Below are 227589 nucleotides of genomic sequence, written 5' to 3' on the forward strand. Positions count from 1 at the left end.
CGCAATATCAGCAGACTGTTCATCAATGGATGTGAGCACTGCACATGTTTCCGCATCAAAACCATACTTCGCACGTGTGTAGCCAATTTCCTTAATCGTGTCACGCACCGTCTTTGGAATATCGACATAAGTAGACGTTGTAATTTCTCCGCTTACTAATACGAGACCCGTTGTAACAGAAGTTTCACAGGCAACACGTGCATTTGGATCTTTCTTTAAAATTTCATCCAAAATGCTGTCTGAAATTTGATCACAGATTTTATCCGGATGTCCTTCCGTCACTGATTCTGAAGTAAATAAACGACGATTTTGACTCATAATGGCTATTTCCTCCTGTACAAGACCACATCATCCCAAGATGAGGTCTCCAATATGATACGGAACTCGTTCCCTCTTATATTTGAAAACGTTTCTATTAGAGATGTTATTGGCAATTTGTTCATATGATATCCCAAAAATAAAAAAACCATTTCCTTCATTGCGAGGAAAGGGTCTGAGATCGCATGCCTTTCACTCTTATCGCTCAAGGTGTTCTTGTACCTTGCATCAGGTTAGCACCTTGGTTTCTCAGCATATTCATGCCTTTTCATAAGAAACCGGTTGCTGGGCTTCATCGGGCCTGTCCCTCCACCAACTCGGGATAAGAGTATCCGTTCAATAAGATATCTTATCTTAAACACTTGCGTCATGTCAATGCTTCATCAGAATTATCTTCCCTTTTTTTCACCTCAATATTAGCATCACCAAAAAGCATATTTTCATAGCAGAAATGAAAAAACACACACAAAAATATTTAAATAGTATAGACTATTCTTATGAATGTGTTATACTAATCGAAACAAAACAAATTCAACGGTAAAGGAAGGGTTTTTTTATGAACTCAGTGGATTTAAAAGAAGATTTGCAGTCATTGCTCTCATTAGAAAATACGCACCAAAATTTATCTGTTCCGAAACTTGTTGAAAAGATTTTGGCACGTGATGAAGGCGTTTTAACATCAACAGGAGCTGTCCGTGCTACAACGGGTGCCTACACAGGACGTTCGCCTAAAGATAAATTTATCGTGAAAGAAGAAAGCTCTGAACATAAAATTGATTGGGGTCAAGTCAACCAGCCGATTTCTAAAGAAGCATTTGACCGTTTATATACAAAGGTTGTGTCATACTTAAAAGAACGTGATGAACTATTCGTCTTTGAAGGATTTGCCGGCGCAGATGAAAGATACCGTATGCCAATTACAGTGGTAAACGAATTTGCATGGCACAATCTCTTTGCAAAGCAGCTATTCATCAGACCTGACGGATCAACACCTTCTTCAAACGAAAAACCTTTCACCATCTTATCTGCACCGCATTTTAAAGCAGATCCTGAAACAGATGGCACAAACTCTGAAACGTTTATTATCGTTTCTTTTGAAAAACGCACCATTCTGATCGGTGGAACAGAATATGCTGGAGAGATGAAAAAGTCCATTTTCTCTGTCATGAACTACCTGCTTCCTGAGCAAGATATTTTATCTATGCACTGCTCAGCAAACGTTGGTCAAGAAGGCGATGTCGCACTATTCTTCGGCCTTTCAGGTACTGGGAAAACGACGCTTTCTGCAAGCGCAAGCCGCAAGCTGATCGGTGATGATGAACATGGCTGGTCTGGCTCAGGAGTCTTCAATATTGAGGGTGGATGCTATGCGAAATGTGTGAATTTAAGCGAAGAAAAAGAACCGCAAATCTACAAAGCCATCAGCTTCGGATCAGTTCTTGAAAATGTTGTGCTTGATGAAGAAACACGTGAAGCGGATTATGATGACACATTCTTTACTGAAAACACACGAGCTGCTTACCCAATCGAAATGATTGATAACATTGTGAAACCAAGTATCGCAGGACACCCATCTGCCATTGTCTTCTTAACAGCTGATGCATTTGGCGTTTTACCTCCAATCAGCCGTTTAACAAAAGAACAGGCGATGTACCATTTCTTGAGCGGTTACACAAGTAAATTAGCTGGAACTGAGCGCGGTGTCACATCACCAGAAACGACATTCTCTACTTGCTTCGGTTCACCATTCTTGCCCCTTCCAGCTCATGTCTATGCTGAAATGCTTGGCAAGAAAATTGATGAGCACGGCGCAAAAGTATTCCTTGTGAATACAGGCTGGACTGGCGGAGGCTATGGTACAGGCAAACGTATGAACCTAGCGCATACAAGAGCAATGGTGCAAGCAGCGATCGAAGGTGACCTCGACAACGCCGAAATGATCACTGATGACATCTTTGGATTACACATCCCGCTTCATATTCCTGGCGTACCAGATGAAGTGCTTCAACCTTCTAAAACATGGGATGACCAAGAGGCTTATCAAGAAAAAGCACACTTCCTTGCCAATGAATTTAAAAAGAACTTCCAAAAATTCAGCCACGCAGCAAGTGACATTGAAGCCAAAGGCGGACCACTCGTATAATCAAATGACAAAAGCTGAGGGGAATCATTCCCTCAGCTTTTTTGGTTAGTTTGTTGAATGCAATGAAACGAGTCGGTAAGTGACCTTTGTCACATTGTCTGTAAGCTCCAGCTTTTCAACATGTGCTGTCCCTGTTTTTTCTCCGTCTTTCGTTTTACGCACCTCAAGCGGAATATTTAATGGATAAATGCGGTATCCTTCCTTCATGAGTTCAAATACATTCTCTTCAATTCTTGTCTCTTTTCCCTTCGTGACAATCATTGTATTAAATTCAACAGGCATTCCCATATTGAAAATCCCCCTACTTTCTAAATTTCGTTATACTGCTTATTTTACCACATTTCCGCTTTTCCGGCTGTGCATCCACGTCGTCAGCCTTCTGACAATTTCCCGATTATTCTGCGGGGGAAAATAATGGTTGTATCCATGAAAATACCAAGTCTCCACTGACTTTCCGTGCTGGCGTAGCGCATCTTCTAATAAATACGCATGCTCAATGGATACATTCTGATCCTCTTCTCCGTGGATGATGAGAACAGGCGCTTCAATTTTGTCCACATCATTTAAAGGCGTTCTGTCCTCATAAGCCTCTGGCACCTTGTGCGGGGGACCGCCAATCACACGTTTCATCATCCTTCTCATATCCACACGCTCTTCATAGGTGAGCTTCATATCACTGACACCTCCCCATGTCACAAATGAAGCCGCCTCTTGCTTCATTTCGACAGCGGTCCAAATGCCCATAATGCCTCCGCGCGAAAAACCAAAGATATGAATACGATCCTGCTTCACCTTTTTGTGATGCTTTAACAATTGAAAGGCAGCAAAAGCATCTTTCCGGTCCTCTCCAGCAAAGTCTTCGTTCCCTTCGCCTCCTTGATTTCCTCTGTAAAAGGGCGCAAATACAACAAATCCCTGTGCGGCAAATTGCACAATCCGGCCTGGTCTCACCATTCCCACATTTTTTATGCCGCCTCTTAAATACAAAAAGCCGTCATAACGACCTTCTTCGGCCGGTTCAGCGAGCAGCCCTTTGATCCGAAGTCCATCTGCCTCATAGGTCACTGTAAATAAGTGAATATGCGGATGGGGGGACGGAAACCTTCTTTTTTCCACAATCACTTGATTTCTCTCCTTTTCATCTGTTCTTACGTCAATTGCTTGATGATTGCTTCTGCGACAAGCTGACCCGATTTAGTCACCATTGGCGTGCCTCCGCCTGGATGACTTGTTCCTCCAACAAACCAAAGTCCTTCAATGTCCTTTGACTGATTATTGATACGGAAGAACGCCTGCTTGAACGAGTTGGAAGACATACCATAAATGGCTCCATGATATGCGCCTGTTTTCTGCTGCAGATCAAGCGGAGTTTGAACCGCTTCATATTCGGCCACCTTATCCAAATCAAAGAGAGCCTTTTCCTTTAATTTTGTTTTCACATGCTGCGAGTATGTCTCTCTTAGCATGTCCCAATCTTGCTCTTTTGTCACATAAGGCGCATTCGCCAGTACAAACAAGTTGCTTCTTCCCGGTCCTCCGCTTAAAGCTGGTTCTGAATGACCTGAATAACATATGTAAAGTGTCGGATCCTGAGGCAGTTGTTTTTTCTGAAAAATATCCTTGAATTCTTGCTCATAATTCTCTGGGAAAAACACATTGTGATGGGACAGCTGTTCATAGACCTTAGGTACACCTAATAAGAGAACAAAGCCAGATAATGACGGTTCAATGGCAGCAAGCTTTTTATTTAAAAAGCTTGGGCGGTCTTTTTCATCAATCAGATGGCGGTAGACAGTAAGCGCATCCGCTCCTGCAATGACATGATCAGCTTCATACATCTGGTGAGCCGTTTCTACTCCTTTGATTCGCCGGTCCTTCACATGAATCTTGTTGACTTGTTTATTCAGGTGAATCTGTACACCTAATTCCTTTGCCAAAGTCTCAAATGCTTCAACTAAACGATATGTACCGCCCTTTATGCCATAAATCCCCTTCTCCCCTTCTAAATACGCCATCATATTAAAAATAGCCGGTGCCTCATAGGGAGAAGAGCCGATGTATGTCGCATACCGTCCAAACATCGCCAATGTATGCGGATGACGGAAATATTGTCGCAGCAAGCGTTGAACGGTTGTAAACGGTTTGACAGAGAGAAGTGCTTTCACGAGCTTTACATCCGCCTTATCCTTCCACGTTAATAACAAACGATTTAAAAACTGATCCTCAGCCTGTTCAAAAAGCATCTTTGATTCCTGTAAAAATGCACGGTATTGCTTTGCATCTTCAGGACTGAATGCTGCAATTTGTGATTCCATCTGCTCAATATTCGGTGTAAATTCAACCGTATGTCCATCTGAAAAAACATTTTTGGTCAGGGGAGAGATCGGATAAAATGTGACGTAATCCTCCATCCGTCTATGACAGGAAGCAAATACTTCCTCAAAGTATGACTTCATTGTAATGGTACTCGGTCCTAGATCAAAAGAATAACCAGCCTCCTGATGGCGCTGCAATTTCCCGCCTAAAGCCGCTTCTTTTTCTAATATGGTGACCTGAACCCCGCGTGACTGTAAGCGGATCGCTGCTGATAATCCGCCAAGCCCGCCGCCGATGATGATCACTTTTTTCATTCGTACCTTCTCCCTTTCCATTCATACCCTTCTTTTTTCAGACCGATTTTCATAGAAGAAAAGCCAATGGCGATCAGACTCAAAATGCTGACCGGTAATAAAAAGGCCATTGCAGATGTTCTTCCGTTCTCAATATCAATTGCCGCTTTGATCGACACACCTAGTCCATAACAAAGAATCGCTAAGCATATACTCAGCACATCCAGCTTTAGCAAAGCCACCATCAAGCAAATGACAGGAGCCAAATAAAGCAGGGTGTATAAACAAAAGACACTGCTTAACAAAGCAATGCTTCGATTGACACCTGGGAATAAATTTTTCCGATAGCCTTCCCAAACCTCTTGTCCACTCTCATACATTCTCATATACACAAATGGATGAATGCTTGCTAGTGTGAACGGAAAGCCTTGTTCCTTCACCCGTTTAGCCAATGCCATATCATCCACTAGCGAATCCTTAATCGCTTCATGCCCGCCGATGTCGTGATAGCAATTCTTTTCAATGGCAATAAAGCCTCCATGTGCGGCGGCAAAAGCAGGATTCTTTGATTTTCTGACCCACTTCACAGGCAGATGACAGCCAATGGTAAACATCATCATGGGAACGACAAGATGCTCAAAAAATGTACCTGTTTTTTGTTCGGGGAAGCCTGACAGCATGCCCGTTTTTTGCGTGCATAACTGCTCGTACACAGCTTCAATTGCTCCCCGTTTCAACCGGACATCCGCATCTAAAAATAACAGCCAATCAGAAGCCGTTGCCTCAGCAAGCTGAGAACAAGCGTATGATTTCCCTAGCCAGCCTTGCTTTAATACCCGGCCTGACTGCACACGAATCCATGGATATGTTTGTGAGAAGCGCTCCACAATCGCTCTTGTCTGATCTGTCGAATGATCATCAAGTACAACAACCTCTTTCGGATAAAGACGTTGATCAACGATCGACTGAAGACAGGCTTCTATCCGTTTCTCCTCATTTCTAGCCGGAATCAGTATCGATAACGAAATACGTTCATCTGGCGAAAAGGAAGCGGGCTTTAACACGGGAAACTGCTTCATATTCCATATCGTAAATAGAAACTGACAAAGCAGCAGCACACTGATCACAGTTAAGAAGAACGCCATGTTCTCACCCACTTTTTAAAAGAATCAAACGCATCACTTGTTGACTGACTTGTCCTTGTGATCTGTTTAAATTCTTCGTTTATTGAAAAATCAGGATCTGCAATGATCTGTGATTGATGTCTGTTTAACTGCGTTTCAAGCAGATCGCCAAGCATACGCGTCATATCCTTGCTTCGCAGGGAGCTTCCAGATACGATGGCATCATCACCGAACACAACAGAAACTATCGGCTTTTGATATTGATTAAATGTATACTGCAAGGTTACAGGCTTCACCACGACTTGTTCAAATTGTCTCACTAAAAAAGAAGCCCCGCCTTCCAGTTCAAGCGGTCTCACGTCCTGATGCATAATTTTCCCCTGTGGAAAAAGCCATACCGCTCCGCCGTTCTGCATGTTCTCTTTTGCTGTCATTAAAGCTTGCTTCACGCTTCTCAAATTCTCTTTATGAACCGGAAACGCCCCAAGCTTACGGAAAAAAGTATATTGCTTCAGCTGCTTCTCTTCCATCATCATGTAGTGATTAAGCTCAGACGCTTTTTCTGTTAAAAGAAAAATGATTAGTCCATCCCACCATGAGCTATGATTGGCGAGATAAAGAACAGGCAGGTTTCCCTTCGGGTCCACCGAGCCTTTCATCATGACACAGCGGAAATGCTTATGGAGTAAATATCGCTCAAGATAAAGTGAAAATAGACGTCTAAACGATCGGCTTTTGTCGCTTTCTTTCAAATCGAACCCTTCCTTCACACAAAATGACAATGATCAGTGCTAAATAAAAAATGACATCGAGTCCGCCCTTTAATGCCAAAAGACCAAAAAAGAACACCATCGCCTGATAAATACGGCTCGTCCAGCTGAGTGCCTTTTGATCAATTGAGACAAGCGGGAAAAGAAATGAAAGACCTGCTCCAATCATACCCCAGCTTACAAAATTCTCAAAAGGAATACCATAAAACCCACCGCCGTCATACCATACCCAAAACCTCCGCTCAGCTGCTACTGGATCTAATATGAGGTCAAGCAACACAATCCATATCCCCGTTTCGACGGCTCGTCTCCACTTTGACTGCTGACTGGATAAAAAAAGGCTGTTTAAAAACACGCCAACCCAAGCAAACGCAATAGTTAACGGCACCCCCGCCACTAGAAAGCCTAGCGTCGGATAATAGTCATAGGCCCCAAACGGAAATCCCGTTGTAATCCCTATCCACTCCACCGTAAATGTAAGCACTCCGACAATGGCTGCCCTTTTAATGACAAACCCCCATGAGCCATAAATCTGTCGTCCAATCTCGATGACGCAGCAAGCATACAGTACAAGAAAGATTCCGTTTGCAAACTGAAGCCATGCTGGCACTTCAAAAAAGACCATTAAGATCAGACCTACTACATACCATCCAACAAATACCCAACTCAATCTATACACGAAACCGCTCCTTTATTTCTGCCAAATTCAAGAAAGCCTTCATGCCTCTAGTATAGAAAAAAAGACGCGTTCTATAAATAAACAATGCGCTTCTTATTTTCGTCTAGGCACTCACCAAAAATCCCTTTTTACATACTTTAATAGTGATCTAGAACAAAGGAGGCGAATTACTCTTGAATCGTTCCATTAAAGTCAGACTGGCATTCATCGTCGTCGTCCTGCTCTTTATTCCATTTGTCGCCTGTAAAAAAGAACAAGAGCAGACCGTACAAGTAGCCGAGGTGACCCATTCGGTCTTTTATGCTCCGTTATATGTCGCCTTATCAAAGGATTTCTTCAAAGAAGAAGGCCTAGAGGTTGAACTAAAAACCACTTGGGGCGGCGATAAAACGATGACAGCTCTCTTATCAGGCGGTGCTGATATCGCCTTGACCGGGTCTGAATCCTCTATCTATGTAGAGGCTCAAGACACAAAGGATTCTGTCATGAACTTTGCACAGCTGACACAAACAGACGGCACATTTCTTGTTTCAAGGGAGAAAGTAAACCAGTTCTCTTGGGATCAATTGAAAGGAAAAGACTTCTTAGGACAGCGGAAAGGCGGCATGCCGCAAATGGTCGGTGAATATGTCTTGAAAAAAGAAGGCATTGATGTAAAAAAGGATCTTCGTATGATTCAAAATATTGATTTTGCCAACATTTCAGGTGCGTTCTCCTCTGGAACTGGCGATTTTGTGCAGTTATTCGAACCGACCGCTTCCTTACTTGAAAAAGAAGGCAAAGGGTACATTACCGCCTCCTTTGGAGAAGCTTCTGGCAAGGTGCCATATACCACCTTCATGGCAAAGAAGAGTTACTTAGAGGAAAACAAAGAGACCGCCGAAGCCTTCACCCGAGCCATTTACAAAGCGCAGAAATGGGTAGAAACCAAGCAGCCTGAGGAGATCGCAAAGGCCATTCAATCTCATTTTCCTGATACAGATCTTGATGTCTTATCAACTGCCATCAAACGCTACAAACAACAAGATTCCTATGCAACAGATCCTTTTCTAAATGAAGAGGAATGGAACAAATTGCAGGAAATCATGAAGGAGAGCGGAGAATTGCCGGAATTTATCCCGTACAAACAACTTGTCGATTCATCCATTGCAAAGAAGGTCACAGATCACAAATAGAATAGGAGGTAGCACATGTCTTTCCTTCAAATTGACCATGTGACCCATACGTACTTCTCTTTAAAAGAAAAAACAACGGCTATACAGCACATCAATATGGAGATAGACCAAGGTGAATTCATCTCATTTATTGGTCCCAGCGGATGCGGGAAAACCACCTTGCTGTCTATCATCGCAGGAATTACACCGCCCTCTGAAGGTCGAATTTTAATCGAAGGAAAAGAACCAAATCAACAGGAGCATCAAATCGGCTACATGCTCCAGCAAGATTATTTATTTCCTTGGAAGACCATCAAGGAAAATGTGATTCTCGGGTTAAAAATTGCGAAACAAGATTCACATGAGTCCGTCTCAGCTGCCCTTGATTTACTGCCAAAGCTTGGACTGCATGAAGTCGAGGAAAAATATCCGAAGGAGCTGTCTGGCGGAATGAGGCAGCGTGCGGCTCTCGCCCGAACACTTGCAGTTGATCCCGGTCTGCTTTTACTAGATGAGCCATTTTCAGCCCTAGACTACCAAACCAAACTCACATTAGAAGATCTCGTCTTTCACACATTAAAAGACTATCAAAAAACAGCAGTCCTTGTGACACATGACATCGGTGAAGCCATTGCAATGAGTGACCGCATTTTCTTATTCTCAAAGCATCCAGGCTCTATCCAGCGAATCTTTACCGTTCCAGACGACATAAGGGCTCTCTCTCCTTTTGAAGCGAGACAGACCACGCATTTCCAAGAGCTCTTTCAAACGATTTGGAAGGAGCTGAAAACAGTTGAAACACAGTGACCTTTTACATGAAGCCTATCGCAAAAAATACCGAATGGAAAAACGGATCACACGTATCTATCAGCTCATCATATTCGCCAGCTTCTTTTCGCTTTGGGAGCTTGCCAGTCATTTCAGATTCATTGATCCGCTCATTTTCAGTTCACCATCTGCGGTCTGCCATTTGTTTGTGCAAAAAATTCAAGATGGTTCTTTAATGAATCATATGAGTATTACATTATTTGAAACGGTGCTCGGTTTTCTACTTGGTACCTTTTGCGGCATTTTGCTCGCTGCCGCCTTATGGTGGTCTACTCGATTAGCAAACGTTCTTGACCCTTATTTAGTCATTTTAAATGCCATGCCGAAAGTTGCCCTCGCCCCCATTTTAATTGTTGCCCTTGGACCTGGTATGATCAGCATCGTCGCCATGGGTGCGATCATTAGTGTGATCATTACGACGATCGTCATTTACACTGCCTTTCAAGAGGTCGATGAGAATTATTTAAAGGTGATGAAAACCTTTGGCGCGAACAAAAGCGTCGTCTTTCGTGAGGTCATTTTGCCAGCTAGTATTCCAACGATGATTTCTGCCATCAAAGTGAATGTCGGTCTTTCTTGGGTTGGAGTCATTGTAGGGGAATTTCTTGTATCCTCAAAAGGGCTCGGCTACATGATTATTTACGGCTTTCAAGTCTTCAACTTTACACTCGTGTTCTTAAGTCTTTTCATTATTGCTGTGTTTGCTACCATCATGTACCAGCTTGTGGAATGGCTCGAACGCCGTTTTCTCCAAAAATAAAAAAAGCACAGGGAGATCTCCCTGCGCTTTTTTTAACGAATCAAACCGTTCTTTTCTAAATAAGCAAGACTTTGTCTTAACACATCATCTTTCATAATAAAACTGAAATTCTTATTTTTTGCGATGGATCTTGGCAAGTCTGCGAAAAGAACAGGTCCTTTTGTTTCAAAATACGTGTCTTGCTTCACTAGCCTTTCAATATCAGCGAAATAAATATTTTTTACGATGACCTTTTCTCTGCCTAGCACCTGATATTGGCCAATATACGTTAATTCACGAACAACAGCACCCGTCTCTTCTTGAATCTCACGTATAGCGGCTTGGTCTGCTTCTTCATTTGGCTCAACTTTCCCTCCTGGAAACTCATAGCCCCGATCCTCATGTTCAGTGAGCAGCCATTTTCCCTGGTAACGGCAAATGGCCCAAACATGCTTTGGATGACTTGAAAAAGGCTTCTCTTCAAAGGAGAGCTTGACCGTATTATGATAATAGTCTTTAAATACATGCATGTGAAATCCCTCATATCCTGTCCTTGCTTCTTGTAAAACATCATACCACAGATCACATTTCTCTGAAGAATTTTTATCAAAAGTGAAACAAACAAGTGGTTTCATTTCGTCTGTATTTAATATAAGGTCTTATTGCTAAAACCTTTTTATCATCCCCAACTTCACCCTATTTTAATCATGAAACCTTTTATCCCTTGACGACGTAAATCAATGAGTGTTTGTCCTATTACGACGAGGAGGAAAACAGCATGAGGATAACAAATGGGTCAAAACAAGAGAAAGACCAAGCGCTTACGCCCAGTAAAATTGAAAAAGAAGACGCACCTCATGAGGTGATCAACAAACACCTCATCAAAGGGCAAAAGCTAGATTTAACAAAAGACAATCCAAATATCGACCAAATTCAAATCGGGCTTGGCTGGGATTTAGCTGGCCAGCCAATTGATTTAGATACGCAAGTGTTTCTCTTAAATGAAGAGGACAAACTGTTGTCTCCGAGCCATCTGATCTATTATCATCAGCAGCAAAGCTTAGACGGAGCTGTTCGCCATCTTGGTGATCATCAAGTTGGCGGCGGGTATCGAGACAATGAAATGATCATTATGCAATTAAGCAGAGTCTCTCCTGATATTCATAAAATCGTTGTAACAGCCACGATACATGATGCACACGAGCGCAAGCATCATTTTGGACAAGTGACGAACGCTTACGTGCATCTGACTGATCAAATTTCACAACAAGAGATTTGTACCTTTCAATTAACAGAAGATTATTCGTATTGTACCTCCATCATTTGCGCTCAACTCATAAGAGATGAGGAAGAATGGAAAATCATCGCAACCGGGCAAGGAACTACGCTAGATTTAAATGATTTATGCCGCATCTACGGATTCACATCTTGACGCAGAAAGGAGCCGGCACCAATGGGATTTCATTTCACCACAATAGAAGAGCTTACTTTACAAGCAGAAGGCAGCGGAATCTTTTTTGCGAAAAAAGGCGCAATGATTGCCGATCAAGGTACGTTTCAATACCGCAAACGACTCCTCGGAACAAACAAAGGAAATATGGTCAGTCAAGTATTTAACCATATCAGCAGGAAATTGACAGGTGAAAACCTTGAAGTGATGGAGGTCAGTGGACAAGGTACTTGTTATTTAGCTGATTCCAGCGAGCACGTGACAGTGATTAATCTTGAGCCGAGCGGTCCTTGGCAGCATGTAAGTGTAGAAAGTGAGGATTTACTTGCCTTTACTGAGGAATGTCATTACGGCGTGACACCAGTAGGCGTAGGGATTTTATCACAGAAAGGACTGTTTACATCAAAGCTCTCCTATCAAGGCCACGGGGCGCAGGTCGCCATTAAAACAAATGGAAACCCGCTCATTTTAAAAGCCCCTTGCCGTGTAGATCCTGACGCCATTGTCGCTTGGACTGGTAAAGCACCGAAGGTCAAATTAGATGTGAACTGGAAGACCCTCATCGGACAAACATCTGGTGAATCCTACTTATTTGAGTTCCAAGAACAAGACCAAATTGTCATTATCCAGCCATCTGAGCGGACATCCGGCTTACGGGTTGGTTTAGATGATAACCGTTACAAGCCTCAGAGCCAGAGCTCCTCTCATGAATTCACGAATTCACAGACATCTCAGCAAGAGAATAGAGGCGGGCTTAGTGACCTGATCGGAGGCATCTTACAACCGCGAAAATAAAAGCATGTAGAAAATCTCTACATGCTTTTTCAATTCATTAATCCATTTGTTTCAATAAAGTTCTTTGTCTCTTCATTTCCGAGCTCGAAAATCATTGAGTATATCTCTTTTCTTTTTCGATCCATTTCATCATTCGGACTGTCATAATGATATTCAAGATACGGAACATGCGCTCGAAAGAAGCCTTTCCAATCTGTCATATACTGTTCATCGAAATAGTCTCTCAGCTGCAAAATTTGATCATCGTCTGCTTCTATTTGAAATTGCCAAGCCGCAGCATCTCTATGCTGCGATATCGATCCATCCTGTACAGATACATAATATGTGTGTCTCGTCATCTGATTCATCCTTTTTCCTTTAGTATGACCAGATATGAAGAAATTACGGCTTCTTGCGCAATTTATTTTTTAACATGTCCAACACATCAATAAACAACTGTGGAATGGGAATTCCGAGGGCATTGGCTGTCGAGACGATTTGGTAAGATTCATAAATAATATAAAAGATGATCGCTAAATCCTTAATCATCCCATTTGTCTTCAGCATGACATCGAAGAAATGCGCCATGGATATTAGAGAGACCGTCACAATCTTTCGAACAAGCCGCGTAGAAAAACGTTTCATTGTGAGCTGTCCTGTCAAAGATTCTCTTAGGCTTGAACAAATTAATTCAATGGCCATGAGTGTTACTAATATCATCAGTAAATATCCTGCTCCACCAAACAGAAAGCCCATCGCTGACAAACTGACTGTAAACAACGAAAAGATGCCTAAATCCTTGCTCACTTGGCATCAACATCCTTTCAAAGTGGAACTCCTTACCTCAATAGTATATGCCAGATCTTCGCAATAGCTTGGACGACAAAAAATAAAGGCGTCGCCTTTTCAATCAGACAGAGTGATGACAAGAAAAAAAGCCGCCTTGTGTGGCGGCTTCCATCTTTAGACTCTCACATCAATAAAGCGAGCGTCTGAATCCTTTGGCTGAACAGCTTGAGGCTGCTGCTGAACTTGATCCAGCATGACCATGGCTTGTGCTGTATTCGTAGCAAGCTGTGAATTCAACAAACTAATATTAAGTGTTTTTTGAATGCTCGCAACTTGCTGACTCATCATTCCTGCAATAGAAGACATCTTCTCCCCTCCCTTCTCTTTTCTCTTCGGCTGAAAGCCCTATGATTTCAATGGGCTGTCTGTCACGATTCCAACAAAAAAGGAATGTCGATCTCTTAACGATCGACATTCCTTCCACATACGTATTATCCTAAAAATGCTTTAAGCATCCAGTTGTGTTTTTCGATAGATTGATGAATCGCAAGTAACATATCACCTGTTGTTTCATCGCCAACTTCTCCAGCCAGCTCCATTCCTTGTTTTAATTCCTCAGCGATATTGGAGAAATCATCATATAGATTTTTCACCATTTGCTCCGCTGATTCATTACCTTCAGCTTCTTGAATGCTAGAAATTTCTAAGCATTCTTTCATTGTTGCAACAGGCTGTCCATTTAAAGCAAGCATACGCTCAGCCAAATCATCAATGTATGTCGCTGTTTCTGTATAAAGTTCCTCAAATTTCTCATGGAGTGTAAAGAAGTCTTTTCCCTTTACGTACCAGTGATAGTTATGTAATTTTACGTAAAGCACAGTCCAATCTGCTACTTGTTTATTGACGACGTGTAATAATTTTTCAGACATGTTTATTCCTCCTTATGTAATTGCGTTTAGTATGAGAATACCCTTTTCCTATTATACTGAAACCTGCGATGAATTTCTTCTATTTTGGCTGCATGAAATATATGTTAATATGGAAATAAGGAGGGAGTTAGATGCTGCTACTTGGGATTATCAGCTTTATCATTATCTCAATCGTTGTCTTTTTATCGCTGTGGACAACATCGAAGGCTTATGAATATAAGCATAAAATCGATACACCACAGGATGCTGAACCAAACCAACGTCCTAACCCGAAATAAAATGCCACTTAATGATGTGAAGTTTCTTCTTCAGTAGATGAACTCTCTTTTTTCACATCACCTACTTGAATGTTCGTCTTTGGCATATTATGCTGCTGTTTAGCTGTCACATGGACTTGTATGATATAAAGGCCATCTTTTTTAAAGGCTGTATGCAATTCATATACACCTTTATTCTCTTTCTTTGGCTGAATCATCTTGCTGTTATCCTTATCGCCATCTTTCCACACTTCAAATTGAACTTCGTCTGCATCATCAACAGGCGTATCACCATATGTGACAGCTGCTTTTACTATAACGCTTTCATTTTTCTCCACTTGTTCAGGTCCTGTAAGCTTCACTTCTAATAGCTCAGGTACCTCCCCTTTTTCACTATTTGCTGCAGAGTTCCCACATGCACTTAGTAACAAGAGCATCAATATCATTCCCAACATTTTTCGCATCCCGAGTTCCCCCTTCTTTTACTGACATGTCCATTTTAACAAATATCCCCTATTTTGACATCTCATGATCGAATACAAAAAAACCGGACATCATCATGTCCGGTTTATGATTGATTAACCAAATACTTTGAGAAGCTCTTCTTGATCTTGAGAAAGCCAGAAACGCATCAAACGTTTTGCCCCTTCAAGGTCATGAAGCTTCGCTTGACCGCATTGCTCTTCGTTTGCCGCAGGAATTTCAGTTACTTCAACTGCATCCTTGAATGTTGCATCAAGAAGCTCAACGATTTCTTTTGGAGTTGGTGCACCACTGACCACTAAATAGTAGCCTGTCTGACAGCCCATTGGAGATATATCAATGATATCAAAATGGTCGTATTTCTCTGAGTGTGTTCTAATGTTAAACGCAAGTAAATGCTCTAATGTATGAATCGTATCAGGTTTCATCGCTTGCTTGTTTGGCTGACAAAAACGAATATCAAATTTATTGACTTCTCCATCTGATCCCACTTTATGAACGCCACAATGACGAACGTATGGCGCTTTTACAGCATTATGATCAAGTTCAAAGCTTTCTACTGAAGGCATAATCACCACTCCTATAATTGCAATTTCCTATATTATAACATATTTCTCCGACCAGTTTAGTTTATAAAACTTTCCTTCCTTGTCCTTTTTTCTTATACTGTGAAAGACAGACAAGGAGGAACCTTTATGAAACAAATTTTTATCGGCATCATACGCTTTTATCAAAAATGTATTTCCCCTCTTACACCGCCTAGCTGCCGGTTTTACCCAACATGCTCAAACTATGGGCTAGAAGCGATCAAAACGCATGGCGCTTTAAAAGGCGGCTGGCTCACCATCAAACGGATATTAAAATGTCATCCGCTCCATCCTGGCGGCATCGATCCTGTCCCGCCGAAAAAGGAAACATAACTTACTTTTTTTCATATCCGTTGACGACTACGTCAAGCTTGCCAGTTCCAGGATCAATGACAAGACCGTGCACAGGCACATTTGATGGGAGAAGCGGGTGATTTTTCACAACGGACACACTGTCCTTCACGCTCTCTTCAACCGAACTAAAGCTTTTGAGCCACTGTTTAAAATCGATTCCTGAGTATTCCAGTACTTCAATCCGTTTTTCTGGGATACCACGCTCAATGGCTTTGTTTAAAAGTGTCTGGCTGTCTATTTTGCTCATACCGCAATCATGATGCCCGATGACATAAACCTCGTCAGCATTTAATTCGTAAACAGCCACTAAAATGCTTCGCATAATACTTCCAAATGGATGAGAAACAAGAGCACCAGCACTTTTAACGATCTTGATATCTCCATTTTTCATGTTCATTGCACGTGGAAGCAGCTCGACAAGTCTTGTATCCATACATGACAGAATGACAGCTTTTTTCTGTGGAAACTTCGTTGTTGTAAATTCTTCGTATTTCTTTTCTTCAATAAATTGTTGATTATATTCGATGATTTCTTCTAAAAGTTTCATACGTTGTCCATTCCTTTATCTTTTTTTAAAAATAAATATAGCACAATGTGAGAAATTTCGTCACGTTTTGCAGCACATTTTTTTAAAAGGAAACATCTGCTGATGAAATTTTTTTATTTTCCTCTTTTCAAATCGTAATTATTACGATACAATAACTCAGGACATTAAATCGTAATCATTTCTATCTAATAGATTGAGAGGAGACATTTTCCACATGAAAAAAATCTTTTATATGTTAACAGCTGCTTTATTTGCGATCGGTCTTGCCGCTTGCTCAAGCAGTGCGGGGACAAATGCTTCAAAAGGAAAAACAGACGGAAAACTGACCGTTTACACCACCATTTTCCCGATTCAAGATTTCACTGAAAAAATTGGCGGTTCTCATGTTCATGCGCAAAGCGTGTACCCTGCCAATGCAGATGCACACAGCTTTGAACCAAGTTCAAAAACGATGGTTGAAATGGCTGAAGGAGACGCCTTCATCTACAGCGGCACAGGCGCTGAAGCATTCGCTGACAAAACCGCTTCTACGTTAAAAGACCAAGGCGTGAAAACAGTCAAAGCAGCCGAAGGCATCAAATTGTTATCTACAAAAGAAGAGCATTCACATGAAGAAGGTGAAGATCATGATCATGAAGAGGAAGATCATGACCATGATGGACACGATCACGGAGATAAAGATCCTCATGCATGGTTAGACCCTGTTTATGCACAGCAAATGGCGAAAAACATTAAAGATACACTCGTTTCATTAGATCCAGATCATAAAGACGAATACACAAAAAACTATGAAAAACTAAAAAAAGATTTGCAATCGCTAGATCAAGAGTTCAACACAACGTTATCTAAAGCAAAACATAAAGAAATCCTTGTTTCGCATGCAGCCTACGGTTATTGGGAAAAGCGCTACGGCATTGAACAAATCAGTGTATTAGGGTTATCCGCTTCTGAAGAGCCTTCACAAAAGCAGCTCGAAAGCATTGTCGAAAAAGCTGAAAAGCATCACATTCAATATGTGATTTTTGAAAACAACGTCAGCAGCAAAGTCTCAGATACGATCCGCAGTGAAATTGGGGCAAAAAGCCTCACACTTAAAAATTTAGAATCTATTACTGAAGATGATGCAAAAAAAGGTGAAAGCTACGTCAGCTTAATGAAACAAAATCTAAAGACCTTAAAAACCGCTTTAAATGATTAATTGTTAGGCCCGGGTGATATCCCGGGTTTTTTGCTGTAAAAAAGCACACCATTGTAGGGTGTGCTTTTCTTATTACATTTGATACTTTTTCTTAAACAACTCGGCTCTTCCACCTTTTTCTCCGAATTTTTGGCGTCCTGTATAAAAAGGATGCGTATCAGAGCTTGTTTCTACTTTAATGACAGGATACGTTTTCCCATCTTCCCATTCTACTGTCTCATTGGATGACTTTGTCGATTTACTCAAAAAGCGGTAACCGCTGTTTACGTCCATAAATACAACTTCATGTGAGGTTGGATGAATATCTCTTTTCAATGTCAAAACTCCTTTCGTTATCAAAACGTAATTATTACGCTTTATACTTATATTCTACTCCCTCTTTTACAACATGTCAAAAATCAAGCTTTCTTAGTCAGGAAGAATAATCTAAAAATGGTGGAGAATAATAACATCATGAAAAAGAGAAGCGATAAGAAAGGCGGAGAAAAAATTGACTGATCTCGTTTTAGCTAGAAGCCTGTTCGGCACAACCATGGGCTTTCATATTATTTATGCCTCGCTTGGCGTCGGCATCCCGCTAATGATTTTGTTAGCTGAACTCATCTTCCAAAAAACGAAGGACCCTCACTATGCTGTCATGGCGAAACGGTGGACGAAAGCGCAGGCTGTCTTGTTAGGTGTCGCCATTCCAACAGGCACGATTGCCGGCACCCAGCTCGCTCTTCTATGGCCAGGTTTTATGGAGGTCATCGGAAAGGTCATGTCACTGCCATTTCAGATTGAGATTTATGCGTTCTTTATTGAAGCATTATTTATGTCTATTTATGTGTACGCAGCGGACCGCCTATCACCTGCTATGCGCATCATTACCGTTATTTTTGTTGTGATTGGCGCAGCCGCTTCAGCGATTCTGATCACAAACGTACATGCATTTGAAGGTACCCCTGCTGGCTTTCAAATGGTCAATGGAGAAATTACGAATATCGAGCCTTGGAAGGCCTTTTTCAATCCAAGCTTTGTCGTAACTGCAACACATGTCGTGCTGTCTGCTTTTACAACAGGTGCTTTTGTGATTGCATCAGTAGCAGCTTTTAAAATGCTTAAAACAAGAAAGAATGAGAAGCTCTATACGTTTCATCGAAAAGCTCTTTTTCTTGGACTTATTGTAGGAGGACTCTTCTCATTTCTTACGGCCATAAATGGTCATGAGTCTGCTCAGCTTCTGTATGAATATCAGCCTGAAAAGTTAGCTGGTGCTGAAGGTTTATTTGAAACACAATCACATGCACCTCTCGCAATAGGTGGTTTTACTGATGCCGATTCAAAAGAAATTAAAGGAGCAATTGAAATCCCTTGGGCTCTTAGCTTTTTGGCAGGAAATAGCTTTGATACAGTGGTCAAAGGTTTAAATGATTTCCCACGTGACGAGTGGCCGCCTTTATTTATTCACACGTTATTTAATGGCATGGTCATTATTGGCTCAGTCCTCATTTTGTTTGCGGTATTAGCACTGCTTTATCGTAAAATTTTAAAACGCGAACATTATCCGAAGTGGCTCCTTTTTCTTTACTTATTCGGCGGGCCCCTTAGTCTTTTGGCTATTGAGTTTGGCTGGATCTTTGCATGTACAGGCCGTCAGCCATGGGTCATTTATCGAATGCTCAAAACCTCAGAGGTTGTCACATCATCAGGCTCAATCGGTACGCTCTTTATCCTTTTTGCCATTGTCTACCTCATTTTAGGCATAGCAACTGTGATTGTGCTGACGTACTACTTTAGAAAACATTCGATTGAAGAAGACCTACGGTTAACAGAATCTTAAAAAGGAGCGATCTAGATGCAAATGGATGTGACAACTGATGCTCTCATTGCAATCACCATCTTATGGGGGTTCGTTTTTATCTATGCAGTGATGGCATCAATGGATTTCGGCGCAGGATTTTGGTCCATGATTTATATGAATAAAGAACAAACAAAGGCCGCTAATATCGCAAATAAGTATCTTTCTCCAACATGGGAAGTAACTAACGTATTTATTGTGGCAATTGTTGTTGCGTTGTTTAGCATGTTTCCAGGAGCGACCTTTGTCCTTGGTACTGTTTTATTAATACCCGGCAGCATCATATTATTACTTCTTGCACTGCGAAGCGGGTTTCTTGTGTTTTCTCATTCTCTACCTAAAAAATACCGAAAAGCAGTGACTTACATTTCAGGGATTAGCGGCTTTATCATTCCATCGATCCTGATCATGGTTCTTCCGATTACTCATGGTGGATTTATCTTTGAGGAGAACAACAATTACTCATTAGATCTTGGACTGGTCTTTACGAGTGCAAATGTCTATTCTTTTGTCGGCTTTGCCATTTTCAGCACCCTTTTTCTTTCGTCATTGCTTTTAGCTGATTTCTCGAATGTGGCTGATGAAGATGAAGCTTACAGTATTTATAGAAGAGGAGCGCTCATTACGGGTCCGCTTTCACTCATGATGGCCTTTTTCATCATGCTGACATTAAGAAGCGAGGCAAATTGGCTGTTCACAAAAATGATGCAGAACATCCCTATTCTTCTTGTATCACTCCTGATGTTTTTGCTAGCAGGGCTGGCTCTATATTTACCAAATAGCCGGTTTAAGCATCGAAAAGGCCGGCCGCGTTTAGCTGTCATTGCGATTACCATTCAATATTTTTTAGCAAGCTACGTGTACGGACGTGCCCATTTGCCTTATATGGCCTATCCAGATATTACAATCATGTCTGGTTTTACTGACCCTGTGACATTTAGAGCATTATTTATCACGTATATTGTAGGTTTTATCATCTTATTTCCTGGGTTCTATTTCTTTTGGAAATTGTTTATGAAGGATAAGCGCTATATTCGCCAGGAAGATTAACGTGAATGGATGAGGTTCATTTCGGTTACATTATAGAAGAAAGACATACTCAAAAGGAGGTCATTTGTATGAGTCAAAAAATCCTTTGTGAAGTTAATAACTGTTCCTATTGGAATGCTGGAAACCGCTGTGGGGCAGATGCAATCTATGTCGTCAGCCACACAGGAAATACGGCTGAAAAAAGTGAAGAAACGGATTGTAAAACGTTTAAACCACAAGATCTTTAAGTCTCATTTAAGGAGGCGCTTCACATTGAAATACGATCGGCTGCTTCAAACGTTTTTTGACGAAATTCATGACGCGGACGAAGCCGCATTTTATCAAGCGGCTCACTCCTTTTTAAACCTTTGGGATTATGAATATGGCCCTGCAGCAGACATGCCAACTGAAATGAATCACTATATTGGACAGCTTGCTTATGACAGCGAACTGGTAGAAGAGTAAGAAAGAGCGGGTCACCGCTCTTTCTTTTTTTGAGACAGGAAGGAAAAACTTTCTCTCACTATATATAGATTTTATCGGATGTGCAAAAGGTGAATACCTCATTTTCACATCACAAAATCGTGTTTTGTAAACACGTCAATTTTATCTGAAAAAGAACGAAGCGCTTGATAATCCACTTCTACGCCCATTCCTGGGGAACGAGGTACCTCAATAAACCCATTTTCAACCTTGATTTCAGGAAAAATGATATCCTGCTCCCAATATTTTGACGAAGCTGAAATATCACCTGGAATTGTAAATTGTGGAAGTGAAGCAAGTGCCACGTTCTGGGCGCGGGAAATGCCTGTTTCAATCATTCCTCCGCACCATAACGGAATTTGATGCTCCTTACTGAATGTATGGATTTTAAGGGCTTCTGTCAGCCCTCCAACTCGTGAAGGCTTCACATTAATAATTTGACAGCTGCCAAGCTCTACAGCTTTTCTAGCATCATCTAAAGAACAAATACTTTCATCCAAACATATCGGTGTTTTTAAATGCTTTTGCAAATGGCGATGGTCGACGATATCATCTGCTGCTAATGGCTGTTCAATCATTAATAAACGAATGTCATCGAGCTGCTTGAGCTTGCTAATATCCTTTAACTCATAAGCAGAGTTTGCATCTGCCATTAATGGAAGGTGAGGGAAAGACTCTCTAATTTTTTTAAGGAGACCAATATCCTGTCCCGGCTTAATTTTCACCTTCACCCGCTGATAGCCTTGGTCCACAAATTGTTGTATTTGCTTCAGCATATCATCAACGGGTCCTAATCCCGCCACAACACCAGAAGGTATTCTATCCTTGGTGCCGCCTAATACATCTCGTAACGATTTATTCTCACGCTTCGCATAAATATCCCAAACAGCCGCTTCAATTCCCGCTTTCGCCATCTTATTCCCTTTAAATTGGTACAGGCTGTCTGGTATTTCTGAAGGGTGTGTAAAGGTGCGTGTCAGCACATTTGGTATAAAGAAAGCTCTCAGCATATGGTAACAAGTTTCAATGGTTTCTTCTGTATACCAAGGAGAAGAAAAAGCTGACACCTCTCCCCAACCAGTCAATCCCGTTTGATCTTTTACCTCGACAATAATAAACTCGCGCTCAGATATGGTCCCAAGACTTGTGGTAAATGGCTGCTTGAGCTTCATCGTGACATGATATAAAATCACTCGTTCAATTTGAATCATCTAAAAACCCCTTTTGACTCTGAGTCTGTGCCTCTGCAATTTATTCGACGCATTTCTTGGCAGCTCGTCCACAAAGTGAAAAGCGGCAGGCCATTTATATTTTGCTAGATGCGACTCACATAAAGCATAGAGCTCATTCTCCGGTATTTTATGGTCTGTGACAAGAAAGGCAGCCGGTACCTCTCCCCATCTATCATCATACATACCCGTCACTCCGGCTTCCTTGACATGCGGATGTGCTAACAGGACCGCTTCAATTTCAGCAGGATAAATATTCTCACCGCCAGAAATAATTAAATCTGAACGGCGGTCAAGCACAAATAAAAATCCCTCCTCATCCACATAGCCAATATCACCCGTTTTCAGCCAGCCTTGATCAAAGGCAGCCGCGGTCGCCTCTTCACGGTAAAGGTACCCTTTCATGACATTTGCCCCTTTCACCATAATTTCGCCATGCTCAAAAGGACGACAAATGCGTGTACCATCTTGAATTTTCAGCTCACACCCAAAAAGGGGTTTTCCCGCTGATCCAAGTTTCTCTACACTAAATTCAGGCGCAAGGGTCACAATTTGTGAACAGGTCTCTGTCATGCCATACGATTGAAACACAGGGAAGCCTTTCTCTTTGCTTTCTTGAAGCATCGCAAAAGGCGCAGGCCCTCCGCCTAATAAAAGACAGCGCAAAGAAGACGGACATTCTTCCAGTCTGCTTAATAAACGGGATAACATTGTTTGAACAACAGATATCATCGTCACACGATGCTGTTCAATAGAACCTTTTACTTCATCGACATCAAATTTCTGATGGAGTACGACAGTCATCCCATAAATCACAGACTTAAATAAAGCGGATAATCCGCTAATATGAAAAAGAGGCAGTGCAATAAGCCAGCGGTCATCCTCTCTGATGCCTATATTGAGTGCAGAGGAAACAGCACTATGAAAATGATTGCCAAACGTTTGCTCGACCCCTTTTGGGCGTCCTGTTGTACCAGATGTATACATGATCGTCGCTGTTTCATTTAAATCAAATTCGCTTTCGATTTTCTTTACATTCTCTTGCCCTTCTTCAGGTAAAGTCTCCATTGTATAAACGGGTAGTTCACCCTTATGATCACTGGCATAAACAGGTTCAGTAAATAAAGCGGCTGCTTTTGCATCTTCAAGTTGATAGCGTCTTTCGGCTTTTGTTAACTTATTGTTCAATAGCACGATTTTGAATCCTAATGAAAAACAAGCATGAACAAGCATCACCATTTGAGGATGGTTGTTCATCAGAAGCCCGACCGTTTCCCCTTTTTTTAATGATGTTTGTGCAAGTCTATTGAAAAGCTCATTGACTTCATCAGCTAAATCGCGAAATGTCCACTTTTTATCCTGATAAATGATCGCGACTCTTTCTGGTGTTAAATAAGCACGGTGCAGCAGCCAATTTGGTTGCTTCATCATGACACCTCCTTTTTGTAAAAGAAAACAGCTTAGTCTGATGCACTAAGCTGTTTTTCACTGATATGATTGAATCAAGGGAAACGCGGGAACTGACCGAAGTCCGGCTTGCGTTTTTCCTTAAAGGAATCGCGTCCTTCTTTGGCTTCATCTGTTGTGTAATAAAGAAGTGTCGCATCTCCTGCAAATTGTTGAATTCCAGCTAATCCATCCGTATCTGCATTAAATGCAGCCTTCAAGAATCGTAAAGCAGTCGGGCTCTTTTCTAGCATCTCCTCACACCACTTCACGGTTTCCTCTTCAAGCTGCTCTAATGGTACAACTGTATTGACAAGTCCCATATCAAGCGCTTCTTGTGCATTGTATTGACGGCATAAGTACCAGATCTCTCTTGCTTTCTTATGACCTACAATACGTGCAAGGTAGCCTGAACCATAACCAGCATCAAAGCTGCCTACTTTTGGACCAGTTTGTCCAAAAATCGCATTATCTGCTGCAATTGTCAGGTCACACACAATATGAAGAACATGCCCGCCGCCGATTGCATAACCAGCAACCATCGCAACAACAGGTTTTGGAATCACACGAATCAAACGCTGTAAGTCCAGTACATTTAGACGCGGAATTTGATCGTCTCCTACATAACCGCCATGACCGCGTACTTTTTGATCTCCACCAGAACAGAATGCTTTGCCTCCAGCACCAGCAAGTACGATCACACCTACATTCGAATTATCACGAGCACGTGAAAATGCATCAATTAATTCACTCACAGTTTTTGGTGTAAACGCATTATGTACATGTGGACGATTAATCGTGATCTTTGCGATCCCATTGTACGTTTCATATAAAATTTCGTCATATTGACGCTCAGTTTGCCATTCAATAGCCATCAATAGTTCCTCCTCTAATCTTGCGTAATAAAGTCACTTACTATTTTACCAAAAAAATGTGGATGTTCCACATGAACTGTATGCCCAGCCTGCTCAGCCAATATGAATTGACTGCCTTCAAGCTCCTGCTGCATACGTGCAGCGATATTGCAGAACTTTTCATCAAGCGCTCCGCAAATCAACAAAACAGGTAATTTTATATGCTTTAATGCCTTCCAAACAGAAGGCTGCGAACCTGTTCCTATGCCTTCTAAGCTGCGAGCCAGTCCAAGTGGATTGGCTTTCAGCCTTCCCTCTCTTAGTTGAACCTGCGTGTCAGCTGATAAAGTTCTTTGCGAAGCAAACAGTGGAATACTCTCCCAAAAATCCACAAACTTCACTAAACCTTCATGTCTCATTTTCTGAGCAAGCTGATGATCATGCTTGAGTCTTGCCATCCGCTCTTTAAACGTGCGAAGCCCTGGAGAGGTACTCTCTAGAATCAATTTGTTGACTCGCTCTGAATAACGAGTGGCAAATGATAAAGCAATACGTCCTCCCATAGAATATCCGAGAATATTCACTTTGTGAAGCTTTAATTGGTTTAAAATCTCTGCAAGATCTGCCAGCTGATGCGACATCGCATATCTTCTTATACTTTCTGGTGAGTCCGTGCGGCCATGTCCAAGCAAACTGACTTGAATCAATCTCGTATTCTCCATATAAGCATTCAAGAACGTCCAAGAAGCCGCGCTTCCAGTGAAGCCATGTAGGCATAACGTGGCATTCTCACCTGATGGATTTTGATCCACCACCTCGTACACCACACCATCACGCATCCGTATTATGAAAGAAGACATTCTTTTTTCACTTCTTTCAATATGTCATCCATCATTTGACGATGCTTGCTTGCACGAGAATGCCGATCTGTTTCAATTTCAATTAAATGAAGTCCAGGCTCTTTTATATGCGCCTTGTAGACATCATGGAATTCTTGTTTCGTTGACGGTTTCGCATAGGTTCCCCCATACAGCTTCGAAGCATACTCAAAATTCAGTCCAGTCGGTGTACCAAAGAGTTTTTCATAATACGGTTCCTCAGACGCCTGCGGAAGGAAAGAAAAGATGCCTCCTCCATCATTGTTTAAAAGCACAACCGTCAGTGGAATGTCCATCAACTTCGCTGCAAGGAGACCATTCATATCATGGTAAAATGATAAATCTCCAATCACTAAGGTGACCGGCTGTTTCAAAGCTGCATACGTGCCAAGTGCTGTAGACACAACGCCATCAATACCATTTGCTCCTCGATTCGCCATCATTCGAAAAGGCTTCAATTGCGCTTCAAAAAATGTATCCACATCACGAATCGGCATACTATTTCCGATAAAAAGGACACTCTCCTTCGGCAATAGATGCTGAAGCTGACGGTACACATTCCCCTCAAATGACAGATCCTCATCAGAATAATGGGCAGCATGCGTTCTGAATGATGAATTAGCATCCTGCCAGCGCTTTAGAAAACTTGTATCCTCACGTTGATCCGCTCTATTGACTACTTCATCTACAAAAGCTGCCACATCACTTTCAATGACGTATGAAGCACTCAGCCCAGGATCTCGAAAACCTCCAGCAGCATCAACAACAATCTGATTGACTTCCACATGTTTTTCCAACCACTTGAATAAAGGCTTAGACACAGGCATCGGTCCAAAACGAATGACCATATCCGGCAATAGGTGCTGCTGCAATGCTTCATCTTTCAATAAAGAATCATACGCATCAATAATAAGATCTGCATGCTCATGACCATTTCGTAAATGAGAAAGCGGGTCCGCTAAAATCGGCATATGCAAGGCTTTTGAAAGACGTAACACTGCCTCTTTTTCTTTCTGAGTATGAAGCTCACCACACACAATCAGTCCCTTTTTGGAACGGTTCATGCCCGTCACAATTTCAGATATCTCATCACAATTTGGGAAAGCCTGTCCTGTAGCTAATACTTTTTTCCGGTCTGTTTCTTCTCTCTCGAAAGGATCAATAGACAAATCAGGAAGCAATGGTTCTCTCAGAGGGACATTGATTTGTACAGGTCCTTTCGGCTCTTGCATCGACATATGACTTGCTCTTGCCGCAGCCGTCTGAACATAGCGCAACATCGTCTGACTTTCTTCTGGCAATGCTAAGTCTGTGAACCATTTAACAAACTTACCGAATAAGAATTGCTGATCAATCGCTTGAGGTGCCCCAACTTCCCTCAATTCGTGCGGCCGATCAGCAGTTAAAACAATAAGTGGGACACGGGAATAATGTGCCTCTATAATGGCTGGGTAAAAGTTAGCTGCTGCTGTACCTGATGTACAAATAAGCAGCACTGATTTTTGACTTGCTTTTGCAAGACCAAGCGCATAAAAAGCAGCAGACCGTTCATCCACTAATACATGGACATTGATGTCTTGGTGGGCTAGAGCCAGCATTGCAAGCGGGGTCGAACGAGAACCTGGACAGACAACGGCCTCTTGTACGCCGCCTTGGACAAATTCATCCATCAATCTGCCAATATATGTTGTCATGATTTGATTATTCAATAGGACGACCTCCAAGGGCAGATAGCATTGGTCTTAATTTCACTTGCGTTTCCTCGTACTCCTGCTTTGCAAGGGAATCCTCTACAATGCCGCAGCCAGCGAACAAACGAACATGGTCTTCCTCAATAAGACCTGACCGAATGGCAACAGCAAATTCTCCATTATCCTGAGAGTCAATCCACCCTACCGGCGCTGCGTACCAGCCACGTTTCAACGGTTCGATTTCACGAATGACCTCAACTGCCTTTTTCTTCGGATATCCACCTAATGCTGGCGTCGGATGGAGCTGTTCAATTAATGAAAAGAGAGAACAGCTGCTTTTAATTTCTCCCACAATCGGTGTAAACAAATGCTGAATGTTTTTTGTTTTATAAAGACTAGGTTGATGTGGTTTATGCACGCGAAGGCAATTGGCCTCAAATGCTTGCTCAATCATATTGACGACAATTTGATGTTCAATCAAATTCTTCTCATCATGCAGTAGCTCCTCGCCTAATGCTCGATCTTCCGCTTCATTTTTTCCACGAACAATCGAACCTGCTAAACAAGATGAAAAGACCTCTCCGCCGCTTTTTTTCACTAAGCGTTCCGGCGTAGCTCCGACAAATGCTTGTCTCCCCTGTTCAACCGCAAATACATAACTCGTTGTTTGATGCTTTAATAATTCTGATAACAGTGGAGCGAGTTCAATTTGATTTTTATAGTGAAGCAAGACTTCTCTTGCTAAAACAACCTTTTCATATTCGTTTGCACGAATGTGGTCTGTCGCTTCTTGGATCGCCTTCATCCATTCCGTCACATCTCGTTCTTCCATATGAACAAGTTCGGCTTGTCCATCATGTCTGAGCGGTAATGTTTCGAAATGAGAGGCTTTTTGTTCTAATTCTTGAATGAGCTGATGAACATTCCCGTCCACCTGCTTCCATTCATTGATCGTAAGAAACGTCCCTTCTTTCGAGACAGTGAGCATTATCGATGGCACAAAAAAATGAGCCTCGCCAAAAGCTTCCCAGTGACGCGCCTTCTCTTCAAACGGATCAAATGAGAATCCTCCAAATAAAAGCGGACCAACAGCCGCTTGCCTTAACTCCTTCTCATCATGAAAATGGAACATGTGCTGCTTCAGCTGTTCCCATTCTTGATGGACTATATCAAATCGTTCCTTGCCTTGTTCAGATGATTTAATAACGGCCGCTCTGCCAAGTCCAGAAAATATCATTTGGCTTTCTGGATCAGACCAAAAAAAACGCTCGCCTAAAAAATCCGCTTCGCCGCTTTGGAAAAAGGCAAGAGGATCCAGATCGTCAACTCTTCTGGAGTAGCTTATCAAAACAGCATGGTTGACGTTATTCGCTTCTTCTAATGTCGCAAGCGCTTCCTGCCGGAAAGTACTTTGCACTGTTGTCACCATGATACATTCCTCCAAAATCCATGAAATAACATAAAAAAATAAAACCATAATGAAAAAATACATGAACATTCGAGTATGTCGAATGACCTGCTTTTCTATTATAAACCTTAACAGATGAACTTAGTAAAGAAAACAGCTTTTAAAACCTCGAATCCTTATTATATCACGCTTTCTAGATTTTTTCGCTCCTGCTTCTTGAAACGAGAGCATCTATAAGAAAAATGGAAAGTCTTGTTCTAAGATCAAGCTTTCTCTCGATATGGCAACGATTAGCAAACATCTTTTTCAGGTTTCATCGCATCAATATATTGACACCCTTTTGAACTTTGCTAAACTGGAATTTGGACGTGTACGTATTTTTTTATTTAAAGGAGTATATTTTATGCAGCATCAATCGATATCAGATCAGCTTTCACCGATTAAGCCTGATAAGAACTGGCGGATTTGGTGGAATTTACTACGACCGCATACATTAACAGCAGCATTTATTCCCGTTACTTTAGGAACTGTTCTCGCACTTCCAAGTGGTCAAATACATGTTGGGCTATTTTTAGCTATGCTGTTTGCATCTATGTTTATCCAAATCGCAACAAACATGTTTAATGAGTACTTTGATTATGTTCGCGGATTGGACAACGAGAAATCTGTCGGCATCGGCGGCGCCATTGTCAGAAATGGCGTGAAGCCTAAAACCGTTCTCGCCCTTGCTTATGCACTATTTGCGCTTTCTTTACTACTAGGGGTATATATTTGCATGATGTCTAGCTGGTGGATTGCACTGATAGGGCTCATTTGTATGGCAGCAGGCTATTTCTATACTGGCGGCCCTGTTCCTATTGCATATACACCGTTTGGAGAACTTGTATCAGGTGCGTTTATGGGATTAGGAATCATCCTGATCAGTTTCTATATTCAAACAGGCACACTGACGTCTAAAGCGGTTCTCGTCTCATTACCAATTTCTATTTTAGTTGGTGCCATCTTACTATCGAACAATATCCGCGATTTAGACGGCGATAAAGAAAATGGACGAAAAACACTTGCTATCCTTGCTGGGCGAAAAGCTGCAGTAAACATTTTACTTTCCATGTTTTTGCTCTCTTATGTACTTATTTTTGTTTATATCTTCACAGATATTGTCGGCCTTTGGAGCCTTCTTGTTTTACTCAGTGTCCCAAAAGCATATACAGCTATCAAAGAATTTAAGCAAAAAGAAAAACCAATTGAATTAATGAATGCCATGAAATCTACAGCACAAACCAATACATTTTTCGGTTTCCTGCTAACAATCGCTTTGATTTTACAGTACTATATTGCTTAACAAAGAACGCCTGCCCCAGCCGCAGGCGTTTTTTCATGAGGAATTGCTTCAAATTGGAACTAGTCTTACAGATAAAATTGCTCATACTAACATTATGTTTGATATGAAAGGATGATCGCTTTGTTGTCTAAAGACGAATTACATCATTTGAAGCAGCGACTTCTCGATGAAAAACACGAACTCGAAGCCAAAAGCCATGACGATGAACAAAAAGTATCATTTCCTTATGATTCTGTCGGAGATCTGTCAGCCTATGATAATCATCCAGGTGATCAAGGAACAGAGCTGTTCGAACGCGGGAAAGATATTGCGTTAAATAGTTTAGAACATGAACATCTGTTAGACATTAATGAAGCACTTCAAGCCATCACAGACGGCTCTTATGGACTTTGCAAGGTTTGTAAAGCCCATATCCCAAAGGAACGTTTAGAAGCCTTGCCTAGTGCCGTCACATGCACAGAGCATTCAAAAGAACAAACCGTTTCACAAAACCGTCCAATTGAAGAGGATTTATTAAGTCCGCCATCAGGGCAATTCGAAAATGAAGAAAGTGCAGCCTACGATGGAGAGGATGCATATCAAGACGTAGAACGCTACGGAAACTCTGATACGCCGTCCGATATGGAATTTCCTCCATTGACATACGATGATGTGTACACTCAATCAGAAGATGAAGATTATATCGAAGACTATGAAGGATTTGCAGCTGCTGATATTGAAGGCAAGGCAAGTAAGGTGTATCCAAATAAAGCCCACGAAGCCTATGAAGAAGCATTAGACGAAGAGGGCGTCATGACCGTATTTGGTGATTTGAAGCCGTACGAAGAGGAACCTTATACAGAAGAAAATCATTAGTCCCCTCATAATGGGGGCTTAATGTTTATATCATGTAATGATTGGGAAATCACTTTAAGAGTGAATTTGATTGGAGGAGATTCTTAATGGCGAGAAAAAGTATCATTTGGGCAGTGGTTGTCTTTTTTATTACATACGCATTATTCTCTATTGCCGGATTCTTGTTTCCGATTGACAGAGAGTGGTATGATGCATTAAATAAACCTGAATGGACACCAAGTGGTGGTGTAATTGGTGCTGTATGGGCTATCTTATTTGCTCTCATCTCGTTGTCCGCAGCGATCATTTATGGAAAGTACGGATTTCAAAAAATCACCTTACCATTTTGGATTCTTTTTCTTTTAAATTATGTATTTAATCAAGCCTTTAGTTTTTTTCAATTTACACAAAAAGATTTATTTGCTGCTACAATCGATTGCCTTCTTGTAGCACTGACAGCACTTGCTCTTGTCATTGTCTCCCGTAAACTAAGCAAAGCCGTTCCGATTTTACTTATTCCTTATGTCTTATGGGGCTTCTTTGCAACTTACTTGTCTTATACGATCTATTCCATGAACATGTAAAAAAGGACCGCTATAATGGCGGTCTTTCTTTTTTTGAAGAAAATAAAAAAAGAGATCTTTGACAAGATCTCTTTTAAATATGACCCGTACGGGATTCGAACCCGTGTTACCGCCGTGAAAGGGCGGTGTCTTAACCGCTTGACCAACGGGCCAGATAAATGGCGGAGAAGGAGGGATTTGAACCCTCGCGCCGCTTGCGCGACCTACACCCTTAGCAGGGGCGCCTCTTCAGCCACTTGAGTACTTCTCCATTTGGCTCCGCAGGTAGGACTCGAACCTACGACCGATCGGTTAACAGCCGATAGCTCTACCACTGAGCTACTGCGGAATATCATGGTGGGCCTGAGTGGACTCGAACCACCGACCTCACGCTTATCAGGCGTGCGCTCTAACCAGCTGAGCTACAGGCCCATGAATGGATATACAAATGGAGCGGGTGATGGGAATCGAACCCACGACATCAGCTTGGAAGGCTGAGGTTTTACCACTAAACTACACCCGCAAAAATATGTATGGGGCGATTGATGGGAATCGAACCCACGAGTGCCAGAGCCACAATCTGGTGCGTTAACCACTTCGCCACAACCGCCATACTATCAATATTTTTTTATAAAAGTGGCTCGGGACGGAATCGAACCGCCGACACACGGATTTTCAGTCCGTTGCTCTACCAACTGAGCTACCGAGCCATGTATTCATTTTAAAAATGGCGGTCCGGACGGGACTCGAACCCGCGACCTCCTGCGTGACAGGCAGGCATTCTAACCAACTGAACTACCGGACCATTTTGGTTGCACTCAGTGAGCACTCCCTATTGGTGTATAAAATAATTTGGTTGCGGGGGCAGGATTTGAACCTGCGACCTTCGGGTTATGAGCCCGACGAGCTACCGAACTGCTCCACCCCGCGATGATATAAGGTTTTAAAAAATATGGCGGAGGAAGAGGGATTCGAACCCCCGCGGGCTTTGACACCCCTGTCGGTTTTCAAGACCGATCCCTTCAGCCGGACTTGGGTATTCCTCCGTATAGATGGTGGACCTTGTAGGACTCGAACCTACGACCGGACGGTTATGAGCCGTCTGCTCTAACCAACTGAGCTAAAGGTCCTTTATAGCGGCGGAGGGGATCGAACCCCCGACCTCACGGGTATGAACCGTACGCTCTAGCCAGCTGAGCTACACCGCCATGATCAAAATAATCTTTTAAAAGTGGAGCCTAGCGGGATCGAACCGCTGACCTCCTGCGTGCAAGGCAGGCGCTCTCCCAGCTGAGCTAAGGCCCCATAAAGATGGTCGGGAAGACAGGATTCGAACCTGCGACCCCTTGGTCCCAAACCAAGTGCTCTACCAAGCTGAGCTACTTCCCGATCTTAATGGCGCGCCCGAGAGGAGTCGAACCCCTAACCTTTTGATCCGTAGTCAAACGCTCTATCCAATTGAGCTACGGGCGCTTATTTTATAATGCCGAGGGCCGGACTTGAACCGGCACGGTAGTCACCTACCGCAGGATTTTAAGTCCTGTGTGTCTGCCAATTCCACCACCCCGGCGTGGATGGTATAAGCGGAAGACGGGATTCGAACCCGCGACCCCCACCTTGGCAAGGTGGTGTTCTACCACTGAACTACTTCCGCATTACAGGATTTCTTTATTTTATTTGGCAATGCGGGTGAAGGGACTTGAACCCCCACGTCATAAAGACACTAGATCCTAAGTCTAGCGCGTCTGCCAATTCCGCCACACCCGCATGAAACATGGTGAGCCATGAAGGACTCGAACCTTCGACCCTCTGATTAAAAGTCAGATGCTCTACCAACTGAGCTAATGGCTCTCTTTAAAAGCGACTTGTCTATCTTACCATATGAAAGTGGTGCCGGCAAGAGGACTTGAACCCCCAACCTACTGATTACAAGTCAGTTGCTCTACCAGTTGAGCTACACCGGCTTTATCTATCCTAACATTATGTAAGAATAAATATGGTGGAGGATGACGGGCTCGAACCGCCGACCCTCTGCTTGTAAGGCAGATGCTCTCCCAGCTGAGCTAATCCTCCACTATGTAGGAATCTCTCGATCCGACAAAGATTATTATATACAGGTTTTCATCATTTGTAAAGGCTATATTAAAAAAACTTTATTTCAATTTTCATTACGTATTTCTTTTAACAAATGACCATTATTTCTTCTATTAAAACAGCGTGATCTAACGTTCATCACTTAAACTTCTCCACTCTATATTCTCTTTAAAAACGGGCAATTCCTTCATAAATATTCGCTTCTCACATTAGATACCATGTGGTCCGAATTAGAATTAATTATCTACTATTATCAATACAGAGCTTTTCTATCATCTATTAATCTAACTCTTTACTGGTTATTTCATAGTTAACTGGAATACCCGATCTCATTTTTAAAGTGTTTCACATGCCTGTAAATGCGCTAGAGTGTTGAAACGTTCATCAAACAAATGCAATCAGCAGCATATTTTCTCAAGAAGCACAAAAAAGACCAGTTCCAAATGGAACTGATCCTTAGACAAGCTTGGCGGCGTCCTACTCTCACAGGGGGAGACCCCCAACTACCATCGGCGCTGAAGAGCTTAACTTCCGTGTTCGGTATGGGAACGGGTGTGACCTCTTCGCTATCGCCACCAAACCTGATGGAGAGAATGTTCTCTCAAAACTAGATAACAATGTTCAAACTTCACAATAGATATAGGTTAAGTCCTCGATCTATTAGTATCTGTCAGCTCCACGTGTCACCACGCTTCCACCTCAGACCTATCAACCTGATCATCTTTCAGGGATCTTACTTCCTTGCGGAATGGGAAATCTCATCTTGAGGGGGGCTTCATGCTTAGATGCTTTCAGCACTTATCCCGTCCGCACATAGCTACCCAGCGATGCCCTTGGCAGAACAACTGGTACACCAGCGGTGCGTCCATCCCGGTCCTCTCGTACTAAGGACAGCTCCTCTCAAATTTCCTGCGCCCGCGACGGATAGGGACCGAACTGTCTCACGACGTTCTGAACCCAGCTCGCGTACCGCTTTAATGGGCGAACAGCCCAACCCTTGGGACCGACTACAGCCCCAGGATGCGATGAGCCGACATCGAGGTGCCAAACCTCCCCGTCGATGTGGACTCTTGGGGGAGATAAGCCTGTTATCCCCGGGGTAGCTTTTATCCGTTGAGCGATGGCCCTTCCATGCGGAACCACCGGATCACTAAGCCCGACTTTCGTCCCTGCTCGACTTGTAGGTCTCGCAGTCAAGCTCCCTTGTGCCTTTACACTCTGCGAATGATTTCCAACCATTCTGAGGGAACCTTTGGGCGCCTCCGTTACATTTTAGGAGGCGACCGCCCCAGTCAAACTGCCCACCTGACACTGTCTCCCTGCCCGATAAGGGCAGCGGGTTAGAAGGTCAATACAGCCAGGGTAGTATCCCACCGATGCCTCCACCGAAGCTAGCGCTCCGGTTTCCAAGGCTCCTACCTATCCTGTACAAGCTGTACCAACATTCAATATCAGGCTGCAGTAAAGCTCCACGGGGTCTTTCCGTCCTGTCGCGGGTAACCTGCATCTTCACAGGTACTATAATTTCACCGAGTCTCTCGTTGAGACAGTGCCCAGATCGTTGCGCCTTTCGTGCGGGTCGGAACTTACCCGACAAGGAATTTCGCTACCTTAGGACCGTTATAGTTACGGCCGCCGTTTACTGGGGCTTCAATTCGCACCTTCGCTTACGCTAAGCGCTCCTCTTAACCTTCCAGCACCGGGCAGGCGTCAGCCCCTATACTTCGCCTTACGGCTTCGCAGAGACCTGTGTTTTTGCTAAACAGTCGCCTGGGCCTATTCACTGCGGCTTCTCGGGGCTTTAACACCCTAAGAAGCACCCCTTCTCCCGAAGTTACGGGGTCATTTTGCCGAGTTCCTTAACGAGAGTTCTCTCGATCACCTTAGGATTCTCTCCTCGCCTACCTGTGTCGGTTTGCGGTACGGGCACCTCTCACCTCGCTAGAGGCTTTTCTTGGCAGTGTGGAATCAGGAACTTCGCTACTAAATTTCGCTCGCCATCACAGCTCAGCCTTCACGGGAAACGGATTTGCCTATTTCCCAGCCTAACTGCTTGGACGCGGATATCCAATACCGCGCTTACCCTATCCTCCTGCGTCCCCCCATTGCTCAAATGGTGAGGAGGTGGTACAGGAATATCAACCTGTTGTCCATCGCCTACGCCTTTCGGCCTCGGCTTAGGTCCCGACTAACCCTGAGCGGACGAGCCTTCCTCAGGAAACCTTAGGCATTCGGTGGACGGGATTCTCACCCGTCTTTCGCTACTCATACCGGCATTCTCACTTCTAAGCGCTCCACCAGTCCTTCCGGTCTGACTTCACAGCACTTAGAACGCTCTCCTACCACTGTTCGTAAGAACAGTCCGCAGCTTCGGTGATACGTTTAGCCCCGGTACATTTTCGGCGCAGAGTCACTCGACCAGTGAGCTATTACGCACTCTTTAAATGGTGGCTGCTTCTAAGCCAACATCCTGGTTGTCTAAGCAACTCCACATCCTTTTCCACTTAACGTATACTTTGGGACCTTAGCTGGCGGTCTGGGCTGTTTCCCTTTCGACTACGGATCTTATCACTCGCAGTCTGACTCCCAAGGATAAGTCATCGGCATTCGGAGTTTGACTGAATTCGGTAACCCGGTAGGGGCCCCTAGTCCAATCAGTGCTCTACCTCCGAGACTCTTACCTTGAGGCTAGCCCTAAAGCTATTTCGGAGAGAACCAGCTATCTCCAGGTTCGATTGGCATTTCACCCCTACCCACACCTCATCCCCGCACTTTTCAACGTGCGTGGGTTCGGGCCTCCATTCAGTGTTACCTGAACTTCACCCTGGACATGGGTAGATCACCTGGTTTCGGGTCTACGACCACGTACTCATGCGCCCTATTCAGACTCGCTTTCGCTGCGGCTCCGCATCTTCTGCTTAACCTTGCACGGGATCGTAACTCGCCGGTTCATTCTACAAAAGGCACGCCATCACCCTTTAACGGGCTCTGACTACTTGTAGGCACACGGTTTCAGGATCTATTTCACTCCCCTTCCGGGGTGCTTTTCACCTTTCCCTCACGGTACTGGTTCACTATCGGTCACTAGGGAGTATTTAGCCTTGGGAGATGGTCCTCCCGGATTCCGACGGAATTTCACGTGTTCCGCCGTACTCAGGATCCACTCTGGAGAGAACAACATTTCAGTTACAGGGCTGTTACCTTCTTTGGCGGGCCTTTCCAGACCTCTTCGCTTATATCGTTCCTTTGTAACTCCGTATAGAGTGTCCTACAACCCCAAGAGGCAAGCCTCTTGGTTTGGGCTGTTCCCGTTTCGCTCGCCGCTACTCAGGGAATCGCATTTGCTTTCTCTTCCTCCGGGTACTTAGATGTTTCAGTTCCCCGGGTATGCCTTCTCATACTCTATGTATTCAAGTATGGATACTACTCCATTACGAGCAGTGGGTTTCCCCATTCGGAAATCTCCGGATCAAAGCTTGCTTACAGCTCCCCGAAGCATATCGGTGTTCGTCCCGTCCTTCATCGGCTCCTAGTGCCAAGGCATCCACCGTGCGCCCTTTCTAACTTAACCATTTCTTACTTTAGAAAGAATCACTATGTGTGATGAACTTTGCATTGCATTCAATGTGAATGTATTACTTATTGTTATCTAGTTTTCAAAGAACAATCCTGTCTCGCTAGAGACATGTCTTGAAGGAATGATCCTTCAAAACTAAACAAGACGAAAACGCACGCTGCTCCATATATCCTTAGAAAGGAGGTGATCCAGCCGCACCTTCCGATACGGCTACCTTGTTACGACTTCACCCCAATCATCTGCCCCACCTTCGGCGGCTGGCTCCATAAAGGTTACCTCACCGACTTCGGGTGTTGCAAACTCTCGTGGTGTGACGGGCGGTGTGTACAAGGCCCGGGAACGTATTCACCGCGGCATGCTGATCCGCGATTACTAGCGATTCCAGCTTCACGCAGTCGAGTTGCAGACTGCGATCCGAACTGAGAACAGATTTATGGGATTGGCTAAACCTTGCGGTCTCGCAGCCCTTTGTTCTGTCCATTGTAGCACGTGTGTAGCCCAGGTCATAAGGGGCATGATGATTTGACGTCATCCCCACCTTCCTCCGGTTTGTCACCGGCAGTCACCTTAGAGTGCCCAACTAAATGCTGGCAACTAAGATCAAGGGTTGCGCTCGTTGCGGGACTTAACCCAACATCTCACGACACGAGCTGACGACAACCATGCACCACCTGTCACTCTGTCCCCGAAGGGAAAGCCCTATCTCTAGGGTTGTCAGAGGATGTCAAGACCTGGTAAGGTTCTTCGCGTTGCTTCGAATTAAACCACATGCTCCACCGCTTGTGCGGGCCCCCGTCAATTCCTTTGAGTTTCAGTCTTGCGACCGTACTCCCCAGGCGGAGTGCTTAATGCGTTAGCTGCAGCACTAAGGGGCGGAAACCCCCTAACACTTAGCACTCATCGTTTACGGCGTGGACTACCAGGGTATCTAATCCTGTTCGCTCCCCACGCTTTCGCTCCTCAGCGTCAGTTACAGACCAGAGAGTCGCCTTCGCCACTGGTGTTCCTCCACATCTCTACGCATTTCACCGCTACACGTGGAATTCCACTCTCCTCTTCTGCACTCAAGTTTCCCAGTTTCCAATGACCCTCCCCGGTTGAGCCGGGGGCTTTCACATCAGACTTAAGAAACCGCCTGCGAGCCCTTTACGCCCAATAATTCCGGACAACGCTTGCCACCTACGTATTACCGCGGCTGCTGGCACGTAGTTAGCCGTGGCTTTCTGGTTAGGTACCGTCAAGGTGCGAGCAGTTACTCTCGCACTTGTTCTTCCCTAACAACAGAGCTTTACGATCCGAAAACCTTCATCACTCACGCGGCGTTGCTCCGTCAGACTTTCGTCCATTGCGGAAGATTCCCTACTGCTGCCTCCCGTAGGAGTCTGGGCCGTGTCTCAGTCCCAGTGTGGCCGATCACCCTCTCAGGTCGGCTACGCATCGTCGCCTTGGTGAGCCATTACCCCACCAACTAGCTAATGCGCCGCGGGTCCATCTGTAAGTGACAGCCGAAACCGTCTTTCATCCTTGAACCATGCGGTTCAAGGAACTATCCGGTATTAGCTCCGGTTTCCCGGAGTTATCCCAGTCTTACAGGCAGGTTACCCACGTGTTACTCACCCGTCCGCCGCTAACATCCGGGAGCAAGCTCCCTTCTGTTCGCTCGACTTGCATGTATTAGGCACGCCGCCAGCGTTCGTCCTGAGCCAGGATCAAACTCTCCGAGGTATGCAGGATGTATATCACACATGCGTTGCTACACGATGTAGCGAACTTAGTATGTGATCATTTCCTGTCTCGTCAGCGTTTGACTGACTACCTATGATATTTCATAGGATTTTTTTATAAAAACTCGAATTAACAGGTACGTTTTGTCTTGTTTAGTTTTCAAAGATCATCTTCGCCGTCTCTCAGAGGCGACTTTATTAATATAACATTCTATCAAGTTGAAGTCAACACTTTTTTCTTTATGTTATTTAATAACCGCGCTGTTTTAGCGGCGAATACAAATATAACACCTTTTGAGAGAGGAAACAAGTATTTTTTCTAAATAATTTATTTTTCATTATCTCTTCCTATATAATCATACAAAAATTGATTGTCACAGGAATTCTCTATTGTTGATCCTGAATGTCTTTAGTATATTTATAATAGAAGAAAACTAAATAACCGCAGGGGGAGCTTTGTGCTGAGAGTGGACACTCGTTGTTCTGACCCTTTGAACCTGTCAGTTAATACTGAAGTAGGAATGTGGATTCTATTGAATACATGTGGTGTATTCAACTCGATATGTTTTTCTATGAATAACATACTCATCCTTACACGGTCTCTCCTTGCTCAATTCATGAAAAGGGAGATTTTTTTATGCAGCAATCAAATCAATTGGTACGACTGATGGAAATCGCAATTATGACTTCACTTGCACTAGTATTAGATTACTTATCAGGTCTCTTTTTAAGAATGCCGAACGGCGGATCTCTTGCGCTGATTATGATACCTGTCATTCTTATGTCTATTAGATGGGGAATATCAACCGGGTTTATCATTGGTGTGCTTATTGCAGGCCTTCAGCTGATGAATGGCCCTATTATCGCTACACCAGTTCAAGGATTTCTCGATTATTTCGTCGCATCTGTTGTCATTTCCCTAAGCGGCCTCTTTGCTGGATTGATTAAAAAAGCCATTCAGGATCAAAAGCGAAAGCAGCAATTCTTCTATATTACCTTATCCGTATTTGTTGCAAGTTTCTTCAGACTGTTGACGTTCTTTATTTCTGGTGTTGTTTTCTTTTCTCAGTATGCACCAAAAGGAACACCGGGTTGGGTTTATTCTTTAATTTATAACAGCACATATATGGTTCCTTCATTTATTATTTGCAGTATTGTTCTTTGCATACTCATACCAAGTGCATCTCGTTTGGTTTTCCCTCACAAAAAATAACTGGCTGATTTCAGCTGGTTATTTTTTTATGCATAATTTGCCGCTCTATGGAATCTATTAATAGTAGAAGATTTCATGTTGGAGGTACGCCAATGAACCCTTACTCCATTATGCTGTGCTGTTATATTCTCAGTCTTGCTTATTTTTTGGCCGGTTTCTATGAAGCTTTAAAAATAGCAGGAATAAAAGGAAAAGTAGAAGCTTCTCCTCTTATCTCTTATATGCTGCTAGCTGTGCTTTTCACTTTTTTCTCTCATTATTATTGGAAGCTAACGATTTAATTCGGTGTACATGGTCATTTAATACCGGCAGCTCCCACCCATACCCTATTTCATTATGCTTCTCGCCAGCCAGCTCGAACTGGCTGGTAACGACAAAATGAGGTTGAAGCTTTTGATAAAAATGCTTTGCCGAATTTTGTTCAAACACCCACAGCATTATATTCTGATACCCTTTCTCTATTAAAAAACGCACTCCTTCTGAAATTAAAGCAATACCTGCTCCTGATTTCTGTTTCTCTTGCAATAGATAGATCGCATAAAGTTCTCCATCATATGTTGGATAGCGCTCATCACGTTGTTTTCCAAAAGAAGCAAAACCAAATACCCCCTCGTCATCTTCTGCGACAAACGTCCCTTCAAGTGACCTTCTTCTCCAGCTCTCTTCCTTATCTTCTATCTGTAAACCATCCAAATAATCCTGATTAATAATGCCTTGATAAGTCGTCTGCCAGCTCTTCACATGTATTTCGGCGATTTTAGGAATATCTTGTTGTACAGCATGTCTCACCTTCATCCGCGCCACTCCTTCTCACTGTTTTCACTCTATCTTTATTATGATAAATTCCTATTTCCTAAAATTCAATCAATAATTGATATCTGTTGACATTTTGTCAACACGCCTTTATATTGGGTACGACTTCTTCTATAGAAGAGTTGATACATCATACAAAGGATGGCGTAAAATGGATACTAAAACAACTGAGCTTGGGCACCTCTTAAAGGAAAGATTGCAACAACGATCTCTATCTTTAAGAGAGCTCAGCACATACACAGAAATTGATAAAGCGACACTGTCTCGAATCATGAATGGAAAAAGAAAACCAACTTTGAATCATCTGCAGCGACTTTCAGATTCTCTGAACCTATCATTAGATCAACTATTAGCTGGTGCAGGGTTTCCAATCAAAAACGAAAAAGTACATAGTGATACGTTCATACAAACGGTCGTAGAGATCGAAACAACACTGAAAGATCAGGAGGTCTACGACGGTACATTTAGTCAGGCCAATTTGAAACAAAAGCTAAACGAATATGAGACCTATAGCCAAACAAACGAGGGAAAAGAAACGATATCGGCAAAGTTTGAGAAAAAGATGGAGGCGCTAAACGGCGTCGGGCCATTCCTTCAGCATTTGAATGACATGTACAGCTTATTTATGACCAGACGAGGTACTTCTCGAGAATTAATGCTGATGGGGGGCGCACTCCTTTATTTCATTATGCCTGTTGACTTAATACCAGATTATATTTTTCCGATCGGCTACATTGATGATGCTGCGGCTGTGAAAATCGTCATAGAGCAGCTGACAAATAGGTAACAGGAAAAGAAGCTATGAAAAAACAGTACAGCATTGACTTCATCCTTTTACTCACTGTGATTTGTTTATTTGTCATCAGCCTGATAGCTGTATATAGCGGATCGGGCCAGTATGAAACGCAGGACTTGTTTTATTTCGTCAAAAGACAAATCTTCTGGTATATCGTCGGCTTTGGTCTCATGGCAATAGCTGCATACTTTGATTATGAATTGCTTGAGCGGTTATCTTTTCGGTTATTTGCAGGTGGTATTTTCCTCATTATTCTTGTGCACTTTTTTGGAACGAGTCAAAACGGATCGCAAAGGTGGATCAGCTTCGGTTCAATCAAAGTTCAGCCATCAGAGTTCATGAAAATTTTTATGATATTGCTTCTAGCGGCTGTGCTGAACCAATACAAGCACCGGCGCTTTTCGTTTAAAGAAAGCATCATTCCCACAAGTAAAGTCGTTTGCTGGACCGTTGTCCCTTTTTTCCTCATCTTAATTCAGCCTGATTTAGGGACAGCGCTCGTGATATTATCTATCGCCTTTACACTGATGCTTGTGTCAGGGATTTCTAGCAAGATGATGGCCGCATTAACGGCTTCTTTTCTGGCACTTCTTTCATTTTTGGTCTACTTACACAACGAGCACTTTGAGCTTTTCACAAAAATCATTAAGCCTCACCAGCTTGATCGCATTTATGGCTGGCTCTCTCCCGATGAATTTGATTCGACATACGGGTATCAGCTGAAACAATCGATGCTCGGCATTGGATCAGGTCAATTATCAGGAAGCGGTTTTACAAAGGGGCATCAAGTACAAGGCGGTAATATCCCCGAAGCGCATACGGATTTTATATTCGCCGTCATTGGTGAGGAGTTTGGTTTTATCGGCGCTTCCCTTTTGATGTGTTTGTACTTAACGATGATTTATCGAATTATTCATGTGGCTATGCACGCGAATACGCTTTATGGCTTGTACATATGTGCAGGAGTCGTTGGGCTGATCGTGTTTCAAGTTTTCCAAAACGTAGGGATGACAGTCGGTTTAATGCCTGTGACGGGACTCGCACTTCCTTTTATCAGCTATGGAGGCAGTGCGCTATTGACTAACATGATCGCCATTGGCCTCGTGTTTAGTGTCAATATCAGGTCATCATCCTATATGTTTGGAGACAATTGGAATTGAAGATGGTGGCATTTCTTCTATCTCATCTCAAAAGAGTCGACCTCGTTCTTGTTGGAACAATTGTATTCCTCAGTTTATTTGGCTTACTGATGGTGTACAGTGCAAGTTATCCTTTAGGAGAAGTGAAGTATGAGAAGGGCAGCTATTTCTTTATCAAACAATGGCAATGGCTCCTGATTGGGGGATTATTTTTCTTCATTGCTGCTCTTTTCCCTTATCAGATTTATCGTAAATGGATGAAATGGCTTGTCATGCTGTCATTGCTATGTCTCATCCTAGTCCTGATTCCTGGAATCGGTGTTGTCAAAAACAATTCACAGCGGTGGATTCAGCTGGGTTCTCTTATGCTCCAACCATCTGAAGCTGTGAAACTAGTGATGGTGATTTATTTTGCCTATGTGTACGCGAAAAAACAGGCGTACATTACATCTTTTAAAAAAGGCGTACTGCCGCCACTGATCCTTTTAAGTCTTGTATTTTTATTAATCTTGAAACAGCCTGATTTAGGCACAGCTGTGTCTATTTTGTTGAGCTGCGGCATTATTTTATTGTGCGCTGGGCTGAAAACGCGCCATCTCATTTTGCTAGGATCGACTGCCGCAGCGGGCATCACTTTTTTTGCAGTGACAGCTCCTTACCGTTTGAAGCGGCTGACTTCTTTTCGTGATCCTTTTCAGTATGAAGATGGAGATGGCTATCAGCTGATTCATTCTTATCTCGCAATGAATTCAGGCGGGCTGACAGGGAATGGCTTAGGCGGGAGCATTCAAAAGCTAGGCTTTCTTCCTGAAGCGCATACGGATTTTATTATGGCCATTATCAGTGAAGAGCTGGGCATTATGGGGATTTTGATTGTGATGGGCGCATATCTACTCATCATGTATCGCGCATTGCGAATTGTGCAGGCTTTACATGACCCTTTTGGAAAACTGTTAACGATTGGGCTTACATTTCAAATCATGCTCCAAGCAGTCTTTAATTTAGGCGCTGTCTTTGGTCTTCTTCCGATCACAGGCATTCCGCTTCCCTTCATTAGTTATGGCGGCTCCTCCCTAGTGTTCATGATGATATCTGCTGGTATTCTCGTAAATCTTTCTTCATATGTAAAAAGGCATCCATATCGAGCGTATGCCAAATAGACACCTTCTGATGGAAGGTGTCTATTGATTTTATTCTTCTATTTGAGTATCAGCGATCTCTTTTTTTCTTGGCTGTTTGATTTCATTCGTTAGTTCCTGAATGCTTTGCTTCACATTACCTTTGCCGGAAAAGTTCTCAATAATTTCTTTGACATCAATTCCAGAGGATGCTTTCAGACTTTCTTGCAGACTGGACATGAGGTTTGTAGCATAGCCAGTGACTTTATTGGCACCGCTGCCTTCTCCGTTACCTCCCGTATCCACAACTGTAATTTTATCAATGTTAGAAAGTGGTGCAGATACTTGCTTCGCATATTCAGGAAGCATTTTCACAATCATATCAAGGATTGCTGCCTGACCATATTGTTCGAATGCTTCAGCGATTTTCTCTTTCGCTTCGGCTTCCGCAAGTCCTTTCAGTCTAATGACTTCGGCTTCCGTTTCCCCTTTTGCACGATCAGCTTCCGCTTTAGCAAGCCCGTCAATTCGGACTTTCTCAGCTTCTGCTTTTGCCATTGCTTCAATGCTGTATTTCTTGGCATCTGCTTCTGCGAGGCGTTTCGCTTTTTCCGCCGCAGCTGACTGCTCAACCGCATAACGATCCGCATCTGCTTTCTTTTTCACTTCAGAATCGTATTGACGCTCACGACGCTGAATCTCTTTTTCTTCTAATTCAATTTGCTTCTGACGTTCAATGATTTTTACTTGCATTTCTTGTTCAGTTACGTGCTGACGATTACGAGCTGTTTCAAGATCGTACGCTTGGTCGGCACTTGCTTTTGCTGTATCTTGTTCACGTCTGAATTCTGCTCTTTTCAGTTCATTGATCTTTTCTGCTTCAGCGATTTCAGTGGCACGCTCAAGCTCAGATTTCTTCGCATCTTTATCTGCTTCTGCACGTTTGATACGTGTTTCTTTATCTGCTTCTGCTGTTGCGATATCTGCATCGCGTTTCACTTGGGCAATTCTAGGTTTACCTAATGATTCTAAATAGCCATTTTTATCACGGACATCTTTGATGGTAAACGATACAATGACAAGACCCATTTTCGCTAGATCTTGAGAAGCGACACGCTGTACTTCTTGAGAAAATTTCTCTCTGTTTTTATAAATCTCTTCAACTGTCATTGACCCTAAAATGGAGCGAAGGTGTCCTTCTAGTACTTCTCTCGCTTCGTTTTCGCGGTCTTCTTTTGTTTTACCTAAAAATTGCTCTGCAGCAGTAGCAATTTCTTCAATCGATCCGCCAATTTTAATGATGGCCGTTCCGTCCGCCATGACTGGTACACCTTGTTCAGTATAGACTTCAGGTGTTGAAACATCTAGCTTGCTAGATAGTAAGCTGAGCGGCTCTGCTTGTTGAAAAACAGGGAGTACAAAGGTACCTCCGCCTCTTACAATCTTAATCTTGTTTCCACCTTCATCCACGTGGACATTTTTACTTCCGAGATAACTTCCTGTGACGATTAATGCTTCATCTGGACCAGCTGTCCGGTATTTCGAAACAAATACACCAATAAGTGCAATTAGAATCACAAGCACAATTCCAATGATAATTAAAATGGTTGTTCCTGGCATAGCATTCCCTCCTAGATTTCTTCATTTGGTATAACTGATAAGACGCCTTTGTTCACTTCGACGACCAGCACCCGGGTTCCATATGGAATCTCCTCTTCGTCGAAACTGACGGCAGGCTTTGAGATTTTCCCGCTATTACTAATTAACAGCACTTCTCCAAACCCATCTTTTGGAACAGATACAATGATCTCCCCAGTTCTTCCTTTTAAGTCGGCCTCCGTATATGAGAGAGATTCTTCAGCAGAGGAAAGCGGGACTAAGACAAATACATTCAAACAGGTCACAAGAACCACTGCGAGGATGGCAGATAAGACTGCACCAAGTCCACTCCCTACAATTGCTGTCTTTTCAGAGATAAACCCTCCAGCCGAGAAAAAGGTAAGAAATGCGAGGATTAATGTTGGTTGAAGGAATGGAACAGGAATCGCTTCAAACATTCCATCAAATACATCGCCGAAAAAGACGAAAACAAGTGTCAGGATTCCTGATATCATCAATATGTATAAATATAGCGTCTGAAGTGGCAGCCCGAACACATCCATCTTCCTCACCCTTTCTTCATGAAATGAACAGCCTTTGTTTCATTTAGACCATGCTCACCTCCAATGTATTCCTTCTAACAGGTAATACGAACCACTTTTGTAAAGGTTTCAAATTTCCTCACAATTCTTCACAGGAATTCAACGATAGCTCAAGAATGATTGTCATGTACCCGTATGTTAAAATTTGATCTTGAGGTGATGAAAATGAGTTTATTACATGATGCAAGACAAGAATTGTGGCAAGAGCTGCAAGGTTTGAACGAAGAACAATTGAATCAAAAATTATCTGATGATACTTGGAGTATTCAAGAGGTGGCAGATCATTTAAAGAAGATGGACCTCGTGGCAGCAAAACATCTAGCTGCTGAGGGAAAAAAAGCACCGATTAAAGAATACGAGCCAAAGCCGGTGGAAATGGCAGAGGATCGTTCGAAAAAAGCCACTGCGCCCAGTATTGTTGACCCTGAGCACAAGCATGTGACACCTACACATTTAAAGGATGAGCTCGATACAGCACGTGAGAAGCTCAATCAAATTTTATCAACATTTACTGAGGATGATTTCAAGCGAGTCATTGCTCATCCTGTGTTTGAAGAATTATCCCTTAAGCAATATCTTGATTTTATCGGCGCACATGAAAAACGCCATATTCATCAAATCAAAGAAATTAAAGAACAGCTATAAGACATAAAAAGACTCCCTTTTGGGAGCCTTTTTTCATTGTTACACTGTTTTAGGCGTTAGATCAAAACAGCGCGCATAAATCCAGTTGTACGCTTTTTCGTTTAGATCTCTTGGGTTTCCAATTGTTTGCGGATCTTTCATTGCTTCTTTAGATAAGCGGTCAATCATATCTTTTGATACACCTTGTTCTTCTAATGAAGGAACTTCTAGGTCTTCCACTAAATCATACATCCAGTTCACTGCTGCTTTGGCGGCTTCCTCTGTTGACATTCGGCTAATATCAATTCCAAATGCTTGCGCAATACGAGCAAATTTTTCGGGATGCCCCTTCCAGTTATACTCCATCACCGGTCCCATCATTGCTGCAACACACTGGCCGTGCGCTACAGGAATAATGCCTCCGAGTGTTTGACTCATCGCATGTGCAGCACCTGCTGATTCGCTTCCATAAGAAAGCCCGGCAAGCATTGCAGCTTGTGCCATTCCATATCTGGCTTCTAAGTCTTCGCCATCAGCAAAGGCACGGCGAATGTAATGAGCTGCATATTCAATGGCCATGAGCGCGACCGCATCTGTAATGGGCTGAGCAAATTTCATTGTATAGCATTCAATGGCGTGTGCAAGTGCATCAATTCCAGTCATTGCTGTCACATGAGGCGGCATGGATACATGAAGCTCTGGATCAATGACGGTGAGGTGAGCTGCAATGAGCGGGCCACCTGTGTTGAATTTGAATTCTCTTTCTTCATCTGTAATTACTGCCCACTGCGTCACTTCTGAACCTGTACCAGCCGTTGTTGGAATAGTAGTTAAAGGCGGGACTCTCTTTTCAAGCGGTTTTTTCCCCTCTGCCGCTTCGTAATCAAGGACTGAGCCTTCATGCGTCGCTTCTACACCGATCGCCTTCGCTGTATCCATTGAGCTTCCGCCACCTACTGCGACTAATCCATTACAGCCTTCTTTTTCATATAACGAAGAGCCTTCATTCACTAAACGGACTGGCGGGTTTGGCTCTACTTTATCAAATAGCACCACATCGATTTGTGCTTCTTTTAATGAAGCAATCACTGGCTCTACCACACCCGCTTGGTAAATACCTGGGTCTGTTACAAGCAATACCTTTGAAACACCGTATGCTTTTACTTCTTCCCCAACATGTTTCACTGCACCGATGCCATGTTTAATGACAGTCGGAATTTCAAACGTATGGAATTTTTGCATGCTTTCAATTTTCATATTTAATGTCATAAAGAATCTCCTCCAAATGTGTGATTTTTATTGAAACCAGCGAATTGCTTCAGGTTTTGTATTACGATATACATGCTTCAGCTCCGTATATTCCTCGAGCCCGGTGCGTCCTAATTCACGTCCTAGACCTGATTGCTTATATCCACCCCAAGGAGCTTGAGCGAAATAAGGATGGAAATCATTGATCCAAACTGTGCCTAATCTTAATTGACGAGCGACTCTTTCGGCCTTGCTGATATCAGTAGACCACACGGCTCCTGCTAAACCATAAATCGTATCGTTTGCCAGTTCAATCACTTCTTCCTCTGTACGGAAGGATTCAACTGTCAATACTGGGCCAAAGACTTCTTCCTGAACAATCCGCATCTCTGACGTGCAGCCTGAGAAAATCGTTGGCAAGTAGAAGAACCCATTTGAAAGCTCCTCAGCGTCAGGTCTTTTTCCGCCTGTTTCTAATTTGGCGCCTTCATCTAACCCAATGCTGACGTATTTTTCTACTTTTTCTCGATGCTCAGCTGAGATGAGCGGTCCGCTCTGGGTTTCTTCATCAAAGCCGTTGCCTAGCTTGATTTTTTTCGTACGCTTCACCAGTTCTTCTAAAAATTCATCATGAATGGATTCTTCCACTAGCAAACGTGAACCTGCTGAACACACTTGTCCTGCATGGAAAAACACAGCATTCATTGCCTGGTCAACCGCTACGTCTAAATCAGCATCTTGAAACACAATATTCGGATTTTTCCCGCCGAGCTCAAGGGCGATTTTCTTCACATTCCCACTGGCTCCCTGCATGATTTTCTTACCTGTTTCAATACCGCCTGTAAATGAAATCAAATCGACATGATCATTCACAGCAAGCTCATCACCAACCGTTGCACCTGGTCCAAGGACTAGGTTCGCAACCCCTGCTGGAATGCCTGCTTCTTCCATGAGTTTGAATACTTTGATCGTAGTAAGTGGTGTGATTTCACTTGGTTTTAATACGATTGTGTTCCCCGCTGCAAGAGCAGGTGCAATTTTCCAGCTTGCTTGAAGCAATGGATAGTTCCATGGAGTAATTTGCCCGCATACACCGACAGGCTCTCTGACCAATTCGCTTTTAGAGTTCGGAATTGGCGATGCAATGATTTCCCCGCCATCTTTGTCGGCAAGCCCTGCATAATATTGGAACACGTTCGCAATATCGTCCATATCAGCTTTGCTTTCCTCTACTGTTTTTCCAGTATCAAGCGATTCTAATTTGGCTAGTTCATCAAGATCACGCCTAATCAATTCAGCAATCTTAAACACCATATTTCCTCTTTCAAGTCCAGGCAAGTTTGCCCAATCACCTTGATCGAAGGCTTTTCTTGCTGCTTTAATGGCTAGCTGCGCGTCATTTCTTGATCCTTCACTAACTGTTTCGATCACTTCTTGATTAAATGGATTAATGATATCCCGCGTGTCGCCACTTTTGGCGCCAACCCATTGTCCATCTATAAATAGTGTTTGACTCATAGAAGGAACCTCCTCTGATTCTCTTTGGTAAGTTTGTTAAATAAAAATTTAACGTTTTGAACATAATTAACGTATCATGTTCAAATTTTTCTGTCAAAGGGAGATATGCTTCATTTTCTTTTGACATTTTGCATTCTTTCGTTAACATATAGTCCATAAAGATTTTTTTGAACGTATTGAATTCTCTTAATAGAAAGCAGGGACAAGATGAAAAAGCAGGAACAGCCGCAAGCAGAAGAGCGTATTTTAGCTGCTAAAGATCTAGTCATTGATTCCATAGCTGAAACGATGGATCTCTATGGAATTACACGAAGTGCTGGTATTCTTTATGGGACCATGTATTTAAATGAAGAAATGACGCTGGATGAAATGCGTGAAGAGCTGCAAATGAGCAAACCAAGTATGAGTACGGGTGTGAAAAAACTGCAAGACATGAATATTGTCAAAAAGACCTTTCACCGAGGACGAAGAAAACATAGCTTTGTTGCTGAAAAGGACTTTTTTAAGTTTTTCATGAACTTCTTTCCGCAAAAATGGGAACGAGAGGTCGAGGTCAATTTAGCGGCGATTGAAGAAGCACAAGTGCGGCTTCAAGAGGTGGCTCGTGATGATCAGCTGGAGGAACATATAAGAGAGGAAGCGCAGGAGCTCATTGAGCAGCTTGAAAGTTCTAAAGCCTACTATGACTGGCTGAGACGCTTAGCAGACTCTGTTCATTCAGGGGAAATCTTTGACTATATCCCGATTAAACTGAAAGATAAATAGACGATGTGTGTGCGTTTTAAAGCTTGAATTTTACAGGAGGATTGATTATAATAAATTATGTCGTAATACATCGGGGCGTTAGTTCAGTGGGAGAATATTTCGCTGGCAGCGAAAGGGTCAGGGGTTCGAATCCCCTACGCTCCATACGAAAAACCATTCTTGAGAGATCAAGGATGGTTTTTTATGTATAAATTTCTTACAGCTCTGTTTGTTCTTTGTTTTTTCTTGAGCCTAATATCTTTATGATGCGGTACGTGATCACAGAGACATAAGCTGTGATGAGAATCATTGTGTAAGACACAGGAAAATCGCTCGTCATTCCGTGATAAATGAAATAGATGAGTAGCACTGACAGCATGATTACTTGGAACAGTTCCTTTTTCACTTTACTCTCCCCTCATGATCGTGATTTGGTCGATTATATCACAAATGATGTCATTTTTTGTTAGCTATCAGCAAGGGGAAAATCTATTCACCTGCTGATAGCCCTTTTTGAATGATCATTTTTTCAGCAACTGTTCCATTTTGCTCTTCGTCTTCGGACCGTAAATCCCGTCTGCCGCTAGACTATACATGAGCTGGAACCGCTTGACCGCATTCGCTGTTTTTGGTCCATAATAGCCATCAACACCGTTGTTTTTTGCCCCTTTGTCTGGGTAAAAATAGAGGGAAGATAAGGCTTTTTGCACAGCTGTGACTTGTGCTCCTTTTGTTAGGGGCTTGGTTATTTTTAAGATGCCAGATGGCAGATTTGACGATTTCTGTTTAGAAACTGGTGCTTTGTGACTCAAGCTCTCTGTTCGAACTGGCTTTCTTGTCCTTTTGCTGACGGTATGGGCTGTGGCTATTCCAGCTTTAAATTGATCCCACCGTCCGAGCAATTTCCTTGGACATTCTTTCCCGCTCCAATGTTTATGAGGCACTACATTTGATAAAGGAATCCGCAAATCGCCCATTAGCTTTCGAATGAGCCATTGGGCGTTTTCGACTGCTTGTTCAAAGTTGCCGTCTGTATTTTCGCAAATTTCAATTCCGATTGATTTCATATTGCCATTGCCTCTTCCATCTCCTGCATGCCATCCATTCTCGGTTAACGGTAAATGCTGATAAATGACCTGATCGTCGACAGTGTAATGCCAGCTGACCCCAGTACTTGAACGCGTAACAAACGCAGCGTGACTCCCCGCATTTGCACCTTTTGCCGTGTTAGAGGTATTATGCACCGTAATATAGAGCGGCTTCATCGTATTTCCTGGTCTGTTGCGGTTGTGTTTTGGAATATAGGCTTGAATGATATTGACCATATTGTTTCTCCTTCAATGATTATTTGGTTAGCCCTCTTTGTTTCAGGGTATCTTTTTGTAATTGACCTTTGTAGGTCACATAATTGTTTTTAAACCAAGCGATAATGGCTGTCACCATCGTAAAAATGGTGGAACCTGCTACATATAGTGCCTCACCAGCGGTTTGTACTTGCTCCTCACTAATCGGCAGCACCGTCTGTCCAAACATGACAAGCGTTTGATTGATGAGTGCAATAAAAAGAAGCACTGTGCGAATCACAGTGCCTTTGTCGAATGTTTTCATGATGTTTCCTCCTATTTTAAATTCCGTTCAATTTTTTCGAGTTTGTCAATGACGACGTCATACTTTTCACTAAACTTTGCTAACACATCATTTTGCGCCTCGATTTGTTCATTGAGTTTGTTTTCTCGTTCTTTTGTTGTGTTGAGAACATAAAACAGAATCCAGCAAAAGAGAACAGCAAATGGGCCCTGTGTCATTAAGTTTTGAACGACATCTACTTCCATTGGAATCACCTTCTTTCCGGCAAAAAAATAAAGCCATTAGGCTTCGTATATTTCTCCAGTTATATTTTGATAGTCGTCTACCGAGATCCAGCCTATGCTTACATAAAATGCAATGTCCTCTGAGTCGTAACACTGCCAGTCCCAGAATTGTTTGATATCCGCTACAGTCGGAAACATCATTCTGAAGCACCTACTTTTTGCATAGTTAATAGCTGCGTTAGTTGTTTTGATAATAAAGCATTTTGTTTCTTTAAAAGCTCAATATCACTTGGCGGGAGAGATGCTGGTTTTAGGCTATCAATATACTCCTGTGTCGCTGATTCATACCATTGTTGTTTATCCACATCAAATGCAGCTTTATAAAAAGAAGGATTATTGGGTGGTGCAATTGTTGTGCATTGATCTGGAATAACATAATTGCCTTCATCATCCCTTTCGAACACTTCGATAGGTCTGACCAATTCATTTTGATGATTGTATTCATAGGCTTGTATCATATTATCACTTCCTTAATTTAATGGGATGACCGTGTCTAAATAGTAGCCAGTTACCGCACTATCATTTGCTGATAGTAAACCAGTTAACTTTAGCTCTCCTGTTTTGTATATAAGTAATTTACTATGACCCGTTGTACCTGATACAGGAACTGATACTACTAGGCCTTTATCTGGAGCCCCCAGCTGGAATCCATCCACAAATGACTTCTCTGTTTGCTTTTAGGTGACCCCTCATCAATAATAAATTTCCCCATTTCACATATTCAACTGGTCTATCCCCTATAGAAGAACTTTTGTCTAAGGTCACACTAAGCCACGTGACATTTTCAAACTCAGCATTGGTCACTAGCTGTTTCCAGCCTCTGAAAATCCCATCTGTATGAGTCGTTCCGTACCAATGGCTGTTATCGTAGCTTCGACTCACATGAAATGTTTTGCGGTTATTTCCCGTTTCTACAATATCTACATTAAACCACGAAGCATCGGTCGTCGTTGGCATATTCACTGCATTCGTTCCAGAGACATAATAAAAACCAGAGGGCAGGGTGAGTATATCTGTACCAGTAGGAATAAGCATTCTATTTCCATTCGCCTTCAATAACGGATGCTCGTTCAACCTCTTCCAGCCGCTCCATTCTTGCTGAGTACCCGAAACATCTGTCGTGGAACGATTGATGTACACATCACCTGTATTATTTGCCCCAATAATCCAGCCATAGGTATTTTCACTAAAGACTGATAAGGCTCTCATTGAACTTCTTGTCGGAAGGTCGGGGTGTGCTTCATGGATATACCAAGAATGCACGCCCGGTAATTTGATGAGTTTATCCAAAATACTAGGATCGTTCGCATTAATTCTTTCGTATGCTTTTCCATCGTCAGCGGTAATTTTAGATAGTTGTCCTGCGTTCCATTTGTTTTTTTCGTTTTGACTAGGCATTTGCAGCCAGTTCATCGCAATGTCATTCACATGATAGGAAAAACAAAATGCATTGCCTGATGTGTCAATTGCGATTCCTACGCCAATATTATTTTGACCAACAAGCTGAAAACCTCTTAAGGCAGCATTACCTATAGCAGGAGAATCAACTACGCCAGAACCGCCGGGGGCATAGAAGGAGCATGCACCTAACGATTTAATCACGTTATAAATACTGCCTCCAGCTGGAATATTGACCAGCTGGGATCCGTTATCATTTGTCATTTTATATAACTGAGATTGGTTCCATTTCTGCTTTTCCGCTTTAGATGCATGAGAATTTGCATCATTTTCGTGTTGATTGATTTGTTCTAATAGTCCTGCATCATTTTCAAGAATAACCTTTACCATGTCATTAAACAGATCTGCATGGGCTTTATCACTTGTTTTGAAAGTAAGTGGTGTCTTTATCTCCATGTGATTCTCCTTTCACATTGTTTATGAAATTATCTTGTACTGAACTTAAATCCAAATGTAATAAACTCAGTAGGATTGGCATTATTTGAAGAAGATTGCACACTTACATTCCCATTCTTATCTATTAAGGTTCGATGGAATTGAGGTACTCCTGGTGTCCCTATACTCGAAGCGATACCCACAAAATGCATCGCCTGCTGTGGCCGATATCCTTCAGGCAAAATAAACACTGGGTTATTTCCTAAAATCCCACCTTTGATAGCACCTATTATCTCAACTTCCCCCAACAGATTCTTCCGATATTTCACTGGCAAATTAATAGGGTCATATTCCCTCCAATCGCCTTTAATCTCTTTAGGTGTTTCCCAAGAACCTTCTAATAGATCTGATAGCGTGATTTGCTTCTCCCATGGTGTCCATGATTGTGCATTGTGTCTAAGAACTCTAAAGTATGTGTTTTTTCCATAAACAGATTCGTATGCTATTTGCACTAATGTAGTGCCATAACTCATGACCAACAAAAACACTCGATTATAAGAAGGAGAGGGGCCGTTTACTCCAGAATTATATATAAGATACATCCCTGTCTCTGTAAGGGTATTGTAGTCTGTTTCGCTAGCAAATCCATGATAAAAGGGCTTTCCATCATCTTGTGTGATTTTTACTAATTGACCGTTATCCCATCTTTTTCTATCGCTTTCTGTAGGCAGCTTTGTCCATTTAATCGACGTATGTCCGGCTTCGTAATAGAAAAAATAAGCATTACCTGAACTATCCATCGCAAAACCAGAACCAATATTTTCTTGACCTACTGTCTGCAGCCCTCTAATTGACATATTCGATGAGGCCGGAGAATCCTCCACACCAGCAGCTGCATAAAAAGTACATGTTCCTTTATCTTTTATCGCATCAAATATTCTGCCGTCAGCAGATACATTAATCAGCTGTCTTCCACTATCTGCTGTGATCTTATAGTTCTGTGAATTATTCCATTTCTTCTTTTCTGTTTCAGATGCGTGTACTTTTGCATCATTTGTATGTTTTAAGAACTGCTCTATTAATCCATGATCATTTTCAAGAAGTACTTTGACCATGTCATTAAACAAATCAGCATGTGCTTTATCATTTAATTCAAAAGGCTTTGGTTCTTTTATTTCCATTCAGTTTTCACTCCCTAGCTTTGATGCTTGGTTCCATTTCTTGCAGCTGCTCTAGAGTAAGCATCCTTTGCTCATATCCTGTTTTTAAATCCTCCATTGAACAATCGCCTAGTTCCACTGCTTGTTTGACCAATTCAGGGGTCACCCATTTAAAATACAATGCCATCACCCAATAATTCATGATTCACGCTCTCCTTTATATAAAAGGATCTCATTTTTTAGCGCTTTTATTTCATTGGTTAAATGCTCACATTGATGTTCAAGCTGTTTTCTCATGAGCTTTTCTTTGGCTACTTCTTGTGCTAGATAATCAAGCGGAAGAGGTGGTTGATACCTTGGATTGATTTGAGATTCGTTCCACCATTCTTTCAGTTCTTCTGCCGTTGGCTTTGGCACACCTAAATGCCACTCGTTGATATACGAACCGTCCCCGTCATTTCTAAGTTCAAAGTCTTTTTGCGGATCAGCATCAGGGTATTTATACTTAATGGCTTCATATAAAATCATAGAATCCTCCTATTCTCTCGGGAAATTTCTGCCGCCTACTTCTGTAATATCAAAATAGTTGTACCAGCCTGAATTATCTGATACATAACGACTTACATCTCCGTCATATCCTACATACATGTAAATTTCTAAATAATCCCCTTTATTAGCCGGTACATTCGCAGCACCATAAAGTCCCATACTAAAGCTCAACGTATCAGACGGGCTTGTCGGACTCTGTCTTTGATGTGCAATATTTTTATACCTTCTTCCATTTAAATAGATCGATAATTCAAAGTTTGCGTATCGTTGAAAGGTTTCAATATAAACACCTGCATTCACTGAATACATTCCGTTTTCAGGGCAGATGAAACGATTATTTTTGATATCAAAATTGTTATGACTGTCTTTTATCTTTCGATTAAAAAGAATTTTTTGATACTCACCTTTGGTTAATAACTGCTTCCCAGTTGTACCAATGTTTGTGTGAAGAAAACCAGAGAGTTTATGCCAGTCGGTCCAACCCGATCCAGTCCACCAATGACGGCACCACGTACCTGTGCTATCAAAATAACTTCCCGCTTCATTTCCAGTCCCATAGTAATATTGAACAAATCGAAAGTTACTATATTTTTCATTTTTCACAAAGCCAAATCTCGTAGGATATCCGGTATCATTCGCTTGTCCAATATCCATGAACGTAATGCCATTAGGATATTCCTCACCACTGACTGATGCATCTTGAATGGCTTGATCGCCTGTTAGTTTAAATAAGCTTTCATTGGTGATTCCTTCTATTTGCAGCCTGAGCGCATTGTCATTCTCTACTAGTGTGTCGACCATCCGGTTAAATAAGCTGGCATGTGCTTTGTCTGAGGTTTCAAACGGTAAAGGTGATTTGATGTCCATTTCATTCCCCTCCATTAATAAATATCATCAATCTCAAAAACAAATTCGATGTCGCCGTCTTTTTGTTTGTCTGTCATGGTGCGGATGGCGGTGAATTTGCCGGCTTCGTCGACAAGTGCTAGTTCGTTGATGACTTCACCTGCAAGTTCTCCTTCGGCGATCGTGCAGGTGTAGCGGATTTTGGCTGGTTCCATGAAGGTAAACGAATCAATCTCTTTTTGGACGAGTTCTTTTTTGAGTTTTTGTTCAGTGCCGTCTAGTGAGATCGGTTTCCCATCCTTCGTTCCGCCATTTCCAAATGCCATTTTGACGACTTTTGTGAGTTTTGTTCCTTCTGCTCTTGCCTTTGCCATTTGTTGACGTGCATATAGTGTTGTTACGGTTAATTGATCAGCCATTGTGATCCTCCTTATAGCTCTATTTTTTGAGAAGTAGCTGCTAGCATTTTTGATCCGTCCAGCGGAACCGATCCATCGAGAATCCAGTAATGATCCTTAATCAGTAAGCTGCCGCCCTGTTCAGTTTGGACATGTACTGGCAATCGGAACGTCATTTTCTTTTTGGTTTGATGTGACAGCTGGCTTTTTGTGCGTAATGTCAGTGCCGCTTTTTGCCTTGTTTCATGTACCGCTCCAGTCATGACATAATTCATTCGGTATGTGTTCTCTGACTTATGCTGAAGGGGCATTCTCAACTTCAACGAATGCCGGAAACGAGCCGGAACCTCTGTTGTCCCTCGTGTTCCGCTCAGATAAAACGTACCATTTAATACAAATTCACCATTGAGTAAAATCGGAATATGATCGAAAAAACCCACTCTGCTTCGCAGTGTGAGCCTCCCGTGATGATCATTTTTTTCATGTACATCGGTATGATGAAATGCAGTGAATGTATAAGCCAAATGAGCTGGCTTTAACGTTTCAAGTATTTCTACAATATATCTAGTGTTTTGCAGATCATCTAGGTTCACACGTAAGGCGAAATGATAGCGATTGGTGGTCAGACGGATGATGGCACTTGGATTTTTGAGAAAGCGATTCACCGATTTCTCTAAAGAAAGATACGTGATCGGTGGAATGTTTGACATCATATTGAGTAAGCGTGCTCTGCGAAGTTCAATGGAATCATCTGATTCTCGCTGCGCCTTCAGCATTCTTTCCCATCTATTCAATCCCCATGTTGCTGTCAAAGGGAAGAACTGATCCGTTAAATCGAAAATGGATTCATCCAATTGCTCAAACTCTGGCGCTTCTGTTTTGAGCAGGTGATCGACTTCATAAATCTCTGTAAAATATGGCGGCAAGTAGTCTTTCATTTCATCCTGTTTGCTCAATAACCTTCACCTGCCTCAGACGCGGTATCTCAATGTCCTGTAACACTAAGTTTTTTGACTCTCCATTCAATAACACGTTTGCATAATCTGATACACTTTCTGAATGGTACAGAATGTCATTTAATGCGGACATTCGAATGGTACTTTTTTCAAATGCGATTGATTTCAACAGCGCTTTGACCTTTTCTTCTATTTCTTTCTGCGCTCCTTCAAGGGTCCAGTCCATTTGAAGTTCGACGGATACTTCTATGTCAATATCCAGCCATTTGGCACTTTCGACAGTCGCTTTTGAACCGATAGGCGCTTGTCCTTCTCCTTCGCCTGGTACTGGGTCGATGTATTCCTGTACTCTTTTAACAAGAAGATCTGATGCAACATCTAGATTGCCGTCTGTGATGACAATTTTGACTGTTCCTTCTCCATTCCAAAGTGGGAATACTTTCGCCCTGCCAACTCCTGTCACTTCCTCAGTCCATTTTTTATAATGCGCCTTGTTGGCACTGACAGCCTCCCGCCTAGCACGTATTAAGTAACGATCGTATAACGAAGCGTCATCTTCTTCCTCTTGTCCGGGTATCACCAAATCTTTCATGATAATTGATTCTAACCCAGGGATTGTATCAAGTGAAAGCAGCGGCTGATCTGTCAATTGACCATTGCCGATCTTGCCAGGTGTCTCGCATTCTAGCGTGCCATCAATCGAATATTGGAAATAGACGTCTTCAATAAAAAAACGTGAGCCAGCTGGAATGTTGATATCGTTAGGCTGAATAGCTACGGACCAAACCGCTTTAGTCGCTGGTTTTCTTTCAATTCCTACTTCAGCGGCCCGCCGATCTAGAAACTCTCCTTGTGCTGTATCTGCAAAGACCAGCTCGAATACTTGATCAAGCCAAATATAGGACTGGGCCAATTCAGCGGCAGCAGGTGCCAAGGCATTCCAAATGACACTGTTTTCTCTTTTATCTATGTCATCCGGCAGTCTGTCTAGCATTCTTTCCATTAATGCTTCGTACGTTTGTTCCTCAAACATCGCTCTCCATCACCTCCTCTATTTCTAATGTACCTTCATCTGTGACAATAGCTAGCTTGACATGAAACGAGTCATTTTCCTTTGTGACCTCTATCTCTTCAATATGATCAATCCGTTCGTCGACAATTAATGCTTCCTCTAGCAGCCTCGGAATCTCCATTTCTTTGTATTCATCCGTGGCTTCTGTATCCGTTAAAAGCTCCTGAATTTCAGTGCCAATGTCGTGGCTGTAGATAGGATGTGCATACCGCTCTGTCCTAAGTGTCATATAAACGAATTGACGAATTGCTTCAATGCCTGAAATGGTTTCACCTGTCAATCTGCCAGTTTCGACATCTATTCGATATGTCGTCGAGGTTTCCACTTCTTCCTCTTCTTCTGTTTCCTCAATTTCTTCCTCTGGTGAAAGTGCCACATTCATCACCTCCCTTACAATTTGTCGATGATGTAGAAGGATTGCCCTCCTGCCATTGCCAGCACCATAATGCTGTCACCCCTTTTCAGTTCATCTTCCTCACCCTTATTTAGGCGCTTTGGCCAAATCAGTAATTCTTCCGGAATGATCAGTTTATGGTTTTCATTTAACCGGATGCTTACAGGAGAAACTGCCGTGACTTCTCCAACCACCAGATCAATTGGAGAGGCAGCGTCTACAGCATTCACTGCTAATCGTTTAATCGCTTCACTTAACCTCACGCTTGATCACCCTTTGGAATGGAGTTTTTCTCAACGACATCAATTGTCATGGTGTGTTTCACGCCACTAAATTCATGTTTGTCTTGATCGATCCAGTACGTTTTTTTCACGTCGATTTCAGGGATTTTCAAATAGATTGGAAGACCGCTTTGCAGTTCAGGAATGCCTAGCGCTTGGATGCTTTTGACCTCTTGTTTCACACCTTTTTTCTCTGCCAGCCGTACTCTGGCTCTTTTTTGCAGCTGCGGCTGGTTAATTTGCCCTGTAACCGTCTCAACATGCTGTAAAATGCCGTATTTACTCTGACCTGCTTTATCCTGTTCGACCACTACAATCTCTGATTTGCTGCCTTTTTTCTTATTTTTCCCCTGTTCATCTGCAGACGTGCGCAGCTTGACACGAGTGGCTGTTTCTTCAATCGAGGTGCTGTACTGATAGCCAATGAGATTGACACCTGATTCAATGACCCATACGTCCTCTGGATCTGGCCAAGCTCTCAGCCCCATCTTTCCTTTAGCAGAATAGATTTGATAGTTTCTGCCCGTTTGCCGCTTTGTTTCTTTTAATGCTTTCAGAATCATGTCATATAGGCTCGTATCATTTTTAAACACTAGTGATTTGATGACATGACCTGTATTGGCGATAGAGGTCATTGGGATTTGAAAGTCAGCCCCAATCCGTCTCAAGATTTGATCTGCTCTTTGTTTTGAAAAAACATAGACATCTTGGTTTTTCACCAAATATTGAAGCATGTCGTATGCGGTAAAGGTCAGTTTCCCTTCAACAGGCGTCCGAGAAAACACAATGCCTCTGAACAACTCTTTTCCTTTCCATTTAAAAAGAACCGTGTCCCCTTCTGAGACACGGTAATATGTTTGACTGCCTTGCTTAGTGATAATATTTGCTTGAATAGAGCGAGGGGCTTGATACCTTTGCCCCTGAAGTGTCACACTCTCTGTGACAAGCTCATACATGGTGCCGCTTCTGATGGCAAAAAGCTCGATCAATGCCAGCCCCCCTATTGTGGTATTTTTAACCTTTGTCCAGGGAAAATCCAATGCCCCGGCTGCTTAATATTGCGTTTGCTCCGTTTAATCATCGCTAATTTGTTGGCATTCCAAATACGCCGCCATTTTGTACTGTCGCCATAAAACCTGCCTGATATGGCCCACAGCGTATCCCCTTTTTTAACGGTGTACATTTTTGGTGGTGTTTTTGAAGGCCGTTTCTTTTTCGTTTGTTTTGCTTTTTTCTTTCGTTTGATTTTCCTAGGCGATGCGGTTTTGTATTCCTTTAACTCGATCGTAAATTCACGATCGCCAATATCATATGACCCTTCTTTATGGGTGAAACTTTCAATGCTGCACGTCATATTGATTTTTGTCCCCGTTACAATCAGCCGCACAGACTTCTTTGAACGCATCATTCGTTCTATTTTCGCTATCGCATTCTCTGGTGATGGAATGCTTTTATATTCAGCAATTGGCGAATATTTCTTAGGAAATAATGAAGTGAATGATACTTGCTTAGCCGATGGGACATCAATAAAGGTTAGTTCTCCAAAAGAGGCAACCTTTACCGTTTCATTTTGTACGTTATTTGTGATTTCAAGTTCGGATGGAAGGACAGGGAATCGCAACTTGTCCTTTCCTTGGGAAATCCACAATTGATACACTGATTTACCCATCAATCACGACCCCCTTCGTTCCTGTATGAAGCTCTACTTCCAGTTCATCTACGAGCATTTGTCTAATTTTTTCGACAAGCGATTGCTGATCTTGTCCATTATGGAAATGCTGGTCTCCATTGAATTGAATCGTGATTTGTTTATTACCTGGCGATGCAGTATGACTAGCAGACTGAGCTGAGGTGACTTGTTGCATCTGTGATTCTGGTAAAGGAGCAGATGCATTTGTTGGATCATATACTTGCATCCCAAGTGCCTTGGCTGCCTGCGTTAATAAATACCTTCCGCGAATGCCTCTTTCTTCAGGTATGATCCATTCGCGTTTGTTTCCTTCACCGACTCTAGCAACCTGCTCCTGAGTAATCAGTCCGCCATTTGCGTAGCCCTTATAAGGCCCGCCTCTTCTCATACTTCGTAATCCCGGTGTATTGAAGACTGTTCCATATCTGCCCTTAATGTAGTTAATGGCTGCTACGGCATTATGAATTGGGTTCCAAATGTCATTCATGCCTTTGCCTTTATTGGAGTTAAACGTTGGTCCAATGGTTTGCATTAAGCCTTTAGAAGGCGTTCCCTTCTTGGCGTTTGAATCCCATAAGTTGATTGCTCTCGGATTTCCACGCGACTCATTCTGTGCGATGGTCATCAAACCTGGGAGCCAGCTCATTGATGTACCAGTTGCCATGATAGCCGCCATGAGCCATTGTTTTATATTAAGCCCTGAAGCACCCATACCGCTGAAAGCGCCAATTAATGAACCAGCCTGATTTTCAGCAAATTTTTTCACATCCACTGAGTCGAGTCCTTTGACGACACCAATCGATGCGAATTTCCCAAGACTCATCATCACGCGTGAAGGGGAATGAATGTCTAATTCCTCTCTAAACGCCTGCTCTACTTTCTTCGCCATTTCTTTGGCAGCTTGTGTGACTTCACTTGCTTTTGAACGCATGCCGTTGTTAAAGGCAGCGATCATTCCTGAGCCCCAGCCCGGTGATTCTTGTTTTGCTTGTAGAAATGGTTGTTTGATGTGCTGATCTACGTATTGGCTAGTACCAACTGATGTGGCATTTTGACCTGTGGAAAAACCACTAACCGTTCCAGAACCCCAAGTTGGTGATGCTGTCATCACTTGTTGGTATGGTGCTTTTACACGACTTTGCAAAAAGCTGTCTGTTCCTGTTGGTGTCACCTGCTGACCATTCGCAAAAGCAGCAACTGTCTGCTGACCATACTTACCTGAGTCTGAGGTCAATTGACCAAAAGGCTGCTGAATATTCTTTTGTTTCCATTGATCAAGTGTAATCACTTTTTGATTTAATCCTTGTTCAAAATCCTTATTAAATTGCTCGCCTATGCTGGAGGCTTGAATGTTTCCAGTCATCGAAACCGATCCGTCTATTGAACCGACAGAAGATGATGAAGCTACTGCTGTAGGAGCTGAAGAGCTTGATACTTGATTTCCAGTTACTCCGCTTGGCATAACAGACATTCCAAGATGAGAAGCAGCCTGAGCAAGCAGCATCTTCCCGCGTCCTCGGTTATTTTGAGTTGGAATGACAAATTCGTTACCTGCTTCACCGACCCATGATAGGGTTGGCTGGGTGATATAGCCGCCTGTGGCATTGTTATCAGGTTTTTTCTTCCCTACAATCCAATTGATGACTACATCTACAATACCGCCTGCTTTGTCAAAAATCTTTTTAACCCAACCAAACGCTGCAGAAAACCCATCACCAATAGCTTCTGCTACTTTTACAATCGGTTTTTGAATGTTGTCCTCAAACCATTTGGATAATCCATCCCATATATCTGTCACCAATTTATACGCTTCTTCAAACTTTTTACCGAAACTGTCTTTAATGGTTCCTACCGTATCTACAAGTGGATTCCACACATTTTCCATAAACCATGTCGATACAGCTCCAAAGATTAATTGTATCTTTTTCCATGCATTTGATAATGCTGTCCAAATCCCTGTAGCGACTGTAACAACTGTACTGCTCAGTGGTGTCCAAACGTTTTCAATAAACCAACCCGCTACTGCACTGAACGTTTCTTGAATCCATGTCCATGCATTGACTAAGCTTGACCAGATGGTCGTTGCTACCGTAACGACTGTGTCGCTGAGCGGTGTCCAAACGTTTTCGATAAACCAGCCTGCTACTGCACTAAATGTTTCTTGAATCCATGTCCATGCATTGACTAGACTTGTCCATATGGTCGTTGCTACCGTAACGACTGTGTCGCTAAGAGGTGTCCATACATTTTCAATAAACCAGCCCGCTACTGCACTGAAGGTTTCTTGGATCCATGTCCATGCATTGACTAAACTTGACCAAATGGATGCCGCTACTGTGACAACCGTACTGCTTAATGGCGTCCATACATTTTCTGTGAACCAAGCCGCGACTGTTGACCAAACTTCGACAATTTGATTTTTGATTTCAATGGCTTTTTGGCCAATCTTTTCAAATCCGCCGCCATCAAACCATTTTCCAATTGTTTCACCGATAGATTCTCCGCCCATACTTCCCGCGATGCCGCCTACTAGACCGCCGATGGCTGTACCTATCCCCGGGACTACGCTTCCAATAGCTGCACCTGCTGCAGCACCTGCCATTCCGCCGGCGATGCCGCCTCCAGTCGTACCAATCTTTTCACCAGCATTATCTTTGTTCATACCGATTAGATTTGTTGCACTAAGTGCACTTCCTAGAATAGGTACTTTCTTTAATAACTTGCCGCTTCCTTTCCCTATACTTTTCATCGCTTTCCCTAATCCACTTAACCCCTTGCTACCTTTCACTAAACCCGTCAGTCCACCAGCTGAAGCTGCGATACCCGCACCTTTCTTTAATCCATTAGGGATTTTTCCAAATAATTTACCTGCATTTGTTTTCAACTTCCCTAATCTACTTTGAGGTCTTCTATTCATTTCGGCCCTTGATGTAGCATTTGGATTACTTGTCTGTCTTGGTGAGCGACCATTTCGATTTTTAGTTTTCGTAGAACCTCCCCTGCTTAAACCTCTTGCACAACAGGGGCAACAACTATTGCGAAACAAGCCTTTTCCACCTCGCGACTGAGGTTTCGTTTTGGGAGCTGGATTTGATGGTGTTGATGTTGGCGCTGTTGTTGGTGCCTGAGTGGTACTTTCACTTGATTGATCACTTGCACCTAAGAACCGATCTAATACATTAGTCACCAATTGATCTAGTTTTTTTTCAGGATTAAATTTAATTTTCTCTTTAATTCTTCCGATCACATCTTGCTTGTACTCTTCTATTTTATTTTCAACCCAAGGAAGTGCCTTTTCATCCCAAAACTTTCTAGGACTCAATTTTTCCTTCATTTTATCTGCAACGTCACCTGCATATTTTTGAATTTCACTTAATCCCTTATTGGCAAGGTTCTGAATCCAGCTCTGTTTAGGATCTTCCGTTTTCACTGACGGACTAACAGCCTCAGGTTCTTTTTTTATGTTTTGTTCTTTCACAACGGACTCTGCTTGATCTCGTTTTTTCAACTTACTCTTTGCATTATCTTGAACAGACACTCTGATTTCGTGTTTAGACATCGTCAAACTTTTGAGTGTCTTTTTGATTCGTTGAATTGCAGCGGTGGCTTGGTCAACCATGTTTAATCTCATATAGTACGTCCTATTCATGAGCTGATAGATAGATTTTTTTACCTCTGACATTTTACCTGACAATTGATCGTTTAGTTTAAACGTCAGCATAATGGGGCTTGTTCCCGCTTGCTTTAAACGATTTATACTGGATTTCATGACATCTAGCCCCTTCGCTTGAATGGATATGACCAAGTGATTTGGGAGCATATTTAACTGATTGTTTAACGCTTTAAGATCACGAAAGATTCCTTGATCCAGCCTCATGGAAATCACTGACATTTTCCGAAGCGATAAACTGAAGTTTTTTAATTTCTTGTCATCTAAATCCAGGTTTATTTTCACCGGTTTTCTAAAAGGTTTGAGCTGCTTCTCAAACGTTTGAAATCGCTTTTGTATTCGCAGCAGCTTCTTCGATACTTTGTCTTCTAATTCAAATCGTGCAGTGAGTTTCGCCAATTATTTCCCTCCTTTCTTTGCTTCTTTTTCTAGCATGTCTAGCTTGTAGCTGATGAGTCCGAATAGGAGTGCTTTGAACGGTCTTGGTGATTCGTATAAATCTAGGAGTTCAGATGGGGAGTAGTGAAGCTCGTGCATGGCGTAATATAAAAACACGGCTTCTTTATCCCCATCTTTTATTAGTTTTTTGCTGCTTCTTCTAAATCTTCAATTTCGTCTTCAAATCCGTTGATTTCAATGGCCTTGTTTAACCAGTTTGCGTATTCACCGCCGACAGATAATACACGTTTTGCGACTTCAACTGGATCTTGTGTGCTGTAGGCTTCTCTTAGTTCCTTCGAGCGGAAATCTGGATAAACAGTCGATTCAATGGCAATACGTGCGTAGAAGCGCTGGCTGTCTAAGTCTTTCACACGGCCTCTTCCTTTGACATTTTTGAAGGTCGTGTTTTCTTTTTCCAGTTCATCAATGCGTTCAGTTGTTATAGCTTTAAAGACAAAAGGAATGACATTCCCTTTTTTATCAACAAAACGCTTAGAGATTGGCACTTTGACCTCTTCCGCTTCTACTGTTTGTCCTGGCATAAAAAATGAAAGATCAAATGTTTGTTTTTCGCTCATGTTTAAAAACTCCCTTTGTTATGTTTTTTTAAATGCAAAAAAGCACATCCATTTTTGAATGTGCTTTCCAATATTTTCATGTATAATTTAAATTGTACAATTGAACGGCTAGCTCAAGGGTGTCTGGCTCATCCCCCGATAGGAAGGGGGTGATGCTCATGTCAACATTTCAAGCACTAATGTTAATGCTTGCTTTCGGGTCATTTATTATAACCCTGTTGACGTATATAGACAAAAAATAGACTCCCCCTTGAGCTTTGGTAGGTAAAAGGGAAGTCTATCCTAAAGTATCCTATTCGATTAGCCAGCCCCTTGAGGGCCAAATTGTACATTGCTGGGATGTTGACGCATCCTGGCTTCTTTTTATTTTATGCAAAGTACTTTGCATGTAAACATATTTCTAAGAAACTTTTTGGGGTTACACAGTAACTCTTTTGTAGCTACCCTGTAACTATGAAAAATTATACCATATCGTTGAATAAAATAAAAACAACATATATTTTCGTCACTTGTCTGCCTTTTGTTCATTAAAAGGAATTCTTCAGCTTTTCAGGAAGATCAAAGTCCTCGAACGTAAACGGCACTTCTTCTTCAAGTGCTTCTGAATCGACATCCAGTCCAGCAATTTTAGCCGAATCGAAGTTGACATCAAATAATGTTACACGCTCAGTACCTCGGCCTGATGATTTATCGTCAATCACCGCTTGAAGAGTGAAATAAGGATCTTCCCCTTTTCTCACATAGTTGAGCATTAATTGAACGAAACGAGATGTAACTTTATAGAATGTGGCCGTTCCTGTTCCATTTGCTCCTGTTGTTTTATGACCAGTCATTCGGCGGCCCATCACGTTGACTTCTGATTTGTTTTTCTCCACGTTTGCTTCAAACGTTTTGATAAAGGCAAGCTCCTCACCTTCTAAGAAAAGACGACCCTCTTTACCTGAAATTGTATTTTGCGCTTTAAAAGCCATCTTACTTCACCTCCACATTGAAATAGAATTTTTCTGCTGCATCTACTGGTTGAACAGCTAGATCGATGATAAAACCATCACGATCTTCATTGAGACCGATGACAATATCTGTTTCTGAGTTAAAGCCTGTAATGCCGCTGCCATCTTGAAGCTGTGTGAGATACTGTGTAATCAGTGTTTTCACAAGCTGTACTCCATCATCAGATGCTGGAATGTCATTGCCATTGGCTTTGCGTAATTTAATCAGATTTTTTAATTCAAACGTTAAATCATTGTTGATGGCATCAAGCACACGAATGATTTTATTTTTCGCCATTTGCTGATTCTTTTCAGCTGTGAAGCTTGTTAAAGAGTTAATATCTTTTTCAACACTCACCGTGCGGTCTCTCGCATCAAATGTGAAGAGGAACTCCCCTTGTGATAATCGGTATTCTACTTGATCATTATCAAAGCGTTCTAATGTATCTACTGCTCCTTCGTATTCAACAAAGGTGAGTGACTGATTGAAGTTTGCACCTGCACTTGCTCCTGCAACCCAAGCTGTTGTTTGAGCAGGTGTTAGTTCTGTTCCATCTTCCAGCACAACACCACTTGTCACATTGATAATGCCTTCTTGGTCAGCTGCATAGTTCGCCACAACGCCTTGCACCTTACGTCCTTGCTTATCACGTAGACGCTCGATAAATGAAGCGAAGGTTGCTTTTAATTGCTCACTATTATCGACTGGGAGCGCAATGACATCAAAGTATTCTGTTTCTGCTGCTTCTAGGAAAGCTGTATAATCTGCGACACTTGCCACACCGTTTTTCCCGCCGCTTAGTGCCATACCAGCTGTGATAACTGCTTCACCTTCACCAGAAAATTGAACATATTTGTTTTTCACAAGATCTTTGACATCCGTCACAATCTGCTTATCCACAATATCTGTGCCAAGATAAGTAATGACGTCACGTTTTGTGCTGTCGAGTACATTTTCTGCCACTTGGATGGTGATCTCATTTCCCTTTAGACCGCCATAATTGGCTGTGGCCACAAAGTTTTCTGAGATTTCAGCTTTGGCTGGCTCCCCTTCGTTTAGACGGTAAAGCAAGACCGTTTGCGCTTTTTTCTTTGCTTCACGGAAAAGAAGAAGCGACTTGTCATCAATATTGAGTCCAACCTTTTTATTTAAGTCTTCCATATTGGAAACGGAAATAAAGTTTTTTGGTTCTCCCCAGCTCATCACAAGAGGAAGTGCCACCGTACCTCGATCACCTAAAGTGATTCGCTGCTCTGCTGTTGTTTTAAAATTAAAGTAAATGCCAGGACGCTTTTTCTCTGTACCTGGTGTAAATGTGCCTCCGTTCATCCTTTAAACCTCCTTGGACAAAAAAGCATCAATGTGCTTTTTCGCTTCTGTTTTTGTAATTGGTTGATGTTTGATATAAAAAAGAGCACCTTCAAGGATTTCTGGTTTAACCCCAAAAAGATCCTTACTGTGCTCCTTTAAGGCTTCAAATGAAAAGCCAAATTCTTTTTCTTCGCCAGCTGTTTGGGCAGGCTCTGCTTTTTTAGTCTTGCTCACGTTTGATCACCCCATCTGAAAAATTGATGTCTTCAAGGCTCGGTTGTTTGTCTCGGTTGTACCAATAACTGCTATCCCACGTCAGGACAATCGCTGCTACGCCTTGATCTAACATTCTGGTTTCCACTCTTTTTATGCGGACATAATCATCAAGCACCTCTCCATCTTCACTCATCATCTGAATCATTTGACGATCAGCAAGCAATGCATCAACAATGATTTCTGCCGCGTCATGCGCTTTTTCTGAATTTATATGAAACACTTTCACTTGCAGCGAATAAGATTTCATAAACGTAGATACCGTATCTGGACCGCTGATCACTGTTACGGGCGGCACATAAACAGATGGTACTTGAAAATGCTCTGGCAAAAGTCGATCATACATTGTTACAGGAAAGTGTGTGTAAATATAATGCATGATTGCCCCGACTTCTTGATTCATTTCATCACCTCCCAAAATGTCGATCGAACCAGCTTTGAAGCTTTCGATCCAGCGACTGCTCAAACATTTGCTCATAGAGCATGACAGCATGATCCCAATAGCCATTTCCATCTATCCATTGAGAAGCAAGCATCATTCCTGTCTTTGCATTCGGAACATATTCAAAACGGCTGCCAGCCCACCTGCCAGGCACCCATCTTCGCTCTCCACTTGAAGAAGTAGCATGTCCATCATTGACATAGGAGGCATACTCAAGCTGGGTTCCCACTTCCAGCGTGAGACCACCTTTTGACATGAGAAAGTGATTCTCCTTGTCTCCTTGCGTAAAGGAGCTTAGAAGCCGGCCTGTATCGACAGCATTCTCCTTGATTAGCTCATCCTGAATGATGTCCAAAAGCTCTAAACCCATGTCCTCTAGCCAAGCTTGATATTCTGCCTTTAAGCCGCCGGAACACGCTGTTTCCAGCTGTGAAAGCAGCCGGTCAAGTCCATCAATTTTCATAGATTTTCCTTCCTGACTGCCATCACTTCAATGTGATGATTTTTCACTATTTTGGGCTGCTGCAATTTAAGTGAGACGCCGTTCCACACCATTTTGTCATGCAGGCGAATATCACTTGCTAAAGGAAAATGGACAAGATAGGACTGATAAATCACTGTATTCGGCTCTTCTTGCACAAGTGACTGATTCTTTTCTATGACATAACAAGCCAGATCTGTCAGGCTAGGCGCATCAGGATAGGAAAGAGTCATTTGTAAGTCATCAGCTGGAATCCCGAATTTTCCTCGGGAAGCCTCCTGATGTTCAAGGTGAAAAAGATCACAGCGGTCTGTTAAGAGTGATTGATAACTCATAATGATCTCACCTTTAATTTGGTACTGCCGCGAGTTAATGATGGTTCAATGTAATCGACAAGCAGGGCATATACGTAAGGTTTGCCTTTTACTTGATCAGCTGCCTTCGCATATGAATAATCACCCATTTTCTCTGACGTAAAGCCTTTCATCATAGATTCATCATCATTCAGCATGGCAAAATATTGGGCCATTTTTAATAAAGCGATTCTTGCTTTTTCAGGGAGGGGCTGATATTTTCCGCTTGAGAAATCATGACCTACGATCTGAAATACCGCAGCTTCTGCTTCGATAATATCTGCTGTCAGTCTTTCTACAGATCGATTTTTCACACGCTCAAATACAGAATAGGCTTGCAGTTCTTCAGGAGAAATAATCATGGCCTGCCGTCACCTACTCTTTCACTTTCATTACTTTTGCTACAGCATCCTCTTCCTCAAATTTGCTGTCTAGCTTCGCTGTCAGAACAATAATAAATTTCCGGCTGCGAATATCTTTTTCTACTTCAATTCGAATATGACGAGAAAAACCTACGATAATATTTTTAGGGTGCGTCAGCAAAATATCTGATACGTCTGTTCCCGCTTCGTCATATGGCTGCATATTGGCAAGGCCTTTGACCGGCACACCGAATGCAGAAGAAAGTCCGCCTTGAATCACCGCATCTCCAAGAGCTGTCTGACGGTTTGCTACTTGATCCTTCCACTCCACCTCTAAACTTGGGGATGTGTAGAAACGGAAATCCTGAGGTACACGTAAATATTTTGACGGCATCGCTTTATAGGCTTGTTTCAACATTTGGCGGCTAATTTCCGCTCCATTTGCATCCACAATATGAGATACTGCTTGTTTTCTCACGCCATCCATTTGGGCTAAAAACGGGTCTGTTGAAGTCGTATCCCCATTGACGATGAGCTCTTCAATATCAACTGCCGCTCGTTCAGCCAGCATTTGCATAATTGTCTGCTGAATTCCGTCTTTTTCAATATTGTTTTCAATGCTGTCGTAGGTCATATGAATTTCTGCAATGACCTCTTTTGCATTGAGCTGGACAGTGCTTGTCGCTGGGACAACACGGTCTTTCGCATCAAGCGCTTGGCCTTCTTCTGCTGGACGCAAAATACGCTGGCCAAAACCGATTTTTTCGATTTTTTGTGAATCACTTTCCATCGGAATGATGCGTGCATCATTTAAAACGGTTGGTGTGTTTTGCATCATTCTAATGAATGTGTTGGATTGGGTTGCGTTCATGAGACCGCCGGTTTTTAAGCTGGCAAGTGTCATTTCAGCCTTGCGAATCAACTCTTGATTTCTCACACTGTTTCCTCCTTATTTCGGCTTATAGTAAGCCATCCCATATGGGTTTTGTCGTGTTGTTTTGTGTATCGTGTATTGTTTGTTTTGATATGCCCCTTGCCTTTTCGAGCATGTGAATCCGCTCTGAAATAGGCAAAAGCTGCTGCTCAAGCACTTCCTGCATCGCTGCTTTTTCTCTGCTAGCTGATTTCTCTAAGGAAGAGAGCTGATGACGGATGGGTGCAACGACTTGTTCGAGCACTTTTTGGACAGGTTCTTCCCCTGTTTGTTCTGTTTCCTGTTGTTCAGCCTGCTGTAAGACGTTTTCAATGGCCTTTTTTGCTTTTTCAAGCTCTCGCACTTGATCCGTCGTCAAAGCGGCCTCTTCTTTTTGTACGTCTTCTGGCCTTTCACCAATCGTTTGAAGTACATGCTCTGTCTTCAGGATGTCCTGCACGATTGGAATGAGCTGTTCTAAGGCCGCTCTTACATCCGCCTCAGCACCATCACCTGACTGTAAGGTTTCCAACAGATGGTCTAAAACGTTCCAAAATGGTTGTGACATGTTTGCACCTTCCTCTTTTAAAAAGAAATTTTTCAGCAAAGAAAAAAGCCCTCTCTCATTTGTGTCTTGAGATAGAAGCTGATCTTGTTCTTCTATGGCGACAATGTCCGCCGTTCCAGCCATTGAATAGCCTGTAATGTGGCCTTTTTGAATTTGATCCCAAATCTCTTGGGAAGCCTTTGTCACAAGCACCCAAGATCCTTTGCGAATCAGCTCCCCACCCACTTCAACATCAGCCGGAGCAATATATGATTCAACCACTTCGCCAACACCATCCTGAAAATCATGCTGCTTGTCAATATGACGGGCATCTTTCATAAAGCCGTGTGCCGCTCTTTCAATTTCTTTGGCTGTCATAAAGTCTTGATGTGCATCAGGCGTATTCGGCTCATACACGACACCGTACACGAGGCGATGAGCATCTTCTGCCTTTGTCAGGACACTGACCTCCTTTTGAAAGTCAGGCCGCTTTTTCTTTGCTTTCATCAAAAAGAATTTCTTCTTGTTCGCTGCTTTGTCCACGTAGGAAACATGCGTAATTTTAGCGTTTTTTAGTTCTCTTGGCATATGTTCACCCCCTTTCAAAAAAGCGCACCCGCTTCTGTTTATTTCGTCAGCTGGTCTGGCTCTGGTTGAGGCTTTTCTTCAGCTGATTTCATGCGGCTTTCTAAAGGTCGGTGATACAGTTCCTCAGGCCATTCCTCTAGCGTCTTTCCAAGAATTCTTCCTGCTAAATCGCGCAAATCGTTAGGTGACACTGCCCCCGCCTGAATAAATGGCGTCAGTACCTTCGCAATCTCTAATGGATCTCTAAAATCAGGACCATTTAATAGAAAACGGACATGCCACATATCAAGATCCGGCAGAAAAAGAGTATTGAGTTTTCCTGTGATGAGGTGCCGTTCTGGCTGAAATACCTGCTCTTCTGTTGTTTTACGCGCTGTATCTGCCGTCGCTTTGTTATAGTCTTGAGACTCACCTGTGTAAATTGGCGGCAGACGAAACGCAGAACGGATTTTGTTTCTTGTTTTTTCATCGTATTCTAAAAAGAGCGCATCTTCTTGCAGGATCTCGGCTAGAGATTTGAAGTTTACTTTGACATTTGAGACATCTTCTTCTCCCGTTAACCCTTTTTCTGTCGGCAGACCTTCAACTTCAAGCAATAGAAATTTATGCGCGTGATCAGATCCTTCAATATCATCCATATAGTCTTGAAGCTGCTGATAAGAGGATTCTGACAGCATGCCATTTTCGACAATGATGGCACCTGGTACATGCCGCCCTTGTTTAAAATAAAGATAGTTCAGTTCCTCTGCCTTGCGTGCCCCGTACATATTGACGATGTTGCCAATCCAGCGGGGAATCCCATACGTACCACTGCCAATTTTGAAATGAATCACATCTGTTGCGCGAAGCGGCTCTGGTGTGGTGTCATCATACTTGCCTGTCTCACAGTTCAAAATGCGCGGATCACCATACTCCTTAAAGAAGACTTTCTTTTCGTTGATCACCTGCACATATTTGCGGAATCTTTTCTTTCGATTCATTGTCTTTAATTCGCCATTTTCTGTGTAGCTGAATTCGACGTCGACTGGCTCACTAAGCTTGCAAATGCGGATATGAAGCGCATCTAAATACTCGATTCCTGCCGGCTTTCCTTGTCCATCTCTCAGCACCTCTAAAAAACCATTGCCCGTTTTCTCTCGGTCTTCCAGGACATAGCCAAGAATCACATCAGCGGACTCATCATAGTTCATGTACTTCGTAAACTCTTCAAGTCTTGTCCATTCCTTTTCTGCGGCTTTCTTTTTTGCCGGTTTTACACCTTCTGCATTAAAGTCAAAGGCGTATTCCACCCCAAATCCAAAGCCTAAAATATTCGTTTTGTACGCATCAATACATTGCTGAAGAATGGTTGAATATTCTGCCATGCTTTTTAATTCATTGATGTTGTATGGCGGGGGAACAATGTCATCTTTTTCATAGGAAAATTCATCTGCATACATTTGTTTTGTATGATCAGACATGTTTGCCTTCATAATCGTTGCTTTCAATTGTTTCATTGTATGGACCTCCTCTCCCTGTTTGGACGGACACGCTCTGAGGCGGTCTGTTTCAAATCCGTCACTTCATAATCATCCAGCGCATACCAGATGGCTGATAATGTGTGCGGATCGATTTGAAATGCATCTTCCTCTAAACGTCCATCCTTATCTGCCTTATAGGTCAGTGATTGAAGTTCATAGATTGTGTACGGACAAGCATCAGAGCAAATGATTTTCTTAAACCGTTTGATCTTTTTCGTATACTGCAAACGCGAGCCTTGGAACTTATGTGCTGCTACCATTTGAAATCCACGCTGCCGAAAATAGTGAATGGTTTTAGGCTCGGCTGCATCGGCTTTGATGAGTTCCTTTGATTCAATGAACTCTTTTAGGTCAACAGCTGTTTCATCATCTGTTTTCCCGCGGTCGTAATATTCCCAGTAAATATATAAGTACTTTTTTTCATGGTCGACGGCTAATCGAATGAGCGCATTGTATGATTCAACAAATCCAAAATCCATGCCTGCTCGTTTTAGCGGCCGGTCCATCTGCTGAATCGCTTTTAATACATCAGCATGATTTCTTACCTCAAATTGAGGAAAAACCTTTGTTCCATTGACCCCAAAATAGCCCTTCCTCGCAATTCGATAGAGGTCTGGGTCGTATTCTTTCAGCTCATCCAGCTGCTTCACATAGCTTTTAGGGAGAAATAGGTTATCTTCCGCTGTGGAGTGATGATAGTACGTATCCTTGATCACAACGGTGCGCTTTTTGTATAAGGTTTCGTCATCTAGGACAAATCGCTTCAGCTGTTCATCTCGAAAAAAATGTCTGTACGTCCAATTATCTTGACCAACAGGATTGGTCGATAACATCATATAAAGCGGTAAAGACGGGTGCCTCAGCCTTCCAAGCAGCTCTTTAAAGCCTTCATAAGAAACCTCTGAACACTCCTCAATCCAAATAATCGAGATGTTGTTAATCGATTTTAATTTCTCAGGCTTGTCCAGCCCTTTGAATAAGATGCTGCTGCCATTTCGAAACGTCAAGGCAAGCGGCGAACTGCGGCACTTCACCACATGATCGATGCCAAGATCGCTGACGATCTCTTGTAATAGAGAAAAGGTTGATTCGCGGTGCGTATCATAGACTTCTCGAATGACAAGTGCTGTCCGTTTTTCTTCCAGCAGCTTTAAAATGAGTTTTAATGCAATGTGATAGCTTTTAGAGGAGCCGTAACCGCCTACTAAAAATTGAAACTTCTGATTCCAATCGAATAGAAAATGTTCAAAGTGAGGATTGACTTCTTTTTCAATCAATGGCGTCATGAGTTATCCTCTTTTCGCTTGATCATGATGTGAAGATCTTCCTCTTTTTCTTCGCGCACTGCTTTTTTTGTTTTTTCGATGGTCAGTTCAATTTGCTTTAGTCTTAATCTTCGTTCATCCTTCGCATGTGCAAGCTCTTCAAACTGTTTAATGAGACGCCTGAGCTCTCCCATTGCACGAGATTGGGCATTTAAAAAGGTAGCATGCCGATCCCATGAAAATTGAAACGAATATTCTTCTGTGCTGATTTCTTGTTCTGACTGAATGCCTTCTACTGTTTCTTCTAATGAAGAAGGCATGTATGCCGCCTTTTTCAGCTCTTTGATCATGTCATCTTGATCTGACACATACATGATTCGCTGCGCCCGAATAATGGCAGCATATTGAATTTGAATTTGATCCCAGATTAAATCAAGGGATGTACGCCCGCCCATTTTCTCCATGATTTCAATTGTTTCATCTGAAAGAAACTGATTGAAGATCGAGTGTGCCTGCTTTGACGAACCTTTTTGCCTTTGCCATCCGTATCGTCTTTTCCATGATTTCACGGTATGGATTGAGACATTGTAATGATCAGCAATTTGCTGGTACGTCATCCCTTTCATATAATCTTGCTTGGCTCCTATCCGTTTATCTTTCATTTACATTCACCTGCCGCCTCCTTTTAATTCGAACGATTTCCTGTGAAGGAATCATTTGTGTAGGGCTAGCAAACATCCGTTTGGTCTTTCTAACTATAGGTGGCAACTGTAAGACAAGTGCTGCTCCATTTATTTTGTAAAAGAAAAAACGCCTATTCAGCTGCTTCGAATAGGCGTTCTTGTACTTTTTTAGACATCTTTGTCCGAGCTCTCTCCATATGTTTTTGGACAGTTCCTTTTTTCACATCCAGCATAATCGCAATCTCGCTAAACGATAATCCTTGCGTTGTGTGCATGAAGAATACGTCCTTTTCTCGGTCCGTTAAAACGGACAAGGCTTCATCAATTCGTTTCTTGTCCCGCTCACTGAATTCTCTTTCATTTTCTTGGATAAGTGTATATTCATGTGATAAAGCCTCTAACACTTCTGGATTTGCCAGGATGGTGCGCTGATAGACTGAACGTCTGTCTAATCCTCTGCGTGCGCCTGGCTGCCTGCCAATTTGAAGCCATTCCACCACGTATTCGAGATCGCTGACCATACTAGCGATAATTTTTTTATCATGCTTCTCTTGATCTGACAGCTGTTTGTCTTCTTTTTCTCTAAATGGTTCATATCTTTTTCTAGCATCCTTTAAAGCTCGTTTGTATTCGATGAGTAAATCTTGCATGCTGGCTCTCTCCCTTTTTTAAGAAAATAAAAAACGGACACCAATCAGTCCCCTTTTCATAGGGTCTTGATCAGTGTCCGCAGGCTTTCCGTCTTGGACGTATGATGTTGTGATCTATCCAGTAATCTAGCTGATTTTAAAACCGATCTCGTGATCTACTCTTGCAAAATGACCTTTTGCTGTTTGTATAATGGTTTTTCCATGTTCAGGTACATCTATCTGATAAGCTGTTCCTACATTCCCATCTAACACGATGACTTGGATTTTTCCTGTTTCCATCTCACCGACAAATGTCTGGTTTTCTTGAATGAATAATTGTTTTGGCTCGTTCATATGCTTGTCTCCTTAATTGGTGAGGACTTCGTGCCATCACCTATCGTATTTAAAATGATTTCAATTCTTGGACGCATACTATAAAACTGGGAAACTCTTAAATCAACGATCTGTAGAGGGGCCCTATCCGCAATAGAATGAAGTGCTTCTTGAATATGGTGTAGCCGTGGCTGAAAGATGCTGACGTTCACTGGGCGTATCAAACCTTTTTCTGCGTATGTACGCTTGATTTGACAGTCAGCTATGTCAAGCGGCATGTCGTCAAATAAACGAATCTCGAGTGATAGTGCGTCTTTTATTTTCTGCGAGCATTGCGCTTTTGCAGCTGCTCGTATTCTTTTTATCAATGTATCTTTTGTGAACAATAACTCTGTCTCAATGATGAAATGGATGACCATGTTATGATCTCCCGTCATCCTTTTCCCACTGACGAATGTCTTGTTCGTTTTTACTCGCTTTTAGCAAGCATTTGAGGATTCCCATGATTTTCTTCCATCGTTTCATGTCGTCTTGATTCCTCCTTTTTTGCTTCAGCGAGCTTTTCCGCCAAGAGGGTCATGTATGTTTGCTTGTCTTCTGATGTGGAAAAAACAAACACCGGTTTCTGGTGATGAAAGGTCATCCAGCCACCGGCTTGGACTAAACAAAGCTGCGCTTCCTTTCTGGCATCAAACGTCATCTGATGTTTCATCTGCTTCAAATCCCTCCACACTCTCCTCAGTCTCTGCTTGATACCCATAACGTGTCATTTCATATGACCAGAAGCTTTTTGGATATCCAAAGTCATTTATCTGCGCTACCATTGGATGTTCAATATTCATTTTGTTCGTCTCCCCTTTTCAAATAAATGCTCTTCCTTTAAAGAATTACTCATTTTGTGTAACTTTTGATCAAAAAAAAGCTCTTGAACACCCCTATTTAGCAAATCCGCAATATGCTTTGCTATTTCTAAGCTGGGCTTCGTTCTGCCCATTTCTATATTTGCATAGCCGCTCGTGTACTTATACCCTAACTTTTTCGCCATATAGGTTTGTGTTTTCCCTTGTAAAATGCGTTCTTCTCGTAAATTTTCAAGTTTCATCTTTCCACCTCTTACTCAATATGTGTAAGTTATATTCATTATGATAATATACACAAAACGAGTAAGTCAATCTTTTTTTATTCTTTTTGTGTAATTATTTATCTTTTCCGTGTAATTCATGATAAAATTTACTCATAACATGAAAAAAGGTGTTTCCAATGGATAATTTGACTGGAAAGATTTTAACTGAATTAAGAGAGAAGCATGGATGGAGCAAGTCAACGGTTGCTAAAAAACTCGGATTAAAGGCGATGTCCACTTATGCAAATTGGGAATATGGCTTGAGAAAGCCCGACGGTGAAATGATTGTGAAAATCGCCGAATTATATGGGGTCTCAACGGATTATCTTCTCACAGGTAAGGACAAAGGCGGAATTGATGCCGACCTTGCAGACGATCCAGATTTGCAAATTGCGTTTAAGGCTGCCTCCGATTTTTCCGAAGAAGCACGAAGACAAACCATCGATTTTATTCACTACATTAAAGAAAAAGAGAAACAAAAGGGCCGTCAGCCAAAACAGCGAGACGACGATTGATCATCTCTTTTCATAAAGCTTTACATTGCTGGGATGCACCCAGCTTTTTTTATGCCTCTTTTTCCCCTAAAAAAAGAGAGACCTCATAGATAATATGTGACAATTTTCACCATAAATACTCTTTTTTTCATATATTTTAATTGACATATAATACTATTATTATTAATATATGTATATACCAAAAAAAGGAGTGTTACCGATGAAAAAATTAATGAAAGCTTGTACATTGTCTTTAGCTGCTCTAGGTGCTCTTACGTTCTTCCAAACTGAAGGTGCTCATGCAGCTGCCCAGCCAAAAGAACCAGTCATAGCAAAAGCTCCTATTATGAATAAAGTGATTACAGTGAACCGCACGCTTACTGTAGGTTCGTCAATCGCCGTCTCTCTTCCAGCCAGCCAAATTTCTGTGTCTGGCGCAACATATGCCATTCAATTAGATCAAACAGCTCCGAACTTCACTTGGATTCGTGCGGTACAACGCGGATCTGTCACAGTTTCTTACTATAATTCACTAGGCGAGCTTGTGATTAACTATATTACTGTTCGATAAGCAATCTAGCTTTACATATGAAAAGGCGATGACTCAAGACATCGCCCCAGACCGTAGACACCCCCACTTTTACTTCAAATAAAAGTGGGGGTGTCACATTTTTTCGATAAAACCTCATGTTGTTTGCACTGAACAAGATTCTTTCAGGTTCATGGCATCATAAGTACGCATCTCTTACTAAGTAAGCCACTTTTCCCCTCTAAAAAAGACGAACAAAAAATCATGTATTTTTTATTCTTCCAATTTACTATTCGAAAATTTATTACAATTTTCACCAAAAAATACTTATTTATCACCATTTTAAATTGAAATATTATTCTATTATTGTTAATATATGTATATATCAAAAAAAGGAGTGTTATCGATGAAAAAATTAATGAAAGCTTGCACATTGCTTTTAGTTGCTTTAGGTGCTCTTACGTTCTCTCAAACTGAAGGTGCTCATGCAGCTGCTCAGGTAAAAGAACCAGTTATAGCAAAAGCCCCTATTATGAATAAAGTAATTACGATCGACCGTAAAGTTAAGGTAGGATGGTCTGGTGCTTTTTCTATTCCAATCAGTAAAATAACTTTATCCGGTGATACAGATGCTGTTGAACTGAAACAAACTGCTCCAAATTTCACTTGGATTTACTATTTAAAACCTGGCTTTGTTAAAGTATCATATCTAAATTCAGATGGTGAACTTGTAATTAACAACTATACAATTACCTACTAAAACTCTTTTAAATTTATTAAACTTAAGGCGATGACATCATATCATCGCCTTTAATAATGTGACCATTCTCTAAAACCAGCTAGACATTCAATTCTTGCTATAGACCAACCAATATGTTAACTTTTATTTATAATGAGTTTACATATTGAGGGGCTGATGATGATAAAACACATATCTTTGTCTTGGGAAGCGATAGCAGAGAAAGCGCTGAAAAATGAACGGATCACGCTGCAAGAAGGTCTAGATATTCTTGAAACTGACGATAGAGAATTATTATCTATCATGCATGCAGCCTACCAAGTACGATTTCATTTTTTTCAAAATAAGGTGAAATTAAATATGATTTTTAATGCAAAAAGTGGTTATTGCCCTGAAAACTGCGGTTATTGTTCACAGTCGATCATTTCAAAAGCACCGGTTGAACGATATACAATGCTTGATCAAAAAACGATTGTGGCTGGCGCGCGTGAGGCGCTCAAGAGAAAAGCGGGGACTTATTGTATTGTCGCGAGCGGGAGAGCACCTTCTCACAGAGAATTAGATGAGGTGACCGCAGCAGTAAAAGAGATCACTGAGACCATGCCTTTGAAGGTGTGTGCATGTCTTGGGTTATTAAATGAAGAAAAAGCAAAGCGGCTGAAGGAAGCAGGGGTTCATCGGTACAATCACAATATCAATACACATCAAGATCATCATGCTCACATTACGACAACTCATACATATCATGACCGTTTGTCGACCCTTGAGGAGGTCAAACAGTCGGGCATGTCTCCTTGCTCAGGGGTTATCATTGGAATGGGTGAAACCAACCAGCAAATTGTTGAAATGGCTTTTGCGCTCAGAGCCATTGATGCGGATTCCATTCCAGTCAACTTTCTTCATGCAATCGAAGGAACACCACTTGAGCATCAAGAACGAACACATCCGATCAAAGCATTGAAAGTGTTGGCACTCATGAGGTTTGTCAATCCAACCAAGGAAATTCGAGTATCTGGAGGCAGAGAGTTCAATTTACGGACGCTTCAGCCGCTTGCCCTTTATGCCGCAAATTCCATTTTCGTAGGCGATTATTTAACAACAAAAGGTCAGCAGGTTCAAACGGATCATCATATCATTGAAGATTTAGGTTTTGACATAGAAGAATGTGCGTTATAAAAAAAGTCTGCCGGTGAATCGGCAGACTTTTGACAATAAGATTAGAATCTTTTATGGAAATCAACAGTGCCGCTTCCTTCCTCACGGTCAAAGCTGCCAACAAATGTCCAGTTAATATAGCCGCCGTCACCATTATTGACGAACGTCCCATCTTCAAATACCCAAATACCAAACGTAATCCCATCATATTCAACACTATCATAGTAAACCACATTGTTCAGTCCGCTAAAGTCATGATCTTGGCTTAAGTTTTGGACAACGACGTTATAGTTTTGACCTGCTTCATAGAAGGCGCTGTACGCCGCATTTTTTACGAATCCATCACGATTTTGAGATGATTTTACTGCTTGTTCAATTTTATCGGCAATGGCTACTGGATCAATCGAGACACTTCCATCAACACCTGTTGTCGTTGCAGCTTCAGCCGTTTGACCAAAAGTCGTAAGAGATAGAGGGGCAGCAACCATTGACGTAGCGATCACAGAACTAACAAAAAATTTGCTTGTTTTTCTCATTATTTCTAACTCCTCCTTTAATTGGTATGTTTATGTACTACCCCTTCTCCTGTCTCTTAAACACTAATTTATGAAAAAACTTCTTTTTCTACCAATTAAGAGGTTGATTTTACTGTTTAAAAGAGTTAAAACAACAAAAAACTACTCTTTAATAAGAGTAGTTTTCAGCATTACATGAATAGGATAAATAAAATCACACCTAGGATTATTCGGTATATTGCAAAAGGCACCAGTTTGATTTTATTGATCAGTTTTAGGAAGAATCGAACAACGAAGAGAGCCACAACAAATGCACTCACAAACCCGACGATAAAGAATGGCAGCATGTCTGTTGTTAAATATTCGGCATTTTTCACAAGTGTTAAAAAGCTTGCGCCCGCCATAATCGGCATCGCCATGATAAATGTAAAGTCAGCTGCCGCACGGTGATTCAAACCAAGAATAACCCCACCTGCGATCGTCGAACCCGAGCGAGAGAAGCCTGGCCATAACGCCAAACATTGAAACAGTCCGATATAAAGCGCCTGTTTGTACGTCATGTTATCGACAGAGCTTGTTTCTGTTTTACGTTTATTGATCCAGTCAGCGACAAGCATCAGCACTGCGCCTAAAATCAAACCGACTGCAACTGTTCTCACGTCAAACAAGTATTTATCAATATAATCTTCAAATAAGAATCCTAAAATGACGGCTGGGACGAGTCCTACTGCGATTTGAGCAATGGTCAGTTTATGCCCGCTGCGCTTTTGTTCTTCAGTGATATTTTTCTTTAAGCCTAACAAGTTCAAAATCCGATCCTTGAACACAATCATGACAGCTAAAATAGAGCCTAACTGAATCACGACTTTAAATGTGTTTGCCGCCTCTGGCGTAATGATTTCCTTTGATTTTAACCATAGATCATCGACAATGATCATGTGACCTGTAGACGAGACAGGTGCATACTCTGTTAATCCTTCGACAATTCCTAAAACCAGTGCCACGAATAAATCCCATAGATTCATGATTTTCTTTCCTTTCAATTCTGATCTTTTGAACAGGCAACCATCTATGTCCACATAAAGACAAGCTTCCTTCATCGAAAGCTCGTCTTTATGATACTATATTTTTTTCAAAAAAAGATTATGACATTAAACCTTTTCTTCTTTATACAAATTGGATCGCATTTTGAACCAATCAAACAAGTGGGTCGTGATGACCTTCAGGACGGCATATGTCGGAATCGCAACAATGATACCGACTACGCTGAACAATTTACCTGCTGTTAAGAGAACAAAGATAATCGTGATCGGATGAATATGAAGGTTTTTCCCCATGACTTGAGGTGAAATAAATTTCCCTTCAATGAGCTGAACCACTGTCCAGACAATGATCAGTTTTAAAAGCATCACTGGTGATGTCACAAGTGCAATCACAATCGCTGGTGTAATCGCAATCGTTGGACCAAGGTATGGCACCACACTTGTACATGCCGCAATGATTGCTAGCAGCAACGCATAGTCAAGTCCAATAATCAGATAGCCAATTAGAAGAAGAACACCAATACAGAAGCTGACAATGATCTGTCCGAGAATATAAGAGCTCAGGCGATGGTTCATTTCGTGAAGCACGATATGAGTATGTTCTCTAAACTTATTCGGAATAAATTTCAAGAAATAGTCAGGTAATTTTTTGCCGTCTTTTAATAAATAAAACAGAATGAACGGAACGGTCACGATCGAGATGATGATTTCAGTGAGCGCCCCTAAGAACGTCCCCACTCCGGTAAAGGTACTTTCCAAAATTTTCGTCGCTTGACTTGACGCTTTGCTCACCAATTCAGAGACGTTAAAATTCATGTTTTTTTGCGCTTGATTAATGAAGTTGCTTCCCGTTAGTTGTCTAATCTGATCTTCTACCGTATCAACATATTTCGGAAGGTTATGAAACAGGCTCATCATTTGTGCTTGTAAAAAAGGAATAATAGACACAATCGTCACTGTTATAATGCCAATAATGACTATATATAAAAGCAAAATTGAAAAGATTCGTTTAACTCTAAACCTCTCTAACAAATTGACAATCGGATTTAATAAATAATACACGACCCCCGTTAAAATAATCGGTAAGGCAATCGTTTTGACGAGTACAATGAGCGGTGTGAAAATAAAGGATGTTTTCATGAAAACAAGGATATTCAATCCGATTAATAGCAGGACGAGTAAAAAGAGAACAAACTTGTTATCAAGAAAAAATTTTCTAAATCGACTGCTCCACATTTGCATAGAATTCATATCGTTCCTCCAAACTCGGGCTATTTTATAAATAAATTGTACACTACCTGATCATGATATAGTGGTCATTGTTTCAGCTTTTTTTCCCATTTCGCAATGGACATCACCCATACAATCAGAATGGGCTGTCCTATCAGTCTTATCCATAGCAAAGACTGCTCTGTGCTTTCTTGACCTGGAAATGGAATTCCCTCACGTGCAGCAAATAAGTTTGCAGGGAAAATGAGGACAAGATAGACAGCAATGATTTTTGCTGCTGCGATCCTGACATTTGGCAAAAGCAGCAAGACAGCCAGCAGCCATTCTAGGCATGCCGTCGCATAGACCATTACATATGGATATGGCCAGCCTGGCATCATACGGGCAAAGCCGCTCGGCTCTACCACATGAAAAATACCGGCTGCTATGAATAAAAGCGCAAAGACGTATGTACTTCCTATATGCAGGACGCGCTTCATGGTCATTTCCTCCTCTCCCTTCTATCAGAGTATTACCCGAATGAAGGAAGAAACTACCCACTTCTCGTACATTTATATCCTTTATGTAAGACGCATCAGCCTATATAAAGGTTTCATCCGCTTTTCAATAAAAAGAATGTTCTTTCTTACAAACGCTTTCAAAGGATGTATAATCAGAGAAAAGCAGAAGGAGGGAACGACATGATTCGATTTGCTGTCATCGGAACGAACTGGATTACAGATCGATTCTTACAGGCCGGTGAAGGAATAGCTGATTTTACATGTACAGCCGTCTATTCACGATCCGCTGAAAAAGGCCAGGCATTTGCCGAAAAATACGGTATTGATACAGTTTTTACGAACTTACATCAAATGGCAGAAAGTGATGCGTTTGATGCCGTGTATATTGCGAGTCCAAATGCCCTTCATAAAGAGCAGGCCATGTTGATGATGGAGCACCAAAAGCACGTATTATGCGAAAAACCATTTGCCTCTCACCGAAAAGAAGTAGAAGAAATGATTGCTACAGCGAAAAAACATCAAGTTTGTTTAATGGAAGCGATGAAAACGACATTTCTGCCCAACTTCCTTCAAATCAAACAGCATCTTGATCAGCTTGGACCCATTCGGCAAGTGGTCGCTCATTACTGTAAATATTCCTCAAGATACGATGCCTACCGAAATGGCGAGATTCCAAATGCTTTTAAGCCTGAATTATCCAATGGTTCTTTAATGGATATTGGTGTGTATCTCGTCTCCCCGGCGATCTATTTATTTGGTCTGCCGAATCAAATCACCGCGAGAGGCTATAAGCTTTCTTCTGGTGTAGATGGAAGCGGCTCTGTCCTTATGCAATATGACGGACATCAAGCACTCCTTTTTCATTCTAAAATTTCAACGTCTCATTTATCTGCGGAAATTCAAGGAGAGGATGCGACGATGGTGATTGATCAATTCCACCGTCCTTCACATATCACGATCCATGATCGGCAAGGACACCAAACCGACATCTCTCTCAAAGATGATCAGCCAGCCATGTATTATGAAATCTGTCATTTTATTGAGTGTATTCAGCAAGGAATGAGTCAGTCTCCGGTCAATACATTTGCCTTATCTGTTCAAACTATGTCCGTTATGGACGAGGCGAGAAAACAAATGGGCGTGAGGTTTCCTGCCGATAGGTAAAATAAATGGGGCATGAAATGATGAACAAAGGGCGAACATGAGGTGCAAATTCGCCCTTTTTTTATTTTGGATTCATAGTTTATGTTGCCGCTAATACATCCGCAAATGCTTTCACATAGGGAGGAAGATCCGGTGGACGTCTGCTCGAGACGAGGTGACCATCTGTGACGACTGCTTCATCAAACCAGTCTGCTCCAGCATTTGTCATATCATCTTTAATACCAGGTGTACTTGTCACTTTTTTTCCTTGCAGGATTCCTGCTGAAATCAATACCCATCCAGCGTGGCAAATTTGCCCGATTGGTTTTGCCTTTTCATCAAATGAACGTACGATATTTAACACTTCTGGAAAACGGCGCAGTTTATCTGGCGCCCACCCTCCAGGGACAAGCACAGCATCATATTCATCCGCTTGAATGGAATAAAAATCTGCATCAGATACAGCCGGCACACCATACTTCCCAGTGTACTCATGATTTGCTTTTTCTCCTACAAGGTGCACAGTTGCCCCTTCTTCTCTTAAACGCAGAACCGGATACCATAACTCTAAATCTTCAAAATCATCACTGACAAACGCAATGACCTTCTTATTTGATAAACGCATATCATCTCTCCTATTCTTTCGATTTCCTCTATTGTACGAGATGACCGCTTAAAAAGAAAAGCGGTTCCCCTTGAGGAGAACCACTTGACCTTATTCACTGATCTTGAATTTTTTAATTAAATCACGTAATTCTTCCGCCATTTGGGAAAGAGTCGTAGAAGAAGAACTAATCTCTTCCATAGAAGCAAGCTGCTCTTCAGCAGATGCAGCGATATCTTGGATGCTTGCTGAACTCTCCCGTGATACATCTGCAATTTCATTCACTGCTTTAGAAATTTGCTCAGATCCTTTTGAAAGCTCGCGTACTGTTGTATTCATTTCATTAATTCTTATAGCGATTCCGGCTGTTTGCTGATTAATTTGTGAGAAGCTTTCTTTCGTTTGATCTGTAATGGAAAGACCATTCTTCACTTCTTCATTTACTGATTTGAACATATTTTGAGATGTTTCGATTTCAGTTACGATTTCTTTCACAAGCTTTTCAATCTCTTTTGCTGAATCTGATGATTGAACTGCAAGTTTACGCACTTCCTCTGCAACAACAGAGAAGCCTCTGCCTGACTCACCTGCACGTGCTGCTTCAATGGCTGCATTGAGTGCAAGTAAATTCGTTTGATCCGCAATGCCGTTAATCACGCCTAGGATGTTTGTGATGTCTTTTGATTTATGCTCTAGTCCATTGATCACCCCTTCAGCTTCTTTCACTGAATGGTCGATCGTCTTCATTTGGCCAACGGTTTGCTCCACAAGCTGTCCGCCTGATTCCGCGGCTGTTCTTGATTGAATAGATGACGCTGTGATGACATCAGATGTTTCTGCGACTTCGTTCAGTCCCTCATTCATTTGTTTTAAATGAGCCGCACTTTGCTCCACCATTTCGCTTTGATTTTCGTTGCCGTTTGAGAATGTTTCAATAGATGATGTAATATGTTCAGTTGCTTTTGTTGTTTGGCCTGCGCTTGCCGTCAGTTCTTCAGATGAAGAAGCCACGTTTTCTACAGATGTTTGTACTGCTTGAATGACATCTCTTAATGATTCACTCATTTCATTAAAGCTTGTGCCTAGCTGTCCAATTTCATCTTTTGACCGGACATCAATTTTTTCTGTTAAATCTCCCTCACTGATTTTCTTTGAAGAAGAAACAAGGATAGAAAGTGGTTTTGTAATAGAACGGATGATTAAGAAGATCAGTATCCCACCAATGATAAGCGCACCAGCTAAAATGATAGCGGCCATGTTAAAGACTGGCTGTGCAGCTTCTTCGACTTCCGTCACAAACATCGTACCGACAATTTTCCAGCCCGTCGCTTTGTTTGTGGTGAATTCCATTTGCTTTTCTTTTCCTTCAAACATATAACTCATAGAACCTTCATCTTGTGAATAAAGCTTTTCTAGCCATTCACCAGATAATTTTGTTCCAGCTTTTTTCGTAGGATGGGCAACAAAGGTACGATCCGGACTTCCGATAAAGGCATAGCCTTGTTTCCCAATGTTTATGCTATTTGATTCTTTTACTAGATTCGCAATGTCTAAGTTCATTGCAATGACTCCTGATCCGTCCTCTAACTTTTTAGAGATGGTGACCACAAGCGTACCTGTGGAAGCTGTTGGATACGGTGCTGAAACAGACAGCTCTCCGTTTTTCTCCCAGCCGTCTTTATACCAATCCCGCTCCGTTGCGACATAATCAGCAGGCATTTTTTTGTTAGGATATCTCGAAAACACTTTGCCATCACTTGAAGCGACAAAAATGCCTTCTGTGTCATCATTCATACTCATGAACTGCTCAAAGCGTCCTTGAATATCTGTCGTGTCTTTTTGCTTAAGCTTTTTCTCCGTGATCCATTTGCTAAAGAAATCAGCTGCGTCTGTTTTCACTTTTACAACCTTCGTAATATTTTTATCTAGCTGCTCGACGTTCTCCTTTGCACTTTGCATGATTTGATCATTTAAGGAAGTGCTGGCCGTATGATATGAAAAGAATGCTAACACAATGATTGGGCATAAGAGAATAAATAAGAAAGAGAATACGAGCTTTTTTGAAATAGATGGCTTCCTGAAATACTGTATGAATTTCATAAAAAAGAAAACTCCTTTTAGTAAGATAGTATATATATCGGAAGTACTACTAGGTTGTTAACTTTTTTAACTTATTAAAGTCTAAATAAGACCAAATTACCCAAATTATATGTATTGAATGGAAAAACACCTGACGCCAAAACGTCAGGTGTTTCCCTATACTCTTATATTTTAAATTGTTTAATGAGCTCTCTTAGCTCTTCTGCCATCTGAGATAACGTAGCAGAGGATGAGCTGATCTCTTCCATAGATGCCAGCTGTTCTTCTGCGGATGCTGCGATATCTTGGAAGCCTGCAGAGCTTTCTCGTGAAAGCTCTTTGATTTGATTCACCGCATGTGAAATATCATTTGAGCCATGCGAAAGTTCTTTGGCTGTTCCGTTCATTTGTTTCATTTGTTCTGTCATTTCTAATGTTTTATCGGTAATTTTCTCAAAGCTGACTTTCGTTTCATCTGTAATATTTAATCCAGATTGTACTTCACTTGCTACTTGTTTAAACATGTTCTGGGATTTTTCAATTTCCTCTACAATCTCGTTCGTCAAGCTTTCAATTTCCTTTGAAGAGCTTCCTGATTGCTCTGCCAGCTTACGAACTTCTTCTGCAACAACAGAGAAACCTCTGCCTGCTTCTCCTGCCCGAGCGGCTTCTATCGCAGCATTTAAAGCTAGGAGATTCGTCTGGTCAGCAATGCCGTTAATGACACCCAGAATGTTCGTAATATCTTTTGATTTCTGCTCTAATCCTTGAATCACAAGCTCTGCTTCTTTCACTGCATGCTCGATGGTTTGCATTTGCCCTGCTGTTTTTTGAACAAGTTCTCCACCGGCCTGAGCCGTTTTGCTCGAATCAATCGACGATTCCATCATATGAGAGGTCGTATCGACCATATGGGATAAGCTGCGATCCATTTCATTCAACTGGACTGAGCTTTTTTCGATCATATCATTTTGATGTTCATTGCTGTTTGAGAACTGTTCAATAGAAGATGTGATATGCTCAGTCGCTTGAGCGGTCTGTCCCGCACTAGCTGTTAACTCTTCAGAGGAGGCGGCCACATTTTCAATGGAATTTTGAACAGCTTGAATGACTTGTTTCAGCTTTGATGACATCTCGTTAAAGCTATGCGCAAGCTTGCCGATTTCATCGTGCGTACGAACTTCAATATGCTGTGTCAGATCACCCTGACTGATTTTTTCAGCCGATTCAGAGAGCGCTATCAGTGGCTTTCGGATCGATTTAATAATAAAATAAATCGCGATTCCGCCTATGGCAATCGCAACTGCCAGTATGATCATTGTTAAGTCGAGAACTGGCTGTGCAGCTTCTTGAATTTCGCCAACATACATTGTTCCAGCAAGCTTCCAGCCTGTTGCTTCATTTGTGTCAAAAAACATTTGCTTCGGCTGTCCATTGTATTCATATTTAAAGTTGCCTTGTTTTTTATCATACAATTTCGTGATGAAATCACCTGTCAATTTCTCCCCAGGCTTGTCTGTTTTATGGGCAATATAATGCTGATCTGGAGTCGCGACAAACGCATAGCCCTCTTTACCAATTTTGATGCTGTTTGTATCTTTTATGATCGTGTTCAAGCGCATGTTGATCCCAATTACACCAGATCCATCTGCTAACTGTTCTGATATTGTGATGAGCAGGTCATCTGATGACTTGCCGACAAAAGGATCTGAAATGATGAGCTTCTTATCTCCCATCGATTGTTGAAACCATGGTTCGTTTTTTGCGCTCGCTCCACTCTCTTTATGAATCTCGGAATATTCGGTTAGTTTACCATTTTGATCTGCAATGAATACTTCCACAACATCTTCGTCTGTTTCCGATAATTGCTCTAATTTCACCTTAAGCAAATCCTTGTTTTTAGAAGTCAATTCACTCTTTTTCACCGATTTGGATAAATAAGAAACGATATCAATTTTAGGCTGTACATCTTTATTAATGAGTTCGTTTAATTGCTGAACACCATTTGCAGCACTAGACATAATCTCATCATTGAGAGACTTTGATGCCACTTCATAAGAAAATGCTGCCAATACAAGAATTGGCACTAGGAGAATCGCTAAGAATGCAGTAATTAATTTCTTGGACATTGTAAAATGCTTAAAAAAGTTGATTTTTTTCATGACTCTACTCCTTTTGAATTATGATTTGTGGTCTTTCCCTTCTATTCTTAGGTAATACGGATTATTTTTCAAGGGATAATGTTCGAAATCTAATTAAAATGAGTAAATTTACCTATTTCTTTTGATTTATTCAATTGAAAAAGAGCCCTTTAGCTGAAGGGCTCTTTTCATTTTGTCTATTCGACTTTAAATTTGCTGATCAAATCACGCAATTCTTCTGCCATTGATGAAAGCGTAGCAGAGGAGGAGCTGATTTCTTCCATAGATGCGAGCTGTTCTTCCGCTGAAGCCGCAATGTCTTGAATGTTTGCGGAGCTTTCACGTGAGACGTCTGCAATCTCACGGACAGCCTCTGACACATGTGCAGAGCCATTTGAAAGCTGGACAACTGTTTGATTCATGGTTTGAAGCTGGTCAGAAATTTCTTTTGTCATTTCGAAAATATTGTGGAAGCTGACTCTTGTTTGTTCAGTGAAGCTTAAGCCTGATTGAACTTCTCGATTCACTGCAGTGAATACTTCCTGTGATACATCGATGTCTTGAACGATTTCTTTAATCAAATTCTCGATTTCTTTCGCCGAATTGGCTGATTGAACAGCCAGTTTTCTTACTTCTTCTGCTACAACGGAGAAGCCTCTGCCAGATTCCCCAGCTCTTGCTGCCTCAATCGCTGCATTTAGCGCAAGTAGATTTGTTTGGTCGGCGATACCATTGATGACACCTAAAATTTGTGTAATGTCTTTTGATTTACTTTCAAGAGCGCTGATGACATTCTCTGCTTTTTTCACGGACTGATCAATGACATTCATTTGAGAAGCGGTTTTTTCGACAAGCTGTCCGCCTTCCCCTGCGATATCTGTTGATTTGATCGATGAAGCAGTAATGGATTCAGCCGACTCATTCATGTGCTGAAGGCCACGGTTCATTTCCTCTAACTCGTCTGAGCTAGATTCGACTTTTTCATTTTGACTTTCATTTCCATTTGAGAATTGTTCAATGGCTAGTGTAATATGCTCTGTTGCTTTACTTGTTTGCCCTGCGCTGGCTGTCAGTTCTTCTGAGGAAGAAGCGACATTTTCAACTGAGGTTTGTACGGCACCAATTAGGGTTCTTAATGAGTCTATCATTGTATTAAAGCCTTTTCCAACTTGACCAATTTCGTCATCTGATTGGATCTGAAGCTTATCTCGCAAATCACCTTCGCTGACTTTTTTCGAGAAGCGGGCAAGGTTGGATAATCTTTTCGATATAGAGCGGACGATAAAGAAGATGAGGGTACCTGCTACGATAAGTGTCACACTGAACACAATAAGGGCTGTATTGAAAACGGGCTTTGCTGCATCTTCTACTTCTGATACGAGCATCGTTCCACCGATTTTCCAGCCGGTTAATTCATTGGTCACATACGCAACCTTTTTATCTATTCCTTTGAGTGTGTAACTGCCGCTTCCTTCTTTGTTTTTAAAAATAATATTTGCCAGATTCTCATTGACCTGACTTCCTGACTTTTGGGTCGGATCTGCTAACACTGTTTTATCTTTCTCCATGATGAAAGCATAGCCTTTTTGCCCAATTTTGATTTCTTTTAACTTTTGAATCAAGGTGTCAATTTCCATATCAAGTCCAATAACACCTGAACCATCTTTCATTTTTTGAGTAATCGTGATAACCATTTTGCCTGTGGAGGCTGCTACATATGGTTTTGTGATGACTTGTTTGCCGTTTTCTGCATTGAGTGCTTCTTGATACCATGGACGCTCTCTCGGATCGTAGCCATCAGGCATCTTTTGAACAGGATATTGCATAAACAGTCCCTTTTCGGAGCCTGCATAGATAGCAGAAACATCTTTTTCATTAATTTTTCCAAATTGCTGCAATTCTTTAATGGTCGTATTTCTATTTTTTTCTTGAAGATTAGACGCTTTGAGTGAGTCTGTAAACAGAGCCACAGCATCTGCTTTATTTCCTATATTCTCATTGATTAAAGTATCAAATGCATTGACTTGACTCATTGCACTGCCCATAATCTGTTTGTCTAACTCTGTCTTTGATGTAAAAAACGCACTAATTGTCAGTGCAGTGGTTGGTAGGATAAGGACTACCAAAAAAGCCATAATTAATTTTTTTGAAATGGATGGTTTTTTTAACCATTGGATCATTTTCCCCATTTTCTCTTTCCCCCTTTACTTCTCTAAAGTTATTATCGGATGAAAGGTTTAATTTTACAGGCTAGACATGCTGTTTAAACATAAAAAAAATACCCAGACAATTTTGGGTATTTTTTCATCGTTTTTTAATCAATTTTGAATTGACTTGTGAGCTCTTTTAGTTCCTCTGCCATGTTTGCAAGTGTCACTGAAGAAGATGATATTTCTTCCATAGAGGCCAGCTGCTCTTCAGCAGAAGCCGCAATATCTTGAATGTTTGCCGCACTTTCTCTAGAGACTTGGCGCATCTCCTGCATAGCTTGTGAAACCAGCTTCGAACCGCTCGATAGATCAATGGCTGTATCGTTTAATTGCGTCAGTTTTTTCGACATTCCTTCTGCCGCCTCATAAATGTTCTGGAAGCTTTCTTTTGCTTCTTCTGTCATACCAAGTCCTGCATGTACTTCTCGATTGACCGTTTTGAACATATCTTGAGATTTAGCAATTTCTAACACAATTTCTTGAATGAGCTTTTCTATTTCTTTCGCTGAGTCTGCCGATTGAACAGCTAGTTTTCTCACTTCTTCTGCCACGACAGAGAAGCCGCGTCCTGATTCGCCTGCTCTAGCTGCTTCGATGGCTGCATTTAACGCAAGAAGATTCGTTTGATCTGCAATGCCGTTAATGACATTTAAAATGCTCGTAATATCTTTAGACTTATATTCTAATTGCTTCATGACTTGTTCTGCCTCTTGTACAGATGTATCAATATGTTTCATTTGGCTCGCTGCGCTTTCAACAATTCGGCCGCCTTGACCAGCTGCCTCTGTCGATTGAAGTGAGACAGAAGCCACTTCTGATGACGTTTGTGACATGCCTTGTAATCCTTCATTCATTGTCACAAGCTGATTCGTACTAGATTCGACTTTCTCGTTTTGTGCTTCATTTCCATTTGAAAATTGTTCAATCGACATTGTGATATGCTCGGTTGCTTGACTTGTTTGGCTGGCACTTGCCGTCAGCTCCTCGGAAGCGGATGCCACATTGTCGACAGACTGCTGAACCGCTCGAATAACTTCACGTAAAGATTCACTCATCTTGCTAAAGCTTCTTGTGAGATCTCCAATTTCATCCTTCGATTTGGTTTCAAGGGTTTCGGTTAAATCACCCTCGCTCACCTTTTCTGAGAAATCAACAAGCTTTCGAAGTCCAATTGTGATGGAGCGAACGATAAAGAAGATCGCAATACCGCCAAGGATAAAAGAAGAAATTAAAAGAATAATGGCAGAATTCCAAACTGGCTGTGCTGCTTCTTCTGTTTCTGATACAAACATCGTTCCAGCAATTTTCCAACCTGTTAAATCATTTGTCACAAAAACGAGGCGTTTTTGTTCTCCTTTATTCTCATAAGTTGATGTTCCTTCTTTGCCGCTGTAAAGGATTGATGAAATGTTCTCTGTAACTGCAGAGCCTGATTTTTCTTCTGGATGAGCTACAATTTGCTTATTTCTATTTGCAATAATTGGATATCCTTCTCGTCCAATTTTAATGTCTTTGATTTTATCGACAATATCCTGTACATCAATATCAATCCCAATAGCTCCCGATCCGTCCTTCAGACGCTGAGCGATTGTGACAACCATTCCATTTGTTGTGGCAGAGATATATGGATTGGTGACCACAGGTTCACCTTTTTCATCCTGCATTGCTGCTTTATACCAGTCACGAGTCGTTGGATCATAGCCTTTTGGCATGTCTACTTTAGGGAACTGAATAAAGTCACGTTTTTTACTAGCTGCATAAAACCCAACCACATCATCTTCATTGATTTTGCTGTATATTTCAAAATGCTCATACAGTTCGTCCTGGTTTTTCTTTTTAAAATCTGCAGCACTGGATGTTTCGGTAAACAGTTTGACTGCATTTTCCTTATTCAAAAGCTTTTGCTCGATCATGTCATTCAATTCATTGACTCTTGCATTTGCTCCGTACATAATTTCATGATCTAATTCTTCTTTGGCAATCTGATATGAAATCGTACTGAGTGTAATAATTGGCAAGACAAGAACGAGAGTGAATGAAATAATCAGTCTCTTAGAAATCGATGGTTTTTTCAACCATTTTATTGCATTTTTCATGTTTTTCCTCCTTTTAAACGATATGTTATATATCGGACATCTTCATATTATTTTCATGTTTTTCAAATAAAAAGGATGCATTTTTGTTTATTTCCACAAATTGATTCCTTGCCCAAGCATCCTGCATACGCTAATACAAAAGGGGGCGCTTTTCATATGATTATCCTTTCAGGACAGCCAGTGACCAATGAGCAGCTGGCTTCATTTCAGCTAGAAGGACAAAAGCGGATCATTTTGATGCAGTTACAAGCCTCAAATGATACATTCCGCTTCAGGCAAGCATCTGATTTGTTATTTGAGGTCACTTTGAGATCGAACATTATGAATGCTGCAAGAGATTTGCATAAAAGTGGTGCCTCATTTGCCATCTTTCAAAGGTCTCGTGCAAATGACGCCTTTTGGCGCGTATCTGAAGCAGGAGCACTAGAGCTGCGCTATCAAGTCGAACCATCTAGAGGCATTAAAGACATTTTTGAAAATGGCTCACAATATGCCTTTGAATGTGCCACCGCCATTGTCATCGTGTTTTATATGGGCGTCTTGCAAACGGTAGGAGACGCGAAGTTTAACCGAAGACTTCGCAGTTTAACCCTGTATGACTGGCATTATGATACATTGTCGATTTATACAGAGCGCGGGAATGACTTTATCTATGGGGATTGCTTATATTTCGAGAATCCAGAGTTTAGCTATCAGCAGTCACAGTGGCGCGGGGAAAATGTGATTTACTTAGGAGAAGATCAATATTACGGACATGGACTTGGGATTTTAACAGCGGCCGAAATTATCGATAAATTAAATAAGAGAAGGCGGCCAGGTGCTGTTCAATCTGCTTATCTATTGCCGCAGACCACCCGGATGGATGTGATTTATCTCAGGCAAATGTTTGGCAGCTAAAAAAAGCCTCTTGTCTAGTGGTTATGACAAGGGGCTTTTGTATGCCTTGCGATTTCGATAATCTTGCAGCGTTCCAAGCATCGTGTTCGCAAGGATCTCCATTTTTTCTAAGTCTTTTCTTGTGACTGGCGGATCATGCCAGCTCCATTTTACATAACGAACAAAATAGTAATGACGAATGGGCGTAAGGACGGCAGGAGAATGCGGAAATTCATCAAACCAAAATTCAATTTGACCTTTTTTTCGGTATGAATGTTTTAAAATGTCCACCCTTTCACACCACCCAACATGATTTTATATGTGCGTCAGTTCATGCATGATCTCCTCAACCGTTAAAATCGAGTGAATACGGCCAACGCCCTGTCCTGCCCAAAGAGCCATTTGATCAGAGTTTCCCGCCGCAGCGGCTGCTTTTCGCATCGGTGTCGTCCATACATGCTGAACCGGATAAGGAAGAACACTATCTTCATTCTGTCTTTCTTCCTCCATCCACTGATTCACAATACCTCTTGCTCTTTTCCCTGAGAAAAGCCTCGTGATCTTTGTTTCACTGCTTTCTGCCTGTAAAATCGCCTTTTTGTATACGTCTGCCGCAGCACTTTCCTGACTGGCTAAAAATCGTGTGCCGATTTGCACCGCATCCGCTCCAAGCGCTAGTGCGGCTTCTACACCTGCTCGATCTGTAATCCCGCCTGCGGCAATCAATGGCACATGACAGAGCAGTTTGACGTCAGAGATCAGGCTAAAGAGTCCCACTAGGGCATCTCCTTTTGCAGGTAAAAAGGTACCTCGGTGACCTCCTGCTTCACTTCCTTGCAGAACAATGGCATCCATTCCTTTTTTCTCTAAAAGCAGTGCTTCCTCTTTTGTAGTGGCGGTTCCGATTAAAAAGATCCCCTTTTGTTTTAAACGATCTATCGTTTGTTCATTTGGACAAGAGAAGGTAAAGGAAACGACCGGTACGTCTTGTTCCAGAAGAATGTTGATTTTCTGTTCGAAATCATGCCACAATTCCTCTTCGCTCGGCAGTCTATCAGCTGCTGGACTTGCTGGCAGTCTCTTCTCCCAAAATGCCACATCCTCTTTTTTGACTTCAGAAATCGGCTCTGGTACAAATACATTGACCTGGAACTGGCGAGTTGTCAGCTGTTTGACCTGTTTGATCTGCTGCCTCAAACGGTCAGGCTGCACATATCCACTTGCCAAACTGCCAAGTCCCCCGCATTGCGAAACAGCGGCTGCCAGCTGCGGTGTCACGGCACCTCCTGCCATTGGTGCTTGGATAATTCCATATTTGATTTGCAGTAATTTCGTGAAATCCCCCATTTATTTCCCCCATCTCTTACTCGTTTGATGACACCTGTATATAAAAATGGCGATGTCTCGGCCCGTCAAACTCACAGAAATAAATTCCCTGCCATGTGCCAAGGACAAGATCACCATGATGGATGAGAACATGCTGCGAAGCACCCATATAGCTCGCTTTCATATGAGCGGCTGTATTTCCTTCCATATGGCGGTCCTTCGGATGTTCCCACGGAAAGACTTCGTCAAGCCTCCGGAGCATATCTCGTTTCACATCTGGGTCTGCATTTTCATTAATGGTCATCCCTGCTGTCGTATGGGGACAGTAGACGATGACACTTCCGTTTTGAATACCTGTTTCCTTAACATATTGATGGACCTCATTCGTCACGTCGATCATCTCATCGCGTCTATTTGTTTGTACATTGATTTTTTTCATATGAGCGGCTCCTTTTTGTCATTTCTATAAAACCATACCCTTTTTATATGGAATCAATCACTGTTGATCGGTGGAAGGCATTCCCTCACCTAAAGTTTACCAAGTAAAAAAACCTCGTCAAGCGTTACGAGGTTTTTAAGAAAAGTGGACCTTTTTGATTTCAATGGTCCGAATATGATGGTCTTCCGCATCTATGATGGTAAATTCACAGCCTTCTGCTTTAATCGTATCTCCAATCTCAATATCAAATTTATGTGTCATCATCCAGCCAGCAATTGTATCAACATCATCATTCTCTATCGCTAAATCCAATAAATCATTTACTTCATCAATCAAGGCTTTTCCATCCATTACATAGTGGAAGTCACCTTTTTTGACGATATGAGGTGTTTCGTCCTGATCATATTCATCTCGAATTTCGCCCACGATTTCCTCTAATATGTCCTCTACGGTGACAAGCCCGGCTGTTCCTCCGTATTCGTCTACGAGCACTGACATATGAATGCGTTCCTTTTGCATCAAAATTAGCAATTCTTGAACAGGTGTACTTTCAATCACCCGAATGACCGGACGCATTAAGTCTTCAATCGTCACATCTTGATTCAGGAAACTCGCTTTAAACACATCTTTGCTATTGATAACACCAACCACATGATCTTTATCTTCTTTAATGACGGGGTAGCGTGTGTATCTTTCGTTTAGCATATAATGCGTCACGTCTTCAAGCGTCTGTTCAATCTCTATAGCTGAAATTTCTGTACGAGGGATCATGATCTCTCTCGCCACTCGGTTATCAAATTCAAAAATTTTATTCACATATTTGTACTCAGACTGGTTAATCTCGCCTTTCTCATAGCTTTCAGATAATATAAGGCGCAACTCTTCCTCACTGATCGCCACTTCATGTTCTTTGACAGAATGAAAACCGAATAATTTCACAATGCCTCGTGCCGCCCCATTTAATGCTTTAATAAACGGGTACATGACTCTATAGAAAAAGATAAGTGGCTTTGCTGTCACAAGGCTGACCGCCTCTGCCTTTTGAATGGCAATCGTTTTAGGCGCAAGTTCTCCCACAACGACATGTAAAAACGTAATGATCACAAATGCGATGATAAACGATAGGATGTCGGTTAATGCGGAATGAAGCCCCAGCTCCTCAAATAGTGGGTGCAGAAAATGCTCCACCGTCGGCTCGCCCAGCCACCCTAAGCCTAAAGCCGTAATGGTAATGCCGAGCTGACAGGCGGATAAATATTCGTCGAGATTTGATATGAGCTTTTGTACGTGAATGGCTCTCTTATCACCGCTTTCAATCAGCTGATTGATTTTAGAGCCTCTAATTTTCACAATCGCAAATTCAGTGACAACAAAAAATGCTGTCGCAGCAATGAGTAATATGACTAAAAATACGTTTAAAATATACAAAAAAAACCCTTACCTAACAACGGTAAGGGCTCACCTCCTCTGGCATCAATTAATCATTACGGCCATTTAGGAAGATCATTACAAAACGGAGCAATTCAAACAAGGAGACAAGGGCCGCTGCGACGTACGTAAGAGCGGCAGCATTTAACACCTTGTTCACGCCTCTTTCTTCACTGCTTCTAATGATTCCTTCTGAAACAATGATATCTTTCGCACGAGAACTTGCATTAAACTCGACAGGCAATGTCACAAGCTGAAAGAACACAGCCGCTGAGAACAAAATGATCCCAAGCCCGATTAAGTTAAGGCTGCCAAGTAAGATTCCACCAAGGAAAAGAAGCGGGGCAACACCAGATGCAAAGTTCACGACAGGAAAGATCTTATGTCTCAAGACAAGCGCACCATAGGATTCCTGATGCTGCAAGGCATGTCCAACCTCGTGTGATGCGACTGAAATGGCCGAAATGGAATGGCCATAGTACACAGGTTCAGATAAGCGAACCACACGCTGCGTCGGGTCGTAATGATCAGTCAAAGTTCCTCTTACCGGTTCAACAGGCACGTCGTATAACCCGTTGCGATCTAAAATATGTCGAGCAGTTTCCGCACCTGTTTTCATACTGGATGCTTCAACCTTTGAATATTTTTCAAAATTATTCTTTACTTTAAATTGTGCCCAAAATGATAATCCCAATGCGGCAAAAGTTAAAAAATAAAAAAACAGCATGCTCATCAGCTTCCTTTTTATTTTATATATTTATTTACAATTTTAATGACTTTTATGTAACGTGTACAGAAAAAAGCACTAGGTCTTTTTAAGGGGGATCACCACACCAATGAAAAAAAAGAACACACCTAAGCATGCTGTATAAAAGGTCACCGTTCCGTATAGATTTTGAAAAAAGTGCAGCCATGAAAAATCATTCATAAAATGATTCACCGCATTTAAGTCAAACACAAGTAAGATCATAGCTGATGATAAAAAGTGAGCTCCGATAAAAAGAAGTACGGTCTTTTGAACGAACGACATTCGCATTCCCTCCTTCTTCTCTCTTATTTTAAGATATGGGATCTACATGACGATGATGAAAAAATGTTTCCTTAATCGGGCATACTGATATTAGCAGTTTCCTGAAAGGAAGAGTCCGATGAAATCAAACCGTATCTTTATCGCCTGGCTAAGGTGGCCTCTCTATCTTCGAATTGCCGTCATCATCTGTTTCTTGCTTCTTTTTTTTGGACAATTAATTGTCTTGCTTGAACCGAAGCAGTATCATACGATCTTTGATGGGATCTGGTGGGCTCTCATTACAGTCGCGACGGTCGGCTATGGTGATTTTGTGCCGCAAACCATGCCCGGACAAATCGCAGGTATGGCGCTGATTCTGATCGGGGCAAGCTTTGTCACGGCTTATTTTGCCACACTTGCTGCCGCTGTGTTCAGCAAACAGCACCATTATGTAGAAGGGAAGGTCGCGTTTAAAGGAAAAGGACATCTCATTATCATCGGTTGGAATGAAAAAACGAACAAACTGCTTCAATCGTTTCAAACGATTGATCCCGCTATGCCGATTGTGCTGATTGATGATTCTTTGAAGGAAGGGCCGCTTCTAGAGAATGTTCATTTTATTAAAGGGCATGGCACCGATGATGGCACACTTCGCAAAGCCAATATTTCAGGTGCAGATGCACTGATGATTACCGCAGATCAGCACGAGAATGAAGTGACAGCTGATATGCAGAGTGTTTTAACATTACTTGCAGCAAAAGGATTAAACCCTTCTCTATACTGTTTAATTGAAATTTTAACAGATCGTTACGTGAAAAATGCCGAGCGGGCTGGCGCCAATCAAGTCATTCATACCTCTGATGCAGTCAATCATTTAATGGTCGAGCATTTTCTTTTAAAAGAACAGTTCAAAGCGTTAAAGAAAAAACGTCATATGACCTTGCATAAACAGGTCACCATCATACCGGTTCCAGCTTCGTTAGCTGGAGAAACATTCTTAACAGCACTCCATCACTTTTTAGAGCATCATGTAATCATTGTCGGTGTACAAAAAAAAGAAGGACCCATGATGAATCCTCCCTTTGATTATGAGCTTCATCCAGAGGATGAACTGATCAGCCTTTAAAGCAGTGCGTCTTCTAATTCCTTGACGAGCGAAAAGCCAATCTCAGTATAAGCTTTTGATACATCTCCATCTTTCTCTTTTGGTTCTTGGAATTGGTTAAAGGATGCGCCCACATTTCCAACCATCGCATGATCATCTAACTTATCTTGATAGACATGCTTTAAGAGAAATGGATCTCCCAGTTTCACCACAACGCCTGGCTGATCCAGCTGGCCCTTTTGCGCTGTAAATGGAACTCTGAGAAACGTATAGCCATCACGATTATCAATTTTATAATCAAAGTATCCGTGATCGTAATCCCAGTTACCATTAATGACATAACCGAGCGGCTTCATCGTCTCTTCTAAATGGTAAAGTGAAAAGCTTTCACCAGGCAGCCTGGATGGTACATGAATCATACGAAACCCTCCTTTTTGTATAGGGTTCGTTAAAGAGAGGAATTCATACATTTGCCTTTCGTGATTTGCACATTGTTTGTAAATGCGGCATCAAATAAGGTCTGGCTGGATGATGCATTTGTCTCGTTCGCACTGCCCGCTCCAGATGTGTCCTTTACAGCACTCATTGGACAAATTCGTCCGACATTCCCAAAGTTAACAATCGCCTGTCCTGAAATGTCATGGATATAAATATGATTTGTTCTCATCGCTTCATCAACCTCCTCCATTGATTATTCTATGTACAGAGCTTAGGGAGGCTTGCACTGACACCATGAGAACATAAAAAAAGGCACACCTTATGAAAAGATGTGCCTTTTTATTCTTATGATTGTTTTAGACGGCTCTCAAGTTCTGCCTTTTTCTCTTCGAAGCCCGGTTTTCCTAATAAAGCAAACATGTTCACTTTATACGCTTCTACTCCAGGCTGGTCAAATGGATTGACGCCTAGTAAATACCCAGACATCGCACATGCTTTCTCGAAGAAGTACACGAGATATCCAAATGTATAAGCATCCATTTCAGGAATTGTCACAATCAGGTTCGGTACTTTTCCATCAGTATGAGCAAGCATCGTTCCTTCAAATGCTTTTTTATTAACGAAATCAACCGTTTTTCCTGCTAGATAGTTCAAGCCATCAAGGTCTTGTTCTTCTGCTTCAATGACAAGCTCATGACGAGGCTTGTCTACATTAACGATGGTTTCAAACAAGTCTCTTCTTCCTTCTTGGACATATTGACCAAGTGAATGAAGATCTGTTGAGAAGTTCGCAGATGAAGGGTAGATTCCTTTTTCATCTTTCCCTTCACTTTCACCGAATAATTGTTTCCACCATTCTGCAAAGTATTGCAGTCCTGGCTCATAGTTAATGAGCATTTCAATCGTTCTGCCTTTATTGTAAAGGACATTACGGACGACAGCATATTGGTATGCCGCATTCTCAGAAAGCTCAGATGAAGCGAAGTCTTCGCTTGCTTTTGCCGCACCTTCCATCATCTGATCAATGTCTGCACCGCTCACAGCGATTGGCAATAGACCCACTGCTGTTAAGACTGAATAACGTCCACCTACATCATCAGGAATGATAAATGATTCGTAGCCTTCTTCCGTTGCTAATGTTTTCAATGCACCGCGTGCCTTGTCAGTTGTTGCATAAATACGTTTTTTCGCTTCTTCAGCACCGTATTTTTCAATAAGGAGCTTTTTAAAGATGCGGAACGCAATCGCTGGCTCTGTTGTCGTACCAGATTTTGAAATGACGTTAATAGAAAAATCTGCATCTTCCAATAGATCCATCACATCAGTTAAATAAGAAGAACTGATGTTGTTTCCAATAAAGATGATTTGCGGCGTCTTGCGTTTGCCTTTTGGCAGCGTGTTATAGAAAGAGTGGTTCAAAAATTCAATCGCCGCACGTGCGCCAAGATACGAACCGCCGATTCCGACAACAAGCAAGACATCAGAGTCTGACTTAATTTTATCTGCACTTTTTTTAATGCGGGCAAATTCTTCGCGATCATATTGCTTCGGCAAGTCAACCCAGCCTAAATAATCACTGCCAGTACCCGTTTGTTCATGAATATTATGATGGGCCACCTTCACAAAATCTTTTAAATATGTAAGCTCATGTTCTTGAAAGAAAGGTAACGCTTTCGAGTAGTCAAATTGAATATGTGTCATCGCTTGTAAGCCCTCCATTACGTTAGTTCTATCCCTTTCACTTTAGCGGAACTAGCTATTGAAATCAAGTAATCGTCATTGGTGCAGCAAAAAGCCACTCCCCATGAAGAGAAGCGGCCATCCAAATTATAGAGAGGCTTTTAAAATCGCTAAAATGTCATCACGGCCAAGTTTCATAAAGTTACCAAAGCCGCCATATTCCATTTCTTTTGCTGCGATGTCAGCAATTTTGTCCAGTTGTTCTTCACCAATATCATAATCGGCTAAACGGCTTGGTGCACCGAGGCTTGTCCAGAAGGCTGACAGCTTGTCGATTCCTTCTAATGCGATATCACGATCAGACTTTCCTTCTGTCTCGATGTCAAACATGTTCAGCATAAGATTTTTAAAGCGATCCACATTGTGATCGAGTGTATGACGCATCCAATTTGGGAAGAGGATCGCAAGTCCGCCTGCATGCGGAATGTCATAGACAGCCGATACTGCATGCTCAATCGTATGGGACGCCCAGTCGCCAAAGTAACCCATTTGCAGCGTACCATTTAAAGCGATCGTTCCTGCGTAAAGGATCGTTTCACGGTGCTCATAGCTTTGTAAGTCTTCGAGCAGTTTTGGTGCTGTCTCAATGACTGTTTGAAGAACAGCAAAACACATGCGATCCTGTAGCGGCGTGTTTTTGACATTATGGAAGTATTGCTCGAAGACGTGGCTCATCATATCGACCATGCCGTACACCGTCTGGTTTTCTGGCACAGAATACGTATGCTCAGGGTCTAAAATTGAAAAAGCAGGATGAGTGACTGAACTACCCCACACATATTTTTCATTTGTTTCCCAGTTTGTGATAACAGAGTCTGGATTCATTTCTGAACCAGTTGCCGCAAGTGTCAGCACTGTGCCAAACGGCAATGCTTTTTGAGCGGTTGTTTTCTTTGAGATAATGTCCCATACATCCCCGGCATATTCTGCTCCAGCTGCAATGGCTTTTGTACAGTCGATGACACTTCCCCCGCCAACTGCTAATAAGAAATCAATGTTCTCATTTTGGCAGATATCGATTCCCTTTTTCACTGTTGTGAGGCGAGGGTTTGGTTCAACACCTGACAGTTCAAATACTTCGGCCTCTGCTTCGTTTAAAGCGCTGATCACGTTATCATAAAGACCATTTTTCTTAATACTGCCTCCACCATATACAAGAAGCACTCGCTTTCCATAACGAGCGAGTTCGCTTTTAAGTCCGTCTAGTTGTCCTTTTCCAAACATTAATTTCGTTGGATTATAGTAAATAAAGTTTTCCATCTGTTCTACATCTCCTTAAAACATTTATATCCAAAAACATGAAAGACTACTGTAACATATGTACATGCAGAACTCAAAAAAGATAACTGCTTAAAAGCAGCTATCTTTTCCATGTTCGATTATAAAGAAGCGTTTAAAATAGCTAGAACATCTTCTTTGTTCAGCTTTTTAAATTGGCCAAATTCACCACGTGCCATTGCACGGTCTGCAATCAAGTCAATTTTCTCATCGTTGATGTCATAGTCAGCTAAACGGTTTGGTGCGCCTAGACTTGTCCAGAAAGCAGATAGTTTTTCAATGCCTTCTAAGCCAACTTCTTCGTCTGTTTTGCCAGCAGGGTCAACATCGAATACACGCACTGCTAATTGCTTGAAGCGGCCTGGGTTTTCTTGAATGACATGCTTCATCCAGTTCGGGAACAAGATCGCAAGACCGCCTGCATGCGGGATGTCATACACAGCGGATACCGCATGCTCAATATTATGAGATGCCCAGTCACCGCGTGCGCCCATTGAAAGCATTCCATTAAGTGCAATGGTGCCTGTGAATAAAATCGTTTCACGAAGCTCGTAGTTTTCCAAATCATTGATCAGCTTCGGTGCTGTTTCAATGACAGTACGAAGAAGTCCTTCACACATACGATCTTGGTAAGGTGTATTCTCCGTGTGATGGAAATATTGTTCAAACACGTGAGACATCATGTCAACCATGCCATAAATCGTGTGGTTTTTTGGCACAGTAAATGTGTTCACTGGGTCAAGAATAGAGAATTTAGGGAAGACGGCTGGACTGCCCCATCCGTATTTCTCATTTGTTTCCCAGTTTGTGATGACAGAACCAGAGTTCATTTCAGAACCTGTAGCGGCAAGTGTTAATACCGTACCAAATGGGATGGCTTCCATTGGGACATGCTTACGAGTGACAATATCCCAAGCATCTCCATCGTATTTCGCACCAGCTGCGATCGCTTTGGTTGCATCAATGACACTGCCGCCGCCGACTGCCAATATAAAGTCAATTTGGTTCTCTTTGCAAAGCTCAACCCCTTTTCTGACCGTTGTTAAGCGCGGGTTTGGCTCAACACCAGCAAGCTCAGTCATTGTAGCTCCTGATTCTTTTAAAATGCTGACAACTTGGTCATAAAGACCATTTCGTTTAATGCTGCCTCCACCATATACAAGCAATACGTTTTTTCCGTAGTGTTTGAGTTCATCTGAAAGGGCTGAAACTTCTCCCTTTCCAAAGATTAATTTCGTTGGGTTCCAATAAGTAAATCGATCCATGTGATCTCCTCCTCGCGCTACATTATGCGCCTCAATCATTCCAAAAGTAAAGTAATTTGCTTTAATCCATTTTCTTACGCATAGTTTGGCTAAAAATCTGCAAAATATAAATGTATTGATGCTGTAGCGAAAGGAGGAATCACGATGAGTGCTATTCAGCGTATTGCCCTCGTGCTCACGATTATCGGTGCTATTAACTGGGGACTAATCGGCTTTTTTCAATTTGACTTAGTAGCAGCGATCTTTGGCGGACAAGGCTCTGCATTATCACGTATTATTTATGGTCTTGTTGGAATTGCAGGTCTTGTTAACCTTGGTCTGCTATTTAAGCCAAGCGAAGAAGCTGTTCGCCGTGACGAGCCGAATCCAGAGGTTCGCTAAACAAAAAGACATAAAAAAGGCCGCCTATACGAGGCAGCCTAAGGCACCGTTTGAAGCGGTGCTTTTTTTATTTCTTGATAAGGTCTTTACGGTTAGATTGCTCAATCCACTCTTCAAGTTTATCTTTAAGTGTATTGAAACCTTGTGGTGCAGCAGCTTCTTCTTTCGCTTGCTGTGGTCTTTGTTTCTTTGGTTTGCTTTCTTTTCTTTCTGGTGCATCTTGTGTCGCACGGATAGAAAGGCTGATTTTACCTGCATTTTCATCAACAGAAAGAACTTTTACTTGTACTTCGTCACCAATTGAAAGGTGCTCGTTGATGTCTTTTACAAAGCCATGTGTTACTTCAGAAATATGCACAAGTCCTTGAGTTTCTTCATCTAATGCAACAAACGCACCATACGCTTGTAATCCTGTTACTTTACCAGTGTAAACACTGCCTACTTCAAACTTTGTCGCCATGATAACAACTCCTAAATAAATGTTTTAATATTCGTTTATACGCAATTAAAAACTATATCACAGAACGCTCTTTTACGCAAAATATTTTTTAATTGGGTTTAGATCAGTTCAAAAGGGGGAATACCTGAAAACAAGAATGCTTTCTAGTATTCCCCCCTAATTTGAGAGGCATCAGTCCTAATGGATTGATGCCTTTTTTTATTTAATTATGGCAGGTGCTTCTTCTTTCACTTGTCGTTCTTGCAAAAAGCGCTGGATTCTTGAAAGCGACTCCTGAAGATGGTCAAGAGACGAAGCATATGAACAACGAATATGACCTTCACCACTCGGTCCGAAAACATTACCAGGGACTACGGCTACTTTTTCGCTTAGTAGCAGCTCCTCAGCAAATTGTTCTGACGTCATGCCGGTGCTTTTAATGGACGGGAAAGCGTAAAATGCGCCGTTTGGCTGGTGACATACGAGCCCCAGCTCATTCAAAGAGCCAACAAACAAATTTCGCCGCCTTCTGTAGCTTTTCTTCATTTTCTCTACATCTTCAAGCCCATTTTTCAACGCTTCTTCTGCTGCATATTGTGCCATAGCGGGCGCACACATCATAGAATATTGGTGTATTTTCAGCATGGCATCGCGCAGTACAGGTGGTGCTGCCACATATCCTAAGCGCCATCCTGTCATAGCAAACCCTTTAGAAAAGCCTGAAATGAGGATCGTTCTTTCCTTCATATCTTGAATGGCCGCGACGCTTGTAAAAGCTTCATCGTACGTCAGCTCTGCATAAATCTCATCCGTAATAATGAGCAAGTCATGCTCTTTCGCAAATTGAGCAATATCTTCAAGCTCTTCCTTTGAATAAACAGACCCAGTTGGATTTGATGGCGAGCAAAGCAAAATAGCTTTTGTCTTCGGCGTCAGCTTCGTGCGAAGATCCGCAGAGTCTGCTTTGAAATCTTTTTCAGCCGATGTACTTAAATAAACAGGCACTCCGCCTGCAAGTGTCGTGAGAGCCCCATATGCTACGAAGCAAGGCTCTGGAATGATCACTTCATCCCCGCTGTTTAAAATCGCACGAAACGCCAAATCAAGTGCCTGGCTTCCGCCAACTGTGATAATCAGTTCTTCTTCAGGACTGTAGTCAATGTGAAACCGCTTATATAAATAGCCGCTCAATTCTTTTCGCAAAGATAATAACCCTGCATTCGCCGTATAAGAGGTAAGCCCTTGTTCTAATGACATAATACTTGCTTCTCTGACATTCCAAGCTGTCACGAAATCTGGCTCGCCGACACCAAGGGAAATGACCCCTTCCATTGTGGCTGCCAAATCAAAGAATTTCCGAATACCTGACGGCTGAATGCTTTGTACCGTTTCAGATAAATAAGACTTTTTCATTTAAGGTGACACCACGATTCTTTTGTCATCGTCTCCTGTTTCAAACACTTTCCCATCATGTTTATATCTCTTCAAAATAAAGTGGGTAGTTGTTGAAACAACGGAATCAAGTGTCGATAATTTTTCAGACACGAAGCGGGCAATATCAGACATAGATCTTCCGCGGATCACAACAGATAGATCGTAAACACCTGACATGAGATAGACAGACTCTACTTCCTGAAAGCGGTAAATACGTTCAGCAATTTCATCAAATCCGACGCCTCTTTTTGGTGTCACTTTGACATCAATCATTGCTGTGACGCCTTCGTGACCATCTACTTTACGCCAGTCAATCATGGTTGAGTAATCAATAATGACTTTTTGATCTTCAAGTTTTTGAATAATCGCTTCTGCTTCTTCTGTTGTCACGCCTGCCATTTTTGCAATTGTATTTAAATCGGCACGGCTGTTTTCATCTAAAATCTCTAATATTTCAGTTTCTTTTTCTGTTAGTTTCATTTGATTTCACACCTCAGATTGTAAAAAGCTAGTTTTAAAAAATCTTCTGAACATTATAGCACGTTTTTCCCATTATGCTAAGCAGGGAAAAGATGCTAATCATAGCTTAAAATCCACTTTTTAGGGTACAATACTGTCACCTAACAGAGAGAGAGTATCAAGTATCGGAGTGATGAGTGTGGACATTGTTCAGCCAGCTTATATGAAAAGTAAATTCGGTTTAGACATCTATTACGAGCACTATCCAAATCAGGGGAAGAAAACATTGATCTTAATTCATGGTCTTTTCTCTTCTACCTTCAGCTATCGAAAGCTCATCCCGCTTCTGAAACAAGACTTCCATTTAATCGCGATCGATCTTCCGCCATTTGGACAGTCCGAGAAGTCGAATACGTTTATTTACAGCTATCGCAACATGGCAAAGATCATTATCGAGCTAGCTGGTTACTTACAGATTCAGCATGCGATCCTTGTGGGTCATTCGATGGGCGGCCAAATTGCTTTATATGCCGCATCTGAACGGCCAGACCTATTTGAAAAGGCGGTCCTTTTGTGCAGCTCAGGATATTTAAATAAATCAAAGAGATCGCTTGTTTACAGCACATATATTCCTTATTTTTATCTCTATCTTAAAAGAAAGCTCTTGAAGCAAGGCATCATGAAAAATTTAACGGCTGTTGTGCATGATCATTCCATCATTGATCAAGAGATGGTGGACGGATACTTAAAGCCTTTTTCTGATGATCAAATTTTCCGAGGGATTTTCCGTTTGATTCGGCACCGGGAAGGGGATTTGACCTCGGATGTGCTAAAGAAAATGGAGACACCCGTGCTGCTCATTTGGGGTGAGGAAGATCGAATCGTTCCCATCCAAATAGGAGAAAGACTGCACAAGGATCTGCCAAACTCAACCTTGCATGCATTAAAAAAAACCGGGCACCTCGTTCCTGAGGAAAATCCGGTCTTTGTGTCTGATCAAATCGGACATTTCAGCCTGTCTTAACGTGTGCAGGAGCTGCTGTCTCGTATGACGAAAAGCTGATTCGCTATATGTTGACAGCTCTCGAATGGCAGGAGCTGCTCAAATGAGTGTTGATAAATGGCTTGAATGTCTTTTGCTAAAGATAAAGAGTCTTCTGCGTCGTATAATGCACTGATGACGTCAGCAGGCTCCGTTTCATAGAAGTCCTCTCCATATTGAAAAGGGTCCCATGCCTTAATGAGTTGAATCATCTCTTCTACAGCTTGACTATCTTTCATCGGTATCACCGCTTATAATAAATTTTGTGATGTTTATTTTAGCACAACCAACAATGGTTGAAAAACGGCTAGAGGTGGGTTTCATGAATTTCGACGAACAGATCATACGTAAAGGTTCAAAATCAGTGAAGTGGGATCAAGCAGAGTCTTTATTCCTAACAAAAGATGCGCTGCCAATGTGGGTAGCAGATATGGATTTTAAAGCGCCACAGGTCGTCCTTGATGCATTGAAAACGCGATTGGATCATGGCGTATTTGGCTATGCCTTTCAGGATCAGGATACGCAGCAGGCAGTAGCAGAATGGCTCAAACGAAGACATGGGTGGTCGATCCAAACAGAAGACGTCACCTTCACACCTGGGATTGTCACGGCACTTAGTTTTGCAGTCCAAGCCTATACAGAACCAAGTGACGAAGTCGTCATACAGTCTCCTGTGTACACACCTTTTTATCAAATGATTGAACGAAATGGACGAACAGTCTCAACCAATCCTTTAAAAATAGAAAATAATCGCTATGTCATGGATTTTGATGATTTAGAGAAAAAATTAAGCAGACCAGAAGCGAAGCTCATGTTCCTCTGTCATCCGCATAATCCGTCCGGAAGAGCGTGGTCAAAAGAGGAATTAAAGCGAGTAGGAGACCTCTGTATCAAGCACGGTGTCACAGTCGTTTCAGATGAGATTCATTCTGATTTGATGCTATACGGAAAGCCGCATGTACCATTTGCTAGTCTTTCTGACGACATAGCACATATCACAGTGACGTGCATTGCACCAAGTAAAACATTTAATTTAGCTGGCCTCCAAGCATCTGCCATTATTATTTCCGATGAAGAAAAAAGAACCCTTTTCAACAATGAAATGCAAAGAAACGGACTGGCCAAACTGAATGCATTTGCAATCCCTGCGATGGAAGCAGCATACCGCCATGGCGACGAGTGGCTTGATGCACTTGTTCTTTATCTCGAAAACAATATGAAAATGGCAATGGACTATATTGACGAACATCTTCCAAACATGCGTTATATGAAACCAGATGCTTCTTATTTATTGTGGCTGGACATTCGGGATTATCAATTCAGTCAAGCGGAGTTGAAACGAAATTTGCTGAAAAAGGGCAAAGTGATCCTAGAGCTTGGTCACGTGTACGGACTCGAAGGAGACGGCTTTATTCGAATGAATCTCGGCTGTCCTGCTTCAACAGTCAAAGAAGGATTAAAACGCCTTCATCAAGCGTTTACGCAATCATCTGATTAAGACCTATATGATTGAAAGAACATCCTAACGGGTGTTCTTTTTAAAGAAAAAAACCCTCCTTTTATCATATCTACTTTGTAAATGAAATGATATAATGAGAGGAATTACAATTATTTACGAGGAGAGCATTTAAATGGAAATGTTCAAGGATTTTCTGCTCCATGTATCTTTTATTCTATTTCCAATCTTTTTATATCATGCGCTATGGCTAAGCCGGACCCCTGCTCATTTCCCAAAAACGAATAAACTGCTCATCACAGTATTCGCATCCATCTCTTCAGCACTATGTATTATGTACCCAGTTGGTTCGATTTTAGACTTGCAGACTGGCCTTCAATCCATCCCTCTTGTACTTGCCATTTTATACGGAGGGTACACAGCTGGGATCGTCGCCATCTTGATAAGTTCCATAGTCAAATTCGTGATGTATGGCTCTTTTTTATGGGTTGGACTCATTGTCGTACCGATTTACTTTTTCATCCCATTTCTGTTCTACCGGAAATGGCGTCAATATTCGAAGCTGAAAAAGCTGATGTATGGAGTGCTTATCGGTTTATCCAAAGGATTCTTTATTTACATTGGACTATTTGCGGTCAGCTTAATGGAATACAGCCCGGCCTTTATTATGCAGCAGAAGTTACTTGAGTTATTTTTCTCAACTCTTTACTACATATTCTTTCTCGTGCTAAGTATCTATTCCATTGAATTCGTCAAAGAAAATGCGCAAATGAGAACACAGCTCGTCCAATCAGAAAAGCTGACCATTGTAAGTGAACTCGCTGCAAGCGTTGCCCATGAAGTGCGCAATCCGCTGACAGTGGTGAGAGGCTTTATTCAATTACTCTTTTCTAGTGACAATACAAAAGAGACGTCAACCAATAAAGATTATAAAAATCTCGTTCTGTCCGAGTTAGACAGGGCGCAGGATATTATTACGAGTTATCTTGACATTGCGAAACAAAATTATTATCAAATTGAATCTCTCAATCTATCTAAATTACTCGAGGAATGTGCATCACTGATGACATCCTATGCGAATTTTAAATCGGTCACAATTCATCAATCCATTGAACCAGACTTATACATTCAAGGTGATGAAACGAAGATTAAGCAAGTCATGATTAATTTAATCAAAAATGCGATTGAAGCAGCCCCAGAACACGAAGGGGAAATTGAACTTTTTGCTTCAAAAGAAAATCATAAAATATGCCTTTGTTTCGTGGATAACGGTGTAGGAATGACAGAAAGCCAAATGAAAAAGCTTGGCGAACCATATTACACCCTAAAAAATAAAGGGACTGGACTTGGGCTGACCGTGACATTTTCTATCATTGAAAATCACCATGGAACCATTCGTTTCAAAAGCTCACTGCAGTCTGGTACCACCGTCACCGTGAAGTTTCCTGAAGATACAAGAAGAAAATGATCATTCCATTTTTTTTGTCCTTTTTTCATCTATCCGCTCCTGCTTCTTAGACGCACGAACGATCAGACGAAAGCAAATAAATGCAGCCATAAAGAAAATTACCGTGGTGATTGCCGCTGGGATGTACTCCCTTTTATCTTCAGGAAAATACAGTAGAAAGAGTGCGATGAACGACAGCATTCGCCATTCCCCCTTTTGCTCGTTTACTTCACTATATTGGCTAAAAGAAATGAAATACCTTCCTGCGAGAAGGAAATGGAGGAATTTCACATGACAGACATTCAAATTGGACAAGTTGTGAAAGGATTTTATAAAACAGGTGTTTACGTTGGGGAAGTGACAGCAGTGAAACCATCGGCCTATCTCGTTCAAGTAAAAGCCGTTCTGACACATCCCACTCAAGGCGACCTGCATCACCCAAAAGAAGCAGACGTGCCTTTTTTCCAAGAAAGACGGGCTTTGGCCTATCGTGAACAGACGAATATCCCTCATCATATGGTGAAGCCTTATGATGGTGTTATACCAGATTATCAAGTATCACTAAAAGAAGCTGTAGAAAAATTAAAACAAGCGCTCCATGCAGATGATTCAAAATGGGCGGAAAAATCAAGAGCATGCCTATCTTCTCTCGAAAAAGATTATTTTCCAGAAGACGCCCGCTAATCAGCCGAATCAAAAAAGTGTGAGAAATCGATCAGCTCACCAATTTTGGTGGTTTGTGGATTTTCCACATAGGCTCTATCTTTTTCAAAAAGGGTTAACAGCTGATAAGTCGTCATGGCATCATCAAGTGCTTTATGATGCTTACCAGCTCCTTCACTGCCGTATTCCTTTGCCGCCTTGCGAAGCCCTGTCAGTGTGCGATCACCAAAAAAGGTTTTATATTCAAAGGCAAGGTCTCTCAGCTTCCCCTTAAAAGGAAAGGCAATGTGATTGAGCATACAGTTTTGCTTCAGCACTTTCATGTCCATATTGCCCCATGTAATAATCTCACAATCCTCTCCCCCATCAAGCGACACAAGCTTCTCGATAAACGCCTCAAAGGAAATTCCGCTCTCTACATCCTGCTGCGTAATACCGAGGAACGATTTACAGCGCTTCGTCAGCTTCGGGAACTTTTTTGGTTTGACGTAGCTAGAGAACGTGTCTATGATCTTTTCACTTGCCGCTTTCACTACCCCAGCTTCAATAATTTCAGGGAAAAAATTTTGCGGATGATACTTTCCATCAGGCATCGTAAATTCAAAATCGACCACAAGCACCGTCTTCTGTTCCACAAGTCTCACCTCACTTTTTCGTCAGTTTTTCATTCTGATACCATTATATTAAGACGGACCTTGAAATCACTTCATTTTCTTGAAAATAATGCAGATTCACTATGCCCAACCTATCCATCAGATGAAAGATCGTTTATTTTCCTTTATAATTATTAAGGAACACGAAATAAATAAAGAAGGTGGTCTCTATCACAAACAGGAAGAAAAACTTTTACATCATGTGGTTTGTGAACTTTTTTGTATCTGCCAGCATTACAATGATCGTCCCTTTTTTATCACTTTACATAGAATCTCTTGATAGCAGTTATTCAAATGAATTTGTCCAGAGATGGAGCGGATATGTCTTTGGGGTCACGTTTTTAACGGCCTTTCTGATTTCTCCGATTTGGGGACGGATTGGAGACCGGCATGGCTATAAAAAGATTTTGCTCATTAACGGGATTGGGATAGCAACAAGTATTCTATTAATGGGGCTTGTGCAAACTGTTTATCAGCTATTTGCCCTGCGGCTCTTCATGGGGCTTGTCACGGGCTTTATCTCGACTTCAATGGCACTCATCTCTGCACAGACAGAAAAAGCAACTGCGGGTAAAACCCTTGGCACGATGCAGATGAGTAATGTCGCCGGAGGATTGTTTGGCCCATTAATGGGCGGATTCATGGCAGACAGCGTCGGATTTATTTATACATTTTTCCTCACAGCGGCTCTCATTTATGCGTCAGCAATTGTGATTATTTTCGGAGTGAAAGAACAGCCCATCCGTTCAAAAGAAGCGAGGCGCGTTTCTTACTCACGGAAGGATGTGCTCGTTCATATTTTCAAACAGCCTTTGCTTGTCGTCACGATGCTATTAACGTTTATTACACAAGTAGGGAACTTTAGCATTCAGCCGCTTTTGGCTTTATACATTCATGATTTACACGGTCCTGTTAATCTCGCATTTTATGCGGGTCTTGCATTCTCTGCAACTGGACTTGGCAATTTGCTCTTTACACGAAAATGGGGAGATCTCGGAGATCGAATTGGTCACGACAAGGTGCTGCTTGCCCTTCTCATTCTCTCCTCTATTTTATTCATCCCGCAAGCAATGGTGGATTCCTATGCGATGTTAGTACTTTTCCGTTTTCTATACGGGATGGCACTTGGCGGGATTATTCCATGTACGACGGCGTATATTCGGATCAAAGCGCCTGCCTCTATGCAAGGGGAAGTGCTCGGATATAATGTCAGCTTCCGCTTTCTTGGGAATGTTGTCGGTCCGGTGATTGGCGGCATTGTCGCGAGTCATTACGGGATTCCAGCTGTCTTTTATGTCACCGCCGGTATTTTTCTATTTGGCGCATTATTTTTATGGGCAGTCCGCTCACAGTCGAAGGCAAAAGAAAGGAGTGTCTGACCCAGCATCAGATGCTCTTTTTTCTTGTGTAGAAGCCTTATTCACTAGACTTCAAGCCTATTCTTTTCTAAAAATAACCTTCTCGTATTCGCAAAAGAATGGTACGATATGGCTAGAAAATTGAAGAAAGTGAGTGACCTCATGTTTCGTGCAATGATTGGTTGGTTATTACTTGCTGCCCTCATTCCATTATTTATTCTGACTTTTTATCTATCAAAGGAAGAAGCTGCAAGTGTGAAGCCTGTGAACGAAGTGCTTGATCAAAAAATCAAGCTGGAAAAGATAGATTTTTCCCAAAACAGTTATATGTATGACCGGGATGGTTCCCTCATCTCCGAAATCGTATCAAACGATGAAAACCGAGTGTTCGTCACGTATGATAAAATTCCTGATCATGTGAAGGAGCTGTTCCTCCGCTCAGAGGACCGGAACTTTTATGACCATAAAGGCATTGACTTTATGGGAGTTGTTCGTGCCCTTGCCTCAAATGTGAAAAACCATGGCATCAGCCAAGGCGCAAGTACGATCACACAGCAACTATCTCGTAATTTATATTTAAGCCATGAACGTTCGTTCACCCGAAAGTTTACAGAGCTGCTCTATTCCTATGAATTAGAGCGGAAATTCTCGAAAGATGAAATTCTCGAAAGCTATTTAAATACGATTTATTTCAGTAATGGTGTTTACGGTGTCGGTTCTGCGGCTAATTACTATTTTGATAAGCCGCTTAGTTCTTTAACGCTTGCACAGATGGCATTTATCTCTGCGATTCCAAACAACCCAACACTGTATGACCCATTGAAGCAATTCAAACACACAAAGAAACGACAAGAACGACTGCTAGGTATTTTAAAGAAAGACGGCGTCATCACCAAAAAGCAATACAAAAAAGCCGTCAAACAAAAAATCAGCCTGTCCGTAAGTGAAAAGAAAAACCTTTACCCTGACTATGTGACATATGCCAATGAGGAATTTACCGATCTTGTGTCAGATCAGGAAGGCTTTACAAAACGCTTGAAGAAGGCCAAAACAGATGGAGCAAAAAAAGCCATTCAAAAAGAATTATCTGAAAAGGTCAGTGCCCTACTTCAAGATGGTGTCAAAATTTATACGGCACTTGATCCTTCCTTACAGCAACGAGCCGTCTATCAGCTCAATGCGCAATTACCTTACCAAGGTGTAGAAGGCGGATCAGCGGTCATAAATCATGAAACACATCAAATTGTCGCGCTTGCTGGCGGGAAGAATTATAAAAAGTTTGATTTCAACTACGCCTATCAAGCACAAAGACAGCCTGGTTCTGCGATTAAGCCGCTTTTAGACTATGGTCCTTACATCGACCAAACGGGTGCAACAGCTTCAAGCAAAATCAGTGCCGGCAAGTTTTGCAGCAGCGGATACTGTCCGCAGAACTATAGTCATAAAACGTATGGAACCGTCACACTTGAAACAGCCTTTAAGAACTCTTACAATACCCCTGCGATCCGAATGCTGGATACAGTTGGTGTCAAAAAGGGCTTTAGCTATTTAGAGAAATTCTCATTCGAACATATCGTCGCGGATGATTATCGCCTTCCTTCTGCACTTGGCGGATTTACGAAGGGCTTCTCGCCGCTAGAGATAACAGATGCGTATACCGTCTTTGGTAATCAAGGAGCTTACACGCAAAGTCATTCAATTACAAAGGTGACAGACTTAAACGGCAAGACCCTTTACAAGTGGAAAGAGTCACCGAAGCAAGTGTATTCTCAGCGGACAAATGACACCATGCGTAAACTGCTTGCCTCTGTTGTAAAAAGCGGAACAGGGAAAAAAGCGAATTTCAGTTCCCCTTACATTGGTGGTAAAACAGGAACATCCAATGACTACAAAGACATTTGGTTTGTTGGACTGACAGATCAATATACAATGGGTGTATGGGTTGGAAGAGATAGAGGAACGGTTGAATCTATTTACAGCTCAAGTCCGCACTTACGTATTTGGAAAAATACGATGCAATACGCCAGATAAACAGGAGGTTTGATTGCCATGCATTCAACACATCCACCCCATTTAATTTTATTTGATGGTGTCTGCAACGTGTGCAGCGGCGCTGTTCAGTTTGTGATTAAGCGTGATCCAAATGAGCGAATGATGTTTGCTTCATTACAATCAGAGACAGGGCAGCGCATTTTAAAAGAAAACGGTTTGCCTCTAGATGAATTCAATTCATTCATTTATATTGAAAAAGGCACCCTTTATACGAAGTCGACAGGCATCTTAAAAGCCATGCGGCATTTAAAAGGAATCTACAGATGGAGTTATTTATTCCTTGCCATTCCGCGCCCTATCCGTGATTGGTTTTATGAGCGGATAGCGAAAAATCGCTACAAATGGTTCGGTCAAAAAACATCTTGTATGATGCCTACACCTGATATTCAAAAACGGTTTCTATCATAAAAAAAGCATCCTCCACTATCGGAGGATGCTTTCTTTGTGTTTATGAAGGCAGACTAGCCATAACACTGTTATAAAGCTTAATAAATAAGTACAAAATGCCGATTAAAAACGTGGCCCAAAACAGCAAAATAAACATCATAAATCCAATTAAATTCAGCATGGAAAGCGATTGATAAATGCGGACCACAACCCAGATAAAATAGACAAGACCTGCTAAAACAAAGAGTCCGACAAGCAGAATCAGCTGCTGCGTCAGCAGAAATGCAAGCAAGCTGGCAAATAAATAAACAACGGATGCAATCCTAATTTTCTTTAAGTTCTCTCCTTCAGGATCTTTCGCGAAAAAGAGTAGTGCCAGCTCTAACACCGTATCTGCAATCAGTTTCAAGGCAGATAAAATCATAAAATAAACAAGTGCAAAAGCAGCAAAAAGAGCAAGCCTGATGCCCTGTTCCGAGAAAAATTCCAGCATCCCTTTTAAAATGCCTGCTTGAGTCAAGAAATCAGTCGTAATCCCTACTGTGAAAATTGAAAAAGCAGAGCTGAATAGTAAAATCGAAATCAGCGGAAAATATCCAGTCAAATATGTATTTTTCATAAATAGATCCTTTCTCATAAGCTCACATTTATTATGGCTCACTTAAAACGGATTGACAAGATGCTTTCAAAGTAAACTGGCAGCAAAACCAAATTTGTGATTTTGCACGTACATTCCTTCACAAACTTACATTTTCCCGTTAAAGTATTACTATTACGAAAAAATCGTGCGTTAGGGGTATACTCGTGAAAAAAACATTAAGATTACAAACTCGGCTGACGATTTTTGTTTGTATCGTTGTCCTGATCTCCCTTTGTATCACTTTCTTTACGATCTGGTCAGAAACAGCTAAGAATATTCATCAGCAGGAACGTGACATCGCCCTCTCCACTGCCAAAATGGTCGCAGAGGCTCCGATCACAGCGAAATCATTAAAAGAAAATCAATCGTATTCAGCACTGCGTCAATATACAACAAGTGTTCAGCGAATCACCAAAACCGAATTCGTTGTCGTAATGGATATGAACGGCATTCGCAAAACCCATCCAAATCCGCAGAAGATCGGGAAGCGATTTGCTGGTGGTGATGAAGAGCCAGCATTACAGGGTAAAGAACATATTAGTACGGCTTCTGGAACACTTGGCAGATCCATGCGTGCTTTTGTTCCGGTTTATGATCAAAATGGGAAGCAGCTCGGGGCTGTGGCAGTAGGGATTACGTTAAAGGAAATTGACTTGATCATTCATCAAAGCTTACTTCCACTCTACTTCGTCACATCGCTCAGTCTTCTTTCTGGTATCATCGGAGCACTCATTGTGGCAAGAAAAGTGAAGAAAATTATGTTTGGACTAGAGCCAGATGAGATTGCTACATTATTAAAAGAACGAAGTGCCATGCTAGAATCAACAAAAGAAGGGATACTTGCCGTCGATCAGCACGGTAAAATCAAGCTCGCCAATGCTGAAGCCAAACGACTCTTTCATAATATGGGCATTATGGTTGACCCTAGAGAACAAGATGTTCAGGTGCTCCTCCCTTCAAGCGGCTTAAAGCAAGTCATTGAAACACGCAAGCCGCTGCTTGACCGCGACGTGAGAATGAACGGACTGGAGCTCGTCTTTAACGAAGTCCCGATTACAGTAAAAGATGAAATTGTCGGGGCAATCGCCACCTTCCGTGACAAAACAGAAGTCAAACACTTGGCTGAGCAGCTGAGCGGAGTCAAAATGTATGCAAATGCCCTCCGTGCTCAGTCGCATGAATTTATGAACAAGCTTCATGTCATTTTAGGATTGGTTCAGCTCAAAAACTACGATGACCTTGGCACTTATATCAAAGATATTGCGATCTATCAGCAGACGGAGACAAATGAAATCATCAACCATGTGAAAAACTCTGTTTTAGCAGGATTTTTACTAGGAAAACAAAGCTATATCAGGGAACAAGGCGCGACCTTAGAAGTCATATGCAGCACACAAGTCCCAAATTCAGAGGACCCAGCAGTGACGCATGATCTCATCACCGTCATTGGCAACCTGTTAAATAACGCACTCGATGCTGTTTCTCATACTGAGACGAAAAATATCTCGATCTCATTCCGATACGTTCAGGAGCAGCTTCATATTGAGATTACAGACACAGGTGTTGGTCTCACAAAAAAAGAACAAGACATCATGTTTGATCAAGGCTTTTCAACTAAAGGAGAAGATAGAGGATTCGGTCTCTACTTCGTTGACCAAAGCATCAAAAAATTGAACGGACATCTGATTGTCACGAGTGAAAAAGGAGAAGGAACGACCTTTAGTCTCCGCATTCCGTACAAACAAAAGGAGGATTCACATGATTAATGTGTTAATAGTAGAAGATGATCCAATGGTTGGGGAGCTGAACAAACGTTATCTGACCCAAATCGAGGGTTTTGAATTAAAAGGGATTGCCACTTCTTTTCAGCAGGCACTGGACACCTTAAAAACAGAAGCCATTCACCTCGTACTGCTCGATATTTATATGCCTGGACAAAATGGACTAGCATTATTATCAGAAATTCGCAAGCAAAATCATTCGGTTGATGTCATTGTCATTTCAGCCGCCAATGAAGTCGACGTAGTCCAGCAAACGATGCGCAACGGAGCTGTTGATTATTTAATCAAGCCGTTTGAATTTGAACGTTTCCAATCAGCGCTCTCAGAATATAAACGGAAACACGCCTTGTACCAAACAATGAACAGCATCTCGCAAAATGATTTAGATGCGAAGCTCTTTCATAAAAAAGCAGAGACGGAAAAAGTCCTTCTGCCAAAAGGCCTGACCAAAAGCACACTCAAACTCATCTGGACAAGTATTCAATCATTCGGTCATCATGCTTTCACGACCGAAGACCTAGCGAATCATACAGAAATTTCTCAAGTCTCCATTAGAAAATACTTGAAATTCCTTGAGGACATCGAAGTAGTTGATGTTGAAATGGCATATGGGACAATTGGACGTCCTGTTTTCCAATATAAACTCAATACAACTAATATGAATTTAATTCAGCAATATCTATAATTTGACACATCTGACCTTATATAAAGGCCAGATGTTTTTTTATGGAACACGATGTGACAAACCCCTTGATATCAGTGGTTCCACTGTAGTAGAGCACATCACAAAAGCGGCATTATATCATATTTCAGCACATAAAAAGACATTGAATTTCGCCTTTTAACATTTTTTTAAAAATAAAACAAATTTCTATTTATTTATTCGATTGGAAATGATAAATTATGATTGATTAGTTCAACGAGATATAAGTCTGATGTCTTACATCTTCTCTCCTGACCTCCATAAGTTTCAGGAGAAAACAGGATAAAATACCCTATTCAGAAGGGTGAGAAGAGGTAGATCGGTCTTTTTTCGCGAGACTTTTCTGAAACTTTTAAATTTTATAGGGGGTTATGTTTTGAAGAAGCGCAAAATTGGACTAGCATTGTCCTTAGTCGTAGCAGCAGGAACCATCCTTGGAGCATGCGGCAACTCTGGCTCAAACAGCGGTGAAAGCAAAAAAGATAAAGATCAATTCACTGTTGCAATGGTAACTGATGTCGGTGGTGTCGATGACAAATCGTTTAACCAATCAGCTTGGGAAGGTTTACAAGCATTTGGAAAAGACAACAATCTAAAAAAAGGTAAAAACGGCTTTGATTACTTACAATCTAAATCAGACGCTGACTATACAACAAACTTAAACACACTTGCTCGTGAGAAATTCGACCTGATTTACGGAATTGGTTTCTTAATGGAAGATGCTATATCTGAAATTGCGGATCAACGTAAGAAAAACCACTTTGCTATCGTTGATGCAGTCGTGAAAAAAGACAACGTAGCAAGCATTGTGTTCAACGAAAATGAAGGATCATTCCTTGTGGGTGTTGCGGCTGCTCTTTCTACAAAATCAAACAAAGTTGGTTTTGTCGGCGGCGTTGACTCTGAATTAGTCAGAAAATTCGAAGTTGGCTTCCGTGCAGGCGTTGAAGCAGCTAATCCGAAAGCAAAAGTGGAAGTGAAATATGCTGGTGCATTCGATAAAGCAGACATCGGGAAAGCAACAGCTGAAAGCATGTACAAATCTGGCGTCGACATCATTTATCACGCAGCTGGCGGAACTGGAACTGGTGTCTTCACAGAAGCGAAAAACCTGAAAAAAGCGGATCCTAACCGTAAAGTTTGGGTCATCGGTGTAGATAAAGACCAGTATGACGAAGGAAAAGTACCTGGAACAAAACAAAGTGTCACCCTTACTTCTATGGTTAAGAAAGTAGACACAGCGGTACAAGACTTAACGACAAAAGCAAAAGAAGGTAAATTCCCTGGCGGCGAAGTGATCACTTACGGTCTGAAAGAAGGCGCTCTTGACATTTCTCCATCTCAGGACAACCTAGATAAAGATGTATTAAAGAAAGTAGAAGAATGGAAACAAAAAATCATCAAGGGCGAAGTGAAAATCCCTGCAACACGTGATGAACTAAAAGATTTTAAAGCTTAATTTGAGCATCGGGATAAGCGCGTCTTATCCCCTTGCCTCTCCTTTACCTCCTCTTTATTCGTAAAAGGTGGTAAAAGAAAAGCTGCAGCCTCGTTTTGCAGCTTTTCTTTTGCTAGTTTTTATCTTCATCAGCACCCTAAAAAAGGAGCGGTTAAACCTGTGGATTATGTCATTGAAATGTTGAATATACGCAAAGAATTCCCTGGCATTGTAGCAAACGATAACATTACGCTGCAGCTAAAAAAGGGCGAAATTCATGCGCTGCTTGGTGAAAACGGCGCTGGAAAATCAACGCTCATGAACGTGCTTTTCGGTCTTTACCAGCCTGAAAAAGGTGAAATCAAGGTTCATGGAAAACCTGTGACCATCTCTAGCCCGAATGATGCAAGTGATTTAGGCATCGGTATGGTGCATCAACACTTTATGCTTGTCGATACCTTCACCGTCGCTGAAAACATCATCTTAGGAAAAGAGCCCAAGAAATTTGGAAAGATCGACAAAGAACAAGCCATACAGCAAGTACAAGAGCTTTCTGACCGCTATGGTTTAAAAATAGACCCTGCCGCAAAAGTATCTGACATCTCTGTCGGCATGCAGCAGCGTGCAGAAATTTTAAAAACACTTTATCGCGGCGCTGATATTTTGATCTTCGACGAACCAACAGCCGTCTTAACACCTCAAGAAATTAAAGAACTCATACAAATTATGAAAAACTTAATCAATGAAGGCAAATCCATTATTTTAATTACGCATAAACTGAAAGAAATTATGGATGCCTGTCACCGCGTCACCATTATTCGAAAAGGCCAAGGCATTCGTACACTTGATGTGGAAAGCACAAACAAAGATGAGCTTGCAAGCCTCATGGTCGGTCGTGAAGTTTCATTTAAGACGGACAAAAAAGAAGCCTCTCCTGCTGAGGAAGTACTTCAAATTCAAGACCTTACGGTAAAAGACGCGCGAGGTATTGAAGCGGTGAAACAGCTCAACCTCTCAGTAAAGGCTGGAGAAATTGTCGGTATTGCTGGAGTCGATGGCAATGGTCAATCTGAATTAATTGAAGCCATCACTGGTCTAAAAAAATCAGAGACTGGCACGATCATGCTAAACGGGAAAGCCATTCAAAATCTTCCGCCTCGTAAGGTGACCGAATCTGGAATTGGACATATTCCTCAAGACCGTCATAAACACGGACTCGTGCTTGATTTTTCAATAGGAGAAAATATTTCCTTACAAACATATTATCAGCGTCCATACTCAAAATTTGGCTTGATGAATATGAAAAATATTTACCAAAAGGCAAAGCGAATCATTGCCGAGTATGACGTCAGAACACCGAGTGAATATACAGAGGCGCGCGCCCTGTCAGGTGGGAATCAGCAAAAAGCCATAATTGGCCGTGAAGTTGACCGCAATCCTGATTTATTAATTGCCGCTCAGCCGACACGTGGACTTGATGTTGGTGCGATTGAATTTGTTCATAAGCGCCTCATTGAGCAAAGGGACACAGGCAAAGCCGTCCTGCTCATCTCATTTGAGCTTGATGAAATTATGAATGTCAGTGATAAAATTGCTGTTATTTTTGAAGGCAGCATTATTGCCATCGTTGATCCAAAAGAAACAACAGAGCAAGAACTTGGTCTATTAATGGCTGGAAGTACGCAACAGGAAGTGGGGAAAGAAGCAAATGTCTAATCGTTTAACAAATCTGCTCATTCCGCTTATAGCCATTGTACTTGGTCTTTTTGTTGGGGCCATTATTATGCTGGCAAGCGGTTATAGTGTCATCGAAGGCTATGGCGCCCTTTGGAATGGCGTCTTCGGTGAAACCTATTATATGGGAGAAACCATCAGACAAGTGACACCTTACATTTTATCAGGACTTGCTGTTGCTTTTGCATTTCGGACAGGTCTCTTTAATATCGGTGTAGAAGGTCAAATGCTGATTGGCTGGGTAGCTGCTGTATGGATCGGTACAACTGTCCATGCACCTATGTACATCCACCTGCCGCTTGCACTCATCACCGCAGCTGCTGCTGGTGCATTATGGGGCTTAATCCCTGGGTTTTTAAAGGCTCGTTTTTATGTTCACGAAGTGATTGTCACGATCATGATGAACTACATTGCCCTTCATGTGACAAACTATTTGATCTCAAATGTCTTAACGAATAATAAAGATAAAACAGAAAAAATCGATGCCACTGCCTCGCTTCGCTCTGGTTTCTTTGAACAAATCACCGATTTCTCTCGGATGCATAATGGTATTTTTGTTGCCATTATCGCTGCGATCGTGATGTGGGTCATTATTCAAAAAACCTCTAAAGGCTTTGAATTGCGGGCTGTTGGAATGAACCAGCAGGCATCCCATTATGCCGGTATGAACGTTCGCCGCAATATCATTTATGCGATGCTCATTTCAGGTGCTTTTGCAGGTCTTGCAGGCGCCATGGAAGGTCTTGGTACATTTGAATATGCTTCAATTAAAGGCTCGTTTACCGGTGTAGGTTTTGACGGAATCGCCGTCGCTTTATTAGGTGGAAATACTGCTGTTGGTGTTGTTCTTGCTGCACTGCTGCTTGGTGGATTGAAGGTCGGTGCTTTAAACATGCCGCTTGAATCTGGTGTGCCGACTGAGGTCGTTGATATTGTCATTGCGATCATTATTCTTTTCGTCGCCTCAAGCTATATTATCCGCCTTGTGATGAACCAAATGAAGAAAAAGGGGGGAAAATAAGTGGGATTTCTGCAAATTCTTGAAATCATCGTCCCAGCAACACTTGTCTATGCTGCACCACTTATTTTAACCGCTCTTGGAGGCGTCTTTTCAGAAAGATCAGGTGTCGTGAATATCGGTCTTGAAGGTTTGATGGTCGTCGGAGCATTTTCCAGTATTATTTTTAACTTGTTGTTTGCTGATACGTTTGGCGCCTTGACCCCGTGGCTTGGGCTCCTCGTCGGAATGGCGATTGGCGGATTGTTCTCTTTGATTCATGCAGTTGCGACCATTACATTCCGTGCTGATCAAACGGTCAGTGGTGTTGCGATTAACATGCTGGCACTTGGTGCTACACTGTTTGTTGTGAAACTCATTTACGGGAAAGCTCAAACAGATAAAATTACAGAGCCTTTCTATAAAGGTGATATTCCCCTTTTAAGTGACATTCCGATTATTGGCGATATCTTCTTTAAAGATGTTTATTATACATCCATACTCGCATTAGCGCTTGCGGTTGTTGCTTGGTTTGTTTTATTTAAAATGCCGTTTGGTCTTCGTCTTCGTGCAGTCGGAGAACATCCAATGGCTGCTGATACAATGGGAATCAAAGTGTACCGGATGCGCTATATCGGCGTCTTTATTAGTGGACTGTTTGGAGGTCTTGGCGGAGCTGTTTATGCGTCGACCATCGCCCTTGATTTCTCACATGCGACCATTACTGGACAAGGCTTCATCGCACTAGCTGCTCTAGTCTTCGGTAAATGGCACCCCTTCGGCGCAATGGGCGCTGCTTTATTCTTTGGATTTGCTCAAAGTTTAAGCATTATTGGCTCTCTCCTGCCGCTATTCCAAGATATACCGAACGTGTATATGCTCATTGCACCATATGTGCTGACCATCTTAGCACTCACTGGCTTCATCGGCCGGGCAGATGCACCGAAAGCACTTGGGACACCTTATTTAAAAGGAAAACGATAATTACGATGTATGATCAGTCCCCTGAAGGATAAACTACCTTCAGGGGATTTTTGTATGATAAAAACATAAAAACTCCTGTTTATTTTACTTTTATTACACTTAATTTAGTTTAATAAATAGATGAGTGTCACAGAATCTTCTACAATTGAGACAAATAGCATTTGGGGGTGTTTATGTGGCTAATACACAACAATTGAAATCGATTACAGACGATTCTGACAATAATAAAAGCGTTTTCCGTAAGATCATGTCTTGGAAAATTGGTGTTATTGACTTACCTGTGTATTTAGTACTTGCAGCGATTATTTTAACTGCCGCTTATTTTAATAAAATTCCAGCAAATATGCTTGGTGGTTTCGCTGTTATTATGATTTTGGGGATTTTCCTTGGAGATATAGGACAACGTATTCCGATATTAAAAGATATTGGTGGACCGGCGATTCTTTCTTTATTCGTACCATCGTTCCTGGTCTTTTTTCATGTTCTGAATCCGAACTCGTTGGAAGCGGTTACGTCTCTCATGAAAACGTCGAACTTCCTTTACTTCTATATTTCTGCTCTTGTAGTAGGTAGTATTCTTGGGATGCAGCGAACTGTTTTAGTACAAGGCCTTATTCGTATGTTTGTTCCTCTTGTTGCAGGAACAATTGCAGCTGTGACTGCCGGAATTCTTGTTGGTCTTTTAGTTGGTTACACACCGCATCATTCGTTCTTCTTTATTATTGTTCCAATTATTGCTGGTGGTGTTGGAGAAGGGATTTTGCCATTATCTATTGCTTATTCACAAATTCTTGGTGTATCAGCAGAGTCATTAATTTCTCAATTAATTCCTGCTGCCGTCATTGGGAACGTCATTGCCATTATCTGTGCTGGCGCAATGAAGAAGCTTGGTGAAAAACGTCCTGAACTAAACGGGAATGGTCGTCTTGTAAAGTCTAAAGAAGCAAATGAAATTTTTGAACAGCCTGATATGGATCCAAAAGTTGATTTTGGGTTAATGGGTGCTGGTGTACTTGTTGCTTGTACAACGTTCATTTTTGGTGGTTTGTTAGAAAGCTTTGTTCATATTCCAGGTCCAATCTTAATGATAGTCCTTGCCGCTTTAATCAAATACTTAAACGTGATGCCTCAGCATTTGCAAGATGGCTCACAGCAGTTCTACAAGTTTGTATCAAGAAGCTTCACATGGCCACTTATGGTCGGTCTAGGGATTCTATACATTCCACTTGATGATGTAGCAACAGTGATTTCTATTCCATTCGTTTGTGTATGTATCGCTGTCGTTCTTGGAATGGTTGGTTCTGGTTACTTCGTTGGGAAATTGATGAACATGTACCCAGTAGAATCTGCGATTGTGACAGGCTGTCACAGTGGACTTGGCGGTACTGGTGACGTTGCGATCCTTTCAGCTTCCGGAAGAATGGGTCTCATGCCTTTCGCACAAGTTTCTACACGTCTTGGCGGAGCAGCAACTGTGATCTGCGCAACAATCTTACTTAGAATGTTTACTTAATCAAACAATAAAAAGCATGGGCTCTATTATGAGCACATGCTTTTTTTATATTTCTTTTCTCCTATAAGGATTTATTCTTCAGCAGAGACTACACGTATATATTCTCTTGGCTGAAATGGATATTGTCTTGCTTCTTGATAGGTCATATAGAGAAGATGTTCTGAAAACAACGGCCATTCACTTTCCGCCTGCCACCTTTTTTGATCATTTCGTTCTATGAAGAATGCTCCTCCTAAAATCGTGCAGAATATGCTTAAGCTGATGCCCGCTTTTAGTTTCATGTAATCAGCTCCTTTAAGAAAAGCATGTACGAAATACAAAACAATATACAACGAGTTTTATTTTTGATAAAATATTTTTTGTGGTCAAAAGAACTCAAAACAAATACAGTTTGCTGTAATTCAGTTCAAACCAATGCACTATGTCTGTATTTACGCTATAATTTTATTTACCAGTTCTTTAGAACGTGAATTTATATTGATTGAAGGAGGTTTATTTTCTTGCAGCTTATTCACTTCGCCATCCTATCGCCTTTTTTGCTTGCGTTTGTTGTGCCTTTTCTTTTTAAATACGTAAAGCGTATACATACAGGGTGGTTTGTTCTTATCTTGCCTATTCTATTATTTAGCTATTTTGTCCAAATGATGACGATGACATCAAATGGACGAACGTTATTTTCACAGATGGAGTGGATTCCTTCTCTAGGAATGAATTTCACTGTGTATGTAGACGGTCTTAGCTTGTTATTTGCGCTATTGATTACAGGTATTGGTGCACTTGTCGTCTTGTACAGTATTTTCTACTTATCGAAGGAAAAAGAACAGCTCGGCTCTTTTTATACGTATTTGTTAATGTTTATGACCGCTATGCTCGGTGTTGTTCTGTCTGACAATATGGTGGTTCTTTACTTGTTTTGGGAGCTGACAAGTATCTCTTCTTTTCTACTTATTGGATATTGGTATAAACGGGATCGCTCACGTTATGGAGCGACAAAATCGCTGCTTATTACCGTTTTTGGCGGATTGGCTATGCTCGGTGGTTTTATCCTCCTCTATCTGATTACTGATTCATTTAGTATTCGTGAAGCAGTTAATCAGCTTCAGCTCATTATGGCATCACCTTACTTTATCCCTGCCATGATCCTGATCTTACTAGGTGCCTTTACAAAATCAGCGCAGTTCCCATTCTATATCTGGCTGCCTGATGCAATGGAAGCACCTACCCCTGTGAGCAGTTATCTGCATTCTGCCACAATGGTCAAAGCCGGTATCTACCTTGTAGCCCGCTTTAGTCCCATCTTTGCTATATCAGAGGTATGGTTTTGGACCATATCCATCGTTGGACTTGTGACGTTATTTTGGGGATCATTCCACGCCGTTCGTCAAAACGATTTAAAAGCTATCCTTGCCTTTTCTACCGTTAGTCAGCTCGGGATGATCATGCTTATGCTTGGTGTTGGAGCAGCTGCAATCCAAGAAAACAACCCCGCCTTTTTCGGCGCGGCCGTTCTCGCTGCGATTTTCCATTTAATTAATCATGCCACGTTTAAAGGCAGTCTCTTTATGGCGGCTGGTATCATTGATCACGAAACCGGCACTCGGGACATTCGGAAGTTAGGCGGTTTAATGACCATTATGCCGATTACCTTTACGATTACGTTAATCGGTACATTTTCAATGGCTGGTCTACCGCCATTTAACGGTTTCTTAAGTAAAGAGCTGTTTTTCACAAGTATGATACGCATTTCTGAAATCAGCTTTACAGATATTTCGACATGGAGCGCTATTTTCCCAGCCATTGCTTGGCTCGCCAGTGTCTTTACGTTCATTTACAGTATGATGCTTCTCTTTAAAACATTTAGAGGCAATCTTCAGTTAGATCAATTAGAGAAAAAGCCGCATGAAGCACCGATTGGTATGCTCATCCCGCCAATTATCCTTGCTGCACTTGTGGTCACCTTTTTCTTCTTCCCAAATATTCTAGCTTATTCTGTCATTGAACCTGCAATTGCAGCCATTATTCCGGATGCGATTGATCCAGAAAAACGGTTTGTGGTCAAAATTGAAGCATGGCACGGCTTTCAGAAAGAGCTTTATATGACAATAGGTGTTGTAGCTTTAGGAATTATCGGATATTTGACGTTGTCAAAATGGCGTCCAATCTACAATATCTTTAAGGAAAAATGGTCATTTAACTCCTTATATGACCGTTCACTGATCGGCTTAGAAAAAGGCTCCTATCGCCTAACAAGTAGCTATATGACCGGTTTCCTTCGTGATTACCTTGTCTATGTGTTTGGGTTCATGATTATCGTGCTTGGGGGCGTGATGTTTTATCAGAATGCCTTTTCATTTAATATGGAGAATGCTGCTCCAATAGGCACGTACGAGGTCATTCTGTCATTAGTGATGATAGCAGCAACCCTCACGACGGTGTTTGCTCGTTCTCGCTTAACAGCCATTATCGGACTAGGCGTTATGGGGTATACGCTGTCACTATTTTTTGTTATTTTCAGGGCACCTGACCTTGCCCTCACCCAGTTAATAATTGAAACAATTTCTGTTGCACTGTTTTTACTTTGCTTCTATCACTTGCCTCAACTGAGCATGAAGCAAAAAACGAGGAAATTTAAAATGACCAATCTCATCATTTCAGTAGGTGTTGGAGTCATTGTGACATGCCTTGCTTTCGCTTCCACAAGCAATCAGTCACTTGATACGATTGCGTCTTACTTTATTGAAAACAGCTACAAGCTTGCAGGCGGAAACAACATTGTCAATGTCATCCTTGTTGATTTCAGGGGCTTTGATACACTGTTTGAAATTACCGTGCTGGCGATTGCGGCACTTGGTATTTATGGATTATTAAAGACACAAGGAAAACGGAAGAGAGGAGTGCGCCGATGAGAAAAATTGATACGAATGATATGCTTTTACAAGTCACAACTAAAATCACTGCATTCATCATCCTGCTCTTCTCCCTTCACCTGTTTCTTGCGGGACATAATAACCCAGGCGGAGGATTTATTGGCGGATTAATGAGTGCCAGTGCTGTCGTTCTTCTGCTCTTAGCCTACGATCTGAAAACAGTTAGACGCATTCTGCCGTTCAACTTTATCTATGTTGCAGCGACTGGGCTGCTCGTCGCGATCCTGACGGGTATGGGATCATTTCTATTCGGTGCACCTTTTCTATCCCATGCATTTGATTATTTTCAACTGCCGTTTTTAGGGAAAACAGAACTGGCAACAGCCGTACTGTTTGATATCGGTGTATATTTGGTTGTTGTCGGTGTCACCATGACCATTATTCAAACGATTGGAGAGAAGGAATAATGGAATTTCTAATGTCTATTATCGTCGGTATTATTTTTATGACGGCGACCTATTTAATGCTTTCAAAAAGCCTACTGCGGGTCATCGTCGGCACTGCTGTTTTGAGCCACGGCGTCCATTTGCTTCTTTTAACAATGGGTGGCTTAAAAAAAGGAGCCCCTCCCATTTTAACTGAGGGAATCACATCCTATGTAGACCCATTACCACAAGCATTAATTTTAACAGCCATTGTCATTGCTTTTGGTGTGACATCCTTTTTACTTGTCATGGCCTTCCGTGCCTTCCAAGAGCTGCGAACAGATGACATGGATCAAATGAGAGGAAATGATCAGCATGAATAATCTCGTGATCCTGCCAATTTTAATACCATTATTAGCTGCTACACTCTTGATCTTTATGAATAAGAACATCATGCTCTCAAGAGGCTTTAGTGTGTTTGCTTCACTCTCAGCCATTGTCTGCAATGTGTATTTAGTCCAAACCATCTTTACTAGCGGGATTCAAACCCTCTATTTAGGAGGTTGGAAAGCACCATTTGGGATTGCCCTTGTGGCCGATCAATTTGCTGCGCTCCTTGTACTGACCGCTTCCGTCGTTGGACTAGTGACAGTTCTTTTCTCCTTTCAAACGATTGGGAAGGAAAAGGAGCGGCTGTTCTATTACTCTGGCGTGCAATTTTTGCTCGCTGGCGTAAGTGGTGCCTTCTTAACAGGCGATATTTTCAACCTGTTTGTATTCTTTGAATTACTGCTGATGGCATCATACATGCTTATTGTGCTGGGCGGATCAAAACCGCAGCTTCGAGAATCACTCAAATACATTGTGTTTAATATCATCTCATCGGCTTTATTTATCGTCGGTGTCGCTTGTTTATATGCAGTCACTGGTACACTGAATATGGCTGATTTAAGTGTGAAGATTGCTGAATCAGGGCAAACAGGATTAATCACTGTCATTTCCATTCTGTTCATGATTGTATTTGGCTTAAAAGCTGGGATCTTCCCGCTTTATTTCTGGCTTCCAGGATCATATCATGCACCACCAGCAGCGATTTCCGCTCTATTTGGCGCTTTGCTCACAAAGGTTGGTTTATATGCGATTGCCAGAGTCTTTACGTTAATTTTTATACACGATACAGGGTTCACCCATACACTTATGGCGTGGCTGGCCGCACTGACGGTGATATTTGGTGTGATAGGCTCGATTGCTTATTCGGATGTGCAAAAGATTGTGATCTATAACATTGTTACAGCCGTTGGGGTCATTTTGTTTGGGATTGCAGCCAATACACCCGCCTCACTCCAAGGGGCCATTTATTATCTCATTCATGACATGGTGATTAAAGGTGCTTTATTTATGCTGGCAGGTGCACTCTTTGTGTATGCTGGCACAAATCACTTGAAAAAGATGGGCGGACTAATTCAATCTCAGCCCTTATTAGGGTGGATGTTTTTCATATCGGCTTTATCACTAGCAGGAATCCCGCCTCTGAGTGGGTTTGTTGGAAAGCTAAAGATTGTAGAAGGCGGCTTTTCGGCTGGTCACATGACCTTTTCTATCCTTGTCTTACTGTCCAGCCTACTTGTCCTTTATTCGATCATGAGGATTTTCATACTCGCATTTTGGGGCGAGGAACAAGATACACGAAGAAGGAAACCGTCGGTTAAAGGAATGGTGTACCCTGGTGTAATGCTTGTGATCTTGTCACTTGCCATTGGGTTAGGGACAGAGTTCATTTCCCCTTATATTAATCAAGCAGCGGAAATGCTCTCAACACCCGAAAAATATATTCAAGCTGTGCTGAAGGAGTAGATGAACATGGCCTTTCAAATATTATTAAACGCTCTCCTCGCCTTTACCTGGATGTTTATGAATGATACATACAGAGCAGCAGACTTTGTATCAGGGTTTGTACTAGGGATGGTCGCCATTTTTATGCTTCGGCGATTTTTCCCACAGCGTTTTTACGGCTATGCCATTTATGCAATTTTCAAGCTCTTATTGATTTTTATTCGGGAGCTGCTTCTTGCCAATTTAAGTGTATTAAAGACCGTATTATCTCCAAAGCTCACAATTAAGCCCGGTATTTTTGCCTTTCGTACGGACTTGAAAACGGATTGGGAAATTAGCATCCTTTCTAACATGATTACATTGACACCAGGTACATTGGTCATAGATATTTCTGATGATCGTTCGATTTTATATATTCATGCAATGGATATTGAAGATGCAGAAAAAGCCATTCATGATATCCGGGTTTCATTTGAAAAAGCGATTCAGGAGGTGAGTGGTAAGTAATGGAGATCATCTTACAAATTTCACTTGGTATTCTTGCCCTGTCCACCCTTCTGTTTGTTATTCGAGTGATCAAAGGTCCCTCTATTCCTGATCGTGTAAGTGCACTTGATGCGATAGGAATCAATTTAATTGGGATGACAGCCATCGTTTCCATTTTGCTGAAAACGACAACGTTCTTTGAAATTATTTTACTGCTCGGTATCCTTGCCTTTATCGGCACTGTCGCTTTTTCCAAATTCCTTGAGAAAGGGGAAGTGATTGAAAATGATCGTCATCGCTAAAGCTATTGTCATTTTCTTTATTCTGCTTGGCGCCATCCTTTGTCTCATTTCAGCCATTGGCGTTCTTCGCCTGCCGGATGTTTATACACGTATGCATGCTGCATCAAAAGCATCGACACTTGGTGTTGTCCTCATATTAGTTGGGGTATTCTTTCACGAATGGTTTCTTGCAGGCATTATTTCTGCGAAGATTCTACTTGGGATTGTCTTTATCTTTTTAACAGCTCCGGTCGGCGCACACTTGATCGGAAGAGCCGCCTACAATACTGGTGTCAAGATGGACAAACGAAGTGTACAAGATGATTATGGTGGTTTTCGTAACTTCGTGATTAAACGCAAAGAAGACTCGTACTTATAAACCGAAAGAAGATCCTCACATGCGAGGATCTTCTTTTTATGAATCAATCCAACCTAAAAAAAGCTTCCGCTGCACCGGGAGCTTTTTTATATGCGATCAATGACAGCAAGTGTGCATCTTGACGTACAGATGTGCCGGTCTCGATCATCTTTAATATCAATTTGAAATACCATTGTACGGCGCCCTACATGTACCGGAACAGCCGTCGCTGTCACTACTCCATCACGTACAGATTTTAAGTGATTGGCATTAATTTCAATCCCTGAGCAAACTTGCTGAGTTAAGTCTAAATGAGCCGCAGCCCCCATGCTTGCCACTGTTTCTGCTAGAGCAGCAGATGCTCCTCCGTGCAGCAGTCCAAATGGCTGTTTTGTTCTGTGATCGACTGGCATTGTTGCTACACATCGTGACTCATTACACTCTACAATCTCAATTCCCAGTGCCTCAAGCAGTGTATTTGATCCACTCACTTCCATCAGGGTTCTCTCCCTTCACACGTTTACAACACACTTTCAGATTTTGCAATTAACACCGCTTCGGTTCGAGAGCCAACATTCAGCTTATTAAAGATGGACGTCAAGCTGTATTCAATTGAGCGTTTGCTCAAATGCAGCACATCGGCAATCTCTTGGTTCGTGTATCCTTTTTCCACTTCTCTCAGGATCAAACACTCTCGCTCTGTTAACAGCTCGTGATCGGTCTGCTGCGCCTGTTCTGGCTTTTCTTGCTGCTGTGAAATTAATTTCTTTAAATAGGATAGCTGAATGACAACTTCTCCTTGCAATGTGCGGTGTATGTATTCAATAATTTTGTCTTTTGTCTCTGTTTTACTAATTGCACCGTGCAATCCAGCCCGAATGGCCTCTTCAAAATAATCATCTACTTCATACCCTGTATAAATGATGATTTTCACTTGTTGGTTGGTTTCTAGAATTTGTTTCGCAATGTCCATCCCATTGATATCCCCGAGATTTAAATCCATCAAAATCACATCATAGATGGAAAAGTCATGCGTCTTTAAAAAGGCGGCTTCTGCATCAGGACTTAAACAATCGACTGATAGCTGTTGATCTGATTCTAATATGCTTTTTGTCCCTTCCATGACAGCCGGATGATCATCAATGACCAATATCTTCTTCATGTCTTCCTCCCTTTAAATCACTCACTTCCATTTTATATAAAAGACTTGGCAGATGCCAAGTCTTATTCCTTAATAAATCGTTACAATTCCATTTCAATTTTCACCTTCAGCCCTTTTTCAGGTGCTGTGTGAATGTGAAGCTTCCCATTTAACGCCTTGACTCGTTCTCTGATTCCAGAGAGGCCCATGCTCATGGTGTGCTGATCAAGATGGCTTGCGTCAAAACCAACTCCATCATCCTCGTAATGAAGAACAACCTGATCTTTAATACAAATCAGCATTACAAGCACTTGGCTGGCTTGAGAGTGTTTCAAGGCATTGGATAACAGCTCTTGAACAATCCGGTAAATATTAAGCTGGGAGTCAATATCAATGTCCAGCTCCTTATCAAAGCGTGTCGTATTCAGCCGAATATGAAACGGTGCTTCCTCCTGAATTTGAGAAGTCAGCTTCGATATCGCCTTCACTAAACCTAAATCGTACAGTAGCTGCGGCCGAAGTTCATGACATGTTTCTCTCGTCGTTTGAATCACCTTAGACATTTGTTCATTCCATGAGATAAGCGATTGTTCAATAGACGTTGGGCATTGATCGTTTTGGAAATTCGTTAAAAACATCTCTGACTGTCTTTTCAGCGATATCAAATCCTGCAGCACGGAATCATGAAGATCCCTCGCTAAATCGGAGCGCTGCTTTTCCTCCATCGCAAACATGACTTTTTTCAGCCAAGCGGGGTTCGCTTCACGCTGCTTCAAATCTTCAAGATGCTCCATCAATTCTTCAATCTTGACGACATTTTCTAAACTGACACTTGTGTAAAATGCCAATGTTTTCAGCCATGAGATTTCATCGCGGGTCAGCTTAGGTGTCCGTAAATTAGATAAACAGCAAATCACAAACGAGTGACCGCCCCGCTCACCAATTTTCATCATGAACCCTTTATCAAGCTCAATGATTTTCCCGACTTCCCCTAAAATATCCTGAAATTGATCCACATACTCTTTCCATAGATTGCTATCACCTGAAGATTCATCAATCTCTTCAATCTGTCCATCTGGCTTCACTTCAAGCACAAAGGCTTTATTCACAACCAGCACTTCTAAAATGGTGTATTTCAAATGATATAACACTTGGTGAAGTGATGACGCCTCACGAATGAGCTGAGTAAATTTAAACACACTGTCCTGATAATTATGCTTCTCTGAAAAACGTTTCAGCCGGAAGCGGAAATCTAGAATTTCTTTAAAATAAAAGACAGCAAGCATAAGCGCATAGGTGATTAATGCGAGCTTCAGGGTGTACTTCAAATCTTCTGGTTTCTGCAAAATGTAAAACGTGACGACAACAAAAATGGTCGGTGTAATGGCTAGAAAGCCATAGTACCTCAGTCTGCTAATCAAGAAATCCATATTGTAAAGTTTGTTCGTCATGAATTGATACACTAGAGAAAAAGGGATTAACAAAACGATTGATGTCAGAATAAAAGGATCAATCAAATACTTATCAAAAAACACATAGGGAATAACAAAAAATAGAATGAATGGACTGAACGACAAAACATTCATAATGGCAAAAAACTTTAAAACAGAACCATGTGCTGTTTTTTTATATTTCTTCATTCCTCTGATTATTAAATAAAGAGCTATTAAAACTGTTCCGAAAAAAAACAATAAACTGATGCTAGGAACATATTTTCTCAATTCAGATGACACCGATACCCCGCTATGTACAGCAAGGTCAAAAATAGGCATCAAATATAAGTACCTGATGAGCTTTGGATTCGTTAAATGCACATCAAATTCCTTGAAATATTGATAGATAAAATGAATATATAAGATAGACACACTTGATAAACACAATAGGAGAACATAATGGCTAAATTTATCACCAATTCCTGACGTACCTGCACTTAAATATCCAATACAAATTGACAATAAGAATAAAATTAATAAAAATGCAGATTTTCGTTGCGGTTCTTTGTTAATTTTAATAATAAAAAAGATACAGAATAAGCATATTGAATATAGAAGAAGAGGGATTAAATAGACAAATAAACTTTCGCGACCAATCAATGTCTTATTTTTAAGTGATATAATTTGGTTGCCTCTTTGTATATCAATTCTTTGTACATTTCTAAGCTTACCATTGATCATGTGGTCTTGAATTAAATTAGATTGTCCGTTTATCTTTAGTATAATATCTCCTTCTTTTAACCCCGACGAATAAGCTAAAGAAAGATATTCAACGTCAACAACTTCCGTTTGACCGTTTGCATTCTTTTCTACACGTGCACCATTAAAAATATCAAATACATAGATGTATGAAATATAGATCACAAATAAAAAAGATAAAAATACAAGAAACGTGGACAATTTTGTATAGGTAAGCTTCTTCATGTTTAAAAACATCCTTAAGAAAGATCATTAAATCATCATACAGTTTTGGACTTTAAATTAATACTCCCAGATGTATTTTGCACTCATATATTCTTTTTTTACCCCCTGTATAATGGCAGCAGTTGTTTGTGCGTCAGCATGAATTAAGCTGGCATTTCCAGATATCAATTCATCGACCACACCTGGGTTTTTTATTAGATATGCAATGATATTTTGAATGTTCAATCATTGCCCTCCTTTGTCATAAATGCATACAATTGTTCCCTCTTTGTTTTAGGTAAGTCAAGTTGGTCAATCCCATGCCTCATTTTTAACAGCATAATCTCTCTCATTGACACCATGTACTGAGTCAAACCTGCTTCAAGTAATTTCTGCTTCAGCTGAAATGACTTTTGTTCTGACTTATCTAGTCGATTAGAAAAGAACATAAGAATCTCTTGACTGGCATCGTTAAAGCCTCTTTGTAAATAGCTAAATGCCAGCGTTTGTTTTTTTAGAAAATCTCCGTTTGTTTTCGAAAATAACGCAAAAAAATCGTTACTGATCTGTTCAGCAACACCATAACATATTGAATATGATTCCACAGTTGCGTTGATTTTCCCCGTCGCTAAATAAGCACCCAGTACACTAGCAAGAGCTGTTAAAGATCCTGATTTTTTCCTTAAAACCTCTACACACTCTTCTTCTGTTCCATGCAAATGACGCAAATCCTCATGCTGTCCTTCCATTGACTGTTTGATGAGTTGGAACAGTTTCTCAATTAGTTGAAAATCATTTTCACCTATTGATGTGATGAGTTGGATACTCAGTGTATACAAATACGTAGAAGCATTGATGGCCACTCCTTGGTTGACGTTCATCCAAGGATAAGAATCTTTATCCTGATCTTCAATATCATCTAATATATCGGCTGATAAGATGAGAAGTTCAATCCCTGCTGCCAATTGTGTAATCGCTTGCTTGTCTTGTCCGCCAAATGCCTCATAATGCTTGTAAGCTAATTGCCCAAAGGGAAATTCATTCTTTATATCTGTAAATTCTAGAAGCAGCTTTTGTAAATCCTTCTGCCTGACTGCATGTTGAATAAAATCAGACATATTCTGCTTGATTTTTGTATTCTCTAGATAGTTTAGCATACTCGGTCTTGTCCCTCACCCTTCCGCCTTTTATTTTACTAAAAAGACATGAGCAAATGTCCACTGACATCACTATTTAACAATTATATAATAATATATCCTTTTTTTGTATGTATTTGGATAAAAAAAAGACTTGATGATTATCAAGTCTTTAAGAAATTTTCACATATTCATATTTGTCGTACTGATCAATGCTTTTGTTAATGTTATGAAGAGAAGCCGTTGTTTCTCTAATTTCGTTTTCAAGTTTCCATAATAATTGTTTAAGTTCTTCGATTTCATACTTTTCCATCGATTCCACTCTCCTTTTTTGGAAGATCAATGTATTTGTGTATGGTGATTGGGTCATAAGTATTTGATCTGTTACTAACAGTGTAAATGTAATTGAGTATTTTTTCACCGAAAAGTATGCACAAAATGTGTGCGTGATACCGCAAAATTCAATAGGTCTTTTTTCATCATTTTCTGACTTTTCAAATCATACTTTTATCTTAATTTCAAAGGAACTCCGTCATTTTTGCGACAAGAATAGGCATCATTCGTCACACTTCTCTCACAACGGAACATACGATCCCTCCTGTAACCTCGGTTTTGCGTGTTATAGGTCAGACGACAGGCCCCTTTGTGGACACCGCAATTTTTTGGCGACATTCACCGAAATTGACCGCAAAAGTACCTATTTTTATGTTGGATTTATAAAGATAGAAAGATCATTTTGATTCTTTATTCTGATTTTCTACATACATTTAGAACAGATATCCGTCCAATTTCACGTCAATGAGAGAAGAGGTGACCATGTGTTTTACTATGTTCCTTATCCTGCTTTGCAGGGTCCCGCAATGAGCCGTGCATATCCGCGCACGCCTATGACTTTTCCTCCAGTAGATGCCCACTCATTTCAACGAGCCGCAAAGGAATCAGCCCGACTTGTTGCTGATGCTTCACTTATTACACAGCAGATTTCCAGCTCCCTTTCGTTTGCACAGCGGATTATGGAGGCTGCTGAGCGCTCTGATTCGACAAGTGTCATCCGAATGCTGAAACAAATCGGTGTGAAAAGTGGTATCGACATCCGCTTTAGTCCAGAAGGCATTCGTATCTACTTGTCTCTTGCCTCTAGCAGACTTTTTCTCCTTTTACAGTGGGCATAACAAAAAAGCCGCTCTCAGCGTGGGCGGCTTTTATGATTCAAACATTTTATGACACCATTCAATGGCTTCTATATAACATCCGTAGGCTTCTTGCTTCGGGAGATTCCCATCTAACATCTCATGATCCCATTCATTTCGTTCAATCCGTTTGGCGACATCTAGCACAAATGAATAATCATTTTCATAGCCAAGCAGTGCCTCACCAACTTCATCAGAAAGTGGTAGCTCTTTTACAAGTTCTGTGATATCTGCCCTGACAAGTGTATCAATGAGAGAAAACATGCCTGTCAGCATATAAGAGGCTGGGTGCTCTCGTTCGGTACGACTTGCAATCAGTTCACACGTTTTTGCCCGAATGAAGGACATTTTAATAATTTCTTTTTGGCTTGAGTTGGCTTGAACATTCAATTCTTTAAATGAAAGAATAAAGATCCACCGCCTAATTTCATTAAAACCAAGCAGAATAATCGCCTGCCGGATACTTTTGATTTGATAAAGACGTCTCATGCCGCCTGAATTGAGCATTTTTAATAATTGGTATGATAGCGAAAGGTCACTTTCAATAAAATGGGTCACGACCTGGATATTCGGCTGTTCCTTGCTCAGCTCATTTAATAGCTGGTGATACGCATGGAAGCTGGTTGATAATGCTCGTCCTGATATAACATGCGGCTCACTAAAGAAATACCCTTGAAACAAATGGAAGCCGGCTTCTAGCGCTTCTTCATATTCTCTTCGCGTTTCCACCTTTTCTGCAAGGAAACGAAGTCGATATTTTTTATAGGTATGTAGAATTTTTCTACGTTCTTCCGATGTGGTCTTTAGAAAGTCAATTTTTAAAATATCAATGCAATAGAGGAGTTCCTCAAGCAACTTGTCACTGAAATGTGATCCGCTTAGAAAAAAATCATCAAGTGCAATCGTATATCCCCATTTTTTTAATTCCTTACATCTCATAATAAGTGCCGGGGTAATCGGGACATTTTCTAATATCTCGATCACAAGCTGATGCGGATCAAAATAGGTGAGCAGATCAGACGAAAGTAAGCTTTCGGTGAAATTAATGTAGCATCTTTTGCCTTCTGTCAATGTTTCGATGCCGATATTTAAAAAACTGTTAATAATGAGGTCCGTTGTCGCTTGGTCACCATCTTCAGCGCTATATGTATTGGTTTCACTATCTCTATAAAGCAGCTCGTATGATACGACTTGTTCTTTTCTGTTAAAAATAGGCTGTCTCGCAACAAACACCCTCAACTGCTCCAATCCTCCTTTATGCAATGACAAACAAGATGTGCTTTCAGTATACCAAATGATTGTGCTTATGGTTCATTTTGAATCGGTCAAAAAATAAAAAAAGAGATCATCTGACTTGATGATCTCCTTTCTTCCAACATTAGCTTTCATAAAGCTCTAGTTTAATTTTATTTTTCACGTCATGGATAAACTGCATCTTGTTATCCCAGCATTTTTGACTCAAATCGACTGGATATTCTTCTGGTTTGCTGATTCGTTTATATTCCTCCCAGAAAAGTCCGAGGCTCTCCTGCACATAGGCTTGAATCGTTTGAATATCCGGATTGTCATATACAAGTTTTCCTTGTTCAAAAATCGGGACATGTAGATCCTTCGCCACAAAGTTTGTGACAAATTTGCTGATAAATGTATGAACAGGATGGAACATTTTCAGCTTATCCTCACTATGAACATCTTCCTCTTCGAGCGCAATGTAGTCACCCTCAGAGTGATGATTCAATTGATTGATAATGCGGTACACACGTTTACGTCCAGGTGTTGTCACTTTCTCTGGGTTGGATGAAATTTTGATGGTGTCATTCATCTTACCATTCTCTTCAATCGACACAAGCTTATACACTGCACCGAGAGCTGGCTGATCAAATGCTGTGATCAGTTTTGTCCCAACACCCCACACATCGATTTTGGCACCCTGTGCTTTTAAATTCATGATGGTATGTTCATCAAGATCACTTGATGCAATGATTTTTGCGTCATGGAATCCAGCTTCATCCAGCATCGTTCTAGCTTTTTTAGACAAGTAGGCAAGGTCACCACTGTCTAGTCTGACACCAATAAAGTTGATCTTGTCTCCGAATTCTTTCGCTACCTTAATGGCATTTGGAATACCAGATCTTACGGTATCATACGTATCGACTAAAAAGACACAGTCTGTATGGGTTTCAGCGTATTTTTTAAATGCCGTATATTCATCGCGGTATGCTTGTACAAGTGCGTGAGCATGTGTTCCTGACACTGGGATGTTGAAGCGCTTCCCAGCACGAACATTACTTGTCGCCTGAAAGCCGCCGATGAGTGCCGCTCTTGCTCCCCACATCGCAGCATCCATTTCATGTGCACGTCTTGTTCCAAATTCTAATGCTGTCTCATCTTCAATGATTCCTTTAATCCGAGCTGCCTTTGTTGCAATCAGCGTCTGGAAGTTCACAATATTCAGCAAGGCGGTTTCGATTAGCTGCGCTTCGACAAGCGTTGCCTCGATACGCATAATTGGCTCATTTGCAAAGACAATTTCGCCTTCTCGCATTGAATGCAGGGAGCCTGTAAAGGACAACCCGCTTAAATAATCAATGAAATCGCTTTTATAACCGAGTTCGTCTTTTAAATACGCTAGATCACTTTCGGTGAAGGAGAAGTCCGATAAATATTCAATCGCTTTCTCTAAACCAGCAAATACAGCGAAGCCATTGTCAAATGGAAGCTTTCTGAAGAAGAGTTCAAACACTGCCTTCTTCTCATGAATGCCGTCTCTCCAATACGTTTCTGCCATGTTAATTTGATAAAGGTCTGTATGTAGTGATAAACTGTCGTCAATAAACCGATGCTCCAACTTCCATTCTCCTTCCCTTACTTAACCACTTTCGCACCAAGCGACTGCTCAAAGTGAGAAAGTGCCCACTCGTGCCCCGCTTCATTAAAACTCGCTACAGCATTCTCGTGAATCACAAGTTCAAAGCCTTTATTGTACGCATCAACAGCTGTATGTAGTACACAAATATCGGTACATACGCCGGCTAAATGAAGTTCAGTGATGCCACGCTCGCGCAGTTTCATTTCTAATTGAGTGCCTGCAAAAGCAGAGTATCTTGTTTTTTCCATATAGTAGACATGTTTTAAATGCTTTGACGTGTGAAATAGTGAACTTAGTTTGCCATAAAGTTCAATTCCCTTTGTCCCGCGAATATTATGGGGCGGAAATAACTTTGTCTCTGGATGATAAAGGTCTTGCTCCTCATGATGATCGACTGCAAAGACGACAAAGTGCCCTTCCTCAATAAACGAAGAAGTGATCTCTGTGATCTTAGGCTCAATCGCCTGTCCAGGCTTTCCGCATGTCAATTTTCCATCGTCTGCAACAAAATCAACGGTATAATCAATACAAATCAATGCTTTGCCCATCCGCATCTCTCCCATATGCTCTTTTGACTCATTATAGCTTATTCATTTCACTAGGGAAACCTATTCAACAGATTCGTGAGAAAAAGCCTTTTGAAACAGCTCATCTTCTATATAGATGTGCTCTTGATTGACCGCATTCGGCAGCTCTATCACAAGACCAAAAGGAGATTGTGCCTCATGATGATTCACCACTTTAAAGGAACATCCCGCGGCATTAGCCATTTTCACATATTGAGAATAAGAAGCATAGGACAACTCACCATTTAAAAGAACAGTGGCCTGACGGTTGGCCTTTAATACTTGTTCGACCTCTTGATACGGTTTATTTCGTGAGACCTGTCCTTTTGTCAGGGCAAGAAGCGCTCGTTCTCTTAATGAACCGAGAAACATTCTTCGTTCATCGGGTTTTGTTTCAGCATGTCCAAATATCCCTTGCTGCAAATAAAAGTCTACGGATTCTTCTTTCATCGCTGTTTTCACTCCTGGTTTACATATTTACATTTCTGTGACCCAGTGCACAATCTTTAGTGCAAGTTCACGGGCTTCGTCTGTTTCTGCTCTTTCCATTAAGGATTGCTCGAGCGTATGGATCAGCTGCTCTTTTTCGTCCTCGTACGCAATGGAAATACTCCATTCAATATCAGGTACGGCAACAAGCGTTTTATATTTTTTTTTATTTTCATGTAAATATACATTGTAGGTCTTTGGTTGTCCGCTTGTGATGTGTGCTTTTCTAATTTTCATTTGGCTCTGTTCACACCTCTTTTTCCTTCTTACTTCCATATCCATTGTACCATAAAAAAAGACAGCTTCAGAAAAGGAATTCCCTTTCAAAGCTGGCTACGCATTGAAGCTCTTCTGCTGACTAATAAGATTTGAATCCCAAACAAATGTGACATTTGGACTGTTAAAAAATTGGACGAAGTCACCTGCATTATACGTACCTGATCCACCGGCAGAGTGATCGACACTTTTTGGCGAAATGGCAAAAACATCACCGAAATGTGCAGAACCATTTCCAATTACACGGTCAATATGAATAGGCCCAACAATCGCTGGCATCTTTCCACCACCTTTACTCCCCTCATCATATGCCTATGAGGAAAATACGTGTCTATCCAATATAAAAAAGACAGCTGATATGTGAGCATCAGCTGTCTTTCTATGCATTAAATGATTGAGGCTGGCCAAACAATGTGAAATCCCAAAGCATCGTCGCATTCGGATCACTTGTAAGTGACATATAATCACCTGAATTAAAGGCTCCAGCCCCTCCAGTCGAGTGGTTTACAGCTAAAGGGGCAATGGCCAGTACATCACCGAAAGTAGCTGCACCATTTCCTCCTAATGACTCGATATGAATAGGTCCAACGATGGCAGGCATCAGAATCTCCCCCTATCTGCTTATGTCAATCATCTTATGCAAAAAGGGAAAAGTTGTGCATATGCCCTGCCTTAGACGTTTAAATGCTGTTCTTTACGAGACCGCTGACGCAGCTGAACCAATCTGACAATATTCAGGGTGATGGCTTTGAGCAGTGCATAGACAGGAACCGCAAAGATCATGCCAAGGATGCCGCCAAAGCTTCCTGCCCCAATTAATAACAGGATAATGGTCAAAGGATGTGTGTTCAGGCGTTTCCCAATGATCAATGGAGAAATGACATTTCCGTCAATTTGCTGCACGACAAGAATCACAATCACTGTCACCACTGCTTTTCCAGGCGAATCAAGAAAGGCAATCAGTACAGCTGGAGCCGCTCCAAGATATGGTCCAAGGTATGGAATCACATTTGTGACCGCAATGATAATACCGAGAATAAGCGCATATTTCACACCAATTAATAAGTATCCAATAAAACAAGCGACTCCGACAAACAAACAGACAATAATCTGCCCCTGTATGTAAGCTGCGAGCGTGTCGTTTAATTCTTTGAAGATCTTCAGCCCTTCCTTGCGGTAAGGCATTGGTAAGAACTGAACGAGCTTGTCCGGAAACTTATGCCCGTCTTTCAGCATATAAAATAAAATAAATGGAACTGTGATGACGGCTAAGGCAATATTCGCAATCACGCCAAACACCGCAGACATGCTTGAAGCAATGTTTTCCGGTAATGCCTTTAATGACGAAACGACCGTCTGTTCAAATTTTGAGACAGACACATAATCTTGGCTCATCATCCAAGTAAATGTTTTAGAATGCGAAAAGTCATTGATAAATTTCTGCATGTCCGTCACATAACCAGGGAAGCTTTTGACAAGTCCACCGACCTGCGAGATAAGCACCGGTCCAGCAGCATTGACGATAAACGTGATGAGTCCAATGAACAGGAGATAAATGATCAGGATAGCGAGAGTTCTAGGTATTTTCTTGGACAAAAATTGAACAATTGGATTAAAGATGAAAAAGAGAATACCCGCTAGCAAGATGGGGACAAACAGTGTTGATGCAAATAAAATAATCGGCTGAAATAAAAACGAAACCTTTGTTGATACATACACAATGAGTAAAACAAGTAATATTTGGAATGTCCAAAAATGAACTTTAGATTTTAACAAAGATGCTCCTCCTGTTACGTATTGATCTTATTAAAAAACTACTATTCAACCCCTCTTCTGTCAACTGCTTCTTGTTTTTAGAACCTCATTTTTTGAAAAAAAAAGAACAATTGGTATATCATGCACTTTTTCCAGATATACATTCTATAAGCATGAAAAAAAGCAGACACCCATGCGTCTGCTTGTTACACTCTTTCACTGTGATCAGGCATCACCGACACGATTTGCTGGATCCGCACATAAAAAACTGATTTCGCCCCCGCTTCTATGACAATATGATCCGGCATGACTTCCTTCAATTTCCCACGGACCGTATCTTTCACTGTTTGCACAATTAATCTCATACCGACCACTTTCTGCAATGTTTGATAAACATATGGATCAACTAATGAAACAAGCTGTGGACTTCCTTGTTGTGCCATACTACCCGCCCCTTTACTTGTGTATTTACCCACAGCGTATGCATGAACCCATGTGAATGTCACTCATGGCAACCTCACAACATTAATACCATATTTTAACATTTAGTTCGTTTTTACATTTTTTAGAAGTATAATAGATTGGTGCTGCCAACAATTTAAATCATTTGAAGAGGTGAATTTTCTTGAAAAAACTCATTTGTATTGTTGCTGTCATGCTCTTTCTATCCTCTGCAAGCTATGCGTATGCAGGGACAATTGGAGATCCCCCAGGGACGCCAGGAAAGTGGTTTAAAGGAGAAGAGCCCATTCAAAAAGACGGGTCAAAACCACCACTTGTTTTTGTTCATGGTATTAACAGCTCCTCCTACACTTGGTCCAACCGAAACGATATGGCAAAGCAGGCTGTTCAGAACGGATACGAAAGCGCATTCATAGATTTGCACCCAGATCAGGACATGAAAAAGAACGGCAAACTATTAGCAGAAAAGCTCAAAGAAATCTATGACGCGTTTGGTAGAAAACTAATAGTGATTGGTCATAGTAAAGGAGGGATCGATACACAGGCCGCCCTAGTGTATTTCAAAGCACATCCCTATGTGGAAAAGGTCATTACTCTTGGCTCTCCTCATAACGGGACACCGCTTGCGGATCTAGCATATAGCAAAGGTGGGAGCTGGCTCGCGCAAATTCTTGGACAAAAAAGCGAAGCGCTTTATTCTTTGCAAACTGGTCTGATGGCAGCTTTTCGAAGTGAAACCGACCAGCTAGAGGCGTTCCCCAATAAATATGTCACCTACTCTGGTTCGGAATGGGGAACATTTGGCGGTGCGCTGTATTTAGGCGGCATGTATTTAAAGAGCTTTGGTACAAATGATGGTGCCGTCACAGTAAACAGCACAAAACTATCCTATGCAAACAATATTTTAACTGGAAAATGGGATCACTATTCAATCAAAAACGGAACAAGTATGTTTCCTGTGTTCCAGCATCAGCTGCTGGCAAATGCCTCGAGCGCTGAAAATAAACATAAAGAGGAACAAGAGCCCGTCTCTGCTGAGCTCAATACAGATGTTTATGTGACAGGTGGAGAAAGTGAAAAGGATAAAACAGAAGCGTTCTATGTAGAGGAAGGAACGAATGGCTTATCGATCCAGTGGTTAAATGAAAGGCAGGAGACGCAGCCCGAAATTATTGCTCCAAATGGAGACGTCTTAACAAATCTTAAGACATCGGAAGCTTCTTTCCCATATGAAGGCGCATATTCACACCATGTGAAAATCAATAAACCCGTTCCTGGAAAATGGACGATTCAATCGAACTCTGGAAAAAGTGCTCCTTATCTGCTGCTTGTATCTTTTGATTCACCATTAAATGAAGAAATTAAAGAAGCTGCTTCGAAGTCAGGAGGTGCATCGACCCATTCAAGCGGTCTAATTAAACGGTTAAGCAAATCTGTGGAAACCAATTACTTTAAAGACGCACAAAAGGATCATCCAGTGAAAACAAGTAGCTCATCAGCTATTCAATTGAAAAAAGAAGGTACTTATTCCGTCACGGTACAATACACTGGACTCACTACGTCAGGGACATCTGCGTTTAACCGTACCGTTATTCGCACATTGTATGTTGATCAGCACGGAACGATTCATGGAGACATTCCATATTAAACAGAGCGTTTCATGGGCTGAAGTGCCTGCTGCACTTTCTGATCCAAATCGGCAATTTTCTTCATTGCCAGTGATTCGTCAATTTGTCTGTAATGGTGGTGTCCCCCTGGCTCTTCATCCATTTCATCTGCTTTCTTCACAATTTGTTGGAGTGTGTCCTTATGAAGGTCGCCCTCTGGCAAATATGAATCTGTATGAAGCAGAATCGCAAGTGCAATATCTTTAGCTGCTTTTGGTTCCTCCCCGAGCCGTATGAGCAGTTTATGTGCCCGCTCTGCACCTTTAATGGCATGAATATCATTTCGTCTATATGTCTCGTAATCCCATTCTCCGCCGGCTGTATACCATTCATAGTGGCCGATGTCATGCAAGAGTGCTGCTTTCACAGCGAGATCTGGGTTAATTCCAGCCTTCATTGCCAGCTTGAATGCGTGATAAGCACAAGCAATCGCATGGGCTTTTCCTGAACGATTTAAATATTTTTGAGCAACTGGATGGGTGTAAACATCCATTAATGTAACCTTTCTCATGGAAACCCCTCCTTATCTATATTTTTAGCATCCTAACATATTCTGAAAAGAAACTCAAATGTTCTGTTATATTTTCTATGAGTCTCAAGATTAGCTTATGTCAAATCAGCCGGTTTTGCTTGTACAAGACGGAAAAAAGCAGTCGTTATGACTGCTTTTTTCCATACTCTCGTGCATCATATACGCAGCCTCCAGCTGGATCATCCGCTATAAGATCGAGCAAAATACATGCGACTTCATCTGGACTCTTCAGTGTGCCTGTTTCATATAATTGCTGAAAACGATCAATTTGTTCGAAGTCCTGTTTTGAAGATTTTCGAATCTCTCCCTGCATATCTGTATCAATCGTGCCTGGGGAAAATGAAAACGTGTTGATTGGATACGCCTCGTCCTGCTGTTCCTCATGCAAAGTCCTCATAAACATATCAAGTCCTGCCTTTGAGCTGCAATACGCACTCCAGCCTTTATAAGGATTTTTCGCCGCTCCAGAAGAAAGATGAACGATCGTTTTCTTTCCATTAAATGATTGAGTCTGTTTAACAAACACATGGCTCAGCAAAACAGGAATCACAAGATTCAGCGTATAATGCTGATGAAGCGTATCCTGTCCGCCTTGCCCCACACGCTTGATTGGTGTCACCATGCCAGCATTATTGACGAATAAGATGTCATCAGCTGCTGTCAGTGTTTGCGGCGTGAGACAATCTTGAAGCCATTGGGCTGCTGCTTTCTCATCTGTCAGGTCGACTTGTGTATGTGTGAGCTTCGAATGAGATATTGGTGATGCGCTTCTTGCTGCCGTGTACACATGATCTCCGCGTGAGAGCAGCTGGTTCACAAGTGCTAGGCCAAATCCTTTTGATCCGCCTGTAACGATTGAAATTCGAATGACAATCTCCTCCCTTGTTAACCTTATTTTACGTAGTGAAACGGTATGACTTCAAGCAATGTGCATAAAGAAAAACCTGCCTCTTTTTAAAGAGACAGGCTATTTCTTTTCAGCCTTCACATTCACCTTCGGAATCAGAATGAACATCACAACGATGCCAAAGACGATCAAGAAACCAAAGATGATCGGAAGCAGTGCGGATGACTGCTTCTTGTGATCATCGCCAGAAGGTGCCGATACAGCAGCATCTCGAAAAGAGATATTCATCTCTTCCATCATGTGAACTGATGTTTTGGGCGGGTTCTCTTTTAGATCACTGAAAAGCTGCGGAGAAAGAGACCCTCCCGGAGTTTTAGGCGGTTCAGCAAAATGAATGTCTGTTTTAACTGTTGATGTCTTTTTGCTTTGTTCGTATTTCGTTTGATCCCTCAATATACTTGAGTTAATATTGAGTTCTTTTTCTTGATATTCATTCGGCTTGACATTTGTATCCGTATCTTCACCAGCAGCGAAAGCAGCAGGAATGAGAAGAAAAAGGGACATGACACCAAGTGCCATCCCTTTCACGAACAGATTAAGCCTCATGAGTGACATCACGTTCCTCTGTTTTATCTTTCCATAGCTTTGTCACAAGCGGGATGGCCATGAAGAGGACAGTTAAAATCACTAATCCTATCACACCCATTCCAAAGTGATCTCCATTTCCATATTGGATGGACAAGTACACGTCTGTCACTGGATTTGTGAAATGGAAATTCGGCATCACCAAATCAATTAATGGTGCGACAAAGAAGAAAATAAGCGCTGTTGCTGCCATCCATCCGGCAATGGAGCCGAAAAGGAACGCCGTGCGAATAAAGGCGGAACAAGCCACTAATAGTAAAATCGTGAAAATGGACCACTGAATCGCTTGATCATCTGCAAGCTTGTAAATGTTCAGTCCGAACAAGCTGATCATAAGTCCGACTAATAGATTTAAGATGCCAAATAGTGCACCTTTCACCAGCATCGGAGCTGCCGCATAATACGAGCTAAAAAAGCCAATTAACAAACTACTGATCATCACAATGACCAAAATGACCACTGGCGGTACAGTCTGCGTTTTTTCTTCTGGTACATCACCACTGATTTTCAGTGGATTGGCTAAGTGATTATACACATAGTTGCTATTGCCTTGATCACTTAATGTGTTTCCTAAAATACCTTTTAAATCTTGCTGAACAAGCTTCGTGGAATGAACATTCTTGCTCCAGTTTTCATTCAGCGTATCCGCTTTTTCTTGGACCGTCGTCACACTCTCTTCAATGTTATTCGTATAATCCACCACCCCTTTTTGGCGGTCGGTTAACGAACTCATATTTTCAGAAAGTCGAAGCACTTCCTGACCAATTGAATCATGCGCACTGACAACAATTGAACTGCCTGCAAGTTCTGCCGTATACACTGCATCTCCTTGATCAGCCATTTGCTCCGCAACATTGTCCGCACTTTCAGAAATTGTGTTTAATTCCTGTTCCATGCTTGCCTGCTGAGTCGAAATGTATTCTGCATAGCCATCTGAAAACTTCTGCATCTCATCAATAAAAGTCGACACATCCTCGTTTGACGTCAGCATTTGTTTTTTGAGCGTATCCCAGTTTTCTGTTTCCTCTTTTTTGATGGAGAGGATTGACTGGATATTCTCTTCTTTTGCGTCATATAAAGAAGAGTTATTAGATGGTTGATAGACATTTGCGATCATCAGCTCTAGCTGAGAGAGCTGATTAGAATACTCCATTAATTTTTTAGTTCTTGTTGATTTTGTTTCAAATTTCTCCTCAAAAAGATTGTCCTTAAATGCTTCACCAATTGGTGAGTTTCTGCGCTTCAACTCTTTTACTTTGCTTACAATGGATGATTCTTGATTTTTGATTTCATTCGGAATAATGTTATATCGATCTTGTAACCATAGGAACATCTTTTCAAGCTTTTCAACTTTTTTCGTCAGTTTCTCAAGCTCTTTACTCATTTGACTCACTTTGTCTTTCAATTCGTCATTATGAGCAGCCGCTTTTTCTTGAATTTTCTTTTTCACTTCATCTAAGCGAGTTGATAGTGCTTTTAGATCATCCTGCGATGAATCCTTGCTGCCGGTATCTGGCTGAGCAGGATTTTCAACGTTCTCTCCTTCTTCCCCATCTTCGGTCGAAGGCGGTGTCTCCTGTTCTCCTAATTGATCCGCAAGGTCGTTCATTTCTATTGAAATTTGAGAGAGCTCATTTGTTTCTTCATCTAGGTTAATCCCAATCTCTTCTGGGTTTTCATTATCTTGATCTGATTGCCCGTCATCTTCAGAATCAACTGGCGGCTCAGGCTCGTCCATCAACTCTTGCCTTTTTGCCAATAGCTTCGTTTGCAAGGCTGATATCTTATTTCGATAGTCTTCTAAATAACGGTCTTCATAGTTTTTAATTAGTTCCTTCTGAGACGCTATTACAAGTTCCGTTAACCCCGTTGATTGCTTAGGAATAGCGTCCTCTCTTGACTTTTGAACAGATTGGATGGCGCTGTCCGTTGTGTTTAGCTGACTTTGTACCCCGTTGATGTCTGTTTTTAGTCCGTCCATTTGATCACTAAAGCTGCGGGCATTTTGGTTTTGGATATCAGCGAGCTGTTTGAGCCCCTGCTGGATTTGTTTTTGGTTTGTCGATTGCGCTTTGATCAAGAGGTCCTTTTGTTTGTCTTGATACTGCTGGTATTGATCGACTACTTTTACAAAGTCCTTTAACTGGTTCTTTGCTTCTTCTGTTGTAGTCAGACCGTCTTTATACTGTTTCTGCGAGTCAGTCATCGCATTTTTTAATTCTTCTATTTGTTTCTTCTGCTGCTGAACGGCGTCTGATAGTTTGTTTGAATTCGGCTTATAGAAGTTATACATTGTGTTTTGGAATTCGACTTCTTTCCCGACAATATGTTCAAACTCTTCTCTGACATTGCCGATTTCCTGTGATACAAAACTCCAGTATAACGTCGACATCTGTTCATTCATTTTCTTTTGCGCATTTTCCAGCTCTCTTTGCACTTTCTCTTTATTGACTGAATTGAGCTGATCTTGAATGGAAAATTGAATGGATGCCTTTTCAGGATGGTCTTTATCATAGCTCAGCACATTTTTAGAGAAATCAGACGGAATATAGAGGACAGCGTCATACTTTCTGCTTTTCAGTCCATTTTCTGCCGCACTCCGATTCACTACGGTCCATGTATAATCTGGACGCTCTGATAATGCGGCGACAACATCCTGCCCGAAGCGAGCGGTGTTTTCACTTTCGCTCGCACCCATATCCTCATTGACCACAGCAATATTACGTGTGGCATTCTTTTTCTGTTTTGCCGGGTCATCTCCAATGAGGTGGAAAAATAAAACCGGCAGAACCAGAATCAATATCATCGTCGATACGATTTTGATGGAGCTTTTTTGCTGCTCTGTCATTGAACACTCTTCCTTTCTACCGCACATAAAGGAACCTGGATTTTCTTCTCTTTCCCGTTTTCAACCAAATACCCGAAGCCTGGCTGAATATCTGGTTCTTGTCTTGCATACGGAAGCGGTATGATGTTTTGCTCTGATTTTTTCATGAGTAACATAGCATGACGAACTTGTTTGATTTCATTTGTGAGTGCATCATAGCCTTTACTGAATTCGGTATGATTTCCTGACGCAATCAGGCTAAAGCCTAGGTGTGCATATGACTTCATGAAATCAGCCAATTGATCTTGAAGACGCGGATCGATTGTCTGCTGAAAACGCGTAATGCCATCAATCACAAGCACAATTTGAGAGAACGACAACTGATCAGTCTCTCCCCGGCGCACAGCTTCGACGTACATCTCTTCACGCACCTTGAATAAACGATCTATTTCCTCGGCCCATTCGGTGATATCATCCTTTGTTTCAAGGTAATCAATGTTCTCTTCTTTTGCATAATGAGAGAGACCCCGATCAATCGAATCAAAGACGGCCAGCTTCTCAGGTTTTGCTGCTAATAGCTGATCAAGCATCAGTTTTGTCACATTTGTTTTCCCTCGCTGCGTTTGACCGATGATGAGGCAGTGTTTATTCTTCTTCAAGTCAAAGTAAACAGGAGCAACAGATTCCTCATCTAGTCCGACTGGAATGTCATACGGCTGTTTTTGTTCTTCTAAGCGACTCTCTAGCTCCCAAATGGTTAGTTTATCAGGAAGCATTGGTACAGGTTTTGGTTTTTCAGCTGATTCAAAGCGATCATGAAGAAGCTGGATCTCTTGTTTCAAATGCTCAAACAGCTCAAGATCGTTCTCTCCTTCAACTGGCAGGAACATTTGTGCAAAGTAAAGCTCTTCTTTGTTGATAATGACTCGTCCTGGAATCGGCTCTAAGCTAAATTTCGGTCTGCCAATAATCGAGTACGCCTCTCCTTGATCCATTAAGTAATGGACGACCTTTGTTTTCAAGTTGTTCATAAGAGATTGACGGACTGCGTTTACCCGAGTCGCTGTAATCAAGAAGTAAATTCCTAATGATTGCCCATCACGGCTCAGCTGGATAAATTCAGATTCAAGTTCATGCATTTCGTCTTTGACAATGTCAAAGTTGTCGATCACGATGAAAATGAATGGAAGCTTTTTCTCATTTAAGGCGTTGTACATTTTGATATGACTCATTTCTTGCTGTCTGAATAATCGCTTGCGGTATTCAACCTCTTCCCGCAGACGCGTCATCGACTTTTGAATCTTTCTCATTTGATCCATTAAGAAATAATCCGCTGTGTGCGGCAGTTTGGCTAACGGAAGCAATGTTCCGTTTCCAAAGTCATAAATATACGCATGCCATTCTTCCGGTGAATATCTCTCCGCAAAGCTCATGAGCAGTGTTGTTGCAGCAAGCGATTTTCCGTAGCCGGAGGAACCAAAGATCCCAATGTTTCCATCCTCCATCATTTGATAAGAAAGTGGATGCTGGCTTTGTTGATCTGGCTCATCGACAAGCGCAAAATGGAAGACATGCTCTTCACTTGACGCGTAACGTGATTTTGGAATCCGTTCTTCGAGCGGTGGAAGCCATGGACTTGGGAGCTTCTCAATCCCAAGCTCCTGCTGCATACGTTCTATTTCATCCACAACAGCAGAAATCTCCGACACTGTCTCTTTTTTCACAGCCGGCTCTGTGCTCACCCCTGATAACGGAATAAGTCCAGTATCAGTCACAATGGCAATATCATCTTCTGATCCGTAGCCATCTTCCATATACGGCGCACCGCTCCAAGCTGATTGGAACAATTCATAGATTTCATTGTTCCCCACTTGTAGGTAGCCGCGGCCTGTAACGGTAATGGACGCCGCATCACTATTTTTCAATATTTCCTTACTGTCTGACGCATCTTGTACTTTTAGTGCGACCTTAAAGCGGGAGTTACTCCAAATCTGATCATCGATGACTCCGCCTGGCTTTTGGGTAGCCAAAATGAGATGAACCCCGAGGCTTCGGCCGATACGCGCAGCACTGACAAGCTCTCTAATAAAGTCCGGCTCTTCACTTTTTAATTCTGCAAACTCATCAGAGATTAAGAATAAATGAGGCATTGCCTGTTCAGCCTTTTTCTCCTTATAGAGCTTCGTATAATCATTGATGTGATTCACATGATATTGATCAAACAAGCGTTGTCTTTTCTTCAATTCACTTTTAATTGAGGCAAGCGCTCTTTCACTAAAATTCTTACTGCCTTCAATATTGGTGATCGTGCCAAGTAAATGAGGAATATTCCGGAACGGCTGCGCCATTCCGCCTCCTTTATAGTCAATCAATAGGAAAGCGACTTCATGCGGATGAAAGTGTACAGCGAGCGATAAAATGTACGTCTGTAAAAATTCACTTTTCCCTGACCCTGTTGTTCCCGCCAACAGGCCGTGTGGACCGTGTGCTTTTTCGTGCAAGTTCAGATCCACAATGTCATTTTTCCCTTTATAACCGATTGGCACAGAGAGTGATTTAGCCGTTTCTGATGTGAGCCATTTTTCACGAATACCAATCTCGTCTACCTGTTTGGCATGAAAAAGATCAAGGAAGGAAACCGTTTCAGGAATCGAATTGGTCATGCCAACTTGATGATCTAATGTTCTCAGCGTTCTGGCAAACAGCTCATTGTCCACGCGCTCATGTGTATCAAGCTGAAATGGAATTCGGACGGCTTTCTTGTGCTGAATGAGAATATCTCCTTCTTCTTCGTTAATATAACGGACAAGCGTCGAGATATTTTCAGCTAAGCTTTCCTTTGTTTCAGCAGCAAAAATAATGGAGATGCCAAGGTCCGTTCGGCTGCCTTCTAAATATTCTAAAATCACATGTTCAGCAATGAGCTCATGATTTGTCACGATAAACACAAAGTGAGGCGTAAAGATCTTCTTCTCTTTTTCTTCTTCTAGATCACGCTCACGTAAAATTTCATAAATTGAGGACAACAGCTGGTCGCGTGTTTGTTCGTTGTAAATAAACCCTTTGCCATATGTATGAGGCAGCTGGAAATGCGGAAGCCATTTCATCCATTCCCAATTCTCATACTCCTGCTCATGAAAAATAAACACAAATCTTAAATCATGATAGCTGTGCGAGAAGGCAAGCTGTCCGACAAGCTGATGAAGCTCCTTTTTCACAATGGCTGGCTTTCCAATCAATCCAGTTGGGCCATCGGCAAGACCAAATGTGATGGGTACATCCTTCACTTCACGATAGACCTGTTGCATATGCTGCGTTTGTTCCATTAAGTCATCAATGTCACGATTGGCCATATCGCCGCCGCTCATCGATAGTTCATAGCTTGATGGGACTGCGCCCGTCCCAAGACGCAGCTGCAAGAAATCATCACTCACAAGTGTTTTTTCCCAAATTCGGCCGCTAATTTCTGATGTTAAATACTTCATTTGTTCAAAAGACGGATAATGATACGTCAAAATATATTGCTGGCGGTCGTAGAGCTCTTGCAGCTCTTTTCGTTTATTTTCTAAGTAAAGAGAATAGACTCGCTGTCGTTTCTCTTCCCGTCTTTTACGTTGTGATTTCTCTTTAAAGTATTGAACAGACGATGTGATTAACGTCATGATAAACATCGCCATCGACACGACAATAAAGATCCCGCGGGGCTGGATCAGAGCGACAATTCCCATTACGAGAAGCATCACAAGCGGCGGGAGGACAACAAGCCAAAGCCCTCTGCTGTTATTTTCACTTTCCTGCGAAGGAAAACTAAAGGAAACCCGGTCATCTGGCAGATCATAAATTAAACGCGGTGTTCGTCTATATAAAGGATATTTTTGTTTTGTTTCTGTGCTAGGTGCTCTTGTTTTTTCCAAACGTGTTTGAAATGGTTCATATGCAGTCACCTGCAATAAATCATCATCTTTCAATGTCACCGTTAGAAAGTTCCAAAACAGCTCATCTCCAGCATCAATTGTCTCTGGACCGTGAATTTTTTTCCCGTTCACATAAATCGTTTCGTCCTGAGGCATGACATACCAAGTTCCTTCAATTTTCTCCAAAGTAAACTGGCTCGCATCTTGAAACATGGAATGCGCTTGTTCTTTCCACACATCGATATCATCTTTGTTCTCACGTGAAAAAGACAGCTCGACTCTATTTCCTAGGTAATAAATGTGTTGATCATGATGTGCTTCCATTAAAATAAGTGTCAGTATACCAAGCTTATACGGTTCATGTAGAAGTAATGTGCCTTTCTTCTCTTCACCCTGATAAATGGAAAAGCCATCATTCGGTTCATCGGGAGATAAACGGATGACCCCTTCATCAAACGAAAGTGAAGGGATTGTCACCGTATGCTCTATTTCAGGTCCAATCACAGCTTCTCGATTGAACTGCTCGTCTAAACGGACGGTTTGATAATCCTCCTCATAAAATACCCAAAGAAGACTCAAACGCTCCACCTCCTCATGGGACAGCACCAACTGTCAGTTGTATCGAAAGAATTATTTTTTCTCATCTTTTTTCGTCTGAGAGGTTTTCTTTTTCGCTTCAGATTCTTTCTCTTGATCGGTTTTTGACTCTTCTTTTTGTTCAGCTGTTTCATCTGTTTGGCTTGCGCCCGAGGAGTCATTGGTGCTTGTCTCCGTTGTTTCTTTTTCTTCATATTTCGCCATTTCCTTAATGATTGGATCTAGCTGTTTTTGTTTTTCTTCTGCAGAAAGACTGTCATCGTTTTGAATGTCATTGCGGTAGGCGACGAGTGCTGTAAATATGTACCGGTCGTCTCCAAGTACACGTGCAATATCAAGTGCTTCCTTGCTATTGCCTTGTCCAATATGAATCCAGAAAAGGAAATATTGCGGATCAGTCTGTAATGTGTATGTATCTGTGATTTCTTTTTTATGCTGATCGAGTAACAGATTGCCTTGATTTGTTTGTACATATGAAATGGCCAGTTCATATTGAAGAGAGACCGGCATTTGATTGGCTGAATATTTTTCTAACGTATCCACCACTTGGCTGTACTGTTTGTTGAGATAATATTTGTTTGCCTCGACATACGCTTCTTGTTTCGGCATCGCAAAAAAGAAGGTGTAAATGGTGTACACCAAAGCAGGGATTAATAGGACAAGCAGACCTAGTCCGACATATCGTTCAACCTTCCATTTCTTTTTCGGAATGGTCAATAGCATTTTCTCTTTCGTTTCAATCGCTTCGATTTTTTGCTGAATCAGGGCAGACAATTCTTCCAAAGACCGCGTTTCGCTGATTTCTTTTGCCAGTTCAGATAGTTTCAACGTTTCGCTGTACGCCACATATTCTTGAAACTGATATTCATGGTCCACCACTCGAAGAATGACGGCTTTGACTTCTTTTAATAAACGATGTTCCTCTGTTTCATATGGCGGGATGCTTTCTTTGACGCCGTAATGCAAAAATGCAGGAGCTAAGCCTTGATGAAAAACAATGTTTTCAGGAGAAACAATAGGATGCAGCCGCTTCACGTCGTGTTTGCAAACTGCATCGACAAGCTGGTATGAAAAAATCCATTTGCTTTTTTCATCCTTCGCATGGATGAAACGAAATTCCTGATAGGCAGGAGGCGGTTGAATAGAAATGATGACTTCATCTTCAGTTAGTTGAATCTCTTTTTTGAATGAAGGGTTGATGTCTTTGATCGGTGCTGCTTCTAAACCGTCTAAGAGTTTAATGGTCTCTCTTTGAAAAATGAAGCTGTAGGTGCCGCCCTCTTTTTTCATCACTGCTTCTAATTGTTCTTCTAAATAGGAACTCTTTTTATCTGCCATTTACAAAAGTCCTTTCATAGTATTTCCAGCCTGTCTCCTGTGGTGATTCCACAGTCTGACAGCTTATATTCGCCTGAAAACACAGCTTTCTTATTGACTACTCGCACCCAGCCGCCTTCTCGCTTAGGAAGTGAGATCTGTTTTGCCTGCCAGGCGATATGGATGACTTGTTTAATATGTAAATAATTTGATAGTCTCAAATCAAACACACTGCCATCATAATTTTTTAAGTCGATGGTAATATCGATATACACAAATTTCCACCTCACAAAATAGAAAGAGCGCCGGCATCCATTGACAGACTCGGCGCTTTTTCTGCTTTTCACACTTAGAAAGGAAATCCCTTTGATTAGCCGCGGATTTGGCTGGCGATGTCTTGGTCAGTGCTTTCAAGTGTATTTGCCGTTTGATCAAGCTGATTGCTGACATCTGTTAATAGATCAGACATTTTGATGAATGAAGGCTTTAACTGCTCGTATTGATCAGCAAATGCTTCACTAGAAGCACCTTCCCACATTCCTTTTAAATCTGAGATCATTCTATTTAGACGATCAACTTGGTTTAACACTTCTTGACTTTCAACACCATATTGCTTAGCGGTCGCTCTTAGTTCTTCTGGGGTTACGCGAATAATTCCTGACATATTCCTCATTACCTCCCGTGCATAGCCGCCATATAATGGGCTAATCCACTTATTTTTTGACGTTATTATTATAAAAACAGAAATGATACACAGTCAAACAAATCTGTTTTTATTTTACAAAATGAGTCTATAGAATTACTGTATTTTCGCTTTTTATCTAGTATTTAACATTTTTTTGGTCATATATTCTCAATAAGTGTAGACACACTTCACTGAATCTTTCCGCCTATTGATTTATTACTACGTTATTATTGTACTATTTCTTTTTCGCCTTCTTTCAGCATGATACGCTCGCTTCTCATAGCGATCTCTTTTTTAAATTTATGGCATTTTGTTATTGATTTACGTACCGCTTTCTCTTCATAATGTAAGTACGTGAAATATTCGAAAAAGCAGGGGTTTTTATGACAAAAAAGACAGATCCATTTAAGTATAGTCTTGATCGTTTAGAGGATGTGGCAGACCAAATTAGTGATGTGCTCAATTGCCCTATTACTATAGAAGATACGCATCATCGATTGCTGGCTTATAGCACACATAATGATTTTACTGATCCCGCCAGAACTTCAACCATTATCTCCCGCCGTGTACCGGAAAAAGTCATTAATCGGCTTTGGAAAGACGGCATCATTCCTACACTCCTTAAAACAGACGAACCGCTTCGTGTCCCTCAAATTGCAGAGGTGGGTTTATCTAGCAGGGTGGCCATTTCAATCTGGAAGGACAAAGAAGTACTCGGATTTATCTGGGCGATTGAATCCACACAGCCTTTTTCAGAAGAAGAAATGGACCTTCTGAAGATGGCAGCACATGCTGTTAAAAACAAATTACTTAACTTACAAATTCGCAAAACGAAAACAGAAGAACGCAATCAGGAGCTTTTTTGGAAGATGCTCACAGGTCATATTCATGAAAAGGATGAGATGCTCGACCTATTTTTAAGACTCGGCATCAGATGTCCAGACACGTATGCCATCATCATCTTCCGACTTCGTGATGAACTCACAGAGGACACAGAAAAAAAGCTAGCTTATCTGCTTGAAACAACGCAGCAAGTCCAAGTGTTGTTAACGACTGTTGATTTTCACGAATTCATTATTCTTGTCTCACCAAAAACAGAGCACCCGCTGCAAGATATTAAACAATTCACAAGCGGCATGCTGCAGCAGCTGTCTGACCGTTATCATATCCAGCACGTTCAAGCGGCGATTGGTGGAATTTACGATAACATCTCTCATATTCAGCCATCCTATAAAGAAGCACTTGCTGTACTAAAAACAAAAGAACGCTTCCCTGTTGAAACTGAACGTTTACACAGTTTTTCTGAACTCGGCATTTATCAATATTTAGATGTCCTCGCTGAAAAACGAAGGGGCTCATCTTACTCCAGTTACTCCTTATCAAAGCTGGAAGATTACGACCTGAGGCATCATTCCAACCTAGTCGAAACCCTTGAACGATTTATTGACTGTGACAGCAATGCCAATATTGCGGCAAAGCAATTAAACATCCACATCAATACATTGAATTACAGATTAAAACGCATTACTGACATTGCAGAAATCGATTTAAAAAACATGAATGAGAAAATGACTATATACCTTGATATGAAGCTAAAAAACGTCCATTTGTGAAATTTCACAAAGAGGCGTTTTTTTATTTTTTATTTCAACCGAAGCATTTTTTAAACATTCAGGATACACTAGACATACAATATGAATAGATAAGCATGGGAGGAATAAACATGATCATCGGCATTCCGAAAGAGATTAAGAACAATGAAAACCGAGTGGCATTAACACCAGGAGCAGCTTCTCAATTACTTTCAGCTGGACATCAGATTTTGATTGAAACAAACGCTGGTTTTGGAAGCGGATTCACTGATGACGATTATGTATCTGTTGGTGCAGAAATTCTTGATCAAGCGAAAGATGTGTGGGCATCTTCTGATATGATCATGAAGGTAAAAGAACCATTACCTGAGGAATATTCATTTTTCAGAGAAGGACTGATCTTATTTACGTACCTGCACCTTGCGGCAGAGCCCTCCTTGGCTGAAGCTTTAAAACAAAAAGGCGTCACAGCTATTGCTTATGAAACAGTAACGGACGGAAAATCACTCCCTCTCTTAACACCTATGTCTGAAGTGGCAGGCAGAATGGCCGCTCAAATCGGTGCACAATTTTTAGAAAAACCAAAAGGCGGTAAAGGCATCTTACTCGCAGGCGTACCAGGGGTATCAAGAGGGAAGGTCACCATTATAGGCGGCGGTGTTGTTGGAACAAACGCAGCGAAAATGGCGATTGGACTTGGCGCAGATGTCACTCTGATTGACGTAAACGCAGAACGCTTACGTCAGCTGGACGATCAATTTGGTCATCAAATGAAAACGTTAATGTCTAACCCTGTCAACATCGCCGATTCAGTCAGTGAGGCCGACCTTCTCATTTGTGCGGTATTGATCCCAGGTGCCAAAGCACCGACGCTTGTGACGGAAGAAATGGTGAAGCAAATGAAGCCCGGTTCCGTCATCGTAGACGTAGCCATTGACCAAGGCGGCATTGTCGAAACAATCGATCATATCACAACACATGATCAACCTACTTATGAAAAACACGGTATTTTACATTATGCTGTCGCCAATATGCCTGGAGCCGTTCCACGGACATCGACTGTTGCTTTAACAAATGTCACCGTTCCCTACGCACTACAAATTGCTAATAAAGGCGCTGCAAAAGCCATTCAAGAAAACAAAGCCATCGCAGAAGGTGTCAATGTCATGAACGGACATATCACATATGAAGCCGTCGCTCGTGATCTCGGCTATGATTATGTACCAGTTCATCAAGCGATCGATGCGTCTTCTATGACAGAAGCTTAATACAGACCCGCCCTTTTGATGGGCGGGTTTTATTGTTAACCAATATTAAAAACAGGTTGACAAACAACCTTCATCCCCTTAATCTATTTGTACAGATAAGACAGGGGGAAACATCATGCAACAGAAAACAAGAACCGCTGATTTTGTGCTAGTCGGAATGTTTGCTGCACTCATGGCGATTGGAGCCAATATCACATCCATTGTGCCGTTTTTGCAGGTCGGCGGAATTCCACTTACGATGCAGCCGTTTTTTTGTGTACTTGCTGGTCTTTTGCTCGGTAGACGGCTTGGTGCATTAGCGATGATTGTATATGCCTTGGTTGGAATTGCTGGCGCACCTGTATTCGCACAGTTCTCAGCAGGCTTTGGAGTGATTTTAGGCAAAAGCGGTGGTTTTGTCTTATCGTATATTCCTGCTGCCTGGCTAGCTGGATTCATTTTAGAAAAAAGAAAAAATCCTGGCTTTGGCCGCTTTTTGCTTGCAGCTATTGCAGGTACGACCGTCATGTATATGATCGGAACGACTTATACGTACCTCGCATTAAATGTGTGGCTGAATGCACCTATTTCCTATCAAACCACGTGGTTCTTTATGATCTGGTTTATGGTGAAAGACTACGCATTGACGATATTGCTTGCAATGCTGGCCCCTAAAATTTATCGCTCTGTTTCAAAAGCCACGTCCTTTCGAAAACAACAAGCCGCATCATAATTGCAGACATCATCTACAAGTCGCATAGAAAAGAGCCTGTCTTCATTCAGGCTCTTTTTTCATCATTATTCCGCGTATTGGTCGATGATTCCTTCTAGCATCCCTTCAAGCACTTCTACATCTTCAAGATCTGATGGACTGAAGCGGTAGCGCACAAGCTGTTCTCCATCATGATACATCTCCTCAAGCCACCCTCTGAGTCCTCTTGCTCTGCGGTCGACTTCGAAAACAATGTCTAACCCGCCTTCATCTATCAGAAAAATCAGCTCTAACTCATCAAGCATATAACGATAGTCGTCTGATGTCGGAATAAACTCAAATTCTTGAACAAATGGCAGACGACGCTGAAAGTAAGGTGCTTGTTCACAGTCCGCTTCGTTCAGGTGGAAGCCAAGGTTTCTAGTGGCCTCCAGTACATTTCTCACCCAAGGATGTGCTTCAACGAAAATGCGGTCATAGTCAGATTTATCGATTCCTCCTTGGATATCAAGGTCTGTCATTACTGCAATTTCTACTTTTCCGATCGTCATCGGGGTATCGATAGGAAGAATAAATGAAAACGGAAATTCATGCTTTTCTCCAGGCTGGGTGATAAAAGAATCCGTCACCCGTAAAGTAAAGATATTCACATATTTTCTATGCTCTTCATCATCTTTCACAATCACATATTGTGTTTGAATCTTGACATTGATATAGCGGATGTCCTGAGAGATTTTCCCGCCCTTTACATGGACAGTTCCCCTTACCTCTTGTCCTGGATAATAGGCGTTTTTCTCCAAAATGGTATCTACTTTCGCTGCACCAATCCCAGCACTTGCCGCTAGCTTTTTAAAAAATGACATCTCTCATCTTCCCCTTTTCATTTTTATCAGCATATATACGTAAGAAAGAGAAAGAAAGATTCATTTAATTCATACTTTAGACCTAATTATTTTTCACCTTCAGAAAGTGAACAAATGGATAAAACATCACAAAAAAAGCTTATAGAAAAAACAACGTTTTCTCTACAAGCTTTCATGTTAAAGAATAATTGCCGCAAGCCAGCCGAAGAGGACAAGCGGAACATTATAAAATACGAAGGTTGGAACACAAGTACCCCAAATGTGGTGATGCTGTCCATCCATATTCAATCCAGATGTCGGTCCAAGCGTACTGTCACTTGCAGGTGAACCTGCATCGCCAACAGCCGCAGCTGAACCAATAATAGCAATGGTGGCTAGTGGGCTAAATCCTAAGTGCATACATAACGGAACAAAAATGGTTGTAATGATTGGAATCGTCGCAAAGGATGAACCGATCCCCATTGTCACAAGTAAACCAACTAATAGCATTAAAATGGCCGCAACGCTTTGATTGTTTCCAATGAACTGAGAAGATGCTTTCACTAGTTGTTCAATATCTCCTGTTTTCGTTAATACGTTGGCAAATCCAGCCGCTACAAGCATGACAAAGCCGATAAATGCCATCATATTCATACCGGAAGTAATCAGCGCATCCGCTTCATCTCGTTTCATCATGCCTGTGGCAAACAGAACAAGAAGACCTGCCAGTGCACCGAAGATCATTCCTTCCACACCAAGGCTTTGAGATAAATAAAGCTGGACAATAAGTGAGACAAGGATAGCTAGCACTGCAAGCAATAAGCTCTTTTTCGTATAAGCTGATTTTTCTACGTCCGTGATATCTCGATCCTCATATACCCTTGGTTTCCGATACACGAAAAGTGAAACAAGCAGCCCGAGCACCATGCCCCCTACAGGAATTAGCATGGCTAGTGGAACATCTGATAATTGTACAGTTAATCCTGCCTCTTTCATGTTATCACGAAGCATTCCGTGGAAAATCTGTCCAAAACCGACTGGAAGTAAAATATATGGTGCAGTGAGTCCGAAGGTCATGACACATGCTAGCAGTCTGCGGTCAATTTGAAGCTCGTTAAACACTTTTAATAATGGCGGAATTAAGACCGGAATAAAGGCAATGTGAACCGGAACGACGTTTTGTGAAAAACACGATACGATCAAAATCACAAGAATGATCAGTACTTTTGATAATGTTTTTCTTTTTGAGTCGCCTTCTTTTCCTAAAAGCTTCACTGCTCCTTCAACCATGGCATCTGGAAGGCCTGTTTTCGTCAGCGCCGCAGCAAATGCCCCTAAAAGCGCATAGCTAATCGCCACTGTCGCATTTCCTCCGAGCCCATCAGTAAAGGCTTCAACTGTTCCTCCAAGGCCTAATCCACCTGCAAGTCCGCCAGCTAAAGCACCAAGTGCGAGGGCAATGACCACATTGACCCGCAGCAAGCTTAATATCAACATTAAAAGAACCGCTATCACAACTGCATTCATGATGAAACCTCCGAAATCCTTTAGTTTACTAATGTAGTAGATAATTAAAGTACCAACGTATGTTACCATAGAAAATTTTCTTCGTCAAATGGCGTATGACCTACATAAAAAAGGCCCTGCCAGTTGGCAGAGCCTCATCCTTTATTTCTTTCCTTCAAATCGTTCCACAAATGTGGCCAATGACCGCACCATCACACCTGTCGCTCCTGTTGGCCCAAAGCATGAAGGCTTTTCTGTTGTAGCTGTTCCTGCAATATCCAAGTGAACCCAAGGCGTATCCTCAGCGAATTCACCAATGAATGCTCCTGCCATGATCGCATGTCCATCACGGCCTGGTGAGTTATTGAGATCCGCCATTTTGCTGTTTCGTACGCGCTTTTTATCTTTTTCGGTGATTGGCAGCTGCCAAATCATTTCACCGCATTCTTCTGATGCCTCTTTAAACTGGGCATACAGTTCATCGTTATTTGTCATGACGCCTGTTGTCTCATTTCCAAGTGCCACAATGACTCCGCCTGTTAATGTCGCCACGTCTATAAGAACAGAGGCACCGTGCTGCTTCGCATATGTCACCCCATCTGCTAAAACAAGACGACCCTCTGCATCCGTATTCAGCACTTCAATTGTTTTACCGCTAAGCGACACAATGACGTCATCCGGTTTCATAGCATCAGCCGAGATCATATTATCGGTTGATGCTATGACAGCAATGACATTTTTTTCTGGGCGCAGTTCACCGATGATTTCCATGGCACCTAAAACAGAGGCTGAGCCGCCCATATCAGTTTTCATTCCAACCATACCGGCTCTTGGCTTTAATGAATAGCCACCAGTATCATACGTGATGCCTTTACCGACAAGCCCAATCACGTCCGTCCAGTCTTCCTTGCCTTGATATTTCAGAACGATGAGCTTTGGTGGTTCTGTTGAGCCTCTATTGACAGCTAGAATCCCGCCCATCCCGAGCTCTTCCATTTGTTCTTTATCTAAAATTTCAATCTCAAATTCGTATTTATACGCAAGCTCTGCCGCGTACGAAGCCAGATCAGAGGATGTGAGCATATTCGGCGGCATATTCACAAGGGTACGGGCTGAATTGACGGACTGTCCGTAGACTTCGCCCACTTTCAGACTTGCCTGAATTTCTGCTGTATCATGATCCGTCGTTGCATAAACAAACTCGATGAAGCGATCCGGTTCATTTGTTTTATGTTTAAAATCTTGTAATTCATATGTAGCTAAAAGGCAGCTTTCAGAAAGGGCATGGGCTGCATCTTGGGCAGGCAGATCCTTTCCAATAAACGTATCCAGCAAGACAGAAACCGCTTGCTTTTTATCTTGATGAAGCTTTTTAAATAAATGGGCAAACGCTTCTTTTGCCTCTTCAAACGTGTAATCTGATTCCTTCCCAAGCCCGACAAAATAAATGCGTTTGATGCCTGTTTCAGGGGACGGGAAAAACTTCGAAAGCTGATTTCGTTTAGATGAGATATCGCCTTCTTTTAATAATTCAGTGATTCGTCCTTCAAGTAATTCATCCATTTCTTTTGCTTTTCCTGATAATTGGCTCTTTTGAAAAAGTCCAATCGCCAGTGTATCTTTATGTTGCCATTCATTTGTCGAGAAAAACATATTTATCACACGCTCCTTCAATGAACTCCATTTTTCACATTGGAACTTCTATTATATCAAAATTTGCGGGTCTATACGATCATTGCCAAGCTGTCTTTTCTTGATGAACATTTATATTTTCACACGCGGAAGGGCATCATGAAAAAGCGATGAAAACTTGTACAGCCCCCCTGCACTCTCCTCGTTCCACATCTACTTTCTTTAATGTTATAATTGAACATGGACTTGGCAGCCTTTTGAATCTGCTATCATTTTTTCATCATACTAGGGTACACAGTCCATCATTTTGCACGATATTTTTTCTTACAGAGAGGATGTTTCTTGTTCATGAGCGTACTGACGAATTTTCCGCTGCTTGCCAGCCTTGCAGCCATCTTTTTTGCTCAATTTGTAAAAGTACCGATTCAATTTATCATTTCTAGACGACTAGATTGGTCGCTCATTACAAGCACAGGCGGAATGCCAAGTTCACACTCCGCAGCCGTAACAGCACTCTCAACAGCAGTGGCTTTAGAGCACGGGCTAAATACATCGATCTTTGCGATTTCCGCCATCTTTGCGATTATTACCATGTTCGATGCGACAGGTGTGCGCAGACAGGCAGGAGAACAGGCGACTGTACTGAACAAGCTGGTAACAGATTTTAACCGATTTGTTTCTGAAGCAAAGAATTTCCCGAGTGCGGAAGAAAAAGAAAAGCAAAAGAAATTGAAAGAGCTTCTTGGTCATAAGCCGATTGAAGTCTTCTTTGGCGGCTTAACAGGGATCTTACTGACACTCATCTTAGATTATTACTTCATGTAGAAGCGAAAAAAGCTTTGGACCTTAAACTTGTCCAAAGCTTTTTTATTCTTTATTGGCTTGAAACTGCTGACGGAATACTTGCATGGATTTTGCTTCATTCAGCTGGTTTAAGTCATTTTCCGTTAACGTTCCTTCTCCCTTTTTGATGATATACACATCGAGCACTTTTTTACCCCATTCTCTATACACATCATCTACGGTTTCATAGTATAAATCCAGCTTATGACCTTTAATGGCTTTTCCCGTATCTGCGACCACTCCGTAGCCGTAGTTTGGGATAAAGAGCACCGTTCCAATCGGAAAGACTGATGGGTCAGCAGCCACAGTTGAATATAAATCACGTTTCACTTTGACGCCTGAATATGTAATGCCATATGCATGGTGTTCCTTCGTTTTACCTGTTGATTCAACACCTGCTGTATAGCCTGTGGCAACAACCTTTTGCTTCGGGTAATCGTTCCAATTAAATGCTTCTTCGAGAGAAATAGCCCGCAAGTCATCGCTTTTGAGTGCCATCGTTTCTCTTTTTTGCTGTTGGAAAAAAGAAGATACTTGCTTGCCAGGATCAGTCTCTTTCACCCAGGCAGCTACATCACTTGGTTCAACGCCAGATATGCCCGTAAAGCTTGTCAAAAGAGCAAGCATAAAAAGGGCTGTCATGAACAATCGTTTCATCCATGTTTTCATCTTTATTTGTCACTCCTCTACCCATCTATTTGTTTCCAAACGAAATGGAAACTATGCAAAGGAGAAACAAAAAAACTCACTTGCCTATCCACAAGTGAGTTAAAACATTTGATATCCTCTTTTTCGAAGTGCATTAATGACAAAACCTGATGCAATTGCACCAATCAGACCACTTAACAAGATTATGATATCAGCCGCAGCGAGAGAGACTATGCGGTCCCCTATTCCTGAAAAAGCGATGCCCGGTTCTCTGACATAAGCGATCATCTTTTGATTATTGATAATGAAAAGGCATACAATTGGATATAAAATAGCCATAATCCATGACATTCTCAGCAGCATATTGAGCAAAAAGCCAATGCCGAAGAATAACACGAAAAATAAAATAACGGAAATAATAACGACTGGTAAACTGATCACTTCATCTCCACCCCCAAATATCCCATCATTAGTTTAACTTGGAAATAGAGATGAAGTCAATCAATGGAAAAAGCAGATGGATTAAAGCTTCTTTCCTGTCCCTTTACATTCCTCACATGTTTCAGATCCGCCGAGCAATAGCTGAAAATATCCTTTCCCCGAACAATATTGACAAGTAGGCTTTTTTTCTTTTGTATGTGCATTCATATTGTTCACTCCCTTAATCTAAATTTTCTGATAATTCATCATACCATACTTTACTGCTAATGACCAAGTAAGAAAATATGCCAAAAAAAAACGTGTATCACGAGGATACACGTTTTTGTCTATATCGGTTTAGAAGAACTTGAATTTTCCTTTTTTCAGAACAAGTCCTGGTCCGCCAACCATGAATAAAGAACGGTTGTCGATGATTTTCTTCATTGCTGAAGCTTTTGTTCCTTGAAGTTTTTTACCAAATGCAACACCTACAGCGTCGTGTTCACCAAGAGAAGCAACTGTTCCTTTGATGTCTGGCTTAAAGCTTTCAAGAGAACCACCTTTCACTAGTGCTGCAAGGTTTTTCGCTACTGTTTCACCTTGCTGCATCGCGATTTGTGCAGTTGGTGGGTATGGACGGTTGATTTCTTCATTGATGATCAATGAACAGTCACCGATGATGAATACATCATCATTTTCTGGTACACGAAGATCTGGAGATACTTTTACGCGGCCGCGCATGTTTTCAAATCCAGCTTCTTCAACGATTGGGTTACCGCGTACACCAGCAGCCCAAACAACAGTTTCAGCTTTGATTTCTTCAGTATCATCGTCTTTTCCAACAATGATGCCTTCAGGCGTACATTCTTTGATCGCTGTACCAATTTTGAACTCAACGCCTTTTCCTTGAAGGTAGTTCATTGCATAGTCGATCAATTCAGGATCGAATCCTGGAAGAGCTGTTGGTGCAGCTTCTACACAGATGATGCGCACGTCTTTTTGATCAATATCATACTCTTTGCAAAGCTCAGGTACACGGTTTCCAAGCTCACCAAGGAACTCAATACCTGTGAAGCCCGCACCGCCGACAACGATTGTCAAGCGCTCTGGACGTTTTTCAGCTTCCGTATTATATGTCGCAAATTGAAGCTCAATGTGCTCACGAAGCTGACGAGCAGAGTTGATGTTAGAGATTGAGAATGCATATTCTTTCAATCCTGCAATACCAAATGTTTCAGGAACAGCACCAAGCGCAACAACAAGGTAGTCGTAAGAAAGTTCGCCATCTGATGTCACAACTTTCTTCTCTTCCTTATTAATGCTTTCAACTGTTGCTTGTACAAAGTTGACACGGGAACTGTTAATCACATCTTTGATTTGATAACGACAGCGGTCATGATGAAGTGTACCTGCACTTGCTTCATGTAACCATGTTGTTTCGTAATGATAATTATGCTTGTTCACAAGAGTAATGTCCGCATCATTTGTGCCAAGCTGTTTTGTTAATCTTGTTACAGTCATTAATCCGCCATAACCTGCACCTAATACAACGATTTTCGGTTTATTCACTGGAATCACATCCACCTTTTTTAAATTTGCTGTAAAACGGATAAAAGAATTACATATCGTTATTCTCAACCGCTTTCCGGCATTTTATGAAATTTAAACAAAAAAATAAGTATGTGAAAATCTGAACTTTCACCTACATAAAACGAAAGCATTTGACCGTATCCGACAAAAATTCATAAAAAATTAATATTTAGTTCCCTTAACAATAATAGCGAGTTCTGATCCAATTTTCAAGGCTTTAAACTGAAAATCCTTATGATAAACGGTCTTTCTCACTTTTTCCTCTTTTTCAAAGCTTCGGCATCAAAAAACGACAAGTTTTTCAAAACAAGTCAAACGACGATGTGTGGTATGATATGATATAGTGATAACAATTTTCATTTGGGAGGATTAAAGGAATGCAAGAAGATTCTAAGGTATATGACATTACCGTTATCGGGGGCGGCCCAGTAGGATTGTTTACTGCTTTTTACGGCGGCATGAGACAGGCAAGTGTGAAAATTATTGAGAGCCTTCCTCAGCTTGGCGGTCAATTATCCGCTCTTTACCCTGAAAAATATATTTATGATGTGGCTGGTTTTCCAAAAATCCGCGCACAAGAATTAGTTGATAACTTAAAGGAACAAATGGATAAATTTGATCAAACCATTTGCTTAGAGCAAGCAGTTGAAACGGTTGAAAAACAGGCAGATGGGATCTTTAAACTTGTGACAAATCAAGAGATTCATTATTCTAAAACGATCATCATCACAGCTGGTAACGGTGCATTCCAACCGAGAAAGCTTGAGCTAAGTGCAGCAGAATCATTTGAAGGAAGCAACCTGCATTACTTCATTAATGACTTGAACCAATTTGCCGGCAGACGTGTCGCTGTTCTTGGCGGCGGAGACTCTGCGGTGGACTGGGCACTGATGCTTGAACCTATCGCAAAAGAAGTATCCATTATTCACCGCCGCGATAAATTCCGCGCACATGAGCACAGTGTAGAAAACCTGCACAACTCAAAAGTCAATGTCGTGACACCATTTGTCCCAACGGAGCTCGTTGGTGAAGACCGCATTGAACAGATTGTGCTGGAAGAAGTCAAAGGCGACAAAAAACAAGTACTTGATGTGGACGATGTGATCGTCAACTTCGGTTTTGTTTCCTCCCTCGGACCAATTAAGCAATGGGGTCTTGAAATCGAAAAGAACTCGATCGTTGTGAAATCCACAATGGAAACAAACATCGAAGGCTTCTATGCGGCAGGAGACATCTGTACGTATGAAGGAAAAGTCAAATTAATCGCAAGCGGATTTGGTGAAGCACCAACGGCTGTCAACAATGCGAAAGCCTACATGGACCCGAAAGCCCGTGTACAGCCTCTTCATTCCACAAGCTTATTTGAAAACAAATAAGCGAGATCAAAAAAAGGAGTTCCCACTAGCGGAACTCCTTTTTCGTTTATTTAAAAACCCCAATATAGGCATTCGCCATTCCAAGTACCATTGCAGCAAGCAGCACCACAACAATCCCTGCCACAACCAAAATTACCCGATCCTTCACACGTTCCTTTTTCGGAAGCGGCTTCTCAATCCCGCAAGCTGGACACGTTTTGGACCGATACGGAATCAGTTCATGACAGTTCCTGCAATTGATTTGTTCACTCAAACCTCAGCAACCTCTTTTCTACCTACAGTTTATGTTTGGTTCTCATGATACTCTTTTCGGGTGGAAATAGCCAGTTGTGAGAGCAAGCTGTAACAAAATTGAGCGATTTATAAATGGTTGAAGTGAGAATGAAGGTTTCATCTGATCAACCGATATAGGAAAAGAAGAAGATCTTAATGAAGGATAGGTGGAAAGATGTTAAAACGTTTCATAATCAGTTTGGGCTTATTACTGATGATTGGTGGCTCAGTTGAACTGTTTGCAAAAGACTATAATAAACATTATGCTCAGTTCGCAGCAGGATTGAATATTGATGTTGATCAACTAGAACCATTTTTAAATCGTGTGTCCACTTCAATTTTAGATTCTGGATTGAGTGATCAAGAAATCAAACAGATACTCTCCAAAGTTCAAAAAATGAATAAAAACAATGAAACGGAAAAAATGGGTACATTTGAAGTGGTGTACCACGAAAAACCAGCAAAGATTAAAATGGTGATTGAAGTCCATGTGGAAGATGACAATAAAGAAGTGGTCATCTATATGTTTAGCACCCAAGAGCTGGTGGATGTCTTGGATAAAGAGCTGTTGAAAATAGAAGAAGCAATATAGAAAGAGACACTGAATGAGTGTCTCTTTTTTTATGGTTGGTTTTCTTCATCAAAAAAGCCTCCTCGATCGTGTTGTTTACAAAAACAAACGAACAAGAAGGCTTATCTTAATTCACGATCAGTTGTTAACACTCTTCCGGCGTACCGGTATTCGTCGCTGTTCTGAACGAAGAACCGCATCCGCATGACGCAATCGCGTTCGGATTGTCAATCGTGAAACCGCCGCCCATTAGTGATTGTTTGAAGTCAATGATGGTGCCGTTCATGATATCAAGGCTTCCGGAGTCGACAAGGACCTTTATGCCTTGCTGTTCGAACTGCGTGTCTTTCTCTGAAACTTCATGGTCAAAGCCCATTCCGTATGAAAGACCGCTGCAGCCGCCGCCTTTTACGCCCACTCGTAGGAACGCATTTTCTTCTTCATGTTCTTTCATCATATCTTTAATCTGCAGTGCAGCAGCTTCTGTAATGGTTACTGGTGTACTCATGATCATCCCTCCTTTTGACTGGATGTTTCTTTTCAATTATAAACGTGATGGTGCCTTTTCTCAAATAAATGGTTTACAGATAAAATGTGCCGTCACAAATCGTTTCAGCAGGTCCTGTCATAAGCACATGCTCATTGTCTTTCCAGCGAATGATGAGATCTCCGCCAGCTAAGTGAACCGTCATGTCTGTTTCCTTTTTCGCCTGTCCATTCACAATCGTGGATACAGCAGCCGCACAAGCTCCCGTTCCGCAGGCTTGAGTAATACCAGACCCTCTTTCCCACACACGAAAATGCAGTTCTGTTTCACTGACCACTTCTACAAATTCTACATTGACGCCTTCTGGGAACATGTCGTGTTTTTCGATGATTGGCCCAATTGTATCAAGCGGTGCCTTATCAATGTCCTCCAGGTAAAAAACGATGTGCGGATTTCCCATTGAAACAGCCGTTCCATTTAAGGTCATCGTGCCAAAATCAATCGGTTCATTAATCGTTGTGCTTGCTGGTTCGCCAAGCATCGGCATCTCTTCTTTTTCAAAACGAGGCTTTCCCATATCTACTGTCACTAAATGTACGGTACCATTCTGCACATGAACGGTCGCTTCAACGAGTCCTGACAATGTCTCAATCTGGAACGTTGTGTCTGTTACGATTTGATGCTCATACACATATTTAGCCACGCAGCGCAGACCGTTACCGCAGTTTTTCCCCTCTGAACCATCATTGTTAAAAATGCGCATTTTCACAGGTGCAACATCTGATGGGCAAATAAGAATCATTCCGTCTGAACCGATTCCTGTGTAAACAGAAGAAACCCGGATCGCGATCTCTGATAGCTGCTCTTCTGGAAGCTGTTCCTTCATCTGATTGACGTATATATAATTATTTCCTAACCCGTGCATTTTCGTGAATTGAAATGATGTCATGAGCTTCCTCCAAAAATGTTGTTTCTTTATAGTATAAAAGGAGTCGGTTCAGGAGACAATCTTATCATCCCCCGTTTTTCATACATAAAAGCTCTTTGCTGCCATGGCAAGGGGCTTTTATTATGCATATGCCTCATTTTCTCTCGTGTGATGCTTCATTTTGATGATATTTTATTAGCATAACATATTGGATGCGCTTTCTATCGATTCTCCTTAAAAATGGAAACTAAAAATATGAAAAAAATGCACCTCATGACCCATGTGGTGCATTTAAAACATCTCATTTTCCTCTATAAAAGCATAAATACGCTCGACTAGCTGCTCTGCATTTTCTCCGGAAACAAATTCTCCATTCACGAGTGCAAATGGGGAGTCCATACATTTGCCGCAATAGCTTAAACAGCCGTATTCCATAACGTCTAGGTTTGGGTCTTTATCAAGCTTCTCTTTTGCTTCTTGAGACCCTTGCGCAAGATTACTTACACAAAATTCGATCAGTGGGAACACTTTGCTTCACCTCACATTGCTTTACCATCCTACCGAAATTCCTTCTATTAGTCAAAACATGAGCTTCACCTGTATCGTTACGCCTATTCCTCGTAAAATGTTTTACTATTTAGGACTAACTAATGAATATGTAGGTTATTTTGAAACAATTATTGTGGTTTCACAGTAAATTCGATATAATTTTATTTGGTATTTTAACTTAAAGTTTTTTAGTATAAGTGTTTTTCAATGTCTACGGGGAAAAGGAGAATCGTCATGAAAAATTTAGTCTTGATCGGCGGAGGTTACGGGAATATGCGGGTTCTCCACCGCTTATTGCCAAATCAATTACCTGATGATGTTACCATCACATTAATTGATCGAAATCCTTACCACTGTTTAAAAACAGAATATTATGCACTCGCTGCTGGAACGATCTCTGATCATCACATTCGAGTATCATTTCCAGAGCATCCGAAGCTGGATATTCAATATGGGGAAGTAGAAAAAATTGATATTGAAAACAAACAGATCTTATTCAGCGACCGTGAACCCATTCCTTATGACGACACGGTGATTGGGCTCGGCTGTGAGGACAAGTATCATAATGTCCCTGGTGCGAAAGAACATACATACAGCATTCAAACCATTGATCAGTCAAGACATACGTATAACAAATTAAACAATTTGAGTGCAGGTGCAACGGTTGGCATCGTCGGTGCTGGACTTAGCGGGGTAGAGCTAGCCAGTGAATTAAGAGAAAGCCGTGCTGATTTAAACATTATTCTTTTTGACCGCGGAGAGCTGATTCTATCAAGCTTCCCAAAAAGATTAAGTTTATATGTGCAAAAGTGGTTTGAAGAAAATGACGTAAAGATCATTAACTGTGCGAATATTACGAAGGTTGAAGAAGGTGTTGTTTATAACCATGATGATGCCATTGAAGCAGAGGTCATCGTATGGACAGCAGGCATTCAGCCAAGCAAAGTGATACGAGAGATGGATGTTGAAAAAGACGTACAAGGCCGCGTCGTATTAACACCTCATCACAATCTCCCTGGAGATGAGCACGTCTATGTCGTGGGTGATTGCGCAAGTCTTCCGCATGCTCCAAGTGCACAGCTTGCCGAGGCGCAGGCAGAACAAATTGTCCAATCTCTGCAAAAACGCTGGAAAAACGAGCCGCTTCCTGAGGCTTATCCTCAGTTTAAGTTAAAAGGTGTCTTAGGATCTTTAGGAAAAAAAGCTGGCTTTGGCTTAGTAGCAGATCGTCCACTTGTTGGCCGTGTACCAAGACTTCTAAAATCCGGACTCCTTTGGATGTATAAGCATCACAATGGCTAACATCATGTGAATTTTATCTCAAAGCTCCTTCTCGTCGAGGGAGCTTTTTTCTATGAAACGGCATGTGCCGATGAACGGGTCAATTTGATTGGAGCAAGGGCAAGGATGCAGTCTTTACGAAACGTTCTCATCGTCTTTTTCGATAAACAATACGCTTGGATGAGCTGGTCTGTTTGACGGTGAACAATAATTTTACGCTTCGTGCACTCTCCGTTCTTCTTCATATAAATCATCTCAATTGGTATTTGCTGATGAAGAGATTGTTTCAGTAAATAATTCATGATGCTCACGCTCCTTTCATTTCATTATAATCGAACAAACGTTCTTTCTCAACCTAAAAAAGAACGTTTGTTCTGTTTATTTTCTCAAAAAGAGAACAGTTTATTCACTGCTCTCCGTGTAACCGTATTTCTCCATTTCTTGATAAATGTCTTTTAATTTCGGATTGCCCTCTCCAACAATTTGATCCTCCACTAAGACAAGCGGATAAAAGAATTCATCATCAAGAATTCGTTCAGACAATTTCTTTTGGTGTTCGTTTTCTGGCGGGTGCTCAATATCAATATATGTGATGCGAAACGGCTGATTCGGATATTTTCGTTTTAACGCTGCATCTAACCACTCAAATGTGTCTTTTGAAGAAGGCAGATTGACGCAGCTAGCGCAGAGTACATCTCTTCCATATACATAAAGATCGACGGTTTGATTCATTTAACAAGCCCCCTATTCTTTCTTTATTTTAGCTGAATTTTCTGTATGAAAAAAGTCAAAATCACTTTTTGTTTCAAGATGAGATTGTGCTATAATGAGAAGGAAACTTTGAAACCAATCAATAGATTTTTATCGTCCAGATGAATATAATGGTGATATGTTGTGAAAGGAGCGATTATATCCAATGACTGAAGTCGAAATGAAAGACCAAGTACAGGAAGTACTGGACAAACTTCGTCCATTTCTATTACGTGATGGTGGAGACTGTGAGCTTGTAGACATTGAAGATGGCATTGTGAAATTACGTCTTCTTGGTGCATGCGGCAGCTGCCCAAGTTCAACCATTACATTAAAAGCCGGTATTGAGCGCGCATTATTAGAAGAAGTGCCTGGCGTTGTAGAAGTTGAACAGGTTTTCTAATTCATATATGACATGAAAACGACCCGAATTTGGGTCGTTTTTTTTAGTTTAACTTCTCTCTAAACCAATCCTTTATAAAGGTCAGTCTTTGAATACGCTGCCCCGGATGGCCGCTTCTGGATAAATCATGAGATGCTTTCGGGAATTTGACGAGCCTTGTGTCTTTCCCAAGCTCCTTCAGTGCTACAAAAAGCTGTTCTGCTTGATCGACTGGGCAGCGATAGTCTTCATCGCTATGCAGGATGAGAAGCGGCGTATTTACCTGCTTCACATACTTTAGCGGCGAACGATCCCATAGCTTATCGGCTGAATCATAAATATCCCCATCCATCTGCCACCTTGTGAAGTAATAACCGATATCACTGATGCCATAAAAGCTAATCCAGTTTGAAATGGACCGCTGTGTGACGGCTGCGCGAAAACGGCCGGTCTGTCCGACAATCCAGTTGGTCATAAAACCGCCATAGCTGCCGCCTGTCACTCCAAGTCTTGTTTCATCAAGGAAATCATAGGCTTTCAGCACATGATCAACAGCTTGCATGACATCCTCATAATCAACGTCACCATAGCTCCCTCTCACACGGTCGGTAAACATTTGTCCGTATCCATGACTGCCATGAGGATTGATATATACGATGGCATAGCCTTCAGAAGCGAGCATTTGAAATTCATGAAAATACGTATAACCATACATGGCATGCGGTCCGCCATGAATTTCTAAAATAAGCGGATAAGTCTTCCCCTCTTCCATCTGGGAAGGCTTCATCAACCAGCCATGCACCTCGCCGCCTTCTTTTGACTGAAACGAAAATGGCTCTGGTACCGATAGGACATGCTCCTTGAGGAATTCATCATGCTCAAACGTGATTTTCTTTAGATCTGCCTCCCCTAATGTCAGCTCATACAGCTCACTTGGTGAAACGGGTGACAGCCGGCTCAGCAGCATTTTGGATTCATTCGGATGAAGGCTGAAGTTTGTGATATGTTCTGCCTCTAATCGAACAGGATAGGCTAAGCCTTCAACGGAGAAATAATAAATCCCTGTACTGCCTTGATCAGAAACAAGCGAATAAAATCCCTGGCTATCCTTTGTCCACTGCGGAAGCTGATTGGCTTCGCCCATAACGCTATCCCCTGCCATACAGTTGCCCACATACATATCGAGCATTTCTGACAGCTGAATGACTTTTTGCTCCTTCAGATCATACAGCCATAATGCTGGGAAGGTCGCATTTTGAAATTCACGCTCATGTCCAATATACACGAGGCTCTCTCCATTAGGAGCAAAAGACACGGCGGAATAAGCGCCAGCAGATTGTGTCATTTTCTTTGTCGTACCGTCCTCTAATGATTGGAGGTACACGTCACTTATGTAAGGTTTCTGAGGATTTGATTGAATATAGGCAAGCCATTTCCCGCACGGAGAGAGCGTGTGATTCACATGATGATGCTCTCCGCTCGTAACTGCCCTGGCCTCTCCTGAATGAACATCCACTTGAATGATCTGCGTAAAACGTCCATCTAAAAAGCCTCTACCATCTGCTTTATAGGTTAAATCCTCATATACCGCAGGAGCGAACTCATCTCGCTCTTCCTTCTTTTCATCATGAACAGATTCTGATGGTTTCAGTGACACAGCCGCATAAATGAAAGCTCCATCTAGTGAAAAGACAGGATGAGATACCCCGTAAGGAATCGCCATTAAGGTGCGCACACCGCCTCCCTTGCTCTGAATGAGTGCAAGCTGAGGAGCTTCCTTTGGCTTTTGCAAAATAAACGCAAGCTGCCTGCTGTCTTTTGACCACACTGGCTGATGATGCTTTCCATCCTCAAATGTCCATTGTGACAGCTCCTCTGTCTCTTCATCTCGAACCCATAAATGGATATTATAATCGTCTTTGTTGTCATTCACCGTGACCTTTGTAAAAACCGCCTTTTTTCCATCTGGTGAATAAACCGGATGAGAAACAGAAACAATTTTCGTTAAATCTTCTGCTGTCATCAATTTCTTCATGAATGTACCTCCTCCTTTTATGCATAAAAAATAGTTCGATCCTCTAAATAATAATCCCTGCTTCATTTTATAAAAACAAGAATAAAAAAAGAACGTGCATTTTTTACAGCACGTTCTTTACTTGATTGACTGGATCATGCTCCACGACAACACCTTCTACTGGTACCGTCAGCAAATCTACTTCGCAATGCGGGAAGTTTTGGGCAAGCTGCTTTTTCAGCGCTTCTCCCTTCCCTTTTTCAACTAAGGTTAAGATTGTCGGACCAGCACCGCTTAATGCCGTTCCATACGCCCCTTTTAGCGAAGCGACATGCTCTACCTTCGACAGCTCTGGGACGAGCATTGTGCGGTAAGGCTGATGAAATAAATCCTTATTCATCATTTCTCCAACAAGCGGCCAGTTTTGCGTCATTAATGCCGCAACAAGCACGTTGCTCACAGCACTCGCACTGACGGCATGTTTATAGGAAAAATCCTCTGGCAGGACATCACGGGCATCCTTTGTCAGTACTTCATAAAAAGGAATCACGACGACAACATCTATATCCACATGCTGCACTTTGACAGCATGTGTCTTGTCTTCTTCATGAAGACCAATCAGTAAACCTCCGAATAAAGAGGCACCCGCATTATCTGGATGACCTTCTACCTCACTTGCAAAAAAGAGCTTTTGATCATCCGGCATATTTAATTCAAGAAGCTGATTGGCTAGCTCAATGGCTGCCACAATTGCAGCAGCACTGCTTCCCAGCCCCCGTGCCAATGGAATATCACTCCACACTTTGACATAAACAGGCGGGAGTGTTTTTCCAAAGTGATCTGCGACCTTTTTGGCTGTTTGATAAATGAGGTTGTCGGTGCCAGATGGAATCCCAGACACGACTTCTGATTCTGCTTCAAACAGCCAGCTATCATGGTCATAGACCGATAGCTTTAAATAACGGCTGAGCGCCATTCCAACTGAATCAAAGCCTGGTCCTAAATTGGCAGTGCTTCCCGGTACTGTGATTGAAAAAAGCATGGAGGCTTTACTCATACGCGCGCGGCCTTTTCCAAGTGTTCAAGAATTTGATCTTCATCTGCATCGAGTGTGACCGGCTTGATTTGTGAAATATCAATGGCCGTATTCGGATCTTTCAATCCGTTGCCTGTTAATACTGCAACAACTTTACTGCCTGGCTTGATCTCTCCGGATTTCACCTGCTTTAGCACACCTGCGATAGACGCACATGAGCCTGGCTCTGCAAACACGCCTTCTTCACGAGCAATCAATTGATATGCATGGAGAATTTCTTCGTCTGTCACTTCATCAATCTTTCCGTTTGATTCATCTGCCGCTGCCACAGCTTGTTTCCAGCTTGCTGGATTTCCGATACGGATAGCCGTTGCCACTGTTTCTGGCTGCTCAATCACTTCATTTCTCACGATCGCAGCTGCGCCCTCTGCTTCAAAGCCGCGCATGACAGGCAGTCCAGTTCCTTTTTTCTCATGGTATTCCTTGAAGCCTTTCCAGTAGGCGGTAATATTCCCCGCATTTCCAACAGGAATCGCCAGTACGTCCGGGGCCGAACCTAGCTGCTCACAGATTTCAAATGCCGCCGTTTTCTGTCCTTCAATTCGATAGGGATTGACAGAGTTCACAAGGGCAATCGGCGATTTTTCACAGATGCTGCGGACGATTTTCAGTGCATCATCAAAGTTACCGTCAATCGCAATGATCTCTGCTCCGTACATCACCGCCTGTGCAAGCTTGCCAAAGGCAATTTTTCCGTCTGGAATGATGACGATACATTTCATATCAGCACGGGCTGCATAAGCGGCTGCCGCTGCAGAAGTATTCCCTGTCGAAGCACACATGACCGTATCATTGCCTTCTTCTTTTGCCTTTGCAACAGCCATGACCATCCCGCGGTCCTTGAAAGAACCTGTTGGGTTAACGCCTTCTGTTTTTACATGAAGCTCAATCCCTAGCTTTTCCGAAAGCTTGGAGAGGTGGATTAGCGGTGTATTCCCTTCATTTAATGTTAGTTTTGGTGTTGATTCGTTTACTGGTAAGAATTCTTGGAATTCTTCAATAAGTCCATTCCACTTCATCAGCTTAAACCGTTCCCTTCTACTCGGTACGTGCTCTTCACTTGAACCACCACGTCGAGATCGTTTAATTTTTGCAGGATATTTGAGAAATCTTCTTCTGAGGTCCGGTGTGTAATAATCACAATTTCAGCCAGCTCATCATGCCCTTTCACAGGAAGCTGAAGGATCTTTTCAAAGCTGATACCTCTTTCAGAAAAAATAGATGTAATGCGGGAAAATGCCCCGACTTGATCTCTCACATGAATTCTTAAAAATTGCTGAGCAAATACTTCCGATGGTGATTTGATCTTTTTCTCAAACTGCGGTGCAATAAATCCGCTTCCGTTCACGCCAAGGCGCATGTTTTTCATGACTGCGACTAAGTCTGATACCACAGCGGTTGCCGTTGGCAAACTTCCAGCTCCTGGTCCATAAAACATCGTTTCTCCCACAGCACTTCCATAGACATACACCGCATTGAATTCATTGTTGACCGATGAAAGCGGATGGTGATCAGGAAGTAACGTTGGCTGGACACTGACTTCTACTTTTTCTCCGTCCCGCTGGGCAATTCCGATTAGCTTCATTGTGTAGCCGAATCGTTTACTGAAATTAATGTCTTCATCAGAAACGTCAGAGATGCCACTGACCTTTACATCCTCTAATTCCACATTCATGGAAAATCCAAGTCTTGCAAGAATCGCCATTTTCCTTGCCGCATCTAGTCCTTCTACATCAGCTGTTGGATCTGCTTCTGCAAAGCCTAGATCCTGCGCTTCTTTTAAGACATCTTCATATGCACTTTTATCGACGTTCATTTTCGTTAAAATAAAATTCGTTGTGCCGTTCACAATCCCCATCATCTTCGTAATTCGGTCAGAGGCTAATCCTTCCTCCAGCGTACGCAGAATCGGAATTCCTCCGGCGACACTTGCTTCATAATAAAGATCACAGCCATTTTCTTTCGCCACATGTAAAAGCTCTGTTCCGTAAAGTGCCATTAAATCTTTATTGGCGGTAATGACATGCTTCTTTTCATTTAAAGCATCTATTAAATATTGTTTTGTCTCTTCAATGCCGCCCATCACTTCAATAATGACGTCGACCTCTGGATCTCTAATCACATCGTATACTTCAGTTGTGAAGACCTCTCTTGCCACATCCACATCTCTCTTTTTATCGGGATTGCTCACAAGCACTTTTTGTATTAATACCGGACAGCCGATCTGGTGCATTAATTTATCCTGATGATCTTGGATAATCTTGACGACACCGCTCCCCACTGTTCCTAATCCTAATAGTCCAACTCGAATTGCCTTCACCTGAAATTCCACCTTTCTCCGTCAATGTCCTCTCTAAAAAGACATTTGTTAACCTAACACAGACATTCAATGTACACACATTATAAAGGGGTATCCTCGTTTTGACAAGGTAATAAAATAAGAGATTGTTAGAATGAAACCGCTTAACAGCTATTTATATCAAGATTCTATATTTTCAAAATATTTTTGTCAGAAAAACTCCCGAAACTCAGGGAGCCTAATATGATGAGCGAACCGGCGTTTTAGCTTGCTGACCTTGTAGGACAAGCGCAATATTTTCAGCACATAAACGCATCATCGTTTTTCTCGTTTCAACACTTGCACTTCCAATATGAGGGAGAACCGTGACGTTAGGTAATGTTGTTAACGGATGAGATGGGCTGACAGGTTCCTGTCTAAATACATCCAGGCCAGCGCCGGCAATTTTTCCTGTCGTGACTGCCTCATATAAAGCATCCTCGTCCACAGTTTGTCCTCTTGATACGTTAATAAAATAAGCAGAGTTCTTCATCAGATCGAATGCCTTTTCATTAAACATATCTTTCGTTTCTGGGGTTAACGGTGTCAGGCAGACGATGAAATCAGACTGCGTGAGCAAATCCTCAAAAGCCGCGTAGGTCACGCCGAACTGCGCTTCTGCCTCTGGCTTTCTTGACCGGTTATGATACAGCACCTTCATGTCAAAGCCTGCTGCCCGCTTGGCAAGCGCTGTTCCGATGCTGCCCATGCCGACAATTCCAAGGGTTTTATGATGGATATCAGCTCCTGCAAGAAGAAGCGGTCCCCAGCCTGTCCAGTTTCCGTCCTTCACCCAATCACTCGCCTCGACAATCCGTCTAGCTGACGCCATTAGAAGGGCAAAGGCTAAATCAGCCGTGGATTCTGTTAATACATCAGGCGTATGACAAATGGTGATGTTGCGCTTTTTAGCGGCTTCAAGATCAATATTGTCATAACCCACTTCAAGGTTTGCGATGACCTTAACATGTGGAGCCTTTGATAAAAGGGCTTCATCTACTTGATCTGACAGCATGGTGAGAAGCGCATCCGCTTTCGCTGCTTGTTTTTCTAATTCTTCTCGTGGACATGGCTCCTCTTCGCTCGGCCACATCTCGATATGAGCGACTTCTTTTAGTGGTGTAAGTGATGCTTCATCCAGCTTTCTTGTGATATAGACATAAGGTTTCGTCAAGAAGAACACTCCTTTGATTGATTTCTTTAAGCATAACGAAAAACGCCTCAAGAGAAAAGAGACGTTTCAACTGTTCACGGAAACTTCAAATCAGTGGACCTGTGATCCAGCCAACAGGTGGAATGAGGCTCCCGCCGCTTCGCATGGCACTCATTTCTTGAAAGACCTTGAGAAAGTATTCATAGCGATTGGCATCATTTAAGACGTAATCTAGCCGTTCTTCATAATATGATTTTTCATTTTCTCCCGACATGTAGTAGCCTTCCACAATTTCAAAATAATGAAGCGGAAACAACAAGCGGCTGTATAGCAAACGCTTAGAAAAAGAAGAAAGTGGTGTTACCTGCTCATATTGCTGAAGAAAGGAGAAGCCCTCTTCAATTAAATCTTCCTTATGCTGGACAAAGGTTTCTCTTAAATATTCGGCAATATCCCGGGTTGGATGATCAAAGACCCAATCTACAGGTAAACGAAGCGGCTGCTCATCCGGCCATGTCCTCCGCGAAAAACGCTGGTGGCAGACAGTGCCTGAGTCACATTCTTTCGGTTCATCATCTAGCTCAGTATCCACTAAATATTGAATGGCGTTTTCCGTTAATCCAAGATAATACGGAAAGGATTCGATAAATTTTTTTTCAAACCGTTCTAGTGGTTTTTGATGCATTTGCTGCATCCAAAAGCCTTCAAGCTGATCTAACCGTTTTGCCCATAATTCCTTCCAGGCTCCCACACGTTTTGTTTCAGACACCTCATATGGAAATCCTCTTCCTCTGACATGAAAGGCCGCCAGCTCTGACGCCTGTTGAAACGAGCGGCTTGAGATCGGCGGTGCTGCCTTCAATAAGGCATACAGCTCCTTTCCATGAGTAAAGGTGGGCTTCTCTTCATTTGTTAATTCAAACACAGCGACGTATGGGTCTCCGGCATTCAGTAAATACTGACTGATATGAAACAGCTCTGTGAGTTCTTCTTCTCGCAAATGAGACACAGGAACAATGATAAAGAGAGCCTCCGACGTTTGAAAGCTCTGATAACTGCCATATGGCATAAGTTGACGCACATCAATACCAAATGTGTGATAAATGGTTTCTTTCATGTTTTCACCTGCGTTCATATGATCGATCTCTTATCATATCGTAGTCGCAGGTTGAGGGATTTATGAATACTATTTACTATCCGAAGCTTTTTACACGTTGTGGACAAATTACGAGGATTGGGTGAGGAATATATGCCGCATCATCATGAGATGAACGAAGTAGAAAAAACAGCAAGACGCCGTTTACAAGAACGAGGCGTATCCATTCAAGATATAGCAGACCTTGTCTACTTTTTACAGGAAAAATATCATCCTGGCTTAGACATGACAGAATGCATCCACAATGTGGAGCGTGTCATCGCAAAACGAGAAGTCCAAAATGCGATATTAACTGGTGTCGAACTAGACGTACTAGCCGAGCAAAAAAAACTGACCGAGCCGCTTCAGTCTATTCTAGAAACAGACGAAAGCCTGTATGGCGTTGATGAAATTTTATCATTTGCTATCGTCAACATTTATGGTTCGATCGGCTTTACGAATTACGGATATATCGATAAAGAAAAACCAGGAATTCTCGAGACACTGAACGATAAATCCACAGGGCAGTGCCATACCTTTTTAGATGACATTGTCGGCGCCATTGCTGCTGCAGCATCAAGCAGGCTGGCACATAGTGCGAGAAATGTGGAATGAAGCAAAAAAGAGGACGCGCGCATAACGCGCTTGTCCTCTTTTTTTATGATAATCGCTCAATCCACTCTGATAATGAATCAATGACATAGGTTGGCTGTTTATCATATTTCTGAAGCAGCTCTTTTGTTGTCACGCCTGTATGAACGAGCAATGTGTCCATTCCTGCATTCATCCCTGCCATAATATCTGTATCATAGTTATCACCCACCATGAGCGTCTCGGACACATCAGTCCCGAGCACCCGCATGGCTTGTTCCATGATGATCGATTCTGGCTTCCCGATAAATGTTGGCTTGACGGTAGTGGTCACGGTCAATACAGATGTTAACGAGCCGTTCCCTGGCAGAAGCCCTCTTTCAGTTGGAATGGCAATGTCTCCATTTGTTGAGACAAATTGTGCGCCTTGACGGATGGCAATCGCACCTACTGCGAATTTTTCATATGTAATGCTGCGATCAATTCCAACAACTACGAAATCAGCGTCCTCCTGACCAAACGTCAGCCCTTTTTCTTCAATGGCCTGCTTGATTCCTTCTTCACCGATGACGTAAACAGACGCGTCTTTCTTTTGTTCGGCAATATAGTTGGCTGTTGCCATGCTTGTTGTAAAGACTTGTTCTTCTGTTGCTGGGATATCGAATGAAACGAGTTTTTCCGCTACCTGCTTTGGCGTGCGTGACGAGTTATTCGTGACAAACAAGTAGGGAATGTTCAGCTCATTTAACTTTTGAACAAATTGACCTGCTTCTTCGATCTTTTCTGTTCCTTTATACATTGTTCCGTCTAAATCAATTAAATAGCCTTTGTATTTCATGATGCTCACAACTCCAATGGATTATTTAAACGCTGATACTGGGCCAAGCTCTTGCTCCAAGTAGGTACGGATGCGGTTTGGGAAAACCTGTAGCGCATGCTCAACCTCGCTGATCACCTGCAGCAAGTCGTGATGAACCACTTCTTGGTATTGCTGTACAAGTGTTTTGCGGCACGAGACAAGCTTTTTCAGCTGACTGCCTTCCTCTTCTGGTACAACCTTTTCATCAACAAGAATATCCATGATGTCATCATAGCTTCCTGGATCACGCATAATAAAGCCATCAATCATGTCATTTCCCGTATCAAGAATACATTCGACAAGCACATGAACAATTCGTTCCAGCGCTTTTTTCTCTAGTGGACTTGTCCATGTTTGATGACTCTGCATCAGCTCATATTGCTCCTCGAAAAAACGTAATGTCTCTTCAATCTTTTTTCTGTCTACGAAATACATCATGACGCTCCCCTTTGCGTTATTTTCTGATTCGTTTTAAGACAAAATAGGCACAGCCAAAATTACAGTATTCATAAATGTATTCATCGAGTGTGCTGATTTTTGTATCAAATGTGGCCTTTTGGTTTTGGTCATCAAAGAACCCCTTCAATCTCAGCTGATTGTAGCCCCAGTCCCCCACAATATAATCGTACTTATTTAAAATATCTGAGTACCTTGCTTTAAACGCTTCTTCATCAAAACCGTCTTTAATCTCTCTTACAAGATCAAAAGTAGCATTCTGAATGACGATCATCTTCTCACCTCTTTTTAAACGATCCATCTTTAATGATAATTCATTGGAAGAACTCCATCAATTGCTAAAGCATGTTTTTTCCGATTTAGCCGAAGCTAAAGAAAAAAGGAGGTCACATTTATGAAGAAACAACTGACAGCCGCGATTCTCCTCAGCATGCTTTTAGGCGGGTGCGGCTTTCAATCAGGTATGAACCGGCAAGTGGATGAAGATTCTTCAAGTAAAACCATCCGTCTGTCGGATCGTCATGAAGGAAATAATTCCAACATGCCAGAAGCAGACACAAACAGAGCAGGGTATGTTCGTTATCAGCGCCAGCAAGTAACGGATCAGAAAGAAAGAACACCTGCTATAAATCGCGAACATCTTGCCCACGTTATTACAAGTTTAACTGTGCAGCTGCCAAACATCAAAGATGCAGCAACACTTGTGACAGATGAGGATGCACTCATTGTGTATCGTACAGGAAACAAAAACCGGGATGAATCTGCCGATCAAGTAAAGAAGACGGCGGTTTCTGTTCTCCCTCGTTATTATCATGTATACGTCTCTGATAATCCAGAGCACTTTCAATCCATTGCCAATTTTTCACGTCTTCAAACCAATTCACGTGATTTTGATCAAATCTTAACCAAAACAATTCAACAAATGAAATATTCCCCTCAAGGCGGAGATATTTCTACGAAAGAAGATGCAAATGGTATGACGAATTCCGACCGTACCATGAGAAGAAACGCCCCTTACGGACAAAATTAACAAGAGAAAAAACGCCAGAGAGATCTGGCGTTTTCTTTGTTATGCTTGCGCCTGACGCTTTTTAGACGCTTCGTTTACTTGTTCATCTGCATGGTAGGAAGAGCGCACAAGCGGTCCAGCTTCACAATGACTAAAGCCTTTTGACATCGCAATTTCTTTCAGCTCTGCAAACTCATCCGGATGATAGTATTTTTGAACTTTTAGATGTTTTTTCGAAGGCTGTAAATACTGACCAATCGCCATAATATCGACGTTGTTAGCAAGAAGATCATCCATGACTTCAATTATTTCTTCCTTCGTTTCACCGAGTCCAATCATAATGCTTGATTTCGTTGGAATGTCGGGCTGCATTTCTTTTGCACGGCGCAAGAATTCTAATGAACGATCATATGTAGCACGCGCACGAACCCTTGGCGTTAATCTGCGAACTGTTTCAATATTGTGATTTAAAATATCAGGACGTGTGTCCATTAACGTCTTCAAATTATCGTAATTGCCGCCCATATCTGAAGGGAGAACTTCAATTGTCGTAAATGGGCTTTTTCTTCTAATGGCACGAACGGTTTCAGCAAACACACCTGCTCCGCCATCCTTTTGGTCATCCCTTGCAACCGCTGTTATCACAGCATGTTTTAAGTTCATTAACGCTACTGAATCTGCCACGCGTTCTGGTTCTTGCAGGTCAAGCTCAGTTGGAAGTCCAGTTTTCACCGCACAGAAACGGCATGCGCGCGTACAAACAGATCCAAGGATCATAAATGTAGCGGTTCTTCTCACTGCCCAGCATTCATGAATATTCGGACATTTTGCTTCCTCACAAACGGTATTCAGGTTGTTTTCCCGCATCATTTTTTTCAAACCGGTATAGTTTTCATTCGTATTCAGCTTAATTTTAAGCCAGTCCGGTTTTCTTACGTGCTCTTCCTTCTTTGCCAATTCCATCATCTCCATATGAATTCGTTAAAGGTGCATCTACAAAAATCTTCCTGCTATATACGATGGATGCAGCTAAGAAGCTGCAAAAAATTGAATCTTCGGCCTAAAGCCTTTTCTTTAGACACTTTAACATAGTACAGATTGAACAACAAGGGAATGAGCTGCAAAAATACCCAAAAGCCTCCTAAAAAAATCACAAGAAAATTACTAACATTTTCTTCTTATGAAATAGGGTGATCTAACCACACTAAACGGTAGAAGACGATGCTTGATGAAAGGAGATGGACGTTTGTGAAAGTGGTTTTAGCCATCATGATCGCTCTTTCAATGCTCCCTTTACCTGTTCATGCACAAGGGGAAGGCAAGCAGCCAGATGTACTGAAGCAGCGAATGGCACTATACGAAAAAGTCGCCATCACGACACAAGTTCCATGGTATGTACTTGCTGCGGTTGATCAGTATGAGCACAATATTCGAAAAAGCAGAAGAGATTTACCAAAACAAAAAGGCATCATTGGCATCTACATTCCCCGGGAAATGTGGATCGGCCCTGAAAACCCGAATAAGCAGGATACCTCTCCTTTAAGCATTAAAGTGTTTGATGGAATTGGACTTGATGGAAACGGGGATGGAAAAGCAAGCAGCGATGACGATGAGGATGTATTATTCACGTTTGCTCAATACTTGCTTCATTACGGCAACAGCATTGATCAATTAAAAATTGCTTTATGGGACTATTATGGACGAGATCAAACCGTTGGAATCATTTCATCTTTTATGAAGCTATATCAGCACTATGGTCATCTTGACCTCGGAAAGCACGCTTTCCCTCTTCCGGTTGGAGCTGACTACAGCTACCGGAGCACATGGGGAGATGCAAGAGGATTTGGAGGCAGAAGAATTCATGAGGGTACGGATTTATTTGCCCATTATGGACTTCCTGTTCGTGCGACATCATATGGTGTGATTGAAATGAAGGGCTGGAACCGCTTTGGCGGCTGGCGGATTGGTATTCGAGATATTCATAACCATTATCATTACTTCGCTCATTTGAATGGCTTTGCAAAAGGACTCAAAACAGGTCAAATTGTTGAACCCGGACAGGTCATTGGATCTGTCGGAAGCTCCGGTTATGGCCCTCCAGGCACAGCAGGAAAATTTCCGCCTCATCTTCACTATGGCATGTATAAAGACAACGGCAGAACTGAATGGTCTTTTGATCCATACCCTCATTTAAGGGCATGGGAAAGGGCTGAACGGAAACGCAAATAAAAAACAGCCCAATCATTCGTTGGGCTGTTATTCTTTCTTCTCCTTTTTCTCAGGAAGAACAATTGATGGAGCGCCTGAGTTCGTTCCGCTTCCATTATAATAATCTGGTACGTCCCCTTGAACGGCTTGGATGGAGACGGGAACTGAGTTTTTAACCACGATTGTTTCAGATGCAAACGGGATGATGACTCTTACCTTGACCTCGATCAGAACACTAATATCAATCAAGGCATTGTTGATGCCATAAGGCTTAATGTTTTTTTCAACGTCCGTATGCGGGTCACCAATAACACTGAAGCGTACAGGTACTTTTGGTCCTAGGTTGGCGATGAGTGCATTTCCGGACGCTTGCCCAAGCGGAATGTTATATATAATGCCGTCATGTCCATCTGTTTGATCCTTTAATGCTTCTTTTGCCTCTTTTTGAAAATTCCCCTTTTCAATGTCCTCTAAATTTTTTTGAAGATGACGTGACAGATCAGCCATTGCTTTCGATGTTGCTTGCGCATTAAAATCGATGGTCGTTACTTTTCCGTTCTCACTTGTATTCATGACCACCATATCCTTCATATTCTCCTGATCTTCTGCAAAGTCTTGAACGGAATATTGAATCAGATGATTGGCGATACGCTCTGTTTCTAGTTCAGCAATGTGAATAAGGGTTGGTTTAATGGAACGGTTAATAAAAAATAGACTGATGACAGTTGAGAGTACAAAGAATAAGATCGCAAGCAGCATGACGTATCGGAATGGCAAAGGGCCCTTTTTATAGGGGCGATAGCGGCGGTTCATTCTCAATAAAAAATCCCCCCTTCTCCATTACAAGTGTATGCAGACAGGCGGGGGGATAGGAATCATCTCTCCATTTTATTTCATCATTTTTAATAAGGCGTCTCTTCCAATGGTTCCAACTGTAATGCCTAACGCTTCTGCAGCGTATGTCACAGATTCTAATGGGGCATCAAGCAATTGCTCTATCGTTCTCACTCCAACTGCTCTCCCTGCGATAATGCCTCTATCTGCAAGCTTTTCATTTAAGAGCCCGACATCCAGTGCACCGCACATAATATACCCATGTTCATTTGTCACTGCCATAAAATTTGTCTTCGGCAGTTTGACGGTGACGGCTGTAAAGGAATGTCCATCAATATTAATAGGTGTTAAATTCACCAAATCCCTTCACTCCTCTCATCACAATCTATGTGACAAGAGGGCGAGTGTTGTTAGGCAAAAGCGGATTTCATGTGGCTTCCTTCAGGCGCCAAGTAAGCACATCACGTAAAAATTCCGGCATGAAATATTCAATGTGTTCATGGTCACGAATATGAGGAAATAGAGAGCCTAATGTATACATATCGACTGTTCCAACCGTATAGGAAGCGTCTTTATTGATCAATTGATCATGCACAAAAACATCCTTCACCCGTTTGGTTTCGCCTTCTTCTAATGTATAGGTGAGACCACTATACAGCATTTTGCCCATCAGTTCACCTCTAAAGCCGAAGCCCTTGATGCGCAGCTGTTCCATTTTTTCTTCACATGCACGCCGAACGGTTTCGATGAGCTGTTGACCCGAAAGCGTCACACGAATAGGGTTAATGGGATGCGGGCAGATTCGATGGACTTCTTCTCTAGTCACAATTCCTGCCTCTAATGAATCAAGCACCATCCCAGCATTCATCATGCCGATATCTGCCCCGCACCAATCTTTAATGGCATCTGTTAAGAGCTGCGGAAGCGGGGATTCATCAAACCACTTCGTTTCTAACCTTGACTCAATCGCGGTTACTTTTTCCTGCATGAGGGCTCTCGCTCTTCTCTCTGCTTGCTGTAAAGTAGTGATGGCTTCATCTGATTCACTGATCAGCTGATCCACTGACTGCACCGTTGCTTTTTTCTCGATGAGCTCTTTGCTCGCTGTATCAATGGTCAGCTCGACACAGCCAATATAATGCCCATACTTTTCAGCGCATGCAAGCAGCACTCCACTGTCCATTTCACCCTGTTCTAACAAATGATGCGTGTGTGAACCTAGGATAATATCGATGTCAGGAAAATCACGGGCGACTTCCCTATCATGGATGATACCTAGATGGGATAAGAGCACAATGACATCCGCTTTTCCCTTCACTTCCTGCAGCATGTCCCGTATGCTGTCAAACGGATCTGTAATCTCCCAGCCCAGCTTTTCATAGACAGGTGTATACGCAATGGTCACGCCTAAGAGACATATTTTCAGTCCATTTTCCATTTGGATTATATGATAAGGCTTTGCCCACGATGGCCTTTTGCCTTTCTCAAATAAATTAGACAGAATCACTGGAAATTGTGCATGCTCGTACAATTGATCGAGCTGATCATGAGGCAGCGTAATGCCTTCATTATTCCCAATCGTGACCCCATCATAGCCAAGTTGATTGAGAAGCTTGACATTTACTTTTCCATAATCAGCTTCTGACACAAGGTTCACTCGGTCCATATGGTCGCCAATATCAAACAAGAGCATCTGATCGTGAACTTGACGCTTTTCCTCAATATAAGCTGCGATTTTTGGCCAGTTCTCAAAGTGGCTGTGCAAGTCGTTTGTATGATATAACCATAGCTTCTGCAGCATGTTGATCTCTCCCTCAAGTTGTCACTGAACCATCTCATTCAGGTTGAAAGCCGCAGCTCTCATTTAACTAAATAAATCTAACTGCTTCGGAGAAAGGCTTGAATACGTAATATCCAGCAAATCAATCATCTGCTGGCCATTCGCCGCTGCATCTCCGCCGGAGTTATTATTAAACACGACATAGACATCTTTTGATTGCTGATGCAGAATGTCGAGATTCTTTTTCCACTCTTTTAATTCAGATTCATTATATAAATATAAGTATCGCACTTCACGCCAATTTTCATGATCCGCTGGGTGAAGCCAGCCCTGTTTATTTCTCCCGTGAAAACGAACCAATGTTTTATCACGGTGCGTAGCTTGTATGACTGGCGGAATGGAGCCTTCTCCCACTTGCGGCTCATCACAGACAGAATGAATCCAGCCTTCTTTTTCCATAAAGGACAAGGTCTGCTCATAAAATTCATCTGAGAACCATGTGCGGTTACGGAATTCGAGGGCACATGGAATGTCGCCCATCTTCTCTTTACACCATCTTAAATAAAGGACGTGCTCTTTTTTGCAATCAAACCATGGTGGAAATTGAAATAGAACCATGGCTAATTTCCCTGCACGAATGAGCGGAGTCAATGAAAGAATAAATGCGTCAAACATCTCTTCCTTTGAAGCAAACGGAATTTCGCCCCTCTGATGACCGGTCATTCCTTGATATGCTTTTACGACAAATTGAAAGGTGTCTGGCGTATCCTTGATCCACTTTTCATGATTACGTTCAGGCTGAACTGCATAAAAGCTGGCATCCAGCTCCACAATGGGAAACGTAGACGAATAGTGAAACAGCTTTTGCGCACTGCCGATTTTCGGCGGATAAAGACTGTCATGGTCTCCCCAGCCAGTTAATCCGATATAAATCATGTTTCTCACCTCTTGCCACTTTCATGTATAGACGGCTTCCTCACATGAAAGCCTTTTTCTCTTGTCATACCCATCTTTCTGAAAGAAATTCTTCTGTCTACAACATATCATATTTGCCGGTAATTCTGAATGAAGATGACTGATGGTGCGTGATTTTATCATGATTTCTGTTTGTTTGTCATGTTAGTTGACAATATTCTATCTAAAATGATGTGAGCTGATAACATACTATATATCAGAGAAATGAACAGTGATTGTCCATTTATTTATTCATCTTCACCAAGAACTTTAGTTCTCAATAAAGGAGACTTAGTGGATATGAACATAGACGATAACCAATTTGAAACATTGCAAAAAATCGCCGAAAAGATTCACAAACCTGTCTATTTGTGTAACCAGCATGGGCGTCTTCTCGGCAACTCGCCCATCACGCGCCCAGATTGGATTCGCATTCTCCCTTTTTTCCAAAGCATGGCACCCCATCATTTTTCGATAATCGATACGAAGCAAACCTTTTCTGTCTTTCCGATTGATCTAGCCGAACAAACATGTGAGTATGTGGTCATCCCTTCCTTCATTCTTCCGCTGGATGAAACACTGCAAGTCATCATTGAACAAGCCGTACACGAAATCTCGATTGCGCGAATGAGACAATATACTGCCCAGCAAACAGCCAAGCGTGCCAGAAATGAAGCGTTTCGCAGATGGATAGAGGGTTTATCGTCTTCTCAGCAAGACGCTGCATACGTTGCGAAGGCGTTTGGATTAAATGTAGATAGCAGCTATCTATGCATGATCTATCAGCTTGATCAGTGTCATGAGACCACTCATTTTTTGAAGCAGCAACTAATATTAGATCAAGTCGTTGATCTGCTCGACAGCGCACTGCCAAGCTCTCCTTTCCCTTCCTTTTTATTTATCAAAGGTGATATGGGCATTCTATTAATGGAAGAGACGGGCAGTTGGTCTGAGATGAGTGACAGACTCCTCTCTTTTTTAAAACAGCTGCAGATGCTCGTTAGCATACAAGTGAATCACACCATTTCCTTCGGCGTGAGCTTGACTAGTTGTCGCATCACCCATCTGTTTGAGGGCTACAGTGAAGCATTAGACGCACTTCAAGCCGGACATCTCTCGGCACAGCCGGAATATATACACTTCTATCAAGCAAAGGATGTGCCAGATTTATTGAAGCTTATTCCAAGAAAGGATTTAATCACGTTTCACCAAATGCACCTTCATCCGTTATATGAAGCTGGTCAAAACCTCCTCCACACCATATCTGTCTATTTAGAAACACATTGCCACATTTCAGAAACAGCGAAACGTTTGTCAATTCATCGCAACACGGTCATTTATCGATTGGAAAAGTGTGAAGAGCTGCTTCGAATCAGCTTAAAAGACCCTGAAGCCACATTAAGGCTGCGCTTAGCATTACGTATTCAGATGCTTCTTTCACCCCATCCTGATTGAATGTTTTCTTCCGAAGCTTCATATAGTTTGGAGGAGAAAAGTGATACAAGAGGAGGGATGATCAATGGATGGTGAGCTGGGTCACATCCCGCAGCCAATTCGAGAGGATGGTGCTGGTGCCACCGATCTAGGCCCGCGGGACGTCCTTCGAGACATCGAGAACCCCGATATGCTTGTTCCACCTAAAACCGATGCCGGAACCATTCCAAACTTGAAATTTTCATATTCCGATACACATATGCATTTGAATCCTGGCGGCTGGTCAAGAGAAATTACGAAGCGAGAGCTGCCTGTTTCCACAACGATTGCGGGTGTCAACATGCGGCTGACTCGAGGCGGAGTGCGAGAACTCCATTGGCATAAGCAGGCTGAATGGGCGTATATGATTTTAGGAAAAGCCCGTATCACCTCTGTAGATGCAGAAGGGCGAAATATGATCGCTAATGTAGCAGAAGGAGATTTATGGTATTTCCCGCCAGGTATTCCGCACTCCATTCAAGGACTTGAGGACGGGTGTGAATTTCTTTTAGTCTTTGATGATGGCGCTTTTTCTGAATTTGATACGTTCACCATCACAGACTGGTTTGCCCATACACCGAAAAACATTCTCTCCGAAAATTTTGGCGTTCCTGAGAAGCTGTTTGATGATATTCCGAATAAGCAGCGCTACATGTTTCAAGGCTCTCCACCAGCATCATTAGAAAGCCAAACGGTATCTGATCCATACGGAAGCATCGAGCCACCATTTACGTACCAGCTGCTTCGCCAAAAACCGCTGACGACCTCTGGAGGAACTGTCCGCATTGTCGATTCACGGAATTTCCCTGTTTCAAAAACCATTGCAGCTGCGCTTGTTGAAGTAAAGCCTGGCGGCATGAGAGAAATGCACTGGCATCCTAATAATGATGAGTGGCAATACTATTTAACAGGTACAGCCAAAATGACGGTCTTTGGAGCCGGTGGCACTGCCCGCACCTTTAATTACAGAGCAGGTGATGTCGGATATGTTCCTTTTGGTATGGGACATTACATCCAAAATATCGGTCAAACGAGCCTTTGGTTTTTAGAAATGTTTAAAAGTGACCGCTTTGCAGATATTTCGTTGAATCAGTGGATGGCCTTAACCCCTCCTCAATTAGTGAAAGAGCATTTGCATGTAGGTGATGCCATGATTCGTGCGCTTCATAAAGAAAAATCACCTGTCGTGACATATAAAAGGTGGTGACCATAAAAAAACCGATCCATTTGTGCTGATCGGTTTTTTATAATTGAATTTTAAGAAATTGCAGAACGCTGCTGCACTTTTTTCCCCCACACGATGGATGCAATGAAGCTTATGCAAAGCACCAGTGTTCCGAGCATAAAAGGGAACTCAATATTCACATCAAATAAAATGCCCGCAAGGCTCGGTCCAACAATATTGGCAAGGCTCATAAAGGATGTATTGAGGCCTCCCGCTACTCCTTGCTGATTACCTGCCATTTTGGACAGCAATGTATTGAGGGCTGGACGAACAAATGATGTAGCCGACAAAAATAAAATAGAGCCTGCAAAGATCAGCCAAAATGACGGCGCAACACGGCAGACGATGAGCATCAAAGCCGCTCCCAGCAGGGCATAACGCACGACGCGCATTTCACCAAATCGTTTCACAGAGGCATTCACCAACGCACCTTGGACAAGCACGCCAGCAAGACCCGCAACTGTAATCACAAACGCAATATCCTTCGGTGTAAATCCATGTTTTTGATCTACATATAAGCCGAAAATCGATTCAAAGTGAATGATGCCAAAATTGAGTACAAACGCCAATATAAACAAAAAACCGTAGGATGTCTTTAAAGCTTGCATCATTTGTACAAATGGGTTGAAATGAATGTCTTTGTTTAACCGCGCTTCTTCCTGCTTTTCCTTTGTTAATGTTTCAGGTAAAAACAGGATGGACAATAGGGTAGAAAGAGCTGCAAAGGAACCTGCGATGAGAAAAGGAAAAGCGATTCCGTACTCGACCAAATAGCCGCCTACGCCTGGTCCAATGACAAAGCCTAACGTCATTGCTGCACTAAATAGCCCCATTCCTTTCCCTCGATCCTTCTCACTTGTGATATCAGCGATGTATGCAAACATGGCTGGCATGAGTAAAGCTCCGGCAGCACCACCTAAAAACCGAGACACAAACAGCATCCAAAGCTGATCAGCAAATGCAAAAATAAACTGGGCAATCGTAAAGCCGGCGATCCCGGCAATGATCAATTTTCTACGTCCAAATCGATCGGTCAGTGCGCCTGCGACCGGCGATAAAGCAAACTGTGTGAGACCTGTTGCAGCGACAAGAAAACCGAGTGTTTTTCCTGTTGCGCCAAAGGCCTCAATGTAACTTGGCATGACAGGGACAATGAGGCCAAAGCCAAGCATGGCAATAAAAATATTGAGCATCAAAATATATAATCTGCCCATTTTTTTCATATCAAAAAACCTCTTTCTGCTAAATAAATGAAAATGATGACAAAAATGATCAGAACTTCTTCAGTATAGCGATATCACTGTCTATAAGTCTAGTTTTTCAAAATTTAGTTTTCTTTTCCAAATAAAAAATACCCGCAAATAGCGAGTATCCTTATGACTTTATTCACCTTGTTCATAGATAGAAAGAGCCGCCTGAAGCCCTGCACCGCAATGGATAGACGCACCATGCTTGATTAGAATTGCTTCTAGCCCTGCTAACACAAAGAGCACATTTTCTTTTCGGCAGCTATAGCCCATGGTACCAATTCTCCATATACGTCCGGCTAGCGGTCCAAAGGAGCTGGCAATTTCAATACCAAAATGCTTAAGCAAATCGGCACGTACCGCTTCTCCATCCATACCACTTGGAATCTCAATACATGTCACAACTGGCATTTTACAATGTGGATCACCGAACAATTGAAGTCCCATCGCTTCAAGACCTTTCATCAAGGCTTTCTCGTGATATGCGTGCCTTTGAAAACGCTCAGACAGACCTTCTTCCAGCACAACACGAACCCCTTCACGAAGTGCATAGAGCATCGTTGTCGCTTCTGTATGATGATTTAATCGCCTAGGGCTCCAATAATCCTGGAGCTGGCTGAGATCAAAGTAATTGCTTTTAATTGGCGAAATATCCATTTGCTCCTGCAATTCATCCTGTGTCGCAATACCCTTTTCCACTTTCTTTCTCGACTCAACGACAGCTGCCACCCGTTCATTATACGTGATAGGGGACATACCTGATGGAACTGACAAGCACTTCTGCGTACCGCCAATCGCCGCATCAATCTTCCATTCGTCCACTTTCACCTGGACCCCGCCAATGGTTGCTACAGCGTCTACAATGAACAACGCATCCAGTGCTCGGCACGCTTCACCGATTTGCTCAAGCGGCTGCAATCGACCGGTGGATGTTTCACCATGGACCATCGCAACGATTTTAGGCTTAACCTGCTTCATTTTCTGAATGATATCACTAGGGTCAAAAACCGTTCCCCATTCACATTCCATTGTATGTACATCAGCCCCATAGCGCTGTCCTATTTCAATGAGAAGATGACCGAACCGGCCAAAGACAGGCACAAGCATCGAATCTCCCGGCTCAATGACACTGGCAAGCACAGCTTCAAGCCCTGAACGAGACGTGCCATCAATTGGAAAAGCCCATTCATTTTCTGTTTGAAAAAGGGAACGCAATAAAGTCATCGTCTCATTCATGATATGTGTAAATGCTGGATCAAATTGACCGAGAATTGGCGTACTCATCACACGGAGTACCCTGGGATCTACTTCAACAGGTCCTGGTGTCATAATCGTTCTTGAAGGTATTTGTAGTTCTTTCACGTTATCCATCCTTTCCCTTGCTGTCATCCTATATGCCCACTTATACCGTAATGCTGATAAAATAGCAATCTCTTTTCCTGCGAATTTATTACATAAAATTTACGATAAATCCATTTATTTCTTTCCGACATTATGATAGAAATAAAGAGAATACATTCCCTATTAAGGAGGAAATCGAATGAAGAGAACCTTATTTGGAACTGTGGCTGCCGGAATCATGATATTCGGTACGTTAGCCGCCCCGCTGCCGCAAGCTGCGAATGCTCAAAGCTTTACTCTGAATGAACCGAGCCAAACCATCACATTTTCCCCGTTACAGCTTCAAAACGAAACATCTGCACAACAAACGAAAACAACAGCTACAAGTCAAATCGATTCCTATTATCAAACTGCTAATGGCAAATCAGGACCCGCTCTAAAGAAAGCTTTACACGACATTATTGATGATCATAAGCAGCTATCCTACAGCCAGGTTTGGGATGCCTTAAAGAAAACAGATGAAGATCCAAAGAATCCAAGCAATGTGCTCTTGCTCTATAGCGGTGTCTCTCGCTCAAAGCAAGCGAATGGCGGAAATGTTGGTCAGTGGAACCGGGAGCATGTGTGGGCTAAGTCACACGGCAATTTTGGGACAAGCCAAGGCCCAGGTACAGATCTCCATCACCTGCGGGCAACAGACGTACAAACGAATAGCACACGTGGAAATTTAGATTTTGATATGGGCGGAAATGAATACAAGGCAGCACCGGGCAATTTCTACGATAGCGACTCATTCGAACCTCATAGCCGGGTGAAAGGGGATGTGGCAAGAATGCTCTTTTATATGGCAGTGCGATACGAAGGGGATGACCGCTTTCCAGATTTAGAATTAAACGAAAAAGTGAATAATGGCAGCGCCCCTCTCCATGGCAAAATGTCCGTACTCCTCAAGTGGCACAAACAAGATCCTGTCGATCAAATCGAACGAAACCGCAACGAGATCATTTATCAAACATACCAGAACAACCGCAATCCCTTTATCGATCACCCAGAATGGGCAAGTGCGATTTGGGAATAAAAAAGAAAGGCACTGCTACGAACAAGCAGTGCCTTTCTTTTTATCAAGTGGACAGACAAGACAATAATCGAGACTCTCCGATTTTTTCTCGAGCTTATAATACATACAGCAAGTCTTTCGATTGGATGTTTCTAGTAAACTGTCATCTAAGTTTAAGCTGTGATGAAATGGATTTTGTTTTGCTCCGAATACATTCCCCGCTGCTTGCTTCAGATACAGATAGTCCTCCCGTACGCGCTGCTTCACAGCAGGGTCTTCAGCCTCCCGCATCATGCTGCGATAAAGAGAATTGATACGAACTGCTACATTCTCCCATAAAACAGAATATGGAAGTCTTGACGTGCGCTTTAATACATCTAAAAGAGGTGTAACACACTCCGTAAACAGCGCATGCACAACCTGCTCTCTCCATTTATTCCGATCTCCTTCTAATGAAACAAACGAACACAATGACTCATCAATTTCGATTTTCCGATCCTCTCTAAAGACACATGCCTCTGGTGGAAACTGATAGACACCGTCATACAGCGTCATCATGTACAAAGAGGAACTGACCGCTAAGTAGGCATAACGCTTTGAAAACATCGACGACGCTACAGCTAAATTCGGTGCATGCATCGCTTCTTTTTCAGCCTCTAATAAACGCAGGACAGATGCTTCTGAAAAAAGCGCGGCAAGTGTGCGATCAGATGTCATTGGTCCATTTGTGATGTGTACGCCGAAATCAAGTAATTCTCTCTCAACCCACTCTGGCCTCATATCAAAACCTCCATCTTTCGTTTATCGATTTCTCTGCTGGTATAACAAATAAATAAAGAACGGTGCCCCAATTGCAGCTGTGAATACACCTGCTGGTACATCTAACGGTAGAAAAGCCGTTCTAGCGACTAAATCTGCGAGCATCACGAGGATACTGCCAACAAGTGCAGATGCCGGGACAAGCGCAATGAAGGAACGTCCGATGATCATCCGTGCGACATGCGGCGCCATCAGTCCAACAAATTCAATACCGCCTGCAAAGGCAACAGCAATTCCCGCCAATGTCACACTCATCAATAGAAAGAATAGCCTTTTTGCCTGTACTTTCACCCCGAGGCCTGTTGCAAGATCATCTCCAAGCTCTTTCACATTCATCGTTCTTGCTAACACCATGACAATCGGTAAAATGATCATGATCCAAGGAAGCATCGACGTGACGTCCTTCATCGTAGAACCATATAAACTGCCTGTCAGCCAAATATATGATTTTGTCGTCGTCATCGTATCACTAAGAACAAGAGTAAACGTCACACACGCCTTCATGATGGCAGAAATCCCGATGCCCATTAGAACAAGTGTGATCGGCTTGACTCCTTTTTTCCATGAAAGCAAATAAATCAGACACGAGACGGCAAACGCCCCGGCAATCGCCCACAAGGATTGATACGCAATAGGTACAGTGCCCATCCAAAAAACAATAAACATAATCGCACCGAACGAAGCACCACTCGTAATCCCAATGATGTCAGGTGATGCAAGTGGATTGCGGATTAACCCTTGCAAAATAAGCCCTGATACCGCAAGTGCGGCTCCCACTAAGACAGCCAGCAATGTTCTTGGGATCCTCAGTGTATTAAGCACAAAGGTATTTCCCTCTCCCTGACCGATTAAATGAAGAAGCACATCCACAGGCGAAATAAATCGGCTGCCCATACAGAGACTGAGAATAAATAACCCAAAAGCAATGGCCGTCAATAAAAGTAAAATTAAAAACGTCCGCTTTGAAAATTGAAATGAAATGCGTCCGCCCTTTGAACGCACTGTATATGTTTTAGCCACCTGTCTTCAACCCCTTGCGCACGAGATAAACAAACAGAGGCGCTCCTGCTACCGCCGTCATGACACCAATCGGTACTTCCTGCGGCATGATCAGAAAACGAGCCGCAAGGTCTGCGACAAGTAATAGAGACGCCCCCACTACGGCACAATAAGGCAGTACCCAGCGGTGGTCAGGTCCGACAAGCTTTTTCACAATATGCGGCACAAGAAAACCAACAAAGCCAATTGAACCAGCAACAGCGACGGAACCACCCGCTAAAAAGACGACGAGAACCCCCATCGTGATTTTCAGCATCAGCGTACGCTGGCCAAGTCCCTTCGCAATATCATCTCCTGACAAAAGGACGTTGATGGAACGTCCAAGAAGCAGCGCCACAACTGTCGCACCTAAAATATAAGGCAAAACAGGCAGCAGCATATCAATGCTTCTTCCAGACACTGAACCCGCCATCCAGAACAGGATGCTTTGAATCGACTGTTCATTCACGATTAAAAGTCCTTGTGTAAAGGACGCAAACAGTGCAGATATTGCCGCTCCCGCAAGGACAATTTTGACCGGTGTCAATCCATCTCTTCCAATGGAACCCAAAAGAAAAACAAGCATCCCTGCAATTGCCGCACCTAGAAAGGCTGTCCACATATAGCCTGTTAATGACTCTGTTGAAAAGAAAACAATCGAAATGACGATAAAAAATAGTCCACCTGCATTAATTCCTAACAAATCTGGTGCTGCAAGCGGGTTTCTCGTTAATGCCTGCATCAGTGCACCTGAAATGGCTAGACTTGATCCAACAACAGTTGCAATTAAAGCTCTTGATAATCTGGATGTCATGACAATGACACTGTTTGGATCCGATTCATCAAATTGAAGAAACGCATGGATGGTGGCTTTGAGGGAAATGGAGGTTTGCCCAAGAGAAATGCTGAGCATAAAAAAGACCAACATCAATACGACGAATCCAACAAAAAGCAGCGCCTTGCTCGAATCCTTTTTTAATAAACTTCTCATCTGATTCCCGCTTTCAATCTGTTATGGAAAAAGGAGAAAATGGTTTTTCACATTTTCTCCTCTGTTATCCTTATTTATCAATGCCGAGACGATCATAAATATCATCAAGCATCATGTTTGCAGCAATAATACCGCCGCCCATGTTCCAAGTGATTTCATCGACTTTATGCACTTGTTTCGCTTTCACTGCGTCAAGCTGCTTCCATAAAGGATGACTCGTCCACTCTTTATATGCTTTTTCAACCGCTTTATCCTGGTCATCCATGAAGTAATAGATCACATCTGCATCCATTTGCGGAATGCTCTCTTTGTCTGTAAGTGTAATAATGTCTTGCTTTTTATCTTTGACATTCTTAGGTCCTTCAAAGCCTAGCTCTGTTAAAATGGAACCTGCGAAACCAGTTTGATAGATTCTAGCATGATCTGCACGGAAGTTCACTACAGATACACTCATTGGCCAGTTTTTGATGTCTTTTTTCGCTTTTTCTTTGAAGTCAGCGACGCGGTCATCCCACTTCGTCAGCAATTCTTTTGATTTGTCTTGCTGATTTAACGCTTCACCCATTAATTTCACTGTATCTTTAAATGTGAACACTGTTTCTGTTGCAACAGTTGGAGCGATTTCTTTCAGCTGATCAAAAATTTGCTCGTGGCGGACTTTTGATGCAATAATCAAATCTGGGTTAAGCTTTTCAATTTCCTCTAGGTTTGGCTGTATTTCCTGCCCAACAATTTTGACATCCTTTAAGTCATCTCTTAAATATTTATACGTAGGTGCTTCAAGCCATGATTCAACAACACCCACTGGTTTAATACCCATCGCGACTGCTGCATCGGTTGCTCCTTGGTACAGCGTCACCACACGTTTAGGCGATCCTTTAATTTCAGTTGAACCGATAGCGCTTTCAACGGTTCTTGCTTTTTCTTTACTATTTGACTTGCCTTCACTGCTATTGCTGCCGCAAGCTGCAAGTAAAACGATGGAGAGCACAACTATTAGCGACCAAAAAGATTTTTTGAACATGTACCTCACCTATCCATTCTATATGTAGTCATATCGTTTGATAACGATTCTCATTATCACACTATGATTTTATCATAGAAAAGGATGGTGTCAATGTAAATTTTTAAGAAAAAGGGAGAGTGTTGACTAGTTGTACATACTAAATAGAGCGATACCACATTTGGATGGTCTCGCCAATCTGTTTTCCCGCTTCGAGTAACACCGACAAATGGGTATATCCATCCAGCACTTCATAGACTGATTGTTGCTTGATCTCTTCATTTGGCAGTTCATGATAGGCAGAAAATTTTTCTATATCATACAGCTCATCCTCGCTGCCTACTATCATCGCATAGGGTCGATCAATCTTAGCAAATTGTTTTTTAGGTTCAGAAGGGGTTAAAGCAAGTGATAGATTGACGGTGATGGCTGTTAATAGAAGCGGATCCTGCTCAACTACCCATGCTGGATAATGAAAACGCACGGCTTCAGAATGACCCATCAGCATTCCTTTTGTCATAGCAGACAAAACGAATTTCCATACTTGAACGGTCGCAAAAGGAATTTGATCAGGTCTTGCAGTGTCTGATTGATAGCCAAATTCAGGTGCAATAAAAAAGTAACCGTCTACTTCTCTTTTTTTCGGCCAACATAGGTAATTTAGCAGTAATCCCGCTCCAGAAGAATGCCCGCAAAGATAAACAGCTCCTTTATGCTGCTGTTTGACTGTATCCACAAACTGCGAAATATCTTGCCACACATCTGTGACACTAGGTGTATCACCCTTTTTTCCTTCCGAATGGCCGTGACCTCTTAAATCGATTAAAAACGTATTCACATGGAAATCATGCTGAAGTGTATAGGCGATATGCTCGTAACCAGCTAGGCTGTGAGCGCCTCCACCATGAATCAAGATGACATTTGCCACGTTCTGCTTTTCTGCTAAAAATGGATAATATGCAAGGCTTGTGCCGTCGTGTGATGGCATGAATTGTCTTTCTGGAATATGAACAGGTGCTGCCTGCTGCATACTGGCAAATGAGAATGGTTCGTTCTTGGTATCTGTCAATGTTTCGCTCCTTCAAACAGAAACGAGAATGGCCAGCTGCGCTAGTCATCCTCATTCCTATATCTTATTCATTGCATTCTTTCAAAGGGAAGGTATTACTTTCAATAATCTCGACAATTTGGTTTAACGCTTTTTTTGCTTCTGGTATAGGGAAAACAGGAAACACATGATTCATTTTAGGATATTCTATATAGTTTATTGGAACCCCCTGCTTCTCTGCTATCTCTTTGAATTTACGGGCATCTGGGAGGAAGAATTCGTGAGTGCCTATAAAAACAGAAATTCGTCCCAGTGCTTTGATCTCTCCATAGATTGGACTGACTAAGTGGTGTGTTTCATCCATGTCACCCGCATATCTTTTTCCTGCTTCAATTAATAAGGCTAGATTGAGCATTGGTTCTTTTGGAACCATCGCAGCGATATCTGGGTTGCTTAATGTAACATCTAGCCATGGTGATAAAAGAATGATATTCCCAGGCTGCGGCAAGCCCTTTTTTGCCAAGTATTGAGCAAAAGCTAACGATAAACCTCCGCCAGCAGAGTCACCCATGATGACGATATTTTCAGGTGTTCCTTTCTCTAAAAGAGCTTGGTACACAGGAAGGACACTCTCGATCGCATCCATATACTGATGGTTCGGTGCTTTTGGATAAACCGGCACATACACCGTACTATTTAATTGCTTCGTCAATCGGTCTAAAAAACGCCAATGCCAAGTCAAAGGCTGTTCAATATAGCCGCCACCGTGTATAAACAATACTTGATGGTCATCCGGCTGGACATTTGATTTCAACATATACGTATCGACTGGAAACGAGTGATTTTTAGTGATTTTGTACTTATTCTTAATTTTTTCAGGCAATTCATAAGGTAATTCATTTGCCCTTCTTCGTTCTTCTAGATAATCATTTACATTGAGTTTCTTTTTCGTCAAAACAATCAGCTTTTCTACTAAAAAGCTTTGAATACTTCTCATATGATCGACCCCTGTTCATAGAATCATGATGTTCGATGTCTCTTGGAAAGAAAAGGCTTCTAAAGCATACCATAAGAATACGCACATCAAGTAAACCACTTTTGAAATAACCTTTTTATCCTGATGATCACTCATCATCACAAACAGATATTCATTAATGAACAACTGTTTATTTATTGTTACTCATATTCTACTTTTTAGACGCATGACAATCAATTGTCAATCTGATCCTAACCGTTCATTAATAGACAGATGACGACTGAATGTTCATTTCGTCAATCTCCAGACATGAAAAAAGACGAACGGTCATCATTCGTCTTCTTCCCTCACTTCACTTCTTCATTCTCCTGAACCGCATGTCGTTTACTAGCGATAAAAAGTGCAACAGTCATAGCTAAAATAGTCAGCGCCCACCAGAAGGTCGATACTGCCTCTTTATGATCGATGATAATCAAACGGATGACGGCTGTGATGCCGATATAAATAAAATAGCGAAGCGGAAAATGAAAGTTTGATTTAAAGTACTTAATAATTAAGGCAATAAACTCAAAGTACATAAAGAAGATCAGCAGCTCACCAAGCATTTCATAATAGCTTTCTCCTTTGTTGACCACATTCTTGTAGACAAATTGGACAATATACCACGTTTCACTAATTAAGAGAACGCTTAAAGCAAGAGCTAGAAAGAATAGACAAATATTCAGAAGACCTTGCAAGAGATCGGGTACTTTTTGGAAGTTGTTGAATCGTTTCATTAGATTGCCTCTCCATTCCATATTATTCATTTGTCATCTATATTTTGATGTGCCAGAATCGCAGCACGGTGTAGTAAACGCCGTTCTTTTCCATCTTTTCAAACTGCCCGTGCATGCGAGACATCATACGTTTGATGCTGCGTTCACCAAGTCCAGTGCTTTCCTGCGTGTCATTTGTCTCTTTTATCGCATTGCTGACATGGATCTCAAAGATTTCTTGGTCGGATAGAAACGTGAGATTGATGTCTTTTTTCGGGTCAGCGTATTTCAGTATGTTCGACATCAGATTATCAAACACTCGGCCCAGCTCCTCGACATTCACGGTGATATAGCTGTCTGGCAGCTCTCCTAAAAGATGAACCTTGAATGTCTCTTGCTGCAAGATCGCCACCTGATCTGATAGGAGATCGTAAATGACCTCTTTGACTGCAACGGTCTCAAGCTCAGGTTCATGTTCTTTATCAAGCAGAAAATAGGCAAACAGATTATCGGACAGATTTTTCAATTGCAGTGCTTTGTCATAAGCACTTGCTATATATTGATCTTTACGTGTATCCTCCCCAGCCGCCTCTTTTTTCGCAAACTCTAAATTCATCATTAGCGATGTCAGCGGTGTTCTCATATCGTGTGACATTTCAGTAACTAAGCTGCGGCTCTCTTCTTGCAGCTCATCGATGGCTTGAAGCTTGTCCAGAAAAGCTTTACGAAGATCCTCAATACTTTTGGCAATCATCGCTAATTCATCATGCCCTTTCACCGTCATCTCGTAATCCAGCTCACCGCCTTCAAGAATATGAATGTCTTGGTGAATCGTTTGCAGGTAGCGTAAACTTTTGCGAATGCCAAGCAGAACAATGAGGAGGAAAATAAGCGTCGCTCCGAGCAGCTCAAGTGTAAAGGCAAGATCGTGATAACGAGATGAATAGAAACCATCCACCATGACCCGGCCTTCACCGTCGCTAAACTGAACCGGATACGAATGATGCTCAGCATACTGGGTCACCTTTTCTTTTCCGTAAGCCGATTCATCAGCAGCCGAATAGATGGAGTCATATTGCAGCACTTCATCCTTGAAGATGGTCAAATTAATGTAATTCTCTTTTTTCACCCACTCACCAAACGCTTGTCGATCTGTAGAAGACAGCTCATTCTCAGACACATAGCGGCTGAATTTTTGAATATATCTAGCTGACTCCGCCTCGTAATACTCGTCTGAACTCAAATATCCGTCAATGAGGTCATTGGTGATTTTTTGCAGCGTCAAAAAGACAAGTCCACTCACAACCGTAGCTGTCAAAATCAGCAGTGCCAGCTTTTTAGCTAACGTATATTTACGATGTGCCAAATCGGTATCCTCTTCCCCATTCGGTTTTGATATATAAAGGACGTGCCGGATCATCTTCAATTTTGGCACGCAGCTTTCGAATATGCACCATCACCGTATTGTTGGAACAATAGAAATAAGGCTGTCCCCACACGCTCTCATAAATATTTTGGGCTGAAAAGATTTTGTTTCGCCTGCTCATGAGCAGCTTGAGCACACGATATTCTAAATCAGACAGCTTGATTTGTTGATTTTCTTTCCACACTTCATTAAATTCTTCGCTCACCCTCAGCTTGCCCCCAACAAGAAAAGTTTCTTCCTGTTCCTTCTTTTCCTGATAGACGGTGTACCTGCGTAATTGTGCAATCACTCTAGCATGAAGCTCCTCTTGTGAAAAAGGTTTTGTCATATAATCATCCCCGCCGGCAAGTAAGCCTTCGGTTTTATCGAATGTACCTGATTTGGCTGTTAGAAACAGAATCGGGACATTAGAAGAGGCTCTCATCTGCTGGCACGTTTCAATGCCTGATATGCCTGGCATCATCACATCCAAAATCACCAAATCGAGCGAATCGTCCACAAACTTCAATGCTTGCTCGCCATTCATCGCTCTCAGCACCTCATATCCAGCACGTGTAAGGAATTCCTGCAAAAGGTCTCCAATATCCTGATCATCTTCTACGACTAATATTCGATGTGTCATGTCTCTCTCACCTCATGATACGTGATGTACTTTCTATTATGCCTTTACTATATATCATCTAGCTATGTGAAAAGATACAGCATAAATCTTAACAGTTTATGAATTTGACCATCCTCCATCAATTTGTCACATTTATTTTCAAATAATTGGATCTTCATAAATTATTAAGAATTGGGACGTATATTGATTCATTGTAAGGATCGTTGAACTGATCCGAATGACATTTATCATAACAAGAAAAGGAGCATGGATATGAATGCAAACAAAGTAGCACACGCGATGAGTTTGAAAGATCGGATCCATTTCTTAGACATCGTACGGGGATTTGCCCTAATGGGAATTATTCTGGTGAATTACTTTTTGATTGTGGATTCGGCGAAGGGGTCCGATATGGGAGCAAATGATGTCTTTCATAACTTGGTGAATTGGTTCGCCTCAGGGAAATTCATTACGTTGTTCTCCTTCCTATTCGGGGTTGGTTTTATGATTTTTATGGATCGAGCTGCTCAGAGGGTGAACAATCCGAACAAGCTGTTTGCCCGCAGATTAACCATTCTCTTAGGATTTGGCCTTCTGCATTTAACTTTTGTTTGGATTGGTGATATTTTGGCCTATTATGCAGTCGCTGGCTTTTTATTGCTTTTCTTTTACAAACGCACAGCCAAAACCATCGGATACTGGTTGATCGCACTCTTTGTCATTCAATTGCTCACGCCCTTTTTCACGATGCTGCTCAATACCGTCAGTTCAGGACCATCAGGCAAGCCGGACTTTGCTGATTTTGAATTAATCAGCCACAACAGTCTGACTTATTTAGCATCTATCGGTGATCGGTGGACAGATATGGTCACGATGGCTTCCAGTTCTTTTTCTACTGTCTATTCCATGTTCTTCATGTTTTTACTAGGTGTGTATTTTGTGAAAATGGCGTTTTTCAAAAACATGGAGGCGAAAAAAGCGATTTGGAATCGCATTTGGATCATTTGTACAATCGCTTTTCTCATCACCCAAGGCAGTACGATCATAGCAGCGATCAATCCTCTTGAAAATACAGTCTGGGCGAACATTGCCACTGCTCTGGAACAAAACGGGGGATTAACTGGCAGTATGTTTTATATGAGTACACTTGCGATGCTGTTTCTGCACGTTCCTCAGCTGCGAGGTGCTTTAATGGTCTTTACAAAAGTCGGACGGATGTCCCTGACCTGTTATTTGCTTCACTCGATCATTGGAACGATGCTATTTCTAAAGTATGGAGCAGGGCTTGTCGATCATCTCCAGCCGGCTGGTACGTTCTTTATAGCTATTGGCGTATATGTCTTCCTTGCGCTTTTCAGTACGTTTTGGTTAAAGCGCTTTAAGTATGGACCGATGGAATTTATTTGGCGTCAGCTGACGTATGGGAAGGTCAATGACAGATCGAAAACCAATATATTTCATGCGGCGAAGTAAAAGAAAAAAGGCGAATGGCTACAGTTCGCCTTTTTTAATATGTGAAGTTTTTGTGATTCAGAGACAATTCGTTCACTTTCAATACTGATCCATCATTTCTTGCAATTGAGTCAAATAACTCTTTTTTAATTCATCTGGGTATTCAATTTTTACATGTTTCCCAAATGAGATCAAATAATGAGTCATATACGATAATTCTTCTTGGTTGTACCCACCCATAATATAAGGAGTATCATCAACGATCTCTAATCTCATATTCGGATAATGATTCTTCAGAAACTTTTCTTTTCCTTGTTCCGTTAATCGACATTTAAATGAGATATCATGATAAGTTTTTTCGTACTCGACCTGCATTGCTTTTAATTCTTCCTTCGTAAAGGTGTCACTGCCTTCTTCTTCAATGATCAAGTCCTTCATAAAATCACATCTATAGATGCCCCACTTTTTATTTTGAACATCATATGCTTTGGTGAACCAAATCCCATTTCGATAAAATAACTCAAGAAATTGCAGCCTGATCCTTTTATTTTCATATTGAGTGTACGTCATCTTCACGATTTGATCTTCCATCATCGCCTGTAAAATCAATTCCAAATGATTTTGTTCACTAACTGGTGCGACATTATAGTAATGAATCACTTCCAAAGTCTCCGTAATCATTTGTTTTCTCTCATCAGACATTGTGGCAAACAGCTTTTGCCGAATTTGTGAGTAGGACTTTTTAAATGGTGTGGCTGACACCAGATCTAGCGCTTTAAGCGCGAAAAAAATAGCTTGAACTTCATCGATATTGAAATAAATAGGGACCATTGGAGATTGTTTCACCAGTCGATATCCTCCATGTCTGCCATTTTCAACATAAAAAGCTAAACCCATGGACTCTAGTTCTTCCATATCTCTCAACGCCGTACGTTTCGATATACCAAATTCGGTTTCTAAATCCTTTAATTGAAAAGAGTACTTATCACTTAAAAAAATAAGTTCCTGATTTAATCGTTCTGATTTTTTCATTTGTTTTTCCTTTTGAAAAAGGTGACATGTTTTGTCACCTTTATATTTTATACTCAGTTTATCAAAAGAAAAGGAGCATGTATATGCAAACATTAATTATTAACGCGCACCCTGATTTCACTCATCGAGAAAGTTATTCACACAAACTGCAAACACTATTTTTAGAACATTTTAAAGAAAGATTCCCTCATGAAGAACCAACAATGTTACATTTACATGAAACTGAAATTCCTCGTATCGAAAAAGACCAGCTGCTACGTATTTGGAATAAACAAGCATCCGAACAAACATTAACAACTGCCGAAGAAAAAATTGCTGCTGCTTCATCTGCTTTATTGGCTCAATTCAAAGCACATCATCGAATCGTGATTGTATCACCTGTTCATAATTTCAATGTGACGTCACGTATGAAAGATTATATAGATAATATCTTGATTGCTAGAGAAACGTTTAAATATACAGAAGATGGTTCAGTTGGTCTGATGACAGACGATTATCGTGTACTTTTGCTTCAAGCAAGCGGCTCAATTTTCACAAATAACGATCGATACACACCTCTGGAATTTTCACATTACTACCTAAAAGAAATATTCCAAAACTTAATGGGCTTTCAACAATTTCATATTGTCCGAGCACAAGGAACAGCGATTTTAGAAGAAGAAACGATCTTGACAGCTGCAGCTGACGATTTGTCTAAAGCCTTTGATGCGTTTTACTCACCTAGCGGGATGTAAGATCTGTTTTTTCAAAAACAAAAAGACCAAAAACGTTTGATATCACGTTTTTGGTCTTTTTTATTATTAACCGATTGAACCTTCCATTTCGACACGAAAGAAATACCTAATGGGGCAAGAAACTGAATAATATGAAGGGTTGCAACCCCTTCTTTTTATCACGAAAATAGAAGGCACAGCATTGCACTTGCACGTCGTTTACAATCCATCTTCACCGACTTTTTTCAATTCAGTTTGAACAAATATAGTCTGACAACGATTAACCGTATTTTCAGTTAACAAATTTTTTCTTCATTATGAAAAAATTACTCAATTTACTCGAAACGCTACGCAAAAGGATAGACAGTGTGACGAATAAACAATAAAAGACCAGGTACTCAATTTTCAAATTAGCGCCTATTTATTATTTTGCCGACTAATCAATAATTTCTCTACCTATGCCTTAAGATCCTGATTAGCATATCTATCAATTAAATAAACCCAATTATTAGTTTGATAACCAAAAATATTCATGTTATCATAAAATTGTAATGTTTTACAATTATAGGAGGTTTTTGTTTATGAAAAAATTATTACTCGTTCTTGTTATTTCTCTAGGGCTGTTTAGTGGATTAACTAGTAATGTATCTGCTGCTGAAAATAACAATCAAAATCAAACTCATTCTACTATCATGAACACATCTAACAGTATTCATGAAAAAGCTTTTGAACTAAAAAATAACAGTAGAGGTCAATTTTTTACCTACAAGTCTAACCCTATTAAATATTTCAAATTTTATTTTACTGGCTCTGACGGCGTCACTGTACTAGTTGATAGTAAATATTCTCATAAAGTCAGCATATTGAATGGAAAATTCATTCAAGTTGGATTAACAAACATAGCACTCGCTCCAGATCTAACTTATGGTTGGAATTATATTGAAATAGTAGATACAAGACCTCGTATTGGAGCATCTTACTTTAATTTAGAAATAAATTGGCTTTAATTTGTAAGTACATATTTAGAAAAATACTTTTAATTATTTAGTTAAATTTGTAAATATAAGACCAAGACAGCAATTAAGCTAGCTTGGTCTTGCTTTACTTATTACGTCTTTGTTGATGTAATATACAAACCTACTAAACGGTCATTTAACATTCTTCAAATTGTATATACTTTAAGTTTCGAATTAGAAATTATAGTCTTTTTAACATCTATTGTAATCAAACCTTCACTTATATTTACTTCGTTGTGCAATGATAAATTTAAATTCCTCAAAATCACCACTTATCATAGTGCTATTATCGAATTTTCTCCAACTAAGATTTATCAATCACCTTTTTATCGAATTCTTGTTGAATATAATGACGTACTGCCCATCCAACAGATAGACGTTTCAGCGAAAGATAATGTTGAAATAAAGATGAAGTAAAATTTTATAGTTTGGATGAATTAAAACAAATACTCGATTACATGAAAACCTATAAGCACCGACGATGCAAAGATTATCAATTGTATTATATGTTATATACTTTTTGAGCGAAACAGACTTACATAAAATCATTAAATAAAATTAATGATAATATTTTCTCTCAAAATTACCTTGGCAATTATTTAACACCTTCTACAGTACGTTAAACTATTGTAAAAAAAGGCTGGGGTAGATTATAAAGAAACGCACTGTTTAGACAAACCCACTCAGTTTTACTTTTAGAATCAGGAGCCAGCTTAAAATTTGTTTCTAACCGATAGAAATTACTGAAAATAGAAGAAGACGAACTAAAAAAAGTTCGCCTCCTATACAAAAGATAGAATCTGAATCGGCACCGGCCGATTTTCATTATTCTTTCAAAACCTCTAATACACTTAGCAGGCCTTTCAGGTGTATTACCCAATAGAACCTTCCATTTCAAACTTAATCAAACGGTTCATTTCAACGGCGTATTCCATTGGTAGTTCTTTTGTGAATGGCTCGATGAAGCCCATGACGATCATTTCTGTTGCTTCTTCTTCAGAAATTCCGCGGCTCATCAAGTAGAATAGCTGCTCTTCTGATACTTTTGATACCTTCGCTTCGTGCTCTAATGAAATGTTGTCGTTTAGGATTTCATTGTAAGGAATCGTATCAGATGTTGATTTGTTATCCATGATGAGTGTGTCACACTCGATGTTTGAGCGTGCACCCTCTGCTTTACGTCCGAAATGAACGATTCCACGGTATGTGACTTTACCGCCTTGTTTCGAAATTGATTTCGATACGATCGTTGAAGAAGTGTTTGGTGCAAGGTGAATCATTTTCGCACCTGCATCTTGGTGCTGACCTTTACCTGCTAGGGCAATACTTAATGTCATCCCACGAGCGCCTTCACCTTTTAGGATGACCGCTGGGTATTTCATTGTCAGCTTAGAACCGATGTTTCCATCAATCCATTCCATCGTTGCATTTTCTTCACATACTGTACGTTTCGTCACAAGGTTGAAGACGTTGTTTGCCCAGTTTTGAATCGTTGTATAACGGCAGTAGCCGCCTTTTTTCACGATGATTTCAACAACCGCACTGTGAAGTGAGTTTGTTGTGTAAACTGGAGCTGTACAGCCTTCTACGTAATGCACATGTGCGCCTTCATCAACGATAATCAGTGTACGCTCGAACTGACCCATGTTTTCAGAGTTGATACGGAAGTATGCTTGAAGTGGAGTATCTACTTTTATCCCTTTTGGTACGTAGATAAATGAACCACCAGACCATACAGCCGAGTTAAGCGCAGCAAATTTGTTGTCAGTCGGCGGAATGACCTTTGCCCAGTGCTCACGGAAGATGTCTTCGTTTTCTTTTAATGCGCTGTCTGTATCTTTAAACACAATGCCTAGATCTTCAAGGTCTTGCTTCATGTTGTGATACACAACTTCAGATTCATACTGAGCAGATACACCTGCTAAGTACTTTTGCTCTGCTTCTGGGATCCCAAGCTTATCAAAGGTTTGTTTGATTTCTTCTGGTACTTCATCCCAAGAACGCTCAGAGCGCTCTGATGGCTTTACGTAGTACGTAATTTCATCAAAGTTTAATGCATTTAAATCTCCGCCCCATTGTGGCATCGGCATGTTGTAAAAGTGCTCAAGAGATTTCAATCGGAAGTCGAGCATCCACTGAGGCTCTTCTTTCATACGAGAAATTTCTTCAACGATCTCTTTTGTCAGTCCGCGCTCTGAACGGAAAATGGAAACGTCTTTATCAGAAAAGCCGTATTTATATTCACCAACATCTGGCATTTTTTTAGCCATCCATTTTCACTCCAATCTTATGATTTGCCGTTATCTTCGGCAGATGCGCCTTTTTCAAGCGCCTTCCATGATAATGTTGCACATTTGATGCGGGCAGGGAATTTTGCCACTCCCTGCAGCGCCTCAATGTCACCAAGATCAATGGAATCGTCGTATTCTTTTCCTAGCATCATATCGGAGAAAATCTGAGACATTTTCAAAGCTGTTTCAATATCTTTCCCTTTAATCGCCTGCGTCATCATAGAGGCAGATGCCATTGAAATCGAGCATCCTTCTCCTTCAAATTTCGCATCCATGACTTTTTCGTCTTCGATTTTCATCGTGAGACGAATGCGGTCACCACACGTTGGGTTGTTCATATCGACGACAATGCTGTCGTTTAACACACCTTTGTTTCTCGGATTTTTATAATGATCCATAATCACTTGTCTGTACAGTGTGTCTAAGTTTACATTAAAAGACATTCGTAAAATACTCCTTTGTCTTACGGAGCGCTGCAATGAGTTGGTCAATCTCTTCTTCTGTATTATACAGATAGAAGCTTGCTCTTGCAGTCGCTGATACACCAAGCCATTTCATGAGCGGCTGTGCACAGTGGTGTCCAGCACGAATGGCGACACCTTCCGTATCTAGAACAGTAGACGCATCATGCGGATGGACGTCATCTAAGTTAAACGTCACAAGCCCAGCTCGGTGCTGCGGTCCATAAACAGTCGCACCGTCAAGCTCTTTAAAGCGCTCAAGCGCGTAAGTCGCAAGCTGATGCTCGTAACGGCTGACTTCCTCCATACCGATGTCATTTAAGAAGTCAATCGCTTTTCCTAGTCCAACTGCTCCAGCAATAATCGGTGTTCCCGCTTCAAATTTCCACGGTAGCTCTTTCCATGTGGAATCATACAGATCCACAAAGTCGATCATTTCACCGCCAAACTCAGCAGGCTCCATATTATTCAAAAGGTCCTTCTTCCCGTAAAGTACACCAATGCCAGTCGGTCCACACATTTTATGTCCAGAGAATGCGAAAAAGTCACAATCTAGATCCTGAACATCAATTTGCATATGCGGTGTGCTCTGCGCACCATCGACAACGATAATAGCACCGTGATCGTGGGCAATCTTTGCGATTTCTTTAATCGGGTTGATGGTTCCTAATACGTTTGAGACATGTGTAACAGCGACGATTTTCGTTTGATGTGTGATCGTTTGCTTCACATCTTCAAGCGATAGCGTGCCGTCTTCCTGTAACGGAATGTATTTCAATGTGGCGCCAGTTGCTTTTGCTGCTTGCTGCCAAGGGATGATATTCGCATGGTGCTCCATGTGCGTAATGACAATCTCATCGCCTTCTTTGAGGTTTGCTCTAGCATAGCTGATCGCCACTGTGTTTAGTGCAGTTGTTGTACCTCTAGTAAAAATAATCTCCTGGACAGATGAAGCACGGATGAATGCACGAACTTTCTCTCTCGCACCCTCGTATGCGTCCGTTGCTCTTGTACCAAGGGTATGAACACCCCGGTGGACGTTCGAGTTGTAAGACCGGTAATACTCATTCATTGCATCAATGACCACTCTTGGTTTTTGAGAAGTCGCTGCACTGTCCAAATACACCAAATCATGTCCGTTCACTTGCTGATGAAGGATTGGAAATTGCTCACGAACGTCTTTGATATTCATTATTTTACTTTCCTTTCAATCACAGAAACGAGCTGCTTTTTAACTCCTTCAATCGGCAGTTCTTTGACAACTGGATTTAAGAAGCCATAAATCACAAGTCTTTCTGCATCTTCTTTGGAAATCCCGCGGCTCATGAGGTAATACAGTTGAATTGGATCGACACGTCCAACAGAAGCAGCATGCCCCGCTGTTACATCATCCTCATCAATTAATAGAATTGGGTTTGCATCACCGCGTGCTTTCTCACTCAGCATGAGAACACGTGATTCCTGCTCGGCATTTGACTTTGTTGCGCCATGCTCAATTTTACCAATTCCGTTAAAGATAGAGGATGCTTGATCCTTCATCACACCATGCTTCAAGATATATCCTTCAGAGTTTTTACCGAAGTGGATGATGCTTGTTGTAAAGTTTTCCGTTTGATTCCCGCGACCAACAACAACTGATTTTGTATCACCGAATGTACCGTCGCCCATAAGCTTTGTGATGTTTTCAGACACGACGTTTCCATCATTCATCAAGCCAAGCGCCCATTCGATTTTACTGTCACGGCCATTTGCCATACCGCGTCTATTCACATAGACTGTGACACCTTCTGAAAGGTTATCTACTGCGCCGTAAGTAACGCGGGCATTAGCACCCGTGAACACTTCGGACACGATATTGAAGATTGCTTCTTCAGGTTTTGCTGTACTGATGTAGTTTTCTACATATGTCACTGCACTATGATCGTCTGCTACGACGATGACATGGTTGAACAAAGTCGTGTCGTCATTTTCATGCAGGTAGACGGCTTGAATTGGTGCTTCAAGTTCTACATTTTTCGGTACATAGAGGAAAGCTCCACCATTCACTAAAGCAGCATGTAAAGCTGTTAGTTTATGCTCATCTACTTTCACTGCATCCGTCATGAAGTATTTCTTCACTAAATCACCATGTTCGCGAAGCGCTGTATGAAGATCAGTGAAGATCACGCCTTTGTCTTTCGCTTCTGTTGAAAGAGACAAGTAGGCTGGCGTTTGATCACGCTGAATATAGACTGTCTTATCCGTGTCCTCTAAATCAATGAGAGATTTCACTTCTTCAGGAAGCTCTTCTAATGATCCAAATGGCTCACTTTCGACTGTATGCTGTTTGAAATTGGTTAAATTCCATTTAGAAATATTCGTTTTGTCAGGCTTTGGCATTGGAAGGTCTTCTGCTTTTTCAAGAGCCTGTAAGCGAAGGGAACTCATCCATGCCGGTTCCTGATGCTTCTCGGAGAAGCTTTTGACATAATCTTGATCTACTGATAATTTCGTTTCTAATGTCATCAATAATCCTCCTAACGCTTACGCTTCTTGACCAACAGTTTCGTCTTCAATTCCTAACTCTTTTTTAATCCAGTCATAGCCTTCTGCTTCTAGACGCTGTGCAAGCTCTGGTCCGCCAGATTTCACGATACGTCCTTGCATCATGACATGAACATGATCTGGTGTGATGTAGTTCAGTAGACGCTGATAGTGAGTGATCATTAAGCAGCCGAAGCTTTCGCCGCGCATTCTGTTAATTCCTTTAGAAACCACTTTCAACGCATCGATATCAAGACCAGAATCGATTTCGTCAAGAATGGCGATTTTTGGTTCAATCATCATTAATTGAAGAATTTCGTTGCGTTTTTTCTCCCCGCCTGAGAAACCTTCGTTTAGGTAGCGCTGCGCCATGTCTGGGTCCATTTCAAGGAACTCCATGTTTTCGTCCATTTTGCGGATAAATTTCATAAGAGAGATTTCATCGCCTTCTTCTCTGCGAGCGTTAATAGCAGAACGAAGGAAGTCCGCATTTGTCACACCACTAATTTCAGATGGGTATTGCATTGCAAGGAAAAGACCTGCTTGAGCGCGCTCATCTACTTCCATTTCAAGTACATCTTCGCCATCAAGCAAAATGCTGCCTTTTGTTACTTCATATTTAGGGTGACCCATAATTGCAGCAGATAAAGTTGATTTACCTGTACCGTTTGGTCCCATTACTGCGTGGAATTCTCCACCTTTTATCTCGAGGTTTACACCCTTTAAGATTTCTTTCCCTTCAATCTCAACGTGCAAGTCCTTAATTGTTAATGTCGAAGCAGTCATATATCGATACCTCCAAAATAATCATTATTCTCAATTTATTCTCATTCTAATTTTATAACAAATTAAAAGTGAATACAACACATTCACGATAAGCGTGAGAGGATGCTCTCAAAATTCTAACAAAAAAAGCCGGTAGATAAAAGGATTTATGTCGAAAAGACTGTTTTCATAAAGAAAGGACGGGAAACTGTTCTCCCGTCCCTAAGCTATTTAATAGCCTCTTATATTCATTTTTGCGAGCTGTCTTTTCTCATCTCGATAGGACTGCTCTCGTTTATATTCCACTTTCATCCGTAAGTCATGGTCTCTTTCGTACTCTGCATAGCTCATGCCATGAGCCTTATGCATGGCCTTTTCCATCTCGGCGGTATAATCCAATCCCAGTGTACTATGGTCCGAACAAATAATAAACCATTCCCTTCTTTGAGTGTAGCTTTATTGTATCAAAGACATGCGGCTTCACTCAAAAGGGATATAGCGCGCTATGCTGGCATATTTTCTCACACAAAAGGCTGAGAACGACTCAACTCCCTGAGATGGATAAATACCATCTTATCCTTCCCTTAATGCGTCTGTCCTCCAAATTCGTCAATACATTGCTGAACGACAGTAATCCCTTGGCTCAGTGCTGCCCCGCCGCCAAATGCTGCCGCCACGCTGACAACCTCTAGCAAATTCTCCTCTGTCGCGCCTTGATCGAGCGCCCCCTTTGTATGATAAATCATGCAGTATTCATCCTGTGCATGAATACTGATGCCAAGGGCAATCATTTGTTTTTCCTTTTGCGTTAATGAATCGCTCTGAAAGCACTGCTCCGTGAATTCATTGAATTTCTTCCCAAACACCGGCATTTTCTTCTGAAATTCACCCATTGCGGTTTTATAATCAGTCAGTGATTGCTGCATGGATCCGCTCATATGCTGTTCATTCATCTTCATTCCATCCCTTCAGGTCATTTGTACATTTTTATTATGAGCGAGATTTGAAAAAATACACAAAAAAACCTCGCTTTGATGAAAGCGAGGTTAACACATGGTTATTCAGATACCGGTAGTACAGCACCGTCATATTTTTTGTCGATGAATTCTTTGATTTTATCAGAGTGAAGAACTTCCATTAAAGTCTTGATCTTATCTGATTTTTCCTCACCTTTGCGAACCGCCACGATGTTTGCGTATGGGTTGTTTTTTGTTTGCTCAAGTTCGATTGAATCGTTTTTCGGATTCAATTTATTTTGGATCGCATAGTTGACGTTGATAAACACAGCATCGCCTTCACTGTTTTCATAAGCTTTCGCAGTTAATTCAGGCGCGATTTTTTTGAATTTTAGGTTCTTTGGGTTTTCTTTGATGTTCTTTACAGTAGCGTTGATTGTATCAACCTTTGGATCAAGTTTGATGACACCAGCATTTTGTAATAGGGCAAGCATACGTCCTTGCTCAGCTACGTTGTTTGTCATGATGATCGTGCCGCCGTTTGGAATATCTTTTACTGATTTGTATTTCTTAGAGTAGATACCGAATGGCTCAAGGTGAACCGCACCAGCACTCACAAGGTTGTAATCTTTGTTTGATTTATTTTCTTCGTTTAAGTAAGGGATATGTTGGAAAAAGTTCGCATCCACTTCTTTTTCAGATAACGCTTTGTTGTACATTTTGTAATCGCTAAGTACCTTCACTTTGAGGTCGTAGCCTTTTTCTTTTAGAAGTGGTTTTGCTTCTTCAAGAATCTCGGCATGTGGTGTTTTTGAAGCAGCAACCGTAATGGTTTTGCTATCACTTGCGTTATTAGATGAACCGCATGCAGCTAAAATGCCTGCAAATGCTAGGAATAGTGCACTTAAAATCAATTTCTTCATGAATAAATCCTCCCTTATCGTTTATCAATTTTATTTGTAATCAAATCACCGATTATTTGAATAATAAAGACGATGATGAGAATAAACACAGTGGCAACAAGTGTGACATCTGTATTACCAGATTGGTATCCTTCCACATAGGCAAGGTCACCAAGTCCGCCTGCTCCAATTGCACCTGCAATCGCAGTTGAGCCAATTAAAGCAATCGCTGTTACGGTAATACCTGAAATGAGGGCAGGCAATGATTCTGGCAGCAATACTTTGAAAATGATGGTCGATGTTTTCGCTCCCATTGAGCGTGCTGCTTCAATGACTCCTTTGTCTACCTCACGCAGTGCAATTTCGACAAGACGTGCATAGAATGGAGCTGACCCAATGACAAGGGCAGGGAGTGCTGCATTTGGACCTAGAATTGTATGCATTAAGAATTTCGTGAACCCTAATAAAAGAATAATTAAAATGATAAAAGGAATCGATCTGAAAATGTTGACGACTGCACCGATGACTGTGTTGATCGGTTTATTTTCCCAAAGACCACCTTTACTTGTGAGAAAGAGCAGGAGTCCAAGAATAATTCCGATCACAAAGGCAAATGCCAATGAAATGAGTGTCATATAGACCGTTTCACCCGTTGCATTCCAAATGACTTCTAAATCAACGTTCGGAAACCATTTCTCAAACATGTGTCATCACCTCAATTTCAACCTGTTTACTTTGGATATAGGCGATGGCTTTTTCTACCTCGGTCTCTTCTCCATTAATATGGATAAAGAGTGTTCCAAACGCGCCTTCCTGCGTTTGAGAAATCTTTCCTTGAAGGATGTTTACATCGACATTGAAAGATCGAATGATTTCAGTGATGAGCGGCTGCTCGGCAGAATCACCAATAAAGGACAACCGTACGACCTGACCTTCTTTTACACGCTCTAAGACGTGCTCGATTGTTTCTTTCGCTTCCTCTGGTTCAGCAAGCTGCTGGACAAATCGCTTCGTCATTTCTTCCTTCGGCTGTCTGAAGACGCGTAATACTTCGCCTTCTTCGACTATGCGTCCATTCTCCATCACTGCCACGCGATGACAAATTTTGCGAATGACATGCATTTCGTGTGTAATCAGCACAATCGTCAGCCCAAGTCGTTTATTGATATCTGCTAAAAGATCAAGGATAGAATCCGTTGTTTGCGGATCAAGCGCTGATGTTGCTTCGTCACAAAGAAGAACCTTTGGATCATTTGCTAATGCTCTCGCAATCCCCACACGCTGTTTTTGTCCGCCACTAAGCTGAGACGGATACGCATTTTCTTTTCCTTCTAAACCGACTAATTTAATCAGTTCATTCGCACGTTCTCTTCGTTTTGATGCCTTTACACCTGCGATCTCAAGCGGGAACATAATATTTTGTCTCACCGTTCTTGACCAAAGTAGGTTAAAGTGCTGGAAAATCATGCTAATTTCTTGTCTTGCTATCCGAAGTTTCGCATTCGATACTTCATTGATCCGGTTGCCTGCCACTTCAACAATTCCTGTTGTTGGCAGCTCCAGACCGTTTAATAGGCGAATAAGCGAGCTTTTCCCGGCACCGCTATACCCGATAATTCCGAATATTTCACCTTTACCAATATCCAAGTTGACGTCTTTCACGGCATCAACATTTCCGCTTTTTGAATGATACGTTTTTGATACATTCTGTAAATGGATCACAGTCTGTTCACCTGCTTTCTTGCTGAATCTATAGGTTGCCATCACATACATTATTTATTCTTCCTGCTGCCATGCTTCGCGCCTGGCTTGAGGTCAGTAAAAAAGACCTAACTGCAATGCAAGCAGAAAGGCCTTTTATGTTCAATACGCCTTTCTCTCATCTTTCAAAGCATTGCGGCTTTGAGTGAATTGGCACCAATTTCAGCTATGCTGACGGTTGCCGGGTTTCATAGGGCACGTCCCTCCACCTCTCTTAATAAGAGAAAATATGTTGTTTTATGTGATGTTCATGTTTTTACTAACGTAGAATATCATGCTACCCGAGATATGTCAACGCTGTAAATCGCTAATTTCCTAGTAAACGACTACGTTATCATTTTTCGAAAAAAACCGTTCGTCAGCCAAAGCACCGCCTCTAGTCTTAGGAGCGCACGGAATGACCCTTTTACTTTCACTTGTCCCCTGCTAATTAACTGCTGTAAGGACATATCTCCATCTAATAATTGAAGTATTTCTTTTCTCTCACCATAAAAGATGAGATCCGATAACTCAATTGCAGGTAGTTTCTTCACTTCACCACGCTCATCCACAATCAATGTACAAGAGTCAGTTTCCGCCTCAAATGTAATCTTCAAGGATGATGATGAGAGCAGCGGCTTTAGCAATAATCGCTGCCCTGTTGTGTTACCATGGGTTTTCACTTTTTCCACATGTATAACCTCCCTGTCATTTGGTTATACATAACATTTCTCTACAAACATTGGCTTGTCCTTTATAAATAACTCGACAAATTTTCAGATGAATTGCTTGAAATATGACAAAAAACCGCTTTATTTAGCGGTTTCAATCATTTCGTGAAGATATGGAACAGAGTGAAAGGCATAGCCTTTTTGCACTAGCTCACCTTTTTTAAACAGTAGAAAGCAAGGAACGCTTTCGATCTCAAAAGCTTTCGCAAAGCCTGGTGAGTAGTTTAAGTTATTTTCGTAAAATGGTACATCCGGCTGCATGGTGTCAACGACAGCAAGCATTTTCTTTGCCAGCTGACATGTCCCGCAAAACGGTGTATATAAGTATAAAAGAAATAAATCGTCCTTTATCTCCTTGAATTCGTGTTCTTCAATCTCTTTCATATACGTCCACCCTCATACATATTTCGAATGAACATCAATGTTTGCAGCTAATAGGATAGATGCAATGTGGGCTGACGGTGAAGCGGCCACTTCGCGGTACGTTCTGTCGACAAAAAGATGAAGTGCTTCAGGGAATTCTTTTCGAAATTGCTTCCGCAGTTTGTCGCCTGCATCGTCACTGTCTGCTAATATGTAAACGTCTTTCCCCAATAATTCGTCTACGAGCTGATCCAGCTTCGATGTACTGATCGTGCCATTGGTGCAAATGATGGTAACAGGTTCACTTATGATTTCTTTTAGTTTTTGTTTATCTGTTTTACCTTCTACAATGATGACCTTTTCTACCTCTACATTCATCACGATCACCCGGCCCTTTTGACTTTGTTCACTTCTCCCTTAGATTACAATCTTTCATCGAGGTTGTAAAGATTGTGCGCTTGCACTAAAAAGACTGCAGCTTATGCTCACTGCAGCCTTATCTGTGATTAGCACCAGCCATTTTCATCATCACAGTCTACATATTTTTCTGTCCCGTGAGCCAATGTATCCGTCAGACGATAAAAACGATTTTGATCATAGGAATAACCTGATTTTAGCTCATATTGGTTTTCACTAATCATCGTGCCAATCTCTTCATTTTGATGATACAGCACCATGCCGCTTTCTTTGAATCGACCAGTGACATGATCTGTTATATCCACCTGTTCTTTTTGAAAAGACAAATTGGACACCCCCCCATAAAGGTAGAGTGTCCAATTTCACGTGAATTAGTCTTCTTTTGTCATTTCTTCATATTGCTCAGCAGTCATCAAGTTCTCAATTTCAGATGTATCAGCTGGCTCTACCACGATCATCCATGCTTTTTCGTATGGAGAGTCATTGACGAATTCAGGGCTGTCATCCAGCTCATCGTTCACTTCGACGATTGTGCCGTTGATCGGTGCGTAAAGCTCAGAAACTGTTTTCACTGATTCTACACTTCCGAAAGGCTCGTCCGCTGTAATTTTGTCTCCTACTTCAGGAAGCTCAACGAACACGATATCGCCTAGCTCAGATTGAGCAAAATGCGTAATACCGATACGCACCTTATCTCCTTCTACTTTGACCCATTCATGTTCTTCTGAATAACGTAAATCTTTTGGTGTGCTCATTCAATACCCCTCCAGTCTTTTCTTTCAATCTATATTGAAGATACCACAATCTGAATGAAAGTTACATCATTTCCAGACGCTTTTAAATGTATCTTCATTAAATCCAACTGTGACTCGTTTACCGTCTGTTGTAATCGGACGCTTGATCAGCTTTCCGTTAGATGCGAGTAATTCTAGCTGCTCGTCCTCTGACATTGCAGGAAGTTGATCTTTCAGCTGCAGCTCTCGGTATTTCTGTCCGCTTGTATTAAAGAATTTCTTCAGCTCTAAGCCGCTTTTTTCATAAAGGGCTTTTAATGTTTCTTTATCAGGCGTCTCTTCGACGATATGTATGCTATTGATGTCTTTATTGTGTTCTTCCAGCCATTTTTTTGCTTTTCGGCATGTACTGCAAGATGGGTATTCATAAAAATCTAAAGCCACCATTTTCACCTCCTGCAAATAGTGACAACATTTTATCACAAAATATTTTAAAAACCTAAATGTATGCTTACAAAAAGGTGCGGAATGATATCCGCACCTCAGCGTGTAGACAAACCCTCGCATTCGGTATCAGGTCTGCGCTTCGGTGCTCACGAATGTCAAATTCGCTCCGCTCCGGTGCTCGTCCTTCCTAGACTTCAAAGGTTTTCTATCACGCTGAAAAGAAGACAAAGGGCTAAAATAAAGATCATTTTAGCCCTTTGTCAACAATCTGAGGTACGGAGTGACAGCCGCACCTTTTAAGCCGTCTTATACGATATATTTCTCTGCTTCAAAGATTCGTTTCGCCACTTCGCGCTTTTTGGCGATGACATTAATCGGGGTGAATCTTGTCAGTTTGCGAAGAGCTGACAGACTCATGCGGAGTGCATCTCCTTCTTCCATCGCGATCAAGGATTCTTTTGCATGGGCTTCAATTTTTAAGAAGGCTTCCTGCGTGAAAATTTGTGTGTAAACAAGCTTTTGAGTATTCTTATCAAGCCCTGATGCAGCGATTGCCTTTTCAGTACGCAGAATCGCCGATTCAGCAGCAAAAATTTCATTGACGATATCCGCTATGTTCACAAGAATCTCTTGCTCTTTGTCTAATGCTTTTCCATACTTCATCGCCGCCATTCCAGATACCATTAAGGCGATCTTTTTCGCATGGGTGAGCAAGTATTTTTCTTGATCGAGCGGCTGATCACCCGGCTCTTCCGGCATCATCATCATGAGCTCTTCCTGTAAGGTTTGCGCCTTTTGAAGAAGCGGAAGCTCTCCCTTCATCGCTTTCTTCAAGAATGTGCCTGGTACAAGGAGACGGTTGATTTCGTTTGTCCCTTCAAAAATACGGTTAATCCGCGAGTCACGATAGGCTCTTTCGACCTCGTATTCTTGCATGAATCCATATCCGCCGTGAATCTGCACGCCCTCATCCGCAATATAGTCTAAAGTTTCAGAGCCAAGCACTTTACAAAGAGAGCATTCAATTGCATATTCTGCAATTGACTGGGCAATTTGTTTGCCGTCCTTTTGCTCTTCTTCACTTAATAGACCCATGCGCTGTTCAAATAATCCAACTGTGCGGTAAACAGCACTTTCCATCGCATAGAGCTTTGCCGACATGTTGGCTACTTTTTCACCAATTAAGCTAAATCGAGAAATTGGCGTTTGGAATTGCTTACGCTGGTTTGCGTATTCTGCCGATAATTGAATGACACGTTTTGACGCGCCAACTGTCCCGACAGCCAGCTTGTAGCGCCCGATATTTAAAATATTAAAGGCAATGACATGACCTCTGCCAGCCTCACCTAGTAAATTCTCTTTTGGCACTTGAGCATCTTCAAGGATCAACGTTCTTGTCGAGGACCCTTTAATGCCCATCTTTTTCTCTTCAGGTCCCGTTTTGACACCGGGAAAATCCTTTTCTACGATAAAAGCAGAGAAGTGTTCACCATCAATTTTCGCATATACGACAAAGACGTCGGCAAATGCGGAGTTTGTGATCCATTGTTTTTCCCCATTCAACACATAATGAGTTCCGGCTTCATTTAAGACCGCAGTTGTCTTTGCTCCAAGAGCGTCAGAGCCTGATCCTGGCTCAGTTAGGGCGTACGCCGCAATTGTTTCTCCAGAAGCGAGTCCAGGCAGGTATGTTTCCTTTTGCGCTTGATTTCCGAACAGTACGATGGGCAGAGATCCAATGCCGACATGGGCGCCATAGGAAAGTGAGAAGCTCCCTGCTCTGGAGAATTTCTCGGTAATAATGGCTGAACTGATTTTATCTAATCCGAGCCCGCCGAATTCTTCAGGCACGTCAGCTCCTAGCAGCCCAAGCTCTCCAGCCTTTTTGAGAAGCCTGACAGAATGCTCAAATTCATGCTTTTCAATTTGATCTATATATGGAACAACGTCTTGTAAAATATAATCCTCTGTTGTCTTTCCAATCATTTGATGCTCATCAGTGAAATCCTCTGGTGTAAAGATATGCTCATAATTCGTCTCATCAATTAAGAAGCTTCCACCCTTTTTTACCTCTTCCATTGCTTTCATCCTGATTTCCCCCTTTAGATCAATTCAAAAATTCCTGCTGCTCCCATGCCCCCGCCGATACACATTGTGACGATACCAAATTGCTCGTTTCGACGTTTCATTTCATGAATAAGTGACAGTGTCAGTTTCGTTCCTGTACAGCCGAGCGGATGTCCGAGCGCGATTGCCCCGCCATTCACATTCACTTTCTCTTCATCAATCCCTAAATGACGAATGACTTGAATGGCCTGAGAGGCAAACGCTTCGTTTAATTCAAACAGCCCGATATCTTTCAGCTCAAGTCCAGCGATTTTCAGCGCACGCGGAATGGCTTCAATTGGACCGATTCCCATTACCTCAGGCGGTACACCGCCAACAGCAAACGCCCGGAACTTGGCGAGTGGCTGAAGGGAAAGTGAGGATGCTTTCTCACGATCCATCATCATCACACACGCAGCGCCGTCACTTGTTTGTGAAGAGTTTCCTGCGGTTACCGTGCCCTTTGTTGAAAAAGCCGGACGCAAAGTGGAAAGAATCTCCTCCGTTGTCCCTGCTCTTACGCCTTCATCCTGTGAGAACGTGAATTGATGTTCTTCTAATTGATATTGCTCTCCTACCCGCCGCTCTGTTACATCAACGGAGACAATTTCATCTGAAAACTTTCCTTCCTGTAATGCTTTGGCTGCCTTTTGATGACTTCTTACCGCAAAGGCGTCCTGATCTTGACGTGTGACCTGATACTTTTGCGCCACCTGCTCTGCCGTGTGTCCCATGCTCATATAATATTCAGGCGCTTGTTCTGCCAAATGAGCATTCGGACGAATGGAGTGACCCATCATCGGCACCTGTGACATCGATTCGACGCCACCGGCTAAGATTGTTTCTGCCTGACCGAGCATGATTCGTTCACCCGCATAAGCGATGGACTGAAGACCAGATGAGCAGTAGCGGTTAATGGTGATGGCAGGGACTGTATACGGAAGTCCTGCTAATGCTCCAATATTCCGAGCCACATTTAACCCCTGCTCTGCTTCTGGTGTTGCACATCCGATAATCAAATCATCTATCTGTCCGTCGTAATCACCGGCACGCTTTAATGTTTCTTTTACACACAATGCGCCCATATCATCAGGCCGAACATGTTTTAACGATCCTTTTTTCGCCTTACCTACTGGTGTTCTCGCGCCAGCGACAATGACTGCTTCTCTCATTTTGACTCCCCCTTAGTTACGTAAAGGTTTTCCTTTGACGAGCATGTGCTGCATGCGTGCTTGTGATTTCACTTCTCCTACAAGACTTAAAAAGGCTTCCCTTTCAAGCTCTAATAAGTATTGCTCCTCTACTTCTGTTCCAAATGGCAGTTTTCCGCCGGAAATAACATGAGCTAATTTTTTAACAATGGTCATGTCATGCTCTGAAATGTATCCAGACAATCTCATATTTTCAGCCGCCAATATCATTGCTGCATAGCCTGTTTCGCCCATGACGGGCACCTTTTGCTTGAGCGGCGCACGATAACCCGCTTCATCAAGAGAGAGCACAAGTTGTTTCGCATCATAGATCAAGTGATCTCCGTTCATACTGATTCGGTCACTCGCGCGAAGCATGTTCATATCCCGCGCTTCCTCTGCCGAAGTGGATACTTTCGCCATTGCAATTGTTTCAAATGTTTTCATCGTGGCGTCTTGTATAGCGGTCTGCGATGGCTTCGCTGATCCTTGTAGATGGC

General features: G+C 41.8%; 246 protein-coding genes, 22 tRNA genes, 3 rRNA genes, 5 pseudogenes and 3 riboswitches (2 of these 279 cut by a window edge). Of the genes and pseudogenes, 72 read left to right on the plus strand and 204 right to left on the minus strand.

Features of this window, described 5'->3' with window-relative positions:
- Positions 1–318: the beginning of a methionine adenosyltransferase gene (gene metK, locus ACQYAC_RS07980; protein WP_058014998.1), read on the minus strand. The gene continues 885 nt to the left of window position 1, outside the view; the window shows 318 of its 1203 coding nt (coding positions 1–318); the start codon lies at positions 316–318; its stop codon lies beyond the left edge, outside the window.
- A gap of 195 nt (positions 319–513) precedes the next feature.
- Positions 514–647: riboswitch (SAM riboswitch) on the minus strand.
- 227 nt (positions 648–874) lie between these two features.
- On the opposite strand from metK, the gene pckA reads away from it, so the two are divergent.
- The gene (gene pckA, locus ACQYAC_RS07985) at positions 875–2461 is read left to right on the plus strand and encodes a phosphoenolpyruvate carboxykinase (ATP) (RefSeq protein ID WP_012010978.1); all 1587 of its coding nucleotides are present in this window, start codon (positions 875–877) and stop codon (positions 2459–2461) included.
- Positions 2462–2506: 45 nt separating this feature from the next.
- Here the strand turns inward: pckA and ACQYAC_RS07990 are convergent, their stop codons facing one another.
- The 6 genes from ACQYAC_RS07990 to ACQYAC_RS08015 are packed head-to-tail and all read right to left on the minus strand — an operon-like array spanning position 2507 to position 7643.
- Entirely contained in the window at positions 2507–2749 is a 243-nt protein-coding gene (locus ACQYAC_RS07990; protein WP_003217584.1) for a DUF2584 domain-containing protein, read from the minus strand.
- Positions 2750–2788: 39 nt separating this feature from the next.
- Positions 2789–3583, minus strand: coding sequence for an alpha/beta hydrolase family protein (locus tag ACQYAC_RS07995; protein WP_429943073.1), 795 nt, complete (start codon positions 3581–3583; stop codon positions 2789–2791).
- Between the two features lie 26 nt (positions 3584–3609).
- A complete protein-coding gene (locus ACQYAC_RS08000; RefSeq protein WP_429943074.1) occupies positions 3610–5091 on the minus strand; it encodes a phytoene desaturase family protein in 1482 nt (493 codons plus the stop codon).
- Entirely contained in the window at positions 5088–6215 is a 1128-nt protein-coding gene (locus ACQYAC_RS08005; protein WP_429943075.1) for a glycosyltransferase, read from the minus strand. Before ACQYAC_RS08005 ends, ACQYAC_RS08000 begins: the two co-directional genes overlap by 4 nt.
- Complete coding sequence (locus ACQYAC_RS08010; protein WP_339163584.1) at positions 6200–6946, minus strand: lysophospholipid acyltransferase family protein; 747 nt, start codon at positions 6944–6946, stop codon at positions 6200–6202. The genes ACQYAC_RS08005 and ACQYAC_RS08010 overlap by 16 nt, the downstream gene beginning before the upstream one ends.
- Positions 6915–7643, minus strand: a complete 729-nt coding sequence (locus ACQYAC_RS08015) for a carotenoid biosynthesis protein (RefSeq protein WP_058014993.1) — start codon at positions 7641–7643, stop codon at positions 6915–6917. The genes ACQYAC_RS08010 and ACQYAC_RS08015 overlap by 32 nt, the downstream gene beginning before the upstream one ends.
- A 173-nt stretch (positions 7644–7816) precedes the next feature.
- Between ACQYAC_RS08015 and ACQYAC_RS08020 the strand changes: the two genes are divergently transcribed.
- From ACQYAC_RS08020 to ACQYAC_RS08030, 3 genes are read left to right on the plus strand one after another with little or no spacing between them, the layout of a single operon-like run.
- Positions 7817–8818, plus strand: coding sequence for an ABC transporter substrate-binding protein (locus ACQYAC_RS08020; protein ID WP_339163587.1), 1002 nt, complete (start codon positions 7817–7819; stop codon positions 8816–8818).
- A gap of 15 nt (positions 8819–8833) precedes the next feature.
- Positions 8834–9604: an ABC transporter ATP-binding protein gene (locus tag ACQYAC_RS08025; protein WP_429943076.1), complete on the plus strand. Its 771-nt coding sequence runs from the start codon at positions 8834–8836 to the stop codon at positions 9602–9604.
- A 34-nt stretch (positions 9605–9638) separates the two neighbouring features.
- Positions 9639–10385: an ABC transporter permease gene (locus ACQYAC_RS08030; protein WP_371869445.1), complete on the plus strand. Its 747-nt coding sequence runs from the start codon at positions 9639–9641 to the stop codon at positions 10383–10385.
- 32 nt (positions 10386–10417) lie between these two features.
- Here the strand turns inward: ACQYAC_RS08030 and ytkD are convergent, their stop codons facing one another.
- Complete coding sequence (gene ytkD, locus ACQYAC_RS08035; RefSeq protein WP_034665337.1) at positions 10418–10894, minus strand: RNA deprotection pyrophosphohydrolase; 477 nt, start codon at positions 10892–10894, stop codon at positions 10418–10420.
- A gap of 248 nt (positions 10895–11142) precedes the next feature.
- Between ytkD and ACQYAC_RS08040 the strand changes: the two genes are divergently transcribed.
- A complete protein-coding gene (locus tag ACQYAC_RS08040) occupies positions 11143–11796 on the plus strand; it encodes a TerD family protein (RefSeq protein ID WP_429943077.1) in 654 nt (217 codons plus the stop codon).
- Between the two features lie 21 nt (positions 11797–11817).
- On the plus strand, positions 11818–12609 hold the full coding sequence (locus ACQYAC_RS08045) for an AIM24 family protein (protein WP_058014988.1): 792 nt from the start codon (positions 11818–11820) through the stop codon (positions 12607–12609).
- A 29-nt stretch (positions 12610–12638) separates the two neighbouring features.
- Here the strand turns inward: ACQYAC_RS08045 and ACQYAC_RS08050 are convergent, their stop codons facing one another.
- From ACQYAC_RS08050 to ACQYAC_RS08065, 4 genes are all read right to left on the minus strand, one after another.
- Positions 12639–12947 (minus strand): hypothetical protein, encoded by a 309-nt coding sequence (locus ACQYAC_RS08050; RefSeq protein WP_003217683.1) that lies wholly within the window; start codon positions 12945–12947, stop codon positions 12639–12641.
- A gap of 43 nt (positions 12948–12990) precedes the next feature.
- Positions 12991–13395: a phage holin family protein gene (locus ACQYAC_RS08055; RefSeq protein WP_003217754.1), complete on the minus strand. Its 405-nt coding sequence runs from the start codon at positions 13393–13395 to the stop codon at positions 12991–12993.
- A 156-nt stretch (positions 13396–13551) separates the two neighbouring features.
- Positions 13552–13743 (minus strand): hypothetical protein, encoded by a 192-nt coding sequence (locus tag ACQYAC_RS08060; RefSeq protein ID WP_003217712.1) that lies wholly within the window; start codon positions 13741–13743, stop codon positions 13552–13554.
- 125 nt (positions 13744–13868) lie between these two features.
- Positions 13869–14306 carry a Dps family protein gene (locus ACQYAC_RS08065; RefSeq protein ID WP_058014987.1) on the minus strand — a complete coding sequence of 146 codons (438 nt, stop codon included), beginning with the start codon at positions 14304–14306 and terminating at the stop codon, positions 13869–13871.
- A gap of 131 nt (positions 14307–14437) precedes the next feature.
- On the opposite strand from ACQYAC_RS08065, the gene ytzI reads away from it, so the two are divergent.
- A complete protein-coding gene (ytzI, locus tag ACQYAC_RS08070) occupies positions 14438–14584 on the plus strand; it encodes a YtzI protein (RefSeq protein WP_041815877.1) in 147 nt (48 codons plus the stop codon).
- 8 nt (positions 14585–14592) lie between these two features.
- Here the strand turns inward: ytzI and ACQYAC_RS08075 are convergent, their stop codons facing one another.
- Entirely contained in the window at positions 14593–15027 is a 435-nt protein-coding gene (locus ACQYAC_RS08075; RefSeq protein ID WP_058014986.1) for a FixH family protein, read from the minus strand.
- Between the two features lie 114 nt (positions 15028–15141).
- Positions 15142–15615, minus strand: coding sequence for an S-ribosylhomocysteine lyase (locus tag ACQYAC_RS08080; RefSeq protein WP_003217624.1), 474 nt, complete (start codon positions 15613–15615; stop codon positions 15142–15144).
- Positions 15616–15741: 126 nt separating this feature from the next.
- Between ACQYAC_RS08080 and yidD the strand changes: the two genes are divergently transcribed.
- Positions 15742–15966 (plus strand): membrane protein insertion efficiency factor YidD, encoded by a 225-nt coding sequence (yidD, locus tag ACQYAC_RS08085; protein ID WP_061409234.1) that lies wholly within the window; start codon positions 15742–15744, stop codon positions 15964–15966.
- A 1-nt stretch (position 15967) separates the two neighbouring features.
- Here the strand turns inward: yidD and ACQYAC_RS08090 are convergent, their stop codons facing one another.
- Positions 15968–16534: a beta-class carbonic anhydrase gene (locus ACQYAC_RS08090; protein WP_061409236.1), complete on the minus strand. Its 567-nt coding sequence runs from the start codon at positions 16532–16534 to the stop codon at positions 15968–15970.
- Positions 16535–16748: 214 nt separating this feature from the next.
- Between ACQYAC_RS08090 and ACQYAC_RS08095 the strand changes: the two genes are divergently transcribed.
- The gene (locus ACQYAC_RS08095) at positions 16749–17732 is read left to right on the plus strand and encodes a metal ABC transporter solute-binding protein, Zn/Mn family (RefSeq protein WP_429943078.1); all 984 of its coding nucleotides are present in this window, start codon (positions 16749–16751) and stop codon (positions 17730–17732) included.
- A 72-nt stretch (positions 17733–17804) separates the two neighbouring features.
- Here the strand turns inward: ACQYAC_RS08095 and ACQYAC_RS08100 are convergent, their stop codons facing one another.
- Complete coding sequence (locus tag ACQYAC_RS08100; RefSeq protein WP_003217579.1) at positions 17805–18047, minus strand: type B 50S ribosomal protein L31; 243 nt, start codon at positions 18045–18047, stop codon at positions 17805–17807.
- Positions 18048–18222: 175 nt separating this feature from the next.
- On the opposite strand from ACQYAC_RS08100, the gene ACQYAC_RS08105 reads away from it, so the two are divergent.
- From ACQYAC_RS08105 to ACQYAC_RS08120, 4 genes are all read left to right on the plus strand, one after another.
- Complete coding sequence (locus ACQYAC_RS08105; RefSeq protein WP_003217550.1) at positions 18223–19554, plus strand: cytochrome ubiquinol oxidase subunit I; 1332 nt, start codon at positions 18223–18225, stop codon at positions 19552–19554.
- Between the two features lie 21 nt (positions 19555–19575).
- A complete protein-coding gene (locus tag ACQYAC_RS08110) occupies positions 19576–20622 on the plus strand; it encodes a cytochrome d ubiquinol oxidase subunit II (RefSeq protein WP_180310775.1) in 1047 nt (348 codons plus the stop codon).
- A 68-nt stretch (positions 20623–20690) separates the two neighbouring features.
- Positions 20691–20849: a DUF1540 domain-containing protein gene (locus tag ACQYAC_RS08115; RefSeq protein ID WP_008360682.1), complete on the plus strand. Its 159-nt coding sequence runs from the start codon at positions 20691–20693 to the stop codon at positions 20847–20849.
- A 25-nt stretch (positions 20850–20874) separates the two neighbouring features.
- Positions 20875–21066: a hypothetical protein gene (locus tag ACQYAC_RS08120; protein WP_058014981.1), complete on the plus strand. Its 192-nt coding sequence runs from the start codon at positions 20875–20877 to the stop codon at positions 21064–21066.
- A gap of 104 nt (positions 21067–21170) precedes the next feature.
- Here ACQYAC_RS08120 and menC read toward each other — a convergent pair whose 3' ends face one another.
- The 6 genes from menC to ACQYAC_RS08150 form a co-directional block, all read right to left on the minus strand.
- Positions 21171–22295 (minus strand): o-succinylbenzoate synthase, encoded by a 1125-nt coding sequence (menC, locus tag ACQYAC_RS08125; RefSeq protein ID WP_058014980.1) that lies wholly within the window; start codon positions 22293–22295, stop codon positions 21171–21173.
- The gene (locus ACQYAC_RS08130) at positions 22296–23744 is read right to left on the minus strand and encodes an o-succinylbenzoate--CoA ligase (protein ID WP_429943079.1); all 1449 of its coding nucleotides are present in this window, start codon (positions 23742–23744) and stop codon (positions 22296–22298) included.
- Between the two features lie 71 nt (positions 23745–23815).
- Positions 23816–24634, minus strand: a complete 819-nt coding sequence (gene menB, locus ACQYAC_RS08135) for a 1,4-dihydroxy-2-naphthoyl-CoA synthase (RefSeq protein ID WP_044142129.1) — start codon at positions 24632–24634, stop codon at positions 23816–23818.
- 14 nt (positions 24635–24648) lie between these two features.
- Positions 24649–25473 carry a 2-succinyl-6-hydroxy-2,4-cyclohexadiene-1-carboxylate synthase gene (gene menH / locus ACQYAC_RS08140; protein ID WP_429943080.1) on the minus strand — a complete coding sequence of 275 codons (825 nt, stop codon included), beginning with the start codon at positions 25471–25473 and terminating at the stop codon, positions 24649–24651.
- Entirely contained in the window at positions 25458–27200 is a 1743-nt protein-coding gene (menD, locus tag ACQYAC_RS08145) for a 2-succinyl-5-enolpyruvyl-6-hydroxy-3-cyclohexene-1-carboxylic-acid synthase (protein ID WP_429943081.1), read from the minus strand. Before menD ends, menH begins: the two co-directional genes overlap by 16 nt.
- Complete coding sequence (locus tag ACQYAC_RS08150) at positions 27193–28611, minus strand: isochorismate synthase (protein ID WP_429943082.1); 1419 nt, start codon at positions 28609–28611, stop codon at positions 27193–27195. Before ACQYAC_RS08150 ends, menD begins: the two co-directional genes overlap by 8 nt.
- A 382-nt stretch (positions 28612–28993) precedes the next feature.
- On the opposite strand from ACQYAC_RS08150, the gene ACQYAC_RS08155 reads away from it, so the two are divergent.
- From ACQYAC_RS08155 to ACQYAC_RS08165, 3 genes are all read left to right on the plus strand, one after another.
- Complete coding sequence (locus ACQYAC_RS08155; RefSeq protein WP_058014975.1) at positions 28994–29932, plus strand: 1,4-dihydroxy-2-naphthoate polyprenyltransferase; 939 nt, start codon at positions 28994–28996, stop codon at positions 29930–29932.
- Positions 29933–30052: 120 nt separating this feature from the next.
- A complete protein-coding gene (locus tag ACQYAC_RS08160; RefSeq protein ID WP_429943083.1) occupies positions 30053–30787 on the plus strand; it encodes a TraR/DksA C4-type zinc finger protein in 735 nt (244 codons plus the stop codon).
- A gap of 86 nt (positions 30788–30873) precedes the next feature.
- Positions 30874–31350, plus strand: coding sequence for a TspO/MBR family protein (locus ACQYAC_RS08165; RefSeq protein ID WP_429943084.1), 477 nt, complete (start codon positions 30874–30876; stop codon positions 31348–31350).
- An 80-nt stretch (positions 31351–31430) separates the two neighbouring features.
- On the opposite strand, the gene ACQYAC_RS08170 is transcribed toward ACQYAC_RS08165, so the two are convergent.
- The 24 genes from ACQYAC_RS08170 to ACQYAC_RS08285 form a co-directional block, all read right to left on the minus strand.
- A tRNA-Glu gene (locus ACQYAC_RS08170) sits at positions 31431–31502 on the minus strand.
- Between the two features lie 7 nt (positions 31503–31509).
- Positions 31510–31600: transfer RNA gene (locus ACQYAC_RS08175), tRNA-Ser, on the minus strand.
- A 3-nt stretch (positions 31601–31603) separates the two neighbouring features.
- Positions 31604–31678: transfer RNA gene (locus tag ACQYAC_RS08180), tRNA-Asn, on the minus strand.
- A gap of 6 nt (positions 31679–31684) precedes the next feature.
- Positions 31685–31761 (minus strand) — tRNA-Ile (locus tag ACQYAC_RS08185).
- A gap of 17 nt (positions 31762–31778) precedes the next feature.
- Positions 31779–31852: transfer RNA gene (locus ACQYAC_RS08190), tRNA-Gly, on the minus strand.
- Between the two features lie 11 nt (positions 31853–31863).
- Positions 31864–31939, minus strand: a tRNA-His gene (locus ACQYAC_RS08195).
- Positions 31940–31966: 27 nt separating this feature from the next.
- Positions 31967–32039, minus strand: a tRNA-Phe gene (locus ACQYAC_RS08200).
- 18 nt (positions 32040–32057) lie between these two features.
- Positions 32058–32134 (minus strand) — tRNA-Asp (locus ACQYAC_RS08205).
- Positions 32135–32182: 48 nt separating this feature from the next.
- Positions 32183–32259 (minus strand) — tRNA-Met (locus ACQYAC_RS08210).
- Between the two features lie 23 nt (positions 32260–32282).
- Positions 32283–32375: transfer RNA gene (locus ACQYAC_RS08215), tRNA-Ser, on the minus strand.
- 7 nt (positions 32376–32382) lie between these two features.
- Positions 32383–32459 (minus strand) — tRNA-Ile (locus ACQYAC_RS08220).
- Positions 32460–32463: 4 nt separating this feature from the next.
- Positions 32464–32537: transfer RNA gene (locus tag ACQYAC_RS08225), tRNA-Met, on the minus strand.
- A gap of 24 nt (positions 32538–32561) precedes the next feature.
- Positions 32562–32634, minus strand: a tRNA-Ala gene (locus ACQYAC_RS08230).
- Between the two features lie 7 nt (positions 32635–32641).
- Positions 32642–32718 (minus strand) — tRNA-Pro (locus tag ACQYAC_RS08235).
- Positions 32719–32725: 7 nt separating this feature from the next.
- Positions 32726–32802: transfer RNA gene (locus ACQYAC_RS08240), tRNA-Arg, on the minus strand.
- An 11-nt stretch (positions 32803–32813) separates the two neighbouring features.
- Positions 32814–32899: transfer RNA gene (locus ACQYAC_RS08245), tRNA-Leu, on the minus strand.
- A 12-nt stretch (positions 32900–32911) separates the two neighbouring features.
- Positions 32912–32983 (minus strand) — tRNA-Gly (locus ACQYAC_RS08250).
- A gap of 30 nt (positions 32984–33013) precedes the next feature.
- A tRNA-Leu gene (locus ACQYAC_RS08255) sits at positions 33014–33096 on the minus strand.
- A gap of 8 nt (positions 33097–33104) precedes the next feature.
- Positions 33105–33180, minus strand: a tRNA-Lys gene (locus ACQYAC_RS08260).
- 37 nt (positions 33181–33217) lie between these two features.
- Positions 33218–33293, minus strand: a tRNA-Thr gene (locus ACQYAC_RS08265).
- Between the two features lie 33 nt (positions 33294–33326).
- Positions 33327–33402, minus strand: a tRNA-Val gene (locus tag ACQYAC_RS08270).
- A gap of 485 nt (positions 33403–33887) precedes the next feature.
- Positions 33888–34003: ribosomal RNA gene (gene rrf / locus ACQYAC_RS08275) — 5S ribosomal RNA — on the minus strand.
- A gap of 60 nt (positions 34004–34063) precedes the next feature.
- A 23S ribosomal RNA gene (locus ACQYAC_RS08280) occupies positions 34064–36994 on the minus strand.
- Positions 36995–37176: 182 nt separating this feature from the next.
- Positions 37177–38725, minus strand: a 16S ribosomal RNA gene (locus tag ACQYAC_RS08285).
- The 16S, 23S and 5S rRNA genes sit together here with 21 tRNA genes alongside, the layout of an rRNA operon.
- A gap of 436 nt (positions 38726–39161) precedes the next feature.
- A riboswitch (TPP riboswitch) is annotated at positions 39162–39263 on the plus strand.
- A gap of 98 nt (positions 39264–39361) precedes the next feature.
- Here ACQYAC_RS08285 and thiT point away from each other — a divergent pair.
- A complete protein-coding gene (thiT, locus tag ACQYAC_RS08290) occupies positions 39362–39937 on the plus strand; it encodes an energy-coupled thiamine transporter ThiT (RefSeq protein ID WP_012011009.1) in 576 nt (191 codons plus the stop codon).
- 240 nt (positions 39938–40177) lie between these two features.
- Here thiT and ACQYAC_RS08295 read toward each other — a convergent pair whose 3' ends face one another.
- On the minus strand, positions 40178–40732 hold the full coding sequence (locus tag ACQYAC_RS08295) for an N-acetyltransferase family protein (RefSeq protein ID WP_429943085.1): 555 nt from the start codon (positions 40730–40732) through the stop codon (positions 40178–40180).
- A gap of 169 nt (positions 40733–40901) precedes the next feature.
- Here ACQYAC_RS08295 and ACQYAC_RS08300 point away from each other — a divergent pair, with 169 nt between their 5' ends.
- The 3 genes from ACQYAC_RS08300 to ftsW are packed head-to-tail and all read left to right on the plus strand — an operon-like array spanning position 40902 to position 43845.
- On the plus strand, positions 40902–41537 hold the full coding sequence (locus tag ACQYAC_RS08300) for a DUF1232 domain-containing protein (protein WP_429943086.1): 636 nt from the start codon (positions 40902–40904) through the stop codon (positions 41535–41537).
- 14 nt (positions 41538–41551) lie between these two features.
- Complete coding sequence (gene rodA / locus ACQYAC_RS08305; RefSeq protein WP_429943087.1) at positions 41552–42706, plus strand: rod shape-determining protein RodA; 1155 nt, start codon at positions 41552–41554, stop codon at positions 42704–42706.
- A 2-nt stretch (positions 42707–42708) separates the two neighbouring features.
- Positions 42709–43845 carry a putative lipid II flippase FtsW gene (gene ftsW, locus ACQYAC_RS08310; protein ID WP_429943942.1) on the plus strand — a complete coding sequence of 379 codons (1137 nt, stop codon included), beginning with the start codon at positions 42709–42711 and terminating at the stop codon, positions 43843–43845.
- A gap of 30 nt (positions 43846–43875) precedes the next feature.
- On the opposite strand, the gene ACQYAC_RS08315 is transcribed toward ftsW, so the two are convergent.
- Both ACQYAC_RS08315 and ACQYAC_RS08320 read right to left on the minus strand, forming a co-directional pair.
- Positions 43876–45423, minus strand: a complete 1548-nt coding sequence (locus ACQYAC_RS08315) for a flotillin family protein (RefSeq protein ID WP_003213366.1) — start codon at positions 45421–45423, stop codon at positions 43876–43878.
- 11 nt (positions 45424–45434) lie between these two features.
- Entirely contained in the window at positions 45435–45965 is a 531-nt protein-coding gene (locus tag ACQYAC_RS08320) for a hypothetical protein (protein WP_429943088.1), read from the minus strand.
- Positions 45966–46169: 204 nt separating this feature from the next.
- Between ACQYAC_RS08320 and ACQYAC_RS08325 the strand changes: the two genes are divergently transcribed.
- Positions 46170–46649, plus strand: coding sequence for a DinB family protein (locus tag ACQYAC_RS08325; RefSeq protein ID WP_429943089.1), 480 nt, complete (start codon positions 46170–46172; stop codon positions 46647–46649).
- Positions 46650–46688: 39 nt separating this feature from the next.
- Here ACQYAC_RS08325 and ACQYAC_RS08330 read toward each other — a convergent pair whose 3' ends face one another.
- Positions 46689–47897, minus strand: coding sequence for an iron-containing alcohol dehydrogenase (locus ACQYAC_RS08330; RefSeq protein WP_429943090.1), 1209 nt, complete (start codon positions 47895–47897; stop codon positions 46689–46691).
- Positions 47898–47924: 27 nt separating this feature from the next.
- Positions 47925–49394 carry a betaine-aldehyde dehydrogenase gene (gene betB / locus ACQYAC_RS08335; RefSeq protein ID WP_429943091.1) on the minus strand — a complete coding sequence of 490 codons (1470 nt, stop codon included), beginning with the start codon at positions 49392–49394 and terminating at the stop codon, positions 47925–47927.
- A 207-nt stretch (positions 49395–49601) separates the two neighbouring features.
- Here betB and cudC point away from each other — a divergent pair, with 207 nt between their 5' ends.
- Entirely contained in the window at positions 49602–50159 is a 558-nt protein-coding gene (cudC, locus tag ACQYAC_RS08340) for a choline uptake/conversion transcriptional regulator CudC (RefSeq protein WP_429943092.1), read from the plus strand.
- A 72-nt stretch (positions 50160–50231) separates the two neighbouring features.
- Positions 50232–50303: transfer RNA gene (locus ACQYAC_RS08345), tRNA-Ala, on the plus strand.
- 52 nt (positions 50304–50355) lie between these two features.
- On the opposite strand, the gene ACQYAC_RS08350 is transcribed toward ACQYAC_RS08345, so the two are convergent.
- From ACQYAC_RS08350 to ACQYAC_RS08455, 22 genes are all read right to left on the minus strand, one after another.
- Positions 50356–50544 carry a hypothetical protein gene (locus tag ACQYAC_RS08350; protein ID WP_429943093.1) on the minus strand — a complete coding sequence of 63 codons (189 nt, stop codon included), beginning with the start codon at positions 50542–50544 and terminating at the stop codon, positions 50356–50358.
- Positions 50545–50659: 115 nt separating this feature from the next.
- Positions 50660–51463 (minus strand): peptidoglycan recognition protein family protein, encoded by an 804-nt coding sequence (locus ACQYAC_RS08355; protein WP_429943094.1) that lies wholly within the window; start codon positions 51461–51463, stop codon positions 50660–50662.
- Positions 51464–51482: 19 nt separating this feature from the next.
- Positions 51483–51746 carry a phage holin gene (locus tag ACQYAC_RS08360; protein WP_003212734.1) on the minus strand — a complete coding sequence of 88 codons (264 nt, stop codon included), beginning with the start codon at positions 51744–51746 and terminating at the stop codon, positions 51483–51485.
- Positions 51747–51757: 11 nt separating this feature from the next.
- Positions 51758–51970, minus strand: coding sequence for a BhlA/UviB family holin-like peptide (locus ACQYAC_RS08365; RefSeq protein ID WP_429943095.1), 213 nt, complete (start codon positions 51968–51970; stop codon positions 51758–51760).
- A 36-nt stretch (positions 51971–52006) separates the two neighbouring features.
- Entirely contained in the window at positions 52007–52150 is a 144-nt protein-coding gene (locus ACQYAC_RS08370; RefSeq protein WP_429943096.1) for an XkdX family protein, read from the minus strand.
- Positions 52147–52467, minus strand: coding sequence for a hypothetical protein (locus ACQYAC_RS08375; RefSeq protein WP_429943097.1), 321 nt, complete (start codon positions 52465–52467; stop codon positions 52147–52149). Before ACQYAC_RS08375 ends, ACQYAC_RS08370 begins: the two co-directional genes overlap by 4 nt.
- Positions 52468–52479: 12 nt before the next feature.
- The gene (locus ACQYAC_RS08380) at positions 52480–52665 is read right to left on the minus strand and encodes a hypothetical protein (RefSeq protein ID WP_429943098.1); all 186 of its coding nucleotides are present in this window, start codon (positions 52663–52665) and stop codon (positions 52480–52482) included.
- Positions 52634–53863 (minus strand): hypothetical protein, encoded by a 1230-nt coding sequence (locus tag ACQYAC_RS08385; protein ID WP_429943099.1) that lies wholly within the window; start codon positions 53861–53863, stop codon positions 52634–52636. Before ACQYAC_RS08385 ends, ACQYAC_RS08380 begins: the two co-directional genes overlap by 32 nt.
- A gap of 29 nt (positions 53864–53892) precedes the next feature.
- Positions 53893–55023 (minus strand): pyocin knob domain-containing protein, encoded by a 1131-nt coding sequence (locus tag ACQYAC_RS08390; RefSeq protein ID WP_429943100.1) that lies wholly within the window; start codon positions 55021–55023, stop codon positions 53893–53895.
- 7 nt (positions 55024–55030) lie between these two features.
- A complete protein-coding gene (locus tag ACQYAC_RS08395; protein WP_003212881.1) occupies positions 55031–55204 on the minus strand; it encodes a hypothetical protein in 174 nt (57 codons plus the stop codon).
- The gene (locus tag ACQYAC_RS08400; protein ID WP_429943101.1) at positions 55201–55530 is read right to left on the minus strand and encodes an XkdW family protein; all 330 of its coding nucleotides are present in this window, start codon (positions 55528–55530) and stop codon (positions 55201–55203) included. The genes ACQYAC_RS08395 and ACQYAC_RS08400 overlap by 4 nt, the downstream gene beginning before the upstream one ends.
- Positions 55531–55539: 9 nt before the next feature.
- Positions 55540–56418, minus strand: coding sequence for a hypothetical protein (locus ACQYAC_RS08405; RefSeq protein WP_339163642.1), 879 nt, complete (start codon positions 56416–56418; stop codon positions 55540–55542).
- A gap of 14 nt (positions 56419–56432) precedes the next feature.
- Positions 56433–56816, minus strand: coding sequence for a phage tail protein (locus ACQYAC_RS08410; RefSeq protein ID WP_003212666.1), 384 nt, complete (start codon positions 56814–56816; stop codon positions 56433–56435).
- Between the two features lie 11 nt (positions 56817–56827).
- On the minus strand, positions 56828–57751 hold the full coding sequence (locus tag ACQYAC_RS08415) for a YmfQ family protein (protein WP_144461901.1): 924 nt from the start codon (positions 57749–57751) through the stop codon (positions 56828–56830).
- Entirely contained in the window at positions 57735–58784 is a 1050-nt protein-coding gene (locus ACQYAC_RS08420) for a baseplate J/gp47 family protein (RefSeq protein WP_429943102.1), read from the minus strand. The genes ACQYAC_RS08415 and ACQYAC_RS08420 overlap by 17 nt, the downstream gene beginning before the upstream one ends.
- Positions 58777–59199, minus strand: a complete 423-nt coding sequence (locus tag ACQYAC_RS08425) for a DUF2634 domain-containing protein (RefSeq protein WP_429943103.1) — start codon at positions 59197–59199, stop codon at positions 58777–58779. The genes ACQYAC_RS08420 and ACQYAC_RS08425 overlap by 8 nt, the downstream gene beginning before the upstream one ends.
- A gap of 14 nt (positions 59200–59213) precedes the next feature.
- Positions 59214–59480, minus strand: a complete 267-nt coding sequence (locus tag ACQYAC_RS08430; RefSeq protein ID WP_061409428.1) for a DUF2577 family protein — start codon at positions 59478–59480, stop codon at positions 59214–59216.
- Entirely contained in the window at positions 59477–60487 is a 1011-nt protein-coding gene (locus tag ACQYAC_RS08435) for an XkdQ/YqbQ family protein (RefSeq protein ID WP_144461899.1), read from the minus strand. The genes ACQYAC_RS08430 and ACQYAC_RS08435 overlap by 4 nt, the downstream gene beginning before the upstream one ends.
- 11 nt (positions 60488–60498) lie before the next feature.
- Positions 60499–61167 (minus strand): LysM peptidoglycan-binding domain-containing protein, encoded by a 669-nt coding sequence (locus ACQYAC_RS08440; RefSeq protein ID WP_003213616.1) that lies wholly within the window; start codon positions 61165–61167, stop codon positions 60499–60501.
- Positions 61160–65257 (minus strand): transglycosylase SLT domain-containing protein, encoded by a 4098-nt coding sequence (locus ACQYAC_RS08445; protein WP_429943104.1) that lies wholly within the window; start codon positions 65255–65257, stop codon positions 61160–61162. The genes ACQYAC_RS08440 and ACQYAC_RS08445 overlap by 8 nt, the downstream gene beginning before the upstream one ends.
- Positions 65258–65395, minus strand: coding sequence for a hypothetical protein (locus tag ACQYAC_RS08450; protein WP_088002055.1), 138 nt, complete (start codon positions 65393–65395; stop codon positions 65258–65260).
- Between the two features lie 41 nt (positions 65396–65436).
- Positions 65437–65877: a phage tail assembly chaperone gene (locus ACQYAC_RS08455; protein ID WP_144456215.1), complete on the minus strand. Its 441-nt coding sequence runs from the start codon at positions 65875–65877 to the stop codon at positions 65437–65439.
- Between the two features lie 152 nt (positions 65878–66029).
- On the opposite strand from ACQYAC_RS08455, the gene ACQYAC_RS08460 reads away from it, so the two are divergent.
- Positions 66030–66119, plus strand: coding sequence for a putative holin-like toxin (locus ACQYAC_RS08460; RefSeq protein WP_080772987.1), 90 nt, complete (start codon positions 66030–66032; stop codon positions 66117–66119).
- 285 nt (positions 66120–66404) lie between these two features.
- Here the strand turns inward: ACQYAC_RS08460 and ACQYAC_RS08465 are convergent, their stop codons facing one another.
- The 18 genes from ACQYAC_RS08465 to ACQYAC_RS08550 all read right to left on the minus strand — a co-directional run bounded on the left by ACQYAC_RS08465 (position 66405) and on the right by ACQYAC_RS08550 (position 77669).
- Complete coding sequence (locus ACQYAC_RS08465; RefSeq protein ID WP_058013848.1) at positions 66405–66848, minus strand: phage tail tube protein; 444 nt, start codon at positions 66846–66848, stop codon at positions 66405–66407.
- Position 66849: 1 nt separating this feature from the next.
- Positions 66850–68196 carry a phage tail sheath family protein gene (locus tag ACQYAC_RS08470; RefSeq protein ID WP_429943105.1) on the minus strand — a complete coding sequence of 449 codons (1347 nt, stop codon included), beginning with the start codon at positions 68194–68196 and terminating at the stop codon, positions 66850–66852.
- A 3-nt stretch (positions 68197–68199) separates the two neighbouring features.
- Positions 68200–68412: a hypothetical protein gene (locus tag ACQYAC_RS08475; protein ID WP_003212736.1), complete on the minus strand. Its 213-nt coding sequence runs from the start codon at positions 68410–68412 to the stop codon at positions 68200–68202.
- Complete coding sequence (locus tag ACQYAC_RS08480) at positions 68399–68854, minus strand: hypothetical protein (RefSeq protein ID WP_058013845.1); 456 nt, start codon at positions 68852–68854, stop codon at positions 68399–68401. Before ACQYAC_RS08480 ends, ACQYAC_RS08475 begins: the two co-directional genes overlap by 14 nt.
- Positions 68855–68858: 4 nt before the next feature.
- Positions 68859–69356, minus strand: a complete 498-nt coding sequence (locus ACQYAC_RS08485; RefSeq protein WP_429943106.1) for an HK97 gp10 family phage protein — start codon at positions 69354–69356, stop codon at positions 68859–68861.
- Positions 69353–69709 carry a YqbH/XkdH family protein gene (locus ACQYAC_RS08490; protein WP_058013843.1) on the minus strand — a complete coding sequence of 119 codons (357 nt, stop codon included), beginning with the start codon at positions 69707–69709 and terminating at the stop codon, positions 69353–69355. The genes ACQYAC_RS08485 and ACQYAC_RS08490 overlap by 4 nt, the downstream gene beginning before the upstream one ends.
- Entirely contained in the window at positions 69706–70089 is a 384-nt protein-coding gene (gene yqbG / locus ACQYAC_RS08495) for a protein YqbG (protein ID WP_144461891.1), read from the minus strand. Before yqbG ends, ACQYAC_RS08490 begins: the two co-directional genes overlap by 4 nt.
- A 13-nt stretch (positions 70090–70102) precedes the next feature.
- A complete protein-coding gene (locus ACQYAC_RS08500) occupies positions 70103–71026 on the minus strand; it encodes a phage major capsid protein (RefSeq protein ID WP_144461890.1) in 924 nt (307 codons plus the stop codon).
- Positions 71027–71048: 22 nt separating this feature from the next.
- Positions 71049–72137, minus strand: a complete 1089-nt coding sequence (locus tag ACQYAC_RS08505; protein ID WP_429943107.1) for an XkdF-like putative serine protease domain-containing protein — start codon at positions 72135–72137, stop codon at positions 71049–71051.
- Between the two features lie 38 nt (positions 72138–72175).
- Positions 72176–73633: a phage portal protein gene (locus ACQYAC_RS08510; protein ID WP_429943108.1), complete on the minus strand. Its 1458-nt coding sequence runs from the start codon at positions 73631–73633 to the stop codon at positions 72176–72178.
- Positions 73630–74931 (minus strand): PBSX family phage terminase large subunit, encoded by a 1302-nt coding sequence (locus tag ACQYAC_RS08515; RefSeq protein WP_429943943.1) that lies wholly within the window; start codon positions 74929–74931, stop codon positions 73630–73632. Before ACQYAC_RS08515 ends, ACQYAC_RS08510 begins: the two co-directional genes overlap by 4 nt.
- An 8-nt stretch (positions 74932–74939) precedes the next feature.
- Complete coding sequence (gene terS / locus ACQYAC_RS08520) at positions 74940–75584, minus strand: phage terminase small subunit (RefSeq protein ID WP_169055585.1); 645 nt, start codon at positions 75582–75584, stop codon at positions 74940–74942.
- Positions 75585–75736: 152 nt separating this feature from the next.
- Positions 75737–76255: a sigma-70 family RNA polymerase sigma factor gene (locus tag ACQYAC_RS08525; RefSeq protein WP_061409446.1), complete on the minus strand. Its 519-nt coding sequence runs from the start codon at positions 76253–76255 to the stop codon at positions 75737–75739.
- Positions 76256–76381: 126 nt separating this feature from the next.
- Positions 76382–76588 (minus strand): XtrA/YqaO family protein, encoded by a 207-nt coding sequence (locus ACQYAC_RS08530; RefSeq protein ID WP_012011053.1) that lies wholly within the window; start codon positions 76586–76588, stop codon positions 76382–76384.
- Positions 76585–76986, minus strand: a complete 402-nt coding sequence (locus ACQYAC_RS08535) for a holliday junction resolvase (RefSeq protein WP_429943109.1) — start codon at positions 76984–76986, stop codon at positions 76585–76587. Before ACQYAC_RS08535 ends, ACQYAC_RS08530 begins: the two co-directional genes overlap by 4 nt.
- A 50-nt stretch (positions 76987–77036) precedes the next feature.
- The gene (locus ACQYAC_RS08540) at positions 77037–77279 is read right to left on the minus strand and encodes a hypothetical protein (RefSeq protein ID WP_244270758.1); all 243 of its coding nucleotides are present in this window, start codon (positions 77277–77279) and stop codon (positions 77037–77039) included.
- Positions 77257–77409 (minus strand): hypothetical protein, encoded by a 153-nt coding sequence (locus tag ACQYAC_RS08545; protein WP_429943110.1) that lies wholly within the window; start codon positions 77407–77409, stop codon positions 77257–77259. The genes ACQYAC_RS08540 and ACQYAC_RS08545 overlap by 23 nt, the downstream gene beginning before the upstream one ends.
- Positions 77406–77669, minus strand: coding sequence for a helix-turn-helix transcriptional regulator (locus ACQYAC_RS08550; protein ID WP_058013834.1), 264 nt, complete (start codon positions 77667–77669; stop codon positions 77406–77408). Before ACQYAC_RS08550 ends, ACQYAC_RS08545 begins: the two co-directional genes overlap by 4 nt.
- Positions 77670–77827: 158 nt before the next feature.
- Between ACQYAC_RS08550 and ACQYAC_RS08555 the strand changes: the two genes are divergently transcribed.
- The 4 genes from ACQYAC_RS08555 to bioB all read left to right on the plus strand — a co-directional run bounded on the left by ACQYAC_RS08555 (position 77828) and on the right by bioB (position 80628).
- On the plus strand, positions 77828–78205 hold the full coding sequence (locus ACQYAC_RS08555) for a helix-turn-helix domain-containing protein (RefSeq protein ID WP_044140780.1): 378 nt from the start codon (positions 77828–77830) through the stop codon (positions 78203–78205).
- 199 nt (positions 78206–78404) lie between these two features.
- The gene (locus tag ACQYAC_RS08560; protein ID WP_003213146.1) at positions 78405–78755 is read left to right on the plus strand and encodes a hypothetical protein; all 351 of its coding nucleotides are present in this window, start codon (positions 78405–78407) and stop codon (positions 78753–78755) included.
- A 364-nt stretch (positions 78756–79119) separates the two neighbouring features.
- Positions 79120–79473: a hypothetical protein gene (locus ACQYAC_RS08565; RefSeq protein ID WP_169055590.1), complete on the plus strand. Its 354-nt coding sequence runs from the start codon at positions 79120–79122 to the stop codon at positions 79471–79473.
- Between the two features lie 159 nt (positions 79474–79632).
- Complete coding sequence (bioB, locus tag ACQYAC_RS08570) at positions 79633–80628, plus strand: biotin synthase BioB (RefSeq protein WP_429943111.1); 996 nt, start codon at positions 79633–79635, stop codon at positions 80626–80628.
- Positions 80629–80669: 41 nt separating this feature from the next.
- Here the strand turns inward: bioB and ACQYAC_RS08575 are convergent, their stop codons facing one another.
- The 4 genes from ACQYAC_RS08575 to ACQYAC_RS08590 all read right to left on the minus strand — a co-directional run bounded on the left by ACQYAC_RS08575 (position 80670) and on the right by ACQYAC_RS08590 (position 83874).
- Positions 80670–81143 carry a hypothetical protein gene (locus ACQYAC_RS08575; protein WP_003212767.1) on the minus strand — a complete coding sequence of 158 codons (474 nt, stop codon included), beginning with the start codon at positions 81141–81143 and terminating at the stop codon, positions 80670–80672.
- A 170-nt stretch (positions 81144–81313) separates the two neighbouring features.
- The gene (locus tag ACQYAC_RS08580; protein WP_034660680.1) at positions 81314–82147 is read right to left on the minus strand and encodes an undecaprenyl-diphosphate phosphatase; all 834 of its coding nucleotides are present in this window, start codon (positions 82145–82147) and stop codon (positions 81314–81316) included.
- Between the two features lie 126 nt (positions 82148–82273).
- Positions 82274–83416, minus strand: coding sequence for an AI-2E family transporter (locus ACQYAC_RS08585; protein ID WP_058013832.1), 1143 nt, complete (start codon positions 83414–83416; stop codon positions 82274–82276).
- Positions 83417–83481: 65 nt separating this feature from the next.
- Positions 83482–83874 carry a DoxX family protein gene (locus tag ACQYAC_RS08590; protein ID WP_429943112.1) on the minus strand — a complete coding sequence of 131 codons (393 nt, stop codon included), beginning with the start codon at positions 83872–83874 and terminating at the stop codon, positions 83482–83484.
- A gap of 201 nt (positions 83875–84075) precedes the next feature.
- Between ACQYAC_RS08590 and ACQYAC_RS08595 the strand changes: the two genes are divergently transcribed.
- On the plus strand, positions 84076–85059 hold the full coding sequence (locus ACQYAC_RS08595; RefSeq protein WP_429943113.1) for a Gfo/Idh/MocA family protein: 984 nt from the start codon (positions 84076–84078) through the stop codon (positions 85057–85059).
- A 79-nt stretch (positions 85060–85138) separates the two neighbouring features.
- Here the strand turns inward: ACQYAC_RS08595 and ACQYAC_RS08600 are convergent, their stop codons facing one another.
- The 9 genes and pseudogenes from ACQYAC_RS08600 to ACQYAC_RS08640 form a co-directional block, all read right to left on the minus strand.
- A complete protein-coding gene (locus tag ACQYAC_RS08600) occupies positions 85139–85663 on the minus strand; it encodes a type 1 glutamine amidotransferase domain-containing protein (protein WP_169055594.1) in 525 nt (174 codons plus the stop codon).
- Between the two features lie 90 nt (positions 85664–85753).
- Complete coding sequence (locus ACQYAC_RS08605; protein WP_429943944.1) at positions 85754–86707, minus strand: methyl-accepting chemotaxis protein; 954 nt, start codon at positions 86705–86707, stop codon at positions 85754–85756.
- Positions 86699–87742: pseudogene (locus ACQYAC_RS08610) on the minus strand (HAMP domain-containing protein); the annotation flags it as partial. The gene ACQYAC_RS08605 and the pseudogene ACQYAC_RS08610, both read right to left, overlap by 9 nt.
- A 164-nt stretch (positions 87743–87906) precedes the next feature.
- Positions 87907–88854, minus strand: coding sequence for a methyl-accepting chemotaxis protein (locus tag ACQYAC_RS08615; RefSeq protein ID WP_429943945.1), 948 nt, complete (start codon positions 88852–88854; stop codon positions 87907–87909).
- A pseudogene (locus tag ACQYAC_RS08620) lies at positions 88846–89883 on the minus strand (HAMP domain-containing protein); the annotation flags it as partial. The pseudogene ACQYAC_RS08620 and the gene ACQYAC_RS08615, both read right to left, overlap by 9 nt.
- Positions 89884–90059: 176 nt before the next feature.
- The gene (locus tag ACQYAC_RS08625; RefSeq protein WP_370339308.1) at positions 90060–91010 is read right to left on the minus strand and encodes a methyl-accepting chemotaxis protein; all 951 of its coding nucleotides are present in this window, start codon (positions 91008–91010) and stop codon (positions 90060–90062) included.
- Positions 91005–92051: pseudogene (locus ACQYAC_RS08630) on the minus strand (HAMP domain-containing protein); the annotation flags it as partial. The pseudogene ACQYAC_RS08630 and the gene ACQYAC_RS08625, both read right to left, overlap by 6 nt.
- A 125-nt stretch (positions 92052–92176) precedes the next feature.
- Positions 92177–93127 carry a methyl-accepting chemotaxis protein gene (locus ACQYAC_RS08635; protein WP_429943946.1) on the minus strand — a complete coding sequence of 317 codons (951 nt, stop codon included), beginning with the start codon at positions 93125–93127 and terminating at the stop codon, positions 92177–92179.
- Positions 93119–94168 (minus strand): annotated as a pseudogene (locus tag ACQYAC_RS08640) (cache domain-containing protein); the annotation flags it as partial. The gene ACQYAC_RS08635 and the pseudogene ACQYAC_RS08640, both read right to left, overlap by 9 nt.
- Before the next feature lie 156 nt (positions 94169–94324).
- Here ACQYAC_RS08640 and ACQYAC_RS08645 point away from each other — a divergent pair.
- Positions 94325–95065: a protein-glutamine gamma-glutamyltransferase gene (locus tag ACQYAC_RS08645; RefSeq protein ID WP_429943114.1), complete on the plus strand. Its 741-nt coding sequence runs from the start codon at positions 94325–94327 to the stop codon at positions 95063–95065.
- A gap of 21 nt (positions 95066–95086) precedes the next feature.
- On the opposite strand, the gene ACQYAC_RS08650 is transcribed toward ACQYAC_RS08645, so the two are convergent.
- The 6 genes from ACQYAC_RS08650 to ACQYAC_RS08675 form a co-directional block, all read right to left on the minus strand.
- Positions 95087–95335, minus strand: a complete 249-nt coding sequence (locus ACQYAC_RS08650) for a hypothetical protein (RefSeq protein ID WP_058013823.1) — start codon at positions 95333–95335, stop codon at positions 95087–95089.
- A gap of 24 nt (positions 95336–95359) precedes the next feature.
- Positions 95360–96391, minus strand: a complete 1032-nt coding sequence (locus ACQYAC_RS08655) for a nitronate monooxygenase (protein ID WP_429943115.1) — start codon at positions 96389–96391, stop codon at positions 95360–95362.
- A 16-nt stretch (positions 96392–96407) separates the two neighbouring features.
- Entirely contained in the window at positions 96408–96809 is a 402-nt protein-coding gene (locus tag ACQYAC_RS08660) for a secondary thiamine-phosphate synthase enzyme YjbQ (RefSeq protein WP_058013821.1), read from the minus strand.
- Between the two features lie 135 nt (positions 96810–96944).
- On the minus strand, positions 96945–98237 hold the full coding sequence (locus ACQYAC_RS08665) for a hemolysin family protein (RefSeq protein ID WP_429943116.1): 1293 nt from the start codon (positions 98235–98237) through the stop codon (positions 96945–96947).
- A 49-nt stretch (positions 98238–98286) separates the two neighbouring features.
- The gene (locus tag ACQYAC_RS08670) at positions 98287–98961 is read right to left on the minus strand and encodes a zinc metallopeptidase (protein ID WP_041816317.1); all 675 of its coding nucleotides are present in this window, start codon (positions 98959–98961) and stop codon (positions 98287–98289) included.
- A gap of 81 nt (positions 98962–99042) precedes the next feature.
- On the minus strand, positions 99043–99267 hold the full coding sequence (locus tag ACQYAC_RS08675) for a hypothetical protein (RefSeq protein WP_003213467.1): 225 nt from the start codon (positions 99265–99267) through the stop codon (positions 99043–99045).
- A gap of 118 nt (positions 99268–99385) precedes the next feature.
- On the opposite strand from ACQYAC_RS08675, the gene ACQYAC_RS08680 reads away from it, so the two are divergent.
- Complete coding sequence (locus ACQYAC_RS08680) at positions 99386–100372, plus strand: potassium channel family protein (protein WP_323639210.1); 987 nt, start codon at positions 99386–99388, stop codon at positions 100370–100372.
- Here the strand turns inward: ACQYAC_RS08680 and ACQYAC_RS08685 are convergent.
- From ACQYAC_RS08685 to ACQYAC_RS08705, 5 genes are all read right to left on the minus strand, one after another.
- On the minus strand, positions 100369–100770 hold the full coding sequence (locus tag ACQYAC_RS08685; RefSeq protein WP_429943117.1) for a YugN-like family protein: 402 nt from the start codon (positions 100768–100770) through the stop codon (positions 100369–100371). The genes ACQYAC_RS08680 and ACQYAC_RS08685 overlap by 4 nt on opposite strands.
- A 29-nt stretch (positions 100771–100799) precedes the next feature.
- Positions 100800–101018: a spore germination protein gene (locus tag ACQYAC_RS08690; RefSeq protein ID WP_058013817.1), complete on the minus strand. Its 219-nt coding sequence runs from the start codon at positions 101016–101018 to the stop codon at positions 100800–100802.
- 116 nt (positions 101019–101134) lie between these two features.
- The gene (locus ACQYAC_RS08695; RefSeq protein WP_012011080.1) at positions 101135–102490 is read right to left on the minus strand and encodes a glucose-6-phosphate isomerase; all 1356 of its coding nucleotides are present in this window, start codon (positions 102488–102490) and stop codon (positions 101135–101137) included.
- Positions 102491–102616: 126 nt separating this feature from the next.
- On the minus strand, positions 102617–103789 hold the full coding sequence (locus tag ACQYAC_RS08700) for an iron-containing alcohol dehydrogenase (protein WP_429943118.1): 1173 nt from the start codon (positions 103787–103789) through the stop codon (positions 102617–102619).
- A gap of 119 nt (positions 103790–103908) precedes the next feature.
- A complete protein-coding gene (locus tag ACQYAC_RS08705) occupies positions 103909–105072 on the minus strand; it encodes an iron-containing alcohol dehydrogenase (RefSeq protein WP_058013815.1) in 1164 nt (387 codons plus the stop codon).
- A 144-nt stretch (positions 105073–105216) separates the two neighbouring features.
- Between ACQYAC_RS08705 and ACQYAC_RS08710 the strand changes: the two genes are divergently transcribed.
- Complete coding sequence (locus ACQYAC_RS08710; RefSeq protein WP_003212952.1) at positions 105217–105453, plus strand: DUF378 domain-containing protein; 237 nt, start codon at positions 105217–105219, stop codon at positions 105451–105453.
- Between the two features lie 67 nt (positions 105454–105520).
- Here the strand turns inward: ACQYAC_RS08710 and yugI are convergent, their stop codons facing one another.
- The 3 genes from yugI to ACQYAC_RS08725 form a co-directional block, all read right to left on the minus strand.
- Positions 105521–105913 (minus strand): S1 domain-containing post-transcriptional regulator GSP13, encoded by a 393-nt coding sequence (gene yugI / locus ACQYAC_RS08715; RefSeq protein ID WP_024719717.1) that lies wholly within the window; start codon positions 105911–105913, stop codon positions 105521–105523.
- Positions 105914–106111: 198 nt separating this feature from the next.
- On the minus strand, positions 106112–107305 hold the full coding sequence (locus tag ACQYAC_RS08720) for an aminotransferase (RefSeq protein WP_429943119.1): 1194 nt from the start codon (positions 107303–107305) through the stop codon (positions 106112–106114).
- Positions 107306–107806: an Lrp/AsnC family transcriptional regulator gene (locus ACQYAC_RS08725; RefSeq protein ID WP_003213765.1), complete on the minus strand. Its 501-nt coding sequence runs from the start codon at positions 107804–107806 to the stop codon at positions 107306–107308.
- Positions 107807–107984: 178 nt separating this feature from the next.
- Here ACQYAC_RS08725 and ACQYAC_RS08730 point away from each other — a divergent pair, with 178 nt between their 5' ends.
- Positions 107985–108809 (plus strand): alpha/beta fold hydrolase, encoded by an 825-nt coding sequence (locus tag ACQYAC_RS08730; RefSeq protein ID WP_144461873.1) that lies wholly within the window; start codon positions 107985–107987, stop codon positions 108807–108809.
- On the opposite strand, the gene ACQYAC_RS08735 is transcribed toward ACQYAC_RS08730, so the two are convergent.
- Entirely contained in the window at positions 108806–109066 is a 261-nt protein-coding gene (locus tag ACQYAC_RS08735) for a YugE family protein (protein ID WP_058013812.1), read from the minus strand. The two genes, ACQYAC_RS08730 and ACQYAC_RS08735, sit on opposite strands and share 4 nt — an antisense overlap.
- An 83-nt stretch (positions 109067–109149) precedes the next feature.
- Here ACQYAC_RS08735 and ACQYAC_RS08740 point away from each other — a divergent pair, with 83 nt between their 5' ends.
- Positions 109150–110325: a MalY/PatB family protein gene (locus ACQYAC_RS08740; protein ID WP_426973270.1), complete on the plus strand. Its 1176-nt coding sequence runs from the start codon at positions 109150–109152 to the stop codon at positions 110323–110325.
- A gap of 133 nt (positions 110326–110458) precedes the next feature.
- Positions 110459–111751: an ATP-binding protein gene (locus ACQYAC_RS08745; protein WP_058013810.1), complete on the plus strand. Its 1293-nt coding sequence runs from the start codon at positions 110459–110461 to the stop codon at positions 111749–111751.
- Here ACQYAC_RS08745 and ACQYAC_RS08750 read toward each other — a convergent pair whose 3' ends face one another.
- Positions 111752–111931, minus strand: a complete 180-nt coding sequence (locus tag ACQYAC_RS08750) for a hypothetical protein (protein ID WP_058013809.1) — start codon at positions 111929–111931, stop codon at positions 111752–111754. It abuts the gene before it with no gap.
- A gap of 90 nt (positions 111932–112021) precedes the next feature.
- On the opposite strand from ACQYAC_RS08750, the gene ACQYAC_RS08755 reads away from it, so the two are divergent.
- Positions 112022–112414, plus strand: a complete 393-nt coding sequence (locus tag ACQYAC_RS08755; protein WP_044140805.1) for a kinase-associated lipoprotein B — start codon at positions 112022–112024, stop codon at positions 112412–112414.
- Here the strand turns inward: ACQYAC_RS08755 and kapD are convergent.
- Entirely contained in the window at positions 112411–113028 is a 618-nt protein-coding gene (kapD, locus tag ACQYAC_RS08760; protein ID WP_058013807.1) for a 3'-5' exonuclease KapD, read from the minus strand. The two genes, ACQYAC_RS08755 and kapD, sit on opposite strands and share 4 nt — an antisense overlap.
- A gap of 218 nt (positions 113029–113246) precedes the next feature.
- Between kapD and ACQYAC_RS08765 the strand changes: the two genes are divergently transcribed.
- From ACQYAC_RS08765 to ACQYAC_RS08775, 3 genes are all read left to right on the plus strand, one after another.
- Complete coding sequence (locus tag ACQYAC_RS08765) at positions 113247–114425, plus strand: MFS transporter (RefSeq protein WP_429943120.1); 1179 nt, start codon at positions 113247–113249, stop codon at positions 114423–114425.
- Positions 114426–114533: 108 nt separating this feature from the next.
- On the plus strand, positions 114534–116435 hold the full coding sequence (locus tag ACQYAC_RS08770) for a transglycosylase domain-containing protein (RefSeq protein ID WP_429943121.1): 1902 nt from the start codon (positions 114534–114536) through the stop codon (positions 116433–116435).
- 18 nt (positions 116436–116453) lie between these two features.
- Positions 116454–116864: a thiol-disulfide oxidoreductase DCC family protein gene (locus ACQYAC_RS08775; RefSeq protein ID WP_058013804.1), complete on the plus strand. Its 411-nt coding sequence runs from the start codon at positions 116454–116456 to the stop codon at positions 116862–116864.
- A 40-nt stretch (positions 116865–116904) separates the two neighbouring features.
- Here the strand turns inward: ACQYAC_RS08775 and ACQYAC_RS08780 are convergent, their stop codons facing one another.
- Complete coding sequence (locus ACQYAC_RS08780; RefSeq protein ID WP_044140810.1) at positions 116905–117462, minus strand: YufK family protein; 558 nt, start codon at positions 117460–117462, stop codon at positions 116905–116907.
- Positions 117463–117647: 185 nt separating this feature from the next.
- On the opposite strand from ACQYAC_RS08780, the gene malK reads away from it, so the two are divergent.
- The 7 genes from malK to ACQYAC_RS08815 all read left to right on the plus strand — a co-directional run bounded on the left by malK (position 117648) and on the right by ACQYAC_RS08815 (position 126633).
- Positions 117648–119249: a malate sensor histidine kinase MalK gene (gene malK / locus ACQYAC_RS08785; protein ID WP_429943122.1), complete on the plus strand. Its 1602-nt coding sequence runs from the start codon at positions 117648–117650 to the stop codon at positions 119247–119249.
- Positions 119242–119949, plus strand: coding sequence for a response regulator (locus ACQYAC_RS08790; protein WP_429943123.1), 708 nt, complete (start codon positions 119242–119244; stop codon positions 119947–119949). The genes malK and ACQYAC_RS08790 overlap by 8 nt, the downstream gene beginning before the upstream one ends.
- Positions 119950–120343: 394 nt before the next feature.
- Positions 120344–121426 (plus strand): BMP family lipoprotein, encoded by a 1083-nt coding sequence (locus tag ACQYAC_RS08795; RefSeq protein ID WP_180310173.1) that lies wholly within the window; start codon positions 120344–120346, stop codon positions 121424–121426.
- A 159-nt stretch (positions 121427–121585) separates the two neighbouring features.
- A complete protein-coding gene (locus ACQYAC_RS08800) occupies positions 121586–123121 on the plus strand; it encodes an ABC transporter ATP-binding protein (protein WP_429943124.1) in 1536 nt (511 codons plus the stop codon).
- Complete coding sequence (locus tag ACQYAC_RS08805; protein ID WP_429943125.1) at positions 123114–124160, plus strand: ABC transporter permease; 1047 nt, start codon at positions 123114–123116, stop codon at positions 124158–124160. The genes ACQYAC_RS08800 and ACQYAC_RS08805 overlap by 8 nt, the downstream gene beginning before the upstream one ends.
- Positions 124161–125120, plus strand: a complete 960-nt coding sequence (locus ACQYAC_RS08810) for an ABC transporter permease (protein WP_058013798.1) — start codon at positions 124161–124163, stop codon at positions 125118–125120.
- A gap of 175 nt (positions 125121–125295) precedes the next feature.
- Positions 125296–126633, plus strand: coding sequence for a 2-hydroxycarboxylate transporter family protein (locus tag ACQYAC_RS08815; protein WP_003213451.1), 1338 nt, complete (start codon positions 125296–125298; stop codon positions 126631–126633).
- 71 nt (positions 126634–126704) lie between these two features.
- Here the strand turns inward: ACQYAC_RS08815 and ACQYAC_RS08820 are convergent, their stop codons facing one another.
- Entirely contained in the window at positions 126705–126914 is a 210-nt protein-coding gene (locus tag ACQYAC_RS08820) for a hypothetical protein (RefSeq protein WP_012011099.1), read from the minus strand.
- Between the two features lie 219 nt (positions 126915–127133).
- Between ACQYAC_RS08820 and ACQYAC_RS08825 the strand changes: the two genes are divergently transcribed.
- From ACQYAC_RS08825 to mnhG, 7 genes are read left to right on the plus strand one after another with little or no spacing between them, the layout of a single operon-like run.
- Positions 127134–129539 (plus strand): Na+/H+ antiporter subunit A, encoded by a 2406-nt coding sequence (locus ACQYAC_RS08825; protein ID WP_429943126.1) that lies wholly within the window; start codon positions 127134–127136, stop codon positions 129537–129539.
- Positions 129536–129967 (plus strand): Na(+)/H(+) antiporter subunit B, encoded by a 432-nt coding sequence (locus tag ACQYAC_RS08830; protein WP_034620105.1) that lies wholly within the window; start codon positions 129536–129538, stop codon positions 129965–129967. The genes ACQYAC_RS08825 and ACQYAC_RS08830 overlap by 4 nt, the downstream gene beginning before the upstream one ends.
- Positions 129967–130308 carry a Na(+)/H(+) antiporter subunit C gene (locus tag ACQYAC_RS08835; RefSeq protein ID WP_058013796.1) on the plus strand — a complete coding sequence of 114 codons (342 nt, stop codon included), beginning with the start codon at positions 129967–129969 and terminating at the stop codon, positions 130306–130308. The genes ACQYAC_RS08830 and ACQYAC_RS08835 overlap by 1 nt, the downstream gene beginning before the upstream one ends.
- Positions 130301–131779 carry a Na+/H+ antiporter subunit D gene (locus ACQYAC_RS08840; RefSeq protein ID WP_429943127.1) on the plus strand — a complete coding sequence of 493 codons (1479 nt, stop codon included), beginning with the start codon at positions 130301–130303 and terminating at the stop codon, positions 131777–131779. Before ACQYAC_RS08835 ends, ACQYAC_RS08840 begins: the two co-directional genes overlap by 8 nt.
- 6 nt (positions 131780–131785) lie before the next feature.
- The gene (locus ACQYAC_RS08845) at positions 131786–132265 is read left to right on the plus strand and encodes a Na+/H+ antiporter subunit E (RefSeq protein WP_429943128.1); all 480 of its coding nucleotides are present in this window, start codon (positions 131786–131788) and stop codon (positions 132263–132265) included.
- Entirely contained in the window at positions 132265–132546 is a 282-nt protein-coding gene (locus ACQYAC_RS08850) for a Na(+)/H(+) antiporter subunit F1 (RefSeq protein ID WP_012011105.1), read from the plus strand. Before ACQYAC_RS08845 ends, ACQYAC_RS08850 begins: the two co-directional genes overlap by 1 nt.
- Positions 132530–132904, plus strand: a complete 375-nt coding sequence (gene mnhG / locus ACQYAC_RS08855) for a monovalent cation/H(+) antiporter subunit G (RefSeq protein WP_003213369.1) — start codon at positions 132530–132532, stop codon at positions 132902–132904. The genes ACQYAC_RS08850 and mnhG overlap by 17 nt, the downstream gene beginning before the upstream one ends.
- Before the next feature lie 86 nt (positions 132905–132990).
- Here mnhG and ACQYAC_RS08860 read toward each other — a convergent pair whose 3' ends face one another.
- The 6 genes from ACQYAC_RS08860 to degQ form a co-directional block, all read right to left on the minus strand.
- Positions 132991–133380 (minus strand): hotdog fold thioesterase, encoded by a 390-nt coding sequence (locus ACQYAC_RS08860; RefSeq protein ID WP_003213775.1) that lies wholly within the window; start codon positions 133378–133380, stop codon positions 132991–132993.
- Between the two features lie 23 nt (positions 133381–133403).
- The gene (locus ACQYAC_RS08865; protein WP_058013793.1) at positions 133404–134045 is read right to left on the minus strand and encodes a response regulator transcription factor; all 642 of its coding nucleotides are present in this window, start codon (positions 134043–134045) and stop codon (positions 133404–133406) included.
- Positions 134046–134125: 80 nt separating this feature from the next.
- Positions 134126–136441, minus strand: a complete 2316-nt coding sequence (locus ACQYAC_RS08870; RefSeq protein ID WP_429943129.1) for an ATP-binding protein — start codon at positions 136439–136441, stop codon at positions 134126–134128.
- A gap of 57 nt (positions 136442–136498) precedes the next feature.
- Positions 136499–136666 carry a competence pheromone ComX gene (gene comX / locus ACQYAC_RS08875; RefSeq protein ID WP_081042274.1) on the minus strand — a complete coding sequence of 56 codons (168 nt, stop codon included), beginning with the start codon at positions 136664–136666 and terminating at the stop codon, positions 136499–136501.
- Positions 136663–137577, minus strand: coding sequence for a polyprenyl synthetase family protein (locus ACQYAC_RS08880; protein WP_429943130.1), 915 nt, complete (start codon positions 137575–137577; stop codon positions 136663–136665). The genes comX and ACQYAC_RS08880 overlap by 4 nt, the downstream gene beginning before the upstream one ends.
- 151 nt (positions 137578–137728) lie before the next feature.
- On the minus strand, positions 137729–137869 hold the full coding sequence (degQ, locus tag ACQYAC_RS08885) for a degradation enzyme regulation protein DegQ (protein WP_003213123.1): 141 nt from the start codon (positions 137867–137869) through the stop codon (positions 137729–137731).
- 505 nt (positions 137870–138374) lie between these two features.
- On the opposite strand from degQ, the gene ACQYAC_RS08890 reads away from it, so the two are divergent.
- Positions 138375–138728, plus strand: a complete 354-nt coding sequence (locus tag ACQYAC_RS08890; protein WP_034620108.1) for a hypothetical protein — start codon at positions 138375–138377, stop codon at positions 138726–138728.
- 30 nt (positions 138729–138758) lie between these two features.
- Here ACQYAC_RS08890 and ACQYAC_RS08895 read toward each other — a convergent pair whose 3' ends face one another.
- The 9 genes from ACQYAC_RS08895 to ACQYAC_RS08935 all read right to left on the minus strand — a co-directional run bounded on the left by ACQYAC_RS08895 (position 138759) and on the right by ACQYAC_RS08935 (position 145144).
- Positions 138759–139985, minus strand: a complete 1227-nt coding sequence (locus tag ACQYAC_RS08895) for an EAL and HDOD domain-containing protein (protein ID WP_012011110.1) — start codon at positions 139983–139985, stop codon at positions 138759–138761.
- A 139-nt stretch (positions 139986–140124) separates the two neighbouring features.
- Complete coding sequence (locus ACQYAC_RS08900) at positions 140125–141594, minus strand: nicotinate phosphoribosyltransferase (RefSeq protein WP_058013789.1); 1470 nt, start codon at positions 141592–141594, stop codon at positions 140125–140127.
- A gap of 17 nt (positions 141595–141611) precedes the next feature.
- Positions 141612–142163: a cysteine hydrolase family protein gene (locus ACQYAC_RS08905; protein ID WP_212045492.1), complete on the minus strand. Its 552-nt coding sequence runs from the start codon at positions 142161–142163 to the stop codon at positions 141612–141614.
- Positions 142164–142223: 60 nt separating this feature from the next.
- Entirely contained in the window at positions 142224–142631 is a 408-nt protein-coding gene (locus ACQYAC_RS08910) for a YueI family protein (RefSeq protein ID WP_429943131.1), read from the minus strand.
- 27 nt (positions 142632–142658) lie between these two features.
- Positions 142659–142907, minus strand: coding sequence for a YueH family protein (locus tag ACQYAC_RS08915; RefSeq protein WP_429943132.1), 249 nt, complete (start codon positions 142905–142907; stop codon positions 142659–142661).
- 96 nt (positions 142908–143003) lie between these two features.
- The gene (locus ACQYAC_RS08920; protein ID WP_034317131.1) at positions 143004–143225 is read right to left on the minus strand and encodes a spore germination protein; all 222 of its coding nucleotides are present in this window, start codon (positions 143223–143225) and stop codon (positions 143004–143006) included.
- Between the two features lie 100 nt (positions 143226–143325).
- Positions 143326–143547, minus strand: a complete 222-nt coding sequence (locus ACQYAC_RS08925; RefSeq protein ID WP_148944037.1) for a spore germination protein — start codon at positions 143545–143547, stop codon at positions 143326–143328.
- Between the two features lie 71 nt (positions 143548–143618).
- Positions 143619–144722: an AI-2E family transporter gene (locus ACQYAC_RS08930; protein WP_429943133.1), complete on the minus strand. Its 1104-nt coding sequence runs from the start codon at positions 144720–144722 to the stop codon at positions 143619–143621.
- 185 nt (positions 144723–144907) lie between these two features.
- Positions 144908–145144: a YuzF family protein gene (locus ACQYAC_RS08935; protein ID WP_003213721.1), complete on the minus strand. Its 237-nt coding sequence runs from the start codon at positions 145142–145144 to the stop codon at positions 144908–144910.
- 182 nt (positions 145145–145326) lie between these two features.
- Here ACQYAC_RS08935 and ACQYAC_RS08940 point away from each other — a divergent pair, with 182 nt between their 5' ends.
- Positions 145327–146811 (plus strand): esterase/lipase family protein, encoded by a 1485-nt coding sequence (locus tag ACQYAC_RS08940; RefSeq protein ID WP_429943134.1) that lies wholly within the window; start codon positions 145327–145329, stop codon positions 146809–146811.
- On the opposite strand, the gene ACQYAC_RS08945 is transcribed toward ACQYAC_RS08940, so the two are convergent.
- The 8 genes from ACQYAC_RS08945 to ACQYAC_RS08980 all read right to left on the minus strand — a co-directional run bounded on the left by ACQYAC_RS08945 (position 146808) and on the right by ACQYAC_RS08980 (position 158173).
- The gene (locus ACQYAC_RS08945) at positions 146808–147341 is read right to left on the minus strand and encodes an HD domain-containing protein (RefSeq protein ID WP_003212819.1); all 534 of its coding nucleotides are present in this window, start codon (positions 147339–147341) and stop codon (positions 146808–146810) included. The genes ACQYAC_RS08940 and ACQYAC_RS08945 overlap by 4 nt on opposite strands.
- A 145-nt stretch (positions 147342–147486) precedes the next feature.
- Positions 147487–148230 (minus strand): (S)-benzoin forming benzil reductase, encoded by a 744-nt coding sequence (locus ACQYAC_RS08950; RefSeq protein ID WP_429943947.1) that lies wholly within the window; start codon positions 148228–148230, stop codon positions 147487–147489.
- A gap of 99 nt (positions 148231–148329) precedes the next feature.
- A complete protein-coding gene (gene essA, locus ACQYAC_RS08955) occupies positions 148330–148824 on the minus strand; it encodes a type VII secretion protein EssA (RefSeq protein WP_323639234.1) in 495 nt (164 codons plus the stop codon).
- The gene (gene esaA, locus ACQYAC_RS08960; RefSeq protein ID WP_429943135.1) at positions 148805–151702 is read right to left on the minus strand and encodes a type VII secretion protein EsaA; all 2898 of its coding nucleotides are present in this window, start codon (positions 151700–151702) and stop codon (positions 148805–148807) included. Before esaA ends, essA begins: the two co-directional genes overlap by 20 nt.
- Positions 151699–156174 carry a type VII secretion protein EssC gene (gene essC, locus ACQYAC_RS08965; protein WP_429943136.1) on the minus strand — a complete coding sequence of 1492 codons (4476 nt, stop codon included), beginning with the start codon at positions 156172–156174 and terminating at the stop codon, positions 151699–151701. The genes esaA and essC overlap by 4 nt, the downstream gene beginning before the upstream one ends.
- Before the next feature lie 51 nt (positions 156175–156225).
- A complete protein-coding gene (gene essB, locus ACQYAC_RS08970) occupies positions 156226–157530 on the minus strand; it encodes a type VII secretion protein EssB (RefSeq protein WP_429943137.1) in 1305 nt (434 codons plus the stop codon).
- 14 nt (positions 157531–157544) lie between these two features.
- On the minus strand, positions 157545–157784 hold the full coding sequence (locus ACQYAC_RS08975) for an EsaB/YukD family protein (protein WP_003213579.1): 240 nt from the start codon (positions 157782–157784) through the stop codon (positions 157545–157547).
- Positions 157785–157879: 95 nt separating this feature from the next.
- Complete coding sequence (locus ACQYAC_RS08980; RefSeq protein ID WP_003213769.1) at positions 157880–158173, minus strand: WXG100 family type VII secretion target; 294 nt, start codon at positions 158171–158173, stop codon at positions 157880–157882.
- Between the two features lie 404 nt (positions 158174–158577).
- Here ACQYAC_RS08980 and ACQYAC_RS08985 point away from each other — a divergent pair, with 404 nt between their 5' ends.
- From ACQYAC_RS08985 to ACQYAC_RS08995, 3 genes are all read left to right on the plus strand, one after another.
- Positions 158578–159807: a PucR family transcriptional regulator gene (locus ACQYAC_RS08985; protein WP_429943138.1), complete on the plus strand. Its 1230-nt coding sequence runs from the start codon at positions 158578–158580 to the stop codon at positions 159805–159807.
- A gap of 110 nt (positions 159808–159917) precedes the next feature.
- Positions 159918–161054 carry an alanine dehydrogenase gene (ald, locus tag ACQYAC_RS08990; protein ID WP_061409499.1) on the plus strand — a complete coding sequence of 379 codons (1137 nt, stop codon included), beginning with the start codon at positions 159918–159920 and terminating at the stop codon, positions 161052–161054.
- 115 nt (positions 161055–161169) lie between these two features.
- The gene (locus ACQYAC_RS08995) at positions 161170–161766 is read left to right on the plus strand and encodes a biotin transporter BioY (protein ID WP_058013777.1); all 597 of its coding nucleotides are present in this window, start codon (positions 161170–161172) and stop codon (positions 161764–161766) included.
- 65 nt (positions 161767–161831) lie between these two features.
- On the opposite strand, the gene ACQYAC_RS09000 is transcribed toward ACQYAC_RS08995, so the two are convergent.
- From ACQYAC_RS09000 to ACQYAC_RS09010, 3 genes are all read right to left on the minus strand, one after another.
- Positions 161832–162608 carry a sporulation protein gene (locus ACQYAC_RS09000; RefSeq protein ID WP_429943139.1) on the minus strand — a complete coding sequence of 259 codons (777 nt, stop codon included), beginning with the start codon at positions 162606–162608 and terminating at the stop codon, positions 161832–161834.
- Positions 162609–162785: 177 nt separating this feature from the next.
- Complete coding sequence (locus ACQYAC_RS09005) at positions 162786–164114, minus strand: Na+/H+ antiporter family protein (protein WP_429943140.1); 1329 nt, start codon at positions 164112–164114, stop codon at positions 162786–162788.
- Between the two features lie 141 nt (positions 164115–164255).
- The gene (locus ACQYAC_RS09010; protein ID WP_058013774.1) at positions 164256–165746 is read right to left on the minus strand and encodes a leucyl aminopeptidase; all 1491 of its coding nucleotides are present in this window, start codon (positions 165744–165746) and stop codon (positions 164256–164258) included.
- A 327-nt stretch (positions 165747–166073) separates the two neighbouring features.
- Here ACQYAC_RS09010 and ACQYAC_RS09015 point away from each other — a divergent pair, with 327 nt between their 5' ends.
- Positions 166074–166550, plus strand: a complete 477-nt coding sequence (locus ACQYAC_RS09015) for a divergent PAP2 family protein (protein ID WP_003212726.1) — start codon at positions 166074–166076, stop codon at positions 166548–166550.
- Between the two features lie 42 nt (positions 166551–166592).
- Here the strand turns inward: ACQYAC_RS09015 and ACQYAC_RS09020 are convergent, their stop codons facing one another.
- The 4 genes from ACQYAC_RS09020 to ACQYAC_RS09035 form a co-directional block, all read right to left on the minus strand.
- Entirely contained in the window at positions 166593–167237 is a 645-nt protein-coding gene (locus ACQYAC_RS09020) for a 3D domain-containing protein (protein ID WP_410582329.1), read from the minus strand.
- 99 nt (positions 167238–167336) lie between these two features.
- Positions 167337–167657, minus strand: coding sequence for a YuiB family protein (locus tag ACQYAC_RS09025; RefSeq protein ID WP_003212933.1), 321 nt, complete (start codon positions 167655–167657; stop codon positions 167337–167339).
- 81 nt (positions 167658–167738) lie between these two features.
- The gene (locus ACQYAC_RS09030) at positions 167739–167864 is read right to left on the minus strand and encodes a YuiA family protein (protein WP_429943141.1); all 126 of its coding nucleotides are present in this window, start codon (positions 167862–167864) and stop codon (positions 167739–167741) included.
- 129 nt (positions 167865–167993) lie between these two features.
- Entirely contained in the window at positions 167994–169211 is a 1218-nt protein-coding gene (locus ACQYAC_RS09035) for an NAD(P)/FAD-dependent oxidoreductase (protein ID WP_161808666.1), read from the minus strand.
- A gap of 392 nt (positions 169212–169603) precedes the next feature.
- On the opposite strand from ACQYAC_RS09035, the gene yumC reads away from it, so the two are divergent.
- Entirely contained in the window at positions 169604–170602 is a 999-nt protein-coding gene (gene yumC, locus ACQYAC_RS09040) for a ferredoxin--NADP reductase 2 (protein ID WP_169055636.1), read from the plus strand.
- A gap of 46 nt (positions 170603–170648) precedes the next feature.
- On the opposite strand, the gene ACQYAC_RS09045 is transcribed toward yumC, so the two are convergent.
- The gene (locus tag ACQYAC_RS09045) at positions 170649–170855 is read right to left on the minus strand and encodes a hypothetical protein (RefSeq protein WP_012011136.1); all 207 of its coding nucleotides are present in this window, start codon (positions 170853–170855) and stop codon (positions 170649–170651) included.
- Positions 170856–171050: 195 nt separating this feature from the next.
- Between ACQYAC_RS09045 and ACQYAC_RS09050 the strand changes: the two genes are divergently transcribed.
- Positions 171051–171467, plus strand: a complete 417-nt coding sequence (locus ACQYAC_RS09050; RefSeq protein ID WP_339163760.1) for a hypothetical protein — start codon at positions 171051–171053, stop codon at positions 171465–171467.
- A 124-nt stretch (positions 171468–171591) separates the two neighbouring features.
- On the opposite strand, the gene erpA is transcribed toward ACQYAC_RS09050, so the two are convergent.
- The 3 genes from erpA to ACQYAC_RS09065 all read right to left on the minus strand — a co-directional run bounded on the left by erpA (position 171592) and on the right by ACQYAC_RS09065 (position 173389).
- Positions 171592–171954 carry an iron-sulfur cluster insertion protein ErpA gene (gene erpA, locus ACQYAC_RS09055; RefSeq protein WP_429943142.1) on the minus strand — a complete coding sequence of 121 codons (363 nt, stop codon included), beginning with the start codon at positions 171952–171954 and terminating at the stop codon, positions 171592–171594.
- Between the two features lie 73 nt (positions 171955–172027).
- Positions 172028–172882: a diaminopimelate epimerase gene (gene dapF / locus ACQYAC_RS09060; RefSeq protein WP_427128155.1), complete on the minus strand. Its 855-nt coding sequence runs from the start codon at positions 172880–172882 to the stop codon at positions 172028–172030.
- A 270-nt stretch (positions 172883–173152) separates the two neighbouring features.
- Positions 173153–173389 (minus strand): YuzB family protein, encoded by a 237-nt coding sequence (locus ACQYAC_RS09065; RefSeq protein WP_003213414.1) that lies wholly within the window; start codon positions 173387–173389, stop codon positions 173153–173155.
- Positions 173390–173644: 255 nt separating this feature from the next.
- Between ACQYAC_RS09065 and ACQYAC_RS09070 the strand changes: the two genes are divergently transcribed.
- Positions 173645–174712 carry an NAD(P)/FAD-dependent oxidoreductase gene (locus tag ACQYAC_RS09070; RefSeq protein ID WP_061409507.1) on the plus strand — a complete coding sequence of 356 codons (1068 nt, stop codon included), beginning with the start codon at positions 173645–173647 and terminating at the stop codon, positions 174710–174712.
- Positions 174713–174762: 50 nt separating this feature from the next.
- On the opposite strand, the gene ACQYAC_RS09075 is transcribed toward ACQYAC_RS09070, so the two are convergent.
- A complete protein-coding gene (locus tag ACQYAC_RS09075) occupies positions 174763–174993 on the minus strand; it encodes a hypothetical protein (RefSeq protein WP_058013767.1) in 231 nt (76 codons plus the stop codon).
- 100 nt (positions 174994–175093) lie between these two features.
- Positions 175094–175423 (minus strand): YuzD family protein, encoded by a 330-nt coding sequence (locus ACQYAC_RS09080; RefSeq protein ID WP_429943143.1) that lies wholly within the window; start codon positions 175421–175423, stop codon positions 175094–175096.
- 121 nt (positions 175424–175544) lie between these two features.
- On the opposite strand from ACQYAC_RS09080, the pseudogene ACQYAC_RS09085 reads away from it, so the two are divergent.
- Positions 175545–175844: pseudogene (locus tag ACQYAC_RS09085) on the plus strand (NifU family protein).
- A gap of 43 nt (positions 175845–175887) precedes the next feature.
- On the opposite strand, the gene ACQYAC_RS09090 reads toward ACQYAC_RS09085, so the two are convergent.
- From ACQYAC_RS09090 to yutH, 6 genes are all read right to left on the minus strand, one after another.
- The gene (locus tag ACQYAC_RS09090; RefSeq protein WP_429943144.1) at positions 175888–177858 is read right to left on the minus strand and encodes a prolyl oligopeptidase family serine peptidase; all 1971 of its coding nucleotides are present in this window, start codon (positions 177856–177858) and stop codon (positions 175888–175890) included.
- 103 nt (positions 177859–177961) lie between these two features.
- Positions 177962–178894, minus strand: a complete 933-nt coding sequence (gene thrB / locus ACQYAC_RS09095) for a homoserine kinase (protein WP_058013764.1) — start codon at positions 178892–178894, stop codon at positions 177962–177964.
- Positions 178891–179952, minus strand: a complete 1062-nt coding sequence (gene thrC, locus ACQYAC_RS09100) for a threonine synthase (protein WP_058013763.1) — start codon at positions 179950–179952, stop codon at positions 178891–178893. Before thrC ends, thrB begins: the two co-directional genes overlap by 4 nt.
- A complete protein-coding gene (locus ACQYAC_RS09105; RefSeq protein ID WP_058013762.1) occupies positions 179952–181253 on the minus strand; it encodes a homoserine dehydrogenase in 1302 nt (433 codons plus the stop codon). The genes thrC and ACQYAC_RS09105 overlap by 1 nt, the downstream gene beginning before the upstream one ends.
- Before the next feature lie 217 nt (positions 181254–181470).
- Positions 181471–182445 (minus strand): 2-hydroxyacid dehydrogenase, encoded by a 975-nt coding sequence (locus tag ACQYAC_RS09110; protein ID WP_429943145.1) that lies wholly within the window; start codon positions 182443–182445, stop codon positions 181471–181473.
- 85 nt (positions 182446–182530) lie between these two features.
- On the minus strand, positions 182531–183541 hold the full coding sequence (yutH, locus tag ACQYAC_RS09115; RefSeq protein WP_058013907.1) for a spore coat putative kinase YutH: 1011 nt from the start codon (positions 183539–183541) through the stop codon (positions 182531–182533).
- A 132-nt stretch (positions 183542–183673) separates the two neighbouring features.
- On the opposite strand from yutH, the gene ACQYAC_RS09120 reads away from it, so the two are divergent.
- On the plus strand, positions 183674–184174 hold the full coding sequence (locus tag ACQYAC_RS09120; protein WP_058013760.1) for a phosphatidylglycerophosphatase A family protein: 501 nt from the start codon (positions 183674–183676) through the stop codon (positions 184172–184174).
- Between the two features lie 43 nt (positions 184175–184217).
- Here the strand turns inward: ACQYAC_RS09120 and ACQYAC_RS09125 are convergent, their stop codons facing one another.
- From ACQYAC_RS09125 to ACQYAC_RS09135, 3 genes are read right to left on the minus strand one after another with little or no spacing between them, the layout of a single operon-like run.
- Positions 184218–184991: a TIGR01457 family HAD-type hydrolase gene (locus ACQYAC_RS09125; RefSeq protein ID WP_144461935.1), complete on the minus strand. Its 774-nt coding sequence runs from the start codon at positions 184989–184991 to the stop codon at positions 184218–184220.
- Positions 184992–185009: 18 nt separating this feature from the next.
- Positions 185010–185444 carry a DUF86 domain-containing protein gene (locus ACQYAC_RS09130; protein ID WP_058013758.1) on the minus strand — a complete coding sequence of 145 codons (435 nt, stop codon included), beginning with the start codon at positions 185442–185444 and terminating at the stop codon, positions 185010–185012.
- A 19-nt stretch (positions 185445–185463) separates the two neighbouring features.
- Entirely contained in the window at positions 185464–185739 is a 276-nt protein-coding gene (locus tag ACQYAC_RS09135) for a YutD family protein (protein ID WP_008346837.1), read from the minus strand.
- Between the two features lie 120 nt (positions 185740–185859).
- Between ACQYAC_RS09135 and ACQYAC_RS09140 the strand changes: the two genes are divergently transcribed.
- On the plus strand, positions 185860–186495 hold the full coding sequence (locus ACQYAC_RS09140; protein WP_429943146.1) for a YhcN/YlaJ family sporulation lipoprotein: 636 nt from the start codon (positions 185860–185862) through the stop codon (positions 186493–186495).
- A gap of 39 nt (positions 186496–186534) precedes the next feature.
- On the opposite strand, the gene lipA is transcribed toward ACQYAC_RS09140, so the two are convergent.
- Positions 186535–187431, minus strand: coding sequence for a lipoyl synthase (gene lipA, locus ACQYAC_RS09145; RefSeq protein WP_034317455.1), 897 nt, complete (start codon positions 187429–187431; stop codon positions 186535–186537).
- Between the two features lie 327 nt (positions 187432–187758).
- Here lipA and ACQYAC_RS09150 point away from each other — a divergent pair, with 327 nt between their 5' ends.
- The gene (locus tag ACQYAC_RS09150; protein WP_234034838.1) at positions 187759–188703 is read left to right on the plus strand and encodes a M23 family metallopeptidase; all 945 of its coding nucleotides are present in this window, start codon (positions 187759–187761) and stop codon (positions 188701–188703) included.
- Positions 188704–188730: 27 nt separating this feature from the next.
- Here the strand turns inward: ACQYAC_RS09150 and yunB are convergent, their stop codons facing one another.
- From yunB to ACQYAC_RS09170, 4 genes are all read right to left on the minus strand, one after another.
- Positions 188731–189495 carry a sporulation protein YunB gene (gene yunB / locus ACQYAC_RS09155; protein WP_044140941.1) on the minus strand — a complete coding sequence of 255 codons (765 nt, stop codon included), beginning with the start codon at positions 189493–189495 and terminating at the stop codon, positions 188731–188733.
- A gap of 75 nt (positions 189496–189570) precedes the next feature.
- Positions 189571–189876 (minus strand): YunC family protein, encoded by a 306-nt coding sequence (locus ACQYAC_RS09160; RefSeq protein ID WP_061409521.1) that lies wholly within the window; start codon positions 189874–189876, stop codon positions 189571–189573.
- 67 nt (positions 189877–189943) lie between these two features.
- Positions 189944–191317, minus strand: coding sequence for a bifunctional metallophosphatase/5'-nucleotidase (locus tag ACQYAC_RS09165; protein ID WP_429943147.1), 1374 nt, complete (start codon positions 191315–191317; stop codon positions 189944–189946).
- Positions 191318–191380: 63 nt separating this feature from the next.
- Positions 191381–192232 (minus strand): DUF72 domain-containing protein, encoded by an 852-nt coding sequence (locus ACQYAC_RS09170; protein WP_429943148.1) that lies wholly within the window; start codon positions 192230–192232, stop codon positions 191381–191383.
- A 318-nt stretch (positions 192233–192550) separates the two neighbouring features.
- On the opposite strand from ACQYAC_RS09170, the gene ACQYAC_RS09175 reads away from it, so the two are divergent.
- Both ACQYAC_RS09175 and ACQYAC_RS09180 read left to right on the plus strand, forming a co-directional pair.
- A complete protein-coding gene (locus tag ACQYAC_RS09175) occupies positions 192551–193705 on the plus strand; it encodes a PucR family transcriptional regulator (RefSeq protein WP_429943149.1) in 1155 nt (384 codons plus the stop codon).
- Between the two features lie 64 nt (positions 193706–193769).
- Positions 193770–194930, plus strand: a complete 1161-nt coding sequence (locus ACQYAC_RS09180; RefSeq protein ID WP_429943150.1) for an oxalate decarboxylase family bicupin — start codon at positions 193770–193772, stop codon at positions 194928–194930.
- A 50-nt stretch (positions 194931–194980) separates the two neighbouring features.
- Here ACQYAC_RS09180 and ACQYAC_RS09185 read toward each other — a convergent pair whose 3' ends face one another.
- Both ACQYAC_RS09185 and ACQYAC_RS09190 read right to left on the minus strand, forming a co-directional pair.
- A complete protein-coding gene (locus ACQYAC_RS09185; protein WP_061409525.1) occupies positions 194981–196171 on the minus strand; it encodes an MFS transporter in 1191 nt (396 codons plus the stop codon).
- Positions 196172–196330: 159 nt separating this feature from the next.
- Complete coding sequence (locus ACQYAC_RS09190; protein ID WP_058013905.1) at positions 196331–197566, minus strand: pyridoxal-phosphate-dependent aminotransferase family protein; 1236 nt, start codon at positions 197564–197566, stop codon at positions 196331–196333.
- A gap of 169 nt (positions 197567–197735) precedes the next feature.
- On the opposite strand from ACQYAC_RS09190, the gene ACQYAC_RS09195 reads away from it, so the two are divergent.
- Entirely contained in the window at positions 197736–198614 is an 879-nt protein-coding gene (locus ACQYAC_RS09195; protein ID WP_180310146.1) for an endonuclease I family protein, read from the plus strand.
- Between the two features lie 15 nt (positions 198615–198629).
- Here ACQYAC_RS09195 and ACQYAC_RS09200 read toward each other — a convergent pair whose 3' ends face one another.
- The 9 genes from ACQYAC_RS09200 to ACQYAC_RS09240 form a co-directional block, all read right to left on the minus strand.
- Positions 198630–199373, minus strand: coding sequence for an IucA/IucC family C-terminal-domain containing protein (locus tag ACQYAC_RS09200; RefSeq protein WP_429943151.1), 744 nt, complete (start codon positions 199371–199373; stop codon positions 198630–198632).
- Positions 199374–199394: 21 nt separating this feature from the next.
- Positions 199395–200432 (minus strand): FecCD family ABC transporter permease, encoded by a 1038-nt coding sequence (locus tag ACQYAC_RS09205; protein ID WP_144556492.1) that lies wholly within the window; start codon positions 200430–200432, stop codon positions 199395–199397.
- On the minus strand, positions 200425–201441 hold the full coding sequence (locus tag ACQYAC_RS09210) for a FecCD family ABC transporter permease (RefSeq protein ID WP_144461841.1): 1017 nt from the start codon (positions 201439–201441) through the stop codon (positions 200425–200427). Before ACQYAC_RS09210 ends, ACQYAC_RS09205 begins: the two co-directional genes overlap by 8 nt.
- Before the next feature lie 70 nt (positions 201442–201511).
- Complete coding sequence (locus tag ACQYAC_RS09215; RefSeq protein WP_429943152.1) at positions 201512–202465, minus strand: ABC transporter substrate-binding protein; 954 nt, start codon at positions 202463–202465, stop codon at positions 201512–201514.
- Positions 202466–202604: 139 nt separating this feature from the next.
- The gene (locus ACQYAC_RS09220; RefSeq protein ID WP_429943153.1) at positions 202605–203513 is read right to left on the minus strand and encodes an alpha/beta fold hydrolase; all 909 of its coding nucleotides are present in this window, start codon (positions 203511–203513) and stop codon (positions 202605–202607) included.
- A gap of 64 nt (positions 203514–203577) precedes the next feature.
- Entirely contained in the window at positions 203578–204489 is a 912-nt protein-coding gene (locus ACQYAC_RS09225; protein ID WP_429943154.1) for an alpha/beta hydrolase, read from the minus strand.
- Positions 204490–204815: 326 nt separating this feature from the next.
- Positions 204816–205244, minus strand: coding sequence for a phosphate-starvation-inducible protein PsiE (gene psiE / locus ACQYAC_RS09230; RefSeq protein WP_058013739.1), 429 nt, complete (start codon positions 205242–205244; stop codon positions 204816–204818).
- 37 nt (positions 205245–205281) lie between these two features.
- On the minus strand, positions 205282–206589 hold the full coding sequence (locus ACQYAC_RS09235; protein ID WP_429943155.1) for a HAMP domain-containing sensor histidine kinase: 1308 nt from the start codon (positions 206587–206589) through the stop codon (positions 205282–205284).
- Positions 206576–207271 carry a response regulator transcription factor gene (locus tag ACQYAC_RS09240; protein WP_429943156.1) on the minus strand — a complete coding sequence of 232 codons (696 nt, stop codon included), beginning with the start codon at positions 207269–207271 and terminating at the stop codon, positions 206576–206578. Before ACQYAC_RS09240 ends, ACQYAC_RS09235 begins: the two co-directional genes overlap by 14 nt.
- Positions 207272–207523: 252 nt before the next feature.
- Between ACQYAC_RS09240 and ACQYAC_RS09245 the strand changes: the two genes are divergently transcribed.
- A complete protein-coding gene (locus tag ACQYAC_RS09245; RefSeq protein WP_429943157.1) occupies positions 207524–208723 on the plus strand; it encodes a DUF418 domain-containing protein in 1200 nt (399 codons plus the stop codon).
- Between the two features lie 78 nt (positions 208724–208801).
- Here ACQYAC_RS09245 and ACQYAC_RS09250 read toward each other — a convergent pair whose 3' ends face one another.
- Complete coding sequence (locus ACQYAC_RS09250; RefSeq protein ID WP_429943158.1) at positions 208802–209734, minus strand: helix-turn-helix transcriptional regulator; 933 nt, start codon at positions 209732–209734, stop codon at positions 208802–208804.
- 83 nt (positions 209735–209817) lie between these two features.
- Between ACQYAC_RS09250 and ACQYAC_RS09255 the strand changes: the two genes are divergently transcribed.
- Positions 209818–210468 (plus strand): FMN-dependent NADH-azoreductase, encoded by a 651-nt coding sequence (locus tag ACQYAC_RS09255; protein WP_429943159.1) that lies wholly within the window; start codon positions 209818–209820, stop codon positions 210466–210468.
- Between the two features lie 560 nt (positions 210469–211028).
- Positions 211029–211454 carry a hypothetical protein gene (locus tag ACQYAC_RS09260; protein ID WP_429943160.1) on the plus strand — a complete coding sequence of 142 codons (426 nt, stop codon included), beginning with the start codon at positions 211029–211031 and terminating at the stop codon, positions 211452–211454.
- Positions 211455–212335: 881 nt separating this feature from the next.
- On the opposite strand, the gene sufB is transcribed toward ACQYAC_RS09260, so the two are convergent.
- From sufB to ACQYAC_RS09355, 19 genes are all read right to left on the minus strand, one after another.
- The gene (gene sufB, locus ACQYAC_RS09265; protein WP_058013733.1) at positions 212336–213733 is read right to left on the minus strand and encodes a Fe-S cluster assembly protein SufB; all 1398 of its coding nucleotides are present in this window, start codon (positions 213731–213733) and stop codon (positions 212336–212338) included.
- A 17-nt stretch (positions 213734–213750) separates the two neighbouring features.
- A complete protein-coding gene (sufU, locus tag ACQYAC_RS09270; protein WP_003212941.1) occupies positions 213751–214197 on the minus strand; it encodes a Fe-S cluster assembly sulfur transfer protein SufU in 447 nt (148 codons plus the stop codon).
- The gene (locus ACQYAC_RS09275; RefSeq protein WP_169055662.1) at positions 214187–215407 is read right to left on the minus strand and encodes a cysteine desulfurase; all 1221 of its coding nucleotides are present in this window, start codon (positions 215405–215407) and stop codon (positions 214187–214189) included. Before ACQYAC_RS09275 ends, sufU begins: the two co-directional genes overlap by 11 nt.
- Entirely contained in the window at positions 215407–216720 is a 1314-nt protein-coding gene (gene sufD / locus ACQYAC_RS09280) for a Fe-S cluster assembly protein SufD (RefSeq protein ID WP_429943161.1), read from the minus strand. The genes ACQYAC_RS09275 and sufD overlap by 1 nt, the downstream gene beginning before the upstream one ends.
- Before the next feature lie 18 nt (positions 216721–216738).
- A complete protein-coding gene (gene sufC, locus ACQYAC_RS09285) occupies positions 216739–217524 on the minus strand; it encodes a Fe-S cluster assembly ATPase SufC (protein WP_003213654.1) in 786 nt (261 codons plus the stop codon).
- A 210-nt stretch (positions 217525–217734) separates the two neighbouring features.
- Entirely contained in the window at positions 217735–217872 is a 138-nt protein-coding gene (locus tag ACQYAC_RS09290; RefSeq protein WP_162839378.1) for a hypothetical protein, read from the minus strand.
- Positions 217873–218087: 215 nt separating this feature from the next.
- Positions 218088–218456, minus strand: a complete 369-nt coding sequence (locus ACQYAC_RS09295) for a carboxymuconolactone decarboxylase family protein (protein ID WP_003212803.1) — start codon at positions 218454–218456, stop codon at positions 218088–218090.
- A 104-nt stretch (positions 218457–218560) separates the two neighbouring features.
- Positions 218561–219382, minus strand: coding sequence for a methionine ABC transporter substrate-binding lipoprotein MetQ (gene metQ / locus ACQYAC_RS09300; RefSeq protein WP_058013730.1), 822 nt, complete (start codon positions 219380–219382; stop codon positions 218561–218563).
- 14 nt (positions 219383–219396) lie between these two features.
- Complete coding sequence (locus tag ACQYAC_RS09305) at positions 219397–220065, minus strand: methionine ABC transporter permease (RefSeq protein ID WP_058013729.1); 669 nt, start codon at positions 220063–220065, stop codon at positions 219397–219399.
- Positions 220058–221083, minus strand: coding sequence for a methionine ABC transporter ATP-binding protein (locus tag ACQYAC_RS09310; protein ID WP_058013902.1), 1026 nt, complete (start codon positions 221081–221083; stop codon positions 220058–220060). Before ACQYAC_RS09310 ends, ACQYAC_RS09305 begins: the two co-directional genes overlap by 8 nt.
- 154 nt (positions 221084–221237) lie before the next feature.
- A riboswitch (SAM riboswitch) is annotated at positions 221238–221346 on the minus strand.
- Between the two features lie 102 nt (positions 221347–221448).
- Entirely contained in the window at positions 221449–221793 is a 345-nt protein-coding gene (locus tag ACQYAC_RS09315; protein ID WP_058013728.1) for an SCP2 sterol-binding domain-containing protein, read from the minus strand.
- 120 nt (positions 221794–221913) lie between these two features.
- Positions 221914–222216 (minus strand): thioredoxin family protein, encoded by a 303-nt coding sequence (locus ACQYAC_RS09320; protein ID WP_003213095.1) that lies wholly within the window; start codon positions 222214–222216, stop codon positions 221914–221916.
- A gap of 12 nt (positions 222217–222228) precedes the next feature.
- Complete coding sequence (locus tag ACQYAC_RS09325) at positions 222229–222573, minus strand: toprim domain-containing protein (protein WP_144492875.1); 345 nt, start codon at positions 222571–222573, stop codon at positions 222229–222231.
- A 128-nt stretch (positions 222574–222701) separates the two neighbouring features.
- Complete coding sequence (locus tag ACQYAC_RS09330; protein ID WP_169055664.1) at positions 222702–222938, minus strand: YusG family protein; 237 nt, start codon at positions 222936–222938, stop codon at positions 222702–222704.
- 45 nt (positions 222939–222983) lie between these two features.
- On the minus strand, positions 222984–223367 hold the full coding sequence (gene gcvH / locus ACQYAC_RS09335; RefSeq protein WP_003213614.1) for a glycine cleavage system protein GcvH: 384 nt from the start codon (positions 223365–223367) through the stop codon (positions 222984–222986).
- Between the two features lie 66 nt (positions 223368–223433).
- Positions 223434–223790 (minus strand): arsenate reductase family protein, encoded by a 357-nt coding sequence (locus tag ACQYAC_RS09340; RefSeq protein WP_429943162.1) that lies wholly within the window; start codon positions 223788–223790, stop codon positions 223434–223436.
- 309 nt (positions 223791–224099) lie between these two features.
- Positions 224100–225881, minus strand: a complete 1782-nt coding sequence (locus tag ACQYAC_RS09345; protein WP_429943163.1) for an acyl-CoA dehydrogenase family protein — start codon at positions 225879–225881, stop codon at positions 224100–224102.
- Between the two features lie 14 nt (positions 225882–225895).
- The gene (locus ACQYAC_RS09350) at positions 225896–227071 is read right to left on the minus strand and encodes an acetyl-CoA C-acetyltransferase (protein ID WP_058013726.1); all 1176 of its coding nucleotides are present in this window, start codon (positions 227069–227071) and stop codon (positions 225896–225898) included.
- 12 nt (positions 227072–227083) lie between these two features.
- On the minus strand, positions 227084–227589 hold the end of the coding sequence (locus ACQYAC_RS09355) for a 3-hydroxyacyl-CoA dehydrogenase NAD-binding domain-containing protein (protein ID WP_429943164.1). Its footprint extends 1882 nt past the window's final position; only the last 506 of its 2388 coding nucleotides appear in the window; its start codon lies beyond the right edge, outside the window — the gene reads right to left on this strand; the stop codon is at positions 227084–227086.

Origin of the sequence: Bacillus sp. MM09(2025), assembly GCF_050496725.1 — a bacterium.
Lineage (GTDB): Bacteria > Bacillota > Bacilli > Bacillales > Bacillaceae > Bacillus > Bacillus pumilus.

Excerpts from the sequence above, each read along its gene's own strand:
- pckA (WP_012010978.1), top strand. The coding sequence starts at position 875 with ATGAACTCAGTGGATTTAAAAGAAGATTTGCAGTCATTGCTCTCATTA.
- ACQYAC_RS07990 (WP_003217584.1), bottom strand. The coding sequence starts at position 2,749 with ATGGGAATGCCTGTTGAATTTAATACAATGATTGTCACGAAGGGAAAA.
- ACQYAC_RS08000 (WP_429943074.1), bottom strand. The coding sequence starts at position 5,091 with ATGAAAAAAGTGATCATCATCGGCGGCGGGCTTGGCGGATTATCAGCA.
- ACQYAC_RS08005 (WP_429943075.1), bottom strand. The coding sequence starts at position 6,215 with ATGGCGTTCTTCTTAACTGTGATCAGTGTGCTGCTGCTTTGTCAGTTT.
- ACQYAC_RS08025 (WP_429943076.1), top strand. The coding sequence starts at position 8,834 with ATGTCTTTCCTTCAAATTGACCATGTGACCCATACGTACTTCTCTTTA.
- ACQYAC_RS08030 (WP_371869445.1), top strand. The coding sequence starts at position 9,639 with ATGGAAAAACGGATCACACGTATCTATCAGCTCATCATATTCGCCAGC.
- ytkD (WP_034665337.1), bottom strand. The coding sequence starts at position 10,894 with ATGCATGTATTTAAAGACTATTATCATAATACGGTCAAGCTCTCCTTT.
- ACQYAC_RS08040 (WP_429943077.1), top strand. The coding sequence starts at position 11,143 with ATGAGGATAACAAATGGGTCAAAACAAGAGAAAGACCAAGCGCTTACG.
- ACQYAC_RS08045 (WP_058014988.1), top strand. The coding sequence starts at position 11,818 with ATGGGATTTCATTTCACCACAATAGAAGAGCTTACTTTACAAGCAGAA.
- ACQYAC_RS08050 (WP_003217683.1), bottom strand. The coding sequence starts at position 12,947 with ATGACGAGACACACATATTATGTATCTGTACAGGATGGATCGATATCG.
- ACQYAC_RS08060 (WP_003217712.1), bottom strand. The coding sequence starts at position 13,743 with ATGTCTTCTATTGCAGGAATGATGAGTCAGCAAGTTGCGAGCATTCAA.
- ACQYAC_RS08065 (WP_058014987.1), bottom strand. The coding sequence starts at position 14,306 with ATGTCTGAAAAATTATTACACGTCGTCAATAAACAAGTAGCAGATTGG.
- ytzI (WP_041815877.1), top strand. The coding sequence starts at position 14,438 with ATGCTGCTACTTGGGATTATCAGCTTTATCATTATCTCAATCGTTGTC.
- ACQYAC_RS08075 (WP_058014986.1), bottom strand. The coding sequence starts at position 15,027 with ATGCGAAAAATGTTGGGAATGATATTGATGCTCTTGTTACTAAGTGCA.
- ACQYAC_RS08080 (WP_003217624.1), bottom strand. The coding sequence starts at position 15,615 with ATGCCTTCAGTAGAAAGCTTTGAACTTGATCATAATGCTGTAAAAGCG.
- yidD (WP_061409234.1), top strand. The coding sequence starts at position 15,742 with ATGAAACAAATTTTTATCGGCATCATACGCTTTTATCAAAAATGTATT.
- ACQYAC_RS08090 (WP_061409236.1), bottom strand. The coding sequence starts at position 16,534 with ATGAAACTTTTAGAAGAAATCATCGAATATAATCAACAATTTATTGAA.
- ACQYAC_RS08095 (WP_429943078.1), top strand. The coding sequence starts at position 16,749 with ATGAAAAAAATCTTTTATATGTTAACAGCTGCTTTATTTGCGATCGGT.
- ACQYAC_RS08110 (WP_180310775.1), top strand. The coding sequence starts at position 19,576 with ATGGATGTGACAACTGATGCTCTCATTGCAATCACCATCTTATGGGGG.
- ACQYAC_RS08115 (WP_008360682.1), top strand. The coding sequence starts at position 20,691 with ATGAGTCAAAAAATCCTTTGTGAAGTTAATAACTGTTCCTATTGGAAT.
- menC (WP_058014980.1), bottom strand. The coding sequence starts at position 22,295 with ATGATTCAAATTGAACGAGTGATTTTATATCATGTCACGATGAAGCTC.
- ACQYAC_RS08130 (WP_429943079.1), bottom strand. The coding sequence starts at position 23,744 with ATGATGAAGCAACCAAATTGGCTGCTGCACCGTGCTTATTTAACACCA.
- menB (WP_044142129.1), bottom strand. The coding sequence starts at position 24,634 with ATGGCTATTGAATGGCAAACTGAGCGTCAATATGACGAAATTTTATAT.
- menH (WP_429943080.1), bottom strand. The coding sequence starts at position 25,473 with ATGTCTTCTTTCATAATACGGATGCGTGATGGTGTGGTGTACGAGGTG.
- ACQYAC_RS08150 (WP_429943082.1), bottom strand. The coding sequence starts at position 28,611 with ATGGTGACAACAGTGCAAAGTACTTTCCGGCAGGAAGCGCTTGCGACA.
- ACQYAC_RS08155 (WP_058014975.1), top strand. The coding sequence starts at position 28,994 with ATGCAGCATCAATCGATATCAGATCAGCTTTCACCGATTAAGCCTGAT.
- ACQYAC_RS08165 (WP_429943084.1), top strand. The coding sequence starts at position 30,874 with ATGGCGAGAAAAAGTATCATTTGGGCAGTGGTTGTCTTTTTTATTACA.
- thiT (WP_012011009.1), top strand. The coding sequence starts at position 39,362 with ATGCAGCAATCAAATCAATTGGTACGACTGATGGAAATCGCAATTATG.
- ACQYAC_RS08295 (WP_429943085.1), bottom strand. The coding sequence starts at position 40,732 with ATGAAGGTGAGACATGCTGTACAACAAGATATTCCTAAAATCGCCGAA.
- ACQYAC_RS08300 (WP_429943086.1), top strand. The coding sequence starts at position 40,902 with ATGGATACTAAAACAACTGAGCTTGGGCACCTCTTAAAGGAAAGATTG.
- rodA (WP_429943087.1), top strand. The coding sequence starts at position 41,552 with ATGAAAAAACAGTACAGCATTGACTTCATCCTTTTACTCACTGTGATT.
- ftsW (WP_429943942.1), top strand. The coding sequence starts at position 42,709 with ATGGTGGCATTTCTTCTATCTCATCTCAAAAGAGTCGACCTCGTTCTT.
- ACQYAC_RS08315 (WP_003213366.1), bottom strand. The coding sequence starts at position 45,423 with ATGCCAGGAACAACCATTTTAATTATCATTGGAATTGTGCTTGTGATT.
- ACQYAC_RS08320 (WP_429943088.1), bottom strand. The coding sequence starts at position 45,965 with ATGGATGTGTTCGGGCTGCCACTTCAGACGCTATATTTATACATATTG.
- ACQYAC_RS08325 (WP_429943089.1), top strand. The coding sequence starts at position 46,170 with ATGAGTTTATTACATGATGCAAGACAAGAATTGTGGCAAGAGCTGCAA.
- ACQYAC_RS08330 (WP_429943090.1), bottom strand. The coding sequence starts at position 47,897 with ATGACATTAAATATGAAAATTGAAAGCATGCAAAAATTCCATACGTTT.
- betB (WP_429943091.1), bottom strand. The coding sequence starts at position 49,394 with ATGAGTCAAACACTATTTATAGATGGACAATGGGTTGGCGCCAAAAGT.
- cudC (WP_429943092.1), top strand. The coding sequence starts at position 49,602 with ATGAAAAAGCAGGAACAGCCGCAAGCAGAAGAGCGTATTTTAGCTGCT.
- ACQYAC_RS08355 (WP_429943094.1), bottom strand. The coding sequence starts at position 51,463 with ATGGTCAATATCATTCAAGCCTATATTCCAAAACACAACCGCAACAGA.
- ACQYAC_RS08360 (WP_003212734.1), bottom strand. The coding sequence starts at position 51,746 with ATGAAAACATTCGACAAAGGCACTGTGATTCGCACAGTGCTTCTTTTT.
- ACQYAC_RS08365 (WP_429943095.1), bottom strand. The coding sequence starts at position 51,970 with ATGGAAGTAGATGTCGTTCAAAACTTAATGACACAGGGCCCATTTGCT.
- ACQYAC_RS08370 (WP_429943096.1), bottom strand. The coding sequence starts at position 52,150 with ATGATGTTTCCGACTGTAGCGGATATCAAACAATTCTGGGACTGGCAG.
- ACQYAC_RS08375 (WP_429943097.1), bottom strand. The coding sequence starts at position 52,467 with ATGATACAAGCCTATGAATACAATCATCAAAATGAATTGGTCAGACCT.
- ACQYAC_RS08385 (WP_429943099.1), bottom strand. The coding sequence starts at position 53,863 with ATGGAGATAAAGACACCACTTACTTTCAAAACAAGTGATAAAGCCCAT.
- ACQYAC_RS08390 (WP_429943100.1), bottom strand. The coding sequence starts at position 55,023 with ATGGAAATAAAAGAACCAAAGCCTTTTGAATTAAATGATAAAGCACAT.
- ACQYAC_RS08395 (WP_003212881.1), bottom strand. The coding sequence starts at position 55,204 with ATGAATTATTGGGTGATGGCATTGTATTTTAAATGGGTGACCCCTGAA.
- ACQYAC_RS08400 (WP_429943101.1), bottom strand. The coding sequence starts at position 55,530 with ATGATTTTATATGAAGCCATTAAGTATAAATACCCTGATGCTGATCCG.
- ACQYAC_RS08405 (WP_339163642.1), bottom strand. The coding sequence starts at position 56,418 with ATGGACATCAAATCACCTTTACCGTTTGAAACCTCAGACAAAGCACAT.
- ACQYAC_RS08410 (WP_003212666.1), bottom strand. The coding sequence starts at position 56,816 with ATGGCTGATCAATTAACCGTAACAACACTATATGCACGTCAACAAATG.
- ACQYAC_RS08420 (WP_429943102.1), bottom strand. The coding sequence starts at position 58,784 with ATGTTTGAGGAACAAACGTACGAAGCATTAATGGAAAGAATGCTAGAC.
- ACQYAC_RS08440 (WP_003213616.1), bottom strand. The coding sequence starts at position 61,167 with ATGGGTAAATCAGTGTATCAATTGTGGATTTCCCAAGGAAAGGACAAG.
- ACQYAC_RS08450 (WP_088002055.1), bottom strand. The coding sequence starts at position 65,395 with ATGCACGAGCTTCACTACTCCCCATCTGAACTCCTAGATTTATACGAA.
- ACQYAC_RS08455 (WP_144456215.1), bottom strand. The coding sequence starts at position 65,877 with ATGAGCGAAAAACAAACATTTGATCTTTCATTTTTTATGCCAGGACAA.
- ACQYAC_RS08460 (WP_080772987.1), top strand. The coding sequence starts at position 66,030 with ATGCTCATGTCAACATTTCAAGCACTAATGTTAATGCTTGCTTTCGGG.
- ACQYAC_RS08465 (WP_058013848.1), bottom strand. The coding sequence starts at position 66,848 with ATGGCTTTTAAAGCGCAAAATACAATTTCAGGTAAAGAGGGTCGTCTT.
- ACQYAC_RS08470 (WP_429943105.1), bottom strand. The coding sequence starts at position 68,196 with ATGAACGGAGGCACATTTACACCAGGTACAGAGAAAAAGCGTCCTGGC.
- ACQYAC_RS08480 (WP_058013845.1), bottom strand. The coding sequence starts at position 68,854 with ATGAATCAAGAAGTCGGGGCAATCATGCATTATATTTACACACACTTT.
- ACQYAC_RS08485 (WP_429943106.1), bottom strand. The coding sequence starts at position 69,356 with ATGAAAATTGATGGACTTGACCGGCTGCTTTCACAGCTGGAAACAGCG.
- ACQYAC_RS08490 (WP_058013843.1), bottom strand. The coding sequence starts at position 69,709 with ATGAGTTATCAATCACTCTTAACAGACCGCTGTGATCTTTTTCACCTT.
- yqbG (WP_144461891.1), bottom strand. The coding sequence starts at position 70,089 with ATGATTATTTCTCCTGAAGAACTGCAAGCCTATTCTGTATTTGAGCGT.
- ACQYAC_RS08505 (WP_429943107.1), bottom strand. The coding sequence starts at position 72,137 with ATGCCAAGAGAACTAAAAAACGCTAAAATTACGCATGTTTCCTACGTG.
- ACQYAC_RS08510 (WP_429943108.1), bottom strand. The coding sequence starts at position 73,633 with ATGAAACAATTGAAAGCAACGATTATGAAGGCAAACATGTCTGATCAT.
- terS (WP_169055585.1), bottom strand. The coding sequence starts at position 75,584 with ATGAAAGATAAACGGATAGGAGCCAAGCAAGATTATATGAAAGGGATG.
- ACQYAC_RS08525 (WP_061409446.1), bottom strand. The coding sequence starts at position 76,255 with ATGCAAGATTTACTCATCGAATACAAACGAGCTTTAAAGGATGCTAGA.
- ACQYAC_RS08530 (WP_012011053.1), bottom strand. The coding sequence starts at position 76,588 with ATGAACGAGCCAAAACAATTATTCATTCAAGAAAACCAGACATTTGTC.
- ACQYAC_RS08535 (WP_429943109.1), bottom strand. The coding sequence starts at position 76,986 with ATGGTCATCCATTTCATCATTGAGACAGAGTTATTGTTCACAAAAGAT.
- ACQYAC_RS08540 (WP_244270758.1), bottom strand. The coding sequence starts at position 77,279 with ATGAAACATCAGATGACGTTTGATGCCAGAAAGGAAGCGCAGCTTTGT.
- ACQYAC_RS08545 (WP_429943110.1), bottom strand. The coding sequence starts at position 77,409 with ATGAATATTGAACATCCAATGGTAGCGCAGATAAATGACTTTGGATAT.
- ACQYAC_RS08550 (WP_058013834.1), bottom strand. The coding sequence starts at position 77,669 with ATGAAACTTGAAAATTTACGAGAAGAACGCATTTTACAAGGGAAAACA.
- ACQYAC_RS08555 (WP_044140780.1), top strand. The coding sequence starts at position 77,828 with ATGGATAATTTGACTGGAAAGATTTTAACTGAATTAAGAGAGAAGCAT.
- ACQYAC_RS08560 (WP_003213146.1), top strand. The coding sequence starts at position 78,405 with ATGAAAAAATTAATGAAAGCTTGTACATTGTCTTTAGCTGCTCTAGGT.
- ACQYAC_RS08565 (WP_169055590.1), top strand. The coding sequence starts at position 79,120 with ATGAAAAAATTAATGAAAGCTTGCACATTGCTTTTAGTTGCTTTAGGT.
- bioB (WP_429943111.1), top strand. The coding sequence starts at position 79,633 with ATGATAAAACACATATCTTTGTCTTGGGAAGCGATAGCAGAGAAAGCG.
- ACQYAC_RS08575 (WP_003212767.1), bottom strand. The coding sequence starts at position 81,143 with ATGAGAAAAACAAGCAAATTTTTTGTTAGTTCTGTGATCGCTACGTCA.
- ACQYAC_RS08580 (WP_034660680.1), bottom strand. The coding sequence starts at position 82,147 with ATGAATCTATGGGATTTATTCGTGGCACTGGTTTTAGGAATTGTCGAA.
- ACQYAC_RS08585 (WP_058013832.1), bottom strand. The coding sequence starts at position 83,416 with ATGAATTCTATGCAAATGTGGAGCAGTCGATTTAGAAAATTTTTTCTT.
- ACQYAC_RS08590 (WP_429943112.1), bottom strand. The coding sequence starts at position 83,874 with ATGAAGCGCGTCCTGCATATAGGAAGTACATACGTCTTTGCGCTTTTA.
- ACQYAC_RS08595 (WP_429943113.1), top strand. The coding sequence starts at position 84,076 with ATGATTCGATTTGCTGTCATCGGAACGAACTGGATTACAGATCGATTC.
- ACQYAC_RS08600 (WP_169055594.1), bottom strand. The coding sequence starts at position 85,663 with ATGCGTTTATCAAATAAGAAGGTCATTGCGTTTGTCAGTGATGATTTT.
- ACQYAC_RS08605 (WP_429943944.1), bottom strand. The coding sequence starts at position 86,707 with ATGAGTGAATCATTAAGAGATGTCATTCAAGCAGTACAAACATCTGTA.
- ACQYAC_RS08615 (WP_429943945.1), bottom strand. The coding sequence starts at position 88,854 with ATGTCATCAAAGCTGAAACAAGTCATTCAAGCTGTTCAAAATTCCATT.
- ACQYAC_RS08625 (WP_370339308.1), bottom strand. The coding sequence starts at position 91,010 with ATGATAGACTCATTAAGAACCCTAATTGGTGCCGTACAAACCTCAGTT.
- ACQYAC_RS08635 (WP_429943946.1), bottom strand. The coding sequence starts at position 93,127 with ATGAGTGAATCTTTACGTGAAGTTATTCGAGCGGTTCAGCAGTCTGTC.
- ACQYAC_RS08645 (WP_429943114.1), top strand. The coding sequence starts at position 94,325 with ATGATTATCCTTTCAGGACAGCCAGTGACCAATGAGCAGCTGGCTTCA.
- ACQYAC_RS08655 (WP_429943115.1), bottom strand. The coding sequence starts at position 96,391 with ATGGGGGATTTCACGAAATTACTGCAAATCAAATATGGAATTATCCAA.
- ACQYAC_RS08660 (WP_058013821.1), bottom strand. The coding sequence starts at position 96,809 with ATGAAAAAAATCAATGTACAAACAAATAGACGCGATGAGATGATCGAC.
- ACQYAC_RS08675 (WP_003213467.1), bottom strand. The coding sequence starts at position 99,267 with ATGTCGTTCGTTCAAAAGACCGTACTTCTTTTTATCGGAGCTCACTTT.
- ACQYAC_RS08680 (WP_323639210.1), top strand. The coding sequence starts at position 99,386 with ATGAAATCAAACCGTATCTTTATCGCCTGGCTAAGGTGGCCTCTCTAT.
- ACQYAC_RS08685 (WP_429943117.1), bottom strand. The coding sequence starts at position 100,770 with ATGATTCATGTACCATCCAGGCTGCCTGGTGAAAGCTTTTCACTTTAC.
- ACQYAC_RS08690 (WP_058013817.1), bottom strand. The coding sequence starts at position 101,018 with ATGAGAACAAATCATATTTATATCCATGACATTTCAGGACAGGCGATT.
- ACQYAC_RS08695 (WP_012011080.1), bottom strand. The coding sequence starts at position 102,490 with ATGACACATATTCAATTTGACTACTCGAAAGCGTTACCTTTCTTTCAA.
- ACQYAC_RS08700 (WP_429943118.1), bottom strand. The coding sequence starts at position 103,789 with ATGGAAAACTTTATTTACTATAATCCAACGAAATTAATGTTTGGAAAA.
- ACQYAC_RS08705 (WP_058013815.1), bottom strand. The coding sequence starts at position 105,072 with ATGGATCGATTTACTTATTGGAACCCAACGAAATTAATCTTTGGAAAG.
- ACQYAC_RS08710 (WP_003212952.1), top strand. The coding sequence starts at position 105,217 with ATGAGTGCTATTCAGCGTATTGCCCTCGTGCTCACGATTATCGGTGCT.
- yugI (WP_024719717.1), bottom strand. The coding sequence starts at position 105,913 with ATGGCGACAAAGTTTGAAGTAGGCAGTGTTTACACTGGTAAAGTAACA.
- ACQYAC_RS08720 (WP_429943119.1), bottom strand. The coding sequence starts at position 107,305 with ATGAAAAAGTCTTATTTATCTGAAACGGTACAAAGCATTCAGCCGTCA.
- ACQYAC_RS08725 (WP_003213765.1), bottom strand. The coding sequence starts at position 107,806 with ATGAAACTAACAGAAAAAGAAACTGAAATATTAGAGATTTTAGATGAA.
- ACQYAC_RS08735 (WP_058013812.1), bottom strand. The coding sequence starts at position 109,066 with ATGAAAGATAGTCAAGCTGTAGAAGAGATGATTCAACTCATTAAGGCA.
- ACQYAC_RS08740 (WP_426973270.1), top strand. The coding sequence starts at position 109,150 with ATGAATTTCGACGAACAGATCATACGTAAAGGTTCAAAATCAGTGAAG.
- ACQYAC_RS08745 (WP_058013810.1), top strand. The coding sequence starts at position 110,459 with ATGGAAATGTTCAAGGATTTTCTGCTCCATGTATCTTTTATTCTATTT.
- ACQYAC_RS08750 (WP_058013809.1), bottom strand. The coding sequence starts at position 111,931 with ATGCTGTCGTTCATCGCACTCTTTCTACTGTATTTTCCTGAAGATAAA.
- ACQYAC_RS08755 (WP_044140805.1), top strand. The coding sequence starts at position 112,022 with ATGACAGACATTCAAATTGGACAAGTTGTGAAAGGATTTTATAAAACA.
- ACQYAC_RS08765 (WP_429943120.1), top strand. The coding sequence starts at position 113,247 with ATGTGGTTTGTGAACTTTTTTGTATCTGCCAGCATTACAATGATCGTC.
- ACQYAC_RS08770 (WP_429943121.1), top strand. The coding sequence starts at position 114,534 with ATGGCTAGAAAATTGAAGAAAGTGAGTGACCTCATGTTTCGTGCAATG.
- ACQYAC_RS08775 (WP_058013804.1), top strand. The coding sequence starts at position 116,454 with ATGCATTCAACACATCCACCCCATTTAATTTTATTTGATGGTGTCTGC.
- ACQYAC_RS08780 (WP_044140810.1), bottom strand. The coding sequence starts at position 117,462 with ATGAAAAATACATATTTGACTGGATATTTTCCGCTGATTTCGATTTTA.
- ACQYAC_RS08790 (WP_429943123.1), top strand. The coding sequence starts at position 119,242 with ATGATTAATGTGTTAATAGTAGAAGATGATCCAATGGTTGGGGAGCTG.
- ACQYAC_RS08805 (WP_429943125.1), top strand. The coding sequence starts at position 123,114 with ATGTCTAATCGTTTAACAAATCTGCTCATTCCGCTTATAGCCATTGTA.
- ACQYAC_RS08820 (WP_012011099.1), bottom strand. The coding sequence starts at position 126,914 with ATGAAACTAAAAGCGGGCATCAGCTTAAGCATATTCTGCACGATTTTA.
- ACQYAC_RS08830 (WP_034620105.1), top strand. The coding sequence starts at position 129,536 with ATGAGAAAAATTGATACGAATGATATGCTTTTACAAGTCACAACTAAA.
- ACQYAC_RS08835 (WP_058013796.1), top strand. The coding sequence starts at position 129,967 with ATGGAATTTCTAATGTCTATTATCGTCGGTATTATTTTTATGACGGCG.
- ACQYAC_RS08840 (WP_429943127.1), top strand. The coding sequence starts at position 130,301 with ATGAATAATCTCGTGATCCTGCCAATTTTAATACCATTATTAGCTGCT.
- ACQYAC_RS08845 (WP_429943128.1), top strand. The coding sequence starts at position 131,786 with ATGGCCTTTCAAATATTATTAAACGCTCTCCTCGCCTTTACCTGGATG.
- ACQYAC_RS08850 (WP_012011105.1), top strand. The coding sequence starts at position 132,265 with ATGGAGATCATCTTACAAATTTCACTTGGTATTCTTGCCCTGTCCACC.
- mnhG (WP_003213369.1), top strand. The coding sequence starts at position 132,530 with ATGATCGTCATCGCTAAAGCTATTGTCATTTTCTTTATTCTGCTTGGC.
- ACQYAC_RS08860 (WP_003213775.1), bottom strand. The coding sequence starts at position 133,380 with ATGGAAGTGAGTGGATCAAATACACTGCTTGAGGCACTGGGAATTGAG.
- ACQYAC_RS08865 (WP_058013793.1), bottom strand. The coding sequence starts at position 134,045 with ATGAAGAAGATATTGGTCATTGATGATCATCCGGCTGTCATGGAAGGG.
- ACQYAC_RS08870 (WP_429943129.1), bottom strand. The coding sequence starts at position 136,441 with ATGAAGAAGCTTACCTATACAAAATTGTCCACGTTTCTTGTATTTTTA.
- ACQYAC_RS08880 (WP_429943130.1), bottom strand. The coding sequence starts at position 137,577 with ATGCTAAACTATCTAGAGAATACAAAAATCAAGCAGAATATGTCTGAT.
- degQ (WP_003213123.1), bottom strand. The coding sequence starts at position 137,869 with ATGGAAAAGTATGAAATCGAAGAACTTAAACAATTATTATGGAAACTT.
- ACQYAC_RS08905 (WP_212045492.1), bottom strand. The coding sequence starts at position 142,163 with ATGGGCAAAGCATTGATTTGTATTGATTATACCGTTGATTTTGTTGCA.
- ACQYAC_RS08910 (WP_429943131.1), bottom strand. The coding sequence starts at position 142,631 with ATGAAAGAAGAATCCGTAGACTTTTATTTGCAGCAAGGGATATTTGGA.
- ACQYAC_RS08915 (WP_429943132.1), bottom strand. The coding sequence starts at position 142,907 with ATGAAAATTAGAAAAGCACACATCACAAGCGGACAACCAAAGACCTAC.
- ACQYAC_RS08920 (WP_034317131.1), bottom strand. The coding sequence starts at position 143,225 with ATGCCAGCGATTGTTGGGCCTATTCATATTGACCGTGTAATTGGAAAT.
- ACQYAC_RS08925 (WP_148944037.1), bottom strand. The coding sequence starts at position 143,547 with ATGCCTGCCATCGTTGGACCTATTCATATCGAGTCATTAGGAGGAAAT.
- ACQYAC_RS08935 (WP_003213721.1), bottom strand. The coding sequence starts at position 145,144 with ATGGCACAACAAGGAAGTCCACAGCTTGTTTCATTAGTTGATCCATAT.
- ACQYAC_RS08945 (WP_003212819.1), bottom strand. The coding sequence starts at position 147,341 with ATGAGAAAGGTTACATTAATGGATGTTTACACCCATCCAGTTGCTCAA.
- essA (WP_323639234.1), bottom strand. The coding sequence starts at position 148,824 with ATGTCACTCATGAGGCTTAATCTGTTCGTGAAAGGGATGGCACTTGGT.
- esaA (WP_429943135.1), bottom strand. The coding sequence starts at position 151,702 with ATGACAGAGCAGCAAAAAAGCTCCATCAAAATCGTATCGACGATGATA.
- essB (WP_429943137.1), bottom strand. The coding sequence starts at position 157,530 with ATGGCAGATAAAAAGAGTTCCTATTTAGAAGAACAATTAGAAGCAGTG.
- ACQYAC_RS08980 (WP_003213769.1), bottom strand. The coding sequence starts at position 158,173 with ATGTCAGGAATTATTCGCGTAACCCCAGAAGAACTAAGAGCGACCGCT.
- ACQYAC_RS08985 (WP_429943138.1), top strand. The coding sequence starts at position 158,578 with ATGACAAAAAAGACAGATCCATTTAAGTATAGTCTTGATCGTTTAGAG.
- ald (WP_061409499.1), top strand. The coding sequence starts at position 159,918 with ATGATCATCGGCATTCCGAAAGAGATTAAGAACAATGAAAACCGAGTG.
- ACQYAC_RS08995 (WP_058013777.1), top strand. The coding sequence starts at position 161,170 with ATGCAACAGAAAACAAGAACCGCTGATTTTGTGCTAGTCGGAATGTTT.
- ACQYAC_RS09000 (WP_429943139.1), bottom strand. The coding sequence starts at position 162,608 with ATGTCATTTTTTAAAAAGCTAGCGGCAAGTGCTGGGATTGGTGCAGCG.
- ACQYAC_RS09005 (WP_429943140.1), bottom strand. The coding sequence starts at position 164,114 with ATGAATGCAGTTGTGATAGCGGTTCTTTTAATGTTGATATTAAGCTTG.
- ACQYAC_RS09010 (WP_058013774.1), bottom strand. The coding sequence starts at position 165,746 with ATGTTTTTCTCGACAAATGAATGGCAACATAAAGATACACTGGCGATT.
- ACQYAC_RS09015 (WP_003212726.1), top strand. The coding sequence starts at position 166,074 with ATGAGCGTACTGACGAATTTTCCGCTGCTTGCCAGCCTTGCAGCCATC.
- ACQYAC_RS09020 (WP_410582329.1), bottom strand. The coding sequence starts at position 167,237 with ATGAAAACATGGATGAAACGATTGTTCATGACAGCCCTTTTTATGCTT.
- ACQYAC_RS09030 (WP_429943141.1), bottom strand. The coding sequence starts at position 167,864 with ATGAATGCACATACAAAAGAAAAAAAGCCTACTTGTCAATATTGTTCG.
- yumC (WP_169055636.1), top strand. The coding sequence starts at position 169,604 with ATGCAAGAAGATTCTAAGGTATATGACATTACCGTTATCGGGGGCGGC.
- ACQYAC_RS09050 (WP_339163760.1), top strand. The coding sequence starts at position 171,051 with ATGTTAAAACGTTTCATAATCAGTTTGGGCTTATTACTGATGATTGGT.
- erpA (WP_429943142.1), bottom strand. The coding sequence starts at position 171,954 with ATGAGTACACCAGTAACCATTACAGAAGCTGCTGCACTGCAGATTAAA.
- dapF (WP_427128155.1), bottom strand. The coding sequence starts at position 172,882 with ATGACATCATTTCAATTCACGAAAATGCACGGGTTAGGAAATAATTAT.
- ACQYAC_RS09070 (WP_061409507.1), top strand. The coding sequence starts at position 173,645 with ATGAAAAATTTAGTCTTGATCGGCGGAGGTTACGGGAATATGCGGGTT.
- ACQYAC_RS09075 (WP_058013767.1), bottom strand. The coding sequence starts at position 174,993 with ATGAATTATTTACTGAAACAATCTCTTCATCAGCAAATACCAATTGAG.
- ACQYAC_RS09080 (WP_429943143.1), bottom strand. The coding sequence starts at position 175,423 with ATGAATCAAACCGTCGATCTTTATGTATATGGAAGAGATGTACTCTGC.
- ACQYAC_RS09090 (WP_429943144.1), bottom strand. The coding sequence starts at position 177,858 with ATGAAGAAATTGATGACAGCAGAAGATTTAACGAAAATTGTTTCTGTT.
- thrB (WP_058013764.1), bottom strand. The coding sequence starts at position 178,894 with ATGAGTAAAGCCTCCATGCTTTTTTCAATCACAGTACCGGGAAGCACT.
- thrC (WP_058013763.1), bottom strand. The coding sequence starts at position 179,952 with ATGAAGTGGAATGGACTTATTGAAGAATTCCAAGAATTCTTACCAGTA.
- yutH (WP_058013907.1), bottom strand. The coding sequence starts at position 183,541 with ATGAAAGAAACCATTTATCACACATTTGGTATTGATGTGCGTCAACTT.
- ACQYAC_RS09120 (WP_058013760.1), top strand. The coding sequence starts at position 183,674 with ATGCCGCATCATCATGAGATGAACGAAGTAGAAAAAACAGCAAGACGC.
- ACQYAC_RS09130 (WP_058013758.1), bottom strand. The coding sequence starts at position 185,444 with ATGTATTTCGTAGACAGAAAAAAGATTGAAGAGACATTACGTTTTTTC.
- ACQYAC_RS09135 (WP_008346837.1), bottom strand. The coding sequence starts at position 185,739 with ATGATCGTCATTCAGAATGCTACTTTTGATCTTGTAAGAGAGATTAAA.
- ACQYAC_RS09140 (WP_429943146.1), top strand. The coding sequence starts at position 185,860 with ATGAAGAAACAACTGACAGCCGCGATTCTCCTCAGCATGCTTTTAGGC.
- ACQYAC_RS09150 (WP_234034838.1), top strand. The coding sequence starts at position 187,759 with ATGCTCCCTTTACCTGTTCATGCACAAGGGGAAGGCAAGCAGCCAGAT.
- yunB (WP_044140941.1), bottom strand. The coding sequence starts at position 189,495 with ATGAACCGCCGCTATCGCCCCTATAAAAAGGGCCCTTTGCCATTCCGA.
- ACQYAC_RS09165 (WP_429943147.1), bottom strand. The coding sequence starts at position 191,317 with ATGCTGCAGAAGCTATGGTTATATCATACAAACGACTTGCACAGCCAC.
- ACQYAC_RS09170 (WP_429943148.1), bottom strand. The coding sequence starts at position 192,232 with ATGATTTATATCGGATTAACTGGCTGGGGAGACCATGACAGTCTTTAT.
- ACQYAC_RS09175 (WP_429943149.1), top strand. The coding sequence starts at position 192,551 with ATGAACATAGACGATAACCAATTTGAAACATTGCAAAAAATCGCCGAA.
- ACQYAC_RS09180 (WP_429943150.1), top strand. The coding sequence starts at position 193,770 with ATGGATGGTGAGCTGGGTCACATCCCGCAGCCAATTCGAGAGGATGGT.
- ACQYAC_RS09185 (WP_061409525.1), bottom strand. The coding sequence starts at position 196,171 with ATGAAAAAAATGGGCAGATTATATATTTTGATGCTCAATATTTTTATT.
- ACQYAC_RS09190 (WP_058013905.1), bottom strand. The coding sequence starts at position 197,566 with ATGGATAACGTGAAAGAACTACAAATACCTTCAAGAACGATTATGACA.
- ACQYAC_RS09195 (WP_180310146.1), top strand. The coding sequence starts at position 197,736 with ATGAAGAGAACCTTATTTGGAACTGTGGCTGCCGGAATCATGATATTC.
- ACQYAC_RS09200 (WP_429943151.1), bottom strand. The coding sequence starts at position 199,373 with ATGAGGCCAGAGTGGGTTGAGAGAGAATTACTTGATTTCGGCGTACAC.
- ACQYAC_RS09210 (WP_144461841.1), bottom strand. The coding sequence starts at position 201,441 with ATGAGAAGTTTATTAAAAAAGGATTCGAGCAAGGCGCTGCTTTTTGTT.
- ACQYAC_RS09215 (WP_429943152.1), bottom strand. The coding sequence starts at position 202,465 with ATGTTCAAAAAATCTTTTTGGTCGCTAATAGTTGTGCTCTCCATCGTT.
- ACQYAC_RS09225 (WP_429943154.1), bottom strand. The coding sequence starts at position 204,489 with ATGAGAAGTATTCAAAGCTTTTTAGTAGAAAAGCTGATTGTTTTGACG.
- psiE (WP_058013739.1), bottom strand. The coding sequence starts at position 205,244 with ATGAAACGATTCAACAACTTCCAAAAAGTACCCGATCTCTTGCAAGGT.
- ACQYAC_RS09240 (WP_429943156.1), bottom strand. The coding sequence starts at position 207,271 with ATGACACATCGAATATTAGTCGTAGAAGATGATCAGGATATTGGAGAC.
- ACQYAC_RS09245 (WP_429943157.1), top strand. The coding sequence starts at position 207,524 with ATGAATGCAAACAAAGTAGCACACGCGATGAGTTTGAAAGATCGGATC.
- ACQYAC_RS09250 (WP_429943158.1), bottom strand. The coding sequence starts at position 209,734 with ATGAAAAAATCAGAACGATTAAATCAGGAACTTATTTTTTTAAGTGAT.
- ACQYAC_RS09255 (WP_429943159.1), top strand. The coding sequence starts at position 209,818 with ATGCAAACATTAATTATTAACGCGCACCCTGATTTCACTCATCGAGAA.
- ACQYAC_RS09260 (WP_429943160.1), top strand. The coding sequence starts at position 211,029 with ATGAAAAAATTATTACTCGTTCTTGTTATTTCTCTAGGGCTGTTTAGT.
- sufB (WP_058013733.1), bottom strand. The coding sequence starts at position 213,733 with ATGGCTAAAAAAATGCCAGATGTTGGTGAATATAAATACGGCTTTTCT.
- sufU (WP_003212941.1), bottom strand. The coding sequence starts at position 214,197 with ATGTCTTTTAATGTAAACTTAGACACACTGTACAGACAAGTGATTATG.
- ACQYAC_RS09275 (WP_169055662.1), bottom strand. The coding sequence starts at position 215,407 with ATGAATATCAAAGACGTTCGTGAGCAATTTCCAATCCTTCATCAGCAA.
- sufD (WP_429943161.1), bottom strand. The coding sequence starts at position 216,720 with ATGACATTAGAAACGAAATTATCAGTAGATCAAGATTATGTCAAAAGC.
- sufC (WP_003213654.1), bottom strand. The coding sequence starts at position 217,524 with ATGACTGCTTCGACATTAACAATTAAGGACTTGCACGTTGAGATTGAA.
- ACQYAC_RS09290 (WP_162839378.1), bottom strand. The coding sequence starts at position 217,872 with ATGCATAAGGCTCATGGCATGAGCTATGCAGAGTACGAAAGAGACCAT.
- ACQYAC_RS09295 (WP_003212803.1), bottom strand. The coding sequence starts at position 218,456 with ATGAATGAACAGCATATGAGCGGATCCATGCAGCAATCACTGACTGAT.
- metQ (WP_058013730.1), bottom strand. The coding sequence starts at position 219,382 with ATGAAGAAATTGATTTTAAGTGCACTATTCCTAGCATTTGCAGGCATT.
- ACQYAC_RS09305 (WP_058013729.1), bottom strand. The coding sequence starts at position 220,065 with ATGTTTGAGAAATGGTTTCCGAACGTTGATTTAGAAGTCATTTGGAAT.
- ACQYAC_RS09320 (WP_003213095.1), bottom strand. The coding sequence starts at position 222,216 with ATGAAAGAGATTGAAGAACACGAATTCAAGGAGATAAAGGACGATTTA.
- ACQYAC_RS09325 (WP_144492875.1), bottom strand. The coding sequence starts at position 222,573 with ATGAATGTAGAGGTAGAAAAGGTCATCATTGTAGAAGGTAAAACAGAT.
- gcvH (WP_003213614.1), bottom strand. The coding sequence starts at position 223,367 with ATGAGCACACCAAAAGATTTACGTTATTCAGAAGAACATGAATGGGTC.
- ACQYAC_RS09345 (WP_429943163.1), bottom strand. The coding sequence starts at position 225,881 with ATGAAAGCAATGGAAGAGGTAAAAAAGGGTGGAAGCTTCTTAATTGAT.
- ACQYAC_RS09350 (WP_058013726.1), bottom strand. The coding sequence starts at position 227,071 with ATGAGAGAAGCAGTCATTGTCGCTGGCGCGAGAACACCAGTAGGTAAG.